Source organism: Bacillus cereus group sp. BfR-BA-01330, from assembly GCF_022663885.1.
GTDB classification, from domain to species: domain Bacteria; phylum Bacillota; class Bacilli; order Bacillales; family Bacillaceae_G; genus Bacillus_A; species Bacillus_A cereus.
Genome location: NZ_JAKUGK010000002.1, coordinates 458,044 through 658,484, shown reverse-complemented (window position 1 = coordinate 658,484; position 200,441 = coordinate 458,044). Strand labels below are relative to the sequence as shown.

The window sequence follows — 200,441 nt, the reverse complement described above, 5'->3', positions numbered from 1 at the left end:
ACCTCAAGGTGTTCAAGGTAACACAGGTGCTACTGGTGCCACTGGCGCTACTGGACCTCAAGGTGTTCAAGGTCACACAGGTGCTACTGGTGCCACTGGCGCTACTGGACCTCAAGGTGTTCAAGGTAACACAGGTGCTACTGGCGCTACCGGTGCTACTGGACCTCAAGGTGTTCAAGGTAACACTGGCGCTACTGGTGCTACCGGTGCCACTGGACCTCAGGGTGTTCAAGGTAACACTGGCGCTACCGGTGCCACTGGACCTCAAGGCATTCAAGGACCAACGGGTGCTACCGGCGCTACTGGTATAGGAGTTACTGGACCTACTGGACCTTCTGGTGGACCTACCGGACCTACTGGGCCTACTGGACCTAGCTTCCCTATAGCAACAATTGTTGTAACAAACAATATTCAGCAAACAGTACTGCAATTTAATAACTTTATTTTTAGTACTGCAATTAACGTAAACAATATTATCTTCAACGGCACAGATACAGTTACTGTTATTAACGGTGGTATTTATGTAATTAGCGTATCCATTTCTACAACTGCGCCAGGATGCGCTCCACTCGGAGTAGGAATTTCAATTAATGGAGCAGTCGCAACTGATAATTTCTCTTCAAATTTAATAGGCGACTCACTTTCATTTACTACAATCGAAACATTAGCAGCTGGTGCAAGAATTTCTGTTCAATCTACTCTTAATGAGATTACGATCCCTGCGACAGGAAATACTAACATCCGCCTTACTGTATTTAGAATCGCTTAAATTTCATCATATATTGTTTATGACAAATAAAAAAAAGAGCGAGGAAACTCGCTCTTTTTTTGTTATGTACAATAATTCATTACTATTCTAATTCAATTGAAACATTTTTTTGTGGTACAAATGTAGAAATTGCATGTTTATAAATAAGCTGTTGCTTACCTTCTGTTTCCAGCAGGACTGTAAAATTATCAAATCCTTTAATTAGTCCACGAAGCTGGAAACCATTTAATAAGTACAGCGTAACAAACGTATTTTCTTTACGGAGTTGATTTAAAAACTGATCTTGAATATTGATTGATTGCTTCATGTCGAATCCTCCTCTTTTTCTCTACTTACTATTATTCGACTTTACTTGTAACTTTCCTTCTATGTATCGTAAAATTTCTGACGTTTTTTCACCGTCTGTAACATCAAACCACGTGACATCCATTTTATTACGGAACCACGTTAATTGACGCTTTGCATAACGACGCGAATTCGTCTTTAATTGTGATACCGCATCTTCTAAAGGGGCTCGATTCTCAAAATAATCATAGATTTCTTTATATCCAATCGCTTGAATAGATTGACAATCTCGTATCCCTCTATTATACAGACCTTCTACTTCCTCTAATAGGCCTTGTTCCATCATCAAATCCACTCGTAAGTTAATGCGATCGTATAGCATTTCTCGATCCATTGTCAAGCCAATTAATGAAACATCATAGAGTAACTCTTTTTCTTGTTTTTCAATTTGGTCACTCATTTTTTCACCCGTCGTGTGGAAAATTTCTAACGCTCGAATGACACGTCGTACATTATTTGCATGAATACGCTCCGCACTTTCCAGATCTACTTCTTGCAATTTTTTATGTACATATTCCACACCGCGTTCTAAAGCTAACTTTTCCATTTGCTCTCGGTATATCACATCACCAGCATCATCTGTAAACTGATAATCGAATAAAACAGATTGTATATAAAGACCGGTCCCACCAACTATAATTGGTAATTTACCACGTTCTGTAATTTCTCGAATATGCTTGCGAACACGTTCTTGAAATTCCGCGACAGAAAATGAATCTTCCGGATTTTTTATATCGACCATATAATGTGGAATTCCGTCCATCTCTGCTTGTGTTACCTTTGCAGTTCCAATATCCATCGTTCGATAGATTTGCATGGAATCACCACTAATAATTTCACCGTTCAACGCTTTGGCAAGATCGATACTTAACTTCGTCTTTCCAACAGCAGTTGGTCCAATGATGACAGCAACTTTTTCACGTTGCACTTCTCCCATATCATTCAACTCTCTTTATGTAATATACTCCATCTATTGATTATACCCAATCTTACCAATTTTAACGGCATGATTGCAAGTTCTTTCATTTCGGTACATGAAATTATACAGAAAAAAGAACATAGTTTGTCCAATTCTGCATATACATGATAAAAATAGTTTCGAGAGGATGAGTTAACTATGAAACAATCCACCATCAATTTTTCATCTTTGACAAAAGACCTCATTTTAGCTACTTCTACAAAAGAACAAAATTGTTCACAAGAGGAATTATACTTCGCCCTAAATTGTTTACTACGGGCTTTTCATTCTACTCTCCATGAAACAACATCACATCCAGAAAATAAAAATACAGAATATATACAAACACAATTTTGCAGTGCATATAAAATTATTACAGGTAAAACTATTTATCCATTTCAATAATCCATAAAAAGCGGCTGCTTACATAATTTCAAGCAACCGCTTTTTATATTAATATCGATAACCTATTGTATAACTTTCACTTTTACAGATTTGCGCCCCCAGCTATTAGCACTACCATCTGAACCGACTAATACATCAATACGATTTCCTTTAATCGCACCACCAGTGTCTCCAGCAATCGCTTCTCCATATCCTTCTACCCACACTTTTGATCCAAGCGGAATTACTTTCGGATCAACAGCAATTACTTTCATATTTGGATTTGCTGTTAAATCATGCCCCATTGCAGTTAATACACGACCACCATACGAACCATTCTCACTCGGATCTGCTGTATATGCCGTCGCTTCTACTGTAATTTCACGACCACCAGTAGGCGCACTTGTTTCAGTAGATTTCGCAACTGGTTTTGCAGCCGTTTTTTCTTTTACCACAGGTTTACTTGATTCTACATTCTTAATAGAATCGTTACTCTTAACAGACTCTTTATTCTTAACTGCTGTATTATTTTTAACCGGCGTATTTGTTCTAGCCGGCGCTTCTTCTTGAGCTACAACTTCTTTCTTTTCAATTACAGGTGCCGTTCCTGTTAAAAATGGCACGTGAACATATCCGACTTTTCCATTGTAGTCGAATTGTAACCATTCATTTTGAACTTGATTCGTCGTTTCAATCACATCATTTTTATTAAGTTTACCTAAAATTTCAGAATCAGTATTCGCTCCAGCACGAACATTTAATACGCCCGCCGTTACATAATATGTGCTCTTTGTAAAATCGGCACTTACAAACGCTTCCTTACCGTTCAACTTAATTTTTGTCCATCCATTTTCTGTATTTATAACATCTAGTGTATTCCCACTGAACACTTTACCTACAAGCTTTGACTCTACATTTGGGTTTTCTCTAACATTTAATACGTCTGTTGTTACAATTGTTTCCGCTTTAGCAGAACCCGCAAAAATCCCAAGACCAAAAACTGCCGCTGTTGCTATACCTAATAATTTTTTCATGAATAGCCTCCATTTGCTTTGTTTTCGTATTTTCATTATAGCAACAGATTTTTAGAATTTTTAGAAATCACACAATTACAAAGCATTCGTAATATACGATTAACGAGTTGTAACATAAATTTCCATATTAATAAAATGCATTTCTAATACAATCTCCAGTGGTTTTCATATATTTTTCATATACGAGCACAAGAACTTTTTTCCAGAAAAAATTACAGTGTTACTTTTTTGTTACAAAAAATTCACAATTCGTTACATCTTTTACCAAAAAACATCAATATTCAATTGTTAACCTATTTTTTTGTAATAAAAAGAGAGCAGCTACTAAAAACTGCTCTCTTTTTATTTGTTATTGAACTTTCTTTTTCCAAACACCTAGCATAACAGCCGAGACAATTGTTCCAATTAATATAGAGAAAATATATAGTAACGGTTTATTTACTAACGCTATTACAAATAATCCACCATGCGGTGCCGGTAATGTAATTTGGAATAACATAGATAACGCACCTGCAATACTTGAACCAACAACACAACTTACGATTACTCGAACCGGATCTGCAGCTGCAAACGGAATCGCACCTTCTGTAATGAACGACGCTCCCATAATATAATTTGTTAAACCAGATTTACGTTCCGCTTCTGTAAACTTTGATTTAAAGAATGTAGTTGCGAATGCAATCGCAAGTGGTGGTACCATCCCACCAGCCATAACTGCTGAGTGCACTCCAAAATTCTGCGCTTCTATTGCAGCAATACCAAACGTAAATGCCGCTTTATTAATTGGCCCCCCCATATCAATTGCCATCATACCACCTAAAATAAGACCTAGTAATATAGCATTCGTACCGTTTAAACCATTTAACCACCCTGTCAACATTTCATTTAATGCTACTACAGGCGGAATTACTACTTTTTGCATTACAACTCCTGTAATCAATAATCCAAAGACTGGATATAACAATACAGGTTTAATTCCTTCTAATTGTACTGGTAGTCCTGAAAATAATCTTTTCAACCCTAAAACAACATATCCAGCTAAGAAACCAGCAATTAATCCACCTAAAAATCCAGCATTCGCATTCGCTGCTAAAAATCCACCTACAACACCAGGCATAAAACCAGGACGATCAGCAATAGAACTTGCAATAAATCCAGCTAAAATTGGTACAAGGAATAAAAACGCACCTGTTTTTCCTCCACCAATTGACATGAACAATTCAGCTAAAGGACCTTCCGCCTTTATACCACCAAACGAAAACGCTAGCGCTATTAAAATCCCGCCACCAACAACGAATGGAAGCATATTACTTACACCGCTCATTAAATGCTTATAAATTCCTAATCCTTTTTCTCCCTCAATACTTTCTGATTTCCCGTCCTCTTTTACACCTTTAAAGATTGGTGCATCTTGTTTGACAGCTCGCTTAAGCAGATTTTCCGTTTTTCGAATCCCATCAGCAACTGGCACTTGAATGACATGTTTACCAGCAAAACGATTCATTTCTACTTGTTTATCCGCCGCAACAATAATAGCTGTTGCACGTTCAATATCCTCTTTCGTTAAACCGTTTTTAATACCTGTTGATCCGTTTGTTTCAACTTTAATCGCTATTCCTAACTCTGTCGCTTTTGCTTTTAAGCTATCCGCTGCCATATATGTGTGAGCGATTCCAGTTGGACAAGCTGTAACAGCAAGTACGTACGGTTCATTTCCTTCTGGTTTTGCGACTTCAATCTCTTCTTCTTTTTCATTCTCTTTTTCATCAAATAGTTGAAGAAGCTCACTTTCATCCTTTGCTTCTAATAGTTGCTTGCGAAATCCTTCATCCATTAATAATGTCGATAAACGAGACAACGTTTCTAAATGAGTATTATTCGCTCCTTCACTTGCAGCAATCATAAAGAATAAGTGTGCTGGCTGTCCGTCAAGCGACTCATAATTGATACCGCTTACACTTCTACCAAAACAAATCGATGGTTGTTTAACAGCCTTTGTCTTCGCATGAGGTATTGCAATACCTTCCCCTATTCCAGTCGTACTTTGGGCCTCTCGCTTTAAAATAGCTTCTTTAAATTCCGTTTTACTATTTAAACGATTTGCCCCGTTTAATTTCTCAACTAATTCATCTATGACAGCTTCTTTATTTGAAGCTGTCAAATCCATAATGACTGTATCCCTTTTTAATAGTTCTGTAATTTTCATATGTTGCTTCCCCCTATCGCTTAGCTACAATTACTTGCGACAATAATTCTTCTACTTTTTCCTTCTTACATAAATCAGCTGAAAATGCTGTTGCACTCCCTGTTGCAACGCCGTATTGAAATGCCTTTTCAATATCTTTTGTCTGTTCATATTTGCCTACAAACCCTGCAACAAGAGAATCCCCGGCCCCAACTGAATTAATTACAACACCTTTTGGAACAGTCGCTTCATATATACCTTCTGCCGTAAATAATAAAGCTCCCTCTCCAGCCATCGATACGATAACGTGTTTTACACCTTGTTCAATTAATTTTCTTCCATAAGGTAAAACGTCCTCTACTGTTGAAAGCTCCACTCCAAACAACTCACCAAGTTCATGGTGGTTTGGCTTAATTAAAAATGGCTTATTTTTAATTACATGTTGCAGTGCACTTCCACTTGCATCTACTACTACACGAATACCTTTTTCAGCTCCAAACGCAGCAATTGATTCGTAAAAGGTACTTGGAATAGAAACTGGTACACTCCCAGCAAGTACAACACAATCTCCAGGTTGCATACTCTCAATTTTTTTCATTAACTGTTCGAACTGCTCTTTTGTTACAATAGGACCTTGGCCATTTAATTCTGTTTCTTCTTCCCCTTTTATTTTCACATTAATGCGAGTATCTTCATCTACTTGGACGAAGTTTGTTGTTACACCTTCCGTCTGTAATACCTCTTTAATAAATTGACCAGTAAATCCACCAGTAAATCCAAGTGCTATATTTTTAACACCTAAACGCTGAAGAACACGAGAAACATTAATTCCTTTTCCTCCAGGAAACTTCATATCTTTTTCCGCTCGATTTATTGTTCCTAAATCAAAGGAAGAAACTTGCACTACATAATCAATAGATGGGTTTAAAGTAACTGTATAGATCATTGTTTATCAGCCTCAATTACATTGGTTTGTTGTTTATATTTTTCTAAATCAATTTCTAAATGGTTTGTAATAATATTTGCATCTTCAACATTTGCAATTTTCGCAAACGCAACTTCTGAAAACTTACTTTCATCAATTAAGAAATATCCTTCGTTTGCTAATGTTAATGCCATTTGTTTTAAGAGCGCTTCTTCTGGATCTGGCGTTGTAAAGCCAAGCTGTTCATGTACACCATTTGCACCTAAAAAACATTTATCAAAACGATACTTCTGCATACTTTCCTGTGCCATAGCACCGATTAAAGCTTTCGTCCTACTCTTCATCATTCCGCCTAGTAAATACGCACGAATATTATTTTCAACTAAAGCTTCAATATGCATAAGTCCATTCGTAACGACAGTAACATCTTTATTTATTAAAAATGGAATCATTTCAAATGTTGTACTTCCTGCATCTAAATAAATACAATCACCTTGTTCAATAACGCTAGCCGCATACTTAGCAATTTGTTGTTTTATTTGAATGTTTTTGGATGATTTTTCGACCATCGTTGGTTCTTGCCCTTTTCCTGTTAAAACAGCGGCACCACCATGAACTCTTTTTAATAACCTTTGCTTTTCCAATTGTGCTAAATCACGGCGAATTGTCGACTCAGAGCTTTCTGTTCTTTCAACTAATTGCTGTAATTTTACAACTTTCTGTTCTTTTACAAGTTGCAATATCATTTGATGACGTTCAGGAGTTAACATTTTATTCACCTCTTCTTTGATTACAGTATAATGAAAACGGTCACAAAAATCAACCATAAACAATCAAAAATAATCAAAAACATCCACAAACATTTATAAACAGCAAAAAAAAGAAACCTATTCGATCAAACAATCAAATAGATTTCTTTTCTAAATTCACTTATAAAGAAGCTTTATATATACTTAAAACATCATCTTTATTTAATTTTTTAAAGTTACCAAATTCACCATACGCCATAGCTTTATCCGCCATTAAATCAATTTCATTTTCTCCAATAGCGTAATCAGATAATGTTACTGGCGCCTCAATTGAAGTCCAAAATTGACGTAACGCCTGAATTCCTTCTAACGCAATTTCTCGATCAGTCTTTCCATCTGTTTCTACATTGAATACTCGAATAGCAAACTGTTTAAAACGACTTACATTTCCCTCTACAACATGCTTCATCCAGTTCGGGAATAAAATCGCAAGGCCACCCCCGTGTGGTATATCATGAACAGCAGAAACTGCATGCTCAATATTATGAGTCGCCCAATCTCCTTTTACTCCCATTGCTAAAATGCCGTTTAACGCCATAGTACCACAATATAAAATAGTTTCTCTATGCTCATAATTTTCTAAATCACTTAAAAGCTTAGGAGCTGTCTCAATTACTGTTTTTAAAACAGCTTCACAATAACGATCTTGTAGTTCTGTATTCGTTCCATGATGGAAATATTGTTCTAATACGTGCGACATAATATCTACCATACCGTAAATTGTTTGATCTTTCGGTACAGAAGTAGTATGAACTGGATCTAAAATCGAAAACTGCGGGAAAGTAACCGGGCTACCCCATCCATACTTTTCATTCGTTTCCCAGTTTGTAATTACCGAGCCTGCATTCATTTCAGATCCTGTTGCTGCAAGAGTAAGTACAGTACCAAATGGTAATGCCTCATTAGCAAATGTTTTTTTCGTTACAATATCCCATACATCTCCATCGTACTTACTACCAGCTGCAATTGCCTTCGTACAGTCGATTACACTTCCTCCACCAACTGCTAAAATAAATTCAACACCATTCTCTTTACAAATTTGAATCCCTTTCTTTACAGTTGATACACGTGGATTCGGTTCAACACCTGTTAATTCAAATACTTCTGCATTAATATCCTTTAAAATAGAAATTACATTATCATAAATACCGTTTCTTTTAATGCTGCCTCCCCCGTATACGAGAAGAACTTTTTTACCGAACTGTGGAATTTCAGTTTTTAACTGTTCTAATTGACCTTTACCGAAAATAAGTTTCGTTGGATTACGAAATACAAAATTTTGCATATTTCTTTACCATCCCTTCTATATGAAAAGCAACTATACTTTTGTATACCATATTTTTTTCATTTCACAAAAATATTTGCTTAATAAAAAAATCCCAGCCTACAGGCTGAGATTTTTTTATTGGTAATAAGGTGAGATCATTAAGTAAACAATAACACCAGATAAACTTACATATAACCAAATCGGCATCGTCCAACGTACAATTTTACGGTGACGTGTTAATTGATTTGTAAAACCAAATACAAGCGCAAACAATGCAAGTGGTACGATAATTGCTGCTAGGATAATATGTGTAATTAAAATGATGAAATACACATATTTAATGAATCCTTCTCCGCCAAAATGTGTTGCCGGTGCTAAGTAATGATACGATAAATACGACACACAAAATAGTAAAGTTGTCGTAAATGCTGCAAGGATAAAACCACGATGCATTTTCACATTCTTTTTAATAATAGAGAATAACGCTGCTAATAAAAATACGAACGTAAAGCTATTAAAAATCGCGTTTAACATTGGTAAAATCGTTACATCAAAATGTACTTCTCCTTCATAGCCAACAGGTCCAAAGAACAAAAATAAAATAATCGCATTTACAATTACAGAAAGCGTTATCACAATAGGAGCATAGCTTTTCTGATTTGTTGATTGATCCACCAAAATGGTCACTCCCTCTTCCTTCAAGTATGTATACATAACCTCACTATTTTAACATATTATTCACAGTGTAAATGTGACAATAGTTTGACACAGCAAGACCAGACAAAGAAAAAAATCCTTCTTAATAAAACTTCTTAAGAAGGATTTTATCGCTTTATTATTCAAATAGCAATGCGATTAGTTTTTGTTAAAAAATGTATCGCTATATGCTTGAAAAATTTCAGACACTTGATATCCCATTAATGAAATTGCTGTTAATGAAAAAAAACCAATCATAAGAAATCGAAACCACATATAAATCTCCTCCTTGTATTTAGCTTAAAAAACATTCGCTATATTACAAGTTGAGTGGCACTCTTCATCGTCACTTTCCTTTTTCCTTACAATTGCTGTAATAAATCGAATCATAAAGAAAACTACAAAAGGAAATTGTTCGTAATTCACATTGGCATAGTTTAGCAACGGCTCGCGCTGCACATCGAACGGAGATGAGAAGGAATAGAACATACCTTGCTCTTCCATATATACAATTACAATTTTCATGCAAAATACGATTCCTAGAAACGAAACAATATCTTGCCATTCTGTCGTATATAACAGGTTATACAGCTCTAATACGTACTCTTCCATCATCATCCCCCCTTCCTTTTTTACCATTTTGCTCGCCTTCGTATAAAAAGTCAAGAAAAAAGTTTATATTCACTATGACAATAGTAATTACTTGTTTCTATGATTATATATGATTCTTTTATAGCAATGATTGGGTGTAACTCTCTTCGAAAATAAGAAAATTAGAATCGAACAGATTCCTCATTCTTACTTTTAGGATGCAAAACTGTGATATTTTTATTTCTATTAAAAATAAAATAAGAAAGTATGATAAGAACAGTAACAAACATTGTTAAAAATGCTTGTGAACGTAAAGTATCAATTGCGAACATCGCAACTAAAACTGCTATAATAGCAGCAATTGTAACATACGTTACATACGGAAAAAGCCACATTTTCACTTTCAAATTTTGTTGTTCTACTTTCCCCATTTTTTTACGCATCTTTAAATGCGAAACTGCAATAACGAGATAAACTAGTAACGCAATCCCGCCAGATGCATTCACTAAAAACAAAAAGACTTTATCTGGAGAAATGTAACTAAACACAACTCCAATATAAGCGAAGAAAGTTCCAAATAAAACCGCTCGAACGGGAACACCACTACTGTTCAATTTTAAAAATGACTTTGGAGCATCTCCTCTTTCTGCCATTGAAAAAAGCATTCTTGAATTTGTATATAAGCCTGAATTTAAGCAAGAAAGTACAGCTGTTAAAACGATAAAATTCATAATTTGTGCTGCCGCTGGTATTCCTATATGTTCAAGTACAGCTACAAATGGACTTTTTAATATGTTTGCTGAATTCCATGGCAGTAGCGTAACAACTACCGCTATAGACCCAATAAAAAATACAAGAATACGCCAAATCACACTGTTTGTTGCTGTTTTTACTGCTTTTACAGGTTCTGCAGATTCACCTGCGGCTACTGCTACAATCTCTGATCCCATAAATGAAAATATAACAACAGTAATTCCAAGCAGGACCGAACTTATACCGTTTGGCATAAATCCACCTTGTCCAATTAAATTCGAAGTGCCGGGTGCTTCTGTTCCTGGAACAAATCCTAAAATAACAGCAAGACCTAGACAAAGGAACAAAACAATACTTATTACTTTAATAAAAGAAAACCAATATTCAAACTCTCCAAATGATTTCACCGAAAAAACGTTCGTCAGCGTTAACAAAATTGTTAATATTAAACTTAATAACCAAAGCGGTATTTGTGGAATCCAATATTGGATAATACCAGCACCTGCTGTGGCTTCTATTGCAATAACAATTACCCAAAAAAACCAGTATAACCAGCCTATTGTATAACCCGCCCAAGGACCAATCGCTTCTCTTGCATACGTTGCAAATGAACCACTTGTCGGATTAACAGCTGCCATTTCTCCTAGCATTCTCATGACGAAAATGACTAGAAGTCCTGCTAATGCATATGAAACGATAGAACCTGGTCCTGCCGAATGTACAACTGCACCACTTCCAACAAACAAACCAGCCCCTATTACGCCGCCAATTGAAATCATTGTAATGTGGCGTATTTTGAGGTCTTTCTTTAGATTTTTATCCAAATCTTGTACATCCCCTTCCAAACTAAATTTTGAAACTTATGTAAGAGTACTGTGCGAAAGATTTTGTTCTATACGTTAAAATATATCAAAATATTCTGAATTTAACAATTACAATTCAACCTTCTTCAAAAATTATTACATTAGGTTTAATACTTTCCCATACACAATTGTTGAGAAAATTATAGTCCCCTTACAAAAGAAAGAATTTTCAGATATTATTAAATAAACAAGATTATACATCTAGACAACTTTTTGTATAGGAGTGTTGATATGTTAAACAAGTTCAAATTTTTTTGTTGTATTTTAGTAATGTTCTTACTTCTACCGCTATCCCCTTTCCAAGCACAAGCAGCAAACAATTTAGGTTCAAAATTACTCGTTGGATATTGGCATAACTTTGATAACGGTACTGGCATTATTAAATTAAAAGACGTTTCACCAAAATGGGATGTAATCAATGTATCTTTTGGTGAAACTGGTGGTGATCGTTCCACTGTTGAATTTTCTCCTGTGTATGGTACAGATGCAGACTTCAAATCAGATATTTCTTATTTAAAAAGTAAAGGAAAGAAAGTAGTTCTTTCAATAGGTGGACAAAATGGAGTCGTTTTACTTCCTGACAATGCCGCTAAGGATCGTTTTATTAATTCCATACAGTCTCTAATCGATAAATACGGTTTTGATGGAATAGATATTGACCTTGAATCAGGTATTTACTTAAACGGAAATGATACTAATTTCAAAAATCCAACTACTCCCCAAATCGTAAATCTTATATCAGCTATTCGAACAATCTCAGATCATTATGGTCCAGATTTTCTATTAAGCATGGCTCCTGAAACAGCTTATGTTCAAGGCGGTTATAGCGCATATGGAAGCATATGGGGTGCATATTTACCAATTATTTACGGAGTGAAAGATAAACTAACATACATTCATGTTCAACACTACAACGCTGGTAGCGGGATTGGAATGGACGGTAATAACTACAATCAAGGTACTGCAGACTACGAGGTCGCTATGGCAGATATGCTCTTACATGGTTTTCCTGTAGGTGGTAATGCAAATAACATTTTCCCAGCTCTTCGTTCAGATCAAGTCATGATTGGGCTTCCAGCAGCACCAGCGGCAGCTCCAAGTGGTGGATACATTTCGCCAACTGAAATGAAAAAAGCTTTAAATTATATCATTAAAGGAGTTCCGTTCGGAGGAAAGTATAAACTTTCTAACCAGAGTGGCTATCCTGCATTCCGCGGCCTAATGTCTTGGTCTATTAATTGGGATGCAAAAAACAACTTCGAATTCTCAAATAACTATAGAACATATTTTGATGGTCTTTCCTTGCAAAAATAACAAAGTAAAACTATAATTAGCCCCCATCAATCGGACATTTATGGGCAATCAATGCAGGATAAAAACAGCAATAGGACCCTTTATAGGTCCTATTGTTGTTTTTTATTTATGAAAATTACTTTGTCACATCTAAAGTTTTAAGAAACTGTTTTCCATCGCCCAACATCGCACGTTCCTCCGAATCATATTGTTAAATATTCTAGTCACTCTTTTGCTTCAACACAAAAACTGAAAGTTCAGGTACACTACAAAATCTAACAGGCATCCTAGTAGTCCCAATACCACGATTTACATATAAATATAACTGCTTACTCTTCCCCTCCACTTCATACATACCTTCAACATAACTCTCAGCTAGTTTGGTAGTAATTAACGGACCTACAAAAGGGATTTGGACTTGTCCTCCGTGACTATGTCCTGACAGTTGAAGATCAACTGGGTAACGATTTATTTTGGTTACAACATCCGGCTCATGTACTAATAACATGTTGAAATCATTTTGTTTCAAGTTTTTTAAAGTTGAATCTATTTTCGGCTTCCCTAATAGAAAATCATCCAAACCTGATATTGTAATATATTTGCCGTTTTCCACTTTAATTTTCTGCACTTCATTTACTAATACAGAAAAACCAGCTTCCTCCATATATTTTTTGTAAAATAAACTACCGCCCCCGCCCCTATCATGATTCCCAAACACAGCATATTTCCCTAAGGGAGCATAAATTTTCTGCAAAATAGCCTTCGCTCCCTCTCTTTCTGCACTATAAGAACCAAATTTATCTATTAAATCTCCGGTAAAAACTACTATATCTGGATGTAATTCATTCATCTTCTCCACCAAATGTTCAAGTTGCTTCAATGTAAACTCTGGCCCTAAATGTACATCTGAAAACTGTAATATTTTTTTATTATTAAATTCTTTAGGAATTGCAGAAGCTTCTATTTCATTCCATGTAACTGTTACTAGTTTTCGTTCTATTTCTGTCGCATAATAATACAAACTTACTAGTATCATTAATATACTTATAAAACTAATAATAAATATCTTTACGATTGATTTTTTTCGTTCTTTTTTTACATGATTCGTATTCATGTTTTCACCTCTAGAAACACTTTAAATCCTTATTGTTACATTAATGTGACAACATGAACAATGTTATTAATATGTAATTTCCTCCCTATTCACTTTGACAATTTTATACAGAAGTCATACCATATTTTTATAATACATATATTTTCGAATCTTTTTCTATTCATTCCATCATTTTATTACGGAGGGGTTATTCATGTCTGTATTTACACCAGAAGAAATTACGGAACTTGCTGCGAATTCCGGAAGGAAAAAAGCTCATTTATCATTACTCCCTATGCTAATTCTCGGTTTTTTTGGCGGTGCTTTTATCGCATTAGGGTATTTACTCGATATTCATGTTATTGGAACAATGCCAAAATATTGGGGATCATTTACTAGTTTTCTAGGCGCTGCTGTATTCCCTATCGGTCTTATTCTCGTTATTCTTGCAGGCGGTGAACTAGTAACTGGTAACATGATGACAGTTTCTATGGCTTGGCTTCAAAAGAAAATTACTTTATTTCATTTCATACGAAATTTAGTTATTGTTACGTTTAGCAATTTCATAGGGGCTGTATTTGTAGCCTACTTTTTCGGCCATATCGTTGGCTTAACTGAAGGAGCTTTTTTAGCGAAAACTATTTCTATCGCTCAAGCGAAACTACAAGATACACCATTGCAAGCATTTATTTCTGCAATCGGATGTAATTGGCTCGTTTGTTTAGCTGTTTGGCTCAGTATGGGAAGTAAAGAATTTATCGGAAAGATTATCGGTATTTGGTTCCCAGTTATGACTTTTGTTGCGATTGGATTTCAACACGTTGTAGCAAATATGTTTGTCATCCCAGCCGCAATTTTTGCCGGTCATTTCACTTGGGCTGAATATTTTCCAAACTTTATTTTTGTTTTCTTTGGAAATTTAGTAGGAGGTATGTTATTTGTAGCACTACCTTACTTCATATCTTATAATAAGAAACTATCTTCTTATCAAGAGAAGACTGAAATGAAGAACAAATCTCTGTCGGCTTAAATAGAATGTCTATAAAGAACCCTAAAAATATTACAAATTTCATTTTTTTTGCGAATATATGTACGTACACTTGTTCTCGAATGTTTTATACGTTATAATAACAACTTAAATAGCATTATTTACATATGAGGTGAAAAACATGAACAAAACAGAATTAATTAAAAACGTAGCACAAAATGCTGAGATTTCTCAAAAAGAAGCTACTGTAGTTGTACAAACTGTAGTAGAATCAATCACTAACACTTTAGCTGCTGGTGAAAAAGTACAACTTATCGGATTCGGTACATTCGAAGTTCGCGAAAGAGCTGCTCGTACAGGCCGTAACCCACAAACTGGTGAAGAAATGCAAATCGCAGCTTCTAAAGTACCTGCTTTCAAAGCTGGTAAAGAACTAAAAGAAGCTGTAAAATAATGAAAAATATCCTTCTCATTTATGAGAAGGATATTTTTTCATAACATAATTAATAAAAATCTGACCATTATGCTGTTTCTTTTGTTCTTTTATGCAAATAAAATCTTTACTTTCAAAAAAAGGTTTTGCGGTAATGCTCGCCTCTGTATATATCTCCCTATGTCCCAAGTTCACTGCTTCTTTTTCTAACTTCTGTAGTATGTATGAAGCGACTCTTTTCCCTTGATAATCTTTATGCGTAAATAAACGATCTACGTAACGATCATCGTTATAATCCCCAACCCCCACAATCATACCTTTATGATCCGCTACATAGCTAATATTCTTTTCTAAAGACTGTAACCAATTTTCTCTATCTAGTCGCTCCGGTGCCCACGCCTGTAGCTGTAACTCATTATAATCTTTTGCATTAACCGTATGAACTGTTTCATAGAACAATTGTAATACTTGATCTAAATCTTTTTTCTGGAATGTTCTAATTATAATATCTTTTAACATATATAAGTCTCCTTACCAAACTACCTCTTAACTTTTCTACTACATACGATTCTATATTTCTGCTTTATTATATCGTTTTAATTTCTATACGAACAAAAAAACAATACTTATTCAAGTATTGTTTTTTAATTCTATTCAATTACTTAATGTAGCTTTTTAAGGTTTTAATTTAACTCTTTGTAATCGTAATGCATTTAATACAACGGATACAGAACTAAATGCCATCGCTGCTCCAGCAACCCAAGGGGCTAAGAAACCTAATGCCGCAATTGGAATTCCTAACGCGTTATAAGCTAATGCCCAGAATAAATTTTGTTTAATATTTCTTATCGTCATTTTACTCATAAATATCGCATCAGCAATACTATTTAAGTCACCGCGGATTAACGTTATATCCGCTGCTTCCATCGCTACATCCGTTCCCGTTCCAATTGCCATACCAATGTTCGCTGTAGCAAGAGCAGGAGCATCATTTATCCCGTCTCCAACCATCGCTACTTTCTTACCATTTGCTTGCAGTTTTTTCACTTCTTCTGCTTTTCCTTCTGGCAATACTTCTGCAATTACGTGATCAATACCAACTTGCTTTGCAATTGCCTGAGCAGTTTGTGTATTATCTCCTGTAATCATCACAACGTCTAGACCCATTTTTTTCAGTCTTGCGATAGCTGCTTTTGAAGTATCTTTCACAGTATCTGCAACGGCAACTATACCAGCATATTCTTTATCGATTGCAATAAGCATTGCTGTTTTTCCTTCTCGTTCTAGCGCTTCCATTGATTTAGAAACTTCTTCAATATCAATATTGAATTTCTTCATTAATCGACGTGTACCAATTAATAAGTGTTTTCCTTCTACAACTGATTCGATACCAAATCCCGGAATCGCTTCAAACGTTTCTGAACTCGGGATATCAATTTTCTTTTCTTTAATTCCTTCTACAATCGCTTCTGCAAGCGGATGTTCAGAATTTCTTTCTGCTGCCCCTACTAATCTAAGCAGTTCATTTTCATTGAATCCATCTGCTACAATTACATCTGTTAATACCGGCTTCCCATTTGTCACTGTACCCGTTTTATCTAGAATAACCGTATCTAATCGGTGCGTTGCTTCTAAATGCTCTCCACCTTTAAATAAAATACCATACTCAGCCGATCTTCCTGATCCTGCCATAATAGATGTAGGCGTTGCAAGACCTAATGCACATGGACAAGCAATAACAAGTACTGCTATCATTTTCTCAAGTGCTCCGCCAAAATCACCAGGTGTAACAAATATCATCCATACTGCAAATGTGATAATCGCAATCATAACTACAACCGGTACGAAAATACCTGAAATTTGATCTGCTACCCTTTGAATAGGAGCTTTTGAACCTTGTGCCTCTTCTACTACTTTAATAATTTGAGCTAATGCAGTATCTCTTCCTACCTTAGTTGCTTTCACTTTTAAAAATCCATTTTTATTTATTGTCGAACCTATTACTACATCCCCAATTGACTTATCAACAGGAATACTTTCACCCGTTAACATCGATTCATCAATTGCTGACTTTCCTTCTACAATCTCACCATCTACTGGTATTTTTTCACCAGGCTTTACATAGACGATATCACCAGCTACTACTTCTTCAATCAAAATTTTTATTTCTGTTCCATCTCGCACAACTGTAGCTGTCTTCGCTTGTAAACCCATCAATTTTTTAATTGCTTCTGATGAGCGCCCTTTTGCTTTCGCTTCAAATAATTTACCTAAAATAATTAATGTAATAAGTACCGCACTCGTTTCAAAATATAAATCTGTCATATGTTCCGAAGAACCAATAGATTGAATACTTAAATATACACTATAGAAGTACGCGGCCGACGTTCCAAGCGCCACGAGAACATCCATATTAGCACTTTTATTGCGTAACGCTTTATAAGCCCCAACATAAAACTGTCCACCAATGATAAATTGAACAGGAGTTGCAAGTGCTAGTTGCACCCAAGGGTTCATTAACATATCCGGTAAATAAATAAATGACGTAAATGAGAAATGACTAACCATTGCCCACAATAATGGGAAAGATAAAATAAACGAAATAATAAACTTCTTCTTTTGTCTTTCAATTTCTTGTAATCGATGATCAGTTGATGCATCTTGATCATCTGGTTTCACTTCTAATTTATATCCTAGCTTCGTAATCGCGCTCTTCATTTCATTTACATTAACTTCATCAGGGTTAAAGTCTACTGTGGCTGATTCTAAAGCAAAATTTACTGTCGCCTTGTTCACACCATCTAACTTATTTAAACGCTTTTCAACTCTATTTGCACATGCTGCACATGTCATTCCTGAAACAGTAAATTCAGCTTTATCACTTACAATTCCATATCCTAATGATTCAACTTTTTCTTTAAATTGTTGCGGATTTGTTTTAGTTGGATCGTACATTATTTTTGTTTTTTCAAGCGCAAAATTTACATTTGCCTCATGAACACCTTCTACTTTTTTTAGACCTTTTTCAATTCTATTTGCACATGCCGCACATGTCATTCCTAATATTTGAAGATTGGCCTCTTTTTTTTCATTCATGTCTCTCACCTCTATATACCCTTATGAGGTATAATGATTAGCAAAATAAATCGTACTTCATTTAAAGTACGATTTATTTCCATATCTAAAAATAATTATTGAACATCGTATCCTTGATCTTCGATTACAGCAACGATATCTTTTAATGTTACAGCAGACGAGTCGATAGTAACTTCAACAGTTCCTTCTGCTAATTGAACCTTCACTTGTTCAACACCGTTTAGCTCTTTCACACTGCTTTCGATAGCATTTACACAATGTCCACAAGACATACCTTCAACCTGTAATGTTAACTGTTCCATTTAAAATCCTCCTCTTGTTTATTCATTGTTTGTTAATCACAATTACATCTTACCATACCCCCCTAAGGTAATCAATGGTTTTGTATCATGATTTTTCAATTATTTTCTAAAAGTTTATTTTACACACACTTTTTCACTACAATACACCCAAATCCAATATGAGGGTAAACAAAAAAACAAGCCAGTTAAATACTAGCTTGTTTTTACGCTTTTGAAAAACGTTCAAATACTGTCATTAATTCTTCAATTGCTTCGTCACCATTTCCATTTTTAATAGCTCCTGAAACACAATGACTCGTATGATTTTTGAGAACGCCCATTCCTACTTTTTTCATCGCTGCATTAATCGCTGAAATTTGCACTAAAATATCTACGCAATAACGATCATTTTCAATCATGTTTTGAATACCGCGGACCTGTCCTTCAATTCTCTTTAATCTATTTATAATCTGTTCTTTTTCTTTTTCTGATCTATGTGTTACTGCTTCATGCTCTTTATGATCCATATTATCACCTTCTTAAAGTTTCTCTTCATCCAATAAAACAATTGTTTTTTATGAGTATACCAATTATAGCATTAAATATCTACGCATGATACCCCATAAGAGTATATTTACACTTTATGATTATTCTTAACAACGCATTAGCTTCTTAATCTCAATTTTCAGTATACCCTTTCCTTTTTGTCAAAAAATCATTATATCTCTCATCAAAATTCAATAAAGTGAAACAAGAATAAGCGGGGATTACCCGCCCCCGCTTATTCTTCGTCTATAATGTTTTAATTTAAATTTTCAGATATTTAACCTGAGAATTTTTTCTTTCCATATATAATTATTGCTGATCACATACTTTTGTATCATTCACTACTGAAGTTCCTTCAACGGTTACCGTATGAAAACAGTCATTTACTCGAACTGTCACAACATTATCTTGCCGATCAATGATATGATATTCATTAAAATTTTTATTTAGAGCACTGCGAATTTGTTCTCCTTCATAAATTGGAATGCCATGTGATAGAACCCAAATAAGTCCAGCGATAGCAAGAATTGTTTTCATACGATCTACCTCCTTGGGAATATAGTGAACTTTTCATCCATGCTTTTTCAGCTCTACGAATCCTGATTGTAATAAACCAAGCCTTTTGGAAATAAGTTCATTTCGTCTATTTCATGTTTATGCTAATTGTGACCGAATTGTGACAACTTTTTGTCTCTTTAGACGAAAAGTTGAAACAAAACTTTCGAAAAGGACAATTCTACACATTAAAAAAGGTTATGGAATGTTTCATCCATAACCTTTTTTCCTATACGTAACTAATAAACCTCAATCCTTTACTTAAAGACGTCGGCACAACAGATGCATGATTCTCCCCTTCAGCTTCATAAAACTTAAATTTAAGTTTATCGTGGTTTACTTGGAGAAGGCGCTCTGATAATTCATTTGCACCTACAACCATATGCTCTCGTTCAAGTGATCCAACTGTAAGGAACACTCCTGTTTCAAACTTAGCATTGTTTAATTCAATTATAAGGTTCTCTTCTTTTTCAAGAACGGATTTATTATTCCACCATATAGATGGACTACTAATAAAATAATTTTGAAAAGCATTCAAGTTTGTAAATAGTATATGCAAAGCAAATAGTCCACCTAAAGAATGTCCAAATAACGTTTGCTTACTTTTATCAATCTCAAAATTCTTTTCAATTTGTGGTTTCAGTTCTTCTTCAATAAAAGTAAAGAAATTATGTGCTCCTCCTGTTTTAGGCCACGGTTTACCGTCTGGTTTTAAAGGGGCATCTTTTGAAATTACGCTAGGCGTAAAATCATAGCACCTTTCTTCCCCTGAAAATGCGCCTTCAATCGGATAACCCACTCCAACTATAACAGCTGGTGAAACACCAGTTTTTTCCGCTCTTACTGATTGTATTTTAACTGCTTCATGAAATGTTTGAAAAAAGGCATTGCCATCTAATACGTAAATAACGGGATATCCTGAATCCGGTGCTGGTTGCCTCGGCTTTGAAATATGAATTTGATATTCCTTACCTTCTAATTTTGAATACATTTTCCACTGCTCTGTATTAGATGTTATAATCTGCTGTTTTTCAATTATAGTATTCACCCTATCCCCCCCTTTTAACTTGTTACATATATTTCGATTTTTTCTTCTTGAGATACAACGCTATCATAACCGAAACAAACAGGAGCCCCATTATACGGATCAATCATGACACGCGCATCAATATGAAATACTTCTTTTAACACTTCATTTGTAATGATTTCTTCTGGGCTACCAGTTGTAACAATTTCGCCTTCCTTCATTGCAATAATTTCATCTGAAAACCTTGATGCATGGTTAATATCATGTAATACCATAACAACCGTACAATTATGTTCTTTATTTAACTTCTCTACAATTTGTAATACATCTAATTGATGAGACATATCAAGGTATGTAGTTGGCTCATCTAATAGCAACACTTCTGTCTCTTGTGCTAATGCCATCGCTAGCCATACCTTTTGTCTTTGACCACCTGATAAATTTGCAATTTGTCTCGTTCGAAATTCAGAAGTTTTCGTTATATCTAATGCCCAATCAATCATTTCTTTATCTTTTGTCGTTAACTTATTTACGTTATTTCGATGTGGATAGCGTCCATAAGAAATTAATTCTTCCACTTTAAGCTCACCTGGTGCAATTGGAGTTTGCGGGAGTAAAGCTAACTGCTTCGCAATTTCTTTCGTTGGAATTGTATGTAAATCCTGTCCTTGCAAATATACTTTACCGCTTTTTTGTTTTAAAATTCTTCCCATTGTTTTTAACAATGTCGATTTACCGCAACCGTTTGGACCTATAATTGTCGTTACTTTTCCTTCTTGTATTTCCACATTTAAATCGCGAAACACTGTAAGCTTTTCATAACTTGTTTCTAAATTTTTTGCACTTAAAATACTCACTTTTATTCCTCCTCTTACGCTTTCGCCTTATAAAGTAAATATAAGAAATACGGTACACCGACAATAGAAATAACGATTCCAACTGGTAGCTCTACAGGTGTAAAAACTGTTTTCGCAATAAAGTCTGAAGCAATTACAAGAAACATTCCGATTACGCCGCACGTAGGAATTATATACTTATGTTGAATACCGACAAGCCTTTTCGCTATATGCGGTGCCATTAAGCCAATAAAACCGATACTCCCTGAAACAGCAACACATGCGCTCACAAGCCCGATACTACTTAATAGTAAAATCGATTTCTCTCTTTCTACTGAAACACCTAAACTTGTAATACTCGTTTCTTCCAATTGAAATAAATCTAATAAATAAGCTTTCTTTTGTATAAGCGGAATTAAGATAATAAGCCATGGTAACATAGCCACAATATACTTCCAGTTTGCACTATATATGCTTCCAGACACCCACACTGCGGCCATTTCAAAATCAGTTGACTTCATTTTGAGTGATAAGTACATAGAAAAGGCTCCAAATCCTGATCCAATTGCAATCCCTGTTAATAAAAGTCGCTGCGAATCTAATTTACCGTTTTTCCAAGAAAACAGATAAATGATGATAGCTGCACCTAATCCGCCTACTAAACCAAACATTGGCATCATCATAATAGAAACCCAGTCTGTGCTTTTTAATTGCCCTTGAAAGAAAAACATAAAAATGACAATCGCTGTTCCTGCTCCGGCATTTACGCCTAAAATACCTGGGTCCGCCAACCCATTTCTCGTAATCCCTTGAATAACGGCACCCGCAACACCAAGGCCTAATCCTACTAATCCAGCAATTACGATGCGCGGAAGGCGAAACTCAAAAATAACTAAATCATGTTCTGGTACTGGATCAATTCTAAACAGTGTTTTAAATATATCTGTAATCGTAATGTCGAACGTACCATTTGTTAAACTAATATAAATAGCACATAGTATTAAAAATATAATAATCCCCATCGTCATTCCGAAACGTTGACTTGAACTTTTAAGCATGTCTCTCTCCTCCTCTAGTACGGATTAAATAAAGGAAGAAAGGAATTCCAATTAAAGAGGTAACGACTCCAATAGGTGTTTCAAATGGATAGTTTACAAATCTACTCAAAACGTCACATAACGCTAAGAAAACGCCACCAATAACACCTGCACATGGCAAAATCCACTTATAATCTACCCCAATTATAAAGCGCGTAATGTGCGGAATAATTAAACCTACAAAACCAACTTTCCCCACTAAAGCAACTGCTGTTCCTGTTAAGAAAATTACCGATAAAATTGCCATCGCTTTAACTAGTTTTGTACGTTGCCCTAAATTAATAGAAACCTCTTCGCCTAATGAAAGAATGGTAATAGATTTTGATATTAACAATGCTAAAATTATTCCAATTATCCCAAACGGTATCGTGATTTTAATGATATTAAGATCTACTTGATCTAACTTTGCATTAAACCAAAAACTAACATTTTGAGAAATTTGGAAATACGAAGCCATTGCAGCCGATACACTACTTAAAAATGTTCCAATAACTGTTCCTATAATCGCTAACCTAACTGGTGATAAGCCATTTTGAAGGAGCGAACCAAAACCAAACACGATACCGGCTCCTAGTGCAGAACCAATCATTGAACATACAACCATACCAATTGATGACATTCCCGGAAGAAAAATCATGCTAAGTGTAATAACAAAGGCAGCGCCATCCGTCACACCCATAATAGAAGGGGATGCAAGATAGTTTCTTGTCATCCCCTGCATAAGTGCTCCTGATATGGCTAGAAATGCTCCGACTAAAAGAGCTGCAACTACCCTTGGTAAACGTGAAGTAATAATAATATTATGATTTACATCGCTTGAATCAAAATGAAATAATGCGTTCCACACTGTTTCAGCGTCAATACTTTTTGCCCCATACAAAATCGAAAGTATAATTGTAAATAAGATGAGTATGGGTGCTATACATAATATAGTTACTGGTACTGCATTTGTTTTCTGCATATCATTCAACGCACCTTACTTATTGTATTATTTAGATAAATTTTTCACGGCTTCTTTTAAGAATGCTGTTTTACTCCAAGCTGTACCACCTTGTGCCATTGGATCTACAACATTTACAAATACTTTCTTTTCCTTCGCAGCATTCATACTTTGCCAAATTGGATTACTTTCAATTTCTTCTAACACTTTCGGGTTTTTATTTTCACTTGCCTCATATTGTAAGAAAATATAATCTGGGTTAAGTTCAGCAAGTTTTTCAAATGAAATTTTCTCTTGTGCTTTTACAGTTTTCAATTGTTCTGGAGCAGTTAGTCCAAGATCTTTATAAATTACAGGGTTGAAGTATACTCCTTCTGGATATAGGAATAATTCGTTTGCTCTTAGTCTTATGACAAGTACTTTTTTATCTTTTAACTTATCTCCTAGTTTTGCTTTTGCTTTTTCAGCGTCCGAATTGTAATCCTTAATAATTTTTTCTGCTTTATCTTTTTTACCAGTTAATTCTCCCATTAACTTTAAGTTATCTTCCCAATTTGTTGAAACGTGTGATACCGGGAATGTAGGAGCTACTTTCGTAAACTTTTCAGCTGTTTCTGCTGGGAATTTCGTACTCGATGTAATAACATCTGGTTTTAATTGTAGTAATGTTTCGAAATTGGGTTGCATTTTCTCACCAACAGATTTAGCACCTTCTAACTCTTTTTCAAGATATTTTGGTAATTTACCACCTACAGTAATGGCACCAACTGGTTTAATTCCAAGTACTGCCGCATCTTCCATTGACTCTAAACTAGCTGTCGCAATTTTATCTACTTTTGCTGGCACTGTATACTCTTTACCTAAATATGTGATTTTTCGTTTTTCATCTTTTTTCGTTTCCGTAGCTTTTGTCTGTTGTTTTTGCTCGCCTGAAGTTTTATCCGCACTATTACATGCCGCTAAACCTACACTTAAAACTGTAACCATCCCTAAAGTAAATAATTTCTTGTTCATCTTTATATGTCTCCTCTCGAATTTTCAAACTATATTCTCAATAAAATTTAACTATATGAACCTTGTCCCATATATATATTTCATTAGATTAATAATTTTATCCAGAACTCATTCCCGTTCACTTCCCCTAGACTATAATTCTTTTACGCCTTCATCACTTGATAATCATTTTCACTGATAATGATTATCGTTACTAAGTATATATTTAATATGAAATTATTTCAAGAATGATTTGAAAAATTTTAACAAACTGAATTAAAAAAAGAAGTATCTCCCTAATATTAGGGAGATACTTCTTTTTTTTAGAAATTTATATGTAATTCAACTGGACAATGGTCTGACCCCATTACTTCACTATTAATTTTCGCTTCTGTTATTTGGTCTTTCATTCTTTCCGAAACAACAAAATAATCTAAACGCCATCCGATATTTTTCGCTCTCGCGCCCATACGATACGACCACCACGAGTATGCACCTTCTTGATTAGGATAAAGGTAACGATATGTATCAATAAATCCTTCTTCTAAAATACATGAAAATTTCTCTCGTTCCTCATCAGAGAATCCAGGATTTTCACGATTACTTTTCGGATTTTTCAAATCGATTTCTTTATGAGCAACATTTAAGTCTCCACAAAAAATAACTGGTTTCTTCTCATCTAATCGTTTGATATAGGACCTGAAATCATCTTCCCATTTCATTCTGTAATCTAATCGTTCTAATCCACGTTTTGAATTTGGTGTATATAACGTTATCATGTAAAAATCTTCGAATTCTAAAGTAATAAGTCGCCCTTCTTGATCATGCTCTTCAATGCCTAAACCATATGTAACTGAAAGCGGTTCTTTTTTCGAAAAAATAGCAGTTCCTGAATATCCTTTTTTCACAGCATAATTCCAGTATGTATAATATCCCTCTAAATTTAAATCAATTTGCCCTTCTTGTAATTTAATCTCTTGTAGACAAAATATGTCAGCACTTGATTCCTCAAGATATTCCAAAAATCCACCTTTTGCGATAACAGCTCGCAAACCATTTACATTCCATGAAATTAACTTCATTTATAGTCCTCCTCTTGATGTTTATTTCCAAATTTCATGCTATCACAAAATAGAAAACAATCATATTTTCACCTTTGTAATCTTGCTCTTACATTTATGAATACATACATACGCACTTTATTCAGGTTATACTAATTTCAGAGGTGATGTTCTATGCACAATGAAGGAGTTACATTAACAAATGAGTATTGGCAAGCAATTATTCATAATGATTCTTCCTATGATAGCAAATTCTTTTATGCTGTGAAATCAACTGGAATCTTTTGCAGACCATCATGCAAATCAAGAATACCGAATAGAAACAATGTACGAATTTTTCATCATGCAGAGCAAGCATTAAGTGAGAACTTTCGCCCGTGCAAACGTTGTAAGCCAAATGGGATCACTTTACCTAATGAAGAGTGGGTAGAACAAATTAAAGACTATATCGAAAAGCATTATGACGAATCCTTAACTCTCGACATGCTTGCGGAAATGTGTCACGGTAGCCCTTTTCATTTACAACGTACTTTCAAAAGAATAATAGGGTTAACTCCTATAGAATATATACAACAATTCAGGGTTCTTAAAGCAACCGAATACCTTTTACACACAAATCAATCTATTAAAGAAATTAGTACTGCTGTCGGGATAGAAAACCCAGAGTATTTCGCAACTTTATTTAAAAAGAAAACCGGATTTACTCCTACTGAATATCGAAAAAAGAACGAAATGAAAGAGGGATACGATAATGAATTCCTACAAAAATAATTATATATATTGGACGCTACTTACACATAAAAATTGGCGATTTCATATTGCTGCAACTGAAAATGGACTATGTTTCATTGGATCACAAGACGAAAACTTTGAAGAATTAAATATATGGGCTAGAAAAAAACTGCCCCAACATATATTGACCCATAGTCCAGATTACTTGCAAATATATACGCAAGAAGTTATCGAGTATTTAGAAAACAAGCGAGAAACTTTTACATTTCCTATCGATGCTTATGGAACTAATTTTCAATTATCTGTTTGGAATACGGTACGTGAAATTCCTTATGGAAAGACATATTCTTATACAGAAATTGCTGAAAGAATTCAAAAACCTAAAGCTGTGCGCGCCGTTGCTTCTGCTATTGCTGCTAACCCTCTTCTTATTACCATTCCTTGTCACCGCGTTATTGGGAAGAATGGGAAACTAACCGGATTTAGGGGTGGATTAGAAATGAAGAAAAAATTGCTTACATTAGAAAAGTTGCAGGTGGAATTCATATGACAGCAGAATATAATAGCGCATTATCTATAGCAGTTCCAAAAGAATTTTGTTTCCAAGAAAATTTACGTTATCTATTACGCTCTAACAATGAATGTATGTTCCATATTGAAGATAACAAAATTTATAAAGTTATCCCTGTTCAAGATGTAAATCCTTTAGTTGAAATTAGTGTGAATACAGATGGGAATATTCAAATACGTTGTTTAGAAGAACCATATACATCTGAAAAATCGATACGTGAAGCTGTAGTTAACTATGTAAAAGAATGGTTTGATTTAACTACTGATTTAGCCCCATTTTATACATTAGCTAAACATGATTTACTCCTTCAAGGACCAATTGAACAATATTATGGCCTTCGTACTTTAGGCATTCCAGACTTATTTGAGGCACTTTCCTGGGGAATTATCGGTCAACAAATTAACCTAACATATGCTTATACACTAAAAAGGAGATTAGTTGAGCAATTTGGAAGTTATGTAGAATGGGACGGTAGAAAGCATTGGATATTCCCATCACCTGAAACAATTGCAAATCTACATGTAGAAGATCTCCAACAATTAAAAATGACGACTAGAAAATGTGAATATTTAATCGGTATTGCGAAGCTTATTACAGAGAGAAAACTATTAAAAGAGGATTTACTGCAAACACAAGATGTAAAGGTTGCTGAGAAACAATTAACTGCTATCCATGGTATAGGGCCATGGACTGCCAACTATGTTTTAATGCGTTGTTTAAGATTTCCTTCGGCTTTTCCAATTGATGATGTTGGTCTGCATAATGCAATTAAATTTATAACAGGTTCCGAAAATAAACCGACAAAAAATGAAATAAAAGATTTCGCGGCAAACTGGGCTAATTGGGAGTCTTATGCGACTTTTTATTTGTGGCGAGTACTATATTAAAAGAACCAAGTAGCACATTCGTACTACTTGGTTCTTTTTTAAGCTTGCTCCTCAAAACGTCTTGCAATTTCCACAATAACTTGAACAGCTTTTTCCATAGTATCTACCGAAACATACTCAAATTTACCGTGATAGTTTTCACCACCAGTGAAAATATTCGGCGTCGGTAATCCCATATATGATAATTGTGATCCATCTGTGCCTCCGCGAATCGGATGAATATTTGGTTCAATGTCTAAACTTTTCATTGCTTCATATGCAATATCAACAATTTCTCTTACCGGTTCAATTTTTTCAAGCATGTTATAGTATTGATCATTCATTTCTAAAACGACTGCATCTTCGCCATATTTTTCTTGCATAGTCTTCACAATATTTTTAACGTTATTTTTACGTGCCTCAAAATTTTCACGATCAAAGTCTCGAATAATATAATACGCTTTACTTTGCTCAACATCACCATTTAAAGAAAGTAAATGATAGAATCCCTCATAGCCTTCTGTATATTCTGGCGCCTCTTCTACTGGTAAATACCCGTTAAACTCCATAGCCAGTTTAGTAGCATTGCGCATTTTATTTTTCGCTGTTCCAGGATGTGTATTCGTTCCGTTAAACGTTAACTTAGCACCTGCAGCATTAAAACTTTCATACTCTAAACCACCTAATGGACCTCCATCCATCGTATAAGCGAATGATGCACCAAACGCTTCTACATCAAAATGCGCTGGCCCACGACCAATTTCTTCATCCGGTGTAAATGCTACTCTTATTTTCCCGTGCTTAATTTGCGGATTATGTATTAAATGGTTCATTGCAACCATAATTTCTGTAAGACCAGCTTTATCATCTGCTCCTAGAAGTGTTGTACCATCAGTTGTAATAATGGTATGTCCTTTATATGATGGTAATTCCGGGAACTGCTCTGGTGTTAACACAACATTTAGCTCTTCATTTAACGTAATTGCATTACCATCAAAATTTTCATGAATTTGTGGTTTGACGTTTTTCCCTGTAAAGTCTGTTGCCGTATCTAAATGGGCTAAAAATCCGATTACAGGAACATCCTTGTCCGTATTAGCTGGAAGTGTTGCCATTACATAGCCATTATCATCCATCGTTACTTCTGTTAAACCAATTTCTTTTAGCTCTTCCACTAATAACTTACCAAACTCAATTTGTCCTGGTGTTGTTGGTACTGTATGACTTTCTTCATTTGATTGCGTATCAATTTTTACATATCTCGTAAATCTTTCAATAAGTTCTTGTTTCAAGTTCATTCACTCCCTTTTATGTTCCTCCCTCCATTATAATCCTTAAAACGAAATATTTTAACTTTTTTGACTGTGAAGATGTATATTTCATTTACATTGTTAACACTTTTACATAACAAAAAGAATATTAGTGAACATATTTAAAGTACAGCTTAATACAAATAAATTCACCCTATTTACGACTCTCATCGCAAATAGGGTGTTTCTGTTTTTATCTCGCAATTTAAGAATATATACTACTCATTTACAATAAAAGTATATACATCATCATAAATACAGCCATTTACTTTAATCACATACTTCCCAGGTTTATTAAAACTAATTGTGTATTTATTTAACTGAATTGCTTCTTTATCTCCAGAAAGAATATCAATGCTTCTGCCACTTAATACATACAATTCATTTAGATTCATCGTTACATCAATTGTATTGAAATTTTCTACTTTCACTTGCTGTGCTTCCGCAACGCTTACACTTGGTTCTAAAAACAGTAATCCACTTAATCCAATCGTCCCCGCTAAAGCAACTCCCGCAAACTTTTTAATCTGTTTCATTACAATGACCTCCTTATAGATTTTACGTAAAGGCAATGTCCTCCCTTACACCACAAAGCCTATATGTAATGAAATGAAAAGTAAACGGGGACTGTAAGACAAAATTCTACATCTTTTTCTCCTATTGAATATAAATCCAACGTTTGGAATTTTGGCACATTTAAAATTGTTTCCCTAAACCAATTTCTCCATAATTTATTCAAAGACTGAATAATTACTTATTTATTTAACATTCTAACAATAGTTGATAAAGATGCTTTCTATTCAAAAAAAGACTTTGCTATAAAAGTAACTTTTACAACAAAATCCATGCAACTAATTTTATTCAGCTTTCCATAATCTCTCTACATTCATTAATTGTTCTTCTTTAAATTCCATCTTATATATATCCGGTTTTGACGTATTCATTAAAAATTCAAAACCATATTGTTTATCAAAATAGTTCATCATTAATGTCATGACAAGCCCATGTGTACCAATTACAATTTTGCATCCTCGAAAATCCATTAAGATTTCTTTTAATACTTTCACTACTCTTCTCTGGCAATCTGCATATGACTCTCCTTCCGTTCGTGCAAAGTCCGGATTAGAGAACATCTTCTGTACAAGTGGATACACCTCTTTGTCTGATATAACCTGATCCTCACTTGAAAACATACACTCTTTAAGATTTTCATATACTACTATTTCTTTTTCATGGAAATTAGCTGACTCCTCTATCGTTAGCATAGCCCGATTATAAGGACTGGAAATAAAAGTATCAATCCTCTCCGCTTTTAATATGTCAGTTACTCTACGGGCATCCATATGTCCCCTCTCAGTTAATCCACGCATTCTTTCATTTCCTTCTAGTTTTGGTGATTCACCATGTCTAACCATATAAATATATGTGCTCATAATTTCTCCTTAAAATTTTTTATAAAGTGAAACTTTAATCAGCCCTCACTAATCGGGCTGCCCGGCAAATAGCGAGATAAGTTAATAAATCACGTTCATTTATCCCATTTCAACACTTAGGGGTAATACTAAAATACTTTATAAACTGTGCTGATTTGTTCGTCTAATCCATTCTCCTACTAAACTCTCAAATAATTCAGGCTGCTCAATTTGCAAATTATGCCCTGCCATATCTAACACTGCTAATGTTGCCCTTGGATATTCTTCAATAATTTCTATAATATTTTGATAACCTACTGATATATCTTGTCTTCCAGTCAGTAAAAGAACGGGATTTTCATATTTTTCATGCTGAAAATCCATAGTAAGAGAGTAATTCTTTTGCAACCTTTCAATAAATTCATAATTAGCAACATCTAACCCAGGCTTAATTTCTTCTTTAAATCGCTTATATGTATATTCATTTGCTATTACAGCTAACTCACAAAACTCCTCTCTTTCTGTGGAAGTGAGCGTATTTAAAAATTCCTCATCTTGTACAATTACCTGTTTATCTGGAAGAATCCTTTTTTCTGGCTCCGCTACAACAACAGGACATACTAATAGTAATCCGCTAACTCTCTCAAACATCTTTGCAAGTATACCTTTGGCTAAATAGCCTCCATATGATTCTCCTACCAATAAAAATTTTTCAGTAGAAATGATTTCCTCAATAAATGTGATAAGCACTTCTACTATACGATCTGAACTATTTATCCAATTTGGAGCATTCGATTTTCCCATTCCAGGTAAATCAATATATATTCGCTTATAACCTTCATATTTCTGAAATACTGATTCCATACATTTCATCATTAACCTATGGTCAGGGGCGCAGCCATGTATGATAATGACCGGTTTACCCTCTCCCACAATTTCATAGTATATTTCTGAATCTTTAATTCGATATATCATAAAAAAGCCTCCCTATTTAGTGGCAATACTATTCCACTCTGTAAGAATACACGTTCTTATTTTATATCTTTTCTCAACATTTTCACAAATATTAATCTTCAGATTAAAAATAAAAAGCTCACCAAAAAAAGATACTCATCATTTTATATGCAATTTTGCATCTCCACTTACAAATCACTAAAAAAACTTTACAATTCAAAGGATGACTAAATATACAATTTCTATTTAAAGTCTTGATACAGTCTATACTATCAACCGCAATATTTTTTCAACCTTAAGAATACTTACACTCTTTAACACTTTCCTTATAAACATGATTTTTATAAGGAAATCTGATACAATTCTTAAATAATATTATTATGTATAGATATAACGAACATAGTGCATAATTAAAGAAGGTGATTTCATTGAAATTAAATAAAAATTTACAATTATGTATATTAATCGGAACATTAATATGCTATTCAATCTATTTTATGTTTTTCTATCTGTTCCCTACTCATTTTTCAAATTCAGATGTACGCTTCGCTTCACTTGTCGTTGAAGCCATTACATTTGTATCACTGATTTACTCTATATATTCTAAAAAAGTCAGTTCAAATCCGTTTTGGATATGTATTACAATAGCAATTGGTAGTTTTTTATTAGGGAAAATAGTATATACATATCAAGATAGCTTCTTCGAAATTCCAATACATCGTTTTACGGTTTCTGATGTATTTTACATGTTTTTTCTATTTTTCTGTCTTATCGCTTTCTGCTATAAAATCTTAAAGGAATGCAATAAATGGGAAAAAGCGTTCTTTATTTGTGATATATGCATAGTGCTTACTTCCATATTTACATTAGAATGGTATTTATTTAATCAACCAAATTTAAATATATTCGCTCTTTCACTAGGAGATGTTTTCCTTTCATTTTTATACCCAATTGCAGATTTATTATTTCTACTGCTAGGTGTTAGTCTCTTTTTCCGTCCAACAATTTTTAATTCCAAACGGAAAATTTATATCTTTATTTTTGTATTAATAAGTTCTGCAACTTTTAACTATATTTATTTTTACTTAAATAACCACTTATCAACTGAAACGATAATATTATTACGTCTTTTATATAGAATACCTATATTACTTATTGCAATAGCTGGCTCTATTTCAGAAGATCATAATAGCCATAAAAATTATTTCCTTGTAAACCCTATAATAGGAAAAAAAGCTTTAGTTGTATTTCCCTATCTTGCTGTTGCAATACTAATCGGGTTTACATTAAAAGAACAAACATCATCTTCAACTCTCATTACAGGAAATTGTATTACTTTTATTTTCGTACTCATTCGTCATTCTATCGTACGTATGCAAAACAATTCCTTAACAAAACGTTTGCAGGCATTTAATGCCCAACTAGAAGAAAAAGTTACTTTACGGACTTCTGATTTAGTTCATAAATCAGAGGCTCTTTCTCAAAAACAACAAAAATTCAAATCATTATATGAATATCATCCTGACCCTATTTTCACCATTGATTTAAATGGAATATTCTTAAATGTAAATAAGGCTGGGAGTGTACTACTTGGAGCACCAACAGATGAGTTACTCGGTGAAACTTGTTTTTCGATTATTTTAGATGAAGATAAGCATAAGCTAGCATTGGCGTTAGAGAAAGTGAAACAACAAGAATCGGCATCCTTACAACTTAGTTCTCAATATAAAGATGGCTTTACTTATTTTTTATACGTTACAATCATTCCTATTATAATAGACGGACAAATTTCAGGAAGCTATATTATGGTGAAAGATATTACTGCACTAAAAAAACAGCAAGAAGAAATAAAATATTTAGCATTCCATGACACTGTAACGAAAATTGGTAACCGTGCCTTTTTCCATAAGAAATTAAAGAGAGTTATAAAAAATGCTGAAATAACAGAAAGCGAGTTTGCATTATTATATTTAGATTTAGATCGCTTTAAAGCAATTAACGATACACTTGGACATTCATCAGGAGACTACATATTAGAAGAAGTAGCAAAGCGCTTCCAATCATGTCTTCCATCACATACTCATCTTTCAAGAATCGGTGGCGATGAATTTACAATCATAATTGAAAACTATACTGACGAAGATTACTTATTCCAATTATGTAACCAATTATTTAAATGCATGAAAAAGTCATTTATCATACATGAGCATAAATTAACTTTATCACTGAGTATCGGCATCGCTATTTATCCACATTCCGGAATCGATACCGCTACACTTCTGAAAAACGCTAATGTTGCAATGTATGATGCAAAAGCAAAAGAACTTAACTCTGTATCTATTTATGACGATGTAATCGCTAAAAAAATTGAAAGACGATTGCGATTAGAAAAAGATTTACCAAACGCACTACAAAATGAAGAATTGTTCCTTTTGTATCAACCTCAAGTTGATAGTGAATCTAATAAAATTATCGGTGCAGAAGCTTTAATTAGGTGGAATCATCCTGAATTAGGTATTATTTCTCCATACGAGTTTATTCCGATTGCAGAAGAAACACTACAAATTATTTCAATAGGTAAATGGACATTAGAGCAGGCTTGTAAACAAATGAAACGTTGGCACGTACTCGGATATTCACATTTAAAAATAGGTGTAAATTTATCTGCTAAGGAATTTGAACAAGAGGATTTTGTAAAATCTATTTCTTCTACTTTAACAAATACAGGTTTACCAGCAAGCTCTCTTGATCTTGAATTAACAGAGCGAATTGCAATGATGGATGAGCGAGAAACATTGATAAAACTGCGTACACTAAAAAGTTTAGGGATTCACATTTCTATCGACGATTTTGGTACAGGTTATTCTTCGCTAGCCTACTTACCTTTGTATCCAATTGATACGTTAAAAATCCCGAGAGAATTTATTACAATGTCTGAAACATGTGATGATGGAATGGAAATTATTAAAACGATCATCACATTAGCAAATACATTAGGAATGTCTGTCATTGCTGAAGGTGTAGAAACGAAAGAGCACGTAAATTTCCTTCAAAAAAATAAATGTCAGTTTATTCAAGGTTATTATTACAGTAAACCTATTCATATTCATGCATTTACTGAGCTATTAGAAAACGGCATTCACCCATAGTACATAACTAATTAGAACAAATATAGCAAAAAGGAAAGAAGATACCTTCTTTCCTTTTGTTTTTCTATTTACATTTCTATTACTTCACCACTTCATTTATTATATCTATTATTTGATGAATTCCCTCATCATTTGTTTTCTTATATCCATTCATGTTTTGAATATATTTCTCCTTATTTGTATACAACTTATTTACTGCATGTATAAATGTATTCGTACTTACTCTGTCTTGGAGTATAACTTCCGCATATCCTTGCCGTGAAAAATATTCAGCATTTAAAACTTGATCTCCCCTACTGGAACTGTTAGTTAACGGGATAAGCAACATCGGTTTCTTCAAAAATAACAATTCAGAAATAGCAGTAGAACCCGCTCTAGAAACTACAACACTTGCCATATTTAGTATATGCGGCAACTCGTCGCCTATATATTCAAATTGCATATATCCCTCCATGCCAATAGATGGGTCTACCTTCCCTTTACCACATATATGAATAATATTAAAGTTTAATAGTATTGTATCTAAACATTCCCTTACCATATCATTTATCCACTTAGCACCTTGACTCCCACCCATAATTAATAATACTGGTTTATCTTGCTGAAATTCACAATATCTTCTTCCTCGTAATACGTTACCCTTCTCAATTTCTTCCCTTACAATTGGTCCTACATAAACCTTCTTCTCATTACTTACATTTTCTCCTGTCTGAGGAAATGTTGTGCATAGCTTTGTAGCAAAAGGTAATGCTATTTTATTGGCAAGCCCTAATGTGCTATCTGGTTCACGTATAATTATAGGCACACGATTTAACCATGCTCCTATAGCTACAGGAACTGAAACAAATCCTCCTGCTGAAAAGATAACGTCAGGCTTTGTTTTCTTAATTAAATTATAACTTTGTAAACAACCGCGTATAATTTTAAAAGGATCTTTAAAATTCTCCCAATCCCAATATCTCCTAAGCTTTCCCGTTGAAACACTATTGTATTTTACATTTTGCACTAATGATTTTTCAATTCCATTTTTGGATCCAATATACTCGACTCTCCAGCCTTTCTCTATAAATTTAGGAATTAATACAATATTAATCATAACGTGTCCGGCTGTACCGCCCCCAGTAAAAAGAATCGTTTTGCTCATAACTTATACCCACCTTTATTATTAAAAATCTAGCTTTCTCTTTACCTTTTAAATGTAAATAAACTTATTATTTTTTATATAAATCTTTAACTCCACCTCTATATCTTGTAAAAGATCGTTAATGAGTTCATAAAAATCATTTCCATACTCACTACACTCGTATTGAGCAAAGATTTGAATCACATATCTAGTTTCCGTCTCTAATGCTGACTTTATTCGATTAACCCTTTTTTCTTCTACATACGCTTGATATTTATGTATTGCCTCATAAATAAGCAATACATGCGCTTCTTCATCTCTCCAGTCCAGCGTATCAACAATTGAAAGAAATAGCGTATTTTGATTATCTATTACTTCATAACCATTCATATATTTCTTACACCCTTTTTTGTTTTTCATTGCACGCAGATGTCACTACACTTCGCATACTCAAGTACATCTTTTAATGATTGATGAAATTCAATTTCTGGGATCCAACCTAAATTTTTTATTTCCTCTGTTGCTAAACTCTCATTTGAGTCGCTCCCACTTTTCTCTGTTTCCTCTATAAAAAAATTTAGCTGTGTTAATTCTTTATATTGTTCTAGTACATCTAATAAAGATCGTTTTACTCCTGATCCGATATTATATTGTTTTCCATTTATTCCATCTCGTAATAACACATGATACGCTTTGACCGCATCACGTACATCTAGAAAATCTCTACTATCTTTCAAACTGTTTACTTCGATAATAGCCTTACTTCTACCTGATTCTATATCTATTATTTTCTTTGCGAGAATCGAACAAATACCATTCGATACCCCTGGACCAATTAAGTTTGAGGGCTTTGCAATGATAATATTTGAATCCATTAATCCTCCCCAAGCCTCTGCAATAATGACTTGCATCGTTTTACTTAAACTATATGGATTTGAAATTTTCATTTCGTTCATACTATCTGCTTGCAAAGCAGATCCTATAACTAATGTTCTACAATGCGAGGCTTCTTGCTTAATTGCTTCTAATAAATATAACGTTCCTATTACATTAATCTCTATATACTCAAGAGCAGCTGTCCAAGATTCTATAACCGAATTCCTTCCCGCTAAATGCAATACGTAGTCTGGCTTTATTTGTTTCATTACCTTCATTACTTCGCTCTTATTAGTTAAATTACACGTAATACCATTTCTAATTTTTTCTCTATGTGCACGATTTTGAAACATAGGAATTACATGAAAGCCCTGCTCTAAAAAATAGTGGCAAGCATGGCGGCCTGTGAAACCATTTGCACCAGTTATTAAAAGGCTCGCATTTTTTTTCATCGCAAAAACCCTCCTTTTAATAGCATTTGTTTCACCTCATGTTTTGCAAGTAAATCTTGTTGAGAACTAAAATTCTTCCCATCCACTAGCGGATAGCTAGAATAATATTCTTGAAGTCCTTCGATAGGAATCGTCGGTAGTACCACAAAATAATTTTGATCAAAACTTATACTTGTTTTACTCTCTACCTCAGATAGAAGCATTTCACTTAATTTTTCACCCGGTCTTATCCCTACCTCTTTCACCTTAATATTTTCTTTTTTTGAATCTTCAATTAATATTTCCGCTAAATCTGTTATTTTACATGCCGGCATTTTCATAACAAAGATTTCCCCGCCTCTACCTTGAGATACGGCTTTAAATAACAATCCAACAGCATCTTCAACTGTTAAGAAAAATCTAGTCATATTCGCATCGGTAATTCCTACTTCTGAAGATCTTTTAATTTGTTGTTTAAAAAGCGGTACTACACTTCCACTCGTTCCTAAAACATTTCCACCACGAACACAAATGAATTTTGTTTTCTTCGTTTGTATATTCGCATGAACCATTAATTTTTCACCAATTGCTTTTGTCATCCCATACGTATTTGATGGATCAGCTGCTTTATCCGTTGAAACATATATAACTTTTTCAACTTGCATCTGTGTAGAGGCTTCAATTACATTTTGCGTACCATGTATGTTAGTTTTTATAGCTTCATAAGGATAATACTCACATACTGGAACGTGTTTTAAAGCTGCAAGATGGAATACATAATGTACACCTTGGCATGCATAGACTAGTTGATCTTTATCACGAATATCTCCAATAATAAATTTTAGCCTATCATCATTTATAAACTGTTGCTGCATTTCAAACTGAACCGTTTCATTTCTTGAAAAAACTCTAATTTCTTTCGGTGATTTTTCTAATAGTTGTTTTATAAGTTCATGCCCCCACGAACCTGTACCACCAGTAATTAAAATTATTTTATTTAACATTCCTTTTCCTCCTACGAAACATCTCAATTTAAATAATATTTATTGAATTATTTTCAATTGATTCAAATCATAATCGTCGTTTGTTACATTTAATTGACAAAATAAAAAAACAGAAACTATTAAACTTAGTTTCTGTTTTTCATTTCACCTCACAACAGTAAGATTTTCCATACTGTTTGCATGATAAATAAATTCCTTGTAAAAAAACACCGCTCATTTATTTCTTATACTCGTAATAAAATAAATAGAATGATTCATAGCCAATAATCATGTTTAAATTTATGAAAAAGGGAGGTAACGGAATGGACCGAAACAATTCATATCATACATATAACGGACCTTCCAAAGCACTGCCTCTCTCCCTATTCGATGTAAAAAATGAATTGAAACAAAAAAGCAAACTTATTCCTTCTGATACCATGTATAAATTAACGAAAGAAGAGCAACTCATCATCAACAAAATAAAAATACAAACAGAACAGCTAAATAAAAATAATGTTACAAGAACACGCGCATACTACCAATTTTACATTCAATATCCAGAAATACATTGGGCACTGCTTGGACATATGGTATCACGTAACGGCGGTTGGAATATGACTGATTTAAAGGGGGATTTATATACGAGAATTTTATCAGAGAAAGATCAATTCATATTTTTTTCTTTTTTAGAAAAAGGGAATTGGCTTATTTTCCAAGATGTATACCCTCAATTTTTACTTTACGAACAAAGTATAAAGAGATCACAAAAGTTATTTCACCTTCTCCCTCACCTAAATGTTTCTACATTTATGGAAACGATGTGGCACCATTTTTGGAAAACAGGTAACAAAAAAACTTTAGCGATTGCCACTATTATTAATGAACAAAACTACTTAGAAAAAAGAGTGATTCAAAATGTACAATTTAAAAAGACTGTACTAAATAGTATTGGATTTAAACTCTTTGATTTCTTTCAGTTTAATCATATTCTTTTCCCATTCTACGAAAATGATAAGAAACAAAAAGTATTACTATTTGGTGATACAATGAAACATTTCACTTCCTTACATGAACGGATATTAATTGGAAAAAGATTGTACTCATTATTATTTCGAGATACACATGTTTTATCTCAAATAATAAGCTGGGCTCAACACCATCCACATACAGGATCAAGGAAAGATTACTGGCCCCATTTATTTTCAAGTGTAAATGAATCTTTTTCCCGTGAGTTTTATAAGCGCCGAATAAAGAAATGCCAGTTACGAAATGGCGCTTATCGCATATACAGCCCTGCACTCATCTATGCATGGCGAGATATGAAGCATGAAGAAGTTGACAGTGAAGATTGGTTTACCGATTGGCAAGTTGTAAATTACTTAGTTGATAAGGAGGAAAATATAAATGGACAAATTACAGAAGACTACTGCAAAACACTCGAAAAAATTGAACTCGCCATTCTCGCAAAGAAAAATGTCCTCCTCCGAGAAGAAGAATGAGTTTCTAGCATTAGTAGTTACAATCTTTCTCTCTTCTATTATTGGAACTTGCTTAGATGCCTTTTTTGTTCATAAACAAATATATTCCTTTCCGGCTAGGCCCTTCTCATCCACATTTTCGGTTAATATAGCTTTTACATTGTTCGTACTGCCGATTTTAACAGTTATCTTTATACACATTTCAAAAAAATTATCTAACGTTTCTAGAATTTTATTTATTATTTCAATCGGTATTTGTGCTAGCCTTTTTGAACAGATTGCTGAAAGTTTAGGTTTATTTGTACATAACGCGAATTGGAACCATACATATTCTTTATTTGGTTATATGATTTTTCATTCTTTTATTTGGAACGTATATAATTGGATAAAAAAATAAAGAGACCATTATAGGTCCCTTCTTAAGCATACTCTTCCGTTATTGCTAATGGTGCCAATGTTTGAAGGCTTTTAGAGCGTAAACGATAGGCAACGACTTTCTTCTTATATTGCTTAATGACATCAACATGTTCTTCATAGCTATATAGCGAAAATCTAATCTCTTTATTCCCTTTCTTCGTATCAATGACTATGGGTGTCCCTTCTCCGTGCGGCGGGAAATAATGTTTATCTAAAAACAAAGCCTCATTAAATTCATGAATAACTTGTAGTTTCATTTCTCCCTCTATATTTTTTCCATCTATCGATATAGAAGTATTTTCCGCCTCAAGCTTTTGATGCAATTCAAATTTACTAATAATTGATTCCACAACAGAAGTGGGCATGCTAGAAACTAATACTTTAATAGCTCCAAAAACAAATAATGTAACTATAAACCATGTTGTCATTGTTATCATCTCCATTACATTTAAAAAATAAATTTCGTTCCATACGGTATTAGTATACTAATGAGTATTCCAGTTACAATCATCGTTACCGAACCGATTGTCGCCTCTTTCTCGCCTTCCTTCACGAGACGGCTCACACCGATAATATGTGATGCACAGCCCATTCCAACTCCTTTTCCAATCGTACTTGTTATACTGAAAAACTTAAGTACTGTTGGTCCGATAATAGCGCCTGTTATTCCTGCAACAACTACAAAACTAGAAGTCATAGATGGAATACCACCAATTTGATCCGCTAATGATAGGGCAATAGGCATCGTTGCTAACTGTGGTAAAGTAGTTAATATAAGTTCCTTATCTATATTTAAAATTCCGCCAATCACTACATTCATACTCGTTACAGCCACTATACCTATCACTACTCCAATAAGTACCGATAAAAAATTTTTCATAAGTATCTTTCGCTCTTTAAATAGAGGTATGGCTAATGCTACAATTGCAGGGCTCAATAAGCTTGAAAGAATGTCTCCTCCATTTTCCCTATACTCATGATGAGAAATACCAAAAATGAAAAATAAACAAATCATAATTGCCGTAACTGTTAACACCGGTAACGTAAATGCAAACGTAAATTTTTTATATAGCTTTGTCGCCAAGAAATAAATTGCTACAGTAATAATAATTAAGACCATTTGAATCGTGCACCTTGTCGATTTTATTTTTTTGTTGTTATTAATAATTGACTTATATACCCTGAAACAATCAAAGTTACTACAGTACTTGCAACTACTAAAAGGAATATAATACTCTCCTTACTGAAAAGAAAAGACCCGTATTCCATGAGCCCTGTTGTCGAAGGGATTAAAAATAACGGTAAAAATACGATTAACTTTTCCGCACCTAACTCAAACCATTTTAACGGTAAAACGCGAGTGGAAAGGAGCAGGAACAGCATTAACATCCCTATTAAACTTCCTGGCATTGATAGATGGAATACTCCTTGAATCCACGTACCCACTAGGCTAAATACATATAGCACGCCTACTTGAAGTAAAAGCGTCACGTACTTCATTTCTTTCCCTCATTTCACTATCACACATCCATATTATGAAATCTCATTTAGCGTGTCGGCAAACCGTTTAATTCCAAGTTGAATTTGTTCTATATTCGCTCTACCAAACGTAAATCGTATATATTCATTTTTCGAACCTAAAACACTGCCCGGAACAAATGCGACACCATTCTGTATAGATTCACCTAATAAGTGATATTCATCAAACTTTCCTTTCACTTTACACCATACATGTATTCCACCCTCTGGCACGAAACATTCAACTCGGTCTCCCAATGTTCCTTCAAGCTCTGCAATTAATACATCTCTTCTTTGCTTCAATTGTCCACGAAGTATCGTAATATGTTTATGGAAATCCTTTGATTCTAAAAATTGATTTGCTACCCACTGCGTAAATACACTATGGCCAAAATCAACTTGTTGCTTTGCATCTGCTAAACGCTCAATTACACGTGTAGGACCAATTATCCATCCAATACGTAATCCTGATGCAACAATTTTTGATAATGAACTTATATAAAGAACATTTCCATTTTGGTCCATTGATTTTAATGTCGGGTTCACTTCTCCATTAAAAGAGATTAAACTATACGGATCATCTTCTACAATTGGTATACCGAACTCAGAAGACAGTTCTAAAATTTTTTTACGTCTCGCTAATGAAAGCACAGTCCCCGTCGGATTCTGATAATCTGGATTCAAAAACACCATACAAATGCGATGCTTTTTGTGCAAATCGATTAAGTCATCTGGATTCATTCCATGCTCATCAACAGGTAAATGAAATATGTTTAAACCGGCCGATTTAAACATTGGAAGCGAAAAACAATACGAAGGATCTTCAATCGCGATCGCATCACCAGGTTTTAATAAACATTGAACGATAAGATTAAGCGCCTGTTGTGCTCCTGACGTAATAAGAATAGAGCTTGAATCTGCTTCAATTTGTTTATATTGCTGAACATGTGCTGCAATTGTTTTTCTCAACATCTCATTTCCAAGTGGATGATCATAACCGAGGTTTTCCATAAATGTTTTCTCCGACAAAATTGTTCGAAATCTATCACTTGGAATTAATTCTGGTGACAGTTCACCGCTTGCTAAATTAATTAAATCATCTTTTTGTGTTTCCGTTCGAATTTGTTGAACGAGTGGTACGTTAGGTAAGAACGATCCATCCTCCACGTACCTACCCCAGTTCGGTATTCGTTTATGTGAGACACCCCATATGTCTGTATTGACCCGTGTTCCGCTTCCCTTTTGCCGTTCTACTACTCCAAGTGATTTTAATTCTTCATACGCAGCTACTATTGTACTCCGGTTCACCTGTAATTCCTTTGCTAACATACGCTCAGAAGGTAACTTACTATCAGAAGGAAATTCACCTGAAGAAATGCCTCTTTCAATATAATCCGCAATTTGTTTATATACAGGTATCTTATCTGCACGATTTGGTTTCCATTCCATCTAGTTTCCTCCTTTCAAAACGAACTATCCTCATTTTTTACTAACAGTATTCACCGTAAAAATAGTATTAATTAGTCACATTTTCTTATCCGTAAATGGATATATCCAAAATGGTTCTCTTTCTGATTACTCAATAGCTTCTGAAATTCCAACTTCATACTCTCATTTCAGTTCTTTTACAAACTATTAAATCATTACCGCGTACCATGTTACCCCGGCCAGTAGAACAAAAAGAAGAAGAATATAGATTGCAGATAAGTTTTTCACATTTCTTTTTGTAGACTTACCGTAATTCTCCTCCACGTTTCTTGCAACTAGTACAGTCCCAAATAGCGATACAATTACAATAATAACGACTAGTGAAATTGCAAAACTCATTGTCTTTTCACCTCTCTAAGACCCATCTATTTTAATTAAAGAACTTACATAAAAACCTTCCTCTTTAAAACGTCGATAACATACTACCTTTCTTCTCTTATCATAATAGATGTTTGCAAAAAGCGGACCAACCACTTTCATGTTTTTTTGCTCATCCACTTAAAAAATAAAAAGCAACTGATCACTTAGGACCAGTTGCTTTTTTCACACGATAATTTTTCATTTAAAATTAATTCGATTTAAAAGTTTCGCCTTTTCATAATGAAACATCGACTGAGATAACTCAAAAATTGTTCCATTTACAAGATACACTGTATTTTCAATAAGAAGCGCCGGATCACCTTCATTTAATTCTAAAAGCTGTGCATTTTCTTTATTTACTTTTTCACAACTAATAACTTTATCAGCAAAACCAATATTTAATCGTAAATCTTCAATGAAATAACTGTATACAGAGCTTAATGCTATTTCTTCGTTCAAATATGGAATAATATCCTTTTTGAAATAACTTACTTCAATAGAGAATGGTTTAGCATCTACAATTCTTAAGCGCTTCAAAAAATACAACCTAGTTCCAGCTTCGCATTGCATCCGCTTTGCTATCTCTTCGTCCGCATCTATTACTTCCAGCTCTAACACTTTCGTTTCAATATTTTGTGAAACAAGATTTTTCGTTAATCCACGTAAACTTCCTAAATTAATGTAATCTGTTACAGAAGTTTCGCGTAAAAACATGCCACTACCTTGCACTTGAAAAATATAACCTCTATTCACAAGCTGACTAATTACTTTACGTATCGTATTACGGCTTACTTCAAATCGATTCATCAACGCTTCTTCTGTAGGTAGTTTTTTCGTTTCATTAAAAAGCCCATCTCGAATGTTTTGCTCTAACACATCTGCAATTTGTTTATACTTTGCACTCATACACTTTCTCCTAAAATACGCTTTTATCTGTTATAACTCTTCCCCTCTCGTTTCGATCACACGTTTATACCAATGAAACGAAAGTTTCTTCTTACGTTTTAAGTTATCATTATGATCGACAAAAATAAAGCCATATTGCTTTTTATATCCATTTAACCAACTTAAAAGATCAATCACTGACCATGCATAATAACCTTTTAAGTTAATTCCCTCTTCAATTGCACGCTTCATTACTTTTAAATGCGCTTCAATAAATTTAATTCTCGGAACATCTACAATTTCTCCGTCAATAATTGGATCTTCATCACCAAGTCCATTTTCCGTTACATACATCTTTATGTCACCGTAACGCGCTTTCAACATATGCAATCCCTCTAAGAAACCTTCGGGAGATATTTCCCATCCCCATTTTGTATATGTTTTATCATCCATTTTAACTGTTCGATAAAAACCATCAAAAGAAGGGTTACCTGGAGCAAGCGTTGAGTTTTCTCGAGAATGTTCCTCACTCTTTATATCCATATCGTATCTTTCTACTCGTATTGGTTGATAATAATTCAAGCCAATAAAATCATTTTCTTCTGCATTTTGTTTAATGATTTCTAATTCTTCAACCGTCCAATTAGGAGTCCATCCTTTTTCCTTTAATTGTTGTACAACATAAGACGGATACTCGCCTTTTAAAATTGGATCATAATACCAATACGTTTCATATTCATTCGCATGATTTGCTGCTTGTATATTTTCTTTTTGATCATCCACACTATAAGCTGGTAAGAAAACATGTGTAATCCCAATCTCACCATATTGTTTCAGCTGCTTGTACACCGCAACTGTTTTCGCGTGTGCATAAAATACATAATGAGTCGCTTGAAAATACTTTGGAACATCATTTTGTATTCCTGGTGGATGTGCACCTTTTAAATAACCTAATCCACAAAACATTACGGTCTCATTAAAAGTAATCCAATGCTTAACTCTGTCACCAAATGCCTTAAAACAAGTTTCTGCATATTTTACGAAAGCCTCTGCTGTTCTTTTATTCGTCCATCCACCATCTTTTTCTAACGGTAATGGTAAATCCCAATGATATAAAGTGACAAACGGCACAATCCCGTATTTTAAACATTCATCAATTAAGTTGTTATAAAATTCAATCCCTTTTTCATTTACCTTTCCATCTCCAGTCGGCAATATTCTCGCCCAAGAAATAGAAAAACGATACGATTCTAATCCCATCTCAGCCATTAAGCGAACATCTTCCTTATATCGATGATAATGATCAACAGCTATATCACCATTTGTTCCATTGTATGTTTTGCCAGGAATTTTTGAAAACTCGTCCCAATTCGTAACACCTTTTCCATCTTCATTCCATGCACCTTCTACTTGATAAGAAGCTGAAGCAGCTCCGAATAAAAAATCATGTGGAAACTTCATAGTATATACCTCCATTTCATTACAACAAATCAAATTCAATCATACATATAAAATTTATAGGTACAAATTTTATATGTATGATTATATCTTATGTTTTTATTTTTTTCTATTATAAAAGTACAATTTATATTGTTGGTTATTGGAAAAGAAATAAGAAGCGATATATTTTATCGCTTCTCACTCTCATCATCTTTATTCTTTTATTAATGACTTATTCGCTCTTATAACTTCTTGATACAATAATGGTGACCACTTTTCATTTATGTAGTCTTGAATTACCCAGCCTACTCTCGCAGGATTCTTTTGTTTTATATGGTTTGCAATTTCAGGATTTATATAAGAGGCATAGTAATATGGACTATTCCATGCTGTACCACCAGAAGACAAGCTTGTAAAATTTATATATAGATGATTTAAATCCTCGCTATTGTTCATCGTTTCATTCATTGTATCTTTAATAGATTTTACTTTCTCATCATAACTCACTTTATATTTATCTTGTACTGTTACATTTACATTTTGATTTACAGTTGTGGTAAACGTCTCATTATCTGGCCAATAAAAATTATTATATCCTCCAGATTCATTACTACCACTATATCTTTTTAGTAGTACAATTTTCCCACGAGCATCTCCAAGTTTTATATTTCCTTCTGTTTTTAAAAAGATAGGATCAACAAAATAATTTTTTTCAAACGTACTACTAAATGAATCTTCTGCCCCTTTCATATCCTCATACTCTTTTTTTAAAGACATAATAATCGTTTCACTCGGGTTATCTCTTAAAAATTGTTTCGCTTCGTTTATGAATTCATGCAGTGTTACATAAAGATATAATGGCCCATGATGAAGAACTATCGTATTATCATCTGTTAAACGTCCTCTTATATCAAAAATGCGAGCTCCATGGTCCATTTGATAGCGAAAATCATATTCTTGCGTCATTCCCCATACTTGCTTAATCGGATTTTGCAACTTGAACGTCCCACTATCGTGTGTTCCTGGAATTGAAATTCGTGCTAACGGGATATTATCAGGTATAGGTTGCATCCATTTCGACCAATTTTCAAGCTCATTAACAGAGCTAGCTGCAACTACTCTCTTATCATGTAAAGCAAATACAAATGTGATAAATATTGTACTACATATGAATAATTTCAAAATTAACTTCTTATTGCTCATTATTATCCCTCTCTTTTTCTGTTTTTATATCAAACTTATTGAATATAATATAAGCTAGTTCAGAAAAAATAAATAACATTTCATCAATATGAAATATTGCATAGAAGTAAAGTTAAAAAATCATTCACATATACTAAATTAGAAAAATTTAAAGGAACTTCATCTGAAGTTCCTTTTACTTATTTTATGTTCAATACGTATGAACCATCTTTATTCTCATATTTATAGACGTATAAATAATATTTACCTGGCTTTGCATTATAAGTTCCTTTAACTACATTGCCTTCATTTTCACCATATGCTACATAGTTATTTAAATCTGATTCATGATGAAGTACCCATGTCATTCCGATATTTTGTTCATTTAGTAGAGAAATATTAATATTTTCCGGCGAGTCAATTTGGAAAGTAAATACATCTACTCTATCACTATTATGTAGCGTTCCTTTCACCGGTGTATGAAAGTTAACTTTATTTGCCTGTCTAGGCTCATTATTTGGTTCATTTTCTGTTACTTGTAATTCATTCCCACCGTTTGGTTTTCTTTGTTCATAGCCTAAGTTTACTAGTATAGACTTCAAATCTGGTAAAACACCAATTTTATCTGCATATGGATCTTTAGATTTTGTTCCTGTGCTCTGGTTGCTTAATATTGCTCTTAGTTCACTAGGTCTATATGGTTGTCCTAAATTTTCTTTAGCAATGCTTTGTACTAAAGTCGCTGCCCCAGCAATAATTGGCGAAGCACTAGATGTTCCGCTAAAGCTTGAAGTATAAAGATTTACAGCACTTCTACTTTGTTCAGCTGTAGTTGTATCTACATTTTCTCCCCATCCGTACACATCAATACGGCTTCCATAATTCGAAAACCACATACGTTCATGAGGGAAAGATGAAGAGCCAGCGCCTACCATAATTGCACCCGAATCTTTAAAATCTTTACTATTACGATTTAAGACTTGCTTACCTTTTCTATCTTTGAACTGGTCTAAATCATTCCACCCATTTGCTCCAGCCTCTATAATTACAATCCCTTTATCTGTACCAGCACGAATTGCATCAAAAATATCTGGTTGTACTTCAACAGGTAAATATTTATCACCATATCCATCAAAGGATGCTTGCGCCTCTAATAATAAAACATCCCCAGCTTCTAACTGATTTACAGCGCTTAATATTGCATCAGCCGTATTATACTGTCCGTTATCTCTTATTTGAGAGATAACCTTTGCTTTCGCTTTTGGCGCAATCCCAATATTCCCGACTTCATTGTCCTCAGAGGATACAATTCCTAGTACAGACGTCCCATGACCGACATGCTGATCTATATTTCTTCCAGACATTAATTCAATATTTTGATGTAATAAATCCTCATGATTTAATAGCCATCCGTATTCCATATCAACAAAAGTAATACCATTTCCATTACCGCCTTGAATTCCCCAGGCGAAAGGCGCATTAATACCGTATGGGGCTGCTTCAAGATAACCTTGTTTTTTAAATCTAGGATTGTTATTAGGATTAAGAGCTACACTTGATGATTGCACTTCAGGTGGCATTATTTTCTCTTGTTTCTTCATATACGCATCTTCTATTAAAGAAGATGCCTTTAACTTATCTACTATTTCTTCTTCATACCCACTATTTTGATTTTGAAGAATATAGTAGTTTAATAGACTTGTAGATACATGATTAGGTGCTTTCACTTCAAGGTTTTGTATTTGTTCCGGGCTTACAGATGTGAATAAACGAGTAAATGTTACATCTGGATATTCTGTCAAAAGATCTTTTATTACTTTATCATTCGTTTGAGATTGTATTTGTTTTTCAATACCATCTTCATATGGCAAATCCAAATCCGCTTTAAATTTTACAATGATTTGCTTATCTGTTTCTTGTTCTATCCCTAATTTACTCTGCTGTTCTATAGAATCAGCATATACACTATTGATAGTGCCTCCTGTTCCTAAAAGTGTTGTAATGATTACAGTTGACGCACACATTTTTTGAAATATTTTCATTACATCAATCCTCCTATTAATAATTATTAATCATTATATTAATCTATAATGATTAATTCTATAACGTATTCCCTTTCTACTAAATAGATTATAGTAATCAGAAATATGAACTTCAATGTATTTTCATATGCAATATTTCATATTCTGACTCTACACTAAACGAATATGAAACTTATAGTGATTATTTATTTTATATGTGCTAATATACTTACATTAATATATTACGCATATACACATTTCAAACTACATTACTTAATCGTTTCACCTTAATTTTTTCTTAGGAGGATTTACAATGAAATTACTAAAACTAAAACATATAATTCCTTTATCTGCGGCCGCAATTACATTCGTATGTAGTCAAAGTACAGCTGAAGCTTCTACCATTCATACAGTAAAAAAGAACGATACACTTTGGGGCATTAGTAAACAATACGGAGTTTCAATACAATCCATTAAACAGGCTAATAATAAAGGAAACGATAAAACCTTTATTGGCGAACAGTTACATATTCCAGGGTCCGTGAAATCAAATGAAATCACTGTTCCTCAAAATGCCAAGCCTGCGAACATTTCTGAACAAATTATTTATCAAGTACAACCGGGAGATTCATTAGAAACGATAGCAAAGCGTTACAATGTCACTGTCCAATCTATAAAACAAATGAACAATACAGTCGGAAACAAGCTTTATACAGGACAACATTTAAAAATCAACTCAAGTATTTCACAAAAAGAAAAAGACTTAATGGCACGCTTAGTTACCGCTGAAGCAGGTGGCGAATCCTATAAAGGAAAAGTAGCAGTAGCCAAAGTTATACTAAATCGTGTAAATGCAAAAGGTTTTCCAAATACAATAACAGGCGTTATTTATGAACCTATTAAATACGGATATGCATTTACTCCTGTTACAGATGGAAGAATTAATCAACCTGCAAGTGCAGAAGCAAAAATGGCTGTAGAAGAGGCTATCTCCACAAATGGAGTAGATTCAGACTGGATTTATTTCTACAATCCAAAAACATCAACGGACAAGTGGATTACGACACGTCAAACAGTAGCAGTAATTGGTAATCATGTGTTTGCTAAATAAGATTTAAAATCATTAACAGACCTCTTCACTTAAAAGGTCTGTTTTTTTCTATGTAAGATGTTATTAATCATATGACATAGTTATTTTTCAAACTATTTTTTCTTTCAAATAAAAATTTTTGTATTTACTCCACCACTCGTAGAAATTAATAAAGCATCAAGTTCAAAAACTCCCACTTTATTAATAAAAGCTATTTCTTAACTTCATAAAATTGTTATACACTAGAAAAATAAAAAACAAACTATTCGTTAGCAGGTGGAAGAATATGTATGATGTTACGATTATCGGCGCTGGAGTAAGTAGCATTTTTATGGCTTATTCACTAGCTAAAAGTAACAAAAAAGTTTTAATTCTTGATAAAGGTAAAGCGCTAGAAGATCGCCATTGTCCTTTAGACGAAGGAAAAGTGTGTAATTGTACTACATGTGATAAATATTTCGGGTTTGGTGGTTTAGGCAAATCTGAAGGGAAATTTAATTATACAAATGGATTTGGCGGAGAACTTGAGAAAAAAGTCGGTAAAGAGGGTTTTATACAACTCATGGCTGAAGTAGATGAAATTCTATGTCAGTTTGGTGGAAGTTCGGTTTCAAAATATTCTACTGAAAATTCAAGTCTCACTAAGAGAGCTGAAGCGTGTGGTTTACAAATACTAACAACAGAAGTAAGACATCTTGGTACTACACTTTCCAGTAACATTTTTCAGCAGCTCTATGAATTTTTACTGACGAAAATAAATATCCAATTTCATATAGATGTACAACATATTCTGAAACAGGAAGATCATTTTACAATAGAGACAAATCAAGGAACAGTTCAAACTAAGCAACTAGTATTAGCAACTGGGCGCTCTGGAGCCGATTGGTTAAAAGAAATGTGCAGTTCCCTAAATATTTCTCAGGAGCAAACACGTGTAGATTTAGGAATTAGAGTAGAAATGAAAGAACATCAATTACGTTCTATATTAAAAGATACTTTTGAAACAAAACTTTCTTATCAAGGTGAGCATTTCACAGCAACTACTTACTGTATGAATCCAAAAGGACGCATCATTCGAAAGTACGAAGAAGGTTTAGTTATGCCTGACGGTCAAAATTTTCGAGAGCAAGGAACTGGCACTTCTAATTTAAATTTCACTTTATTTATTCCTAGCTATTTTCCAACTCTCAAAGAAGCAAATGTATACGCAAGTTCAATTATTAAAGGCATTAACCAAGGACGAGATCGGATTGTTATACAGCGCTTAGAGGACTTACTAAAGAAACAACCTACGGCGGAAAACAGCATGGAACATAGCCGTATACAGCCTACACTACAGGGGGATTATGGAGATTTGAATCAAGAAATTCCTCAATTATATATTGAAGGGCTCAAAGAATTTTTATTACGTTTAGAACAATTTATACAAGAACCTATTGATCAACATACTTTACTATATGGAATTGATGGAAAGTTCTATGCTCCTACGATAAAAATTAATAATCATTTTGAAACTAGTATACATGGGCTATTTTTAATTGGAGATTGTTCAGGCGTTACGCATTCATTATCTCAAGCAGCTGCAAGTGGTCTGTATGTTGGAAAGTACTTATCTGACATTTAATTTCTATCATTAAAATGTCAGTCAAATATTTTCAATTTCAAAACACTTTACTTACATATAGTAAAATTATATTAATAAACCCCCTATCCTTCCCTGCTAATAATTAACCGACAAAAAATCGGGATTTTACAAAATACATATGTAATATAACTGTATATTTAAAACGATTGACATTCAATTCTAATAAATTGAATGTCAACAGTTTTAAAAGTCTCTATCCATTTTCACTTTTATTTGTTCGATATTTTGTAACATCATCATAGTGTTTAATATGGTAGGATGTCTATAAGTCAATTTCACTACAACTATGACTTGTTCTGCCCGTTTCTCAAAAAGAGTTATATTTATGCTACTACGCTTTAAAAATCCCCATTGTATATATATGAATACTTCAAATTATTCCCTTTAGAAAACAAAGTCTAAATGGTTCATTACACTCTAATAGTTATAAAAACATAATATATAACTTTAGTTAAATAAATTATATAAAGAAGGTGTAAAAATGAAGAACAAAATAAATTTACAAATGCAAAATATAAGTTTTGTTATAATAATGGCTTTAGCAGTATGGTTAAAAACATATCTTATTACGCGATTCAGTTTTGATTTAAAAATCGAGTCTTCAACGCAAGAGCTCATTTTGTTTATTAGCCCTCTAGCCGCATCATTAGCATTTGTTGGATTAGCATTATTTGCAACTGGTGAAAAGCGAAATTATATAGCGCTCTGTATTAATTTCTTATTAACAATCGTGCTTGTTGGAAATGTAATGTTCTATGATTTTTATAGTGATTTCGTTACATTACCAGTACTTGGACAAACCTCAAACTTCGGCCAATTAGGCGGCAGTATTATAGAAATATTAAACTACAAAATTATACTCGCATTCATAGACATTGTTTTCTTCTTTATTTTATTAAAAAAGAAATCATTGGTCTTTAAAACAGAACGTGTAAATCATTCTACGCGCTTGTTATACTTTCTTTTAACGATTGGTGTATTCTTTGCGAATCTACATCTTGCAGAAAAAGAGCGCCCTGAATTATTAACAAGATCATTCGACCGAGTCATGCTTGTCAAAAATTTAGGCTTATATACTCACCAAGTATATGACTTAACACTGCAAGTAAAAGCTGGGTCACAAAAAGCACTTGCTGATAGTAGTAAATTACAAGAAACTGAAAACTACGTAAAAGCAAATCAAAGCGAGCCAAACCCTAATATATTTGGTGCAGCGAAAGGAAAAAACGTAATTGTCGTCACTCTTGAATCCTTGCAGACCTTCTTAATAGGCGCATCAGTAAACGGGCAAGAAGTTACACCATTCCTAAATGAATTCATAAATGAAAGTTATTACTTTGATAACTTTTTCCATCAAACTGGTCAAGGGAAAACATCTGATTCTGAATTTCTAATCGATACGTCGTTGTATCCATTAAATCGAGGAGCTGTATTCTTTACACACGGTAACAATGATTATACTGCAACTCCAGAAATTTTACGTCAGCAAGGTTATTTCACTTCTGTATTTCATGCGAATAACGCAACATTTTGGAATCGTAATATTATGTACTCTGCTCTTGGTTATGACCGTTACTATAATGAGCTTGATTACAAAATCACACCAGAAACAAATTTAAATTGGGGATTAAAAGATATCGAATACTTTGATCAATCAGTAGATATATTAAAAACTGTTAATCAACCATTCTATGCCCGTTTCCTTACTTTAACAAACCATTATCCATTTACGTATGATGAAGATACAAAATTCATTGAACCATACAACTCTGGTAATGGCGTATTTGATCGTTACATCGTAACAGCACGTTACTTAGACGAATCCATTAAAAAATTTATTGAACGTCTAAAGGCCGAGGGGCTTTACGATAATTCTATTATTGTGTTATACGGTGATCATTATGGCATTTCCGAAAAACATAATCGTGCAATGGCACAGTTTTTAGAAAAAGATCAAATAACAGAATTTGATACTTTAAATTTACAACGTACACCTTTATATATTCATATTCCTGGACAAACAGAAGGTCAAACTATTTCAAAGCCTACGGGACAAATCGATATGAAACCTACTATTCTAAATTTATTAGGTGTTGATTCTACGAATGATATCCGTTTTGGCCATGATATGTTTTCAGATGAATATACTGGCTTTGTTGTTTTACGTGATGGTAGCTTCGTTACAGATAAGTATGCATACAAAAACAACACTTTCTACGACCGTATAACAGGTGAAATTGTAGATTTACCAAAAAAAGAAGCTCAAACCCTCATTAAACGTGCACAAAATGAATTACGAATGTCTGACAAAATTATTGAAGGCGATTTATTACGTTTCTCAGAAAGTAATAAAATTAAAACTGGCGAAGTACAAACTAAAATTAAAGAAACAGAAAAATAATCTATATGAAAAAGGAGCAACTTATTACAGTTGCTCCTTTTTACTTTCTTATAACACATCAGATTTTTTATTCTACGCTTGTTCCTAAAACTACATCCGCAAAAGTATTATCATCACCTATATTTAAAATCACTTCACATTGACGCAATCTCAATTCAAAGAGCATGATAGAATCGTGATAGATTTCAGGATTTGATTTCATCTTATGTAATATCTCTTGTTTTTCTTGTATTTCTAAATGCGTGTTTTCTACAGCTTGCTTTAAGGAGTTAAATGGATTCCTAAAGAATATATTAATATCTCGCTCTTGTGTGTTTTCAAACAGCTCAAATTGCAAGAAAAATTTCTTCATAATAGAAGCCGTTACTTCAGTATAATCTTCATTTTCTACATACTGTTTGTATTTGTTATATAGCATAGATTTATTTTTAGGAAGAACTCCAAATAATTTACCGGCACTTTTCAGTAAGAATTGTGCTGGCGTAAATCGACGTAAAATATTTACTTCATCCATTTGTATTCTAGTCGTCATCCTGTCAGTATCTCTGCGCCAGTCATCAAGCACTTTAAAGTCACATTCTAACTGTATTCTATTTTCTCCAAATAGTGAATTAAGCCCTTCACTAAGTTCTTCTAAATACGTTTGACTTTGAAGAAGCTCATTATTAGAAGTTGCAATCCAATTTTGCATAGAAAGAGCCAGATTAGGTAACACAGTTTGTTCTAAATATTTATGCACTCTTTCATTCATTGCTTTATTTAGTTCCGTATCCATGTGCCCGAAATCACTTTCTTCACTAATTAAATTAGAACAGCTCTTTAATATCTTCGGAATATTTTCAGTAAGATCATTTGTAATTTCAGTCTTCATTGAACGATATGATTGTGTAATGAAATGAATTTTTTCCCTCTCAAATGTAGTAAGGTTATTAATGCTACCGTTTAGTTTCACTAGCATATCTTCATTCCAATTAATAGCATCCACCAGATTATTTTCTTTCTCAACACGTTTATCCAAAAGATATGTAATTGTTTTTCGAATGAAAAATAATAACTTTTCAGTACGTTCTGCATCGATATTTTTATGATTAAAGTTAAAATGAATAAACTCAGTTAAATCATTTAATTGTTGACTACTTGTATATAACGAGGAATAAGGGAAAATTCTCGCATACGGGAAATATGTGTTTATTCTCGTTGCCGTATCATGTAATACCCTTTTCACTTCTGCTTCACTGTAAATGTTATCGATTTTATTTAATAAGAAATGAATTTGTAAATTTGGCGTATGTTCTTGAATACTTAATAGAATGTCACGTTCTTTATCAGTAAAAGGTGAATCCGCATTCAATACGAACAGTAATTCGTCTACAGAATTTAAATATTCGAATATCTCATCTCTAGTGTCGTTATTCCTATTAAATCCAGGTGTCACTACAAATGTAAGTTTATTTTCATTTAAAAATCTGCATGGTAATTTAAATTCAACACACGCTCTATCTCTATATGTTTGATGGTGCTGAGACATCATATTATGGTAATCAGAGACATCTTCCGTTGTTGTAATTGCTGAGTCTGTTATAGCGTTTATTTCTATATGAGCATCATTTTTTAAAACTACTACATTTGAAATTGATTTTTCTAATATATTTTCTCCTAATATAGAGTTAATAAATGTAGTTTTTCCGTTCCCTGAAGTTCCCGTTACTAAAATACGATTTGTTCTTAAATCTGCGAGCTCGTCAACTAACCATTTAAATCGGTGACCTATTTCTATATTCTGCTTTTGTGCCCACTGTGTAATAGATTCAAAAAGGTGTAAGCTGTACTCTAAGCCATTTACATGATTAATAGAATGTGACAGTAAGTTTTCCGCATGTTCTATATTTGCTGAATCTATTTTGGAAGGGAAAATCTCATCCCATGCCAATACAGCTGCAGATGGAAATACAGCATAAGATGGATTGACTACCTTTAACCAATTTGCTAACAGATTTGGTATGATATCGTTTAATTGTCTAAGCGTATATTGACCTTGAATTAATGCAAAGTACGTTTCTTCGTAAAGAGCAGAAACTTTGTTCCATATATCGGACGAATGTATTTCAATATGTAAGAAAAATTCATTTATTGTGTTAAGCCACAATAAGTAATTTTTTTCATTTTTATAACTGTTCCAGAGTGATGAAACCATTTGCGTAAATTGTACTTGATCTACATTATTTAATGTAGCTAATGCATCATAAAAATAGTCTGGTGAAATATGTTTAGTAAACCCTTTATCGATATATCCTTTTAACACCTCAAACCAAGGATACGATTCTATGCGAATTAACTCATTCACAGCAAGCTCTACTGCACTATCAAAATCTTGCTGTTCCTCATAAAAGGAACGGGCAATTTTTGTGACATTCGGATAATCAGGATTTAAAGAAACTGCTTCTTTAATAACACCGAAAGCTGAGTCAAAATTATTTTGCTCAATGTAAAGAGAAAGTAATTGTAGTCTAATTTCGGTCATCAATATTTTATTATCAGTAGTAATAGAAGTATAAATATTTTCAGCAAATGATAACTGATTCAGTTCGAAATAAGCATCCGCAATATTTTTTTGTGCCCATGGTGCTAATTCATTACTAACCTTCTCCCATTTAAAAATAGCTGCTTCAAAATCTTGATGACGATAATAAAATTCACCTTGTGCAAAACGAATATAAGACCCATCAGAAATCTCATTTTTTTCTTCGTTTACATAAGCTTGTCCAAGTACGTCAAGAGTTGGTTTTGTTTCATTCTCCATTAGGAATGTTTCATAATACATCTTTTTTATTAATTGTTTTTCTAATCTCATCTTTTCCCCCACTATATCTTGAAAATACATTTTTAAGATATATCAATACTTTTTGTATGTATGCTTTTTATCTTAACAAAGAATATCTTTTGGAAAATTTCATTTTCCTTTCATTTTTCAAGTTAGATTGAATTTTTATGAGAAAAGTTTCAGTTTTTTTTCAATTACCTTTCAGTTATGAAACAGCATTAAATGTTCCTAATAACCTAATAACACTATAATATTCCACATTATATTATCAAGAAAACCCCATATAAACCATATTATAAAAACAATCTATATTGAATTTATATACATAATTAACTGTGCTGTCAAACAAAAAAAACAACAATAGGAGCCAACAGCTATTCATACCATTTCTTTCTCAAATTGTTTTCCTTTAAAATGTTTCAGTAGTTATGTAATTAAATTCCATTAACCTATATAAATAACTAGTCCAAAAAATATCTATATGCATATCATGTTATAGTAAAGAATTTAGGAGATCCTAAAAGGAGGCATTTTCATGTTTGAAGATAAATCTAAAATAAATTACCCATATGAATTTACTGAAACTACAACAGTTCCTCTAAAGAACCCCATTGATAAAAAATTCAAGAACGGCACAGGTACACATAACTTCCCAATTAAGAAGCACTATAAAGAGCAAGTTCTATACACTGAAAAAATTAATAATAATAAAAATAAGTAATTGTATAGATCCTTATGACAATTAGCTAAATAAGAAGCAACATTCAACCATGCATAGTTATTTAGTTAGTAATGATACAATTCATGCACATTTTAAAAAGTGCTGTATACAGCGCTTTTTTATACATAGATAAATTTAAGCTAACACAACCAAGAAATAAACTGTAAAATTACTCCACCATATTCTCGTTTAACTATTAAATCTACATATGAAAAGGGAGCAACAGTAAATGTTGCTCCCTTTTGAAATATAATTTATTCACTCTACATAACCCTCTTAAACATCTTCTCCAACTCATAAGTAGAATGATGCACAAGAATCGGTCTTCCGTGTGGGCATGTGTATGGGTTTGTTGTTGTACGTAATTCTTCCAGTAAGGCAAATATTTGATCGTTCGTTAAATATTGATTCGCTTTAATGGATGCTTTACAGCTCATCATGATGGCTGCTTCTTCACGTAATTTTTTAATATCCACTTTTTTTAGTTTGACAACTTGCTCCATCATTTCATCGATAATTTCTGTTTCTTGTCCTTTCGGGAACCATGTTGGATGCGAGCGGACGATAAAGGATTGATGGCCGAATTGTTCTAAAAATAGCCCAACTTTTTTTAGTTCTTCTAACTGTTCTTCGACACGTAAAAATTCAGTAAGAGATAGATCAATACGGTACGGTACAAGTAACTCTTGTACTTCTTGCGCTACCCTTCCTACTTTATCACGGAAGTATTCATAATTAATACGTTCCTGCGCGGCATGCTGGTCAATCATATATAAGCCTTTATCATTTTGAGCGAAAATATATGTTCCATGCATTTGTCCAATTGGATAAAGCGGTGGTAAGTCATTCCCGTTCATTTCAATCTCTTTTATTTCCCGAACTTCTTCTTCTAATTCCTCTAGTTCAAAATCCTCTTCATTACTGTCCCACGATTTCTCTTCTTGAATTGGTTCTTCGATTATCGGTTTAGTGGATGGTTGCCAACTTTGTTCTTCTCTTATGAGCGACTGTGGTGGTTGCCATTCTTGTTTCGGCGGTTGCCACAGTTGTGGTGGCTGTTTCACAGCCTGCGGTTCTTCTTGTTTTGCATCCATGCCAGTTGGTAAAACAATGTCCGGCATAGATGGTTCTTTCGGCTTCGCATGCTCAAACTGGAACTGTTCTTGCACACTTTCGTCTTTTTCTTTTTTCTTCGTTGTTACGCCTGCATCTGGAATGAGCTGTATTTTTTTAAATGCAGCTTGCAATGTTTCTTCGATCAGCTTTAGCAATTCTTGTTCTTTACTAAAACGAACCTCTAACTTCGCTGGATGTACGTTAACGTCAACTAGCATTGGATCCATTTCAATCGATAAGAAGCCAATTGGATACCGGCCGACTGGCAGTAATGTATGGTATCCTTGCTGAATTGCTTTCATTAGTACAAAGTTTCGAACGTAACGACCATTTACGATCGTTGACATATAATTACGAGATGCTCTCGTTACTTCTGGTAATGTTACATAGCCTTTAATTGTAAAGTCTAAAGATTCAGCTTCAATTGGAACAAGCTTCTTCGCAACTTGAATACTGTAAATCGATGCAAGTACTTGTCTTACATCACCGTTACCTGATGTATGAAGCAATTTCTTTTCATTATGAAACAGTTTTAACGATACTTCTGGATGTGACATTGCAATACGATACACGATATCTGTAATATTCCCGAGCTCCGTATGAATGGTTTTCATATATTTAAGACGCGCTGGTGTATTAAAGAATAAGTTTTGTACTGTAATATCTGTTCCTTTTCGGCTCGCAGTTTTCTCTTGTTTTATAATGTCTCCACCTTTAATTATGAGGTGTGTACCAGGCGCATCACCTGTGCTAGTAATTAATTCTAATTCACTAACAGAGGCAATACTCGGCAATGCCTCACCGCGGAAACCGAGTGTTCTTATGCGAAACAGATCGTTTTCATCTTTAATTTTACTCGTCGCATGGCGTTCAAAAGCGACGATACAGTCTTCTTCTGCAATACCATCACCGTTATCAATGATACGAATTTTCGATAACCCAGCTTCTTCTAAGTGGATTTCAATAGATGTACTATTCGCATCGATAGAATTTTCCACAAGTTCTTTTACGACTGAAGCAGGGCGCTCTACTACTTCCCCTGCCGCAATTAAGTTAGAGAGTTGGTCATCGAGTTTGCGAATTTTCCCCATCTACTTACTCATCCTTTCTTTAACTTTTTCTGTAAGCGATACAATTCGTTCATCGCTTCTAAAGGTGTCATATCAAGTAAATCGATTTTTTTAATTTGCGCCAATACTGCTGTTTCTTTTTGATCTAGCAGAGGTTTGTCTTGTTTCTTCGAAGACTGTTCTCCTCCAAAGAAAGATAGTTGCGATTCTTCTTCAGTCTCTACTTTCGTTTCCTGTATTTCTGCTATTTCCTCTTTTACAACTACAGGTTCTGGAGCAGCTTCTTGTACTTTCACTTCTACTCGTTTTGGAATAATAATTTCTTCCTGTCCTTCTAGCTGTGCTAACACTTCTTTCGCGCGGGCGATTAAGCTATCTGGAAGCTCTGCAAGTTGCGCAACGTGAATTCCGTAACTTTTATCTGCTGCCCCGTCTTGAATTTTATGAAGGAATACTACTTTTCCATTCTCTTCAATTGCTGAAACGTGTACATTTTTCAGTTGATCTAAACTCTCTTCTAACACCGTTAATTCGTGATAATGCGTAGAGAATAACGTTTTTGCACCAATTTGGTCATGAATATGTTCAATAATTGCTTGTGCAAGTGCCATACCATCATAGGTAGATGTACCGCGTCCAATTTCATCGAATAAAATTAAACTTCTTTCTGATGCGTTTGCAATTGCATTTTTCGCTTCTAACATTTCGACCATAAATGTACTTTGACCTGATATTAAATCATCCGCTGCACCAATTCTCGTAAAGATTTGATCAAATACAGGTAATACTGCTTCTGTTGCTGGTACGAAACAACCGATTTGCGACATAACCGTTACAAGTGCTAATTGTCTCATATACGTACTTTTACCAGACATGTTCGGCCCTGTAATTAAAAAGACATCCATATTCTCTGGCATAATACAATCATTCGGTACATACAATTTCCCGTTCAATACTTTTTCAACGACAGGATGACGACCATCTTTAATAAAGATTTCGCGCTTCGTTGTCAGTACAGGTTTTACAAACTGTTCTTCTTCACTAACTGTCGCAAAACTTTGCAGTACGTCTAATTCACTAATTACTTTCGCTAAATGTTGTAATTTCGGAATAAATACTTTTACTTCTTCACGAAGTGCTGTAAATAAATCGTATTCTAGCTGTACAATTTTTTCTTCAGCTTCTAAGATTAACGTTTCTTTTTCTTTCAGTTCATCTGTAATGAAACGTTCAGCATTAGCAAGCGTCTGTTTACGTTCATAGCGACCTTCTGGAAGTGCTGCAAGATTCGCTTTCGTTACTTCAATGTAGTAACCGAAAATACGGTTGTATCCGATTTTTAACGATTTAATTCCAGTAATATCACGTTCTCTTTTTTCAAGCTCAGCAATCCACGTTTTCCCGTTTTTACTCACGTAACGATATTGATCAAGCTTGTCATTATACCCATCTTTAATAATATCTCCATCTTTAATTGAAAGCGGTGGGTTTTCTTGAATACTTCTTCCTAGTAATTCTGTTAAGCTTTCACATGGATCTGCACCTTGAATTAATCTCGATGCATAAGCGTTATCTAACAAACTAATTGCTTCTAAAATAGCTGGCACTTGAAGTAATGAACGTCTTAATTGTAATAAGTCTCTTGCATTTACGTTACCAAATGCAACTTTTCCTGCTAAGCGTTCTAAATCATATACTTCTTTTAACTTTTCTTTTAAATCTTCACGTAAGAAGTAATCATTTACAAACGTTTCAACCATTTCTAAACGCTCTTCAATTCTTTCTTTCTGTATAAGTGGACGTTCCATCCACTGTTTTAACATACGACCACCCATAGCTGTTTTCGTCTTGTCCAATAACCATAATAGTGATCCTGTTTTTTCTTTCGTCCGAAGTGTTTCTGTCAGTTCTAAGTTTCGCTTTGAATGTACATCAATTTTCATAAATTGATTCGTATAATAAATTTCTACTGGTTGCAAATGATCTAAAGAACGTTTTTGCGTTCTTATTACATAGTTAAATAAACGTCCAACTGCTTTAATTAATTTTGCTTGTGAAACATTTTTCACAAGATGTTCTAATCCTTCCGGAATTGCCGTTGCATCTTCATACGAAATCGTCATTTTCAATGTTTCAGTTAACTTGTTTAGTTCATCTTTAGAAAATGAAGAATCAACAACAATTTCTTTCGAACCAGTTGCATACACTTCTAATAAAATATCTTCTACTGAACCAGTCAGTAACGTTACTGTATTTTGTCCAGTCGTTAAGTCGTTACAAGCTAATGCATATGATCCATCTTCAAAATGTGTTAATGCGGCTAAGAAGTTGTTTTCTTTCTCATCAATTGTACGCCCTTCCATCATCGTTCCTGGCGTAATTAATTGTACTACTTCACGACGTACTACACCTTTAGCTGTTTTCGGATCTTCTACTTGCTCACAAACAGCTACTTTATATCCTTTTTCAACAAGTTGTTCAATATAGTTTTTAGCCGCATGATATGGTACACCGCACATTGGTATACGTTCACTACTACCACCATCTCGGCTCGTTAATGTAATTTCAAGTTCATGGGCTGCTTTAACAGCATCCTCAAAGAACATTTCATAAAAATCGCCTAAGCGAAAAAATAAAAAGGCATCTTGATAATCTGCCTTAACCTTTAAATATTGCTGTATCATAGGCGTATATTGAGTCATACTTTTCCTCCATAATTCTTACATGATAATCTATTTTCATATATGTCGCATTTCACGGACACTCTTATCTCCTATTTCAGGAGTCTTTCTTCATTATAACATATTTCATAAAGAATCATGTTCATTCAGCGCCACTTATGTAAAGTAAAAAGCTAGGAAGAACTTCTCCCTAGCTTTCTATTACTCTTCTTCTGCATCAACGATAAAGTTCGGATCTAATTCTTCAAATTCATCATCAGCAATTTGGAAATCATCATCTGATTCTACGCAGCCTTCAGGATTTACACTTACACAAATTTTCGTTTCTCCAACTACTTCTGTTACAAATTCACGTTCTACAGTTACAACAATTTTATTACCATTTGGTGATACAAGTGCTTCTAAACAATTTGGCGGCTGAATAACACGAGCAATAATTTCTAAATCGTCACCAGAAAAGTTTTTATCACGATAACCAATACTTACTTCGTCCGTGTAGTTCACACGTTCTGTTACAACTTCAGTCTTTGTATTTCCATCAAATGAATACCAAGTGTTCACATCATAGAAACCTTCAATTTCCACATGTTTTCCATTCTTTCTTGCTTCGTACGAGTGGTTAATTACCCAGCACCCTAAAATACTTGTTGGCTCATTATTCGATTCACATGTATGCGTTGACTTTGTATACTTACGTCCTTTTCCAACCACTGCTTTTGTAATAATCTCTCTAAATTCGGACATTCGTAACCCTCCTCAATCACTATTCACTTAATCATATGCGTGACAATAGCGGAATGTGTCATTCTTTTTTTTGAGAAGACCTTACGTTTAATCCACAAAAAAAGAGATGTCAATATGACATCTCTTTAACAACCACAATTTCCTTTTTTACTTTCTACTGCTGCGCCAGTTTCACCCTTTAGTACATCGCCACCAGTTGAAATTAATATTTCATCTGTTACGTTGTTAGAAATTGTACTAGCAACTAACTGTAATAAGTCATTTACGTATGTTTGTGAAGATTTAAATTGTTGTACGACTGGAATACTGTCTAACTTATCTTGCAATGCATCAATTTCAGCTTCTACCTTTTTTAAAGCTTCCCATTTCCCGTAATGTTGCAAGTTTACTGCTTGTTTTTGCAGTGCTTTAATTTCATCGATTGCGCGCTTTACATTTTCATTTTTATGAATTTGCGCCTCTGCTTTCTTAAAAAAATCAACTTCTTCTGTTTCAGAAATCATTTTTGCTAATTCTTTCGCTTGTTCAACAATGTCATCTTTCGAATATACTTTCATCTATTATTTCACCTCAATCGGCTCTTCAACTAATTCCCCGTTAAGAGACCAAGTTTTTGCTTCCGTTATTTTTACTTTCACAAGCTGACCAATTAAAGATTTTGAAGCGACGAAGTTTACAAGTTTATTCGTACGAGTATAACCTGCAAGTACTTCCGGATTATTTTTACTTTCCCCATCAACTAACACTTCTACAATTTGACCTTTGTAACGACTATTCTTTTCAATTGCCAACGTATTTACTAGTGTATTTAAGCGTTGAAGACGTTCTTTCTTTACTTCCATCGGTACATTATCTTTCATTTTTGCAGCTGGTGTACCTTCGCGAGGAGAGTAAATGAATGTAAAGGCAGTATCAAACCCTACTTCACGATATAACGACATCGTTTCTTCAAATTGCTCATCTGTTTCATTTGGAAAACCAACGATAATATCTGTTGTTAATACTGCATCTGGAATTGCTTCTTTAATTTTTCTTACAAGTTCTAAATAATGCTCACGCGAATATTTACGTGCCATAATTTTCAGCATATCCGTACTTCCAGATTGAACTGGTAAATGGATATGTTCTACTAGGTTGCCACCTTTGCCAAGCACTTCAATTAAGTGATCATCGAAATCACGTGGATGGCTCGTTGTAAAACGAATACGGGCAATATCAACTTTACGAAGTTCGTCCATTAAATCGCCAAGACCGTATTCTATATCTTCAAAGTCTTTACCATATGCATTTACGTTTTGACCAAGTAAAGTAATTTCTTTATAACCATTTGCAGCTAAATGACGAATCTCTTGGATAATATCTTCTGGACGTCTACTTCGCTCTTTTCCACGTGTATACGGTACAATACAATACGTACAGAATTTATCACAGCCATACATAATATTTACCCAAGCTTTAATATCACCACGACGTACTTTCGGAAGGTTTTCAATTACGTCACCTTCTTTTGACCATACTTCAACTACCGTCTCTTTCGAGAACATCGCATCTTTTAGAATGTACGGTAATCTATGAATATTATGCGTTCCAAATACCATATCTACATGCTGATTTTTTTGCATAATTTTATTTACAACAGATTCCTCTTGAGACATACAACCACATACACCAATTAAAAGGTCTGGATTTCTTCGTTTGAGTGACTTTAAATGGCCTAGCTCACCAAACACCTTATTTTCAGCATTTTCACGAATTGCACAAGTGTTTAATAAAACTACATCTGCATCCTCAGTTGAAAAAGTTGGTTCATATCCAAGTGCGGTGAAAATGCCTGCCATTACTTCCGTATCATGCTCATTCATTTGACAACCATATGTACGAATATAGAACTTTCTTCCTGTACCAAAATTGCGAAACTCTTCAGGTAAGCCAAAATCCCGTTCAATTTTAACTTCTTCTTTCCCGCGATTTTTCGCATCCTTTAAGGAAGGTGGTTGATATACACTTTCAAAGTATTTACTATAATCTTTCTCTTCTTTTTTCGTAGAGGAATTTGCTTGTTGACTTGCTAATCGTTGTTGCTCGTTCATCGGTAATCTCCTTTCACCCTTAACTATACATACTCTATAGTCCATTTTAATGCGCCTAGACTCACCTCAAAAATGGTTAGATAGCTTGAGAGATAACTTGTCCTTTGAAACTTGAGTAATCAATCTAATCATTCATAAGAATGAAGTCTTCCCCACGCAAATAGACATTCCCTTTTTATCATTTCTTATTGTCCTACCAAAAAGCATATTGCTTTATCCCTATAAACATTACCATAGTATGATGTATTTCGCCAATTTTAACAATAAAGAGGCCCTTTATTATCTTACATTTCATAAGCAATGAACTTGCCATTTTCATACAACGATTTATATATTATTTTATCATTCTGAATTTTCTAAGTAAATAAGACTACCCTATATTTTTGTACATAAAAAAAGGTTACCAAATCGGCAACCTCCTCTTCTTACATTACATAAATTCAGCAACAAGCTCATCAAACATTTTCTGATCCATATTTAAATCAGATTTCACTAAAGGCTCTTCACTATAGCCTTTAACAAGTTCTTGATATGATGGCTGCTTAGTATTTTGATAAATTAACCCTGTTACTAAACCGTTATTTTCCATTAAAGTTTGCATAGCCATCATGCGATTAGATGGATCATATCCCTCTACTGTACTTAGTTTCGTTAAATTCTCTTTAAACCAATCGTAAGTATTTACTTTATTGTAAGTAACACATGGGCTAAATACGTTAATTAATGAAAATCCTTTATGGTTAATACCAGCTTCAATAATTTGTGTTAATTCTTTTAAATCACTCGAAAAGCTTTGCGCCACAAATGTCGCACCAGCTGTTAAGGCCATTTCCATTACATTTAGTGATGGTTCAATTGAACCTTGTGGTGTGCTTTTCGTTTTAAATCCAGCTTCACTACGTGGTGAAGTTTGCCCTTTTGTTAATCCGTAAATTTGGTTATCCATTACGATGTACGTAATGTCGATATTACGACGAATAGAATGGATTGTATGACCCATACCAATCGCAAATCCATCACCGTCACCACCTGAAGCGATAACTGTTAAATCACGATTTGCCATTTTCACACCTTGCGCAATTGGAAGGGCACGACCATGAATACTATGCACACCATATGAATTAATATAACCTGAAATACGGCCTGAACAGCCGATACCAGAAATAACAGCAAGTTCATCTGGATTTAGGCCAACGTTAGCTGCCGCACGTTGAATTGCAGCTTGCACTGAGAAGTCTCCGCAACCTGGGCACCAGTTTGGCTTTACACTGTTACGAAAGTCCTTAAATGTTGCCATTTAATACAACCCCTTTTTTGCATTCGTTGTAAATCTCTTTCGGCAAGAATGGGTTTCCATCATATTTTAAAAGACTAGAAATTTTCTCACCATTACCAAGATTCATTTTCATAATGTTAGCAAGCTGACCTGTTGCATTGTTTTCTACTACTACAACACGCTTCGCCTTTTTCACAAGTGGATCGATTTCAGCTGTTGGGAACGGGTGAATTAAACGCACATGAGCATGGTTTACTTTCATACCCTCTTGTTCTAAACGCGTCATTGCCTCTTCGATCGCACCACGAGTTGAGTTAAATCCAACAAGCAATACGTCTGCTTCTTCATGCTTAACATTTTTATAAACAGGGGTATTAAACTTCAAGTTCTCCATTTTACGGAAACGTTTGTCCATTTGATCTTTACGGTTTATTGCTGATTCCGATGGTTTTCCAGTTTCATCATGTTCTACACCTGTAACATGGTGAACACCATTTTTCATACCAGGTAAAACACGTGGTGAAACGCCGTCTTCTGTTACTTCATAACGCTTGAAGTATGCTTTATTTTCACGTTCTGGTAATTCTACTTCTAAATCAAGCTTACCACGACGAATTTCCACTTTATCTAATTTAAGTGGTTCTACTGTTTGTTTTCCTAAAGAAAGCTGTAAATCTGTTAAGAAAATAACAGGAACTTGATATTCTTCAGATAAGTTAAATGCCTCTACAATGTCATAGAAAGCTTCTTCAACTGTACTTGGCGCCATTACGATTTTTGGAATTTCACCATGCGTACCGTAAATCATCGCCATTAAGTCAGACTGTTCTTGCTTAGTTGGTAATCCTGTACTTGGGCCGCCACGTTGTGTATCAACAATTACTAATGGAGTTTCTGTAATACCTGCTAAACCGATTGCTTCCATCATTAATGAAAGACCTGGACCAGCAGATGCCGTTAATGTACGAACACCAGCATAGTTTGCACCGATTGCCATTGTACAAGCTGCGATTTCATCCTCAGTTTGGATTACTGTTCCGCCGACTTTCGGTAATTTTTTAATTAAGTATTCCATAATTTCTGATGCAGGTGTGATTGGGTATGCTGACATAAAACGAGCACCACCAGCTACCGCACCAAATGCGATTGCATCGTTCCCAATCATAAACATGCGTTTTTTACCATCAGCTTTTTCAAGCTGCATCATGTTTACTTTCTCACCTAGTAATTCTTTCATATATTGAGAGCCACGTTTAATTGCGTCCATATTCTTTTGAACGACTTGCTCTCCTTTACGACCAAAGATTTCTTCAACAACATCTAAATAAGCTGTTTCATCTAATCCTAATACTGCACTTGATGCTCCAACAGCAACCATGTTTTTCATTAATGATGTGCCTAATTCTGAAGCAATATCTGTAAACGGTATCACATATAGATTTACATCTGTATTGTCAGGTATTGTTGGATTAAATTTCGCATCCGCAACTACAATTCCACCTGGACGTAGTTCGTGGAAATTAAAATCAATTGTTTCTTGGTCAAAAGCAATTAAAATATCTAAATCATCTGAGATCGCTCGTACTTCTGTTGTACTTACACGAATTTTATTATTTGTATGGCCGCCTTTTATACGTGATGAGAAGTGGCGGTAACCGTATAGATAATATCCTAATCGGTTTAATGCAATACAGAAGATTTCTCCTGTACTTTCAATTCCTTCACCTTGTTGGCCTCCAACTTTCCATGAAAGTTGACTAATCATCTCCTACACCCCTTTTGGCTGCATTCATTGTAGTGTATTTTTTTACAGTAATAGTTTAGCATTTTTTATGCAAATAAACTACAACGGACGCAAATTATGCCTCTTCTGATTTCCCTGAATCTTTAGTATAAAGCTATTTTGTTTTTCATTCTAGTATTAGGTCTTAAAAAAAGCAATAAAATCAAATGAATTAATTTTAATTTTTCTGAATTTTAAACCGAAACTTAAAAACTCATATGTTCTACAAAATTATCATATAAAAATCGTTCTACAGTAGATGTAGCATAGTGTTTACAAAGCTCATTCATTACATTTTCATAATCTCGATAAACTGATACATTTACAACTGTTTCTAAAATCCCATCAAAATCTGAACCAAATCCTATATTGTACTCTCCACCTAATGAACAAATATATTCGATATGTCTTACTATATCTGTTATATTTGCTTCATTTTCATTCGTTAGAAACTGCGGTACAAAAGTGACACCGATCATGCCATTTTTCTTTATAAGAGCTTTAAGTTGTTCATCGTTTAAATTACGTGGGTGCTCGCAAAGTTTCATACAATTTGAGTGGGAAGCAATAGGATTTTTTGCAATCTCTATAACATCCCAAAAACTTCTTTCATTCAGATGAGACACATCAGTCCATACATGTAGCGCATTCAGTTCTTGTACAACCTGTTTACCAAAATTCGTTAAACCCGCCCCACGTGTCTCTAGCGCACCATCAGCTAAGAGATTGGCATAATTCCATGTTAGTCCAAAAGAACGTACTCCTAGGCGATACAACAACCGTAATTTCATTGCTTCTTTTCCAATTACTTCGCATCCTTCTAGTGTTAATATCGCTCCAACCTCGTCCTGTTTTAACATGTTAATATCATCTTTTGTCTGAATAAACTTTACACCTGGTAGGGATAAAATTTCATTATAAAAAATATCTACCATTTGTAATGCTGCTTCAAATCGGTTTTCATATGCCACTGTTTCTGGTACATATATAGCAAAACATTGTATACTTCCTTTTCTTCTCTTTAACTGTTCAAATGTAATATGTAATTGTGAATCATCGTTAAAATTCCTTTTCCCTTGTGCACTCCATAACTGAAGAAGCACGTCACAATGAGCATCAAAAATTTTCATTTTCATTCCTCCATTATAAAAACAACCTGTTTGCATACTGCAAACAGGTTGTTTAAAACTTAACGAGGTTCTACAATTAATTTTATTGCTGTACGCTCTTCGCCATCAATCATAATATCTGTAAACGCTGGGATACAAATCAGGTCCAAACCACTAGGCGCTACAAATCCTCTTGCGATTGCTACTGCCTTTACCGCTTGGTTCAATGCACCTGCACCAATAGCTTGAATTTCTGCTGTTCCGCGTTCGCGAATAACACCTGCAAGTGCACCAGCTACAGAATTAGGGACCGACGTTGCTTTAACTTTTAATATTTCCATTCCGCGTTTCCTCCTCGTTTCTTTAAAAAGTATTAGCAATTATTTCACTTTAACTTATATTCACGAGAAATGGCGCGTATTCCTGCTAAATTTTCGTAATTTTTCTAAAAAATTAAAATATAATAACTTATCTAAAATTTAACGGGAATTTACTCAAAAAATGGTTGATCGTCATTAATTAAAATACGTTCAATTTTCTTTGCTTTTCCTGTATTTGGATCCACATCAATTAACACTGCACTTAATTGCGTTCTACCATTTGTTACTTCAAATCGTACTGGTAAGTTTGTTAAAAACTTCTTCAATACTGCTTCTCTATCCATACCTAATATTCCATCATACGGCCCTGTCATTCCAACATCTGTAATGTATGCCGTTCCGCTTGGTAAAATACGGTTATCTGCTGTAGGGACATGCGTATGCGTACCTACTACTGCTGTAGCACGTCCATCTACATACCAACCTAGCGCTTGTTTTTCACTTGTAGTTTCCGCATGGAAGTCAACAAAGATAATATTCGTACGTTTTTTCGCAATATTAATTAATTCATCCACTTTACGGAATGGACAATCAATCGGAGGAAGGAAAGTACGTCCTTGTAAGTTAATAACTGCAACTTCTGTTCCATTACAGTTCACAAAGATAAGTCCTTTTCCTGGAGTTCCTTCTGGGAAGTTAGCTGGTCTTGCAAGATATTTTGCATCATCGATGAATTCAAATACTTCACGATTATCCCAAGCGTGGTTTCCAAGTGTAACTGCTTGCGCCCCACATTCTAAAAAGTTTCGATATATTTTTTCTGTAATCCCACGGCCACCTGCTGCGTTTTCTCCATTAATGATTGTTACTGTAGGTGTATATTTTTTCTTTAATGCCGGTACGTATTGTTGAATCATACCTCTACCAGGAGATCCTACTACATCCCCAACAAATAATATTCTCATATGTCTTACCCTTTCTATGTACTGCATTTTTTATTGCTATAGCATCAAGTAAATTCCTTATAATATGTTTATTATAAGTTTGTTTCACTTTTATACTATATAACTAACTGTCTTTATTTTATCCAATTCCAACACAAAAAAATAAAGTGGTGTTTCACCACTTTATTTTGCGTATTCCACTGCACGTGTTTCACGAATAACAGTTACTTTAATATGTCCTGGGTAATCCAGTTCATTTTCAATACGTTTTCGGATATCACGAGCTAAACGATGAGCTTCTAAGTCATCGATTGTATCTGGTTTTACCAAAATACGAACTTCACGTCCTGCTTGAATTGCAAATGACTTTTCAACGCCTTCATAAGACTCTGAAATCTCTTCTAACTTTTCAAGACGACGAATATAGTTTTCAAGTGTTTCACTACGAGCTCCCGGTCTTGCAGCTGATAAAGCATCTGCTGCTGCAACTAAAACTGCAATGATAGAAGTTGGTTCTGTGTCACCATGGTGAGATGCGATACTGTTTATAACTACAGGATGCTCTTTATATTTCGTTGCAAGTTCAACACCAATTTCAACGTGGCTTCCTTCTACTTCATGGTCAATCGCTTTTCCGATATCATGTAATAGACCTGCACGTCTTGCTAGTTTTTCATCCTCGCCAAGCTCTGCCGCCATAAGTCCAGTTAAATATGCAACTTCCATAGAGTGTTTTAAGACGTTTTGACCATAACTTGTACGGTATTTTAAACGACCTAAAATTTTAATTAAATCTGGATGTAATCCATGAACACCCACTTCAAACGTTGTTTGCTCTCCGACTTCGCGAATATACTCGTCCACTTCACGTCTTGATTTTTCGACCATCTCTTCAATACGCGCTGGGTGAATACGTCCGTCCTGTACTAGTTTATCAAGAGCGATACGAGCTGTTTCACGACGAATTGGGTCGAATCCAGAAAGGATTACTGCCTCTGGTGTATCATCGATAATTAAGTCAATACCCGTTAACGTTTCTAACGTACGAATATTACGACCTTCACGCCCGATAATACGTCCCTTCATTTCGTCATTTGGAAGATTTACAACCGAAACGGTTGTTTCAGCAACATGATCAGCTGCACATCTTTGCATTGCAAGAGATAAAATCTCTTTTGCTTTCTTATCCGCTTCTTCTTTCGCGCGAACTTCACTCTCTTTTACCATAACAGCGATTTCATGAGAAACTTCACTTTCTACTTTACCAAGAATAATTGCTTTCGCTTGTTCGCGTGTCAGATTGGAAATGCGCTCTAATTCTGTTTGTTGCTTTTGAACTAACTCTCCCACTTTGCTTTCCAACTCTTCAATCTGTTGTTGTCTCGCTACAAGAGATTCCTCTTTCTTCTCTAACTGTTGCTCGCGTTTATCGAGCGTTTCGTCTTTACGATCAAGGTTCTCTTCTTTTTGCATTAAACGATTTTCTTGTTTTTGTAATTCGCTTCTACGGTCACGAATTTCTAATTCAGCTTCTGTACGAAGTGTATGAATTTCATCCTTTGCTTCTAAAAGCGCTTCTTTCTTAAGTGCTTCAGCATCACGATTCGCTTCGTCTAAAATACGTCTCGCTTCATTAGCCGCACCATTAATCTTCGCTTCAGCAATAGACTTTCGAACAAAAAAGCCAACAACTGCACCGACTGTTGCAAGCAAAATGGAGATGAGTATCCAAACTGTACTCGTCATGATTTCACCTCCCCTTGCTATGAATGAAAAAAGACTGTCGGCATGTACATTGAATTACAACATACAGCAAAGACCGTCGTCCCGCTTTTTTAAGGGACTTTCTTCATTTCACAATTAAAATGTCATATTATTATTTCGGTAAGATTTAAACCTTACTCCGAATATTACTTCTCTTCTTGAGAAGAGTATATTGTATATAAGAAAAAATATACATTCTCATTGTATCTATCGTAATTTTCATTGTCAAGCGTTGTCTACTTTTACTTTCTTTGCCTTCAGCCTTGAATGTGACCTAAATTTTAAAAGTAAGGAGCCTACTATACTGGAAAACCTTAGTAATTCCCATTTCTTTTACTTAAAATATTTATATATCCCTCTTTACACAACGCATTTGAAGTAAAAAAATATTTTTTATCTATAGTATTATGCTCCTTAATAGTAGATAAAAAAAATAAAAGACACGAGGCCGTGTCTTTTATTTTTTTAATCAAGAAGAGTTGAATCTTCTGCGCCCTCAGCACCAGAATCTTCACTAATTCCGTGATGCTCACGAATAAAGAAAGCAATTTCTTCTCTTAAATCTGTATTTTCTTTTAAGAACTGCTTCGAATTTTCACGACCTTGTCCTAGGCGTTCTTCATTATAAGAATACCAAGCACCGCTCTTTTGAACGATATCAAGCTCAGAAGCCATATCCAAGATTTCACCTTCTCTTGAAATACCTTCTCCGTACATAATATCAACTTCAGCAACACGGAATGGTGGTGCTACTTTATTTTTCACTACTTTTACTTTTGTTTTATTACCAACGATGTCGTTACCTTGCTTTAATTGCTCCGCACGACGCACTTCAAGACGAACAGTTGAATAGAATTTCAACGCACGACCACCTGGAGTTGTTTCTGGGTTTCCGAACATAACCCCAACTTTTTCACGAATTTGGTTAATAAAGATTGCAATTGTTTTTGATTTGTTGATTGCTCCTGAAAGCTTACGAAGTGCTTGTGACATTAAACGTGCTTGTAAACCTACGTGTGAGTCACCCATGTCGCCTTCAATCTCTGCTTTCGGTACAAGAGCTGCTACAGAGTCAATTACGATAATGTCAACCGCACCACTTCGTACAAGTGCTTCCGCGATTTCTAATCCTTGCTCCCCTGTATCAGGCTGTGATAATAGTAATTCATCTATGTTAACGCCTAATTTTTGTGCATATACAGGATCCATTGCGTGCTCCGCATCGATGAATGCTGCTTGTCCACCTTGACGTTGTACTTCTGCAATTGCATGTAATGAAACTGTCGTTTTACCTGAACTTTCAGGTCCGTAAATTTCGATAATACGGCCACGTGGATATCCGCCTACCCCTAGTGCCACATCAAGTGCTAAAGAACCACTAGAAACCGTAGAAACTCTACGCTCCGCTTGTTCTCCTAATTTCATAATTGAACCTTTACCGAATTGCTTCTCTATTTGTTTTAACGCCATATCTAACGCTGCTTGACGATCACTCATTCAAAATTCCTCCTTAACTGAATTGCTAATCTTATTATACCTATTTTCAATTCAATTTGCCAACAAAAATCGAACATTTATTCGATTTTTTTATTTTCTATCAAATAATATCTAAATTTAACCGTAAAAAAACTAGAAGAAACTTATATCTCTTCTAGCTTTTTATATAAATGATAAAATCCATATTTTGCTGTTCGTTCTCTAATTTGTTGACGACTTCCGCTTAAATTAAGAGGAAAGACTACAGTTGGTTCATCCTTAATCGAAAGCCCAACAAATACTGTTCCTGGTTCTTTCTGTTCTGAAGCATCTGGCCCTGCTACCCCAGTGAAACTAATTCCAATATCCGCTTTTAGTACATCCTTAACATTTTCAGCAAGATAACGAGCACATTCTTTACTAACTGCACCATCAGTATGCAACACTTCTTCAGGCACACGTAAAACATATTGCTTCACATCATTATGATAACAAATGACACCGCCTTTAAACACAGAAGAAACACCAGCGTTTTCAGTTACTTGATTTCCAAAAAGACCACCTGTTAAACTTTCTGCACACGCTAAAGTTAACCCTTTTCTCTTCAATAACTCGATTGCCTTATAATGCAAAAATTCTTGGTCATATCCGTAGAAAAATTCTCCTACTCTTTCTAAAATCAAATCTTCCACATGTTGAATTAGTTTCTCCGCTTCGCTAACATTTTGATGCTTAGCGGTTAAACGTAATGTCACTTCTCCATCATTTGCTAACGGGGCAATTGTTGGGTTTGTTTGTCCATCAATTAAATCTTGAACTTTCACCTCTAATTGGGACTCCCCAATGCCGAAGAAACGAAGCACACGAGAATAAATGTTTTCTCCTGTTGTAAAATTACGTAAAAAAGGCTCTACGTAACTTACATACATTGGTTTCATTTCTTTTGGCGGCCCTGGTAATAAAATATAAACTTTTCCGTTCTTATTTACCCCCATACCCGGCGCCATACCGTGGTCATTTGCAAATACTGTTGCTCCATTTAAAACGAGCGCTTGCTTTTTATTATTCTCCGTAAATTCACGGCCTGTACGCTTAAAGTAATTACTTATTAAGGCTAATGCCTTTTCATCATACACAAGCTCTTCATCTAAACTAGCAGCTATCGTTTCTTTCGTTAAATCATCTTTTGTCGGTCCTAATCCACCTGTAAAAATAAGTATATCAGCACGTTCTTCCGCAGCTTCAATCGCCTTTTGCAATCGCTTATTATTATCACCAACAACAGTATGATAGTACACGTTAATTCCGATTGAAGCTAACTTTTCAGATAAAAACTGGGCATTTGTATTTGCAATTTGTCCAAGTAATAATTCAGTTCCAACCGCAATAATCTCAGCATTCATCCCAATTCCCCCATAAACTTCTATTTTGAGTTTACAAAAGCAGCTCTATTTTTCCAGAAATAATCCCATCCTGAAATAACAGTAAAGATTAATGCAATCCATATGAAGATATCCGCAACTGGAATATGGATTAAATTTAAAGGTACATCGTGTAATAAATATGCTGCAATCGCAATAATTTGTGTCCATGTCTTAATTTTTCCTAGCTGGTTTGCTGCAACTACTTCCCCTGTTCCAGCAAGTACAAGACGTAAACCAGTTACCGCAAACTCACGACTGATAATTACAATAACAATCCAAGCCGGTACATATTGCATCTCTACCAATGTAATAAGTGCTGCCGAAACAAGTAATTTATCAGCTAACGGGTCAAGAAACTTCCCTAAATTCGTTACAAGATTATATTTTCTTGCGTAATGTCCATCAATCCAATCTGTAGCTGAAGCAATGATAAAGATAAGTGCCCCCACTAAATGTTGAATCGGTAAATCAACATCACCAATTTTGTATGAACCCCAATCAAAGGGTGCTAACATAATTACCATAAAAATTGGAATTAAGAAGATTCTAGATATTGTAATTTTATTTGGTAAATTCACAGCTATTCCTCCATCATATCAAAAACATTTGTTCATCGAAAAAAAGTCATCGAAGCGATGACTGTTATTGTGCAGGTTGCTCTATCCCTTGGTTTTTTATCACCAATCTTTGGTGAAGTTCTTTTTCTGGATCCAATGGATAAGCGACCACTTGGCCATTCAGTTTAACTTCAACATTCGTTGCATTTCCAATATTAAGTCGCACTTCTTTTAATGTTGATACATCACGTTTTTCTATTTGGCCCTCTTGTACTGTAGCGTTTAGAATCACATTCCCAGCATCATCTTTAACATCTACATAACTCGCACCTTTACCCGATAATTCCAGTTCTAATGTTTTATTATTATGAATTTCCAAAGTAGATACTTTTCCAGTTGTTCCAACTACTTTCACTTCTTGCTGTCCAGTTGGTTGTGCTGGTTGCTCCTCTTTCTTTGGTCCTTCTTTCTTTGGTTCCTCTTTTTTTGGCTCTTCCGCTTTCACTTCATCTTTCTTCGTATCTAACGGAGAATCTTTCGCTTTTTGAACTTCAATTTTCTCACTTTGAGCGCTCGGAACTTTTTCATCATCTTTTCCAGTTAACGCTTGAAACACAAACCAGATTACCACTCCAACTGCAATTACTAACAGCGCAACTAAGATTTTCGGCATGTGATCTGCAATTGGCCATGATGAAGATTTTTGCATTGTTTCTTGTGTTTTTTGTCCCGTTGATACTTGTGGAACTTCACGCTTTTCAGATTGTGGTATCGTACTCTGATGTTCTACGAGCAGTTCCTCTCCATTTAATCCAACCGCATCTGCGTATTGTTTAATGAATGCACGCGCATAAAAAGCTCCTGGCAATACATCATAATTGCCTTCTTCAATTGCCACTAAATGGCGTTTTTGAATTTTTGTAATCTCATGCAGCTGATCAATAGACAAGCCTTTCGCTTCTCTTGCTTCTTTCAGCTTTTGTCCCAATTCCGTCACTACTAACACCTCAATATTTCTTTAAAAGTCAAACATAGAGAAATTATTTTGCGTACCTTGCTCAATTTCATCTACTAAATTATATTGAATTTCTTCATCATAATCGTTACGCAACTCGATAATATAATCAAAATCATCCAATGTGTATTCTGACTGACTCACAAATACATCAGGATGTTCTACAACTTTCGTTGCAGGCAATCTCATAATTTCACGAACGAGCTGCCAATGTCTTTCGTTAGCACGCTTCGTTGACACAATTCCATCTAGGATGAAAATATTGTCATCGCTATACTCATCTTCAATTAATTGACTACGAACAGTTTGCTTAATAAGAGTAGATGATACAAATAACCACCTTTTATTTGCACAAACACTTGCAGCAACAATGGATTCTGTTTTTCCGACACGAGGCATTCCGCGTATCCCAATTAGTTTATGGCCTTCTTTTTTCATAATTTCTGCCATAAAGTCTACAAGTAAGCCTAATTCATCACGCACAAATCGAAATGTTTTCTTATCATCTGCATCTCGTTGTATGTACCTACCATGTCTAACCGCTAGCTTATCTCTTAGCTTGGGCGGACGATATTTCGTTACCGTTATGTTATCCATCGTATTTAAAATTGATTCAAGTCTAGAGATTTGCTCTTGATTATCACACATAAGAAGTAACCCACGTCGTGCATTATCTACACCATTAATTGTGACAATATTAATGCCGAGCATACCGATTAACGAAGAAACGTCACCAAGCAAGCCAGGTCGGTTTTTATGTATTTCATATTCAAAATACCATTCAATCATCCAAGATCACTCCCCTTGCTTACTTTACACCTACGTACTATATTATATGATTTCACCTTAATAGGGAAGCTAAATGTATAATCTACCCTGTGTAATTATTATACAAAAAAAGTAGAGAGGAGAATCTCCTCTCTACTTTTACTTATGTTGTACGAACTTAACCATTAAATTTGCAATTGTATGTTGCTCCTGTTCATCAGCAACTTTCCAAAGCTCAGCTAATAATTTCTCTTGGTCATTGCGTCCTTCTACCTCATTAGCAAGATAGTCGCCAACACGAAACGCCATATCTGATACCGCACCGCCATCTAAACCTTTGTCTTGCGCTTGCTCTAAACGTTCTCCTAAAAAGCTCTTCCACTGATCAAAATTATCTAATACTGACATAATTAAGCACCTCACTATTGAGTAATAAAATCATCCTTAATTTGTGCAACTATTCATTTTTTATGTAAGAATTTTTTAGCAGTGCCAACCGCCATTCACTCCGATAATTTGTCCAGTTATGTAAGACGCTCCTGGTGATACGAGGAATGAAACTGTTGTCGCTACTTCTTCTGGTAATCCTATTCTACCTAATGGTATATCTTCAGCAATTCCCATTTTATCTTCTTCAGAAAAAACACTTAACATTTCCGTTTCAATTGCTCCTGGTGCTACTGCATTCACACGTAATCCACTTAAAGAAACTTCTTTCGCTAAAGCTTTCACATATGAATTTTGTGCCCCTTTTACCATTGAATAAAGCACTTCACAAGAAGCCCCTATTTGTCCCCATATAGATGAAACAATTACAATATTACCACTTCTTCTCCCGATCATAGGCGGAAGTGCCATAGAAAGTAATTTATATACGTTCTTCACTTGAAGTTCTACCATATAATCCAATTCATCGTTTGTTACATCTGTTACTAGTCCAAAAATACTCTTCCCAGCTGCGTATACAATAACATCAATAGGATGTTCAATTTGTCCCCACAATTGCTCTGCTCCATCACTAGAAGCTAAATTCGCTTGAACAGGGATAACTTCTCCCCATGCCTTCTGCAATTCCAATACCTTTTCTTCACTGTTATTGTAATGAACATAAACTGTATATCCATCTTGAATTAATTGTTTCGAAATAGCAGAGCCAATTCCTCCGCTCCCTCCAGTTACTAACGCATACTTTTTCATAAAGTCCCTCTCTTATCTCTACAAGTTCAATTTTCACATAACTAAATAATACCCTCATCTTACAATTTTTCAATGATAAGATGAGGGTATCTTTTTAATTTTATTTTTTCGGTAACACCTGACAAATACTCATTTTGTCTTCTGATAACAATAATTTCGCTACTTCTTGTAAGTCTTGAACGGTTAGTCCTTCTAATACAGTCAATGCGTCAAATAGGCTAGATTCATTAAACGCGTATCGTGTAAATTGATTTGCAATATATTCTGGTGAATTCAACGAGCGTAAAAAACCACCAATTTTCTTTTTCTTCACTCGTTCTAATGCCGCCGCATCTAATTGATCATAATCTGTTTTTAATAAAATATCTTTTAAACGATTTGCCAATTCATCAGGTTGTTTCGTATCACCGCCAACCATTGCAAAACCGAAGTTATTTTCTTCTGTATAGTCATACGAGAATGAATCATCAATAAGCCCTTCATTATATAAAGTTTCGTAATGAACAGAACTTTTCCCAAATAAATAATCTAAGAGTAACGTAAGCGCAATTTCTTGTTTTAAAAGCGCTTGCCCCTTTTCCTTTAAATTAGTCGCTTTAATACCAACTAAACATTTCGGTGTTTGCACAGGCATTGAAATAATTTTTTTCTTTTCATTTACCTCATTTGGTTCTTCTTCAAATGAACGCACAATTTCTGGCTGGTTTTTATAATCTTTTTTCGCTTGATTTTCACGTACTAAATCCATTGTTTTCTCTGGATCAATTGCACCCACAACAAATAATAACATATTGCTCGGATGATAAAATGTTTCATAACATTCATACAATAAATCTTTCGTAATTTTACTAATAGATTCGATTGTCCCTGCAATATCAATTTTAATTGGGTGTTTTACAAACAAGCTATCAATTAACCCGAAGTACAAACGCCAATCTGGGTTATCTTGATACATTTGAATTTCTTGCCCAATTATCCCCTTCTCTTTTTCAACCGTTTTTTCAGAGAAATAAGGCTCTTGCACGAAGTTTAGCAATGTATTTAAATTTTGTTCTACGTTTGAAGTACATGAAAAAAGGTAAGCTGTTCGTGTAAAGGATGTAAAAGCATTTGCCGATGCTCCTTGTTTACTAAACAATTGGAAAGCATCATGATCTTCTTTTTCAAATAATTTATGCTCAAGAAAATGTGCAATTCCATCAGGCACACGAATCATTTCTTCTTTCCCTAATGGTACAAATGTATTATCTACAGAACCATATTTCGTCGTAAACGTCGCAAATGTTTTATTAAATCCTTGTTTCGGTAAAACATATACATCTAATCCATTAGGAAGTTTTTCATAATAGAGTGTTTCTTTTAATTGCTCATAAACAATTTTCTCCATTTACTCTCCCTCCGTTCCTTGTAAAAAGTAAATTGTATCTAGTTCAATATTTTTAGCAACTTTTACAATTTCTTCTTTCGTCACACTTTCTATACCTGTAAGCCATTCTTCAACTGGACGTGTACGATCTGAAATAATACCATGATATAGCATTTCTACAAAGCCACGTGGTGTATCAATTGCCTCTAATATTTGATTTTGGATGACACTTTTTGTTTGATGTATTTCTTCTTCAGAAAACTCTCCGTTTTGCATCGCAAGCATTTGTTCTTTAATAATCTCAACTGCTTTTTCATAATTTTTCGCTTCGATTCCTGACATAACAAATAATAAACCTTTATGACTTTCAAAGCGCGATGCTGCATAGTACGCTAAACTATTTTTTTCACGCACATTTACGAATAACTTCGAATGAGAAAAGCCACCAAACAATCCATTGAACAATTGCAATGCAAAATAATCTTCATCTTTATATGTGACAAATGTACGATAACCGATGTGTAATTTACTTTGTTTTAATTCTTGTTTTTCAACAACTTCTTTTTCTTCATTATTTCGTCTATGAAGGAGTACATTTCTTTCTCTCACTGGACGAGTTGAAATAGAAAAATACTTACTTACAAGATCAACGGCGTTTTCTGAAATATCACCAATAATATATAGATCCATTTCATCTTCCGCTAACACCTTTTGATAATATTGATACAAACTTTCATTTGTAATAGACATAACACTCTCTTTTTTTCCATTTGCACTTAAACGATACGGTTCTACTTTGCACATTTCTTCAATTAAACGCTCGTTTGCATAACGCATTTTATCATCATAAGTAGCTTCAATTCTCTGTAACAGTGCTCTTTTTTCACTTTCTACGATAGAAGATAGGAAACCGTTCCCCTCCGTTGCTGGATGTAACACAATATCTGACAACATAGAAAGCGCTTTTTCAAATAACGGTGGTGCATCATGTAAATAAACTTCATTTGCAATGTCTACATAAATGGAGATAATATGGTCTTCCCCTTTTTTACTTACATCTACCGCTAAAGAAGATCCGTATAATTCTTCTAAATATTGACGAAGACGAATTACAGAAGGTAATTTTTCTGTCGCACTTTGCAATACGTATGGCAATAGGGCACGCTCTGTCACCGTCTCCTCATTTAAAGGCGCTTTAAAACGAAATACAAAGGTATTCGTTTTATATTTATCAGTCGGAATAATATGTACGCGCAAACCACCTAACTCATGTAGTTGTTGTTCCATTAGTTTCATTTATAGCCCTCCTTTACGTATATAGGAATATTCCTCTTCAATATACAGTTTTTAGAAATAAAAAATCAACTTTTCTCCCTTATTATGCTTACATATGATTCTTTCTAAAAACTTTAATATGTAAGGAACATAGTAAAATTCCGTATTAAATATATTCTATGTAAAAAAGCCCACACTAATGTGCGAGCTTTTTTATACTTATAAAATACTTATCGTTTTCCTTTTTCATAAGGAGTTCCTAAAGCTTTCGGAGCTTCAGAACGACCTACAAAACCGACAAGCGCTAATATTGTGAATATATATGGTAATATCGTTAATAAAACACTTGGAATTTGATCTAATACAGGGATTGTTCCGCCCGTTACACTTAGAGATTGCGCAAAACCAAAGAATAGAGCTGCACCTAGTGCGCCTAGTGGATTCCACTTTCCAAAAATCATAGCAGCTAAAGCTAAGAAACCTTGTCCTGTAATAGTTGCCCCTGAGAAGTTATTAGAAATTGACATTGCAAAAATCGCTCCACCAATTCCAGCAAACACTCCTGAAATACAGACTCCAATATAGCGCATTTTATATACGTTAATCCCCATCGTATCCGCTGCCATTGGGTGTTCACCAACAGCACGTAGACGAAGACCGAACGGTGTTTTATAAATAACATACCAAACAACGAATGCTAAAATAATGGCAATATATGACGTTATTGGTACGTTCGAGAAAAATATTTTCCCTAAAACCGGAATATCCGAAAGGCCTGGAATATCAATCTTTTCAATACGATACTGAATAAAGTCAGTCTGCCCTTTATCAAAAATCTTCTTAATTGCAAATACTGTTAAACCAAGAGATAAGAAGTTAATGGCTACACCACTTACAACTTGATCTGCTCGGAATGTAATAGAAGCTACCGCATGAAGTAATGCAAATAACCCACTACCAATTGCCGCAAATAGTAACGCAATCCACGGAGTCATCGTTCCCCAAGTATCACCCATTAATAAGTTTGTAACGACTCCAATAAATGCACCAAATAGCATTAGTCCTTCTAATCCGATATTTACAACACCCGATCGTTCACTAAATACACCACCTAGTGCTGTGAAAATGATAGGTGCCGATGTATATAACGTACCCGTCACAAGAATGGCTAATATATCTAAAAAGCTCATTTATTTCCCCTCCTTGCTCATGCGTGTAAGCGCCCATCTTAACACATAACTACATGCAACAAAGAAGATGATACATGCAATAATTACATTAATAAGCTCTGACGGTACATCTGCCTCAAAGTTCATTTGAGGGGAAGCACTTTTCAAACCACCAAATAATAAAGCTGAAAGGATTATACCAAACGGATTATTCCCTCCAAGTAATGCTACGGCAATCCCATCAAATCCTACTCCTGTAAACGAAGACATCGCTGTCATACTCTGGAATGTCCCTAATCCTTCCATCGCTCCACCAATCCCCGCAAATGCACCAGCAATTGTCATGGAGAATACTACATTACGAGAAACTTTCATACCTGCATATTGAGAAGCATGCTGATTAAATCCTACTGACTTTAATTCGTAACCTAAAGTTGTTCGATCTAATAAGAACCACATTAAAATAGCGATTAAAATTGCTACAATAATTCCCCAGTGTAGACGTGAACCATCAGTAATAGAAGCAAGCCAGTCTGAAGATAGTGAAGCACTCTCTTTAATATCATACGTTTTGTCATTACCCGCATGTAAGAAACGCTTAATAATGTCATACGTTACATACAACGCGATATAGTTCATCATAATAGTTACAATAACTTCATTCACTTGAAACTTCCCTTTTAAGTATCCCGGAATGAAGCCCCAAATTCCGCCTACCAATGCTGCAAATAAAATAGATAATGGAATATGAAGGAAAGCTGGTAGTGAGACTGCATAACCGAACCAAACCGCTGCAAGCCAACCAACTAACAATTGACCCTCTACCCCGATATTAAATAAACCTGTACGAAATGCAAATGCCACCGATAAGCCAGCAAGAATAAGCGGTATCATTGTACGAAGCGTTTCACCAATCGCACTTGCGCTGCCGAACATTCCTGTCCAAAGTGCACTATAACCAACAATTGGATCATAGCCACTAACTAGCATTACAATCGCTCCTACAAGTAAGCCGAAAATAACGGATAGTACTGGGACTAAAATATTTATCGTTCGTTCTGTTAAAAGCTTTTTAGCCATTTGTACCCACCTGCTCCTTCTTTGTTCCTCCAGCCATTAACAATCCCAGCTGTTGTTCATTCGTTTCTTTCGCATCAACTATTGCTACAATTTCCCCTTCATAAATAACAGCAATTCGATCGCTAACATTTAAGATTTCATCTAACTCTAATGATAAAAGTAATACACCTTTTCCTTTATCCCTTTGCTCTATTAATCTCTTATGAATAAATTCAATTGCTCCTACATCTAAACCACGTGTTGGCTGTGCCGCAATTAATAAATCTGGATTTCGGTCTACTTCACGTGCAATAATTGCTTTTTGTTGATTCCCCCCAGATAGAGCGCGTGCTAACGTTTGCTCACCAGGTGTACGCACATCAAACTGTTCAATAAGAGCCTTTGCTTTTTCTGTAATTTTGCTGAAATTTAAAATCCCTTTCTTTGAAAATGGATTTTTATAATACGTTTGCAGAACTATATTATCTCTAACAGAAAAATCAAGAACGAGTCCGTGTTTATGACGATCTTCTGGAATATGACCAATTCCTTCTTCTGTTATTCTTCTAACAGGCCAATTTGTTATTTCTTTTCCTTTAATTGCAATAGAACCTGACTCAACTTTTCGTAAACCAGTAATTGCTTCTATTAATTCACTTTGTCCGTTTCCATCAATCCCTGCAATCCCAACAATTTCCCCCGCACGAACAGTTAAGTCAAGGCCTTTTACAGCAGGTAGTTGACGTGCATCGTGAACAACAAGGTTTGCAATTGAAAGTACCTCTTCTTTTGGCTTCGCGTCTATTTTTTCTGTTTTAAAATTCACTTGACGTCCGACCATTAATTCTGCAAGTTTATTTTCATCCGTATTTGCAACGTCAACCGTTCCAATCCCTTTTCCTTTACGAATAATCGTACAACGATCGCAAACTTCCATAATTTCTTTCAACTTATGTGTAATAAGAACAATAGATTTTCCTTCTTGCACAAGCTTTTTCATAATTTGAATTAGCTCATGAATTTCTTGCGGTGTTAACACAGCTGTTGGTTCATCAAATATTAAAATTTCTGCACCGCGGTAAAGAGTTTTCAAAATCTCAACACGCTGCTGCATACCAACTGAAATATCCTGTATTTTCGCATATGGATCTACAGATAAACCGTATTGTTCAGACAGTTTTTGAATTTCTTTAGCAGCTTCCTCAACAGCAATTTTCCCTTTTTTCTTCGGTTCATTTCCGAGAATAATATTCTCTGTAACTGTAAAATTATGAACAAGCATAAAGTGTTGATGGACCATTCCAATACCAAGGTCATTTGCTATATTCGGATTTGTGATTTTTACAGGTTTACCTTTAATTTTAATTTCACCCTGCTCTGGTTGGTACAAACCAAATAGTACATTCATCAATGTGGATTTCCCTGCACCATTTTCTCCAAGTAAAGCATGTATCTCACCCTGCTTTACTTGCAGCGTAATATCATCATTCGCTACAATGCCTGGGAATACTTTCGTAATGTTATTCATCTCAATTACGTATTCCATTGTGTTCCTCCTTTTAACAGGGAACATTCCCTATTACACTATTAACTTATTAAGCAATTCGGAAGTTTTATACATACAAAGGTTAGTTCTATGAACTAACCTTTGCTATTTCTCTATTTATTTTTTTAGAGAAGCTTCATATTCTTTATACTCTTTATCTGTAGCTGGCACTTTAATTTCACCGGCTGTAATTTTCTTTTCAAGCTCTTCTACTTTTGTTAAAATTTCAGGGTTAACTTTTTTCACGTTATCAGTTGTTTTTGAAATACCAATACCGTCATCTTTTAAGCCAAACTCTTCAATTTTCCCGCCTTTTAAATTCCCATCTTTTGCTTCTTTAGCTACTTTTTCTACTGCTACATCAACACGTTTAATCATTGAAGTTAATGTTACATTTTCAGGCATACCTTCTTGATGTTGGTCACGGTCAACACCGATTACCCAAACATTTTCACCTTTTTTCTTACGGTTTTTCGCTTCTGTGAACACACCGTTACCTGTACCACCAGCAGCATGATAAATTACGTCTACGCCTTGACCATACATTGCTGAAGCAAGAACTGTACCTTTTTCAGGCTTATCGAATGCTTCTGCATATTCAGATACGATTTCAATGTTTGGATTTACTGCCTTTGCACCAGCTTTAAATCCATTTTCAAATTTACTAATTAAATCACTTTTCATTCCACCAACAAATCCTACTTTATTCGATTTTGTTGACATAGCTGCTACCGCACCTACAAGGAATGATCCTTCATGATCTTTAAACGTAATACTCGTTACGTTCGGTGCATCTACAACAGTATCTACGATTGCAAATTGTTGTTTTGAAGATTCTTTTGCTACTTCTTTAATTGCACCTTCTAATTTATAACCAATTCCGAATGTTAAATCATATTTATCTTTTGAGAATTTTTTTAAATTCGGAATATAATCAGCTTCTTTTTCAGACTGAAGGTAACGATAATTTGTCTTTTCTTTTAAACCATTATCTTTACCAAACTTTTGTAACCCTTCCCAAGAAGATTGGTTAAATGACTTATCATCAACGCCCCCAACATCCGTTACGAGACCAACCTTGAAGTCTTTATTGTCTTTCGTGTCTTTCTTGTCACTGCTCGCCTTATCCGAGTTACCACATGCACCTAAAACTGTACTTGCTGCTAAAGTTAATGATAATAAAAGGCCTGCTTTTTTCTTCATACTAGAAACCCCTCCAAAAATGATATATATTTATTTATTCTTACGCTGCTGTTCCTTACTTCTTGCTGTCACCTCCCTAAAAAGGAATTTACCTACATACGCTTTCTTAATACGTGGAAGCTAAATTTATCAGCTCTAAAGTAATTGATAGAATATAAGATTGGCTCATCATTTTGATCATAGTGCATTTGTTTTAATACAAGCAGTGCTGTTTCAGGCTCACATTCTAAAATTGGTGAGATTTTAGGGTGATAGCCAATTGGCTCAATGTGAGCAACCGCATATGTTATGCGCTTATGCGTGTTATTATGTATCACCGTTAATAATGATTCCTCATTGTAACCCGATAAGTCTGGCAATATTTCTTTTGCAAGTTTATCGATACAATACACAACAGGTTCCCCATCTGCTGTACGCACGCGTTCAATCATCACTGCATTAAAACCATCTTCACTATTAAACTTCTCTTTTTCCTCTTCTGTTAAAGTTGTAGTAGATGATGATAAAAAGATTGTTCCTGGTGTTTTCCCCACACTAGAAATCATATCTGTAATACTAGAAAGTTGTTCTATTCCAGAAGAAAATAATGGCTTTGCATTTACAAATGTCCCTACACCATGTCTACGAATGACAACATTTTCTTCTTCTAAAATACGCAACGCTTCCCTTAAAGTCGCTCTACTTACGCCAAGTTCTTTCGCTAAATCAAACTCTGATGGTAACTTTTGTCGTTCTTTATAAGCGCCATCTTTAATTTTTTCTTTGATGTGATCAATCACCCGTAGATATAGGTGACGACTATCAGATTTTACTGACATAAGACTCCCCCGCATTTCAATTATTCGACCTCTGATGTAAGACTTCTTTTCTCTTTTTTCAACTTACAACATAGTACAAATGACTAAACACCAAAATAAGTGTAATTGTCGAATAAATAATAATAATTTTTTAAAATAAAATTTTCACTCTTTATTGCATAAAAAAAACTTTGCACCATAAACATTCCTCATTTCGAGAAAAAGTTCGGCACAAAGATCCTTTACATCCTTTGTTACACACTTTTCCCCTCATAGTCTAGCAATTCATGGTTGCCAGGTAGAAACTTATGGACCTTATCTCCAAGATTATATGAGGCAGTGATTCTTTTCGAAGTAATCTTACCACTTGCTCTCATACGTGTCAACAAAATCTAACATTTTTCTGCATTAAATATCGAACATTTACATAAAACATACTCAAAGTATTCGCATTCTAAAGGGCACCCCTAAATGTAAGCCCTTTCTTTATCGCTGAGTATAGTATATAACAAAAACACTATATAAAAAAGCCTAATTGTAAAAACAATTAGGCTTTTTTTAAGAACTTTTTTCTTGTACATCATTAATGAGTACTTCTCTCGGTTTACTCCCTTCATACGGACCTACTACACCATTCATTTCCATTGCATCAATTAGGCGAGCAGCTCGCGTATAACCTACTCTAAACCTACGTTGTAACATAGAAACAGATGCTGTTTGCATTTCCACTACAAGTTGAACCGCTTCATCATATAATTCATCTTCTACTTCCTGCTTCGTATCAGGAACATCTTGCGGAATCATATCTTCTTGATATTGTGCTTTTTGCTGTCCAATAACATATTCTACAACTCTCTCAACTTCATCATCTGATAAAAATGCGCCTTGTACACGTACAGGTTTCGATGCACCAATTGGTATAAACAGCATGTCTCCACGACCTAGTAGCTTCTCTGCACCACCACCGTCAAGAATTGTACGAGAATCTGTTTGAGAAGATACAGCGAATGCAATACGTGATGGAATATTTGCTTTAATAACACCCGTAATAACGTCAACTGACGGACGTTGCGTTGCAATAATTAAATGAATACCAGCAGCACGAGCCATTTGCGCTAGACGCATAATCGCATCCTCTACATCAGACGAAGCAACCATCATTAAATCTGCTAACTCGTCCACAATTACTACAATATAAGGTAATTCGGGTTGTTTCGCTTCTGATTGACTATTATGCTCTTTTATATAATCATTGTATCCTTCAATGTTACGTGTACCACTATGAGCAAACAATTCATAACGACGTTCCATTTCACTCACAACTTTTTTCAATGCTTGCGATGCTTTTTTCGGATCAGTTACAACTGGTGTTAACAAATGAGGCACACCGTTATATACATTTAACTCTACCATTTTCGGGTCAATCATCATTAATTTTACTTCATGTGGTTTTGCACGCATTAAAATACTAACAATAATACCGTTAATACATACACTTTTCCCGCTACCTGTCGCACCAGCTACGAGTAAATGAGGCATTTTATTTAGCCGGGCTAATACAGCTTCACCTGTAATATCTCGGCCAAGACCAATTAACAACTTCTCTTCCGGATGATTATTAGCCTTAGAGTCAAGAACTTCCCTCAGCGTTACCATCGAAACTTCTGAGTTTGGAACTTCGATCCCTACAGCTGATTTCCCGGGAATTGGCGCTTCAATACGAATGTCCTTTGCAGCTAAAGCAAGGGCTAAATCATCACTTAAACTGACAATTTTGCTTACCTTTACCCCCATATCAGGATACACTTCATATTTTGTAACTGCAGGACCTCTATGGACTTTTGTTACTTTCGCTTTCACTCCGAAACTTTGGAATGTACGTTCTAATTTACGAGCATTCTCATAAATTTCCGCATTTTCATTTGTAACTTGCTTATTCTTTGGAAATTTTAATATATCAAGTGAAGGAAGCTTGTAATCTTTATTTTCTACATTTGAAAATTGCATAGGAGGTGCTTGCGCTTCACTCTCTAACGATTCAACAATTTTTTCTCCACGCTTTTTCTTTGGTTCTTCAATTGGCGGAGTCTCTTCAATAAACGGTGAAGTGATCAACTCTTCTTGCTCTACTTCGATTCGTTTATCCTCTTCTTCATTTACAGGATAATTCTCAGTGAAATTCGAAATAATCGGAGGATCAATTGAGATTTCTTCCATCGGCTCAATAATTTCTTCTTGTTCTGCAGCACGTTTGCTTCTTGTGCTTCTTGTTGTTTTTTTCTTTTCTGTTTGTTCAGCCGTTCTTTTGGCTCTCCAATCTTTATAATCCCCTTGCATCACTTGAAACTGACTTCTAAGAATTCTACCAACTGGAGCTAACACTTCTCCAATATGCTTATTTGTTATACAAAGTATACCGAGAATAACTAGAATAATACCAATGATATAAGCTCCTACTTCGTCAAATAAGAAGTAACATGTTGCGAACATAAGCGCACCAAACATACCACCACCTAAATGAACGCTATCTGGCCCCTTTTTCATTTCAAGAAAGAAGTTATCTTTCGTACTCACAATAACAGAAGTATTTTGCACTGCTCCATCTTTTGTAAGAAGGTTAAATAATGTAATATGACTAAACATTAATATCGCCAATACAATTAAATAAAATCCAATTAATCGTTTATTTAAAAGGTTCGGCCATCCGCGTTTTATAACAAAGGAAACCGATAAAGCTATTACACCTAACACACCAATTATGTACCACTCACCAAAGAAGAAGCGAAAAAATAACACAAACGATTTCCCTACAACGCCTAGCTGTAAAATCGTAATGATTGAAAGTGCAAAAAGAGTTAAACCGACGATTTCATAATACAAAGTTGGCTTTATCGTACGTCTTGCCTTTGCCTTCGTCCCTCTTTGCTTTTGTTTTGCCATTTCTTCACCTCGTGTTCTACATATAAGTAAAGCTCCCTTCAAAACGCTCTATTTATATGTCTGTTTTCTCTATTTTTCTGGTCTTTATATCTTCTATTTTTACACTTCTTGTAAAATGCTAAATAAACAGAAGAAAGCAGCCTACTCATGGCTGCTCAACCGTCTTGTTTTTTATATTATACCATAGCTTCTAAACAAAATCCTTCTTTTTGCTAAAAGGTTATTTTCTGACCGGGCTCAAACTCTAAATAGTGAAGTGGGTCCGTACTTAGCACACGTACAATAGAATAACATCCATGTTCCTCTTCAGAAACCATTAATTCCACACCATTTATATTTACAACTTTTTGACTTTCACATTGTGAATAATCGACCGGATACACAAATTGCTCTGGCATAATTGTATATAAAATCATTGTAGCATTGTCCCTTCTGTACTATCTTCCGCACGAACATCTATTAATTCGTTTAATTTTCGAATCGCATTTCCAATACCGCCGACATCATCTATAAGACCGTACTTTACTGCATCCCCACCAATTACATTCGTCCCAATATCTCGCGTTAAATTTCCTTTCGCAAACATAAGCTCTTTAAAACGATCTTCTGTTACTTTCGAGTGCTTCGTCACAAAACGAATGACTCTTTCTTGCATCTTATCCAAATACTCAAATGTTTGTGGCACACCTATGACAAGACCTGTTAAACGAATTGGATGAATTGTCATCGTCGCAGTTTCCGCAATAAACGAATAGTCAGTAGAAACAGCAATCGGTACACCGATGGAATGTCCCCCACCTAAAACGAGAGATACTGTTGGTTTTGAAAGTGAAGCTACCATTTCAGAAATTGCTAGCCCAGCTTCAACGTCACCTCCAACTGTATTTAATATTAAAAGCAAACCTTCAATTTTCGGATTTTGTTCAATCGCAACAATTTGCGGAATGATATGCTCATATTTTGTTGTTTTATTTTGCGGTGGTAATTGAACATGACCTTCCACTTGTCCGATAATCGTTAAACAATGAATACGTGATTCATTCATCTGTGGTACATTTGTCTGTCCAAGCTGTTGAATTTTTTCAACTATTGAAGCCTCTTTTCCAGCTTCTTTTGGCTCAGCTTCTTTTTCTTCATTTGTATATCGATCACGTTCTGTCATTTCGCATCCCCTTTCACTCGTATATAACTATTATTTCTTAAGTTATAAATTTCATTCGATAGGGTTAAAAAGAAAAAAGATCACCCATAAGGGTGATCTTTTTATACTTCCATAATAATCGGTAAAATCATAGGTTTTCTCTTTGTCTCTTCGTACAAGAACTGTCCTAATAATTCACGAATATTTTGTTTTAACATTGACCATTCAATTGAATATTCTTTAATTGACTGCTCAACAATCATACGTACAATCTCTGTAGATCGTTCAATTAACGCTTCTGATTCACGAACATATACGAAACCACGTGAAATGATTTCTGGGCCAGAGATAATTTTCTTTTCATCTTTACCAAGCGTTACAACAACTACTAGTATTCCATCTTGAGATAACATCTTTCTATCTCGAAGAACGATATTACCAACGTCACCTACACCTAATCCATCAATTAAAACATTACCAGCTTGTACTTTACCGACTAAGTTTGCTTCATCGTCACCAAAAGCAATTACATCGCCTTTTTCTACGATAAAGATATTTTCTCTTGTAATACCTACATCTTCAGCTAAATATGCATGTGCTTTTTGCATACGGAACTCACCATGTACGGGTACAAAGTACTTTGGTTTCATTAAATTTAACATTAATTTTAATTCTTCTTGGCTACCGTGACCTGACACGTGAACTTTTCGTTCGCCGTAATAAACAACTTCAGCTCCAGCTCTAAATAACAAATCAATAATTTTTGATACAGATATTTCATTACCCGGAATTGGCGAAGCAGCAATGATAACAGTATCACCTTTACGAATTGAAATTTGTTTATGCGCTTGTTTTGCCATTCTAGATAGAGCAGCCATCGGTTCACCTTGACTACCTGTCGTTAAAATAGCTACCTTTTTCTCTGGGAAGTTGTCTACTTCTTGTAATGAAATAACCATACCTTCTGGAACATCTAAATAACCAAGACGTCTTGCAATGTCTACTACTTTCACCATACTACGTCCTACTACTGCTACTTTTCGCCCTGTTTCAGCAGCTGCATCAAATACTTGTTGAATACGATGTACATTCGATGCAAATGAAGCAACGATAATGCGACCTTCTGCGCCGTAGAACACTTTAGAGATTTCTACACCAACTTCTTTTTCTGAACCTGTATAGCCTGGGCGCTCTGCGTTTGTACTATCAGATAATAAGCAAAGTACGCCTTCATTTCCGATTTGTGCCATTTTACCAAGGTCTGCTCCACTATTTCCAATTGGAGTTTGATCGAATTTAAAGTCTCCCGTATATACGACTGCACCTTTTGATGTATGGAAACAAACGCCAACAGAATCCGGAATACTATGTGTCGTTCCGAAGAATGACACCGTTGTAGTGTTAAATTCTACTGTTGAATTTGAATCGATTGTTTTTAGGTCTACACGGCCTAACATGCCCGCTTCACCAAGTTTTTCTTGTATAAGTCCTACTGTTAATTTCGTTGCATAGACTGGAATAGATAATTTACGAAGTACATACACAATTCCACCAATATGATCTTCATGACCGTGAGTAATAAATAAACCTTTTACTCGCTCTTGATTTTCCACTAAATATGTAATATCAGGAATAACGATATCAATTCCAAACATTTCATCTCCCGGGAACATTAACCCTGCATCTACGATAAAGATTTCAGAATCAATTTCAACACAGTACATGTTTTTCCCGATTTCACCTACTCCACCAAGAGCAAATACTTTAACAGACTCATTCTCTTTTCTCTTCATGTTGTTGCCTGGTTTAAAAATCTTGCAAACACTGATTTCACTAAAATTGCAGAGACACCAGGGGAAACTCTACAACCACCATATTTTCACCGTCCAAGACGAATGTCCTTACCGTTATGCGATATCATGTCCTTGTTTATTTTTTAAACCAGGTTTCACCTCTCTTTCATTATATAAATCAAATATCTTATTCGATATGATATGAAAATTTAATTAAATTATAATTTTTCCCAATTTTGCTAAGCATACCCGTACTAAGCTACTTAGCCATATTATACCTGATACAAGAAATAGAACACAAGTTAAATCGTGCGAAAGAAAGAGGAAAAGAACGGAATGACAACAAAAGTATCGAACGTATTTCCTTTATATTTACTCCGATTTTATACTCCATATTATTTTGAAGAACTAGCCATACATACGCTAAATTCATTTCATAATAGGGAGTTTCAAGATTTATTTTTCTAGAATCCAACAAAAACACTTACAAAATGGAGTTTTTTTATGAATTACGTCACATTTGAGGGGATTTCTCTAAAAACAGACACCGTAGTTTATTACGTTTATGCCATAATATCTATCATTTTTTGACTCAGTTAAAGGGGTACGATTATTTTCTTATACACATAATGAAGAAGCGATTAATATTCTTATAAGAACACATATAAGTAAGAAAAAGAGGAAAAGATTTGCATATAATAAAAAATGACCTAGTTCTACACTAGGTCATTTTTTATTAACGAGGGATAGATTGCATTACAGATTGTAACGTTACTCTTTCTTCTTCTGTTAATGGAAGAAGTGGTAAACGTACAGAACCTACATCTAATCCAACCATTTGTAACGCTGTTTTTACTGGAGTTGGACTTGGCGCCATAAATAATGAATCAGTTACTCTTACAAGTAATTGATGTAATTTTTGTGCCTTCTTAAATTCTCCTGCTTGAAATGCTGTAATCATTTCTTGCATTTCGTTTCCGATAACATGAGAGGCTACCGAAACGATACCTTTCGCTCCAACTGCCATAGCTGGTAACGTTAAACCGTCATCACCGCTGTATACCGCAAAGTCGTCCGCTGTTTTTTCAATGATTTCTGTCATTGTTAACACATCGCCGCCGGCATCTTTAATAGCAACAATGTTTTCTATTTCTGATAAACGAACAACTGTATCAACGGAGATTTGTACAATAGATCGTCCTGGAACGTTATATAGCATAACCGGAAGCGGCGTGCTTTCAGCAATTGCTTTAAAATGCTGATACATTCCTTCTTGACTCGGTTTGTTATAATACGGTGCTACTAGCATTACTGCATCCACACCAACTTCTGTTGCCTTTTTAGTTAAGTCAATAGAAGCATGCGTATTATTGCTACCTGTTCCAGCGATTACGGGCACTCTTTTATCGACAACAGATACGACATGGCGATATAACGCTACTTTCTCTTCTGAAGTTAATGTAGGAGATTCTCCTGTCGTTCCTCCTACCACGATTGCTGTTGTACCGTTATCAATTAAATAATTTACCAATTTCGTTGTCTTTGCAAAATCGATATTCCCGTTTATATCAAACGGTGTTACCATCGCGGTTGCAATTGTCCCAAAATCTATCATGGTCTCACTCCTTATTGTTCCAGTTGCTTTTCTTTTGAAAGCTCAAACGCACTATGTAATGCATTTACAGCCTCCACTAAATCAGTTTCTTTTACAAGAACCCAAATTGTTGTATGACTATCTGCCGATTGCAGGATTTGAATACCTTTTTCCGCTAAAGCTGTAACGATTTTCGCAGTAACCCCTGGGTATCCTGCCATTCCAGCCCCAACGATAGATACTTTCGCACAATGTTCTGTCACAATTGGCTCATATCCAAGGTTCTGTAATAATTTAACTGCATGACTTGATACATTATCACTCACTGTATATGCTACGCCAGTAGGTGAAATATTAATTAAATCAACACTTATTCCTTCGTTCGCCATCTCTTTAAACACATGTTGTTGCAAATCATATGCCGTTTCTTTTGCAAGCACTTTAATTTGCGTTACGTTTGATACGTGGGCAATGCCTGTAACAGGACGTTCTTCTACATCACGACCTCTTGTAGCACCGTCATATGCTGAAATAAGCGTACCTTCACTATCAGAATACGTAGAACGTACACGAAGTGGCACTTTTGCATGCATCGCAATTTCAACTGCACGTGGATGAACGACTTTCGCACCTTGATAAGCCATGTTACAAATTTCGTTATACGTTACAGTTTGAAGATGACGTGCATCTTTTACAATACGAGGATCCGCAGTCATAACACCTTCTACATCAGTGAATATATCGATGTATTCAGCATGAAGTGCAACACCTAATGCTGAAGCTGAAGTATCACTACCTCCGCGTCCAAGTGTTGTCGTATCACCTTTTTTCGTTTGTCCCTGGAATCCTGTAACGACGATTACATCTACATTTTCTAACTCTTCATGTATACGATCGCAATTCATTTCAATAATCTTTGCATTCGTAAAGTCATCATTCGTTACAAAACCAGCTTGTGCACCATTTAATGCTGCTGCTTTTATACCGTTCTCATTCAACATATTAGAGAAAACAATTGCAGAGATTAACTCTCCACACGATAATAATAAATCTTGCTCACGCTTAGAAATAGTAGATTCCTCTTGATTTACAAGACTTAATAACGTATCCGTTGCATATGGTTCACCTTTACGGCCCATAGCAGATACGACAGTAACTACTTTATAACCAGCAGCTAATGATTTTTTTATATGATGAAGCGCATGCTTACGTCCATTGTCATCACGTACTGATGTGCCACCAAATTTTTGAACAATTATTTTCATATTTTGCACCTTCTCTTAGCCGTTTACACTAATTGTAATTTTACTAAGCGCTCTGCAATTTGAACAGAATTCCATGCAGCGCCTTTTAATAAGTTATCAGATACGACCCAAAGATGGAATCCTTTATCGTTATTTAAATCTTTACGGATTCTTCCAACGAATACTTCGTTTTTACCTACTGCAGTAGCTGGCATTGGATATAACTGCTCTTCTGGATTATCTTGTAGAACAATACCTTCCGCATTTGCAAGTAAGCTCTTTAATTCTGCTACTGTTACGCCTTCTTTTTCTACTTCGATGTAAACAGACTCAGAGTGTCCTGATACAACTGGTAAACGTACACATGTTGCCGCTACTTCTAATTCAGGCATATGCATAATTTTTTTCGTTTCGTTAATCATTTTCATTTCTTCAAACGTAAATCCATTATCTTGGAATTTATCAATCTGTGGAATCGCATTAAAAGCAATTGGGAAATGCTTCTTATCACCTGATACAGGAAGAACATTTGCCTTAACTTCTTCGCCATTTAAGATTGCTTGTGATTGTTCATGCAGTTCTTCAATAGCTGCCGCACCAGCACCTGATACAGCTTGATATGTGGAAACGATTACTCGTTTTAAACCATATTGCTGACGAACTGGCTCAAGAGCTACTACCATTTGAATTGTAGAACAGTTTGGATTTGCAATAATACCATTATGTTCTTTTAAGTCGTTTTCATTTACTTCAGGTACAACAAGTGGCACGTTTTCTGTCATACGGAATGCACTTGTATTATCAACAACAATCGCACCGCGTTTTGCTGCTTCTGGCGCTAATTGTTTCGATACAGATCCACCAGCACTAAATAGTGCAATATCTACTCCTTCAAAGCTTTCAGGAGTTGCCTCTTGAACTGTAAATTCTTCGCCTTTAAATACAAGTTTCTTACCTGCAGATCGTTTAGATGAAAGTAACGTTAATTTCCCGATTGGAAATTCTCGTTTCTCTAAAGTATTTAACATTTGTTCACCAACTGCGCCGGTTGCTCCAACTACAGCGACATGAAAAGTTTTTTGCTTTTCCATCACTATGCCCCTTTCTAGATACCAATCCTTCTATAACTTAGAATCAGAAGGAGTATACAATACCCCTTCTAATCTTAATAACGTTAATTTTATCATATTCTACAGTAAGAATGATGGTTTCATCAAAAATTGTCCGTTTTTTTTCGTTTTTTAATTCATATATCTGAATTTTTCTACGACCACCGGTTGCAATTGCTTTCCTTGCAGCGCTTCTAATACTGTATCTTCCAGTAACTCCATACGAGCTACCATTGAGTTCGGTTTTTTCTCTGGCGCATCTTGACCGAATGGGACGAAGTAGATGTTTTTTGTTGCCATTAGGCGCATGAGATTTACCCCATTTAACCCTAAAGCATCATTCGTCGAAACCGCCAATACGACAGGCTTGCCATTTCTTAGCGTCGCTTTTGCTGCCATTAGTACTGGAGAATCTGTCATTGCATTTGCAAATTTACTCATAGAATTTCCTGTTAAAGGAGCGATTACCATGCAGTCTAATGGAATTTTAGGTCCAAGTGGCTCTGCTCCAACAATTGAATTAATTGCTTTAAAACCTGTTATTTCTTCAATCTTCTTAATCCACTCTGCTCCTTCTCCAAATCTAGTATTTGTTGATTGAACAGTGTATGAAACAACAGGACGTACTTCTGCTCCTTCAGCAATTAATTTTTCTAAGTGCGGCATAACTTCCTCATACGTACAATGTGAACCTGTAAATCCGAAACCAATTCGTTTCCCCTTCAAACTCATTTCTTTTCCTCCTCCTTTGCGATTGCATCTGCTGCTAATAACTGAGAAAGAACATTTGCTAAGATTTGCCCAGCCGTTTTTGGGGCAACAATACCTGGTAATCCAGGTGCTAGCAATGCTTTGACTCCTCTTTTTTCCGCATATCTAAAGTCAGTACCGCCTGGTTTAGAAGCTAAATCAATCACTAACGTATGAGCTGGCATTTTTGCAATAACATTCGCTGTTACAACGAGGTGCGGAATCGTATTAATTACAATATCGATATTTCCTACTTCTTTCTCTATGTCTTGCATATGAAAAGGAGAAAACATCATTTCTGTAATACGTGCAATATGTTCAGATCGTCTTGCTCCAACTTTGACATGGGCTCCTAATGATTGAAATGCTCTCGCAACACTCATTCCTGTTCTACCAAATCCTAGAACCATTACATTGGACCCATGAATTGTATAGTCGGTATGTTGAATTACCATCATTAATGTACCTTCTACCGTTGGAATAGAATTGTATATTGCTACATCATCACGATCAAATAATTTAACAAGTTTTCGGTTCGTAGTAGATACGAGATTTTCCAAGTAAGGTGTACCAATACCTGAATATATAGTAAAGTGTTCTGGTGTATTTTCAATTTGTTCTTTCGTTATTGAAACTTTTTCATTTGAAAAAATAGTATCTACTTCTCCTTTGGCATTTGTACCGGCAACCGGCAAAATAATTGCGTCTACAGAAGTGAAATCTAAATTTTGTATACTTTCTTTTGCTGCCCCTGTGAAACCATGATCTAACTGATCAAAACCTATCAAAGAAAGTTTCGCATCCAATTCAACTAGCTTACGAATTACTTCTAGCTGCCTTGCATCTCCTCCTATGACAGCAATATGCATCTCAGTCAACATTCCCTAATTCACCTTCTTTTTCTGTCATTTATAAGAAAAGTGCCTACTTTTTCTTTTTCCTCCACATCATATGTAATGTACGAGTTTATGGTGATTGAAAATCCAAATGCACATATGATTTATCAGGTTTCTATGTAGATACAAAAAAAGATGACCAAAATGGCCATCCTTCACTCCGAATTTGAACGATCTATACTATCACAAAGAAGCATATCGTGTCCGACTTTCTTTATTTGACTCCATGCCACCCTTACTTCTTGTGGTTCCTTTTTAAAACCTCCCCACTTACCTACAGGTATTATAAGTGTTTGTATTTGCCCGTCTTTCTCATTAATCTCTAAATCCATATAACCTAAGACTCCCATTTTTTCCGCTTTTTCTATATCTACAACCTCTTTACCACTTAATTCACTTAATCGCATACACACTCCACTCCCCTACTGAATTTTTCATTTGCATTGTCTATAATTAGTACCTATTCTATATGTATAAAAAAAATAACCTTCTCTCATTTAAAAAGAGAGAAGGTTATTTTTTATACATCGTAAAAATTGATTATAGTTTTATTCCTTTTGGAAGTTTTCCGTCTGGACTAATAAGTGCCGCAGAGAACTCGTCAGTAAACATATTGCGAATTAATCCGTCCACATTTTCTTTTGTTACAGTGTTTACACTTTCAATAATCTCATCAAGTGAACGATGTTTACGAAGAAGCAATTCATTTTTACCGTTACGGCTCATACGGCTATTTGTACTTTCTAAACTTAACATTAAGTTTCCTTTTAATTGCTCTTTACTATTCATAAGCTCTTTTTCTGTAATACCTGTATTTTTCAATGTCTCTAATGTTTCTTGCATTGTTTCATACAATGTATCTAATTGTTGGCTACCTGTTCCACCGTAAAGTGTTAACATGCCTGTATCTTCATAAGAAGAGTGGTAAGAAAATACTGAGTAAGCTAATCCACGTTGCTCACGTACTTCTTGGAATAAACGGCTACTCATGCTACCGCCTAAAACATTATTTAATACAATTAAGTTATAAATATCTTCGTGTCCCATTTGTAAGCCTTTATATCCTAGACATAAATGAGCTTGTTCCGTTTCTTTTTTACGGGCTACCTTATTGAAATGGAAAATTGGGCTATGTACTTGTTCACGGTTTGTTGTTCCTTCATAACTACCGAAATATTGCTCCACTGTTTGTAAAAATGCTTCATCAATATTTCCTGCGATTGATACAACTACATTTTCAGGTGTGTAATGATCTTTTATATATTGACGTAACGTATCACCTGTAAACGTATTAAGCGTTTCTTCTGTTCCTAAAATAGGATATCCAAGTGGATGCGTTTCATATGTTGCTTTCGTTAACATATCATGCACAATATCATCTGGAGCATCTTCGTACATTTTAATTTCTTCACATACGACATTCTTCTCTTTTTTCAGTTCTTCCTCATCAAATGTTGAATTAAAGAACATATCTGCTAAAACATCTAAAGCATATTTAGCATGCTCATCTAATACTTTTGCATAGTAACATGTATATTCTTTTGAAGTAAATGCATTCACTTGACCACCAATGCTATCAAATGATTCTGCAATCTCTCGTGCACTACGTGTTTCTGTCCCTTTAAAGAACATATGCTCTAAAAAGTGAGAAATCCCGTTATTTTTTTCATTTTCATTTCTTGATCCCGCATGGATCCAAATACCAATCGCAACCGATCTTACAGTTGGTATATTCTCCATAACTATTCTTACACCATTTTTACAAGTATATTTTTTAATCAAAAACTTTCCTCCTACTGCCAGTTTCTCTAAATAAGTGCTATTATTTAATGATAACAAGTTTAAGGATGAATGTCATGCAAATGTATTTAATCCACACGTTTTTCATCCAGTAATTCTGTTATATTCCCCACTTTATATCCTTGTTCCTTCAATTTTTTAATCATTGTATCTAATGCTTCTGCCGTTGACGAAGTAGGATGCATTAATACGATAGCACCTGGGTGTATTTTTCTCATTACTCTCTGCAATAGTACATCTGGCTCAGGTCGCTTCCAATCGATTGTATCGACAGTCCACATAATCGTTCCCATTTGGAAATCATCAGCGATTTTCACGACTTCATCTCGAAAACTTCCACTCGGCGGGGCAAACCATCTTACTTTTTGATTCGTTACTACTTCTATCATTCGATTTGTTTTTTGTAACTGCTCTCGTATTTCATTAGACGATAGCGTTTTCATATTAGGGTGCGTATAAGAATGATTTCCGACTTCTTGATTTGCATCGACAATCATTTTTGCAAATCGTAAATTTTCTTTCACCCAACGTCCTTCTAAAAAGAAAGTGGCCTTCACATCATGCTTTTTCAATATCTCTAATATGCGAGGCAAATACTCATTTCCCCATGCCACATTTATTGTTAATCCTACCATTTTTTTATTTGGATGGCCTCTATAAATTGGAGCGGGTGATAAATCTTCTAAATGAACACTCGGTGAGACTTCTTTGAATTCAAGATATTTTTGATCAAATTCCTTTAGCTTCTTCATATTATTATACGATGCTTCAATATCCACTTGTCTTCCATTATATCCAGGTGTTGCCTTCCATATTTTATCAATCATCGCATTTTGAGGTGCAATCTCATACTTTTTTGCATGCTTTTGAATTTCTTCATGCAAGTTATCTTGTGCAAAAACAGAATAAGAGCCTAAACTGACATATAAAGAAAATATACATATGTATGCCAATATACGAACTTTCATATAAACCCTCCCAAATTAACTATATAAAAACATTTTCTTCTTATCTTTGTTAATTTGAGCGTTATAATGAAAACTATACCTATGCTGACATAAAAATATATATAAATCATATTTTTACATAACAAAAAAAGCCAGTTAAACTGGCTTTTACTTATTGCTGCTCTTGTTTGTTTTCTTCTTTAGCAGCTTCTTTTTCTTGCTCTTCTTTTAGCAATACTTTTCTAGATAGATTTACGCGACCTTGCTTGTCAATCTCGATAACTTTAACTGTAATTACATCACCGATTTTTACAACGTCTTCTACTTTACCTACACGCTCAAGTGCAAGTTCAGAAATATGAACTAATCCATCTTTACCGCTGAATAATTCAACGAAAGCACCGAATTTCTCAACACGTTTCACTTTTCCTTCGTAGATTTCACCTACTTGTACTTCGCGAACGATATCTTCGATAATTTTCTTAGCTTTGTCGTTCATTTCTTGGTTTATTGAAGAAATGAATACTGTGCCATCTTGCTCGATGTCAATTTTAACGCCAGTTTCTTCAATAATTTTATTGATTTGTTTACCGCTCGGTCCGATAACGTCACGGATTTTATCTGGATTAATTGTCATTGTAATAATCTTTGGAGCGTACGCTGATAATTCAGTGCGTGGCTCTGGAATAACAGATAACATATGATTTAGAATGTGCACACGACCAACTTTTGCTTGTTGTAATGCCTCTTCTAAAATTTCACGAGATAGACCATCGATTTTAATGTCCATTTGTAGTGCAGTTACACCTTGTGCTGTACCTGCTACTTTAAAGTCCATATCACCTAAATGATCTTCCATACCTTGAATATCAGATAAAATTGTGTAATGCTCACCAGTTTTAACTAGACCCATTGCAATACCTGCAACTGGAGCTTTAAGTGGAACACCAGCATCCATCATTGCTAAAGTACTACCACAAATACTTGCTTGTGAAGTAGAACCATTTGATTCTAAAACTTCAGATACAAGACGTACTGTGTATGGGAAATCTTTTTCAGATGGAAGTACAGGCTCAAGTGCGCGTTCTCCTAGTGCACCGTGACCGATTTCACGACGACCTGGTCCACGCATTGGTCTTGTTTCACCAACACTAAATGATGGGAAATTGTAATGGTGCATAAAGCGTTTTGATTCTTCTACACCAAGACCATCTAAAATTTGCACATCGCCTAATGCACCTAATGTACAAATACTTAATGCTTGTGTTTGTCCACGAGTGAACAAACCAGAACCGTGTGTACGAGATAAAATACCAACCTCTGATGCTAATGGACGGATTTCGTCACCTTTACGGCCATCTGGACGGATTTTTTCAACTGTAATAAGACGACGTACTTCTTCTTTTACAATTTTATATAAAATCTCATTTACTTGTCCTAATGTATCAGCGTCAGCTTCCTGCGCTTCGTAATGCTCAATAACACGCTTTTTCACTTCGTTAATTGCATCTTCACGTGCATGTTTCTCATGTACTTGAATTGCTGAATGCATATCTTCTTCAGCCATTTCACGTACAGCTTGGTTAAGATCAGCGTCAACTTCATAAAGTTTCACTTCTGATTTCTCTTTACCTACAGCTTGTACAATCTCTTCTTGGAATGCAATTAGACGTTTAATTTCGTCATGACCAAACATAATTGCTTCTAACATTGTTTCTTCAGGTACTTGATCTGCTCCTGCTTCAACCATGTTAATCGCATCTTTCGTACCAGCTACAACTAAGTGGATATCACTTTGTTCTTGCTGTTCTACTGTTGGGTTAATAACGAATTCGCCATTAATACGGCCAACTGTCGCACCAGCGATTGGACCTTCAAATGGAATATCTGAAATAGATAACGCTAATGAAGAACCAAGCATAGCTGCCATTTCAGAAGAACAATCTTGATCAACACTCATTACAATGCTGACAACTTGCACTTCGTTACGGAAGCCATCTGCGAATAGCGGACGAATTGGACGGTCGATTAAACGACTTGCCAAAATTGCTTTTTCACTTGGACGACCTTCACGCTTAATAAAACCGCCAGGAATTTTTCCGACTGCATATAAACGCTCTTCATAGTTTACTGTAAGTGGGAAGAAATCTACATTTTTCGCTTCTTTTGATGCAGTTGCTGTAGATAGAACCGCTGTATCGCCATATCTTACTAATACTGCTCCGTTCGCTTGTTTTGCAAGCTGACCAGTTTCAACTGTTAGCTGGCGACCAGCTAAATCTATCGAGAAGACTTGCTTTTCTTGACTCATTTAAGTACCCCTCTCAATTTAAAGTATTCAATTCTTCTATGTAAATGGATAGTATATCACAATATTCTACCTCTAGTATTGCCTAAAATTAAGTAAGCTATAAAGCGTAGAAGATATATTTTTACCTAACAAAAAAGCGGGAATATTCCCGCTTCTTTGACTATCGACGTAAGCCAAGCTTTGTGATTAATTCACGGTAACGTGTGATATCGCTATTACGAAGGTAAGTTAGTAAGTTACGACGTTTACCAACCATCTTTAATAGACCACGACGTGAATGATGATCTTTCTTGTGAGTACGTAAGTGCTCGTTTAGAGTGTTAATTTGCTCCGTTAGGACAGCAATTTGAACCTCTGGAGAACCAGTATCAGTCTCATGAGTTCTAAATTGTGCAATGATTTCATTTTTACGTTCTTGTGTTAAAGCCATCCTATTTCACCTCCTATTAATTAAACCCCCAATTACCTAGCAAGCGTCGGTGAGTCGCAATGCCAAGCAATGGTTGTCATAAAGTACATAACATAGAATACTACTTTTCATTTGAAAAAGCAAGTATATTCTTTTCGCTCATAAAATATTCTTGTGCTGTTTTCTTATCTTTTGCGATTTGTTCAACTAACTCATCAATACCGTTGAATTTCTTTTCTGCTCTTATACGCATATGCCACTCTACTGTAACATTTTGATCGTATATATCTTTGTTAAATTCAAATAAGTGCACTTCAATTGATAATTGACGCTCATCTTCTTTAAAAGTCGGTTTATATCCAATATTACATACACCATCGTACCATTCATCGTGAACTTTTAATCTCACTGCATAAACACCTACAGGTGGCAATAAATACTCATCACTTAAACCTACATTAGCTGTCGGGAAACCAATTTGACGCCCACGTTTGTCGCCGTGTATAACTGTTCCCGCTACAGTATAGGCTCTACCTAAAATAGATGGAATTTGCTCCATTTCGCCATTTCGAATTAACTTTCGTAATGCTGTAGAACTTACTTTCTCTTCTTGAAATTCAACTTTTTCAATCACAGTCTGTGTAAACTCCCCTCTTGCATGAAATGGTAAAGTCTCCATCTTTCCTTTTCCTAAACGTCCATATGAATAATCAAACCCTGCTACTACATGCTTTACATTTAAACCAATAATATAATCATCTACAAATTGTTGCGGTAATAACCCTGCAAATGATTCATCAAATTTAATCACATATAATATATCGATTCCTAAGCTTTCGACTATTTTTTCTTTATCACGCATTGGTGTAATATACTCCACATGCGCATCCTTTTTCCCTAAAACAACAGATGGATGAGGATGAAATGTCATAACTGCACTTTTATATCCTCGTTCGTCCGCTATTTTTTTCGCAGTTCGAATTACACATTGATGTCCTAAATGAATGCCATCAAAAAATCCTAATGCCATTACAGTAGGTGGTAATTCTAATTTATTTTGTTCATGTGGATGAGTTAAATGAATAAGTTTCACGCTTGAATTCACCTTTTTCTGTAATAATCCTTCCAATAATTCATTATAGCTTTAGTTCTTGATTATTCACAAGTACTTTCATCGGCTTTAACATGCCAGGATGTTTCGGATGATGTTCATAAATTGCTAAGCAACGATCATTTTTATCAAACACTGTAATAAATGGTGCTGTTATTTCTAATTCATTCTTTAAGAACATACCATTCTTTATTTTCTCTGCTTGCTTTTCATCTACAACCATTTTTGGAAACTTACTTAATGCTTCATCAATTGAAATGAAGATAGACTCTACTGTTCCATTTTGCACGTTTTCTTCAATTTCTTCAAATGATATGCAATCTTCTAATAAAAATTCACCAGATGCCGTTCTTACAAGGTGAGACATATGTGATGGGAAACCAAGTTTCTCCCCGATCATTACAGCTAACGTTCTTACATATGTTCCTTTACTACACGTTACACGGAAACGGAATGAAATATTTTCTCCTTCAAAAACTTCACGATCATCAAGTAATACGAATTCATGAATTGTAATTGTACGAACTGGACGTTCCACCTCTTGTCCTGCTCTTGCATATTCATATAATTTTTTCCCGTTTACTTTTACAGCCGAGAACATTGGTGGCATTTGTTCAATCGTGCCTGTTAATTCCGCAAGGACTTTCTCTACTTCCATACGAGTAATAGTACGATCTACATTTTTCGTTTCAACAACCTCACCAGAAGCGTCTTCAGTTGTCGTTGAAAACCCTAATGTTACTTCACCTTCATATGTTTTCGTTTCACTTGTTAAAAATTGTGCAATTTTCGTTGCTCTTCCAACGCAAATTGGTAATACTCCTGTTACATCTGGATCTAATGTTCCCGTATGACCAATTCTCTTTTCTCGCAATATCTTTCTTAATTTAAATACACAATCATGTGATGTCATGCCTTTTGGCTTATGTAATAATACTACACCTTCCATATATGTTCACCTCATCATAATTCTTTCGTATTAAATATCCAAAACTTATTTTGCATTGAAAAAATGGATAGACAAATGTCTATCCATTATTCTTCACGTTTACCGTCTTTATTAATTTCATGTAAAAGTGTATCAATTCGATGACCATATCCGATAGACTCATCAAACTCAAAGGTAATTTCCGGTGTTTTACGAAGACGAATACGTTGGCCAATTTCTGAACGAATAAAGCCTTTTGCCTTCGCTAAACCTTTTAAAGTATTTTCTTTCTGTTCTTCGTCACCTAAAACAGAAATATATACTTTAGCAATTTGTAAATCACCACTCACTTGTACATCTGTTACTGTAACAAATCCAATACGTGGGTCTTTAATTTTACGACTGATAATATCGCCTAATTCTTTTTTCATTTGCTCGCCCACACGGTTCGCACGTAATTTCATAACTCTTCACCTCATTCAATACCATTCCAAATGTGTTATTGTACGTTCAATTTCAGGAAATGAATCGATGTACTCAAGTACACGATTCATTTCTTTTTCACAGATAACACGATTTGAGGATACGGAAACAATTGCAATTTCTGTACGTTGCCATACATCTTGGTGCCCAACTTCAGAAACAGCTACATTATAGCGCTGTTTCACACGAGTTAACACACGTTGTAAAATTGCACGTTTCTCTTTTAAAGAATGCACATCGTAAATCATACACTCGAATGAGAGTGAAGCGATAATCATCGCTTCACTTCTTCCATAATATACGCTTCAATGATGTCCCCTTCTTTAAGATCATTATATCTCTCAATTGTAATACCACACTCATAGTTTTGTGCAACTTCTTTTACGTCGTCTTTGAAACGTTTTAACGTATCAAGTTGTCCTTCGAAAATTACTACGCCGTCACGGATAATACGTACGCCACTATCACGCGTAATTTTACCGTCTGTTACATAACAACCTGCGATTGTTCCAACTTTTGTTACTTTAAACGTTTGACGAACTTCTGCTTGACCGATTACTTTTTCTTCGAATTCTGGATCAAGCATACCTTGCATCGCTGCTTCAATCTCTTCGATTACTTTATAAATAATACGGTGTAAACGAATATCAACGTTCTCTAATTCAGCTGTACGCTTCGCGTTCACATCTGGACGTACGTTAAATCCAATTACAATTGCATTAGATGCAGAAGCTAAAATGATATCAGATTCTGTAATCGCACCTACACCAGTGTGAATGATTTTAACTTTTACGCCTTCAACATCAATTTTACGAAGTGATGCTGCCATCGCTTCAACAGAACCTTGTACGTCTGCTTTTACGATTAAGTTAATTTCTTTTACATCGCCCTCTTGGATTTGTTGGAATAAATCTTCAAGGCTTAATTTAGATTTCTCACCACGTTGTGCAACTAACGCTTCTTGTGCACGTGATTCACCAATTTGACGAGCTTTCTTCTCATCAGCGAATGCCATGAAACGATCTCCAGCCTGTGGTACTTCGTTTAAACCAGTAATTTCAACAGGAGTTGATGGACCAGCAACTTTTACACGACGACCAATATCACTTACCATTGCACGAACACGTCCGAATGAAGTTCCAACAACGATTGGATCTCCAACTCGAAGCGTACCGTTTTGAACAAGTAATGTCGCGATAGTTCCTTTACCTTTATCAAGCTGCGCTTCGATTACTGTACCAGTTGCATAGCGGTTTGGATTTGCTTTGTATTCTTCTACTTCACTTACAAGAAGGATCATTTCTAGTAAGTTGTCAATGCCTTCGCCTTGAATTGCAGAAATTGGTACGAAAATAGTATCTCCGCCCCAAGCTTCTGGAACTAATTCATATTCTGTTAGTTCTTGCATTACGCGATCAGGGTTTGCAGCTGGTTTATCCATTTTATTCACAGCAACAATAATTGGTACTCCTGCTGCCTTCGCATGGTTAATTGCTTCAACCGTTTGTGGCATAACACCGTCATCCGCTGCAACAACAAGGATTGTAATATCCGTTACTTGTGCACCACGAGCACGCATCGTTGTAAATGCTGCGTGACCAGGTGTATCTAAGAATGTAATCTTCTTATCGTTTACTTCAACTTGATATGCACCGATATGCTGAGTAATTCCACCCGCTTCGCCTGCAGTTACTTTTGAGTTACGAATAGAATCCAGTAATGTTGTTTTACCGTGGTCAACGTGTCCCATGATTGTAACTACAGCTGGACGTTCTTTTAAGTTCTCTTCATCATCTTGCTCATCAATGAATGTTTCAAACTCAGTCTCGCTCACAATTACTTCTTCTTCTACTTCAATACCGTAGTCGTTAGCAATTAACTCAATTGTATCTTTATCCAAGTCTTGGTTAATTGTTGCCATAATTCCAAGCATGAAGAGCTTCTTAATAATTTCAGATGGCTCTTTGCTTAATTTTTTAGCAAGATCTCCTACTGTAAGGCTTCCAGAGAAAGTAATTTTATCTGGTGTTTCTACAATTTGAGTTTGTTGTCTACCAGCAAAGTTCTCTTGACGTTTGTCTTCGTTTCCTTTGCCTTTTTTCTTTTTCTTATTGCTGTTCTTTTTACTGCGAACAACTTTTTCTTCTACTTCAAACTCATCTGCAACAGAAGGTTTTTCAGTTTGATATTCATTATCTAATTTATTTACTACTTCATCGTCTAACATTGTCATATGATTCGAAACCTCGATATTCATTTCTTTTAGTTTTGTCATAAGATCTTTACTTGAGATATTATGTTTTTTTGCATATTCATGCACTCGAATTTTACTCATACCTTCACCCCCGGTAATTTGTATCGAGCATGCTACGCAGCTTTTTCGCAAAGCCTTCATCTAACACAGCTACAACGACTCGCTCATCTCTCCCAATCGCATGCCCTAATTGTTGTCGATTTTCGACCTTTCTCATTGGTACGTTGTAGTACGTAGTTTTATCTGTGATGCGTTTTGTAGTATTTACTGACGCATCTTCAGATAGCAATACAAGTTTTGCTTTGCCACTTCGTACTTCTTTTAAAACGAGTTCTTCACCCGAAATAATTTTCCGAGCCCGGTTTGCTAGTCCTAAAAACGATTTCCAATCGGACACTTATTTCGACTCCTTCTCAACAAGCTCAAGAAGCTCTTCATATAAAGAACCGTCGATTTTCGCTTTTAGATGATGTTCCAAAACATTTTTCTTTTGAGCTTGAAGAATGCTCTCCTTGTCCTTCGACAAGTAAGCACCTCGTCCTGATTTTTTCCCAGTTAAATCAATGGACACTTCTCCCTCTTTGGAACGAACAATGCGAACGAGCTCTCGTTTTGATTTCATTTCTTGCGTTGCAACACATTTTCGTAACGGAACTTTTCGATTGCTCATACTCATCACCTCTATTCGATTTCGTCTTCCACTGAATCGAATCCAAATGCGATTACGCTATCTTCTTCTGTTACAATACCAAGTTGTTTCGCATCAGACTCACTCTTAATGTCAATTTTCCAGCCTGTTAATTTAGCTGCAAGACGTGCATTTTGTCCACGCTTACCGATAGCTAATGATAGCTGGTGGTCTGGAACAACTACTGTTGTCGCTTTTTCTTCTTCATCTACAAGTACTTTAACAACTTGTGATGGGCTTAATGCATTTGCAACATATTCAACTGGATCATTTGACCAGCGAACGATGTCAATTTTTTCACCTTTTAATTCGTCTACAATGCGTTGTACACGTTGCCCTTTTGGTCCTACACAAGAACCAACTGGATCAACATCAGTGTTCTCTGCATATACAGAGATCTTAGAGCGATCGCCAGCTTCACGTGCTACAGAACGAATTTCTACAGTTCCATCATAGATTTCAGGAACTTCCATTTCGAATAAACGTTTTAAAAGACCAGGATGTGTACGTGATACGTAAATTTGTGGTCCTTTTGTCGTTTTTTCTACTTTCGTAATGAATACGCGAATACGATCATGTGGTTTGTATTGCTCATTAGGCATTTGCTCACTTACAGGTAATAAAGCTTCTACTTTTCCTAAGCTTACATAGATGAAACGAGCATCTTGACGTTGTACAATACCTACCATAATATCTTCTTCACGATCACTAAACTCAGAGTAAATAACACCGCGCTCTGCTTCACGCACTCGTTGTGTTACAACTTGTTTTGCAGTTTGTGCTGCAATACGACCAAAGTCTTTTGGTGTTACTTCAATTTCTAGTACGTCACCATCTTGGTAGTTTGGATTAATTTGTCTTGCTTCCTCTACAGAAATTTCAAGACGTGGATCAAACACATTGTCTACTACGTCTTTACGTGCTAAAACTTGAATTGTTCCCACTTCTGGGTTAAAGCTCACACGAACGTTTTGTGCTTGATTAAAATTGCGCTTATAAGCAGAGATTAAAGCTGCTTCAATCGCATCAATAATAATGTCTTTGCTAATGCCTTTTTCAGATTCTAATACGAGCAAAGCATCTAATAACTCAGTGCTCATGAAGATCCCCCTTCTAACTAAAACGTAACAGCAAGTCGCGCATTTGCGACTTTATCCATCGAAATTTGGATTTCTTTTTTACGTGTTTTAATTGTTAATAATAATGTTATTGTTGTACCATCGTAAGAAAGCAGTTTTCCTTCAAACATCTTTTCACCATCAATCGGCTCATATGTTTTAATTGCCACTTGTTTTCCTACCGCTTGCTGGAAGTCTTTTTCTTTCTTTAATGGGCGTTCCGCTCCAGGAGATGATACATCCAAAAAGTAAAGATGAGGAATTGGGTCCTCTTTATCTAAAGCTTCGCTTAAACGTTCACTTACCGCACCGCATTCTTCAATGTCGACTCCCTTTTCAGAATCGATGAATACGCGTAAGAACCAGTCTTGTCCTTCTTTCACATACTCTACATCTACAAGTTCAAGATTTAACTCTTCAACGATCGGCTGCGCAAATGCTTCTACAACTTCTGTGACTTTCTTATCCATAAACAGCCTCCTTCCTGCCGTCATGTACCATTTAAAAGAAGAAGACCCCGCCAATTTAAAAACGGTCTATCTTATTCTTTCTCGTTAGCTAACAAAAGCCCCTGCTGTTCAGCAGGGATTATCTGTCTTAGTATTACCAAATTTAAGAAGTAAAACTTGTAACAAAATATGTATATACGACAGAAATCTTTTACCTATCTACGTAGATAAAACATAGATAGTAACACGAAAGAGTGGGTTTCCCCACTCTTTTCTTTACACAATATACATGACATGGTTATCTCGGTTAATAGTATATCATAGGAAATGTTGATTTGCAAAGACTTTTCCTACCTACTAGAACAGTGATAACTGGTTTTGATCTGGTAAGTCTCCTAAACAACCTTGGCTATCTAAATACTCAATAATTGTTTTCGAAACCTTACTTCGCTGTTGCAAGTCTTCTTTTGATAAGAAGTCTCCATTTTTACGTGCTTCTACAATACTTAAAGCTGCGTTTGTGCCAAGACCAGGTACTGCATTAAATGGAGGGATTAATGTATCTCCATCAATAATAAATTCTGTTGCATGTGAGCGGTATAAATCCACCTTTTGGAATGAGTATCCACGCTCACACATTTCAAGTGTCATTTCTAGTACCGTTAATAAACTCTTCTCTTTCGGCGCAGCATCGAGTCCCTTTTGAGCAATTTCATCAATTCTTGCACGTATAGATGCTGAACCTTTCGCCATTGCCTCTACATCAAAATCATCTGCACGAACTGTAAAATATGCGGCATAGAATAACAGTGCAAAATGTACTTTAAAGTATGCGATACGTACAGCCATAAGTACGTAAGCAGCCGCATGGGCTTTAGGGAACATGTATTTAATCTTCTTACATGAATCAATATACCAACCTGGTACATTATTATTTTTCATGTCTTCTTCCCATTCTTCCGGTACACCTTTACCTTTACGAACCGACTCCATGATTTTGAAGGCTAATGATGGATCTAGACCTTGATAGATTAAATATACCATGATGTCATCACGACAACCGATAACTTCGCTCAGCGTACATGTACCGTTATAAATTAACTCGTTTGCATTACCAAGCCATACGTCGGTACCATGTGATAGTCCAGAAATTTGGACTAACTCTGAGAATGTCGTCGGTTTTGTCTCTTCTAACATCTGTCTTACGAATTTTGTACCAAACTCTGGTATACCAAGTGTACCTGTTTTACAGTTAATTTGTTCTTCCGTTACCCCTAACGATTCTGGACCAGAGAAAATTTTCATTACTTCTGGATCATCCGTTGGGATTGTTTTCGGATCAATACCACTTAAATCTTGTAACATACGAATAACGGTCGGATCATCGTGTCCTAGTATATCAAGTTTCAATAAATTATCATGAATCGAGTGGAAATCAAAATGCGTTGTTCTCCATTCAGCACCAATTGAATCAGCTGGATACTGTATTGGTGAGAAATCAAAGATATCCATGTAATCTGGCACAACGATAATACCGCCTGGATGCTGTCCTGTTGTACGTTTTACACCGGTACACCCTGCTACTAAGCGATCAATCTCTGCATTTCGAATCGTTAAGTTATGATCATTTGCATAACCTTTTACATATCCGTAAGCAGTTTTTTCCGCAACTGTACCAATCGTTCCTGCACGATATACATAGTCTTCACCGAACAGTACTTTCGTATAGTTATGGGCACGTGGTTGGTATTCCCCGGAGAAGTTCAAATCGATATCGGGTACCTTATCTCCTTTAAATCCAAGGAATGTTTCGAACGGAATGTCATGTCCATCTTTTACATATGGAATATTACAAGCAGGACATTCTTTATCTGGTAAGTCAAAACCAGAGCCTACAGAACCATCATTAAAGAATTCTGATTGCTTACACTTCGGACATACATAGTGTGGTGGTAATGGGTTTACTTCTGTAATTTCCATCATCGTTGCAACAAATGATGATCCTACCGATCCACGCGAACCTACTAGATATCCGTCTACTAACGATTTTTTCACAAGCTTATGTGAAATTAAATAAATTACGGCGAATCCATGCCCAATAATACTTTTTAATTCTTTTTCTAAACGTGCTTCTACAATTTCCGGTAGCTCTTCACCATAAATGCTACGCGCCATTTTATAACTCATATCACGCGTTTCATCATCAGCACCTTCAATTTTCGGTGTGTATAGATCGTCTTTTACTGGATGCACATCACCAATTAATGACGCAATCTTTTGTGTATTTGTTACAACAACTTCTTTCGCTTTATCTTCACCTAAGAATGAAAAACATTCTAACATTTCATCAGTTGTACGGAAATGTACTGGCGGTAATGAATGTCGATTTAACGGATTGGCTCCGCCCTGCGAACTGACTAAAATTTTACGATACATTGCATCCTCAGGGTCTAAATAATGCACGTTTCCTGTAGCAACAACTGGTTTATCTAACGTCTCACCTAGTTTTACTAAGTTAGAAATAATTGTTTTTAATTGACCTTCGTCTCGAACAAGTTCACGTTCTACTAAATGACGCAACACCTCTGGAGGCATTACTTCAATGTAATCATAGAACTGGGCAATTTCTTCTACCTCTTCAGGTGCCTTTTGCATCATTGCCTCGAAAACTTCACCTTTATCACAAGCCGTTCCTACTAAAATTCCTTCACGGTATTTTTTTAATAGTGACCTCGGCACACGTGGTACACGGTAAAAGTAATTAAGGTGAGAATATGAAACAAGTTTATATAAATTTTTCAATCCAACATCTGATGTGGCAAGTAACGTCATATGACTTGGACGGCCACGCTTATACGCATCCCCTTGTCCCATGCTATCATTTAATTGATCGTGATATTCAAATCCCTTTTCAATTACGTCTTTCAACATTTTCACAAGTAAATATCCCGTCGCTTCTGTATCATAAATCGCACGGTGATGTTGTGTTAATTCAATATCAAGTTTTTTACACATCGTATTTAATCGATGATTTTTCATTTCTGGGAATAAGAATCGTGCAAGTTCTAACGTATCAATAACGGGGTTATTCGTTTTTTCTAGTCCAGCCTTTTTAAAACCTACGTTAATAAAGCCCATATCAAAGCTCGCATTATGGGCAACAAGTGTATGGTCGCCCATCCATTCCTCAAACTTTTTAAACACTTCGTCCACTTCAGGTGCATCAGTTAACATATCATCTGTAATACCTGTTAATTCAATGATCGTCGCCGATAATGGTTGATGCGGATTTGCAAAAGATTCAAAGCGGTCAATAATTTCGCCACCCTTTACTTTTACAGCAGCCAACTCAATAACTGTATCGTATACAGCTGATAAACCTGTCGTCTCAACGTCGAAAACAACATACGTTTCCTCTGCAAGTAAACGATGCGCTTCGTTATATGCTATCGGTACACCATCATTAACTAAATTTGCTTCTACACCATATATAACTTTAACTCCAGCCTTCTTCCCCGCAGAATACGCCTCTGGGAAAGACTGAGCCACGGCATGGTCTGTAACCGCAATAGCCTCATGTCCCCATTTACCAGCTTGAGCAACAAGCTTAGAAACTGGAGTGACAGCGTCCATTTGACTCATCGGAGTATGGAGATGCAGCTCTACTCGTTTTTCGCCTTCTGGTGCTTTATCTTTACGAGACGGTCCTGTGATTTCATTAATATCATTTGCAATCATTACTAAATCTCGAACGAATGTATCGTTTTGAACAGAACCACGCGCTTTCACCCACATTCCTTTTTTCAAGGATTGCAGCATTGGAATATCTTCTTTGTCACGCGAGAACATTTTGATCATAATAGAATCCGTATAATCCGTTATTTTTAAAGTTAATAACGTACGTCCACTACGAAGCTCTTTTGTTTCTACATGGAAGACATATCCTTGAACCGTTTTTCTTCTTTCTTCATCTTGAATTTCTCGCATCGGTGTAATCTCTTCATCTGGCTTAATAAGATACCCGAGTGTAATCGGTCCTTCATACACAACGCTGCTTTCTTCAGCTTGCTTCTTCGCCATTTCTTCCATAGCTTGTATAACACGCTCGCGGTCTTCTTGCTGCGTTTGTTCACGAAACTTTTGCATTTCTTCTGTATTTTGCTGTATATGTGTGTCTAACTGAAAACGCGGGAATCCAAAAACTTCGTATTGATCCCCTACTGGTTTCGCAACGTTTTTCTTTAAAGCAGTAGACTCCAACTCGTTATTCACATTTATTAGCAACTTCACTCCATTCACCTGTGGAAGCTGCTTCTTTAAGTATGCGAACATAGGTGAAAATGTAATTCGTTCCGTACAAAGCGGCCAATACGCCCTCACTTCTTCTTCTGTAAATTGTTTATTCTCTGTTTCTAATGCAAATGTTGTTCTTGCAATATGAGAAAATGATTGCTTAAGCTTTGTTTCTAGCAATTCATATAATTCTGTAGGCAAAATACGTGGCACTTGTAAATCAAAATGCCAACTTTTATTCGCTTTATCAATAACGAGCCTTTCAATACCACCGCCTTGTAAATATTGATTTATAAGGTCGTCTGGTATTTGCAACTGCTGGAGCAAAATTTGAAATCGCTCTTGTTGTTCATTTGTTAAAGACATAAGCACTCTCCTTCCATTTGCTATTATAAATTGAAACGTACCACAAAGAAAGATTTCTCACCTCTTCTTTTACAAAATACGTTTACAAAGAAAGAGAAGGTACCCCATTACGAGGTACCTCTTCTTATTTTAAAATATTTGCAATATATGTTTGAAGTTCTTCTACTTTTACTTCTTCAGACTCACCTGTAGCACGTACTTTCACTTCTACAATACCTTCGTCTGCTTTTTTACCAACTGTAACACGAACTGGAAGACCAAATAAATCTGCATCTGCAAATTTAACACCTGCACGTTCTGCACGATCGTCTAATAACACTTCATAGCCTTGTTCTTGTAATGAGTTGTAGATATTTTCACCCATTTCACGTTGTGCATCCGATTTCATATTTACTGGAATTACATGCACATGGAACGGTGCTACAGCTTTTGGCCAAACTAAGCCGTTCTCATCGTTAAACTGCTCTGCAATTGCTGCCACTGTACGAGATACCCCGATACCGTAACAACCCATAATAAGTGGTTGTGTTTTTCCGTTTTCATCCAGGAATGTTGCGTTCATTGCTTCACTATAACGAGTTCCTAATTTGAATACATGACCAACTTCAATTCCGCGTGCAAAAAGAATTGTTCCGTTTCCATCTGGAGATTGGTCTCCTTCTTGGATGAAGCGTAAATCTGTATATTGACTTACTTTAAAGTCACGTTCTGGATTTACATTTACATAATGGAATCCTTCTTCATTCGCTCCTGAACATCCGTTAACAATTGATGCTACAGCATGATCAGCAATAATTTCGATATCACCTGTTACATTAATCGGTCCTAATGAACCAACTTCACAATTTAATAATGCTTTTACTTCTTCATGAGAAGCAAGCTCAACAACTGAAGCGCCGTATACATTTTTCACTTTCACATCGTTTACTTCGTGATCACCACGAACAAGTACCACTACTAATTTCTCATCTACTTTAAACACCATAGACTTAATGCACTTGTCAGCTGCAATGTTTAAGAATGCAGATACTTCTTCAATTGCTTTTTGGTCTGGTGTTGCTACTTTTTCAAGTGCTTTTTCTGCTTCGTCACTCTTCGTATACGTAGCTACAACAGGAGCCATTTCGATGTTTGCTGCATAATCAGATGTGTCAGAGTATGCAATTGTATCTTCACCAACATCAGATAATACCATAAATTCATGTGTATCTTTTCCGCCCATTGCTCCAGAATCAGCAATAACTGCACGGAAATTCAAGCCACAGCGAGCAAAAATGTTAGAGTATGCTTTATATAAACGATCGTATACTTCATCTAAGCTCTCTTGTGTAGCATGGAAAGAGTATGCATCTTTCATTAGAAACTCTCTTCCACGTAATAAGCCGAAACGAGGTCTTTGCTCATCACGGAATTTTGTTTGAATTTGGTATAATGTTAACGGTAATTTTTTATATGATTTCACTTCATCACGCACAAGATCCGTAATTACTTCCTCATGTGTCGCTCCTAATGCGAATTCACGAGCATTACGATCTTTCATACGCATTAATTCAGATCCGTAAGAATACCAACGACCTGATTCTTGCCATAATTCCGCAGCTTGCATAGCTGGCATTAATAATTCTACAGCTCCTGCGCGCTCCATTTCTTCTCGAACGATACGTTCTACTTTGTGTAATACTTTTAATCCAAATGGTAGAAAGCTATAAATACCAGAAGCATTTTGACGCATAAAACCTGCACGAAGTAATAGCTGATGACTCTTAATTTCAGCATCAGCTGGAACTTCACGTAATGTAGGACTGAATACCATACTTTGTTTCATTTATTTGCACCTCTTCATTTTACTCTTACACGCAGTAAAACCCCTCACCTCGAGTTAGGTGAGGGATTTTATTCTACGAGCTCTATTTCATTATAAGTTTCACTTTATTTTACAAGAAAAACTTACGAATGTCATTCCAAGTTACAACTAACATAAGTAACATTAATAATGCAAAACCAATAAAGTGAACCATTCCTTCTTTTTGGCGATCAATTGGTTTCCCTCGTAACGCTTCAATTAAGAAGAAGAATAAACGGCCACCATCTAAAGCAGGAACTGGTAATAAATTAAATAAACCAAGATTAATGCTTAGAACTGCAGCTAAACTTAGTACACGCGTAAACCCATAATCTACAACTTGATCTGTTAGATTATAAATTCCTACTGGACCTGATAACTCATTAATAGAAAATTGACCAGTTACTAATTTAACAAGAGATTCAAAAATTAGTTTCGTCCATTGGTACGTTTGTTCAAATCCTGATTTAATAGAACCCATTACTGTTTTCTCTACAGGAGAATACACACCGATTCTACCAACTTCGTCTTTTCCTTCTTTATCGAGTGTTGGCGTTACTTTCACATTAAACTGTTCATTATCACGCTTTACTTGTAACGTAATTTCTTTATTTGGGTTTTCACGTACAATAGTAACAACATCTTTCCATGTACTTGTGTTTTTCCCATCAATAGCTTGAATTGTATCATTCTCTTTCAATCCAGCTTGCTGTGCTGCACTGTTATCCATCACTTTTCCGACCATTGGTTTGTCAATAGGAACCCCTTGTACAAATCCAAGAATCACAAAAATAACAAATGCTAAAATGAAGTTCATTGCAGGACCCGCAAAGATTGTTAAAGCGCGTTGCCCTAGTTTTTTCGAGCCAAATTGTCTATTATACGGAGCAATTTGAATTTCTTCCCCCGCAGTAATAATACGAGCCTTTTCATTCACTCGGAATGTTTGAAGCTCTTCCTCGTACTCTTCATAGCCCGAAATTGTTAAATTATGCTCCAAATCAGCTTGTTCGACTTCAATAACACGAACATTTGGATACTTTTCATATCCATCAAAAACTAATTTCACAACTTCGTCTTTTTCATTTAATACAAGGCCAACCTTTTTCCCAGGCTTTAACTCAACTGTGTCCGCATCCTCGCCGGCCATTCTTACATAGCCACCAAGGGGCAGTAATCGAATCGTATACACCGTTTCATTCTTTTCAAATGAGAATATTTTCGGACCAAAACCAATCGCAAACTCGCGGCATAAAATACCTGCTCTTTTTGCGAAATATAGATGCCCTAGCTCATGGAAAAATACGAGTGCACCGAAAATTAATATAAAGGCAATCGCTGTATTCAATTCCATAACCACCTTTGCTAAATTTGTTCCATCACAAACCGTCTTGTGGCCGCATCAATTTCCAAAATTTCCTCTAAGCTCGGTCGTGCAATGACATTGTGATGGTTCATTGCTTTTTCAATGAGGTCTTCCACTGTTAAGAAACCAATTCTCTTTTGTAAAAAGGCTTCAACAGCTACTTCATTCGCTGCGTTCATTACAGCTGGCATACTTCCACCTGCTTTTCCAGCTTCATACGCAAAACGTAAACAACGGAATCGTTCTTGGTCCATTTTCTCAAAATGCAACGTCCCTATTTCCCATAAGTTTAACTGTTTTGTGTCTGAAAGAGGCAATCTATCAGGATATGTAAGTGCGTATTGAATTGGTACTCGCATATCAGGTGAACCAAGCTGCGCCATTACACTACGATCTTCAAATTCAACCATAGAATGGATAATACTTTCTTTATGTAAAACAACATCGATTTGCTCATAAGGGATACCAAAAAGCCAATGTGCTTCAATTACTTCTAGTCCCTTATTCATCATTGTAGCAGAATCAATTGTAATTTTCGAACCCATTGACCAGTTTGGATGTCGAAGCGCATCTTCTACGGTCACATGATGCAATTCATCCCTCGTTTTATCACGGAAACTTCCACCAGAAGCCGTTATAATAAGACGAGAAATTCTTTTTTCATTTTCACCATTCAAGCACTGAAAAATAGCCGAATGTTCACTATCTACTGGAAGTAACGAAACATTATGTTTTCGTGCTGCTTCCATTACAAGATGTCCTGCAGTTACTAACGTTTCTTTATTTGCAATTCCAATTGTTTTTTTCGCCTCAATTGCACGAAGTGTTGGTAACAACCCTACGCTACCTACAACAGCATTTACTACAATCTCCGCATCTGGATGTAATGCTACTTCTAAAAGTCCTTCACTACCATATACAATTTTTGTATTACCAGAAACAGATTGTAATTTTAAAACATCTTCCTCTCTTTGCACAGAGACGATTTGCGGAGAAAATTCTTGAATTACCTTTACTGCGTAGTCAATATTTTTCCCTACAGAAAAAGCAACGAGACGGAATTGGTCTGGGTGCGAGCGTAATACATCTAAAGTTTGTGTACCAATTGATCCGCTTGCACCTAATAAACTAATGTTTTTCATGACTCCAACCCCTCGTTCATTTATTAATTGTATTGTAATAAGAAGTAGAGAATTGGTAAAACGAATAACCAACTATCTGTTCGGTCTAATATACCACCATGCCCAGGTAAAATTGTACCTGAATCCTTTACGCCATAATGACGTTTAAAAGCAGATTGTACTAAATCACCAATTTGTCCAAAAATAGAAATGATAATTGTCAGCACAATTAAAATTACTACATTCGATTCGACTGGGAAGAACACGTTGTAAACAAGTGCCACAATAATTCCACAAACGATACCGCCTAATGAACCTTCAATCGTTTTATTCGGACTAATTTCTGGCCACAATTTTCTCTTGCCCAATGCTTTTCCTACGAAATATGCGCCTGAATCAGTAGCCCATATAACAAATAATGCGCAAAATACATATTTAATTCCTAATATTCTCGTTTCATTTAAATATAAGAATCCCATTGCCACATATGTCGTTGCCATCAGTAAAAATGAAGCATTATCAAAAGTAAATGTATTCTTAGAAAGGACTGTATATGATAAAAGTAATAAAACAATCACAAATGTGATTTCCAATTTACCTAATCCAATCCATGTAAACAGTTCTGATGCACTACTTGGAATTAAAAGAATCCACAATAATACTGCAGCTAAAACTGTCGGTACTGAAATAAGCGTAAGCTTATTCATACGAATTAATTCATATAAACCTATAGAAGCAAGTGCATACACTAAAACCGTAAAAGGCACGCCACCGTATATTACGATGGGAATGAATAGCGCGGCAGCAACCACTCCAGTAATAATTCTCTGTTTCACTATCAAACCCTCTCTTTCTACACGCCTCCGAATCTGCGCCCTCTATGTTGAAAGTCAGTAATCGCATTTAGCAAATGTTCTTCTTTGAAGTCTGGCCAATACACGTCTGTAAACCAAAACTCCGAATATGCAATTTGCCATAACATGAAATTACTAATACGTAGCTCTCCGCTTGTTCGGATTAACAACTCTGGATCAGGTAAAGAACTCGTCATTAAGTAGGAGGAAAGCATTTCTTCACTTACCTCTTCAGAACGAATTTTTCCTTCCTCATTATCTTTCATCATATGTTGCACAGCAGAAACGATTTCATCTCGACTTCCATAGTTTAACGCGAAATTAAGAATTAATCCCGTATTCTCTTTCGTATCTTCCATGGCTTTCTCCATCGCTCTGCGTGTATGCGTAGGAAGACGATCTTTTTGCCCTATTACTCGGACTTGTACGTTTTCTTCAATCAATTCTGGTAAAAATGTACCTAGAAATTCTTCTGGAAGCTTCATTAAATAATCAACTTCCTTTTTCGGTCTTTTCCAGTTCTCAGTTGAAAAAGCATAGAGAGTTAACACTTTCACATTAAGTTTACTTGCAAATTTTGTAATTTTCTTTACAACTTGCATACCTTCATGATGTCCCGCAATACGAGGCATTGCTCTCCTCTTTGCCCATCTTCCATTCCCATCCATAATGATGGCAATATGTTCTGGGATATATCCTTTTTTCACTTCTTCAACGAGATGATCAAACGATGTGTCCTTTTTACCTTTAAAAAAAGGAAAGTTTTTAAACATCATTCATACCCTCCAGCAAGCAGACGTATGCCTAAAAGTGTAAAAAGACCCCCTTAAGAAGAGGGTCATATTTGCGAAGTTATCGCTATTACACTTCCATGATTTCTTTTTCTTTGTTTTTTGCGATTTCGTCAACTTTTGCAATATATTTATCTGTTTCTTTTTGGATATCTTCAGTATATCCTCTTAAATCATCTTCTGTAATCTCGCCAGCTTTTTCAAGCTTCTTAAGATCATCATTTCCGTCACGACGTACGTTACGAACAGCAACTTTTGCTTCTTCAGCATATTTTTTCACAACTTTTACAAGATCACGACGACGCTCTTCTGTTAGTGCAGGGAATGCAATACGAATTACAGTTCCATCATTAGAAGGGTTTAAGCCTAAATCTGCTTTTAAAATTGCTTTTTCAATATCACCGATAGAAGTTTTATCATAAGGTTGAATTACTAGTAAACGCGCTTCTGGAACTGTAATGTTCGCTAATTGCACAACTGGTGTTGGTGCACCATAGTAATCAACTTGTACCTTATCTAATACAGACGCGTTTGCACGACCAGCACGAACTGTTGCTAATTCACGAGAATAAGCAGCAACTGCTTTTTCCATTTTTTCATTTGAAGACTTCAATACTTGTTGTCCCATATTTATTTCCCCCTTACCACTGTTCCGATATTTTCGCCTAAAACGGCACGTTTAATATTACCTTTTTCCATAACTGAGAATACAATTAGTGGAATATCATTATCCATACATAGAGAAGAAGCTGTAGAATCCATTACACCTAAACCTTCTTTTAATACATCTAAGTAAGTAAGCGTTTCGTATTTTGTAGCTGTTGGATCAATAGATGGATCCGCATTATATACACCATCTACATTGTTTTTCGCCATTAAAATTACATCTGCTTCAATTTCTGCCGCACGTAATGCTGCTGTTGTATCTGTAGAGAAGTATGGGTTACCTGTACCTGCTGCAAAGATAACAACACGTTTTTTCTCTAAGTGACGAACTGCTTTACGACGAATGTAAGGTTCTGCAACTTGACGCATCTCAATTGAAGTTTGTACACGAGTTTGAATTCCGATATTCTCCAAGCTATCTTGAAGAGCTAATGAATTCATAACTGTCGCTAACATGCCCATGTAATCTGCCCCTGCACGATCCATGCCCATTTCACTTCCAATTTTTCCACGCCAAATGTTACCGCCACCAACAACAACAGCAACCTCTACATCAAGTTCTGCAATTTCTTTTACTTGTTCCGCAACTGACTTAATAACAGTTGGGTTAATTCCAAATCCTTGCTCTCCAGCTAAAGCTTCTCCACTTAGCTTTAAAACGACACGATTATATTTCGGTTTACTCATAATGAACCTCCAATTGCTTACATCTTTATTTTAAAAAAGGGAACACAATGTGTTCCCTAATCTGTATTAGTTACTACCTTTTACTTGGTTCATTACTTCTTCAGCAAAGTTGTCTTCGCGTTTTTCGATACCTTCACCAACAGCGTAGCGAACGAATCCTTTTAATGTTCCGCCTTTAGACTCAACGAACTGACGAACTTTCATATCAGGGTTTTTAACGAATGCTTGGTCAAGTAAGCAAATCTCTTCGAAGAATTTGCCTAGACGGCCTTCAACCATTTTCGCAACGATTTTCTCAGGCTTGCCTTCGTTTAATGCTTGTTGTGTTAATACTTGACGCTCATGCTCAACTTCTTCAGCTGTTACAGCATCGCGGTCGATGTATTTAGGGTTAACTGCAGCGATGTGCATTGCAACATCTTTAGCAGCAGCTTCATCAGTAGAACCTTCAAGAACTGTTAATACACCAATGCGTCCACCCATGTGTAGGTAAGCACCGAATGCATCTGCATCAGTTTTTGATACGATTTCGAAACGACGAAGTGTAAGTTTTTCACCAATTTTAGCGATTGCTTCGTTGATGTGCTCTTCAACTTTTTTACCGTTTTCCATTGTTTGAGCCATAGCTTCTTCAACGTTAGCTGGTTTGTTAGTTAATAAGTGAGCAGCTAATTCTTTAATTAGTGTTTGGAAACCTTCGTTTTTCGCAACGAAATCAGTTTCAGAGTTTAATTCTAAGATTAAAGCGTCGTTACCGTTTGTTTCGATGAAAGTTAAACCTTCAGCAGCAATGCGGTCTGCTTTTTTAGCAGCTTTCGCAATACCTTTTTCACGTAAGAAGTCAATTGCCTTCTCCATGTCGCCATTAGTTTCTGTTAAAGCTTTTTTGCAGTCCATCATACCTGCGCCAGTTTTTTCACGTAATTCTTTTACCATTTGAGCAGTGATTGCCATACTTTTCATCCTCCTAAAATATGTATTTATACCTTTTATAAAGGTGTTTATACCTTAAAAAAGGTGATAAAAGGCCGAACCCCTTATCACCTTTCCAACTTTGTTACGCAGTAACAGTTTCTTCACCTTGTTTTGCTTCAAGGATCGCGTCTGCCATTTTAGATGTAAGAAGTTTTACAGCACGAATTGCATCATCGTTTGCTGGGATAACGTGATCGATTTCGTCTGGATCACAGTTTGTATCAACGATACCGATGATTGGAATGTGTAATTTGCGTGCTTCAGCAACTGCAATACGCTCTTTACGAGGGTCTACTACGAATAATGCACTTGGAAGACCTTTCATATCTTTAATACCGCCTAAGAATTTCTCAAGACGCTCTAACTCTTTTTTAAGTTGAACAACTTCTTTCTTAGGAAGTACTTCGAAAGTACCATCTTCTTGCATTCTTTCGATGTCTTTAAGACGCTTGATACGCTTTTGGATTGTTTGGAAGTTTGTTAAAGTTCCACCTAACCAACGTTGGTTAACGAAGTACATACCAGCACGAGTTGCTTCTTCTTTAATAGCTTCTTGTGCTTGTTTTTTAGTACCTACGAATAAGATGTCTCCGCCTTCAGCAGCGATGTCGCGCATCGTTCTGTAAGCTTCCTCAACTTTTTTCACAGTTTTTTGTAAGTCGATGATGTAGATACCGTTACGCTCTGTGAAAATGTAACGCTTCATTTTTGGGTTCCAACGACGAGTTTGATGTCCGAAATGAACACCAGCTTCAAGCAATTGCTTCATAGAAATTACTGACATAATATAGTTCCTCCTAAATGGTTTTTGATATCCTCCGTTTACTTCATCTCTAAGCGAAACTACAAACGTAGCACCAACACTTAAATCAGTAAACGTGTGTACTTTGTACTGACACCACTGCTTACTATATCATACTGAAATATTACAATCAAGTCGAAAATGCGAACAATGTAAAACTTTCTTTGTTCATACTCGAATTCTAGTATTACCAACCTTCTTTTCTTTTAAGCAAAAAAGTAAATACAATTAATAGTTTTCCCAGAAAACACGCTTATGACACTTTTCACAAGCATCTTCTATCCATTGCACAAAAAAACTCTCCTCAATTGAGGAGAGTTTTTTATAAATTAGTTTGTTTTTAATTTAGCAAGTTCTTGTAGAAACTTGTCGTTTAGCACTTTAATGTATGTTCCTTTCATACCTAAAGAGCGAGACTCAATAACACCAGCACTTTCTAATTTACGTAGTGCATTTACGATTACAGAGCGAGTAATTCCTACGCGATCAGCAATTTTACTTGCAACAAGTAAACCTTCTGTTCCATTTAATTCTTCGAAGATATGCTCAATTGCTTCTAACTCACTGTAAGATAATGAGCTGATTGCCATTTGAACAACAGCTTTACTACGCGCTTCCTCTTCGATTTCTTCTGCTTTTTCACGTAAGATTTCCATACCTACAACAGTTGAGCTGTACTCAGCAAGGATTAAATCATCATCTAAGAACTCTTGACCAAGACGAGCTAATACTAATGTACCTAGACGCTCACCGCCACCAACGATTGGTACGATTGTAGTTAAACCTTGACCGAATAATTCTCTGTTTTCTACTGGGAATGCTGTGTAAGCACTGTTCACATCTAAGTTTGAAGATGTTTCTGTAATGTTGAATAAGCTTTGTGTATATTCTTCTGGGAATTGACGTTCTGCAAGCATTTGCTTCATGCGTTCGTTTTCGATTTGTTGGTGAATTGCATAACCTAGTAATTTACCACGACGGCTAACTACGAATACGTTTGCTTCGATTACTTCACACATTGTGTCAGACATTTCTCTAAAGTTTACAGGCTTCCCTGCTGCGCTCTGTAATAACGCATTTAATTTTCTCGTTTTTGCTAATAATTCCATTTCAAAAGTTCCTCCTACATGTTACTCACATATTTTTTCATCACTTGGAAACTAGGGCGAGTCACCTGATGACACTATTACAAAATAAACTGGCTCACATCTTTATTTTTAGCAATTGTTGCTAATTTCTCCTCAACGTATTGAGGTGTTATCGTTATTTTCTCTAACGTAATTTCAGATGCTTCAAACGATAAATCTTCAAGGAGCTTCTCCATAATCGTATGAAGTCTTCTTGCTCCAATATTATCTGTATCCTGATTAACTTGATAAGCAATCTCAGCAATCTTACGAATAGCTTCGTCTGAAAATTCAATTTCTATACCTTCAGTCGCTAATAATGCCATATATTGTTTAATTAACGCATTGTCAGGCTCGATTAATATTTTAACAAAATCGTCTGTCGATAATTTTGTTAATTCTACTCGAATCGGAAATCTCCCTTGCAATTCCGGAATTAAATCCGACGGTTTAGACATATGGAACGCTCCAGCTGCAACGAATAAAATATAATCCGTTTTTACTGATCCGTATTTTGTCGCAACATTCGACCCTTCTACAATTGGCAGAATGTCACGTTGCACACCTTCACGTGATACATCTACGCTATTCGACTGCTTACCAGCAATTTTGTCAATTTCATCGATAAAAATAATCCCGAGCTGTTCAGCACGATAAACAGCCTCTTGTGTAACTTCATCCATATCAATTAAGCGCTGTGCCTCTTCATTTGTCAAGAGTTTTCTTGCTTCTTTTACAGAAAGTTTACGTTTTTTCGTTTTTTTCGGCATAAAACTTCCTAGCGCATCTTGGAAATTCATTCCCATTTGTTCCATGCCAGTTCCTTGTAACATATCAAACATGGAAGACTGTTGTTCAGTCACTTCAATCGATACAATTTCTTCTTCAAGAAGCCCTGCAGCAAGCTTTCTCTCCACATCTTGACGTTTCTTTTCGATTTCAACATCTTCTTGTGTATCAGACGTTTGATTCGAATTTTGAGCGCCTCCAAAAAGCATCTCTAATGGATTTTTGAATCCAGATTGCTTCTCCGGACTCGGCACTAAAATTTCAACAAGACGTTGATTCGCTTGCTCTTCTGCTTTATCTTGAACTTTCACTACCATTTCTTCTTTTACGATACGAACCGATGTTTCCACCAAGTCACGTACCATCGACTCTACATCTCTACCCACATATCCAACTTCTGTGAATTTTGTAGCCTCAACCTTAATAAAAGGTGCTCCAACGAGTTTCGCCATTCGTCGTGCTACCTCTGTTTTCCCAACACCTGTCGGTCCAATCATTAAAATATTTTTAGGCGCAATTTCGTCACGTAAATTTTCAGCTAATTTACTGCGGCGATATCGATTTCTCAACGCTACAGCAACCGCTTTCTTTGCGTCTTTTTGACCGATGATGTATTGATCTAATTTTTCCACAATTTGGCGCGGAGTAAAATGTAAATGCATATAAAATGCCTCCCTTACGATTCTACAATTCTTCAACAATTATGTTGTGATTCGTATAAACACAAATATCGCCAGCAATCTCTAAACTCGCTTTCGCAATTTGCTTCGCTGTTAAGTGTTCACTTGCATATTGCTTTAAAGCACGACCGGCAGAAAGTGCATAATTCCCACCAGATCCAATTGCTAAAATACCATCATCCGGTTCAATCACTTCTCCTGTACCTGAAACAAGGAGCATAGTTGTTTTATCCATGACAATGAGCATCGCTTCTAGCTGACGTAACATTTTATCGCCACGCCATTGTTTTGCCATTTCAACAGCAGCACGCTGCAAGTTGCCATTATACTCTTCTAATTTCCCTTCAAACATTTCAAAAAGAGTAAATGCGTCAGCAACTGATCCTGCGAAACCAGCTAAAACTTTACCTTGGAAAAGTTTACGAACTTTACGAGCTGTATGTTTCATTACAACAGCATTTCCCATTGTCACTTGGCCATCTCCAGCCATTGCACATTCTCCATTATGATGAACTGCAAATATCGTTGTAGCGTGGAAATTCCCCATAGAAAAAACTCCTTTATTTGTTTTTATAGCTTTTAAAGCAATTTATGCCCGCGGGTGATGCTTCATGTAAACAGAACGCAATCTTTCTTTAGAGACATGCGTATAAATTTGTGTCGTCGACAAATTTTCATGGCCTAATAGCTCCTGTACAGTACGTAAATCCGCCCCTTCATCTAGCATATGTGTAGCAAATGTATGCCTTAACATATGGGGACTTATCCGCATTGTCAGCGAAGCCTTTTTAATGAGTTCATTTAAAACATAACGAACCCCACGACTTGTTAGTGGTGTACCTTTCGCATTTAAAAATACCATATGAGAATCTTCGTCAGTCTTATTAACTAACTGTTTTCTCCCATTCTCTATATAAGTAATTAAAGAATCTTGCGCATAGCTTCCGAACGGAATATACCTTTGTTTTTTTCCTTTTCCCATTACTAAAATTGTTCCCACCGCAAAGTCAATATCGGTAAGTTGTAAATTGACACATTCACTCACACGGATCCCAGTCGCATACATCAACTCTAATAAAGCTTGATTCCTTTGACCTAATGGCGTTTCCGTGTCAGAAACTTCAAATAATTCCTCTAACTCTTCAGCATATAAAAACTTTGGGATTGACAATTCTTTTTTGGGGAGTGACGCAAGTGCAAACGGATTATCCTTTCGATAACCTTCACGCATCAAAAAACGATATAAACTTCGTAAGCTTGATACTTTTCTTGCGACAGATTTACGGGCTAACTTTTCATCGTGCAACGTCGTTAAGTACAAACGAACATCCGCGTATGTAACGTCTAAAAAAGAGGATATGCCTTCTCGTTCCATAAATTGCACAAAATGTTCTAAATCATTTTGATAACTTGCAATTGTATATTTTGAATAATTTCTTTCAATTTGTAAATATCCAACGAATAATTGTAACAATTTCTTCACATTCACACAACTCACCTCAATAAAGGCTACTAAATCGTATCACAACTTAGTAGCCTTTGCAAGAAATTTAACTAAATATTTACAAAATTTCGAATCGTTTCTAAAGCGCGTGCTGCGTACGCTTCATTTCGTTCTGCTTTCTTTTTAATCTTCTTCTCTAACGGTGCAAATAGACCGAAGTTCGCATTCATCGGCTGGAAGTTTTTAGCGTTCGTTGCCGTAATGTAATTTGCCATGCTACCCATCGCAGTTACTGGCGGTAATACAACTGGCTCTTCACCTTGCACAAGACGCGCAGCATTAATTCCTGCTAATAATCCTGATGCTGCTGATTCAACATATCCCTCTACTCCAGTCATTTGACCAGCGAAGAATAAATCATCACGTTGTTTATATTGATATGTTGGACGAAGCAAATTAGGTGAATTAATAAACGTATTACGATGCATTACACCATAACGTACAATCTCTGCATTTTCCAATCCCGGAATTAACTGTAGCACTTCTTTTTGCGGTCCCCACTTTAAATGAGTTTGGAAACCTACGATATTGTATAAAGTTCCCGCTGCATCATCTTGACGTAACTGAACAACAGCATATGGCGTTTTCCCTGTTTTGGGATCTTCCAATCCAACAGGTTTCATAGGTCCAAATACTAACGTCTGTCTCCCTCTACTTGCCATAACTTCTACTGGCATACAACCTTCAAAGAAAATTTCTTTTTCAAACTCTTTTAAAGGCACTGTCTCAGCAGCAATTAGAGCCTCATAAAAACGATCAAACTCTTCTTCTGTCATTGGGCAATTTAAATATGCAGCTTCACCTTTGTCATAACGCGATTTTAAATACACTTTATTCATGTCAATGCTGTCTTTTTCTACGATTGGGGCTGCAGCATCATAGAAGTAGAAATAATCTTCTCCTGTTAATTCTTTCAATTTTGCAGAAAGATCAGGAGATGTTAATGGACCTGTAGCAATAATTGTCGGTCCCTCTGGAATATCTGTAATTTCTTCATTCATTACAGTTACATTTGGATGGTTCTTTACGTATTCTGTTACTTTAGCTGCGAACTCATGACGATCTACAGCTAAAGCACCTCCAGCTGGTACAGAGCACTCATCCGCCGCACGAATAATTACAGAATCCATTAAGCGCATTTCCTCTTTAATAACTCCAACTGCATTTGTTAAAGTGTTTGCACGAAGTGAGTTACTACATACTAATTCAGCGAATTTATCTGTGTGATGAGCTGGCGTTTGCCTTACCGGTCTCATTTCATATAATCTAACTTGGACACCACGTTTTGCAATTTGGTAAGCTGCTTCACTTCCTGCAAGACCTGCGCCAATGACGTTTACTACTTGTGTTGTCATTTATATCACCTTTCCTTTTCTTCCCGAAAAAAATGTGAGCAGTTACGCTCACATTTGTTGTTCTTCTTCATAATCGCACGAAATACATTGTACTTGCACGCCTTTTTTCAACTTTTTCTCTACAAGCATGCCTTCGCACTTCGGACACTTACGACCAATTGGCTTATCCCAAGATACAAAGTCGCATTCCGGATACGTACCGCACCCATAGAAAAGACGTTTCTTTTTATTACTACGGCGTTCAATAATTTGACCCTTATCACACTTTGGACAAGTAACACCGATTTCTTTCACAATCGGCTTTGTATTACGACAATCTGGGAAATTCGAGCAAGCCATAAATTTCCCGTATTTACCCATTTTAAAGACCATTGGGTGATTACATAATTCACAATCTTCCCCAGCTGGTTCATCTTTAATTTCCACTTCACGCATTTCTTTTTCCGCTTTTTCTAAACGCGGTTCAAAACCTACGTAGAAATCATCAACAATTTTTACCCAATTCGCATTTCCTTCTTCTACTTCATCAAGGCTTTGCTCCATATTGGCAGTAAATTCAATGTTAATAATTTCTGGGAAAAACTCTAAAATAAGTTCAATTACTATTTCACCAAGTTCAGTCGGAACGAAGCGTTTATTATCCAAACCTACATACCCACGCTTTTGAATTGTTTCAAGTGTAGGTACATATGTTGACGGTCTTCCAATTCCAAGTTCTTCAAGTGTTCTTACTAGGCGAGCCTCTGTATAGCGCGGAGGAGGTTGTGTAAAATGTTGCTTTGGTTCTAAATCCTTTGAAAATACAGTTTCCCCTACTTCTAAAGGTGGCAACATCTTATCCTTTTCTTCAGCACCATCATCTTTTGACTCTACATACACTTTCATAAATCCTGGGAACTTTACAACCGATCCACTTGCACGGAACTGAACATTGTTATTAATGAGTCTCGCTGTCACTGTATCCATTATAGCAGACGCCATTTGACTTGCAACAAATCGCTCCCAAATCAATTTATATAATCGAAGTTGATCACGACCTAAGAAACTTTTTAGTTCCTCTGGCTTTCTCATTACTGAAGTAGGACGAATTGCCTCATGCGCATCTTGTGCATTTGACTTTTTCGTTTCTTTCTTCTTTTCTGTTCCTATGTATTCCGTACCATACGCTTCAGTGATGTAAGTACGAGCCTCTGTTTGAGCTGTTTCTGAGATACGTGTTGAATCAGTTCTCATATACGTAATAAGACCTACAGTTCCTTGTTTTCCAAGATCTATCCCTTCATACAATTGCTGTGCAAGCATCATTGTTTTCTTTGCTCGCATGTTTAACTTACGTGCTGCTTCTTGTTGCAAGGAAGATGTTGTAAACGGTAATGCAGGATTACGTTTTCGCTCTTTGCGCGTTACATTTTCAACTGAAAACGCATTGTCTTTCATCTGTTCAATTATTTCATTCACTTGCGTTTCATTTGTTAATTGAACTTTTTCACCATCTACACCGTAAAAGCTTGCTTCAAATGTGTCTTTTCCTTTTACAAATTCTGTTTTAATTGTCCAGAATTCTTCAGGTTCAAAGTTTTGAATTTCCCTTTCACGCTCGATGATTAAACGAACTGCTACAGATTGTACACGTCCTGCACTTAATCCTTTTTTTACTTTCTTCCATAATAAAGGACTAATATTGTAACCAACAAGACGATCAAGTATACGTCTTGCTTGTTGTGCATCCACTAAATCCATATTAATTGCACGAGGATGTTTAAATGATTCTTTGATTGCATCTTTCGTAATCTCATTAAACACAACCCGACAATCTGATTCAACGTCCACATTTAACGTATTCGCTAAATGCCAAGCAATCGCTTCCCCTTCACGGTCTGGATCGGCCGCGAGATAGACTTTCTTTGCTTTTTTCGCCGCTGATTTTAAATCTTTTAAGACGGGACCTTTACCACGAATGGTAATATACTTCGGGGTGAAGTTGTTCTTTACTTCTATCCCCATTTGACTTTTTGGCAAATCGCGAACATGTCCCATAGACGCGACAACTTTGTATTTTTTCCCTAAATATTTCTCAATGGTCTTCGCCTTAGAAGGCGACTCCACGATTACGAGGTAATCTGACATGCTAGTGCCTCCTTAAGAGGTGGATTCAAGTCTTCATTAATCTTATTGATTTCTCTTGTTTTTGTCAATCAAGAATGAATATACCATACAGTGCCAATCTACCATTTGTCAATAATTGTTTAATAAAAACATAAAAATATAAGGTTAATTTAAAATCTCTTCCAAGATATCTTCTGCATTTCTTACTAGTTTTGCTCCTTGCTGAATAAGATGATTCGTTCCCGATGCCCCCTCTACAAATATAGGTCCAGGAAGCGCAAACACCTCTCTATTTTGCTCTAACGCAAGGTCTGCAGTAATAAGTGTTCCACTTCTCGATTTCGCTTCTACAACTAAAACACCTTTACTTATACCACTAATAATCCGGTTCCTTTTTGGAAAATACCATTTTTTCGGTGCATATTGCGGCGGATACTCTGTCAATAACAATATATATTCCTTCCACATTTCATATAAATGTCTATTTTCTTTCGGATACATAAAAGACAATCCATGCCCTAATATCGCAATAGTCGGGCAATGATGCCTTACTGTAATCTCATGAGACATTGTATCTATCCCTTTTGCAAACCCACTGACAATAAGCCACTCTCTTTCTAATAAAGGGTGTAAAATAAACTTCAAACTCTCATGACCATATAATGATGGTTCTCTCGTTCCAACAACTGCTAATTTATTTACTTTATTCAGGAAATCTTTCTCTCCTTTTCCATATAAAACGAAGGGAGGGTCTTGTATTTCACGTAATAATTGCGGATAATCTTCATCCCATATCGTTATATAAAAAATACGATTTCTCTCTAAATAAGATATATATTGCGGAAGATTTGAATTTTGAAGAAATTTTACTAGTTCTGAAGATTTTTTCGAGGATATTCCAGTGTAGTGTTCCATTTGTTTTTCGTTAAAATTATATATGTTCTTTAATTCTGGATCGACATATAGTAGCCTCTCCATCGCTTTCCAATAATCTGCTAGCAAGTAATGAACATGTAATAACCTCTCTCTTTTCATCTTGATTCTCCTTACCCATAATTTTTATTATGTAAACAGAAAAAAGTGTAAAAAGACACCCTCAAGTAAGAAGGTGTCTTTCAACAGATTAATAGTTTTTACAAGTCTCAAATAAACCTTTTTCTTTTAAAACAGAGATTAGCGTTTCTCCCATAACTGCTGGAGTTTCAGCTACTTTAATGCCACAAGCTTCCATTGTTTTAATCTTTTCAGCAGCAGTTCCTTTACCGCCAGAAATGATTGCACCAGCATGGCCCATACGTTTGCCAGCAGGCGCTGTTTGACCACCAATGAAGCCTACAACAGGTTTTGTCATATTAGCTTTTACCCATTCAGCTGCCTCTTCTTCTGCTGTACCGCCGATTTCACCAATCATAATTACAGCATGTGTTTCTTCATCTTCATTAAATGCTTTTAACGCATCAATAAAGTCTGTACCGTTAACAGGGTCTCCGCCGATACCTACAGCAGTAGATTGGCCAATACCTTCTTGTGTTAACTGATGTACAGCTTCATAAGTTAATGTACCAGAGCGAGATACGATACCAACATGACCTTTTTTATGAATATATCCTGGCATAATACCAATCTTACATTCATCTGGTGTGATTACACCTGGGCAGTTTGGTCCAAGTAAACGTGTATGTTTACCCGCCATATATCTCTTTACGTTTACCATATCTAATACAGGAATCCCTTCAGTAATACATACTACTAAATCAATTTCTGCATCAACAGCTTCCATAATTGCATCTGCCGCAAAAGCGGGTGGAACGTATACAACTGAAGCGTTTGCGCCTGTTGCTTTCACTGCATCTTCTACTGTATCAAATACTGGTACACCTTCAATATCAGTGCCGCCCTTACCTGGTGTTACACCACCGACAATTTTCGTACCGTATTCAATCATTTGTTTTGTATGGAATAAACCTTGAGAACCTGTAATACCTTGAACAATAACTTTTGTATCTTTATTAACTAATACGCTCATTTTTTTCCCCCGCTTTCTATTAGCCCACTAGTGAAACAATTTTTTGTGCACCGTCTGCCATAGATTCTGCTGCAACAATATTTAAGCCAGACTCATTTAAAATTTTCTTACCTAGTTCTACGTTTGTGCCTTCAAGACGTACAACTAAAGGTAACTCAAGACCTACTTGTTTCGTTGCTTCAATAACACCTTCTGCAATAACATCACACTTCATAATGCCACCAAAAATGTTAACGAAGATACCTTTTACATTTTTGTCAGAAAGGATAATTTTGAATGCTTCTGTAACTTTTTCTGCAGTTGCACCGCCACCAACATCTAAGAAGTTAGCTGGGTCACCGTGGTAATGTTTAATGATATCCATTGTAGCCATCGCTAAACCTGCACCATTAACCATACAACCGATATTTCCATCTAAAGGAATGTAGTTTAAGTCGTATTTTGAAGCTTCAATTTCTTTTGAATCCTCTTCATCAAGATCACGAAGCTCTAAAATGTCTTTATGGCGATATAACGCATTAGAATCAAAGTTTAATTTTGCATCTAATGCCATAACTTTACCTTCGCCTGTTGTAACAAGTGGGTTAATCTCAGCGATAGAGCAATCTTTTTCAATAAACGCACGATATAAGCCCATCATAAACTTCACAGCTTGTCCTACAAGCTCTTTTGGAATATTGATGTTAAATGCAATTCGGCGCGCTTGGAAACCTTGCAAGCCTACTGCTGGATCAATATATTCTTTAAAGATTTTTTCAGGTGTTTTTTCTGCTACTTCTTCAATTTCTGTTCCGCCTTCTTCAGACGCCATTAAAACAACTTGAGAAGTTGCACGATCTAAAACTAGACCTACATAATATTCTTTTTTAATATCGCAACCTTCTTCGATAAGTAAGCGTTTTACTTCCTTACCTTCAGGACCTGTTTGATGTGTCACAAGTGTAGTTCCTAAAATGCTTTCTGCATATGTACGAACTTCATCTAAATTTTTCGCAACTTTTACTCCGCCAGCTTTGCCGCGTCCACCAGCGTGAATTTGTGCTTTCACTACACATACATCTGTTCCTAATTCTTTCGCTGCTTCTACAGCTTCTTCTACTGTAAACGCAACCTTCCCGTTCGGAACGCTAACCCCATAGCTTCTAAGGACTGCCTTACCTTGGTACTCATGGATATTCATGGTCCCATCCTCCCCTGTTTTCCTGTTTTACTCGAAAAGTTTTTTAATGTTTAAAAAACATTACATTGCCATTGTATAAGATGATTGGCACGCTGTCTACAATAAAGTGTCAGAAAACTGAAATCGCTTTATTCTTTTTCGAAAATAGTAATGTTTATATGCCAAAATAAAAAAATAAGCTGTATATTTACAGCTTATTTTTGAATCATATCTTTAATTGGTGCGAATGACTTGCGGTGTTCATCTAGTACTCCATGCACTTCAATTGCCTCTAAATGTTGCTTTGTGCCATATCCCATATGTTGCTCAAATCCATATTCAGGATACTTCTCTCCCAGTTCTTTCATCATACGATCTCTCGTTACTTTTGCTATAATGGATGCTGCTGAAATCGAAACACTTTTCGCATCACCTTTAATAATTGATGTTTGCGGAATTGGTGTAGGAAGCTTCATCGCATCAATTAATAAATGTTGAGGTGTACAAGATAAATTTGCAACTGCATCTAACATCGCTTGTTTCGTTGCTTGGTAAATATTAATGTCATCAATAACTTGCGGTGATACAATTCCTACTCCAATTGCAATTGCTTGTACTTTTATTTCATCATAAAAACGCTCACGTTTCGCTTCACTCAACTTTTTCGAGTCATTTAACCCTGGAATATAAAAATCCTCAGGAAGAACGACAGCTGCCGTCACAACAGGCCCAGCCAATGGCCCGCGCCCTACTTCATCAATACCCGCGATATATGTGACCCCTTTTTCACGCAAAGCATTTTCATACTTGGACATTTCAAAAAACTTCTCTTTTTCTTTCTGTTCTAACTCTTTTTGTTTATACCACTTCAAAACGAGCTTTTGAACACCTTTTCGATCATCTTTCATTAACAGCTGAAAGCGATCATCTTCTTCATTCATAATTTCTTTCAATACATTTTCCGCTTCTTTTATCGTCATAGTTTGCATTTATACAAGCTCCTTTTTAAACATATCCAAAAAGAAAAGACGCACAAACGCACGTCTTATACTTCTTCTATTTTTTCCACATCTTCCACTTGCTCTCCAAACTCTTCCGGTGTTTCAAACGTCATTTTTCCAAGTTTGCCACCACGAAGCTCACGAAGCACAAGCTCAGATGTCTTATCATAATCAATCATTCCGCCGCCCATTAAGCAGCCTCTATTTTTTCCAATTGCATCGAATAATTCCACAATATCTTCTGGAATCTCATTTAAATTATAGCGTTCTTTCAAGCGTTCTGGATAATGTTTCTCCATAAAACGTAATGCGTAAACAGCTACATCTTGTAAATTTAAAATTGAATCTTTAATTGCACCCGTTGTCGCTAAACGAAGACCCACTAATTGATCTTCAAATTTAGGCCACAGAATACCTGGTGTATCTAACAATTCCATTTCCTTCCCAACTTTAATCCATTGTTGAGCTGTTGTCACACCTGGACGATCTCCTGTTTTAGCAATATTTTTCTTTGCCAATTTATTAATCAATGTAGATTTACCAACATTTGGTATACCTACAATTAATGCACGAATCGCTCTCGGTCTAATACCTTTTGCAACCATTTTATCAAATTTTTCTTTAACAAGCACTTTACAAGCTGCTGCAATTTCCTTCATACCTTGTCCAGCTTGCGCGTTAATCGAAATTGCCATATGGCCTTTTTCTTTAAAATATGCGATCCATTGTTTTGTTAAACGATCATCCGCCATATCCGCTTTATTTAAAACAACAAGCCTTGGCTTATGTGTAATGATTTCATCAATCATTGGGTTTCGAGATGATAATGGTAATCGAGCATCTACAAGTTCAATTACAACATCAATTAATTTTAATTTCTCCGTTACTTGGCGTCTAGCCTTCGCCATATGCCCTGGAAACCATTGAATTACCATGTTGCCACCTTCTTTTTCATTTATTTCACAATACGTGCGTCTTCTAACGGCCAATATAACATATTAGCTTTACCAATTACTTGATCCATTGAAATCGTACCGATTGAACGGCTATCTTTACTAAAACGACGATTATCACCTAAAACAAATAATTGATCTTTTGGAACGGTTTTCTTGCCTGTCATTTCTTCAAGATTAAAATCATATGTAAGCGGTCCGTCAGCAATTTGCTTTTTCTGCTTGTCTAAATACGGCTCCTCATAAGCCTTTCCGTTAACATACAGTTTATCATTACGATACTCTATTTCATCGCCTGGCAGGCCTATAATGCGCTTAATGTAATCTTTATCTTCTGTTGCTCGAAATACGATAATATCAAAGCGTTTTGGATCTCCAATGTGATAACCAATTTTATTCACAATCATTCGATCACGATCATGTAAAGTAGGTGCCATCGATACCCCGTCTACGAGAATTGGCGCAAAGAAAAACTGTCTAATAACACCAGCTAATACAACAGCAATCAAAATTGCCTTAATCCATTCCCAAAGTGAACTCTTCTCTTTTTTCATGCATTTCCCCTCCACGGTTATGTAAACTGCTCGTATTATACCAAAATTTCATATAGATTGGAAAAAGGGAGCTTGTGCATTTACAAGCTCCCATACATGTCTTATCGAATTTCTTTAATACGTGCTTTTTTACCGCGAAGGTTACGTAAGTAGTATAACTTAGCACGACGTACTTTACCACGGCGAAGTACTTCGATTTTCGCGATTCTTGGCGTGTGAACTGGGAATGTACGCTCAACACCTACACCGTAAGAAATCTTACGAACTGTGAATGTTTCACTGATTCCGCCACCACGACGTTTAATTACAACACCTTCGAAAAGCTGAATTCTTTCACGAGTTCCCTCAACAACTTTTACGTGTACACGTAAAGTGTCACCAGGACGGAATGAAGGAAGGTCAGTTTTTAATTGGCCTTTTGTAATTTCTGCGATTAATTGTTGCATATTAAATTCTCTCCTTTAAACAGATGCTCTTATAAAGTCTTAATAAATTACAGCGGAACATCGTTAATACGGCTACTGATTTCAGTAGCACAAATGTTATAATAGCATATTACTAGGCCTGTTGCAATAGCAAATATATGAAGTTATTACTGCTCTCGCTTTATTTCCTCAAGCCATTTTTTCTCTTGTTTAGATAACTCTCTCTCATCTAACAAATCCGGTCTACGCGTATACGTTCGACGCAAAGATTCCTTATGTCGCCATTCATCAATGTTTTTATGATTCCCTGACATTAATACATCCGGTACCTTCATACCACGAAAATCAGCCGGACGTGTATAATGAGGATGCTCTAATAAACCTGTACTAAACGAATCCTCTACTTGTGAAGCATGATTTCCTAGCACACCTGGCAAGAGACGTACAACACTATCAGTAATAACCATAGAGGCTAATTCTCCGCCCGTTAATACATAGTCACCAATAGAAATCTCATCCGTTACGAGATGCTCACGAATTCGTTCGTCATACCCTTCATAATGCCCACATACGAAGATCAAATGTTCTTCCCCTGCAAGCTCTTCCGCTTTCTTCTGCGTAAATCTTTCGCCCTGCGGACACATTAAGACAACTCTAGGCTTACGCTCTGTCTCTTTCGTCAAATCTTCTACAGCATCAAAAATAGGCTGAGGAGTAAGCACCATACCAGCTCCTCCGCCGTAAGGATAATCGTCTACACTATTATGCTTACTTGTTGTATAATCACGAAAGTTAACAACACGAAGGTTTACCGCTTCTTTTTCTTGTGCCTTCTTTAATATAGAAGATCCAAATACACCGGTAAACATGTCTGGGAACAACGTTAAAATATCAATTTTCATTATAGCAGCCCTTCCATTACATGAATGGTTACTAATTTATTTTCAATATTAACTTGAAGTACAACGTCATCGATATAAGGAATTAAGAGATCTTGACCCTTCGGGCGTTTAATTACCCAAACATCATTTGCACCAGGAGATAGAATCTCTTTGATTGTCCCTAGCGCTTCTCCTTCTTCCGTTACAACACTGCAACCAATAATTTCATGATAGTAGTATTCACCTTCAGCAAGTTCACCTAACTGCTCTTCCGGTACTTTTATTAAAGAACCTTTAAACTTCTCTACTTCATCTACATTGTTATATCCTTCAAATGTTAATAAATCGAATGTCTTATGTTGGCGATGAGAAGTTACCTTCACCGGAAGGTAGTCTGTGCCTTTCTCATTCGATATGTATAACGTGTTTCCTACTTTATATCGCTCTTCTGGAAAATCAGTACGAGAAATAACACGGATTTCTCCTCTTACGCCATGAGTATTTACAATTTTCCCTACGTTAAACCATTTTGTCATAAATAGTATGTCACCCCTGGTTTCTATATAAATTAAGCATCTCCATTTCACAGATGGAACATGCACTCTCTATTTAAATGTTAAAAAAGGGAGAGGAATAACTCCTCGCCCTTTTTTACGTTTATTGAATTTCCAGTGTTACTTTTTCATCATTATGATGTCCCACTGAATACAAGAGCATTCGAATCGCTTTCGCAACTCTCCCTTGCTTTCCAATGACTTTTCCAACATCCTCAGGATGTACAGTTAATCGATACTTTATCTCTCCGTTGCAAAGTTCCTGTGTAACTTTTACATCTTCAGGATAATCGACAAGAGGCTTGACAATCGTCTCGACTAACTTCTTCATAGTCATTGCCTCAATTACTTACCTTGTTTAGATAAGTGGAATTTCTCCATGATACCTTGGTTAGAGAATAAGTTACGAACTGTATCAGATGGTTTAGCACCATTTCCTAACCATTTTAATGCTGCTTCTTCGTTGATCTTAACTTCAGCTGGTTGAGCAACTGGATTGTAAGTTCCGATTTCCTCAATGAAACGTCCGTCACGAGGAGAACGAGAATCTGCAACAACTACACGATAGAAAGGAGTTTTTTTAGCTCCCATACGTTTTAAACGAATTTTAACTGCCATTTATAAAGCACCTCCGAATTTATTTCACACAGATAATTATATTAGCAAAAAGACTATTGCTTTGTAAAGTATTTTTTCTTAACAGAGCCATCTTTTTTTCCTTACATGAATGGAAACTTCAATCCACCTAGTCCTTTTTTCTTACCTTTTTGCATTCCCGTCATCGTCTTCATCATTTTTTTCATGTCATCGAATTGTTTAATTAGACGATTGATTTCTTGTACAGTTGTACCGCTACCTTTGGCAATGCGCTTTTTGCGACTAGCATTGATTATTTCCGGTTGTTCTCGTTCTAATTTAGTCATAGAACGAATAATTGCCTCAATATGCCCAATTTGTTTTTCATCAACTTGTGCATTTTTCAGCCCTTTAATTTTATTTGCACCAGGAAGCATTCCTAACAATTCATCAAGCGGCCCAAGTTGACGCACTTGTCCAAGTTGTTCTAGGAAATCGTCAAGCGTAAACGAAAGCGTACGCATTTTTTGCTCAAGTTCTTTCGCTTTCTCTTCATCAACTGTAGCTTGCGCTTTTTCAATCAATGTTAAGACATCGCCCATCCCTAAAATACGGGATGCCATACGCTCTGGATGGAACGCTTCAATTGCATCTAGTTTTTCACCCATACCAGCAAATTTAATCGGCGTGTTTGTTACAGCCTTAATAGATAATGCAGCACCACCGCGCGTATCACCATCTAATTTCGTTAATACAACACCTGTTAAACCTAACTGTTCATGGAAACTTTGCGCAACATTTACCGCGTCTTGTCCCGTCATCGCATCGACAACAAGGAAAATTTCATCCGGTTTCGCAACTTCTTTAACTTTCGCTAATTCATCCATTAGTTCTTCATCAATATGCAGGCGACCCGCTGTATCGATTAAAACATAATCGTGATGATCTTCTTTTGCTTTTGCAATCGCTTGTTTCGCAATTTCAACAGGACTTACTTGATCTCCTAAAGAGAATACAGGCATGTCCAATTGCTTCCCTAATGTTTCAAGCTGTTTAATCGCTGCTGGACGGTAAATATCCGCTGCAACAAGCATCGGTTTACGGTTATGCTTTTTACGAAGCAAATTCGCAAGCTTACCTGTCGTCGTTGTTTTACCCGCACCTTGCAGACCAACCATCATAATAACAGTCGGTGGCTTATTAGCAACAGCAATTTTGCTTTGCTCTCCGCCCATAAGTTCTGTAAGTTCTTCCTGTACAACTTTAATTACTTGTTGTCCAGGTGTCAAACTTTTCATTACATCTTGTCCGACAGCACGTTCAGACACACGCTTCACAAAATCTTTTACTACTTTAAAGTTAACATCTGCTTCTAAAAGAGCTAGACGAACTTCTCTCATCATTTCTTTCACATCGGCTTCAGAAACTTTTCCTTTGCCGCGGATTTTTTGCATTGTCTGTTGAAGTCGGTCGGCTAATCCTTCAAATGCCATATTGCCGCCCTCCTAATCTAATTTTTCGATAGCTTCAACAACTTGTTTCATTTCTTCATTTACATGCTCTTCTTCGCTGATTAGCTGTTTTAGCTTTGCAACAAGTCGCTGTCGCTCTTGAAACTTTTGAAGTAATACTAATTTTTCTTCATATTCTTCAAGCATCGCTTCAGTCCGTTTAATGTTATCATACACGGCTTGGCGACTTACATCAAATTCTTCCGCAATTTCACCAAGAGATAAATCATCTAGATAATAAAGCGACATATAACTTCTTTGTTTTTGCGTTAACAACGATTGATAAAAATCAAATAAATAGTTCATTCTCGTTGTTTTTTCGAGCATGTTGGATCATCCTTTGTTAAGTGATTTCCCTTTACATGAATTAGTTTACATGTAGTCCAAAAGAGTGTCAAGTTTTTTTCTTAACATCATATATTTTTTATAGAAAAAGAAGCGGAAATACCGCTCCTTTCACTTATACTTCTTCTGTTTCTACTAAGTTCGCAAATAAACCATACACATATTGTTCTGGATCAAACTGTTGCAAGTCATCCATTTGCTCTCCTAATCCAACAAACTTCACTGGTACATCCATTTCGTTACGAATCGCTAATACAATACCACCTTTAGCAGTTCCATCTAACTTCGTTAAAACAATACCAGTTACATTCGTTGCTTCACGGAATGTTTTCGCTTGGCTTAAACCGTTTTGTCCTGTTGTTGCATCAATAACAAGTAATACTTCATGAGGAGCACCTGGTACTTCACGCTCAATTACACGCTTCACCTTCTCTAATTCTTTCATTAAATTTACTTTATTTTGCAAGCGTCCTGCTGTGTCACATAGTAATACATCTACCTTACGTGCTTTCGCAGCTTGTACAGCGTCATACATAACCGCCGCTGGATCAGATCCAGATCCTTGTTTAATCACTTCTACACCAACGCGATCGCCCCATACTTCTAATTGTTCAATCGCTCCAGCACGGAATGTGTCTCCTGCCGCTAATAGGACTGACTTACCTTCTGATTTAAACTTATGCGCCAGTTTACCAATTGTCGTCGTTTTTCCTACACCATTAACACCAACAAATAAAACAACCGTTAATTGGTCCTCTTGCATATTAATTTCGTTACTAAAATCGCTGTCGCCTTTGTAAATTCCTACTAGTTTTTCTGAAATAACAGCTTGTACTTCTTTTGGATCTTGAATGTTACGACGTTGTACTTCTTCTTTCAATTGGTCAATTAATTCCATTACCGTCGCAACGCCAACGTCTGCACCGATTAAGATCTCTTCTAACTCTTCGAAAAAATCTTCGTCCACTTTACGGTAACGATAAACTAAATCATTCACTTTATCCGCAAATGAATTTCTCGTTTTTTCTAATCCTTGTTTAAATTTCTCTGTAACTGTATCCGTTTGTTTTGAAATTTTTTCTTTTAGTTTTTTAAAAAAACTCATACTTTCCCATCCTTCCTATTCACTTGCAATAAGTTCTTCTCCGGCGTCTAAACGAACCGAAACAAGTTTAGATACCCCTGATTCTTGCATTGTTACACCGTACAACACATCAGACTCTTCCATTGTACCTTTTCTATGTGTAATTACAATAAACTGCGTCTCATTACTGAATTTCTTTAAATACTGTGCAAAACGAGCTACATTCGCCTCATCAAGGGCTGCCTCTACCTCATCTAGTACACAGAATGGTACCGGGCGTACTTTTAAAATACCAAATAAAAGCGCAATTGCTGTTAAAGCACGCTCTCCACCTGAAAGTAAACCTAAGTTCTGCAGTTTCTTCCCTGGCGGTTGTGCTACAATATCAATACCCGTATTTAGTAAATCCTCTGGATTAGTCATTACTAAATCCGCTCTACCGCCTCCAAATAATTCAGAGAATACCGATTGAAACTCCATTCTAATGCCTTCAAACGTAGTAGAAAAGCGTTTTTTCATTTCTTCATCCATTTCGGTAATAAGCTGGTGCAATGTCGCTTTCGCTTCTTCTAGGTCGTCTCTCTGCTCTAGTAAGAATGTATGACGCTCCGCTACACGTTCATATTCATCAATTGCCCCTAGGTTCACTGTACCTAACTCTTCTATAGATAATTTGATTAATTTTACTTTCTTACGCGCATCTTCTGCAGGCATTGTCATTGTATATTTTAGTTTTGCCGCTTCAAATGAAATCGTATATGTTTCACGTAAATGTTGTAATCTATTTTCCAACTCTACATCAAGTCGATTTATTCTCACTTCTTGATCTTTCAACATTTCAAGAATATATTTATGTTTACCTGTCGTTTCTTTCAAATTGCGCTCTAAATGTTCTACCCTCTCTTGCAACGATACACGTTGTTCACGACGAGAGCGAATTAATTCTGAAGTTTGATTACGATCATATGCTTTCTTCTCAATCATATTCGTAATTTGCTCTTCACCACTTGAATTAGATGTCATTTCTTGTTTTAAGAACGCTAAATCCTCTTTCGTTTTTACAAGTGTCGCATCCGTTTCTTCTTTTTCCTTCGTCAATCGTTCAACTTTTTCTTTTTGATTAAATAAGCGTTGTTGCTTTTCAGCTACCAGCACTTTTAACTCCGTCATTTCTTTTTGAACTTTTTCTTTCGAAGAATGTTGCTCACTTTTTTGTTTTGTTAAAGCTACAATTTTACTATCTAACTTAGTGATATCAGCTTGAAGATTCGTTAAAATCCCTTCTAACTCCTCTTTACGCCCTTGCATTTTTACTCGATCTTGTAAAAACCCTTCAATCTCTAAATCATAAATAGACAATCGATCATTAATACGATGTTCTTCTAATTCTAGACGATTAATCTCTTCTCTTAATTTCTGCTCATCTACACGATCTACTTCTACAGTTTGCCTTAGTTCGCGTATTTTCACTTCTTTTTCTTGAATCTCTTGTTTTACTGCTTTAACAAAGTTTTCTAACTTCATTGTTTTTTCTTCCATATCAGTTAACTTGCGAGTCCACTCTTCCAGTTCACGTTGGCGTCCTAATAAAGAAGATTTCGCTTGCTTTACCGCCCCACCAGTCATAGAACCGCCAGGATTCACTACATCACCTTCGATTGTTACAATGCGATAACGGTATTGCAGTTGTTTCGCCAACTCATTTGCTCCGCGTAAATCTTTCGCAACAATAACCGTACCTAATAAATTTGAAACTACATTTTCATATTTATTGTTGTACTGCACAAGTTCTGCCGCCACACCTACAAACGATGGGTGTTGATTTGCAATGCGTAATTGCTCAAATGATAAAGACCTGCTTTTAATAACAGCTTGCGGTAAAAACGTTGCACGTCCATGTTTATTTTGCTTTAAAAATGCTATCGCATTACGAGCATGCTCCTCTGTTTGTACAACAATATGCTGCATCGCTGCACCTAGAGCAATTTCCATTGCAACTTCGTATTCTTTCGGTACCGTTAACAGTTCCGCAACAGCACCCTCGATACCTTGCAACCTATTTTCTCTAGCTTTCAATACTTCACGTACACCTTGATAGAATCCAGAATAATCTTCTTGCATCTCTTCAAGCATTTCTTTTCGAGAACGTGCCTGTTGCACAAATTGATATGCTTGATACAGTTTTGTTTCATTTTCACTATACTGCGTCTTACATTTCCCAAGCGCCGCCTCTGTCTTCTGTATGTTTGAGAGAATGCCAGCTACTTTTTCTTTCGCTTGTTCGTAACTTTCTACAAGTTTCGTCTTTTTCGCTGTAATTTCCATACGCATTTCTACATATTTCGCATTCTCTTCATCTAGACGCTCGTTTTTAGACGTTTGCTGTTTAGATTGTTCTTCAATCATAGATAATTCATTACGATGACTAGCTTGTTGATTTAAAAGCTCAATATAGTCACCTTTTAAATTCTCAATCTGTTCCTCTAAATTGTCAGCAAAAGTAGCAAGCAGTTGCTCATTATCATGCAATTTTTGCTCCAACTCTTTTACTTCATTCACAAATTGCATTAAAGCTTCTGTACTTGACTCAATCTCACCATCGTAACTTTTAGTTTTCTCTGTTAATTCAACAATTAACTGCTCAAGTTGCGCACAATGCGTCGTAGCATTTTGCTTTCTCTCTTTTAACAACTCGCGCTGCCCTTCAAGTTTTTCTAGCTCTTTACTAGAAAGAAGAAGTACTTCTTGCAACGAGTCTACAGACTCATCTACCGCTTGTAATTGTCCTCGTAATTCCTCAAGCTCTTCTTCACTTTTTTGTAAATTCGTTGACATTTTAGCTTCTTCGTTTTTATTATGCCCAAACTGATTTCGAAGCGCTTCCCATTTCTCGTGCAATTCTTCAATTTCATGGACAATAAGCGCAGCTTCTACTTTCTCTAATTCTTCTTTATTCTCAAGATAATCTTTCGCAATAGAAGCTTGTCTTTCTAAAGGTTCTACTTGACTACTTAATTCATGAATTATATCTTGTACACGATTTAAGTTTTCTTGTGTTTCTGCTAATTTCCCTTCAGCTTTCTTTTTGCGAAGTTTGTATTTTAGTACGCCTGCCGCTTCTTCAAATACACCTCGACGCTCTTCTGACTTACTACTTAAAATCTCTTCCACTTTCCCCTGGCTAATAATTGAAAAAGCTTCTCTTCCCATACCAGAGTCCATAAATAAATCGATAATATCTTTCAATCTACATGATTGTTTATTAATATAAAAATCACTATCACCTGAACGAGATACACGACGTGTTACACACACCTCATTGTATTCAATTGGTAAACGTTGATCTTCATTATTTAAAGTTATTGTTACTTCAGCAACATTAACCGCTCTCCTCGTATCACTGCCTGCAAAAATAATATCCTCCATCTTTGCACCACGTAATGATTTTGCAGATTGTTCACCAAGTACCCAGCGAATTGCATCAGTAATATTACTTTTCCCGCTTCCATTAGGTCCTACTACAGAAGTTACACCTGGGACAAAATCAACAGATACACGCTCAGCAAAAGACTTAAACCCTGCTATTTCTAATCTTTTTAAAAACACGAAAGGCCTTCCTCCTATTCTCCGTCGTTATAAATGTTCTCTATACAAAAACAAGTATTATACGGATTTACCTTCTTTTTCATTATAAACAAAAAGAAAGTTTCATTCTATGCACAAGGAATCCCCCTCATTCAAAGGGGGATTCCTTATAGTTGTTCTTTTAATTTTTTCAATGCTTCTGCAGCAGCTTGTTGCTCTGCTTCTTTTTTCGACTTACCACTACCAAGACCTAAAGCTACGTTATTTAACGTAACACGTGACACAAATTCTCGATTGTGAGCTGGTCCTTTTTCTTGCAAAATTTGATACTCAACATTGCCACTGCCATCACGCTGAATCAATTCTTGCAACTGACTCTTATAATCCATCACATGAGAAAAAGCACCCTCATTAATTTTCGGATATACAATTTCTTTTAAGAATTCCCAAACTGTTTCTAGCCCTTGATCAAGATAAAGGGCACCAATAAACGCTTCAAAGACATCCGCTAATAAAGCTGGTCGTTCACGTCCACCTGTCATTTCTTCACCTTTTCCTAATAAAACAAGGCTACCAAATGACAATTCGTTCGCAAAACGAACAAGAGATGGCTCACATACAATAGCTGCACGTAGTTTTGTTAACTCTCCTTCGCTCATTGTCGGATATTTTTGAAACAGATACTGCGATACAGTCAGTTCCAATACTGCATCTCCAAGAAATTCAAGACGCTCATTATCTTCATGCGGTTTTTTTCGATGCTCATTCACATACGATGAATGCGTAAATGCTTGAATCAATAATTTTTCATCTGTAAACGTAATACCTATCTTTTCTTGAAACACTTTAAATGCTTCACGATATTTTGTTTCGTATTTTTTTTCTCTATATTTTCGGTACGGCATAGGTCCCTCCAGATATAAGCCAGAAAGCCCCGCTAAAAAACGGGACTTCACTTAAGCATTATAGATGACTCTCTATGTAAGTCACAGCATCGCCAACAGTAGCAATCTTTTCAGCATCTTCATCAGAAATTTCCATTTCGAATTCATCTTCTAATTGCATTACAAGTTCTACTACATCTAGGGAGTCTGCTCCTAAATCTTCCTTGAAGCTTGCAGCTGGTACTACCTCAGTCTCTTCTACTCCTAAACGATCAACGATGATTTTTGTTACGCGCTCTAAAACATCTGCCATTCCATTCACCTCCCCTCAAATATTATATTAAATATTGACCAAAAAAACTAGGTGAAATCGATTCTTTTATTACATTACCATACCGCCATCAACATTTAACGTTTGACCTGTAACATATTTGCTTTGATCAGAAGCAAAAAACGTTACAGCATTCGCGATATCTTTCGCTTCACCAAATTGAGCAGCTGGAATAACTTTTAACATTTCGGCTTTAATATTCTCATCTAGTACATCCGTCATATCAGTCGCAATAAAGCCCGGCGCAATTGCATTCACTGTAATATTTCGACTTGCTAACTCTTTTGCAGATGTTTTTGTTAATCCAATAACACCCGCTTTAGCAGCAACATAGTTAGCTTGTCCTGGGTTTCCTATAACACCAACAACCGAAGCGATGTTTATAATTCTACCGTGACGTTGACGCATCATATAACGAGATACTGCTTTTGTACATAAGAATACACCTTTTAAGTTTGTATTAATAACTGTATCCCATTCTTCTTCTTTCATACGCATTAATAAATTATCTTTAGTTACACCAGCATTATTTACAAGAATATCAACTTGTCCAAATGTATCTACTGTTTGTTTCACCATATTTGTAACATCATCAGCATTTGCAACATCTGCTCTTACCGCAATTGCATCAGAACCTAATTTTTTAATTTCATCTACTACTTCATTTGCTTTTTGTTCATTACCAGCATAATTTACTACTACATTTGCCCCTTGTTTCGCTAAATCAATCGCAATCGCGCGACCAATTCCACGTGAAGCGCCAGTTACTAATGCTACCTTCCCTTTTAACATCAGTTTTCTCCTCTCAAATTTGAAATGGTATCTTTTAATGTCTCTTCATCGTATATCGCATATGCTTTTACTGATGAATCAATTGACTTCATAAGTCCAGCAAGTACTTTTCCAGGTCCAATTTCAATAAATGTATCTACTCCCTGGTTCACCATATATTCAATAGACGGGTACCATAATACAGGCGAATAAAGCTGTTCGATTAACTTTTCTTGAATGTCTGCACCACGTGTAATAACTTCCGCCGTAACATTTGCAATAACAGGAATATTCGTGTCATGAATTGTAATTTCATTTAAAACACTTTGGAACTTCTCAGCTGCCGGCTTCATAAGTGAAGAATGGAATGGCCCACTTACTTTTAGTGGAATCGCTCTCTTTGCACCATTTTCTTTCGCTCTTTGAGAAGCAACCTCTACGCCTTGCTTCGTTCCAGAAATCACAATTTGCTTCGTACTATTCATATTAGCGATTTGCACTGCATATCCTTCACTTGTTACTTCTTCTGTAACTTGTTTCAGCATATGTGGGTCAGCACCTAATATAGCTGCCATTGCGCCTTCCCCGCCCGGAACAGCTTCTTCCATATATTCGCCACGTTTCCTTACAGCATATACAGCATCTTCAAAAGTTAATGCACCAGCTGCTACAAGAGCACTATATTCACCTAAACTATGACCAGCGACAAAGTCAGGTGTAATGTCATACTCTTTCAAAGCTGTCAAAATAGCAAAACTCGTTGTTAATAATGCAGGCTGCGCATTTGTTGTTAATGTAAGCTTTTCCTGCGGTCCTTCAAAAATCACTTCTGAAAGTGAATCTTCCAACACCTCATCTGCTTTTGCAAACACTTTTGCAACCTCTTTATTATTCTCTGCTAATTGTTTACCCATTCCAACTGCCTGTGAACCTTGGCCCGGAAAAAGAAATGCTATTTTTCCCATTTCAAATCCTCCTCTTATTGGAGTGACTCTTTCTCCATTACGCTTGAAATCGTAGGAATTACTTCTTTCGCTACCATTTCTCTCGTTTGACGAATCGCACTAAATATCGACTGATCATTAGAAGAACCGTGAGCCTTAATGACAGGTGCTTTCAATCCAAATAATGCAGCTCCTCCATACTCCGAATAATCCATTTTATCTTTTAATACCATAAGTTTTGGCTTTAATACCGCCGCTGCTAATTTGCTCGTAAATGAACTCATTAACTGTTCTTTCAACATAGAGAATAGCGCAAGTGCTGTTCCCTCTAATGATTTCAACGCTACATTCCCTGTAAAACCATCACATACAACAACATCTGCTACACCTTGCAATAAATCTCTTGATTCAACGTTCCCCACGAAATTAATTGGCGCATCTTTAAGCATTGCAAATACTTGCTTTGAAAGCTCGTTTCCTTTTCCATCCTCTGTTCCAACGTTTAATAGTCCAACGCGAGGATTTTCAATTCCTCTTACCTTCTCAGCATAAACAGATCCCATTACTGCATATTGATATAAATGAATTGGTTTTGCATCAACATTTGCTCCAACATCTAACATAACAAAACCTTTTCCATCTACAGTTGGCATTGTAGGCGATAAAGCTGGTCTCTCAATTCCTTCCATACGACCGACTACAAATAATCCAGCTGCCATTAAAGCTCCTGTACTACCTGCGGATATACAAGCGTCTGCTTCTCCATCCTTTACTTGTTGTGCCGCAAGCACCATTGAAGCTTGTTTTTTTCGACGAACCGCTCTTACTGGTTCCTCCGTTGATTCTATTTTTTCGTCTGTATGAAGAATAGTAATTCGTTCATCACTCGTTAAGTATTGACGAATTTCCTCTTCTTTCCCTACTAACGTAATATGTAAATCAGAATATTCCTTAATAGCTTTCATTGCCCCTAATACTACAGCCTTTGGAGCGTGATCTCCGCCCATTGCATCTATTGCGATTTTCATAAGTTGTTACCTTCCTCACTATAATTACTAGATCGATACATTTCAAAAGTGCCTGTAAAAACAAGTTCTTCTCCAACGAAGCTACGCACTTTGACAACCGTCCGTCCTTTATCATTCTCTACATCTTCAACGCGCGCTTTTGCAACAACACGCTCTCCTAATTTTACAGGGCGAATGTATCGAATGGTAGACTTTGCAGTTAAAGCTAATTCTTCATCAATAACCGCAACAGCTAGTGAGTTTGCTTGCGCAAACAGATGATGCCCACGAGCGATTTGATTTCTTTTAAATACATGTTCTATCTTTACTTCAAAGATAGAGATTGCATGTCTATCTAATTCAATATCAATAATTTCTCCAACAACCTCTTCTAACGGTAAAGATTTCACATCTTCTTCATGTTGCTTTGTAGCTACATGTTTAATTCTCTCTCTTAATTCAGGAATAGACAATTCCATACGATCAAGTCGTACCGTTTGTATACTCACTTGAAATTTTTCCGCTAAATCTTCATCCGTAATAAAAGGATTTGATTCGATTGTTTGTTGTAATAACTCTTGTCTTTCTTTTTTACTTCTTCTTTTTTTCATACCGCACCATCCATTTTTATGACTAGGTACTAACAGTAGTATATAATCATTAAAAGTAGAATGCAACAAAAACTTTTGTTGACTCCCTTTAATCGAGCTTCTCTCCTTGGAACACACCTGTCCCATCAAGATACGTACGCAAGGCAGCATACTGATCATTGTGCCAAAACGCTTCTGAATCTACTAGTATCGCCGCATCTTGCCTTGCCGTTTCTAACGCTCGATAATCATGTACCATGTCAGCAACCTTAAATTCTGGTAAGCCACTTTGCTTACTCCCAAAGAAATCTCCAGGACCTCGTAATTCTAAATCTTTTTCTGACAATACAAATCCATCATTTGTTTCAGTCATTATGCGCATTCTTTCTTTCCCTGTTTCTGATTTAGGGTCTGCTATTAATAAACAATATGATTGTTCACTACCACGGCCGACACGCCCTCTAAGCTGATGAAGCTGCGATAAACCGAAACGTTCTGCATCATAAATAACCATTACAGTCGCATTCGGTACGTTCACACCTACTTCAACAACTGTTGTCGATACAAGAATTTGTACTTTATTTTCACTAAACTGTCCCATTATCTCTTCTTTTTCCTGAGACGATAATCTCCCATGCATCAATCCAACTTGGCATTTCCCTTGGTAATGATGCGTCAGCATACTATGTAAGTCGATAGCATTTTGCACATCAAGTTTCTCAGATTCTTCAATTAGAGGACAAATAACGTATGCCTGTCTTCCTTTTTTTATCTCCTTTTCAACGAAACCGAGAACGCGATCTAACATATCATGTTTTGCCCAGTATGTTTCAATCACCTTTCTACCTGCTGGCATCTCATCGATTATCGAAACATCCATCTCTCCAAATGCAGTAATTGCAAGCGTACGCGGAATTGGTGTCGCTGTCATAAATAATACATCTGGACTTTCACCTTTCTCCCGTAAAACTCGGCGCTGCGCTACACCAAATCGATGCTGTTCATCTGTAATAACGAGACCCAACCTATGAAATATAACTTCATCTTGAATTAAGGCATGCGTTCCAACAAGAATATCTATTTCTCCTTGTTCTAACTTCGCTAAAATTTCTCGACGTCTCGCCCCTTTAACAGAACTTGTTAACAGTTCCACCTTCATACCAAAATGCGAAAACGTTTCAGCAAGCGACTGATAATGTTGCTCAGCTAAAATTTCTGTAGGAACCATTAAAGCACCTTGATAATGAGCTAATTTCGATGCATAAAGACCAATCGCAGCAACAACTGTTTTCCCAGAACCAACGTCACCTTGCAATAGTCGGTTCATCCGATAAGGAGATGTCATATCTTTCAAAATTTCATCTACAACTCGGCGCTGCGCACCCGTTAATGGAAACGGCAGTGCATCGATAAATTCTTGTAATTCTGCTGACGGAATCTCTTTCTTCGTCCCTTTTGAATTTTCCCTCTCCATTTTCCGGAGCGTTTGCATTTTCAGCTGAAATAAGAAAAATTCTTCATATACAAAACGGCGACGCGCTTGCTTCAAATCTTCCTGTCCTACCGGAAAATGCAATGCCCTGAGCGCTTCATATCTTGGTAATAATTTATATCGCCCTAACAAACCATCCGGTAACACTTCGACTATAGAATCTCCATATTCCTTTAACGCTTGAGCAATAAAACGACGCATCTGTTTTACTGTAAGTTTCCCCTTTACTGAATAAACAGGTTCCACTTCTTGTTGACGTACAACCGGTCCAAAATGAAGTTCTGATACAGCAATTGTTTGACGATGTTGATCCCATTTACCAGTAATCGTTATCGTTTCATCTAACTTTAATTTTTGCTTATAGTAAGGCCTATTAAAACATACCGCCGTAATTAAATAACGACCGACGAGAACACGAACTGTTAAACGCGATTTCTTCTTACCATAATATTGCAGCAAAGGAGCACTATGAACCTTCCCTTCAACCGTTACACGTTCATCATGCTTTACTTCAGCAAGATCTTTCATCGCATAATCTTCATAACGGTACGGAAAATGTTCTAATAGATGAGAAACTGTATAAATACCCATCTCATGTAGTAACTCAGATGTTTCTCCTCCGATCCCCTTTACATCCGTAACAGGAACTTGTACAACATCATTCAAGATTCTCACACCCCGTCACATTATTTTCTTTATTGCATTTTATTTGAGTACCAATTAGCATCTGTAATCGCTCTCTTTCACCTTATATATTCTATCATAGGCATTCTAAGAGAAACTACTCAAATCCCTTATATAAAACAAGTAAAAAAGAGCCTCACTATTAGCAGCAAGGCTCTTTTCTCTCTTCAATATGCTAGCCTTTTGAATAAAAACTAGTAATAAACTTCATATTACTACTTCTTATCCATTAGCAAGTAAGTAATCCATTTATTTTCAAAACGAATCTTATCTTATTCTACAGAGAAGATGAAAGAATACACTGGTTGGTTTCCAGCATGTACTTCTACTTCTGCATCTTCAAATTTCTCTTCTACAAATTCAACTAACTCCGCTACTTCTTCATCAGTTGCATCTTCCCCTTGTAGAATCGTTACGATTTCAGAATCTTCATCAATAAGCGCTTCTAGTAATTGCTTCGCAGCTCCTACTTTTTCAGCATTTGTAGATACAATTTTCCCATCTGCAATACACATGAAATCATCTTTTTGAATTGCTACACCATCAATTTCCGTATCACGTACAGCATACGTAATTTGACCTGTTTTCACATGAGATAAAGCTTCTTGCATGTTTTCTTCATTCTCTTCTAACGTTCCAACTGGGTTAAATGCTAACATTGCTGCCATACCTTGAGGAACTGTTTTCGAACGAACAACAATAACTTCTTGATCTACAACTGATGCCGCTTGTTCTGCTGCCATTACAATATTTCCGTTATTCGGTAAAATAATGATTTTTTCAGCATTTGCTTCTTCAATTGCCTTTACGATATCCTCCGTACTTGGATTCATCGTTTGACCACCTTCGATAACTTTCGTTGCGCCGATGCTCTCAAATAAAGTTTTAATACCAGATCCCATAGCTACAGTTACGATACCATATGGTTGTTTTTCTTTCGATTGAGCTGGTTGCTCAGGAACCATAGTAGGTTCATCTAACAAAGCAGTATGCTGTTCACGCATATTTTCTACTTTAATCTTAATTAAACTACCGTATTTTTGCCCGTAGTTCATAGCGTCTCCAGGATGTTCTGCATGGATATGAACTTTTACAATTTCATCATCAGACACAACTAGTAGAGAATCACCATATACACTAATATCTTCACGGAATTTTTGTTCAGAGAAATTATGCTCTTTCACCTTTTCAGCCTCTAATTTCACCATGAACTCTGTACAATATCCATACTTAATATCTTCTGTACTCAATTGGCTTTGTACACTACGGTGATGTTCTGCGCGTACCATTTCATTCATAGATGGTTGCGTCGGTGCATCAGAAGAAATCGTTTCTCCTTTTAAGTCAGCTAAAAACCCTTCGTATACCACTACAAGACCTTTACCACCGCTATCTACAACGCCAACTTGTTTTAATACAGGTAATAAATCTGGCGTACGATTTAACGATGCGTTTGCTTCTTTCACAACGTCTTCCATAAACAAAACAAAGTCGCGCTGTTTTTTCGCAACTGTTACTGCATATTTACCCGTTTCTCTTGCAACCGTTAAAATCGTTCCTTCAATCGGTTTCATAACCGCTTTATAAGCCGCCTCTACTCCAGCTTCTAGTGCTGCAGCAAAATCAACTGTTGTTAATTCTTCTTTTTGTTCAATGGATTTAGAGAAACCACGGAACAACTGAGATAAAATAACTCCAGAGTTACCACGAGCTCCCATTAATAATCCTTTGGCTAAACTTACGCCGACTTTACCAGCATGCTGTGAAGGATTTGCTTTCACTTCACGCGCACCTGAAGTCATAGATAAGTTCATGTTTGTACCGGTATCGCCATCTGGAACTGGAAATACGTTTAATGCATCAACAAGCTGAACATTATTTGTTAAATTATTCGCTCCTTGCATGATCATTTGTGATAAACGTTTTCCATCAATTTTTTGAATTGACACAGATTTTCCTCCTTAATGCACATTACAAGTTTATTACTTTAACTCCTTGTACGTAGATGTTTACAGAATCTACTGCTAGTCCTACAGTTTGATCTAATGTATATTTCACTTTCGTCTGCACATTATGTGCCACTTCTGAAATTTTCGTACCATAGCTCACAATAATATACATATCAATATGTACTTCATCTTCATCTTTACGAACAATAACACCTCTAGTGAAATTTTCTTTTCGTAAAATGTCTGTTAATCCATCTTTTAACTGATTTTTTGATGCCATACCTACGATACCGTAGCAATCTACCGCGGCACCTCCAGCAATTGTTGCAATTACATCTGTACTAATATCAATTTGACCGTACTTCGTTTTAATTTCAATTGACATCTCGTTTCCCCCTTCATAAATGGTGAAAGTGAGCTAGACTACTTTAGTTACTATCATATAATCTTTTTAAAGAAAATTCCATCGTTCTTTCTTTTCACTCTCATATTTTATGTTTTAAATTACACTTTTTTATGATGAGCAAAATAGTCCATTGTTATTATACAACATGTACCACTATAATATGTCAAGCAATTTTTATGGATTTCAACTTTTCTTCATTGACATATAGTGTCAAGTAAATTTTCTTGATTTCTTTTTTCTACGGTGTTGCATTCTCTTTTTAGTTGTGTTAAATTATAGTAGTGTTTTTAGCATCGCATAAAAGACTAACATTGAAAAATTACGTATGGTAAGGTATCAAGGGAGGGAAATATAAATGGCTCGTGTTTGTGCTATTACTGGAAGAAAAGCTCGTTCTGGTAACTCTCGTTCTCACGCAATGAACGCTACAAAACGTAAGTGGGGCGCTAACCTTCAAAAAGTTCGCGTACGCATCGACGGAAAAGTTCAACGTGTTTACGTTTCTGCTAGAGCATTAAAATCTGGCAAAATCGAACGTGTTTAATAATAAAAAAAAGAGCCGATAGGCTCTTTTTTTACTATAACAATGGAAAAAGCACCGGTGATAGGTGCTTTTTTTAATCTTTTTTGAAGGTATTTAACATTGCACGAACAATTCCACCAAGAAATTTAGGTAACTTAATTGTATAAAATCTCATGGTTTCCCTCCTAATCCCCATTACTCCACTTGGTCACTATATGATGTAAGGAGCAAAATTGTTTCTTCAATCAGTGCTTCTTATCAACATTAATATGCCAGAAGTAAATGAAAAAGTACCTTTTTCCTCAACGAGTTCGTTACTAATACAAAGTGTTGATCCCCACTCTATTGTTTTATTAGTAAGCGGGTACTTAAAACCAAACAATGTAATCCCTTCCACTATTTCAGTAACTGGTACAAAAGATACATAAGGAAAATTTTTATTTTCTTCAATTATATGTGTACCCACTTTTTTAACTGTTATTTCATTTTTATTGTCCACAATACACATTTCTATCTCTACTTCTAACCCTTTTAAAAGCATCTGTATATTTGCCAAACCGTGATCAAGCCTTCCACCGGTAGCACCAAAAATACGAATTAGTGCCGGCTTCTGTCCTAATGCCCAGTTAATTGCAATTTCTAAATCCGTTTGATCTTTTTCTCGCGGAACAATATGTAATTCGTTCGTTTGCTGTCCCATCCATACTAATTCTTCTTCGGTAACTGAATCGTAATCTCCAAACGCAACAGCCGGTGTAATCCCTTTCTTTAATAGACGGTATACTCCCCTATCAACCGCTGCCCACACTACTTCCTCATCCTCATATCGAGCAAAATCTGCACAATATTCCGAAGGTCCTCCTGCCAAAATATGAATAATCATTTTTTCTTCCCCTTCCATTGTAAAAAGGCAATCTGCCATTCGGTAGATTGCCTTTTTACATATTTTTACGCTATCCTATGAATACCTTACTAGGATAAAGTTCATCACTACCCACGAATTACGCGAATTGCTTCACCGCGGTCTTTTTGATTGTATACTGCTGATCCAGCTACAAGTACATTTGCTCCTGCTTCCACACAAAGTCTTGCTGTTTCAGCATTTACACCACCATCAACTTCAATTTCTACTTCTAGATTGCGCTCTTTCACCATGTCTGCAACTTGTTTAATTTTCGGTAATACAGAATGGATAAACTTCTGTCCACCAAATCCAGGGTTTACTGTCATAAGTAATACCATATCTATATCTTCTAATACATGCTCAATTACTGAAACTGGCGTATGTGGATTTAATACAACGCCCGCTTTAATACCATGAGATTTAATTAACTGAATTGTACGATGTAGATGTGGACACGCCTCTACGTGAACAGTAATAATATCCGCTCCCGCTTGTGCGAAAGTCGGGATATAGTTATCAGGATTTTCAATCATTAAATGTACATCTAATGGTAATGATGTAATTGGACGGATAGCTTCTACAATTAACGGTCCAATCGTAATATTTGGTACGAAATGTCCATCCATTACGTCAACGTGAATGTAATCCGCTCCGCCCTTTTCTACATCTTTAATCTCTTCCCCTAATTTTGAAAAATCTGCTGATAAAATCGATGGTGCAATTTTAATCATAACTAATACCTCGGCTTTCTCTCTCTAATTTCTTCTACGAATTGTTTATAGTTCTTATAGCGATATTCTGTAATCTTCCCTTCTTCAACCGCAGCTTTCACCGCACATTTCGGTTCAGAAAGATGTGTACACCCTCTAAATTTACAGTATTGGCTCGCTTCTTTCAACTCTGGAAAACAATATGTAAGATCTTCTACTTCTATATCAATGAAATCTAGTGAACTAAAACCCGGTGTATCTGCTACTAGTCCACTCCCAATTGCAATTAATTCTACGTGTCTTGTCGTATGCTTCCCGCGTCCTAAATGGGAGGAAATATCATTTGTTTTCAGCTCTAATTCTGGACGTAGCACATTAAGCATTGAAGATTTCCCCACACCAGATTGACCCGCAACGACAGAAACACAATTTTCTAAGTATGGTTTTAATATATCAATACTTTCTGACGTATTAATAGAAGTAAATAAAACATCATAACCCATCTCACGATAATCATTCGCATAAGCTTCAACAGTTGCTTTCATCTTTTCATCTACTAAATCCATCTTGCTAATACAAATAATTGGCTTAATGTTATGATATTCAATCAGCACTAAAAATCGATCTAACAGTCCAGGATTAAAATCTGGTTCTACTGCAGAGAACACAAGGATCGCTTGATCGACATTAGCAATAGGAGGTCTAACAAGTTCATTTTTTCGATCAAACACTTCAAGCACATAACCTTCAGTTGGATTATCTGCCTGAAAAACAACTTGGTCTCCTACAAGTGGTGTAATTTTATTTTTTCTAAATACACCTCGTCCACGACATTGCGTAACCCCTTCTTCATGCTGCACGTAATAAAACCCACTTAAAGCTTTTATAATTTTTCCTTCTGGCATAGAATTCTCCTTTTTTGTATAAGGTGATGCTGAATTTAAAAATGAATGGATTTAAATTTTCTAAATAACGATTTCAAAACCTACCATATATACTTTTGCTAATATACATTAAATTTCCCATTAAATGCAAAAAAATATTTACAGCTGCATCACTTTACTAGCTTTTTGAATCATATATTTTTGCCTGCTATACCGTCCACTTTGTAGACAGCATAACAGGCAATAATAATTAAGTAGACTTTCACTATTATTGAGTTGGATATGGTACTTCTTTATCAATAATCGTTACTCCATCTCGTACAATTTTATAGTGTCCCTTTGAACCTTCTTGAATTACAAATTCTAAAGAAATAGTCGCTGATTCAGTAATTGTTCTCGTTTCAACCGGTCTATCCATTTTTTGCTGCATGTCTTCTTTATAAATTTCTATTGTTTGCGGCTTTTTTTCACCTGTTACAGCAGGCTCATATGGGATAGAGATATTGTCCAATTTTACCGTTTTAGTCACTTTAGGCTTTTGACCATCAGAGATAATAATAGTTACTTTATCTCCCTCTTTTAATGGTGTACCTGGTTTTGGAAATTGCGAAATTACAAGTCCTTTTTCGACTGTATCTGAATACTCTCGTTTTATATCTGACGTTAGTTTTCTCTCATTCAAATAACCAGTTACACTATTTTCAGTCCACCCCGAAAAGTCACCTGGTCTAATTTGATAAGGACCTTTACTTACCCAGATTTTCAGTTCTTGCTCCGCTTCTATAACCATTTGATCAGGCGTCGGAATTTGCTCTACAATTTCACCTTTCGGCTTATCATTTTCAATATAATTTACTGTAACTTGTTTATATTTTTCTTCTAACTCAGCTTTTACACTCTCAAAGTTTTGCCCTGTGAAATTTGCCATCTTACTTTTCTTTTTCCCACCTGATTGATAGATAGTAATTTTAGCGTTTTCTTTTACGACTCTTCCTGCTACAGGGTCCGTTTTTATTACATCCCCAACTTCAACATCATCTGTATATACAATATTAGGCTCCGTCACCTCAAAGCCCTTTTCTACTAATGTATTTACAGCTGTCGTGTATTTCATACCAGCCACATCAGGAACTTTCACATCTTTCGGAATAAATAATCCTGGAATAACCGTAAGCGCTAATGTTATTCCTATTGCTAAAAATAAAAATGTTGAAATTAAAACTTTAAGCCACTTGTTACTCCGTTTTTTCTTCTTATCTAACTCAGCTGCTTCTGCTCTTATCGGTTCTTCCACCTTACTCCCTTTTAAAACAATCGTTTCATCACTTACATTTTCAAATAATTGTTCTTGTTGAATAATCGGAATCGCTTTCGTCGCTTCCATATCTTCTGGTATGTAAAACGGTTGCTCATTTATCCTCTCTGGATATAGCGCAGTTTCAATATCTCGCTTCATCGCATTGGCAGATTGATATCGATGGAACGGATCTTTTGCAGTTGCTTTTAATATAATATTTTCAACACTTTGCGGAATATTTTCATTCCATCTTTTTGGTGATGGGATTTCACTTTGTAAATGTTTTAAAGCTATAGCAACAGCAGATTCGCCAGAAAACGGTTGTCTTCCTGTTAACAATTCAAACATAACTATCCCAAGAGAATAGATATCTGATTGTTTATTTGCTATTCCGCCACGTGCCTGTTCTGGTGATAAATAATGGACTGAACCGAGCACTGAATTTGTATGTGTAATTGTTGTTGCACTTGTAGCTGTCGCAATTCCAAAATCTGTTACTTTTATTATTCCATCAGCTCGAATTAAAATATTGTGCGGCTTTATATCACGATGCACAATTTCAAAATGATGGGCGTGTGCCATAGCGGATGTTAACTGCTCCATAATATCAAGAGCTTCTCCTATAGGTAACATCCCTCGCTCAATTATGTATTGCTTCAATGTTTGTCCTGGTACATATTCCATGACAAGATAGTATATACCATCTTCTTCTCCGACATCATACATATTCACAATATTTGGATGCGACAACGTTGTAACAGACTGCGCTTCTCGATGGAAACGTTTAATAAACTCTTCGTTATTTGAGTAGTCGAGTCTTAATATTTTTACCGCTACATCTCGGCCAAGTATATCATCATGAGCTAAATATACATTGGCCATTCCGCCACCACCAATCATTTTCAGCAGCTTATAACGGTCATTTAAGCGTTTTCCAATCAGCACGTTGCACTTCACCTACTTTCGTTTGTCGAACCCGCATAATCAATAAGAACAAGTGTGATATTATCTTCTCCACCGCGATCATTTGCCAATTGAATGAGACACTGCCCTTTACCTTCAAGCTGTTCATTTAACTGTAAAATTTGTCGCATATCATCAATAGAAACTTTGTTTGATAACCCATCAGAGCAAAGAAGTAATTGATCATCTTCCTCAATCACCAACGTTTTAACATCTAACCCAACTTTTTCTTCTGTTCCTAATGCTCTTAATAACACATTCTTTTTCGGATGATACTCTGCGTCTTCCTTTGAAATTTCACCATGTTTCACAAGCTCATTTACAAGCGAATGATCTTCCGTTACTAGCGTCATTTCTCCTTCTGATACCATATAGCAACGACTATCTCCTATATGCCCTATTGTCACAAAGCTTGGTGTACAAACAGCTATTATAAGCGTTGTTCCCATACCATTACATTCTGCATTTTGCTGAGCATATTCATATATACGCTCATTAATAATCCCAACACTAGTATGTAACCATTGTTCTACTTTTTTCGGCTCATTCATATTATGTGTTTGCTTCCAATAATCATGGAATAATTGAATGGCCATCGAGCTAGCTACATCACCAGCTCGATGACCTCCCATTCCATCTGCTACTACCGCTAATACATTTCCATCTAAATTGTGAAAAACTCCTGCACTATCTTCATTATGTTGACGAACTTTTCCTTTATCCGATAGAAATACGGCTTTCATCTCGTCACCTCGTCTCTTCTTTGCGCTCCTTCGCACGCAACTGACCGCAGGCTGCATCAATATCATGACCTTGTTCACGGCGAATCGTTACATTCACTCCACGATCTTTTAACGTTTTTTCGAACAAGAAAATTTGTTCACGTGGCGTACGTACATAATCACGTTCAGGTACGTAGTTTACCGGAATCAAGTTCACATGACATTTTACACCTTTTAAGAGCGCAGCAAGCTCTTCAGCATGCTCTACTTGGTCATTTTCTCCTCCAAATAATCCATATTCAAAAGTAATACGACGCCCTGTTCTATTTACATAGTATTTAATAGCTTCCATTAAATCTGGTAATTTATAAGCACGGTTAATCGGCATTAATTTTGAACGTAATTCTGAGTTTGGAGCATGCAATGAAATCGCAAAATTAATTTGTAGATCTTCTTCAGCAAACTTATAAATTTTCGGGATAATTCCACTCGTCGAAACAGTCATATGTCTCGCACCAATATGAAGTCCTTTTTCATGGTTAATGATGCGTAAGAATCCCATTAAATTATCATAGTTATCAAATGGTTCTCCAATCCCCATAACAACAAGAGAACTTACACGTTCTTCTGTTTCATCAAGCGCACGCTGAACTTCTACTACTTGCGCTACGATTTCTCCAGCTTCTAGGTTTCGCTTTAATCCACCAAGTGTCGAAGCACAGAACGTACACCCAATACGACAACCAACTTGCGTTGTTACACAAATGGAATTTCCATATTCGTGTCGCATTAATACCGTTTCAATAGAATATCCGTCATATAATTGGAATAAGAATTTAATTGTTCCATCCGAAGACGTTTGTTTTACTAACGTTTTTAAAGTAGTAATATCAAAGGAATTCGACAATTTATCACGCAATCCTTTAGAAAGGTTTGACATATCCTCATAATTTTTTACACGTTTTTTATATAACCAATCAAAAATTTGTCCAGCACGGAACTTCGGTTCTCCTTGTTCCTTTAACCAATCTTGCATTTCATGAAGTTGTAAAGAGTAAATTGATGGTTTCTTCGTTTCTAAATTTTTCTTTTGTTTTCTTACAGTCGTTTCCATGATGCTACACCTTCTTCCTTAAACAAGCAATATAAAAGCCATCCGTCGCAAAATAATGCGGTAAAATTTGCACTTGACCTTCATCAATATACGGAGTTAATTTTTCTGGCATACGCTCTTTAAGCGTAGTATCCCATTCAAATTCAGGATGTTCTTGTAAAAATTTCTCTATTACTTGTTCATTTTCTATTTTCTCAATTGTGCACGTACTATAAACAAGACGACCGCCTTGTTTTAATAATGGTGCTATTTTTTCTAGTATTGCAATTTGAATCGTCGATAATCTTTCACTATCGCCTTTATCTTTTCCTAACTTAATATCAGGTTTACGTCTAATTACACCAAATCCAGAACACGGTGCATCTACCAATATTTTATCAAACGTTTCATTTGCAAAGTGCTCTTGCACTTTTCTAGCATCTAGCGCTTTAGTTTCGACATTTTCTAGACCAAGTCGCTCTGCTTGCTGTTTAATTAAACGTACTTTGTGTGCATGTAAATCAAGGGACATGACCTTACCAGTTCCCTTTAATCGTTCCGCGATATGCGTTGTTTTTCCGCCTGGAGCAGCACAACTATCAAGAACTGCATCTCCCGTATTCGGTTCTAAAGCGCGTGCTACAAGCATAGAACTTTCATCTTGAATAGAAAGAAATCCTTTTTTAAACGCTTCTGTATGCGCTACATTTCCTCTTTCAATCTGAATAGCATCATCTGATAAGTCACCACGTTTTGCTTCTATACCTTCACTTGCTAACAACTCAATCGCTTCTTCTACAGTTACCTTATCAACATTCACACGCGCTGTTGGTACAGGGGGTAACATGTTTACTTCGCACATTTTTTCTGCAGTTTCTAAACCGTATTCTGAAGTCCACTCTTGGACAAGCCAAACTGGATGACTTGTTGTAATTGCAAGACGTTCTACTGGATCCTTGATTTCATCTACAGAAGGTACACCTTCTCTCTGAATCGAACGTAATACACCGTTCACCATACCAGCAATTCCTTTATGCCCGCGACGCTTTGCAATCTCAACCGCTTCATGAATAGCCGCTCTTTCTGGCACTCGGTCTAAATAAATCATTTGATATAAAGATAAGCGAAGCAATACTCTTACCCACGCCTCAACCTTCTTTTTTAAAAAAGGCTGTAAATAATAATCTAATGTGTCACGACGTTGAATCGTTCCATATACAATTTCAGTTAATAAACCAATATCTTTTCTATCAATTGCACTTTTTTCAATTAGATTATTTAAAAGTAAGTTGCTATATGCACCACTTTTTTCCACTTGAATTAAACCATCAAGAGCTAATTCACGAACATTTTGTCTCATGCATTTTCTCCTAACTTCGTTCCAATTTCAGGTTTTGTTCCACGTAAAAATTGTGAACAACTCATACGCTTTTTACCAGAAGGTTGCAATTCAGTAATTTTAACACCTGTTTCATTACTCGTTGCTACAACAAAACCATCTTCTTCGATTGCAACAATCGTACCTGCTTCAGCCGGTTCAGTTATAGGCACTTTTTCCCCCCACCATACTTTAACAACTTGTCCTGCTAAAGTTGTATAAGCAACTGGCCATGGATTCAATCCGCGAATGTGATTGTATACTTCTTCACCTGTTTTTGTCCAATCAATTTTCTCTTGCTCACGTTTTATATTGTACGCAAACGTTACTTCTTCTTCGTTTTGTTTAATCGGTTCTAACTTACCTTGAATTAATAAAGGCACTGTTTTAGATAGAAGGTGTGCTCCTGCTTCACTTAATTTATCAAATAATGAGCCTGTCGTTTCACGCTCTTCAATTTCAACTTCCACTTGCGTTAAGATATCACCAGCATCCAATTTTTCTACCATATACATAATTGTAATACCTGTTTTTTCTTTACCTTCCATAATTGCATAATGAATTGGTGCACCACCACGAAGTTCAGGAAGTAAAGAAGCGTGAACATTAATACACCCATACTTTGGTGCTTCTAAAATTTCATTTGGTACAATCTGCCCAAATGCAGCTGTTACAATTAAATCTGGCTCTAATGCCAATACTTTTTCATATTCATCTTTTTCACGAATTTTTAACGGCTGTAACACAGGGATACCATGTTTTTCCGCTTCAACTTTAACAGGTGTAGGTGTTAATACTTTTTTTCTACCTACTGGACGATCAGGTTGCGTCACAACACCTACTACCTCATAGCCATCTTCAATAAGACGACGAAGCACCGGCACTGAAAAGTCCGGTGTTCCCATAAACACTACTTTTATCATTTAAAAACCGCTCCTTTTAACACCTATTCTAGTTCGTTTTCTTCATAATATCTTGTCACTTTCGATGTAAATAAAACACCGTGTAAATGATCAATTTCATGTTGAATTGCACGCGCTAAAAATCCTTCCGCTTCTAATAAGAATACTTTCCCACGGCGATTTTGCGCTCTTACTTTAATATAATCGGCACGTTCTACTTCACCATAAAGTCCCGGGAAGCTTAAACAGCCTTCGGGACCTACTTGTTCACCACGTTTTTCTAATATTGATGGATTGATTAACTCGATTTTCCCAGTATCATCATCGACATCAACAACCGCTACTTGCAAGCTTACACCTACTTGAGGCGCAGCTAAACCGACTCCGTCCGCAATTAACATTGTTTCATGCATATCTTTCAACAATTTCACTAACTTTTTATCAAAGTTAATTACTCTTTCGCATGGTGTTTCTAACACTTCATTTGGATGCTTTATTATTTCTAAAACTGCCATATTTCCCTCCGCTACATTAACATTGTTGGATTAAAATCAATTGAGATTTGTAGCTCTTTTTGCATTTCTGCTTGATAATGTTCATTTACCATTTTGAGCACGTTCTTTAAGTTTGGTTCCCGTTTGTATTTTATCATGCATTGATAACGATATCTATCTTTTATCCTTGGAATCGCTGAAGCAACTGGTCCTAGCACCATTGTTTGCTGTGAGCAATGCGTTCGTAAATACGAGGCAATTTTTTCCGTCACTTGTACCGCTTTTAATAATTCTGGATGAGATACAGTTACGAGTACAACATAGTAATATGGGGGATATTGTCTTGTTCGTCTCATTTGCATTTCTTGGTCAAAAAACACATCATATTGTTGGTTCTTCGCTAACTCTATACTGTAATGTTCTGGCGTATACGTTTGAATCACAACTTCCCCTGGCAATTCATGTCTACCCGCTCGTCCACTTACTTGCGTCAATAACTGATATGTCTTTTCACTCGCCCGAAAATCAGGTAAGTGAAGCATCGTATCTGCAGTTAAAACCCCAACGAGCGTTACTTTCGGAAAATCTAATCCTTTAGCAATCATTTGTGTTCCAAGTAATATATCTGCTTTTTCTTCCCCAAACGCCTTTAATAATTTTTCATGCATTCCTTTTCGACTTGTCGTATCTACATCCATTCGAATGACTCGCGCCTCTGGAAATAGTTTTGTAATTTCTTCTTCTACCTTTTGTGTACCTGTACCAAAGAAACGAATGTATGTACTTTGACAAGCTGGACACTCAGTTGGCATATTCTCTTCGTAACTACAATAATGACATTTTAAACGATGATTCATTTTATGATATGTCAATGAAATATCACAATGCGGACATTGGACAACATACCCACAATCACGACACATAACAAATGTAGAATGACCTCTTCTATTTAAAAAGAGTACCATTTGTTCTTTCTTTTCTAATCGATCTGCTATTTTTTCATGCAGCGCCTTAGAAAACATTGATCGATTCCCGTCACGAAGTTCTTCTCGCATGTCAACAATCTCTACCGTTGGTAAAGCTTGTTCATTCATACGTTTTTCCATTGTTAATAGTTCATAAACACCTTTTTTCGCCCTTGCAAACGATTCAAGTGTTGGTGTCGCACTACCAAGAACGATAGGACATTTATGATATTGTCCTCTCCAGACAGCTACATCTCTTGCATGATACCTCGGATTATCTTCTTGTTTGTAACTTGATTCATGCTCTTCATCAATAATAATAATCCCTAAATTCTCAAAAGGCGCAAAAACAGCTGAACGCGCACCAACTACAACTTTCACTTCTTTTCTTAAAATCTTACGCCACTCGTCATACTTTTCTCCAACAGACAACGCACTATGAAGAACTGCAACTTGCGAGCCAAACCTACCTTTAAAACGATCCACCATTTGGGGCGTTAGTGCAATTTCAGGAACAAGAACGATAGCTTCTTTTCCTTTCTTGAGCACTGCTGCTATAGATTGTAAATATACTTCTGTCTTTCCACTTCCTGTAACACCATATAGTAAAAATGGATTATAAGTTTCATTTGTAATTGATGATAAAATCGGTGTAATAACTTGTTTTTGTTCCTCCGTAAGTGGAAATGGTTTTGTTTGTTCAAAATCATCATCGTCATACGGATTTCGGTATACTTCCACATACTTTTCTGAAATGAATCCCTTTTTAACAAGTGCTTTTATTGGAGCATCTGTTATTTGTAACTCTTCTGTAATTACTTTCAACGGTGTACTTTTATAATTTTCCACAAAATAATAAAGTACATCTTGTTGTTTTTTACTTTTCAGTTCAAATGCCGCTAATTCCAATTTATCTTCTGGCAACTTCGGCTGAACCACTCTTTGCTTCTTCTTTTGTACTTTATCTTTCACCTGATAAACGACTTCAACCGTACCATTTTTAATTTCTTGTTGAATAGTTCGGTATAAATGTGGCTGTTGCTCGATTACTTCAAAATCAATTGCTTCTTTATCCTGAAATAAATATAGTATTTCAGGTGCTATTTCTTCCTGTTTACAAAGTTGTAGACGTTTTTTATACGTTGCTTTTATCGCAGTTGGAAGCATCACTTGAAAAGCTGAAATCATGTAGCATAACGTTTCACTTGTAAGCCAATATCCAAGCTTTAATAATTCATCATTTAAAACCGGTGTTACATCTAATATTTCATGGATTGTCTTTAACTTCTTACTTTCTACATCCACCGAATCTTTAATCCCAATAATAAAACCTTGCAATTTTCTTGGCCCAAACGGAACTACTACACGCATTCCTGTCTGTACAATATCTTCCCATTTTTCAGGAATAATATAATCAAATGGTCGATCTGTCTGACGGGCAGGTACATCAACAATTACACTTGCAAATTTCATAAACGATCATCTTCTAACATCATTTCAATTTGCTTCAATATTTCACGAGCTACCTCTTTTTTCATTAAAAGTGGCAACTCAATAACTTTTCCATCTTTTCTATACATTGTTACAATATTCGTATCCGTGCCAAATCCAGCTCCTTGCGCTTTTACATCATTCGCGACAATCATATCTGCATTTTTCTCACGTAGTTTTTTCGTTGCATATTCCTCTACATTTGTCGTTTCAGCAGCAAAACCGATAAGTAACTGTTTATCCTTTTTCTGACCTAACGTTTTTAAAATATCCACCGTTCTTTCAAGTTCAATGACAGCATCACCATTTTGCTTTTTCATTTTATTCTCATGCACATATTTCGGACGATAATCTGCAACTGCTGCTGTTTTAATGACAACGTCTACGTTTTGATAATGTTGAAGAACTGCTTCTAACATATCTTGTGCAGATTCCACTTGCACTGTCGTTACATGTAACGGTGGATTTAATGCTGTCGGTCCTGAAACGAGTATAACATCAGCGCCTAAATTCGCTGCCACTTCCGCAATCGCATACCCCATTTTCCCAGAAGAAAAATTCGTCATAAAACGAACTGGATCAACCTTTTCACGTGTTGGGCCAGCAGTTATTAATATTCTTTTTCCCTGCAATGGTTTGTGTTCTGAGAAAGCTTCCTCTAACCGTGCAATAATTGCTTCAGGTTCTTCTAGTCGTCCCTTCGCTACATATCCACATGCTAAAAAGCCTTCCCCAGGCTCAATAAATGTATATCCTAGCGTTTTCAATGTCATCATATTTTTTTGAACTATTTTATTTTCATACATATGCACATTCATAGCAGGCGCAATCCATACCGGAGCTGTAGTAGCTAACAAAGTAGTTGTAATCATATCATCTGCAATACCACCAGCTAACTTTCCAATACAATTGGCAGTAGCAGGTGCGACAAGTACAACATCCGCCCAATCTGCTAAATCAATATGAGCAATAACAGCTGAGTCTTTCTCATCGAATGTATCCGTATATACATCATGGCGAGAAAGCGCTTGGAATGTAAGAGGCGTAACAAACTTCATTGCCGACTCACTCATCATTACTTTGACAATCGCGCCAGATTGTGTCAATTTACTCGTTAACGCAGCTGCTTTAAAAACCGCAATGCCTCCTGTTACACATAAAAGTATCTTTTTCCCTTTTAGCATATGACTCGTCCTCTTTCTTTTTCAAACTTATAATACTGAAATAGAATTCTCAGCTCGTCAGTACCGATATTTCATTCCTTTCGTAAAAAAATAACAACCTACTTGTAAATAGGTTGTTACCGTTACATAGAAAATTATAAAGTCTATGTTTTATTTTGTCGAAGGCAAAGGCTTATTCAGCTACTTTATCTTCACTTGGTACGTAGCTTAATGCTTCTGCATCGATTTCTTCTAATGCTTTACCTACACATTTATGAGAAACAGGTTTTTCTACAACACAGTTATTAGCAAGTTGCATTTCACGTGCGCGTTTTGCAGCCACTGTTACTAAAGTGTACTTAGAATCGATTTTTTGTAGTAATGAGTCAATTGATGGATTTAACATAATTATAGACCCTCCGTCATTTCTTTATAATATTTTGCTACCCTTTCGCGGCGGCAATGTTCGCCAACCACAATTGCTTTAATTCTATCACAAGCTAATTCAACTTGATCGTTTTCTACTACATAGTCGTAAGCGTCCATCATCTCGATTTCTTCTTTCGCTACAGTTAAACGATTTTCAATAACATCTTCAGTCTCTGTACCACGTCCGACAATACGGCTCTTTAGTTCAGATAAACTTGGAGGTGCTAAGAAAATAAATACACCTTCTGGGAAAGCTTTCTTAACTTGAATTGCTCCTTGCACTTCAATTTCTAAGAATACATCTTTTCCTTCTTGTAATGTTTTTTCAACATAGTCAATCGGTGTTCCGTAATAATTACCTACGAACTCAGCCCACTCAAGTAATTTTTCATTACGAATCATTTCCTCGAATTCTTCTCTTTCTTTAAAGAAATAATCCACACCATCTACTTCACCTTCACGCGGCTTACGTGTCGTTACTGAAATAGAGTACTGAAAACGTGTATCCTCATGGCTAAACAGCTCTTTACGAACCGTCCCTTTTCCAACCCCAGAAGGCCCTGAAAGAACGATGAGCAATCCTCTTCTACTTCTCATAAATATGTAAAACCTACCCTTCCTCACTTAAATCTTCTTTATTATTCAAACGATGTGCAATCGTCTCTGGTTGAATTGGACTTAATACAACATGCCCATCATCCATAACAATAACCGCCCTTGTTTTTCTCCCATACGTAGCATCAAGCAAAGCATTATGTTCGCGTGCTTCTTGTACTGTTCGTTTAATAGGAGCTGACTCCGGACTTACAATAGCAATAATTCGATGAGCAGATACAATATTTCCGTATCCAATATTTAAAAACCGCATGGCCATAGTTTGCGCCTCCTAGTAAGTCTATCCGATTTCTCCACCACGTATAACTTTATATATTTTTTGAAAGCTACTCAATATTTTGTACTTGTTCACGAATTTTTTCAAGGTTATTTTTCATTTCTACAACATATTTTGAAATTGTTAAGTCATTTGCCTTAGAACCAATCGTATTAATTTCTCTATGCATCTCTTGCACGATGAAATCCATTTTCCTTCCAACAGGCTCTTCAATCTGCAATGTTTCACGAAATTGCTCTAAATGACTTTGCAAACGAACTAACTCTTCATGAATATCACAACGCTCTGCAAAGATTGCGACTTCTGTTAGCAATCTTTGTTCATCTAGATCTTGATTATGTAATTCTTTTAAGCGATTTTCTAATCGTTCACGATATTTTTGTGTAACAATTGGTGCATGTGGAATAATTGCATTTACACAATTGCTAATCTCTTGTAAACGATACGCTATATCTTTATGTAATCGTTCTCCTTCGCCATCTCTCATCGTTTTCAACATATGAGCAGCTTGACGAACAGCCTCATATAAACTGTTCTCAAAATGTTCATTTACATTTTCTATTTCTTCAATTGCTGTTACTTCTGGCATTGCCATTAATTGCTGAAGTGTAATAGAATCTTGTAATTGAAATTTCCCTTTTATATCTTCCATCATCGATTGGTACTGCTCAAGAAGTGACCAATTCACACTTAATTTTCTTTCAACAAGTCCTTCACCCGCTATACTAATAGACACTTCAATGCGTCCACGTCGAACTTGCTGTGCAATTATTTTACGAATTTTGTCCTCAAATACCATCATTTGCTTAGGAAGTCGAATACTCATCTCTAAAAAACGGTGGTTCACCGATTTCATTTCTACTGTAATTTGAAAAGTATCACTTTCTACTTTCGATCTTCCAAACCCTGTCATACTAGAAATCATTTTTATCACATCCAAGCCATAAAATAACTCAATGAAAAAGGTAATAGAGACAAGGCTCTACTACCTTCTGTAAATTATATCACATTTTCATAACATTGACTATTTCAAGTTTAATCCCTTCTTATATAATATCGGCTTTTTCTTCTTAGCCTTTTTCCCTGTTAATAAAGAACCTACTAGTAAGAAAGTCGGAATTGATGACAAACCTCCAATTAATAACCAATCTCTTGCTTGTATCGGCATTGTGCTAAAAATTGGTTGTAACGGTGGATAATATATAACCACTAGCATGAGTAGTAACGAAATAATAACCGCCCCTACTAAATACACGTTCCCAAATGGATTACGGTGAAAGACAGAATGCTCACTACGACAATCAAATACATGAATAAGCTGAGCAAGTACCAACGTCGCGAACGCTACAGTTTGTGCATATTTCAGTTCATTTGGATGTTGGTTATATGCAATAATAAAAGCCACTAACGTCACTGCTCCAATTAAAAACCCTCGACTTATTATTTTCCACGCAAGCCCTCTAGCGAATACCCCTTCTTTCGGGTGACGCGGTGTTCTCTTCATCACATCTCCTTCAGCCTTATCCAAACCTAATGCCATCGCTGGTAAACCATCAGTAACTAAGTTCACCCATAAAATTTGAATAGGAACCATCGGCAGTGGTAATGCAAGTAACATCGCAAATAACATAACTAAAATTTCTCCAACATTTGACGCCAATAAGTAGCGAATGAACTTACGTATGTTCTCATATATATTTCTTCCTTCTTTAATTGCTGATTTAATTGTAGCAAAATTATCGTCTAGTAAAACAAGTGAAGAGGCTTCTTTCGCAACATCTGTCCCTGTAATTCCCATCGCTATCCCAATATCCGCTGTTTTTATCGCTGGAGCATCGTTCACTCCATCACCTGTCATCGCTACTATATGTCCTTGATTTTGCAGTGCCTTAACAATTTTCAATTTATGCTCAGGTGATACACGAGCGAATACATACGTATCTTCTACAACATTTTCTAATTCCTCCACATCCATATTCGCGAGTTCTACTCCTTCAACAACGCGTCCATCTGGTGGTAAAACTCCTAATTGTTCAGCAATCGCCATTGCTGTCACTTTATGATCACCTGTAATCATTACTGTTCGAATACCAGCTTCTTTACACTCTTTTACCGCCTGCGCGACTTCTGGCCTTGGCGGGTCAATCATACCTTGTATCCCAACCAACATAAAATCTTTTTCAACGTCTCTTTCATGTTCAATAGAATCCGTGACTTTTAAAGGTTTAAACGCAACTGCAATTGTTCGAAGCGCTTGACTACCTAAGCTATGAATAGCCGCCTGTACTTCTTTTCTATATAGCTCACTTAACGGCTGCTGCTTATCCCCCCATAAGATTGTTTGGCTCATTTGCAAAAGAACATCCGGTGCTCCTTTCGTAACAATAAACTTTTTCCCCTCTCGATCTCGTACAATAACACTCATCATTTTTCGAGTTGAATCAAATGGAAATTCACGAATAATTTCAAATTTCCCTTTCAATGCCTCACGTGTTATCCCAGCTTTCATTGCTGCAGCTACAAGCGCTCCCTCTGTTGGATCTCCATCTAATACGTACGCCTTTTTCTTTTGCATAATATTTGCATTGTTACATAGTGAACCAAATGTAAGTAGCTGATAAAGTGATTTTGTCTTAGCTGGATTCACTTCTTTTTCACCTTTCATAAAAGAGCCATTAGGTTCATATCCTTGCCCTGTCACTTTCCACAATTCTCCGCCTGACCACATATGTGTTACCATCATTTTGTTTTGCGTCATTGTTCCCGTTTTATCAGAGCATATAACAGAAGCGCAGCCTAACGTTTCTACGGCCGGTAACTTCCTTACAATTGCTCTCTTTTTTATCATACGCTGTACACCAAGTGATAAAGCTACTGTAACAATTGCTGGCAATCCTTCTGGAATAGCCGCAACAGCTAGCGATACCCCAGCTAAAAACATATGATATACTTCATTCCCTTGATACACACCAGCCAATACAACGAGCGCTGTCAAAATAAGAGCTACAATAATTAATATTTTTCCGAGCTGTTCTAACCTTCTTTGCAGTGGCGTTTCCATTTGCTCTGCATTTTGCAACATATTTGCAATTTGCCCCATCGCTGTATTCATACCAGTTGCTACAACGACTCCTGTACCAGATCCTCGCGTAATCATTGTCCCCATAAAAGCCATATTTTTTTGATCACCAATTGCAACATCTTGCCCTTGCAATGCTTCTACCTTCTTTTGTACAGGTACGGACTCCCCTGTCAAAGCAGACTCTTCAATATATAAACTTGATGCCTCAACAAGACGCACATCAGCCCCAATACGATCACCACTGGAAAACTTAATAATATCACCTAAAACAAGTGCTTTAGATGGTGCTTTTACCCACTTTCCATTCCGCATTACAGTAACTTGCGGGGCGGCTAGTTCCTTTAAAGCTTCCAATGATTTTTCAGCTTTTCTTTCTTGAAAAAAGCCGAGAATACCATTGATAATAACAATGGCAACAATAGCAATAGAATCAATGTATTCACCTAAAAACGCAGAAACAATTGTTGCTCCAAACAAAACGAGTACCATGAAATCTTTAAACTGTGCTAAAAATACCATTAGTGCAGAAGGCCTTTTTGCTTCTTCTAATTCATTAGTACCAAATTTCTTTACTCGCCCTTCTGCTTCTTTCTCTGTAAGTCCAACCTTTACATTCGTATTCGTTCTTTCTTCCACTTCATGTGCTCGCATTCCATACCAGTTCATCCTGCTATCGACCTCCTGATTCCAGACATACTCTATTGAAAGCTTATTCAGCCTCGTCCAAAAAAATGCTATAATTAACATTTAGTTAGAAAGGAGTGTTCATTTATGGCATTCGATGGATTATTTACAAGAGCGATTACACATGAAATTGAAAATTCTCTTTACACAGGAAGAATTTCCAAAATATATCAACCTTCAAAATACGAGATTTTATTACATATTCGAGCGAATGGAAAGAACCAAAAACTAATTCTTTCATCTCATCCTACATATGCGCGTATGCACTTAACGAATCAAAACTACGATTCGCCAGCAATACCGCCGATGTTCTGTATGCTTCTTCGCAAACATTTAGAAGGTGGATTTATTGAAAAAATTGAACAAATCGACTTAGAACGCATTATTCAAATTACAGTTCGCAGTCGCAATGAAATCGGAGACGAATCATTAAAAACATTAGTAATTGAAATAATGGGACGACATAGTAACATTATCTTATTAGATACGAAAACAAACGTGATTTTAGATAGCTTAAAACACGTTTCATTAGCCGTAAACCGTCACCGAACTGTATATGCTGGTGCTGAGTACGTCGCGCCACCAGTCCAACATAAAATCAATCCTCTGCAAATTGAAACCGCAGATGATTTTATTAGACCGCTAGACTTTCTATCTGGAAATATGGATAAACAACTCGTTGGTGCTTTCATGGGAATATCCCCATTATTTGCAAAAGAAGTAGTAAAGAAAGCCGGTATGGTAAACGAGAAAGCATTATCAGAAGCATTTTTCTCTATACAAACACCATTACTATCTCATGCATATACACCTACAATGATTACTGCAAATGGAAAAGAATTCTTTTATCTTTTCCCTCTTACACACTTGCAAGGAGAAGAAAAAACATTCTCATCAGTGAGCGAATTGTTAGATCGTTTCTTCTTTGGCAAAGCAGAACGTGATCGTGTAAAACAACAAGCTCATGATTTAGAACGCTTTATGCAAAACGAAAAAAATAAAAACGAGAAAAAACTCATTAAACTCGAAAAAACACTGCAAGATGCTGGAAAAGCAGATAAATATCAACTATTTGGAGAGCTACTTACAGCCAATATGTACGCTTTAAAAAAGGGCGATAAAGATATTGAGGTCGTTAATTATTACGATGAGGATGGTGGAACTGTAAAAATCACATTAGATCCTTTAAAAACACCATCTGAAAATGCACAACGCTATTTCCAAAAGTATCAAAAAGCAAAAAATTCGGTTGCTGTTGTAGAAGAACAAATCGAAAAAACAAATGAAGAAATTCTTTATTTTGATAGCTTACTTCAACAAATGGAAGCTGCTTCTTCAAAAGATATTGAAGAAATTCGTGAGGAATTAGCTGAAGAAGGTTATGTGCGCAATCGCAAAACGAAAAACGCAAAGAAAAAGCCTACTAAACCAGTATTAGATAAATATGTAGCAAGTGATGGCACAGAGATTTTCGTTGGTAAAAACAATAAACAAAATGATTATTTAACAACGAAGTTTGCCCGCCGTGATGAAATTTGGTTACATACGAAAGACATACCTGGCTCTCACGTTGTCATTCGTTCTTTAGAGCCTGCTGAAGAAACTTTACTAGAAGCTGCCAAAATTGCTGCCTATTACAGTAAAGCGAAAGAGTCTAGCTCTGTACCTGTTGATTTCACCAAAATACGCCATGTCAAAAAACCGAGTGGTGCAAAACTTGGTTTTGTTACGTACGACAATCAGCAAACCGTATATGTAACACCAGATGCTGATATTGTAATGAAATTAAAAGCGTAAATAAAAAAATGCGTTGCTTGTATGCAGCGCATTTTTTATATGTTTTCAATTTCGTTGCTATATCCATTCAATATTGTCAAAAAAATTGACAGTATCATTTCACATTTGTATAAATTTTTTTACAGCATGTAAATAAAGTACAAGTGTAACTCCAATCATTTTCCCCCATCCCCCTGCTATTCATTGAAGCAATCTAGATTTTATGAACAAACCGTCTCCCACAAATTACGGGCTATTTTTTTATCTCCCCTAAAATATATGTTGTCCCTACTATCCTTTCTTCAAATATACATTTTGGCACGCTATTTGCTTTATTCAATACTATGAATAGGAGGAATTAACATGACTTTAAAAATTAATAAAATCCAAAATCAACTACAAAACTATAAAATTGACGGGTTACTTATTACAAAAAAAGAAAACCGCCAATATGCAACAGGCTTTACAGGTAGTGCTGGCGTCGTCTTAATCTCTGCCGATCAAGCTGTTTTCATCACTGATTTCCGCTATGTAGATCAAGCGAAATCACAAATAAAAGATGCTGAAATTATTATGCATAAAGGAAATTTAGAAAAAGAAATTGCACATCAAGTATCGAAATTAAACATTCAAAAACTTGGAATTGAAGAAAACAACATGACATTGCAACAATATAAAAACTTGCAAAAATACGTACAGGCGGAAATGATTCAAGTGTGCGAAATTATCGAAAATATTCGTATCATTAAAGACACGCCTGAAATAGAAACAATGAAAATTGCAGCTAATATCGCGGACGAAGCATTTCATCATATCCTTACGTTTCTAAAACCAGGAATAAGTGAAAATGCTGTACGAGATGAATTAGAATTTTTCATGCGAAAAAAAGGTGCTACATCTTCATCATTTCAAATTATTGTAGCTTCTGGTGTTCGTTCTTCTCTTCCACATGGAGTTGCATCAAATAAAATAATTGAACGAGGCGACATCGTTACATTAGACTTTGGTGCACTTTACGACGGATATTGTTCCGATATAACACGTACCGTAGCAATAGGGGAACCATCGGAAGAATTCAAAAAAATATACAATGTTGTACGAGAAGCGTTAAAACGTGGGACTGAAGCGATTAAGCCTGGAGAAACTGCGAAAAGTATCGATGATGTAACGAGGGATTACATTACAGAACATGGATACGGTCAATACTTTGGCCACTCTACTGGGCACGGTCTTGGGTTAGAAATACATGAACCGCTTCGCCTATCCCAAGAAAGTAAGGTAACTTTACAAGAAGGTATGGTTGTTACAGTTGAGCCGGGCATTTACATACCGAACTGGGGTGGTTGTAGAATTGAAGATGATATCGTCATTACAAAAGACGGATATGAAGTTATTACAAAATCAAATAGAGAACTAATTGTAATCCCTTGTTAAAATCATGGCCTTTTTAAAAGGAGTTTTTTTCTACACATAGAATTCCTTCTCTGGAGTGTTCATTTAAAGAGGGGGAATTTAAATTGAATTTTGTAATTGATAAAATAGATGGTTTACAAGTTGAGTTTTCAAAACTTGTTTCCATGATGAATTACGCTCGTTATACAACAATGCAAGCAGTGGAAAGTTTAACAATTGAAGAACTTGATTATTTATATGATAAAGAAGCCAATTCAATTGGCATGCTGTTATATCACATGGCTGCTATTGAATTTTACTACCAAATCCATACCTTTGAGGATCGTGAACCGACGGAAGCTGAATTAGAACATTGGTTGCCAGCTATTGAGTTAGGGAATCTTGGACGAGAAAAAATAAAAGGAAACTCTTTAGAATTTTACATTAATACATTACAAGAAGTACGCTCTAAAACAATTGAAACATTTCAATCTTTACCTGATGAATGGCTATTTAAAACGACAGACTTTTGGTATGACAAACCAGCTAACAACTACTTTAAATGGTTTCACGTATTTGAAGATGAAATCAATCATCGCGGACAAATTCGCTTAATTAGGAAGATGCAAAAAGCTCATGCAGTAAAATAAGAAAGTGCCACCAGATAAGGTGGCACTTTCTTTTATTCATTTTTTAGGATTAACTGTATTGTAACATCCATTTATCGTTCTCATCATTACAGTACATGAAATTTTACTTTTTTCTTTTTCCTATACTCACATACTTTCACTGCTTTCATACAATAAACTACACGAATGCCTAAAGGATGTGAATGTTATGGGAGTTGAATTAACGCTATTACACGCTCTCTACATTATTTGTTTACTCACTATTATTACCTTTTTTATTCTCCGGAAAGATACGACTATCATTTGTATCGTTTTTATCTTTTTATTAGCATTAACTGCAACAAGTTCTATCCCTCTTGCCATTAGCGGGATTTTTCAAAGTTTCATTTACGCCATTACTGAGCTATTACCAACTATATTAATCATCTCCATTATCGTATCAATGAGCAATTTACTCGTTCATACTGGCATAAATGATACGATGATTTCACCATTTACAAAAATGATTCGTACACCTACACTCGCCTACTGGATTATCGGCCTTTTAATGATGACCATTTCTTTCTTCTTTTGGCCTTCTCCAGCTGTCGCCTTAATGGGAGCTATTTTATTACCGGTTGCTGTACGTGTCGGCCTTCCTCCAATTGGGGTTGCAATTGCTATGAACTTATTTGGGCACGGCATCGCCTTATCTGGCGACTTCGTTATTCAAGGTGCACCGAAATTAACTGCAGACGCGGCTGGTCTCCCTGTTTCCAGCGTCGTATCTGCAAGTGTTCCACTCGTTATCGTTATGGGCATTGTGACAACTTCCGTCGCTTTTTTCTTCTTACGAAAAGAGTTTCATACAGGCTTATCTATACAAGAATCTATGCCATCAACTGATTCTTCTAAAACGCTCTCTTCATTATCTCCTCGCATAAAAAAATGGCTCGCTATATGTATTCCTATCATATATATCATTGATATCCTTTGCATGATTCAATTTAAACTACAAGGAAGCGACGCAACTGCACTTATCGGCGGAACGACTGTTATTATGATTATCATCATTTCTCTCATCGCCTACAAAGGTAATGGACTGAATAAAACGACCGATTATTTCATAGAAGGGCTCCAATTTGGCTTTAAAATTTTCGGACCAGTTATTCCTATCGCTGCACTCTTTTATTTAGGAGATAGTGGCTTTGTGAAAATTATCGGAGACTATTTACCGAAAGGTTCACACGGAATCATTAACGACTTAGGCATCGCTTTATCTCAAACTGTTCCTTTAAACCAATACGTATCAGCGGGAACATTAACTATCGTTGGTGTCATAACAGGCTTAGATGGATCTGGTTTTTCCGGTATATCGCTTGCTGGTTCCATTGCAAACCTTTTCGGAACAGCTTTAGGTCATGGAACAGCTACATTAACAGCACTCGGACAAATTGCGGCTATATGGACCGGGGGCGGGACGTTAATTCCTTGGGCGCTTATTCCTGCTGCTGCAATTTGCAAGGTAGATCCATTTGAACTGGCACGCCGAAACTTTTTACCGGTTGTTATCGGTTTAATTGTCACCACTATCTTTGCGATGTTTATTTTATAACGTAAGCAAGTGTTCTCTTGCTTACGTTTTTTCTTGTAAAATTCATCATGAATTACTGGTTTTCAACAGGGATTCGTTATCCCTTAGCGAAATTATATTAGGAGAGTAATTTTTTCAAAACGTTTACGAGAAACAGATTACTGCAATTAGAAAAGGGGACATAACTATGAATGAATTGATTTTCGTCTTATTAATTTGTCCGTTACTTATCTTTATCGTTTCTGTTATTGGAACGCGCAAGACGAAAACGTATTACGTAATGCCGATTGTAACGTTTGCTAGTTTTTTAATAATAGGTGTTATCGCCTTTACTCCAAAATTTTTCTTTTGGGTCGGCATGTATAGCATTTTCTCATTTATTGTTTCTTATGTGACTCTATTGTTTGTAAAAGGATATAAGCTTGCAGAAAGCACTAAGTAGTTAAGGAGATTGTAATATGATTTTCTTTGATATTGATGGAACTTTACTTGAATATGAGGCTGCTGAAAGAAATGGTATTATAGATTTTTTTCAAATATATAATACTATTTTTTCAGGCAATGAATTAGAGGCCACGAAAGTCTGGCATGAATTATCAGAAGAATATTTCAACAAATTTTTGTCCAAAGAATTATCTTTTCAGGAACAACAAAGGATGCGAATGTATCATTTATTTAAAGCATATGGAGTAAACTTATCCCCCGAGGAATCTCAGCATAAATTCAATCAATATATAGAACTATATAAGAACAACTGGACCGCGTTTGAAGATGTAAACTATACATTACAGACCTTGCAGGAAAAAGGGTACTCATTAGGTATCATTAGTAATGGTGAATATGAGCAACAAGTCGAAAAGTTAACTACTCTAAACATTCTACAATATTTCAAATATATATTTACTTCTAGTGAACTTGGGATATCGAAACCAGATCCTGAAATTTTTCACAGTAGTGTATTACAATCGAATCTTGAAATGAAAGACTGCTATTATATTGGCGATCGATTAGAGACTGATGCGATTAGTAGTACAGCAGCTGGGATGCAAGGGATATGGTTGAATCGGGATAACTCACAACTCAAGTACGATATTCCTACTATCTGTTCGTTACATGAAATTATAACAATGATATAAAAAAACGACCGCGTTCCCCCGCAGTCGTTTTTTTCGTGTTACGCTGTGATCCAAGCTTCGTTAGCTGGATTTTTACGCCACTCTTGTAATTTTTTCGTTTCAGCTTGTCCGATCATACCTTTTTCTGCTGCTACTTCAGTTAATGCACTGTAGTCGCTTAAAGAGTATGATGCTACGTTAGCTGCTTCTAGTTTTTCTTTTCCTGCTTCTAACTCATATGTGAAGATTGATACGATTCCTAATACTTCACATCCAGCTTCGCGAAGTGCTTCTACACATGTAATTGCACTACCGCCAGTTGAAATTAAGTCTTCTACTACTACGACTTTTTGACCTTTTTCAGCTTTCCCTTCGATTTGGTTCCCTTTACCGTGACCTTTTGCTTTACTACGTACGTAGCACATTGGTAAATCCATACGATCGCTTACCCATGCAGCGTGCGCAATACCAGCAGTTGCTGTTCCTGCAATAATTTCTACAGTTGGGAAGTGCTCTTTAATTAACTCTTCTAATCCAGCTGCAATCGCTTGACGTACTTTTGGATAAGATAAAGTTAAACGGTTATCACAATAAATTGGTGATTTCATACCTGAAGACCAAGTGAATGGATCATTCGGTTGTAAAAATACTGCTCCAATTTCTAATAAATGCGATGCGATTTCTTTTTTCATACTGTTACACCTTCCCACTGTTGTTTTACTGTTTTATACGCTTCAAGCGGATTTTCTGCTTTTGTAATACTACGTCCAACTACGATGTAGCTTGAGCCAAGTTCCCTCGCACGTTTCGGTGTTGCTACGCGCACTTGGTCATTTACATCATCGCTTGCAAGACGAATCCCCGGTGTTACTGTTACAAATTCATTTCCGCATACTTCACGTAATTTTGGAACTTCAAGTGTTGAACAAACAACGCCATCAAGTCCACTTTCTTTCGTTAATTTTGCATAATGAGCAACCGCTTCTTCTAACGTTTTCTCAATGCCGATCTCTTTTTTCATCATAGCTTCCGAAGTGCTTGTTAGTTGTGTAACTGCAATACAAATCGGTCTCTCTTTTCCTTCTTGCTTACCTTCCTCTAATCCCTCAATCGCAGCTTTCATCATGCTGCTTCCCCCAGCAGCATGAACATTTACCATATCAACATCTAGACTAGCTAGGCTACGCATAGCGCTTTTTACTGTATTCGGAATATCATGAAGTTTTAAATCTAAGAAGATCTTATGTCCCTTTTCTTTTAAGTACGTAATAATCGCAGGGCCTTCTTTGTAAAATAACTCCATACCTACTTTGACAAATAACTCTTCCCCTTCAAAGTGGTGTAAGAATTGTTCTACTTCTTGTTTCCCTGGAAAATCTAGTGCAACGATTAACGACTGTGACATGTTTGCTTCCAGCTCCTTCCTTGACATTCCGAAATGTGATCAAACCCTAATTCATCTAATAATGCTGGTAACTCTTCAATAATTGTCGGACATACGAACGGATCGATAAAGTTCGCTGTACCTACTGCAACTGCGCTTGCGCCAGCATAGAAGAATTCAATTACATCTTCAGCTGTTTCAATACCACCCATTCCGATAATTGGAATGTTAACCGCTTGGCTTACTTCATGTACCATGCGAATTGCTACTGGCTTAATCGCAGGACCTGATAATCCGCCTGTACGGTTTGCTAAAATTGGTTTAGCTGTTTTTAAATCTAGACGCATACCAAGCAATGTATTAATCATCGTTAAACCATCTGCACCTGCATTTTCAATCGCTTTTGCAATTTCTACTATGTTTGCCACGTTCGGTGACAATTTCACGTATACAGGTACTTCAGAAACCTCTTTTACTCGCTTCGTTAAATCAGCAGCAATTTCAGGATTTGTACCAAAGGCGATACCACCTGTTTTTACGTTCGGACAAGAAATGTTTAATTCTAGTGCATGGACATTAGGCGCTTTAGAAATTTCCTTCGCAACCGCTACGTAATCCTCAGCTTGTGAGCCTGCAACGTTTGCAATAATTGGAAGGTCAAATTGTTCTAACCATGGTAATTCCGAATTCATTACTTTGTCTAATCCCGGGTTTTGAAGTCCGATTGCATTTAGCATGCCGCCTGGTGTTTCAGCAACACGAGGCGTTGGATTTCCATAACGTGGTTGTTCTGTCGTCGCTTTAATCATGATTGATCCTAGTACACTTAAATCGTAAAACTGTGCATATTCACGACCAAACCCAAAGCATCCAGATGCCGGTATAATTGGATTTTTTAATGATAATCCTGGTAATTCAACTTGCAATCTGTTCATAGTACAACCTCCCCGATTGGAAATACTGGTCCGTCGCTACACACCTTCTTGTAAGAATGTCCACTTGGATCTTCTTGTAAGTGGCATACACATGCGAAACAAGCTCCAATACCACAGCCCATACGTTCTTCTAATGAAATATAGGCTTTTTTCTCTTTGTAACGTCCTTCTAATGCACGAAGCATCGCTAGCGGACCACATGAATAAAGAATATCAAAGTCAATTCCGTAATTATCAATTACATCTGTGACAAATCCTTTTGTACCGTGTGTACCGTCTACTGTCGCAACGTACGTATCACCAAGTTCTGCAAATTTTTCTTCATAGAAAACTACATCTTTCGTTTGAAAGCCTAAGATGTGAATAACACGTACACCTTTTGCAACCAGGCGCTGTGATAATTCATAAAGTGGTGGTACACCAATTCCCCCACCTACTAGTAAAGCTGTTTGACCAGCTTCTGCTTCTTCTACAGGAAAACCGTGTCCTAATGGTCCTAGTACATCTACCATTTCACCTTGTTTTCTAGTTGCTAATGTTTTTGTCCCTTGTCCTTCGGCACGATATAGCATTGTAAATTCGTTCTTCTCTCGATCTACATTACAAATACTAATTGGGCGGCGCAGAAGGGGCGCAATGCCCTCTGCTACCTTAATGTGTACAAACTGCCCTGGTTCGTTCATTTGCTGTACTAACGTTCCTTGAAGCACTAATTCGTAAATATTTTTTGCGATTTCTTTTTGGTTAACGACGATCATATTTTGCTTTTGCATCATGCATGTACCACCTCGTGACGCTTTGTTTGCGTAATTTCTTTCATTGAATGAGCTGAGAATGTCATAGATTCTAATACTCGTAAGATTGCTCTTGTTGTATCAAGTGATGTTAAGCAAGCCACACCATTTTCTACTGATTCACGGCGAATGCGGAAACCATCACGCGCTGGTTGTTTACCTTTTGTTAATGTGTTAATTACAAACTGTGCTTTTCCTTGACGGATAATATCTAGTAAGTTGTAGTCTTCAGAATCAATTTTGTTTACAACTTGTACTGGGATATTTTGCTCTTCTAATGATTGTGCTGTTCCAGCTGTTGCTAATAAGTTATAGCCGATTTCGTGGAAACGTTTTGCAATTTCCATCGCCTCTTCTTTATCTTTATCCGCTACAGTAATGATTACTGAGCCGTGCGTTGGGATGTTAATTCCAGAAGCAACTAATCCTTTATATAATGCTTTTTCAAGCGTTAAGTCTTTACCCATTACTTCCCCTGTTGATTTCATTTCAGGTCCTAATGTTGTATCAACTGAGCGTAGTTTCGCGAATGAGAATACCGGAGCTTTTACATATACTTCTTTCTCTTCTGGGTGATAGCCAGTTCCGTATCCTTGCTCTACTAGGTCTTGCCCTAAAATAACTTTCGTTGCAACATTCGCCATCGGTACGCCTGTAATTTTACTTAAGAACGGTACTGTACGGCTTGCACGTGGATTTACTTCAATTACGTACACTTGATCTTTGAATACTACAAACTGGATATTTAGTAATCCAACAATGTTTAATCCTTTTCCAAGTGCAATTGTATGTTCAATGATTTGTTCTTTTAGTTTTTCAGATAAACTTTGTGGTGGATATACTCCAATTGAGTCACCAGAGTGAACTCCAGCGCGTTCAATATGTTCCATAATACCTGGAATGAATACATTCTCACCATCGGAAATTGCATCTACTTCAATTTCTTTACCAACCATGTAACGGTCGATTAATACTGGGTGATCTGCATGAACTTTAACTGCATTTTTCATGTAGTGCAGTAGTTCTTCTTGACGATATACGATTTCCATCGCACGTCCACCTAGTACGTAAGATGGTCTTACTAATACTGGGTAACCAATTTCTTCTGCGATTGCTACCGCTTGTTCTACAGTCGTTGCTGTTTTACCAACTGGTTGCGGGATGCCAAGTTTTGTTAAAGCAGCTTCAAATTTATCACGATCTTCTGCACGGTCTAAGTCTTCAAGTGATGTTCCTAAAATTTTCACACCGTGTTCTTCTAGTTTCGCTGCTAAGTTAATTGCCGTTTGTCCACCGAACTGAACGATAACACCTTCTGGTTTTTCTAAATCGATAATATGCATTACATCTTCAATCGTTAATGGTTCAAAGTATAATTTGTCAGAAATACTGAAGTCTGTTGAAACTGTTTCTGGGTTGTTGTTAATGATAATTGCTTCATATCCAGCTTCTTTAATTGCCCATACTGAGTGAACTGTTGCGTAATCAAACTCAACACCTTGACCAATACGGATCGGACCAGATCCTAGAACTACTACACTCTTACGATCTGTTACAATCGATTCATTTTCGTCCGCATATGTGCTGTAGTAATATGGCGTTGCAGATTCAAACTCTGCCGCACAAGTATCTACCATTTTGAATACTGGCATCATATTATTTTCTTTACGCATATCGTAAATTTCGCGCTCCGTTTTGTTCCAAGCTGCTGCAATGTAGTGATCGCTGAAGCCCATTTCTTTTGCAGTTTGTAGTACTTCCATATTTCCTACATTCGCTTTTACTTCACGTTCCATATTTACGATGTTTTCAACTTTTTGTAAGAAGAAGAAGTCCATTTCACACCATTCATTGATTTCTTCTTTCGTTACACCTTGGCGAATTGCTTCTGCTACAATAAACAGTCGTTCATCATCCGCTTTAATGATACGTTTTTTCATCGTTTCTTTATCAAGTTCTTTTAAGTGGTCTAATTCTAAGTGATAAATGCCAAGCTCTAAAGAACGAACTGCTTTTAGTAATGATTCTTCTAAGTTACGTCCGATTGACATAACTTCACCAGTTGCTTTCATTTGTGTTCCAAGCGTTCTGTTCGCTGATTCAAACTTATCAAACGGCCAACGTGGAATTTTTGAAACAACATAGTCTAACGCTGGCTCGAAGCAAGCGTAAGTTTTTTGTGTTACTGGGTTTACGATTTCATCTAACGTTAAGCCGACTGCAATTTTTGCTGCTAATTTCGCAATTGGATATCCAGTTGCTTTAGATGCTAGTGCAGATGAACGACTTACACGTGGATTTACTTCGATTACATAGTATTGGAAGCTATATGGATCTAGTGCAAGCTGAACGTTACATCCACCTTCAATTCCTAGTGCACGAATAATTCGTAATGACGTGTTACGTAACATTTGGTATTCACGGTCGCTTAGCGTTTGGCTCGGTGCTACAACGATTGAATCACCTGTATGAACACCAACTGGATCGATATTTTCCATGTTACACACTACAATCGCGTTATCATTTGAATCACGCATTACTTCGTATTCAATTTCTTTACAGCCAGCAATACTTTTCTCTAATAAACATTGTGTTACTGGGCTATGTTTTAAACCACTTGTTACGATTTCAATTAGCTCTTCTTCGTTATGACAAATTCCGCCGCCCGTTCCTCCTAATGTGAACGCTGGTCGAACGATTACTGGGTAACCAATTTCGTTTACAAATCCATATGCTTCATCAAGGTTATGAATAATTTCACTTGGTGGTGTTGGTTCATTTAAATCTTGCATTAATGTACGGAATAAATCACGATCTTCCGCTTGCTCGATTGCTGATAATTTTGTTCCTAAAATTTCAACTCCACACTCGTCAAGTACGCCTGATTTTGCAAGTTCAACAGCCATGTTTAAACCTGTTTGACCACCTAATGTTGGTAGGATTGCATCAGGACGTTCTTTACGAATAATACGGCTTACGAATTCTAATGTTAATGGCTCGATGTATACTTTATCTGCTGTTGCAGTATCCGTCATAATTGTTGCTGGGTTAGAGTTAACAAGGATTACTTTGTAACCTTCCTCTTTAAGAGATTGACAAGCTTGTGTACCAGAGTAGTCAAACTCCGCTGCTTGCCCAATTACAATTGGTCCTGATCCGATTACTAAAATTGTGTTAATGTCTAGGCGTTTTGGCATAACTCTTCCCCTTCTTTCTTGAAGTTTTCAATCATTGTTAAGAAATCTTCGAATAAATCATTTGCATCTTCTGGTCCCGCTGAAGCTTCTGGATGGTATTGTACTGTAAATGCCGGGAACTTCTTATGACGAAGACCTTCTACCGTTCCATCGTTTAAAGCAACATGTGTAATTTCAAGATCTGTATTTTCAACTGATTCTTCTTCTACTGCGTATCCGTGGTTTTGAGATGTAATTGCTACTTTTCCAGTTGCAAGATTTTTTACTGGATGGTTTAAACCACGGTGACCAAATTTCAACTTACTTGTATTTGCACCTGATGCTAGAGCGAACAATTGATGTCCTAGGCAAATTCCGAATAAAGGAACTTTACCGATAATGTCTTTTAACATTTCAATTGCTTCTGGTACATCTTTCGGATCTCCAGGTCCATTACTTAACATAATTCCATCTGGGCTAAGGCGTAAAATTTCTTCCGCTGTTGTGTTGTAAGGAACTACAATTACATCACAGTCACGCTTATTTAATTCTCGTAAAATACCATGTTTCATACCGAAGTCTACTAGTACAACTCGGTGACCACGACCTGGGCTTGGGTATGGATCTTTCGTTGATACGCGTTTTACATGATCTGTAAATACTGTCGCTTTTAATTGGCTTACAATGTACTCTACATCTGCATCCATGTTACAAAGGCGTCCACGTAATGTACCGTATTGACGAATTTTTCTCGTTAATTTTCTCGTATCAATCCCTGCTAATCCTGGGATATTTCTTTCTTTCAAGTAATCATTTAACGAAATTTCATTACGGAAGTTTGATGGGTGATCACAAATTTCGTTTACGATTAAACCATTTACAGATGGGTGAATGGATTCAAAATCGTCACGGTTAATGCCGTAGTTTCCGATTAATGGGTACGTGAATGTTACGATTTGACCGCAATATGATGGATCAGATAATGTTTCTTGATATCCAGTCATTCCTGTTGTAAATACAACCTCACCTGACTTTTCGATTTCGCCTCCGAAACCTGTTCCAATTAATACTGTTCCATCTTCTAAGATAAGTTGTCTTTTCATACTAATGCACTCTCCTTTTGCCATGCGATCTTACCACCAACGATTGTCATTACCGGCCATCCTTGGCATTTCCAACCTGCGAATGGTGTATTTTTTCCTTTTGATAAGAATGTTGTTGGGTCAATCTCTTCTTCTTGTTCTAAATCAATGATTGTAATATCAGCTGCTCTACCTTCTTTTAGGCGACCTGCTTCTAAGCCGAATGTATCAGCTGGCTTTTCTGTTAAGAATTGAATTAACTGTTCTAGCGTAATAACTCCCTTTTTCACAAGGTTTGTGTATAGAAGCGGGAATGCTGTTTCAAAACCAGTAATTCCAAACGGTGCTCTTTCAATTCCTTGTGCTTTCTCTTCCGCTGTATGCGGTGCATGGTCAGTTGCGATCATATCGATCGTTCCATCTAATAAACCTTCAATTAATGCTGCATGGTCTTCTTTTCCACGAAGCGGTGGGTTCATTTTAAAGTTAGGATCAGCTGATGGGATATCATCTTCACATAACACTAGGTGATGCGGTGTTACTTCTGCTGTTACTTTAATTCCAGCGCGTTTCGCATCACGGATTACACGTACAGAACCTTTCGTACTTACATGACATACGTGATAGTGGCAATCTGCTGCTTCAGCAAGCAGTATATCCCTTGCAATATGTACAGATTCACATACTGATGGGATACCGTTTAATCCGTGTTTCTCAGAAAACTTCCCTTCATGTACACAACCTTTATTAATAAGCGTATTCTCTTCACAGTGCGCAACTACTGCCATATCTAATTTTGCTGCACGTTTCATAGCCGCTAACATCATGCTCGCATCTTGTACGCCTACGCCGTCATCTGTGAAAGCAAATGCTCCAAGTTCTTTTAATGTTTCGAAATCTGTCATTTCAGAACCAGCTTGACGTACTGTAATTGCTCCGTATGGTAGTACGTTAACATGAGCTTTTTCTTCAATACGTTTTTGCAAGTCTTCCATATGTTCTCTGCAATCTGGTACCGGGCGTGTATTTGGCATTGCGCAAATTGTAGTGAATCCACCTTTTGCCGCTGCTAGTGTACCTGTTTCAATTGTTTCTTTATGTTCACCACCTGGTTCACGAAGATGTACGTGTACATCTACTAATCCAGGTGCGATTAACTTTCCGTTCACATCGATTACTTCAGCATTATCTGCCGTAATATTTTCTGCTACCTTAGCGATTTTACCGTCTTGTACGAGAAGATCCGTTGCTACGATTTTTCCTTCTTCATTCATATAACGACCATTTTTAAACAAATAATTCATGTTTCATTCCTCCTAATACATTTGGTAAGGCGCGTTTTAGTACAGCCATTCTTACGTAAACTCCATTTTCCATTTGTTTAAATATACGTGAACGCTCACACTCAACAAGTTCACTTGCAATTTCAACATCACGGTTTACAGGAGCTGGATGCATAATAATGCTTCCTTCTTTCATACGCTTTTCTCTTTCTACTGTTAATCCGTGTTTCTCATGATATTCTTTCATAATGTCTGTTTCATAATGATCATGACGCTCATGTTGTACACGGAGTAACATCATTACATCAACTTCTGGAACAAGTTCATCTAATGGTTTGTATGTTCCAAATGTGTTGTCTTCATCTTTCCACTCTTCTGGACTTGCAAAGTAAATTGTTGCACCAAGCTTCGTTAATGCTTCTGCATTAGAACGTGCTACTCGGCTATGACGAACATCTCCTACTATTGCAATCTTCAAACCTTCAAATCTTCCAAACTCTTGTTTAATTGTAAGAAGGTCCAGTAGGCACTGTGTTGGGTGGTTTCCGCATCCATCTCCAGCATTTAAGATTGGAATATTCACCTGATCTTTTAGTTCATCGAAGTAGCGATCTTGCTCGTGGCGGATGACCACTGCTTTTGTTCCGATTGATTCTAGTGTTCTTATCGTATCGTATAGAGTTTCTCCTTTTTGTACGCTAGATGCATCAGCTGAAAAGTTTAAAACATCAAGTCCTAATCTCTTCTCAGCAACTTCAAAGCTAAATCTCGTTCTCGTACTATTCTCAAAGAACAAGTTCGCAACAAAAGTTTGCTCTGTCGTTTTGCTCTCTTTTCCATTCGCAAAATCTTCTGCATCTTTTAGGATTTCTGAAATTTCTACTTCCGATAATTCACTCATCGTTAACAAATGGCTCATCGTCATCCCTCATCTTTCTGATTTTTATGTTACCACTTTTGAATTTTTATAACAACCTTTGCATAAAAATACCCTAATCGTGTGAGACTAGGGTGCAAGAAAGAAGCCACCCTTTCCGGTCTCACAGGACTGAATTAAAAGGTTATTATTATGAAGCAATCTGCTTAGATTGTTTTATTTGTTTCGTTTCCGGTAGTAGTAGATTTAACAGTACACCTACAATTGCTGCTAGTGCCATTCCTTCTACTTGGAATGATTCTCCTACGTGAAGTACCGCTCCACCAATACCAATTACTAATATTACTGATGCAATCATTAAGTTTCGTTTGTCACTTAAATCTGTTTTATCATCTACCATCATGCGTAATCCGCTTGATGCGATTACACCGAATAGTAAGATTGATACACCACCCATAACTGGTGTTGGGATCGAATGAATCAGTGCAGAAATCTTACCGATAAATCCAAACATGATTGCGAATACTGCTGAACCGATGAATAAGTATACACTGTATGCTCTCGTAATTGCTAGCACACCGATGTTTTCACCATACGTTGTATTCGGTGGCCCACCGATTAGTGACGCGATTAATGTTGCTACTCCGTCACCGAAGATTGAACGGTGTAAACCTGGTTTTTCAATTAAATCTCTTTTAATAACATTTCCAAGAACAATTTGATGTCCGATATGTTCTGATATTGTTACTAGTGCAACTGGTACCATCAAGAGTACAATCTTCCATGAAAACTCTGGTGTGTATGTTACAAATGGTACTGTGAAATCTGGTACAACAAACCATTTTGCCTCAGCTACCGGCTTTAAGTCTACTAGCCCTTGGAAGTAAGCGAAGATATATCCGCCGATAATGCCAAGTAACACTGGTATGATACTGAAAAATCCTCTTCCAAATATCGAGCATATAATTGTAATTGCTAATGTTACTAACGCTACTGAAAAGTGTGTAAAGCTATATTTGCCATCCGCACCGTTCATCGCCATGTTAACTGCTGTATGTGCTAAAGCTAGACCGATTACCATTACTACTGGACCAACTACGATTGGTGGTAGTAATTTCATAATCCACTCTGATCCTGATTTCTTAATTCCGAGTGAGATTAAGATGTACACAAGTCCTGCTAGCAAACCACCAAGCATTGCCGCTCCCGGTCCACCTGCCGTTTTCGCTGTTATAATCGGTGCGATAAAGGCGAATGATGATCCTAGATAAGCAGGTACTTGACCTTTCGTTATAAGAAGGAACGCTAACGTTCCTAATCCACTTGATATTAATGCTACTGATGGATTCAATCCTGTTAAAAACGGAACAAGCACTGTTGATCCAAACATCGCGAACAAATGTTGTATACTTAAAAATAACCATTTTCCCGGTTTCGGTACTTCATTAACGTCTAACACTGGCTTTTGTTCCATTGTTACATCCTCCTTCAGTTTAAATCTTTGCAATAAAAAAACTCTTTGTGCCTGTGCACAAAGAGTCCTACACTTTCGTATGCCAAATTTGACATATGAAAGCCAAGACCCTTTGGCAGCCTCACAGGACTACATTTAAAAGGGCTTTACTTATCGTATATGCTTACTCGATCTTGTTGATCTGTCTCTTGCAAATCAACTTCGATACGCTCTTCACTTGATGTTGGAATATTCTTCCCTACATAATCAGCGCGAATTGGTAATTCGCGATGACCTCTATCAACAAGAACCGCCAATTGGATTTGAGATGGTCTACCTAAATCCATAAGAGCATCCATTGCTGCTCGAACTGTTCTTCCTGTATATAATACGTCATCCACAAGGATAACTTTTTTCTTCGTAATATCTACAGGGATATCAGAACCTTTTACAAGTGGTTCTTTATTTTTCGTTTGTAGTGTTAAATCATCACGATATAACGTAATGTCTAACTCTCCAACTTCCATTTCTTTTCCTTCAATTTGACCAATTCGTTCTGCTAAACGTTGTGCAATAAAAATTCCACGAGTTTTAATTCCGACAAGAACACAATTATCGACACCTTTATTTCGTTCCACGATTTCATGACTAATTCGTGTTAAAGCGCGGCGAATCATTTGGTCATCTAAAACGACAGCTTTCTCTTGCATGCTCTACACCTCCAAGCTTTTTCTTGCGTGAGAGTAATGGTATAAAAAAAGTCCTCTCAGCGTGTGCGAGAGGACTTTTGAAAAAAGGGTACAACATACCCTAAGTATTTCAAACCGTTACCTTCTCAACCTCACGGGGCTGTGTTAAAGGATCATTATTTAACTGTTGTCAGTATCTCAGTTTTCTTATGATTTGTCAATACTATTTTCGTAAAATATTTAATGCGTCTTCAAACACTTCTGGAATCGGTGCCTCAAACTGAATATATTCACCCGTACGAGGATGATCAAAGCCTAAAATACCCGCATGAAGTGCTTGTCCATTCATATCTAACGTTTTCTTCGGACCATACTTCGGATCTCCTGCAAGTGGATAGCCAATATATTTCATATGAACACGAATTTGGTGCGTACGTCCCGTTTCTAAGCGACATTCTACAAGTGTAAAGTCTTTAAAGCGTTCTAACACTTGGAAGTGCGTAACAGCGTTCTTACCATTTTCATCAACTGTCATACTTTGACGCTCTTTCTTATCACGAGCAATCGGAGCATCAATCGTTCCCTTATCATGCGGAATCACACCGTGTACAATCGCTTTGTAACGTCTCGTTACTGTTTTTGCTACAAGCTGATTCACAAGCGATTCATGTGCCATATCATTTTTAGCAACCATTAATAGTCCAGATGTATCTTTATCAATACGATGCACGATACCTGGACGCATTACACCGTTAATGCCTGATAAGTCTGTACAATGATGCATAAGGCCATTTACAAGTGTACCACTTGTATGCCCTGGTGCTGGATGTACAACCATACCACGTGGCTTATTTACAACAAGCACATCTGCATCTTCATAATAAATTTCTAAATTTAAATCCTCTGGTTGAATATCTAACTCTTCTGGTTCAGGAATTGTTACTGTAATTTCATCTTCTTCTTTTACTTTATAATTCCCTTTTACCGCTTTCCCGTTTACTGTCACAACGTCATCTTTAATCCATTGCTGCACTTGCGTACGTGACCATTCGTTATTTATCCCTGCAACGAATTTATCAATTCGCTCATTTTTTTGCTCTGCTGCAACTGTTACTTGTACTACTTCACTCATTCAATTACTCCTTCGCTTTCTTGCCTTCTAATAATGTTTGAATAATAATTAATACAACACCAATACATAATGCTGAATCAGCTATATTGAATACTGGATAGTTGTACGAGAAAATATACACGTGAATGAAATCCACTACTTCTTGTCTAAATACACGATCAATAAAGTTACCAATTGCCCCGCCCAAAATTAGGCCTAACGAAATACCTAGAAGCTTGTCTGTTTTCGCATACTTTTTCATATAAAATACAATAAACACTACAAAAACAACTGTAATAATGTAGAAGAACCACATTTTATTTTCTAAAATACCCCAAGCAGCGCCTCTATTTCGATGTGATGTTATGTATAATACATTGTCGATAATCGGAATACTCGTACCCAATTCCATGTTCTTTACAATTAACCACTTCGATATTTGATCGATAGCAATGACGAATAACGCTATTACATAATATATCATTTTCATTTCCCCCACAAAGACAGTGTACCTCAAAATTTTAGCATAGCTGCTACCTTTTCACAATGAACCTTTATAGAAGAATAAAATAAATTAAAAAAAGGTAATATAATATCGTTGTGCGTATTCATACATTTACCTTTTCATAAAAGAATTCATGAATCGTACGGGCAGTCGGCATTGTCTTCATTTGCTTTGTCGAAATTAATCTCCCCGTCTCTTCACAAATACCATACATGTCTATTTCCATTTTAAATAATGCGCGTTCTACATCCTTTAAATCCTCTTTTATATCATGTAATAGCAATTTTTTCTTTATCTCTTCCTTAATTTCATATCCAAGCTCTTGGCTGAACTCGACATCATATTTGTGCATTACTTCTTTAGCTAGTCTCTCTTGCAACTCTTTTCTCATCAATTGCAATTCTTCTTTTATTTCCATGTAAATTTCATTCACGTGTACATTCCTCCTAGCTGTAATGTACAGTTAGTGTGTCCGAAATTTATTTGCTTACCTCACACACATTTTTCCTTCACAGGAAAGAGTCTGAAAGTGATTTTGATATGCCATCAACAAAAAAACTGACTGCATCAATAGCAGTCAGCTTTTTTTATTATTTTACATAGTTTTCTTTAACAACTGTTGCACAACGCTCACATAATGTTTCATGTTCAGCATCTTTACCAATTGTTTCTGAAACTACCCAACAACGTTCACATGTTTCACCAGTTGCTTGAGCAACAACAACCGCTGTATGTTCATACTTCGGTGCATCTGCTGGCGCTTCATCCATCATACCACCAAGTTTATACTCAGAAACGATGAATAATTGCTTTAAGTCTTCGCTAATAGACTCTAACATAGCTTTCATTTCTGCAGTTGGATATAGCGTAATGCTTGCATTTAATGACTTACCGATTACTTTTTCATTACGAGCTACTTCTAGTGCTTTTAACACGTCATCACGTAATGTCATAAATGCATCCCATTTTGTTTTTAACGCTTCCGCGTCATCTAATTGTACAGCTTCTGGCATATCAGTTAATTGTACACTTTCTTCTGTTACGCCTGGAATGTATGGCCATACTTCATCAGCTGTATGCGGTAAGATTGGTGTTACAAGTTTCGTTAACGCAACAAGAACATCATATAATACAGTTTGAATCGCACGACGATCTTCGTGGTTTGCACCTTCAATATATAAAATGTCTTTTGCAAAGTCTAAATAGAATGAACTTAAATCAATTGTACAGAAGTTATGAATTGCATGATACACAGCAGCGAAGTCGTATGTCTCATATGCTTCTTTAACTTTTGTAATTAAGTCATTTAATTTCACTAACATGTAACGATCTACTTCACGAAGTTCAGCTACAGCTACTGCATTTTCACTTGGCTTAAAGTCGTCTAAGTTTCCTAATAAGAAACGGAATGTGTTACGGATTTTACGATACACTTCTGCTACTTGTTTTAAAATATCATCTGAAATACGTACGTCAGATTGATAGTCAACAGAAGATACCCATAAGCGTAAAATGTCTCCGCCTAATTGATCCATAATTTTCTTCGGTACGACAATGTTTCCAATCGACTTACTCATCTTACGTCCTTCACCATCTAGTACGAAACCGTGACTTAGTACGCCTTTATATGGAGCTTTACCTGTTACAGCAACTGCTGTTGATAATGAAGAGTTAAACCAACCACGATACTGGTCAGATCCTTCTAAATATAAATCAGCTGGACGCTGTAAATCTTCGCGCTCTTCTAATACCGCTTGGTGAGAAGAACCTGAATCGAACCATACATCCATGATGTCTGTTTCTTTACGGAATTCGCCATTTGGGCTACCTGGATGTGTAAATCCTTCTGGTAATAGATCTTTCGCTTCACGCTCGAACCATACGTTAGAACCGTGTTCACGGAATAAATCTGCTACATGGTTAATTGTTTCATCCGTAATAATTGGATCACCATTCTCAGCATAGAATACCGGAATTGGCACACCCCATGCACGCTGACGAGAAATACACCAGTCACCACGGTCACGAACCATATTATGAAGACGAGTTTCTCCCCATGCTGGTACCCATTTTGTTTCTGCTACAGCTTCTATTAATTCTTTACGGAATGCTTCAATAGATGCAAACCACTGTGCTGTCGCACGGAAAATAATTGGTTTTTTCGTTCTCCAATCATGTGGGTATGAATGTGTAATGAATGTTAGTTTCAGTAACGCGCCTACTTCTTCTAATTTTTCTGTAATTGGTTTATTAGCTTTATCATAGAATAAGCCTTCAAATCCAGGTGCCTCATTTGTTAATACACCTTTATCATCGACTGGGCAAAGTACTTCTAATCCATACTTTTTACCAACAACGAAGTCATCTTCCCCGTGTCCTGGTGCTGTATGAACACAACCTGTACCTGCATCTGTTGTTACGTGGTCTCCTAGCATAACTAATGAATCACGATCGTAGAATGGATGTTTTGCAACTGTGTACTCAAGTTCGCTACCTTTTACTGTTTTCACAACTTCAGCATTTTCCCACTCTAACGTTTTTGCAACTGTCTCAAACAGCTCAGAAGCAATGATATATTTCTCATCGTTTACTTTTACAATGCTATATTCAAGCTCTGGGTGAACAGAAATACCTAAGTTTGCAGGTAATGTCCAAGGTGTCGTTGTCCAAATGATGTACTTTTCATCACCTTCTAATACGTTCTTTCCATCTTTTACAGGGAATGCTACGTAAATAGATGCTGATTTTTTATCTTGATATTCAATTTCAGCTTCCGCTAAAGCAGATTCACTCGTTGGAGACCAGTAAACTGGTTTTTGACCTTTATAGATATAACCTTTTTTCGCCATGTCACCAAACACTTTGATTTGTTGTGCTTCATAAGCTGGCTCTAAAGTAATATATGGATTATCCCAATCTGCACGTACACCTAGACGCTTAAATTGTTCACGTTGACGTTCTACTTGTTCATATGCATACTCTGCACATAACTTACGGAACTCAGCAACTGTCATTTCTTTACGTTTTACACCTTTATTTGTTAAAGCTTGTTCAATTGGTAAACCGTGCGTATCCCATCCTGGAACATATGGCGCACTAAAACCAGTCATTGATTTATAACGAACAATAAAGTCTTTTAATACTTTATTTAATGCATGTCCCATATGAATGTCACCATTCGCATATGGAGGTCCATCATGCAATACAAATAAAGGACGTCCTTTTGTATGTTCTTGTACTTTTTCGTAAATATTCATTTCAGCCCATTTTTCTTGCATTGCAGGCTCACGTTTTGGTAAATTCCCACGCATTGGGAACTCTGTTTTTGGCATCAGTAATGTATTTTTGTACTCCATGCTCAATTCCTCCTTACATGTATAAAAGAAACACTTAAAAAACGGAATAAAAAAGAGACCTTCTCATCCCAAAAAGGGACGAGAAAGTCTCCCGCGGTACCACCCTAGTAGATCATATACATATGTATAGAATCCTCTTTATATTCTTAACGCGAATACACGCCTACGCTTACTCTATTTGTTCAGCGCGGAACTCCAGGGTGATATTCCCACTATCTCCTTATCCTGAGCTTACACCATCCTCAGTTCGCTATATAAGGTTTGAAAAGGTACTTATCCCTATCTTCGTTTTTCTTAATAAATATGTTGTTTAAAATTATATGTAATAATGAGAAAAACGTCAAGCTTACACTGTTTCTTCTTTTTTCAACAGTTCATCTACTTCGTCTTCTAATTCAATTAGTTTATCCCAATCATCGTTGTTTAACATCTCAAGCTGTGTTTCTAATAACATACGGAAACGAGTTCGGAATACTTTCGCTTGTTTCTTTAGCTCTTCAATATCAAAAGCAACTTTTCTTGATTTTACTAATGCTTCGTTAATAATACGATCAGCATTCTTTTCAGCTTCACGCACAATTAATTTCGCTTCTTTTTGCGCATTACGTTTTACTTCTTCCGCTGCTTCTTGTGCAACGACGATAGATTTGTTTAACGTATCTTCAATATTAGAGAAATGATCTAACTTCCCTTCTAACTGCGCAACTTTTTCTTCTAAAGCTTTTTTCTCACGAATGACCAATTCATAATCTTTGATAATTTGATCAAGAAACTCATTTACTTGATCTTCATCATAGCCACGGAATCCGCGACCAAATTCTTTGTTATGAATATCTAATGGTGTTAACGGCACAACGCCACCTCCAAGTAGTTATCTAAATTTCCTCTTTCAATTATATCTTTTCTTCGACAAAATAGGAGGATTTCCTTCTAAAAAACCAATCATTTTAGTATACCATACAAAATTCTCCATTTGTCGCGTTTTGTTCTACCTTCTACAGAAAATAATTTACTTCGGCCATATCCTCTAACAGAAAAAACATCTCCTGGATAGCATTCATAAGAAGTTTGCTCCACTGTTTTCCAATTGACTTTTACTAAACCATTTTTTATGAAAGGTTGTACTTTCTGTCTAGATAAATGTAACATTTCAGCTAACATAACATCTAAACGAAGTGAAGAAACCGTTCCAGATTTCTCTCCCCACGTTTCATCTATCTGTAGAATTTGTTCTCCTTGCACTGACGCTAAAGAGACTTTTACTTTCCCTATTGATTGTAAGTTCATCTCAATATACGATACAATTTCTTTCGCAACTACAATTTGGGCACGATTTTCTTGCAGCAAAATATCACCACATTTTTCTCTTGTTAAACCAAGAGACATAAATGTACCTAATATTTGCCTATGTTCTAGCGTATAAAACTTGGAAGGATAGTCAATTTCTAATACTTCTACTTGAAATTCTTCTTCATTTAATTCTAGATAGTCTGGATAAATAAGTGCTCTTTTACGCTCTGCATTAGGCGTTGCACCACCAAATTGTACAGCAACATCACCTTGTCCTATTACCATAGAAACAATTTGTTGTTGCCTAGGATCCAGAAAATCCGTTAACTTCACTTGATGGTACTCCGCCGCTCGCTTCCACTCTAGCACTTTATCCACAAAGACCTCCTCATCAGGCCTAAAATGTTCGTAGATGCTCATGTATTTACCTTCTTACTATAAGAAATAGCTTAATAAACTGAACAAACCAGTTTTAGCAAGTTTCAACGCAAAGATCGCAACGATTGGAGAAATATCAATCATTCCAAGCGGCGGAATAAAGCGGCGGAATGGTTCTAAATACGGTTCACAAATACGTGCCAGGAACTCTCCAAAAGATGATTCCTTTGCACCAGGAAACCATGATAGGAGAATGTAAATAATAAGTGCCCACGAGTAAATCTCGATAGCATAACTTAACACTATAAAAACTGTTGTCATGGCGTATTACCACCTCTTTATATTTGTTTCTTCTTCTTCACCGAATAACTCTGAAATCGCACCAACAATATCTACATTTTCAGGTGTACACATAAATGTTTTCGGCCCTATTTTTTGAATGTCCCCGCCTATAGCGTATACAGTACCACTTAAAAAGTCAACGATACGTACCGCTTGATCAGTAGACATTCTCTGCAAATTAATTACAACAGCTCGTCTACCTTTTAAGTGGTCCGCAATCCCTTGTGCTTCCGAATATGTGCGTGGTTCTAATAAAACAACTTTTGAAGATTGTTTTGC

At 36.1% G+C, this 200,441-nt stretch carries 185 protein-coding genes, 1 riboswitch and 1 other annotated feature (1 of these 187 running past the window's edge); of the genes, 22 read left to right on the top strand and 163 right to left on the bottom strand.

The window, feature by feature from the left end; genetic code table 11:
• On the top strand, window positions 1–769 hold a 769-nt coding region (locus MR112_RS09185; RefSeq protein WP_242244894.1), incomplete at its 5' end, for a Gly-Xaa-Xaa repeat protein.
• Between the two features lie 82 nt (window positions 770–851).
• On the opposite strand, the gene hfq is transcribed toward MR112_RS09185, so the two are convergent.
• Both hfq and miaA read right to left on the bottom strand, forming a co-directional pair.
• Window positions 852–1,076, bottom strand: coding sequence for an RNA chaperone Hfq (hfq, locus tag MR112_RS09180; protein WP_000813896.1), 225 nt, complete (start codon window positions 1,074–1,076; stop codon window positions 852–854).
• Between the two features lie 21 nt (window positions 1,077–1,097).
• A complete protein-coding gene (gene miaA / locus MR112_RS09175) occupies window positions 1,098–2,051 on the bottom strand; it encodes a tRNA (adenosine(37)-N6)-dimethylallyltransferase MiaA (protein ID WP_242244893.1) in 954 nt (317 codons plus the stop codon).
• A 180-nt stretch (window positions 2,052–2,231) separates the two neighbouring features.
• Between miaA and MR112_RS09170 the strand changes: the two genes are divergently transcribed.
• Entirely contained in the window at window positions 2,232–2,477 is a 246-nt protein-coding gene (locus tag MR112_RS09170; RefSeq protein WP_000814431.1) for a hypothetical protein, read from the top strand.
• 62 nt (window positions 2,478–2,539) lie between these two features.
• Here the strand turns inward: MR112_RS09170 and entD are convergent, their stop codons facing one another.
• From entD to gabP, 8 genes are all read right to left on the bottom strand, one after another.
• On the bottom strand, window positions 2,540–3,490 hold the full coding sequence (gene entD / locus MR112_RS09165; RefSeq protein ID WP_242244892.1) for a cell wall-binding protein EntD: 951 nt from the start codon (window positions 3,488–3,490) through the stop codon (window positions 2,540–2,542).
• A gap of 349 nt (window positions 3,491–3,839) precedes the next feature.
• A complete protein-coding gene (locus MR112_RS09160) occupies window positions 3,840–5,696 on the bottom strand; it encodes a PTS fructose transporter subunit IIABC (protein WP_000704605.1) in 1,857 nt (618 codons plus the stop codon).
• A 13-nt stretch (window positions 5,697–5,709) separates the two neighbouring features.
• The gene (gene pfkB, locus MR112_RS09155) at window positions 5,710–6,621 is read right to left on the bottom strand and encodes a 1-phosphofructokinase (RefSeq protein ID WP_000640859.1); all 912 of its coding nucleotides are present in this window, start codon (window positions 6,619–6,621) and stop codon (window positions 5,710–5,712) included.
• Entirely contained in the window at window positions 6,618–7,370 is a 753-nt protein-coding gene (locus MR112_RS09150) for a DeoR/GlpR family DNA-binding transcription regulator (protein ID WP_000957279.1), read from the bottom strand. Before MR112_RS09150 ends, pfkB begins: the two co-directional genes overlap by 4 nt.
• Before the next feature lie 160 nt (window positions 7,371–7,530).
• Complete coding sequence (locus MR112_RS09145) at window positions 7,531–8,694, bottom strand: iron-containing alcohol dehydrogenase (RefSeq protein ID WP_001179093.1); 1,164 nt, start codon at window positions 8,692–8,694, stop codon at window positions 7,531–7,533.
• Between the two features lie 117 nt (window positions 8,695–8,811).
• Entirely contained in the window at window positions 8,812–9,354 is a 543-nt protein-coding gene (locus tag MR112_RS09140) for a DUF420 domain-containing protein (RefSeq protein WP_000228315.1), read from the bottom strand.
• Window positions 9,355–9,672: 318 nt separating this feature from the next.
• Window positions 9,673–10,011, bottom strand: coding sequence for a hypothetical protein (locus tag MR112_RS09135; RefSeq protein WP_002026213.1), 339 nt, complete (start codon window positions 10,009–10,011; stop codon window positions 9,673–9,675).
• A gap of 134 nt (window positions 10,012–10,145) precedes the next feature.
• Window positions 10,146–11,540, bottom strand: a complete 1,395-nt coding sequence (gene gabP, locus MR112_RS09130; protein ID WP_000360111.1) for a GABA permease — start codon at window positions 11,538–11,540, stop codon at window positions 10,146–10,148.
• A 270-nt stretch (window positions 11,541–11,810) separates the two neighbouring features.
• Between gabP and MR112_RS09125 the strand changes: the two genes are divergently transcribed.
• On the top strand, window positions 11,811–12,893 hold the full coding sequence (locus MR112_RS09125) for a chitinase (RefSeq protein WP_000932436.1): 1,083 nt from the start codon (window positions 11,811–11,813) through the stop codon (window positions 12,891–12,893).
• Window positions 12,894–13,092: 199 nt separating this feature from the next.
• Here MR112_RS09125 and MR112_RS09120 read toward each other — a convergent pair whose 3' ends face one another.
• A complete protein-coding gene (locus tag MR112_RS09120; RefSeq protein ID WP_001095336.1) occupies window positions 13,093–13,986 on the bottom strand; it encodes a metallophosphoesterase in 894 nt (297 codons plus the stop codon).
• 193 nt (window positions 13,987–14,179) lie between these two features.
• Here MR112_RS09120 and MR112_RS09115 point away from each other — a divergent pair, with 193 nt between their 5' ends.
• The gene (locus tag MR112_RS09115) at window positions 14,180–14,995 is read left to right on the top strand and encodes a formate/nitrite transporter family protein (RefSeq protein ID WP_000110545.1); all 816 of its coding nucleotides are present in this window, start codon (window positions 14,180–14,182) and stop codon (window positions 14,993–14,995) included.
• 139 nt (window positions 14,996–15,134) lie between these two features.
• Window positions 15,135–15,407, top strand: a complete 273-nt coding sequence (locus MR112_RS09110) for an HU family DNA-binding protein (protein WP_001043904.1) — start codon at window positions 15,135–15,137, stop codon at window positions 15,405–15,407.
• A gap of 15 nt (window positions 15,408–15,422) precedes the next feature.
• Here the strand turns inward: MR112_RS09110 and MR112_RS09105 are convergent, their stop codons facing one another.
• The 11 genes from MR112_RS09105 to MR112_RS09055 form a co-directional block, all read right to left on the bottom strand.
• Window positions 15,423–15,905 carry a GNAT family N-acetyltransferase gene (locus MR112_RS09105; protein WP_098771931.1) on the bottom strand — a complete coding sequence of 161 codons (483 nt, stop codon included), beginning with the start codon at window positions 15,903–15,905 and terminating at the stop codon, window positions 15,423–15,425.
• 156 nt (window positions 15,906–16,061) lie between these two features.
• Window positions 16,062–18,482: a heavy metal translocating P-type ATPase gene (locus MR112_RS09100; RefSeq protein ID WP_242244891.1), complete on the bottom strand. Its 2,421-nt coding sequence runs from the start codon at window positions 18,480–18,482 to the stop codon at window positions 16,062–16,064.
• Between the two features lie 95 nt (window positions 18,483–18,577).
• Window positions 18,578–18,784 carry a copper chaperone CopZ gene (gene copZ, locus MR112_RS09095; RefSeq protein WP_000436973.1) on the bottom strand — a complete coding sequence of 69 codons (207 nt, stop codon included), beginning with the start codon at window positions 18,782–18,784 and terminating at the stop codon, window positions 18,578–18,580.
• 203 nt (window positions 18,785–18,987) lie between these two features.
• Window positions 18,988–19,290, bottom strand: coding sequence for a metal-sensing transcriptional repressor (locus tag MR112_RS09090; RefSeq protein WP_000349637.1), 303 nt, complete (start codon window positions 19,288–19,290; stop codon window positions 18,988–18,990).
• A 328-nt stretch (window positions 19,291–19,618) separates the two neighbouring features.
• Complete coding sequence (locus MR112_RS09085; protein ID WP_000849103.1) at window positions 19,619–19,846, bottom strand: hypothetical protein; 228 nt, start codon at window positions 19,844–19,846, stop codon at window positions 19,619–19,621.
• A 247-nt stretch (window positions 19,847–20,093) separates the two neighbouring features.
• Window positions 20,094–20,912, bottom strand: a complete 819-nt coding sequence (locus MR112_RS09080; protein WP_086401009.1) for an alpha/beta hydrolase — start codon at window positions 20,910–20,912, stop codon at window positions 20,094–20,096.
• A 14-nt stretch (window positions 20,913–20,926) separates the two neighbouring features.
• Complete coding sequence (locus MR112_RS09075) at window positions 20,927–21,748, bottom strand: ABC transporter ATP-binding protein (RefSeq protein ID WP_000025766.1); 822 nt, start codon at window positions 21,746–21,748, stop codon at window positions 20,927–20,929.
• Window positions 21,749–21,762: 14 nt separating this feature from the next.
• Entirely contained in the window at window positions 21,763–22,785 is a 1,023-nt protein-coding gene (locus MR112_RS09070) for a FecCD family ABC transporter permease (protein WP_000920438.1), read from the bottom strand.
• The gene (locus tag MR112_RS09065) at window positions 22,778–23,785 is read right to left on the bottom strand and encodes a FecCD family ABC transporter permease (RefSeq protein WP_001173041.1); all 1,008 of its coding nucleotides are present in this window, start codon (window positions 23,783–23,785) and stop codon (window positions 22,778–22,780) included. Before MR112_RS09065 ends, MR112_RS09070 begins: the two co-directional genes overlap by 8 nt.
• Before the next feature lie 27 nt (window positions 23,786–23,812).
• Window positions 23,813–24,778 (bottom strand): iron-hydroxamate ABC transporter substrate-binding protein, encoded by a 966-nt coding sequence (locus MR112_RS09060; protein WP_001035506.1) that lies wholly within the window; start codon window positions 24,776–24,778, stop codon window positions 23,813–23,815.
• A 302-nt stretch (window positions 24,779–25,080) separates the two neighbouring features.
• The gene (locus tag MR112_RS09055) at window positions 25,081–25,839 is read right to left on the bottom strand and encodes an exodeoxyribonuclease III (protein WP_000767620.1); all 759 of its coding nucleotides are present in this window, start codon (window positions 25,837–25,839) and stop codon (window positions 25,081–25,083) included.
• Between the two features lie 153 nt (window positions 25,840–25,992).
• On the opposite strand from MR112_RS09055, the gene MR112_RS09050 reads away from it, so the two are divergent.
• The 3 genes from MR112_RS09050 to MR112_RS09040 are packed head-to-tail and all read left to right on the top strand — an operon-like array spanning window position 25,993 to window position 28,008.
• On the top strand, window positions 25,993–26,589 hold the full coding sequence (locus tag MR112_RS09050) for a bifunctional transcriptional activator/DNA repair enzyme AdaA (protein WP_000551322.1): 597 nt from the start codon (window positions 25,993–25,995) through the stop codon (window positions 26,587–26,589).
• On the top strand, window positions 26,570–27,100 hold the full coding sequence (locus MR112_RS09045) for a methylated-DNA--[protein]-cysteine S-methyltransferase (protein WP_001089840.1): 531 nt from the start codon (window positions 26,570–26,572) through the stop codon (window positions 27,098–27,100). The genes MR112_RS09050 and MR112_RS09045 overlap by 20 nt, the downstream gene beginning before the upstream one ends.
• Window positions 27,097–28,008: a DNA-3-methyladenine glycosylase 2 gene (locus tag MR112_RS09040; protein WP_242244890.1), complete on the top strand. Its 912-nt coding sequence runs from the start codon at window positions 27,097–27,099 to the stop codon at window positions 28,006–28,008. The genes MR112_RS09045 and MR112_RS09040 overlap by 4 nt, the downstream gene beginning before the upstream one ends.
• A 38-nt stretch (window positions 28,009–28,046) precedes the next feature.
• Here MR112_RS09040 and pepT read toward each other — a convergent pair whose 3' ends face one another.
• The 4 genes from pepT to MR112_RS09020 form a co-directional block, all read right to left on the bottom strand.
• Window positions 28,047–29,279 (bottom strand): peptidase T, encoded by a 1,233-nt coding sequence (pepT, locus tag MR112_RS09035; protein ID WP_000807014.1) that lies wholly within the window; start codon window positions 29,277–29,279, stop codon window positions 28,047–28,049.
• 236 nt (window positions 29,280–29,515) lie between these two features.
• Window positions 29,516–29,833: a hypothetical protein gene (locus MR112_RS09030; protein WP_000809495.1), complete on the bottom strand. Its 318-nt coding sequence runs from the start codon at window positions 29,831–29,833 to the stop codon at window positions 29,516–29,518.
• Between the two features lie 321 nt (window positions 29,834–30,154).
• The gene (locus MR112_RS09025) at window positions 30,155–30,730 is read right to left on the bottom strand and encodes a histidine phosphatase family protein (protein WP_000109179.1); all 576 of its coding nucleotides are present in this window, start codon (window positions 30,728–30,730) and stop codon (window positions 30,155–30,157) included.
• Window positions 30,731–30,868: 138 nt separating this feature from the next.
• Entirely contained in the window at window positions 30,869–31,684 is an 816-nt protein-coding gene (locus MR112_RS09020; protein WP_000640346.1) for an alpha/beta fold hydrolase, read from the bottom strand.
• Between the two features lie 407 nt (window positions 31,685–32,091).
• Here MR112_RS09020 and MR112_RS09015 point away from each other — a divergent pair, with 407 nt between their 5' ends.
• Window positions 32,092–34,812 carry a sensor domain-containing protein gene (locus tag MR112_RS09015; RefSeq protein WP_000773558.1) on the top strand — a complete coding sequence of 907 codons (2,721 nt, stop codon included), beginning with the start codon at window positions 32,092–32,094 and terminating at the stop codon, window positions 34,810–34,812.
• 79 nt (window positions 34,813–34,891) lie between these two features.
• Here MR112_RS09015 and MR112_RS09010 read toward each other — a convergent pair whose 3' ends face one another.
• Genes MR112_RS09010 through MR112_RS08995 form a run of 4 tightly spaced genes read right to left on the bottom strand, consistent with a single transcriptional unit; the run spans window position 34,892 to window position 38,246 of the window.
• Window positions 34,892–35,956 (bottom strand): undecaprenyldiphospho-muramoylpentapeptide beta-N-acetylglucosaminyltransferase, encoded by a 1,065-nt coding sequence (locus tag MR112_RS09010; protein ID WP_000047562.1) that lies wholly within the window; start codon window positions 35,954–35,956, stop codon window positions 34,892–34,894.
• 48 nt (window positions 35,957–36,004) lie between these two features.
• A complete protein-coding gene (locus tag MR112_RS09005) occupies window positions 36,005–36,355 on the bottom strand; it encodes a DUF6572 domain-containing protein (RefSeq protein ID WP_002164458.1) in 351 nt (116 codons plus the stop codon).
• A complete protein-coding gene (locus MR112_RS09000; RefSeq protein WP_000739078.1) occupies window positions 36,352–37,263 on the bottom strand; it encodes an SDR family oxidoreductase in 912 nt (303 codons plus the stop codon). Before MR112_RS09000 ends, MR112_RS09005 begins: the two co-directional genes overlap by 4 nt.
• A complete protein-coding gene (locus MR112_RS08995) occupies window positions 37,260–38,246 on the bottom strand; it encodes a UDP-N-acetylglucosamine 4,6-dehydratase family protein (RefSeq protein ID WP_086401001.1) in 987 nt (328 codons plus the stop codon). Before MR112_RS08995 ends, MR112_RS09000 begins: the two co-directional genes overlap by 4 nt.
• A gap of 302 nt (window positions 38,247–38,548) precedes the next feature.
• On the opposite strand from MR112_RS08995, the gene MR112_RS08990 reads away from it, so the two are divergent.
• The gene (locus tag MR112_RS08990; RefSeq protein ID WP_242244889.1) at window positions 38,549–39,727 is read left to right on the top strand and encodes a DUF2515 domain-containing protein; all 1,179 of its coding nucleotides are present in this window, start codon (window positions 38,549–38,551) and stop codon (window positions 39,725–39,727) included.
• Entirely contained in the window at window positions 39,702–40,103 is a 402-nt protein-coding gene (locus MR112_RS08985) for a CBO0543 family protein (RefSeq protein ID WP_033666325.1), read from the top strand. Before MR112_RS08990 ends, MR112_RS08985 begins: the two co-directional genes overlap by 26 nt.
• Before the next feature lie 22 nt (window positions 40,104–40,125).
• Here the strand turns inward: MR112_RS08985 and MR112_RS08980 are convergent, their stop codons facing one another.
• From MR112_RS08980 to MR112_RS08940, 9 genes are all read right to left on the bottom strand, one after another.
• Window positions 40,126–40,551: a YfmQ family protein gene (locus MR112_RS08980; RefSeq protein ID WP_000214634.1), complete on the bottom strand. Its 426-nt coding sequence runs from the start codon at window positions 40,549–40,551 to the stop codon at window positions 40,126–40,128.
• 20 nt (window positions 40,552–40,571) lie between these two features.
• Window positions 40,572–41,243 carry an LrgB family protein gene (locus MR112_RS08975; protein ID WP_242244888.1) on the bottom strand — a complete coding sequence of 224 codons (672 nt, stop codon included), beginning with the start codon at window positions 41,241–41,243 and terminating at the stop codon, window positions 40,572–40,574.
• 23 nt (window positions 41,244–41,266) lie between these two features.
• Window positions 41,267–41,623: a CidA/LrgA family holin-like protein gene (locus MR112_RS08970; RefSeq protein WP_242244887.1), complete on the bottom strand. Its 357-nt coding sequence runs from the start codon at window positions 41,621–41,623 to the stop codon at window positions 41,267–41,269.
• Window positions 41,624–41,656: 33 nt separating this feature from the next.
• Complete coding sequence (pdxR, locus tag MR112_RS08965; RefSeq protein WP_242244886.1) at window positions 41,657–43,090, bottom strand: MocR-like pyridoxine biosynthesis transcription factor PdxR; 1,434 nt, start codon at window positions 43,088–43,090, stop codon at window positions 41,657–41,659.
• 186 nt (window positions 43,091–43,276) lie between these two features.
• Complete coding sequence (locus MR112_RS08960) at window positions 43,277–43,468, bottom strand: hypothetical protein (protein WP_000006458.1); 192 nt, start codon at window positions 43,466–43,468, stop codon at window positions 43,277–43,279.
• Window positions 43,469–43,687: 219 nt separating this feature from the next.
• Window positions 43,688–44,395, bottom strand: coding sequence for a GntR family transcriptional regulator (locus MR112_RS08955; RefSeq protein ID WP_001274912.1), 708 nt, complete (start codon window positions 44,393–44,395; stop codon window positions 43,688–43,690).
• 30 nt (window positions 44,396–44,425) lie between these two features.
• Window positions 44,426–45,835, bottom strand: a complete 1,410-nt coding sequence (locus tag MR112_RS08950) for a glycoside hydrolase family 1 protein (RefSeq protein WP_000671620.1) — start codon at window positions 45,833–45,835, stop codon at window positions 44,426–44,428.
• Window positions 45,836–46,027: 192 nt separating this feature from the next.
• On the bottom strand, window positions 46,028–47,017 hold the full coding sequence (gene plcA / locus MR112_RS08945) for a phosphatidylinositol diacylglycerol-lyase (RefSeq protein ID WP_000066298.1): 990 nt from the start codon (window positions 47,015–47,017) through the stop codon (window positions 46,028–46,030).
• 179 nt (window positions 47,018–47,196) lie between these two features.
• Window positions 47,197–49,038: a S8 family peptidase gene (locus tag MR112_RS08940; RefSeq protein WP_000689198.1), complete on the bottom strand. Its 1,842-nt coding sequence runs from the start codon at window positions 49,036–49,038 to the stop codon at window positions 47,197–47,199.
• Window positions 49,039–49,330: 292 nt separating this feature from the next.
• On the opposite strand from MR112_RS08940, the gene MR112_RS08935 reads away from it, so the two are divergent.
• The 3 genes from MR112_RS08935 to MR112_RS08925 all read left to right on the top strand — a co-directional run bounded on the left by MR112_RS08935 (window position 49,331) and on the right by MR112_RS08925 (window position 54,153).
• Window positions 49,331–50,128, top strand: coding sequence for a cell wall hydrolase (locus tag MR112_RS08935; RefSeq protein WP_000771172.1), 798 nt, complete (start codon window positions 49,331–49,333; stop codon window positions 50,126–50,128).
• Window positions 50,129–50,393: 265 nt separating this feature from the next.
• The gene (locus tag MR112_RS08930; protein ID WP_242244885.1) at window positions 50,394–51,731 is read left to right on the top strand and encodes an NAD(P)/FAD-dependent oxidoreductase; all 1,338 of its coding nucleotides are present in this window, start codon (window positions 50,394–50,396) and stop codon (window positions 51,729–51,731) included.
• Window positions 51,732–52,233: 502 nt separating this feature from the next.
• Window positions 52,234–54,153 (top strand): LTA synthase family protein, encoded by a 1,920-nt coding sequence (locus MR112_RS08925; RefSeq protein WP_242244884.1) that lies wholly within the window; start codon window positions 52,234–52,236, stop codon window positions 54,151–54,153.
• Window positions 54,154–54,220: 67 nt separating this feature from the next.
• Here MR112_RS08925 and MR112_RS08920 read toward each other — a convergent pair whose 3' ends face one another.
• Window positions 54,221–57,004, bottom strand: coding sequence for a dynamin family protein (locus MR112_RS08920; protein WP_242244883.1), 2,784 nt, complete (start codon window positions 57,002–57,004; stop codon window positions 54,221–54,223).
• A gap of 505 nt (window positions 57,005–57,509) precedes the next feature.
• On the opposite strand from MR112_RS08920, the gene MR112_RS08915 reads away from it, so the two are divergent.
• Window positions 57,510–57,695: a hypothetical protein gene (locus tag MR112_RS08915; RefSeq protein WP_000461138.1), complete on the top strand. Its 186-nt coding sequence runs from the start codon at window positions 57,510–57,512 to the stop codon at window positions 57,693–57,695.
• 263 nt (window positions 57,696–57,958) lie between these two features.
• On the opposite strand, the gene mutL is transcribed toward MR112_RS08915, so the two are convergent.
• From mutL to MR112_RS08475, 88 genes are all read right to left on the bottom strand, one after another.
• A complete protein-coding gene (gene mutL / locus MR112_RS08910) occupies window positions 57,959–59,902 on the bottom strand; it encodes a DNA mismatch repair endonuclease MutL (RefSeq protein ID WP_000516465.1) in 1,944 nt (647 codons plus the stop codon).
• 8 nt (window positions 59,903–59,910) lie between these two features.
• Entirely contained in the window at window positions 59,911–62,583 is a 2,673-nt protein-coding gene (gene mutS / locus MR112_RS08905) for a DNA mismatch repair protein MutS (protein WP_000196026.1), read from the bottom strand.
• A 180-nt stretch (window positions 62,584–62,763) separates the two neighbouring features.
• Complete coding sequence (gene cotE, locus MR112_RS08900) at window positions 62,764–63,306, bottom strand: outer spore coat protein CotE (RefSeq protein WP_001288799.1); 543 nt, start codon at window positions 63,304–63,306, stop codon at window positions 62,764–62,766.
• 125 nt (window positions 63,307–63,431) lie between these two features.
• A complete protein-coding gene (locus MR112_RS08895; RefSeq protein WP_000870461.1) occupies window positions 63,432–63,863 on the bottom strand; it encodes a YlbF/YmcA family competence regulator in 432 nt (143 codons plus the stop codon).
• A 3-nt stretch (window positions 63,864–63,866) separates the two neighbouring features.
• A complete protein-coding gene (gene miaB, locus MR112_RS08890; protein ID WP_001005394.1) occupies window positions 63,867–65,396 on the bottom strand; it encodes a tRNA (N6-isopentenyl adenosine(37)-C2)-methylthiotransferase MiaB in 1,530 nt (509 codons plus the stop codon).
• Window positions 65,397–65,826: 430 nt separating this feature from the next.
• Window positions 65,827–66,693: a 2-oxoacid:ferredoxin oxidoreductase subunit beta gene (locus tag MR112_RS08885; RefSeq protein ID WP_000190155.1), complete on the bottom strand. Its 867-nt coding sequence runs from the start codon at window positions 66,691–66,693 to the stop codon at window positions 65,827–65,829.
• Window positions 66,680–68,437 carry a 2-oxoacid:acceptor oxidoreductase subunit alpha gene (locus MR112_RS08880; RefSeq protein ID WP_000625418.1) on the bottom strand — a complete coding sequence of 586 codons (1,758 nt, stop codon included), beginning with the start codon at window positions 68,435–68,437 and terminating at the stop codon, window positions 66,680–66,682. Before MR112_RS08880 ends, MR112_RS08885 begins: the two co-directional genes overlap by 14 nt.
• A gap of 224 nt (window positions 68,438–68,661) precedes the next feature.
• Window positions 68,662–69,585 (bottom strand): dipeptidase, encoded by a 924-nt coding sequence (locus MR112_RS08875; protein WP_000688048.1) that lies wholly within the window; start codon window positions 69,583–69,585, stop codon window positions 68,662–68,664.
• 59 nt (window positions 69,586–69,644) lie between these two features.
• Window positions 69,645–69,905, bottom strand: coding sequence for a stage V sporulation protein SpoVS (spoVS, locus tag MR112_RS08870; RefSeq protein ID WP_000404341.1), 261 nt, complete (start codon window positions 69,903–69,905; stop codon window positions 69,645–69,647).
• A 149-nt stretch (window positions 69,906–70,054) separates the two neighbouring features.
• Window positions 70,055–70,849, bottom strand: coding sequence for a TIGR00282 family metallophosphoesterase (locus MR112_RS08865; protein WP_001221095.1), 795 nt, complete (start codon window positions 70,847–70,849; stop codon window positions 70,055–70,057).
• 162 nt (window positions 70,850–71,011) lie between these two features.
• Window positions 71,012–72,574, bottom strand: a complete 1,563-nt coding sequence (gene rny / locus MR112_RS08860) for a ribonuclease Y (RefSeq protein WP_000204911.1) — start codon at window positions 72,572–72,574, stop codon at window positions 71,012–71,014.
• 483 nt (window positions 72,575–73,057) lie between these two features.
• On the bottom strand, window positions 73,058–74,089 hold the full coding sequence (gene recA / locus MR112_RS08855) for a recombinase RecA (protein WP_001283860.1): 1,032 nt from the start codon (window positions 74,087–74,089) through the stop codon (window positions 73,058–73,060).
• A gap of 143 nt (window positions 74,090–74,232) precedes the next feature.
• Window positions 74,233–75,471: a competence/damage-inducible protein CinA gene (gene cinA, locus MR112_RS08850; RefSeq protein ID WP_000990690.1), complete on the bottom strand. Its 1,239-nt coding sequence runs from the start codon at window positions 75,469–75,471 to the stop codon at window positions 74,233–74,235.
• Window positions 75,472–75,491: 20 nt separating this feature from the next.
• The gene (gene pgsA, locus MR112_RS08845; protein ID WP_001052967.1) at window positions 75,492–76,070 is read right to left on the bottom strand and encodes a CDP-diacylglycerol--glycerol-3-phosphate 3-phosphatidyltransferase; all 579 of its coding nucleotides are present in this window, start codon (window positions 76,068–76,070) and stop codon (window positions 75,492–75,494) included.
• Between the two features lie 64 nt (window positions 76,071–76,134).
• Window positions 76,135–77,046 (bottom strand): helix-turn-helix domain-containing protein, encoded by a 912-nt coding sequence (locus MR112_RS08840; RefSeq protein WP_211477790.1) that lies wholly within the window; start codon window positions 77,044–77,046, stop codon window positions 76,135–76,137.
• Between the two features lie 21 nt (window positions 77,047–77,067).
• On the bottom strand, window positions 77,068–77,853 hold the full coding sequence (locus MR112_RS08835; RefSeq protein ID WP_000574107.1) for a DUF3388 domain-containing protein: 786 nt from the start codon (window positions 77,851–77,853) through the stop codon (window positions 77,068–77,070).
• Window positions 77,854–77,991: 138 nt separating this feature from the next.
• On the bottom strand, window positions 77,992–78,240 hold the full coding sequence (locus MR112_RS08830; protein WP_000114450.1) for a DUF3243 domain-containing protein: 249 nt from the start codon (window positions 78,238–78,240) through the stop codon (window positions 77,992–77,994).
• 75 nt (window positions 78,241–78,315) lie between these two features.
• Window positions 78,316–79,029, bottom strand: a complete 714-nt coding sequence (ymfI, locus tag MR112_RS08825; RefSeq protein ID WP_211477791.1) for an elongation factor P 5-aminopentanone reductase — start codon at window positions 79,027–79,029, stop codon at window positions 78,316–78,318.
• 100 nt (window positions 79,030–79,129) lie between these two features.
• Complete coding sequence (yfmH, locus tag MR112_RS08820; protein ID WP_000411976.1) at window positions 79,130–80,416, bottom strand: EF-P 5-aminopentanol modification-associated protein YfmH; 1,287 nt, start codon at window positions 80,414–80,416, stop codon at window positions 79,130–79,132.
• Window positions 80,417–81,691 (bottom strand): EF-P 5-aminopentanol modification-associated protein YfmF, encoded by a 1,275-nt coding sequence (gene yfmF / locus MR112_RS08815; RefSeq protein ID WP_000772418.1) that lies wholly within the window; start codon window positions 81,689–81,691, stop codon window positions 80,417–80,419.
• 209 nt (window positions 81,692–81,900) lie between these two features.
• Complete coding sequence (locus MR112_RS08810) at window positions 81,901–82,860, bottom strand: ABC transporter permease (RefSeq protein WP_000008856.1); 960 nt, start codon at window positions 82,858–82,860, stop codon at window positions 81,901–81,903.
• Window positions 82,861–83,919 (bottom strand): ABC transporter permease, encoded by a 1,059-nt coding sequence (locus MR112_RS08805; protein WP_001085254.1) that lies wholly within the window; start codon window positions 83,917–83,919, stop codon window positions 82,861–82,863.
• On the bottom strand, window positions 83,912–85,444 hold the full coding sequence (locus MR112_RS08800) for an ABC transporter ATP-binding protein (protein ID WP_000456913.1): 1,533 nt from the start codon (window positions 85,442–85,444) through the stop codon (window positions 83,912–83,914). The genes MR112_RS08805 and MR112_RS08800 overlap by 8 nt, the downstream gene beginning before the upstream one ends.
• Before the next feature lie 117 nt (window positions 85,445–85,561).
• Window positions 85,562–86,647: a BMP family lipoprotein gene (locus tag MR112_RS08795; RefSeq protein WP_000725771.1), complete on the bottom strand. Its 1,086-nt coding sequence runs from the start codon at window positions 86,645–86,647 to the stop codon at window positions 85,562–85,564.
• Between the two features lie 92 nt (window positions 86,648–86,739).
• On the bottom strand, window positions 86,740–87,465 hold the full coding sequence (locus MR112_RS08790; protein WP_000114182.1) for a GntR family transcriptional regulator: 726 nt from the start codon (window positions 87,463–87,465) through the stop codon (window positions 86,740–86,742).
• Window positions 87,466–87,697: 232 nt separating this feature from the next.
• Window positions 87,698–87,799: riboswitch (purine riboswitch) on the bottom strand.
• Between the two features lie 203 nt (window positions 87,800–88,002).
• Window positions 88,003–90,384, bottom strand: a complete 2,382-nt coding sequence (locus tag MR112_RS08785; protein WP_001118782.1) for a DNA translocase FtsK — start codon at window positions 90,382–90,384, stop codon at window positions 88,003–88,005.
• A 212-nt stretch (window positions 90,385–90,596) separates the two neighbouring features.
• Entirely contained in the window at window positions 90,597–90,800 is a 204-nt protein-coding gene (locus MR112_RS08780) for a YlzJ-like family protein (RefSeq protein ID WP_211477792.1), read from the bottom strand.
• Window positions 90,797–91,546 carry a translocation-enhancing protein TepA gene (gene tepA / locus MR112_RS08775; protein WP_000139806.1) on the bottom strand — a complete coding sequence of 250 codons (750 nt, stop codon included), beginning with the start codon at window positions 91,544–91,546 and terminating at the stop codon, window positions 90,797–90,799. The genes MR112_RS08780 and tepA overlap by 4 nt, the downstream gene beginning before the upstream one ends.
• 101 nt (window positions 91,547–91,647) lie before the next feature.
• Window positions 91,648–93,318, bottom strand: coding sequence for a ribonuclease J (locus tag MR112_RS08770; RefSeq protein WP_000823096.1), 1,671 nt, complete (start codon window positions 93,316–93,318; stop codon window positions 91,648–91,650).
• A 736-nt stretch (window positions 93,319–94,054) separates the two neighbouring features.
• Window positions 94,055–94,933: a 4-hydroxy-tetrahydrodipicolinate synthase gene (gene dapA, locus MR112_RS08765; protein WP_000564763.1), complete on the bottom strand. Its 879-nt coding sequence runs from the start codon at window positions 94,931–94,933 to the stop codon at window positions 94,055–94,057.
• A gap of 11 nt (window positions 94,934–94,944) precedes the next feature.
• A complete protein-coding gene (gene dapG, locus MR112_RS08760; protein WP_000692451.1) occupies window positions 94,945–96,177 on the bottom strand; it encodes an aspartate kinase in 1,233 nt (410 codons plus the stop codon).
• Between the two features lie 23 nt (window positions 96,178–96,200).
• Window positions 96,201–97,247, bottom strand: a complete 1,047-nt coding sequence (asd, locus tag MR112_RS08755) for an aspartate-semialdehyde dehydrogenase (protein ID WP_000414846.1) — start codon at window positions 97,245–97,247, stop codon at window positions 96,201–96,203.
• Between the two features lie 150 nt (window positions 97,248–97,397).
• Complete coding sequence (gene dpaB / locus MR112_RS08750) at window positions 97,398–97,997, bottom strand: dipicolinate synthase subunit B (RefSeq protein WP_000053596.1); 600 nt, start codon at window positions 97,995–97,997, stop codon at window positions 97,398–97,400.
• Window positions 97,994–98,896 (bottom strand): dipicolinic acid synthetase subunit A, encoded by a 903-nt coding sequence (gene dpaA, locus MR112_RS08745; protein WP_000954735.1) that lies wholly within the window; start codon window positions 98,894–98,896, stop codon window positions 97,994–97,996. The genes dpaB and dpaA overlap by 4 nt, the downstream gene beginning before the upstream one ends.
• Window positions 98,897–99,066: 170 nt before the next feature.
• Window positions 99,067–99,318, bottom strand: a complete 252-nt coding sequence (locus tag MR112_RS08740; protein WP_001239759.1) for a YlmC/YmxH family sporulation protein — start codon at window positions 99,316–99,318, stop codon at window positions 99,067–99,069.
• Between the two features lie 133 nt (window positions 99,319–99,451).
• On the bottom strand, window positions 99,452–100,693 hold the full coding sequence (locus MR112_RS08735) for a M16 family metallopeptidase (protein ID WP_000592996.1): 1,242 nt from the start codon (window positions 100,691–100,693) through the stop codon (window positions 99,452–99,454).
• Between the two features lie 86 nt (window positions 100,694–100,779).
• Entirely contained in the window at window positions 100,780–101,679 is a 900-nt protein-coding gene (locus MR112_RS08730; protein ID WP_211477793.1) for a polysaccharide deacetylase family protein, read from the bottom strand.
• A gap of 151 nt (window positions 101,680–101,830) precedes the next feature.
• Window positions 101,831–103,969 carry a polyribonucleotide nucleotidyltransferase gene (gene pnp / locus MR112_RS08725; protein ID WP_242244882.1) on the bottom strand — a complete coding sequence of 713 codons (2,139 nt, stop codon included), beginning with the start codon at window positions 103,967–103,969 and terminating at the stop codon, window positions 101,831–101,833.
• 160 nt (window positions 103,970–104,129) lie between these two features.
• On the bottom strand, window positions 104,130–104,399 hold the full coding sequence (rpsO, locus tag MR112_RS08720) for a 30S ribosomal protein S15 (protein ID WP_001229392.1): 270 nt from the start codon (window positions 104,397–104,399) through the stop codon (window positions 104,130–104,132).
• 100 nt (window positions 104,400–104,499) lie between these two features.
• Window positions 104,500–105,471 carry a bifunctional riboflavin kinase/FAD synthetase gene (ribF, locus tag MR112_RS08715; protein WP_000766706.1) on the bottom strand — a complete coding sequence of 324 codons (972 nt, stop codon included), beginning with the start codon at window positions 105,469–105,471 and terminating at the stop codon, window positions 104,500–104,502.
• Between the two features lie 43 nt (window positions 105,472–105,514).
• Entirely contained in the window at window positions 105,515–106,438 is a 924-nt protein-coding gene (gene truB / locus MR112_RS08710) for a tRNA pseudouridine(55) synthase TruB (protein ID WP_000399352.1), read from the bottom strand.
• Between the two features lie 86 nt (window positions 106,439–106,524).
• Window positions 106,525–106,881, bottom strand: a complete 357-nt coding sequence (gene rbfA / locus MR112_RS08705) for a 30S ribosome-binding factor RbfA (protein WP_000776437.1) — start codon at window positions 106,879–106,881, stop codon at window positions 106,525–106,527.
• 15 nt (window positions 106,882–106,896) lie between these two features.
• The gene (locus tag MR112_RS08700) at window positions 106,897–107,178 is read right to left on the bottom strand and encodes a DUF503 domain-containing protein (RefSeq protein WP_000582363.1); all 282 of its coding nucleotides are present in this window, start codon (window positions 107,176–107,178) and stop codon (window positions 106,897–106,899) included.
• Window positions 107,175–109,235, bottom strand: coding sequence for a translation initiation factor IF-2 (gene infB / locus MR112_RS08695; protein WP_000036343.1), 2,061 nt, complete (start codon window positions 109,233–109,235; stop codon window positions 107,175–107,177). The genes MR112_RS08700 and infB overlap by 4 nt, the downstream gene beginning before the upstream one ends.
• Before the next feature lie 4 nt (window positions 109,236–109,239).
• Window positions 109,240–109,551 carry a YlxQ family RNA-binding protein gene (locus MR112_RS08690; RefSeq protein WP_001286523.1) on the bottom strand — a complete coding sequence of 104 codons (312 nt, stop codon included), beginning with the start codon at window positions 109,549–109,551 and terminating at the stop codon, window positions 109,240–109,242.
• Entirely contained in the window at window positions 109,552–109,824 is a 273-nt protein-coding gene (rnpM, locus tag MR112_RS08685; protein WP_000071127.1) for an RNase P modulator RnpM, read from the bottom strand.
• A gap of 11 nt (window positions 109,825–109,835) precedes the next feature.
• Window positions 109,836–110,942, bottom strand: coding sequence for a transcription termination factor NusA (gene nusA / locus MR112_RS08680; protein ID WP_000102604.1), 1,107 nt, complete (start codon window positions 110,940–110,942; stop codon window positions 109,836–109,838).
• Between the two features lie 17 nt (window positions 110,943–110,959).
• The gene (gene rimP / locus MR112_RS08675) at window positions 110,960–111,430 is read right to left on the bottom strand and encodes a ribosome maturation factor RimP (protein WP_000359096.1); all 471 of its coding nucleotides are present in this window, start codon (window positions 111,428–111,430) and stop codon (window positions 110,960–110,962) included.
• 336 nt (window positions 111,431–111,766) lie between these two features.
• On the bottom strand, window positions 111,767–116,068 hold the full coding sequence (locus tag MR112_RS08670; protein ID WP_000060005.1) for a PolC-type DNA polymerase III: 4,302 nt from the start codon (window positions 116,066–116,068) through the stop codon (window positions 111,767–111,769).
• 124 nt (window positions 116,069–116,192) lie between these two features.
• Entirely contained in the window at window positions 116,193–117,893 is a 1,701-nt protein-coding gene (locus MR112_RS08665; protein WP_000814299.1) for a proline--tRNA ligase, read from the bottom strand.
• Window positions 117,894–118,002: 109 nt separating this feature from the next.
• Window positions 118,003–119,259, bottom strand: coding sequence for an RIP metalloprotease RseP (rseP, locus tag MR112_RS08660; protein ID WP_001090243.1), 1,257 nt, complete (start codon window positions 119,257–119,259; stop codon window positions 118,003–118,005).
• A 17-nt stretch (window positions 119,260–119,276) separates the two neighbouring features.
• Window positions 119,277–120,419 carry a 1-deoxy-D-xylulose-5-phosphate reductoisomerase gene (gene dxr, locus MR112_RS08655; protein ID WP_000790373.1) on the bottom strand — a complete coding sequence of 381 codons (1,143 nt, stop codon included), beginning with the start codon at window positions 120,417–120,419 and terminating at the stop codon, window positions 119,277–119,279.
• A 23-nt stretch (window positions 120,420–120,442) separates the two neighbouring features.
• Window positions 120,443–121,234, bottom strand: coding sequence for a phosphatidate cytidylyltransferase (gene cdsA, locus MR112_RS08650; RefSeq protein WP_000813592.1), 792 nt, complete (start codon window positions 121,232–121,234; stop codon window positions 120,443–120,445).
• A 17-nt stretch (window positions 121,235–121,251) separates the two neighbouring features.
• Window positions 121,252–122,028, bottom strand: a complete 777-nt coding sequence (uppS, locus tag MR112_RS08645) for an isoprenyl transferase (protein ID WP_000971296.1) — start codon at window positions 122,026–122,028, stop codon at window positions 121,252–121,254.
• A gap of 85 nt (window positions 122,029–122,113) precedes the next feature.
• Window positions 122,114–122,671, bottom strand: coding sequence for a ribosome recycling factor (frr, locus tag MR112_RS08640; protein WP_000531501.1), 558 nt, complete (start codon window positions 122,669–122,671; stop codon window positions 122,114–122,116).
• 2 nt (window positions 122,672–122,673) lie between these two features.
• On the bottom strand, window positions 122,674–123,396 hold the full coding sequence (gene pyrH / locus MR112_RS08635) for a UMP kinase (RefSeq protein ID WP_000042668.1): 723 nt from the start codon (window positions 123,394–123,396) through the stop codon (window positions 122,674–122,676).
• 66 nt (window positions 123,397–123,462) lie between these two features.
• On the bottom strand, window positions 123,463–124,350 hold the full coding sequence (tsf, locus tag MR112_RS08630) for a translation elongation factor Ts (protein WP_001018578.1): 888 nt from the start codon (window positions 124,348–124,350) through the stop codon (window positions 123,463–123,465).
• A gap of 103 nt (window positions 124,351–124,453) precedes the next feature.
• Window positions 124,454–125,155, bottom strand: a complete 702-nt coding sequence (gene rpsB / locus MR112_RS08625; RefSeq protein ID WP_000111485.1) for a 30S ribosomal protein S2 — start codon at window positions 125,153–125,155, stop codon at window positions 124,454–124,456.
• A gap of 347 nt (window positions 125,156–125,502) precedes the next feature.
• Entirely contained in the window at window positions 125,503–126,282 is a 780-nt protein-coding gene (gene codY, locus MR112_RS08620) for a GTP-sensing pleiotropic transcriptional regulator CodY (RefSeq protein ID WP_000421290.1), read from the bottom strand.
• A 77-nt stretch (window positions 126,283–126,359) separates the two neighbouring features.
• Window positions 126,360–127,751: an ATP-dependent protease ATPase subunit HslU gene (gene hslU / locus MR112_RS08615; protein WP_000550078.1), complete on the bottom strand. Its 1,392-nt coding sequence runs from the start codon at window positions 127,749–127,751 to the stop codon at window positions 126,360–126,362.
• A 22-nt stretch (window positions 127,752–127,773) separates the two neighbouring features.
• Window positions 127,774–128,316 (bottom strand): ATP-dependent protease proteolytic subunit HslV, encoded by a 543-nt coding sequence (gene hslV / locus MR112_RS08610; protein WP_000526272.1) that lies wholly within the window; start codon window positions 128,314–128,316, stop codon window positions 127,774–127,776.
• A gap of 42 nt (window positions 128,317–128,358) precedes the next feature.
• On the bottom strand, window positions 128,359–129,258 hold the full coding sequence (gene xerC, locus MR112_RS08605) for a tyrosine recombinase XerC (RefSeq protein ID WP_001101243.1): 900 nt from the start codon (window positions 129,256–129,258) through the stop codon (window positions 128,359–128,361).
• Window positions 129,259–129,323: 65 nt separating this feature from the next.
• Window positions 129,324–130,628, bottom strand: coding sequence for an FADH(2)-oxidizing methylenetetrahydrofolate--tRNA-(uracil(54)-C(5))-methyltransferase TrmFO (gene trmFO / locus MR112_RS08600; RefSeq protein ID WP_000213002.1), 1,305 nt, complete (start codon window positions 130,626–130,628; stop codon window positions 129,324–129,326).
• 48 nt (window positions 130,629–130,676) lie between these two features.
• Window positions 130,677–132,755 (bottom strand): type I DNA topoisomerase, encoded by a 2,079-nt coding sequence (gene topA / locus MR112_RS08595; protein WP_001286963.1) that lies wholly within the window; start codon window positions 132,753–132,755, stop codon window positions 130,677–130,679.
• A 144-nt stretch (window positions 132,756–132,899) separates the two neighbouring features.
• Window positions 132,900–133,769, bottom strand: coding sequence for a DNA-processing protein DprA (gene dprA, locus MR112_RS08590; protein WP_071741405.1), 870 nt, complete (start codon window positions 133,767–133,769; stop codon window positions 132,900–132,902).
• An 88-nt stretch (window positions 133,770–133,857) separates the two neighbouring features.
• Window positions 133,858–134,760, bottom strand: coding sequence for a succinate--CoA ligase subunit alpha (gene sucD / locus MR112_RS08585; protein WP_000115178.1), 903 nt, complete (start codon window positions 134,758–134,760; stop codon window positions 133,858–133,860).
• Between the two features lie 19 nt (window positions 134,761–134,779).
• Entirely contained in the window at window positions 134,780–135,940 is a 1,161-nt protein-coding gene (gene sucC / locus MR112_RS08580) for an ADP-forming succinate--CoA ligase subunit beta (RefSeq protein ID WP_001020791.1), read from the bottom strand.
• A 194-nt stretch (window positions 135,941–136,134) separates the two neighbouring features.
• Window positions 136,135–136,908, bottom strand: coding sequence for a ribonuclease HII (locus MR112_RS08575; protein WP_001194265.1), 774 nt, complete (start codon window positions 136,906–136,908; stop codon window positions 136,135–136,137).
• 56 nt (window positions 136,909–136,964) lie between these two features.
• On the bottom strand, window positions 136,965–137,855 hold the full coding sequence (gene ylqF, locus MR112_RS08570) for a ribosome biogenesis GTPase YlqF (protein WP_000236704.1): 891 nt from the start codon (window positions 137,853–137,855) through the stop codon (window positions 136,965–136,967).
• A gap of 20 nt (window positions 137,856–137,875) precedes the next feature.
• Window positions 137,876–138,427, bottom strand: a complete 552-nt coding sequence (lepB, locus tag MR112_RS08565; RefSeq protein ID WP_000711853.1) for a signal peptidase I — start codon at window positions 138,425–138,427, stop codon at window positions 137,876–137,878.
• A gap of 101 nt (window positions 138,428–138,528) precedes the next feature.
• Window positions 138,529–138,873, bottom strand: coding sequence for a 50S ribosomal protein L19 (gene rplS, locus MR112_RS08560; RefSeq protein ID WP_001186516.1), 345 nt, complete (start codon window positions 138,871–138,873; stop codon window positions 138,529–138,531).
• Window positions 138,874–139,019: 146 nt separating this feature from the next.
• A complete protein-coding gene (gene trmD, locus MR112_RS08555) occupies window positions 139,020–139,754 on the bottom strand; it encodes a tRNA (guanosine(37)-N1)-methyltransferase TrmD (RefSeq protein ID WP_000686903.1) in 735 nt (244 codons plus the stop codon).
• Entirely contained in the window at window positions 139,754–140,269 is a 516-nt protein-coding gene (gene rimM / locus MR112_RS08550; protein ID WP_000170278.1) for a ribosome maturation factor RimM, read from the bottom strand. Before rimM ends, trmD begins: the two co-directional genes overlap by 1 nt.
• 121 nt (window positions 140,270–140,390) lie before the next feature.
• Complete coding sequence (locus tag MR112_RS08545) at window positions 140,391–140,618, bottom strand: KH domain-containing protein (protein ID WP_000737401.1); 228 nt, start codon at window positions 140,616–140,618, stop codon at window positions 140,391–140,393.
• A 14-nt stretch (window positions 140,619–140,632) separates the two neighbouring features.
• Window positions 140,633–140,905, bottom strand: coding sequence for a 30S ribosomal protein S16 (gene rpsP / locus MR112_RS08540; RefSeq protein ID WP_000268750.1), 273 nt, complete (start codon window positions 140,903–140,905; stop codon window positions 140,633–140,635).
• A gap of 101 nt (window positions 140,906–141,006) precedes the next feature.
• Window positions 141,007–142,356 (bottom strand): signal recognition particle protein, encoded by a 1,350-nt coding sequence (gene ffh / locus MR112_RS08535; RefSeq protein ID WP_000863460.1) that lies wholly within the window; start codon window positions 142,354–142,356, stop codon window positions 141,007–141,009.
• A gap of 12 nt (window positions 142,357–142,368) precedes the next feature.
• Window positions 142,369–142,701: a putative DNA-binding protein gene (locus MR112_RS08530; RefSeq protein WP_000891062.1), complete on the bottom strand. Its 333-nt coding sequence runs from the start codon at window positions 142,699–142,701 to the stop codon at window positions 142,369–142,371.
• Between the two features lie 133 nt (window positions 142,702–142,834).
• Window positions 142,835–143,824 carry a signal recognition particle-docking protein FtsY gene (gene ftsY / locus MR112_RS08525; RefSeq protein WP_000007655.1) on the bottom strand — a complete coding sequence of 330 codons (990 nt, stop codon included), beginning with the start codon at window positions 143,822–143,824 and terminating at the stop codon, window positions 142,835–142,837.
• A gap of 15 nt (window positions 143,825–143,839) precedes the next feature.
• A complete protein-coding gene (smc, locus tag MR112_RS08520) occupies window positions 143,840–147,409 on the bottom strand; it encodes a chromosome segregation protein SMC (protein WP_000478978.1) in 3,570 nt (1,189 codons plus the stop codon).
• Between the two features lie 146 nt (window positions 147,410–147,555).
• On the bottom strand, window positions 147,556–148,293 hold the full coding sequence (rncS, locus tag MR112_RS08515; RefSeq protein ID WP_001146875.1) for a ribonuclease III: 738 nt from the start codon (window positions 148,291–148,293) through the stop codon (window positions 147,556–147,558).
• 58 nt (window positions 148,294–148,351) lie between these two features.
• On the bottom strand, window positions 148,352–148,585 hold the full coding sequence (acpP, locus tag MR112_RS08510; RefSeq protein ID WP_000786062.1) for an acyl carrier protein: 234 nt from the start codon (window positions 148,583–148,585) through the stop codon (window positions 148,352–148,354).
• 69 nt (window positions 148,586–148,654) lie between these two features.
• Complete coding sequence (gene fabG, locus MR112_RS08505) at window positions 148,655–149,395, bottom strand: 3-oxoacyl-[acyl-carrier-protein] reductase (RefSeq protein ID WP_000911773.1); 741 nt, start codon at window positions 149,393–149,395, stop codon at window positions 148,655–148,657.
• Window positions 149,395–150,339: an ACP S-malonyltransferase gene (gene fabD, locus MR112_RS08500; protein WP_000515899.1), complete on the bottom strand. Its 945-nt coding sequence runs from the start codon at window positions 150,337–150,339 to the stop codon at window positions 149,395–149,397. Before fabD ends, fabG begins: the two co-directional genes overlap by 1 nt.
• Window positions 150,340–150,353: 14 nt before the next feature.
• A complete protein-coding gene (plsX, locus tag MR112_RS08495; RefSeq protein ID WP_000684100.1) occupies window positions 150,354–151,346 on the bottom strand; it encodes a phosphate acyltransferase PlsX in 993 nt (330 codons plus the stop codon).
• Complete coding sequence (gene fapR / locus MR112_RS08490) at window positions 151,343–151,936, bottom strand: transcription factor FapR (protein ID WP_000747348.1); 594 nt, start codon at window positions 151,934–151,936, stop codon at window positions 151,343–151,345. Before fapR ends, plsX begins: the two co-directional genes overlap by 4 nt.
• Window positions 151,937–152,024: 88 nt before the next feature.
• A complete protein-coding gene (recG, locus tag MR112_RS08485) occupies window positions 152,025–154,073 on the bottom strand; it encodes an ATP-dependent DNA helicase RecG (protein ID WP_001000816.1) in 2,049 nt (682 codons plus the stop codon).
• A gap of 290 nt (window positions 154,074–154,363) precedes the next feature.
• A complete protein-coding gene (locus MR112_RS08480) occupies window positions 154,364–156,040 on the bottom strand; it encodes a DAK2 domain-containing protein (protein WP_000027129.1) in 1,677 nt (558 codons plus the stop codon).
• A gap of 22 nt (window positions 156,041–156,062) precedes the next feature.
• Complete coding sequence (locus MR112_RS08475) at window positions 156,063–156,425, bottom strand: Asp23/Gls24 family envelope stress response protein (RefSeq protein WP_000021109.1); 363 nt, start codon at window positions 156,423–156,425, stop codon at window positions 156,063–156,065.
• Between the two features lie 376 nt (window positions 156,426–156,801).
• Here MR112_RS08475 and rpmB point away from each other — a divergent pair, with 376 nt between their 5' ends.
• A complete protein-coding gene (rpmB, locus tag MR112_RS08470) occupies window positions 156,802–156,990 on the top strand; it encodes a 50S ribosomal protein L28 (protein ID WP_000124776.1) in 189 nt (62 codons plus the stop codon).
• A 73-nt stretch (window positions 156,991–157,063) separates the two neighbouring features.
• On the opposite strand, the gene spoVM is transcribed toward rpmB, so the two are convergent.
• The 17 genes from spoVM to MR112_RS08385 form a co-directional block, all read right to left on the bottom strand.
• Window positions 157,064–157,144, bottom strand: a complete 81-nt coding sequence (gene spoVM / locus MR112_RS08465) for a stage V sporulation protein SpoVM (protein ID WP_001213599.1) — start codon at window positions 157,142–157,144, stop codon at window positions 157,064–157,066.
• Between the two features lie 66 nt (window positions 157,145–157,210).
• On the bottom strand, window positions 157,211–157,891 hold the full coding sequence (locus MR112_RS08460) for a thiamine diphosphokinase (protein WP_002026234.1): 681 nt from the start codon (window positions 157,889–157,891) through the stop codon (window positions 157,211–157,213).
• A 68-nt stretch (window positions 157,892–157,959) separates the two neighbouring features.
• Window positions 157,960–158,604 carry a ribulose-phosphate 3-epimerase gene (gene rpe / locus MR112_RS08455; protein WP_000589974.1) on the bottom strand — a complete coding sequence of 215 codons (645 nt, stop codon included), beginning with the start codon at window positions 158,602–158,604 and terminating at the stop codon, window positions 157,960–157,962.
• Between the two features lie 2 nt (window positions 158,605–158,606).
• Window positions 158,607–159,488 carry a ribosome small subunit-dependent GTPase A gene (gene rsgA, locus MR112_RS08450; RefSeq protein ID WP_001113932.1) on the bottom strand — a complete coding sequence of 294 codons (882 nt, stop codon included), beginning with the start codon at window positions 159,486–159,488 and terminating at the stop codon, window positions 158,607–158,609.
• Between the two features lie 247 nt (window positions 159,489–159,735).
• Window positions 159,736–161,709, bottom strand: coding sequence for a Stk1 family PASTA domain-containing Ser/Thr kinase (pknB, locus tag MR112_RS08445; protein ID WP_000904747.1), 1,974 nt, complete (start codon window positions 161,707–161,709; stop codon window positions 159,736–159,738).
• 8 nt (window positions 161,710–161,717) lie between these two features.
• Window positions 161,718–162,470 (bottom strand): Stp1/IreP family PP2C-type Ser/Thr phosphatase, encoded by a 753-nt coding sequence (locus MR112_RS08440; RefSeq protein WP_000648703.1) that lies wholly within the window; start codon window positions 162,468–162,470, stop codon window positions 161,718–161,720.
• Between the two features lie 4 nt (window positions 162,471–162,474).
• The gene (rlmN, locus tag MR112_RS08435; protein ID WP_000450540.1) at window positions 162,475–163,563 is read right to left on the bottom strand and encodes a dual-specificity RNA methyltransferase RlmN; all 1,089 of its coding nucleotides are present in this window, start codon (window positions 163,561–163,563) and stop codon (window positions 162,475–162,477) included.
• 4 nt (window positions 163,564–163,567) lie between these two features.
• The gene (gene rsmB, locus MR112_RS08430) at window positions 163,568–164,902 is read right to left on the bottom strand and encodes a 16S rRNA (cytosine(967)-C(5))-methyltransferase RsmB (protein WP_001249666.1); all 1,335 of its coding nucleotides are present in this window, start codon (window positions 164,900–164,902) and stop codon (window positions 163,568–163,570) included.
• Window positions 164,899–165,843 (bottom strand): methionyl-tRNA formyltransferase, encoded by a 945-nt coding sequence (gene fmt, locus MR112_RS08425; RefSeq protein ID WP_000598804.1) that lies wholly within the window; start codon window positions 165,841–165,843, stop codon window positions 164,899–164,901. Before fmt ends, rsmB begins: the two co-directional genes overlap by 4 nt.
• 23 nt (window positions 165,844–165,866) lie before the next feature.
• Window positions 165,867–166,337, bottom strand: a complete 471-nt coding sequence (gene def, locus MR112_RS08420) for a peptide deformylase (protein WP_000279455.1) — start codon at window positions 166,335–166,337, stop codon at window positions 165,867–165,869.
• 11 nt (window positions 166,338–166,348) lie between these two features.
• On the bottom strand, window positions 166,349–168,754 hold the full coding sequence (gene priA / locus MR112_RS08415) for a primosomal protein N' (protein ID WP_226368665.1): 2,406 nt from the start codon (window positions 168,752–168,754) through the stop codon (window positions 166,349–166,351).
• Window positions 168,751–169,956, bottom strand: coding sequence for a bifunctional phosphopantothenoylcysteine decarboxylase/phosphopantothenate--cysteine ligase CoaBC (gene coaBC, locus MR112_RS08410; protein WP_000911750.1), 1,206 nt, complete (start codon window positions 169,954–169,956; stop codon window positions 168,751–168,753). Before coaBC ends, priA begins: the two co-directional genes overlap by 4 nt.
• Window positions 169,957–170,128: 172 nt before the next feature.
• Complete coding sequence (gene rpoZ / locus MR112_RS08405; RefSeq protein ID WP_000933960.1) at window positions 170,129–170,341, bottom strand: DNA-directed RNA polymerase subunit omega; 213 nt, start codon at window positions 170,339–170,341, stop codon at window positions 170,129–170,131.
• Window positions 170,342–170,343: 2 nt separating this feature from the next.
• Window positions 170,344–170,961 carry a guanylate kinase gene (gmk, locus tag MR112_RS08400; RefSeq protein WP_001257741.1) on the bottom strand — a complete coding sequence of 206 codons (618 nt, stop codon included), beginning with the start codon at window positions 170,959–170,961 and terminating at the stop codon, window positions 170,344–170,346.
• A gap of 13 nt (window positions 170,962–170,974) precedes the next feature.
• A complete protein-coding gene (gene remA, locus MR112_RS08395) occupies window positions 170,975–171,238 on the bottom strand; it encodes an extracellular matrix/biofilm regulator RemA (RefSeq protein ID WP_001251456.1) in 264 nt (87 codons plus the stop codon).
• A gap of 67 nt (window positions 171,239–171,305) precedes the next feature.
• Window positions 171,306–172,181, bottom strand: coding sequence for a YicC/YloC family endoribonuclease (locus MR112_RS08390; protein ID WP_000625869.1), 876 nt, complete (start codon window positions 172,179–172,181; stop codon window positions 171,306–171,308).
• Between the two features lie 99 nt (window positions 172,182–172,280).
• The gene (locus tag MR112_RS08385) at window positions 172,281–175,004 is read right to left on the bottom strand and encodes a calcium-translocating P-type ATPase, SERCA-type (RefSeq protein ID WP_226368667.1); all 2,724 of its coding nucleotides are present in this window, start codon (window positions 175,002–175,004) and stop codon (window positions 172,281–172,283) included.
• 105 nt (window positions 175,005–175,109) lie between these two features.
• Between MR112_RS08385 and MR112_RS08380 the strand changes: the two genes are divergently transcribed.
• From MR112_RS08380 to MR112_RS08355, 6 genes are all read left to right on the top strand, one after another.
• Window positions 175,110–176,819: an Rqc2 family fibronectin-binding protein gene (locus tag MR112_RS08380; protein WP_242244881.1), complete on the top strand. Its 1,710-nt coding sequence runs from the start codon at window positions 175,110–175,112 to the stop codon at window positions 176,817–176,819.
• Window positions 176,820–177,161: 342 nt separating this feature from the next.
• Window positions 177,162–178,232, top strand: a complete 1,071-nt coding sequence (locus MR112_RS08375; protein ID WP_226368668.1) for a M24 family metallopeptidase — start codon at window positions 177,162–177,164, stop codon at window positions 178,230–178,232.
• Between the two features lie 83 nt (window positions 178,233–178,315).
• The gene (locus MR112_RS08370) at window positions 178,316–178,840 is read left to right on the top strand and encodes a DinB family protein (RefSeq protein WP_001012048.1); all 525 of its coding nucleotides are present in this window, start codon (window positions 178,316–178,318) and stop codon (window positions 178,838–178,840) included.
• 187 nt (window positions 178,841–179,027) lie between these two features.
• Window positions 179,028–180,413: a hypothetical protein gene (locus MR112_RS08365; protein WP_226368669.1), complete on the top strand. Its 1,386-nt coding sequence runs from the start codon at window positions 179,028–179,030 to the stop codon at window positions 180,411–180,413.
• Window positions 180,414–180,579: 166 nt separating this feature from the next.
• Window positions 180,580–180,834 (top strand): YbeF family protein, encoded by a 255-nt coding sequence (locus tag MR112_RS08360; protein ID WP_001003935.1) that lies wholly within the window; start codon window positions 180,580–180,582, stop codon window positions 180,832–180,834.
• 16 nt (window positions 180,835–180,850) lie between these two features.
• Window positions 180,851–181,528 (top strand): HAD family hydrolase, encoded by a 678-nt coding sequence (locus MR112_RS08355; protein ID WP_048538890.1) that lies wholly within the window; start codon window positions 180,851–180,853, stop codon window positions 181,526–181,528.
• A gap of 38 nt (window positions 181,529–181,566) precedes the next feature.
• Here MR112_RS08355 and pyrE read toward each other — a convergent pair whose 3' ends face one another.
• The 18 genes from pyrE to MR112_RS08265 all read right to left on the bottom strand — a co-directional run.
• A complete protein-coding gene (gene pyrE, locus MR112_RS08350) occupies window positions 181,567–182,199 on the bottom strand; it encodes an orotate phosphoribosyltransferase (RefSeq protein WP_000711440.1) in 633 nt (210 codons plus the stop codon).
• Complete coding sequence (gene pyrF, locus MR112_RS08345; protein ID WP_000083510.1) at window positions 182,196–182,912, bottom strand: orotidine-5'-phosphate decarboxylase; 717 nt, start codon at window positions 182,910–182,912, stop codon at window positions 182,196–182,198. Before pyrF ends, pyrE begins: the two co-directional genes overlap by 4 nt.
• Window positions 182,897–183,826: a dihydroorotate oxidase B catalytic subunit gene (gene pyrD / locus MR112_RS08340; protein ID WP_001081049.1), complete on the bottom strand. Its 930-nt coding sequence runs from the start codon at window positions 183,824–183,826 to the stop codon at window positions 182,897–182,899. The genes pyrF and pyrD overlap by 16 nt, the downstream gene beginning before the upstream one ends.
• The gene (gene pyrK, locus MR112_RS08335) at window positions 183,823–184,602 is read right to left on the bottom strand and encodes a dihydroorotate oxidase B electron transfer subunit (protein ID WP_197201668.1); all 780 of its coding nucleotides are present in this window, start codon (window positions 184,600–184,602) and stop codon (window positions 183,823–183,825) included. The genes pyrD and pyrK overlap by 4 nt, the downstream gene beginning before the upstream one ends.
• Window positions 184,599–187,817 (bottom strand): carbamoyl-phosphate synthase large subunit, encoded by a 3,219-nt coding sequence (gene carB / locus MR112_RS08330; RefSeq protein WP_001126101.1) that lies wholly within the window; start codon window positions 187,815–187,817, stop codon window positions 184,599–184,601. The genes pyrK and carB overlap by 4 nt, the downstream gene beginning before the upstream one ends.
• Window positions 187,802–188,899, bottom strand: a complete 1,098-nt coding sequence (locus tag MR112_RS08325) for a carbamoyl phosphate synthase small subunit (protein ID WP_000828680.1) — start codon at window positions 188,897–188,899, stop codon at window positions 187,802–187,804. Before MR112_RS08325 ends, carB begins: the two co-directional genes overlap by 16 nt.
• Window positions 188,896–190,182, bottom strand: a complete 1,287-nt coding sequence (gene pyrC, locus MR112_RS08320; RefSeq protein ID WP_001108367.1) for a dihydroorotase — start codon at window positions 190,180–190,182, stop codon at window positions 188,896–188,898. Before pyrC ends, MR112_RS08325 begins: the two co-directional genes overlap by 4 nt.
• Window positions 190,166–191,080, bottom strand: coding sequence for an aspartate carbamoyltransferase (pyrB, locus tag MR112_RS08315; RefSeq protein ID WP_000018849.1), 915 nt, complete (start codon window positions 191,078–191,080; stop codon window positions 190,166–190,168). The genes pyrC and pyrB overlap by 17 nt, the downstream gene beginning before the upstream one ends.
• A 148-nt stretch (window positions 191,081–191,228) precedes the next feature.
• Window positions 191,229–192,512, bottom strand: a complete 1,284-nt coding sequence (uraA, locus tag MR112_RS08310) for a uracil permease (protein WP_000435928.1) — start codon at window positions 192,510–192,512, stop codon at window positions 191,229–191,231.
• A 146-nt stretch (window positions 192,513–192,658) separates the two neighbouring features.
• Window positions 192,659–193,201 (bottom strand): bifunctional pyrimidine operon transcriptional regulator/uracil phosphoribosyltransferase, encoded by a 543-nt coding sequence (gene pyrR / locus MR112_RS08305; protein ID WP_242244880.1) that lies wholly within the window; start codon window positions 193,199–193,201, stop codon window positions 192,659–192,661.
• A gap of 202 nt (window positions 193,202–193,403) precedes the next feature.
• A complete protein-coding gene (locus MR112_RS08300) occupies window positions 193,404–194,312 on the bottom strand; it encodes an RluA family pseudouridine synthase (protein WP_000005829.1) in 909 nt (302 codons plus the stop codon).
• A 4-nt stretch (window positions 194,313–194,316) separates the two neighbouring features.
• Window positions 194,317–194,775, bottom strand: coding sequence for a lipoprotein signal peptidase LspA (gene lspA / locus MR112_RS08295; RefSeq protein WP_000642180.1), 459 nt, complete (start codon window positions 194,773–194,775; stop codon window positions 194,317–194,319).
• Window positions 194,776–194,899: 124 nt separating this feature from the next.
• Window positions 194,900–195,229: a TraR/DksA C4-type zinc finger protein gene (locus tag MR112_RS08290; protein WP_001002956.1), complete on the bottom strand. Its 330-nt coding sequence runs from the start codon at window positions 195,227–195,229 to the stop codon at window positions 194,900–194,902.
• A 157-nt stretch (window positions 195,230–195,386) separates the two neighbouring features.
• Window positions 195,387–198,152: an isoleucine--tRNA ligase gene (ileS2, locus tag MR112_RS08285; RefSeq protein WP_000455951.1), complete on the bottom strand. Its 2,766-nt coding sequence runs from the start codon at window positions 198,150–198,152 to the stop codon at window positions 195,387–195,389.
• Between the two features lie 71 nt (window positions 198,153–198,223).
• Window positions 198,224–198,447 (bottom strand) — a binding site (T-box leader).
• 51 nt (window positions 198,448–198,498) lie between these two features.
• A complete protein-coding gene (divIVA, locus tag MR112_RS08280) occupies window positions 198,499–199,005 on the bottom strand; it encodes a septum site-determining protein DivIVA (RefSeq protein ID WP_001131611.1) in 507 nt (168 codons plus the stop codon).
• 89 nt (window positions 199,006–199,094) lie between these two features.
• Entirely contained in the window at window positions 199,095–199,862 is a 768-nt protein-coding gene (locus MR112_RS08275) for a YlmH family RNA-binding protein (RefSeq protein WP_002164454.1), read from the bottom strand.
• A 15-nt stretch (window positions 199,863–199,877) separates the two neighbouring features.
• Window positions 199,878–200,141, bottom strand: a complete 264-nt coding sequence (locus MR112_RS08270; RefSeq protein WP_000214233.1) for a YggT family protein — start codon at window positions 200,139–200,141, stop codon at window positions 199,878–199,880.
• 6 nt (window positions 200,142–200,147) lie between these two features.
• Window positions 200,148–200,441, bottom strand: the 3' portion of a protein-coding gene (locus MR112_RS08265) for a cell division protein SepF (RefSeq protein WP_000119129.1). It continues 177 nt past the right edge of the window; the window shows 294 of its 471 coding nt (coding positions 178–471); its start codon lies off the right edge, out of view; its stop codon occupies window positions 200,148–200,150.

Coding starts and splice junctions, on each gene's coding strand:
- ylqF (WP_000236704.1), bottom strand. CDS start 137,855: ATGGTAATTCAATGGTTTCCAGGGCATATGGCGAAGGCTAGACGCCAA.
- nusA (WP_000102604.1), bottom strand. CDS start 110,942: ATGAGCACTGAGTTATTAGATGCTTTGCTCGTATTAGAATCTGAAAAA.
- def (WP_000279455.1), bottom strand. CDS start 166,337: ATGGCAGTTTTAGAAATAATAAAGCATCCAAATGAAGTGTTAGAAACA.
- hslU (WP_000550078.1), bottom strand. CDS start 127,751: ATGCATTTACATTTTACTCCGCGCCAAATTGTGGAAAAATTAGATCAA.
- entD (WP_242244892.1), bottom strand. CDS start 3,490: ATGAAAAAATTATTAGGTATAGCAACAGCGGCAGTTTTTGGTCTTGGG.
- MR112_RS08390 (WP_000625869.1), bottom strand. CDS start 172,181: ATGATTTCTAGTATGACAGGGTTTGGAAGATCGAAAGTAGAAAGTGAT.
- cotE (WP_001288799.1), bottom strand. CDS start 63,306: ATGTCCGAATTTAGAGAGATTATTACAAAAGCAGTGGTTGGAAAAGGA.
- spoVM (WP_001213599.1), bottom strand. CDS start 157,144: ATGAGATTTTATACAATTAAGTTACCTAAATTTCTTGGTGGAATTGTT.
- rpsB (WP_000111485.1), bottom strand. CDS start 125,155: ATGTCAGTAATTTCTATGAAGCAATTGCTTGAAGCTGGTGTTCATTTC.
- MR112_RS08785 (WP_001118782.1), bottom strand. CDS start 90,384: ATGGCAAAACAAAAGCAAAGAGGGACGAAGGCAAAGGCAAGACGTACG.
- rpe (WP_000589974.1), bottom strand. CDS start 158,604: ATGATTAAAATTGCACCATCGATTTTATCAGCAGATTTTTCAAAATTA.
- MR112_RS08440 (WP_000648703.1), bottom strand. CDS start 162,470: ATGAAAGCCGTATTTCTATCGGATAAAGGAAAAGTTCGTCAACATAAT.
- MR112_RS08970 (WP_242244887.1), bottom strand. CDS start 41,623: ATGAAGTACGTGACGCTTTTACTTCAAGTAGGCGTGCTATATGTATTT.
- MR112_RS08925 (WP_242244884.1), top strand. CDS start 52,234: ATGAAGAACAAAATAAATTTACAAATGCAAAATATAAGTTTTGTTATA.
- MR112_RS08830 (WP_000114450.1), bottom strand. CDS start 78,240: ATGTCAGTATTAGATAATTTTGATCAGTGGAAGAGCTTTTTAGGAGAA.
- rpmB (WP_000124776.1), top strand. CDS start 156,802: ATGGCTCGTGTTTGTGCTATTACTGGAAGAAAAGCTCGTTCTGGTAAC.
- MR112_RS09090 (WP_000349637.1), bottom strand. CDS start 19,290: ATGGATCATAAAGAGCATGAAGCAGTAACACATAGATCAGAAAAAGAA.
- coaBC (WP_000911750.1), bottom strand. CDS start 169,956: ATGCTAAAAGGGAAAAAGATACTTTTATGTGTAACAGGAGGCATTGCG.
- yfmF (WP_000772418.1), bottom strand. CDS start 81,691: ATGAAACTAATGGAACAACAACTACATGAGTTAGGTGGTTTGCGCGTA.
- MR112_RS09120 (WP_001095336.1), bottom strand. CDS start 13,986: ATGAATACGAATCATGTAAAAAAAGAACGAAAAAAATCAATCGTAAAG.
- rplS (WP_001186516.1), bottom strand. CDS start 138,873: ATGCAACAATTAATCGCAGAAATTACAAAAGGCCAATTAAAAACTGAC.
- MR112_RS08360 (WP_001003935.1), top strand. CDS start 180,580: ATGAATGAATTGATTTTCGTCTTATTAATTTGTCCGTTACTTATCTTT.
- MR112_RS08880 (WP_000625418.1), bottom strand. CDS start 68,437: ATGATTAGTCAACTTTCATGGAAAGTTGGAGGCCAACAAGGTGAAGGA.
- topA (WP_001286963.1), bottom strand. CDS start 132,755: ATGTCAGATTACCTCGTAATCGTGGAGTCGCCTTCTAAGGCGAAGACC.
- ffh (WP_000863460.1), bottom strand. CDS start 142,356: ATGGCATTTGAAGGATTAGCCGACCGACTTCAACAGACAATGCAAAAA.
- MR112_RS09070 (WP_000920438.1), bottom strand. CDS start 22,785: ATGCTTAAAAGTTCAAGTCAACGTTTCGGAATGACGATGGGGATTATT.
- pyrK (WP_197201668.1), bottom strand. CDS start 184,602: ATGATGCAAAAGCAAAATATGATCGTCGTTAACCAAAAAGAAATCGCA.
- MR112_RS09170 (WP_000814431.1), top strand. CDS start 2,232: ATGAAACAATCCACCATCAATTTTTCATCTTTGACAAAAGACCTCATT.
- pnp (WP_242244882.1), bottom strand. CDS start 103,969: ATGAGTCAAGAAAAGCAAGTCTTCTCGATAGATTTAGCTGGTCGCCAG.
- MR112_RS08700 (WP_000582363.1), bottom strand. CDS start 107,178: ATGATTATCGCTTCACTCTCATTCGAGTGTATGATTTACGATGTGCAT.
- MR112_RS09020 (WP_000640346.1), bottom strand. CDS start 31,684: ATGATATATCGAATTAAAGATTCAGAAATATACTATGAAATTGTGGGA.
- truB (WP_000399352.1), bottom strand. CDS start 106,438: ATGGAAGGTGTAGTATTATTACATAAGCCAAAAGGCATGACATCACAT.
- MR112_RS08530 (WP_000891062.1), bottom strand. CDS start 142,701: ATGCTCGAAAAAACAACGAGAATGAACTATTTATTTGATTTTTATCAA.
- pyrB (WP_000018849.1), bottom strand. CDS start 191,080: ATGAGCCATTTGTTAACGATGAGTGAATTATCGGAAGTAGAAATTTCA.
- MR112_RS08475 (WP_000021109.1), bottom strand. CDS start 156,425: ATGTCAATTGAAATTAAAACGAAGTACGGTCAAATTGATATTAGTACA.
- yfmH (WP_000411976.1), bottom strand. CDS start 80,416: ATGGAGAAAATTGTTTATGAGCAATTAAAAGAAACACTCTATTATGAA.
- rsmB (WP_001249666.1), bottom strand. CDS start 164,902: ATGAGACAAAATGTTCGTGAATTAGCTCTTGATGGTTTAATTCAAGTG.
- MR112_RS08875 (WP_000688048.1), bottom strand. CDS start 69,585: ATGAAAATTTTTGATGCTCATTGTGACGTGCTTCTTCAGTTATGGAGT.
- rnpM (WP_000071127.1), bottom strand. CDS start 109,824: ATGAGCAATCGAAAAGTTCCGTTACGAAAATGTGTTGCAACGCAAGAA.
- MR112_RS08300 (WP_000005829.1), bottom strand. CDS start 194,312: ATGAGTGAAGTAGTACAAGTAACAGTTGCAGCAGAGCAAAAAAATGAG.
- ymfI (WP_211477791.1), bottom strand. CDS start 79,029: ATGAAAAAGTATGCGTTAGTAACTGGAGGGAGCGGAGGAATTGGCTCT.
- MR112_RS08385 (WP_226368667.1), bottom strand. CDS start 175,004: ATGAACTGGTATGGAATGCGAGCACATGAAGTGGAAGAAAGAACGAAT.
- MR112_RS08960 (WP_000006458.1), bottom strand. CDS start 43,468: ATGAGTTTTGCAATTTCACTAGTCGTTATTATTGTAATTGTATCGCTA.
- dapA (WP_000564763.1), bottom strand. CDS start 94,933: ATGATAGATTTTGGGACAATTGCAACCGCGATGGTAACACCGTTTGAT.
- pdxR (WP_242244886.1), bottom strand. CDS start 43,090: ATGGAATGGAAACCAAATCGTGCAGATAAGATACCTGTATATAAACAA.
- MR112_RS08915 (WP_000461138.1), top strand. CDS start 57,510: ATGTTTGAAGATAAATCTAAAATAAATTACCCATATGAATTTACTGAA.
- MR112_RS08380 (WP_242244881.1), top strand. CDS start 175,110: ATGGCATTCGATGGATTATTTACAAGAGCGATTACACATGAAATTGAA.
- MR112_RS09100 (WP_242244891.1), bottom strand. CDS start 18,482: ATGAATGAAAAAAAAGAGGCCAATCTTCAAATATTAGGAATGACATGT.
- MR112_RS09030 (WP_000809495.1), bottom strand. CDS start 29,833: ATGAAACAGATTAAAAAGTTTGCGGGAGTTGCTTTAGCGGGGACGATT.
- MR112_RS08895 (WP_000870461.1), bottom strand. CDS start 63,863: ATGAAAGTATATTCGAAAGATGACATTGTTGAACAAGCGAAAGAATTA.
- fabD (WP_000515899.1), bottom strand. CDS start 150,339: ATGGGAAAAATAGCATTTCTTTTTCCGGGCCAAGGTTCACAGGCAGTT.
- MR112_RS08985 (WP_033666325.1), top strand. CDS start 39,702: ATGTCCTCCTCCGAGAAGAAGAATGAGTTTCTAGCATTAGTAGTTACA.
- dprA (WP_071741405.1), bottom strand. CDS start 133,769: ATGAAAAGAGAGAGGTTATTACATGTTCATTACTTGCTAGCAGATTAT.
- MR112_RS08950 (WP_000671620.1), bottom strand. CDS start 45,835: ATGAAGTTTCCACATGATTTTTTATTCGGAGCTGCTTCAGCTTCTTAT.
- MR112_RS08355 (WP_048538890.1), top strand. CDS start 180,851: ATGATTTTCTTTGATATTGATGGAACTTTACTTGAATATGAGGCTGCT.
- MR112_RS09005 (WP_002164458.1), bottom strand. CDS start 36,355: ATGAAAAACAAAAAAGGGTGTAAGAAATATATGAATGGTTATGAAGTA.
- MR112_RS08990 (WP_242244889.1), top strand. CDS start 38,549: ATGGACCGAAACAATTCATATCATACATATAACGGACCTTCCAAAGCA.
- rimP (WP_000359096.1), bottom strand. CDS start 111,430: ATGGATAAGAAAGTCACAGAAGTTGTAGAAGCATTTGCGCAGCCGATC.
- sucC (WP_001020791.1), bottom strand. CDS start 135,940: ATGAATATCCATGAGTACCAAGGTAAGGCAGTCCTTAGAAGCTATGGG.
- trmD (WP_000686903.1), bottom strand. CDS start 139,754: ATGAAAATTGATATTTTAACGTTGTTCCCAGACATGTTTACCGGTGTA.
- MR112_RS08790 (WP_000114182.1), bottom strand. CDS start 87,465: ATGTCAGTAAAATCTGATAGTCGTCACCTATATCTACGGGTGATTGAT.
- MR112_RS08810 (WP_000008856.1), bottom strand. CDS start 82,860: ATGAGCTTTTTAGATATATTAGCCATTCTTGTGACGGGTACGTTATAT.
- MR112_RS09145 (WP_001179093.1), bottom strand. CDS start 8,694: ATGCAAAATTTTGTATTTCGTAATCCAACGAAACTTATTTTCGGTAAA.
- hfq (WP_000813896.1), bottom strand. CDS start 1,076: ATGAAGCAATCAATCAATATTCAAGATCAGTTTTTAAATCAACTCCGT.
- MR112_RS08930 (WP_242244885.1), top strand. CDS start 50,394: ATGTATGATGTTACGATTATCGGCGCTGGAGTAAGTAGCATTTTTATG.
- pyrE (WP_000711440.1), bottom strand. CDS start 182,199: ATGAAAAAAGAAATCGCATCGCATTTATTAGAAATTGGAGCAGTATTT.
- MR112_RS08460 (WP_002026234.1), bottom strand. CDS start 157,891: ATGGCAGATTGCCTTTTTACAATGGAAGGGGAAGAAAAAATGATTATT.
- rsgA (WP_001113932.1), bottom strand. CDS start 159,488: ATGCCAGAAGGAAAAATTATAAAAGCTTTAAGTGGGTTTTATTACGTG.
- MR112_RS08835 (WP_000574107.1), bottom strand. CDS start 77,853: ATGATTGAATGGTATTTTGAATATGAAATACATAAAAACCGACCTGGC.
- uraA (WP_000435928.1), bottom strand. CDS start 192,512: ATGGAACAAAAGCCAGTGTTAGACGTTAATGAAGTACCGAAACCGGGA.
- fapR (WP_000747348.1), bottom strand. CDS start 151,936: ATGAAAAAAAGAAGAAGTAAAAAAGAAAGACAAGAGTTATTACAACAA.
- carB (WP_001126101.1), bottom strand. CDS start 187,817: ATGCCAAAACGCCTAGACATTAACACAATTTTAGTAATCGGATCAGGA.
- lspA (WP_000642180.1), bottom strand. CDS start 194,775: ATGATATATTATGTAATAGCGTTATTCGTCATTGCTATCGATCAAATA.
- MR112_RS09115 (WP_000110545.1), top strand. CDS start 14,180: ATGTCTGTATTTACACCAGAAGAAATTACGGAACTTGCTGCGAATTCC.
- pyrF (WP_000083510.1), bottom strand. CDS start 182,912: ATGTCACAGTCGTTAATCGTTGCACTAGATTTTCCAGGGAAACAAGAA.
- MR112_RS08805 (WP_001085254.1), bottom strand. CDS start 83,919: ATGGCTAAAAAGCTTTTAACAGAACGAACGATAAATATTTTAGTCCCA.
- miaA (WP_242244893.1), bottom strand. CDS start 2,051: ATGGGAGAAGTGCAACGTGAAAAAGTTGCTGTCATCATTGGACCAACT.
- sucD (WP_000115178.1), bottom strand. CDS start 134,760: ATGAGCGTATTAGTTAATAAAGATACAAAAGTTATTGTTCAAGGTATT.
- MR112_RS08545 (WP_000737401.1), bottom strand. CDS start 140,618: ATGAAGAAGTTAGTCGAGACGATTGTCAAGCCTCTTGTCGATTATCCT.
- rpsO (WP_001229392.1), bottom strand. CDS start 104,399: ATGGCTTTAACACAAGAACGTAAAAATGAAATCATTGCACAATTTAGA.
- MR112_RS08275 (WP_002164454.1), bottom strand. CDS start 199,862: ATGAGCATCTACGAACATTTTAGGCCTGATGAGGAGGTCTTTGTGGAT.
- acpP (WP_000786062.1), bottom strand. CDS start 148,585: ATGGCAGATGTTTTAGAGCGCGTAACAAAAATCATCGTTGATCGTTTA.
- MR112_RS09135 (WP_002026213.1), bottom strand. CDS start 10,011: ATGGTAAAAAAGGAAGGGGGGATGATGATGGAAGAGTACGTATTAGAG.
- MR112_RS08795 (WP_000725771.1), bottom strand. CDS start 86,647: ATGAAGAAAAAAGCAGGCCTTTTATTATCATTAACTTTAGCAGCAAGT.
- recA (WP_001283860.1), bottom strand. CDS start 74,089: ATGAGTGATCGTCAAGCAGCGTTAGATATGGCGTTAAAACAAATAGAG.
- gmk (WP_001257741.1), bottom strand. CDS start 170,961: ATGAGAAGTAGAAGAGGATTGCTCATCGTTCTTTCAGGGCCTTCTGGG.
- tsf (WP_001018578.1), bottom strand. CDS start 124,350: ATGGCAATCACTGCTCAAATGGTAAAAGAATTACGTGAAAAAACTGGC.
- ileS2 (WP_000455951.1), bottom strand. CDS start 198,152: ATGGAGTACAAAAATACATTACTGATGCCAAAAACAGAGTTCCCAATG.
- MR112_RS09040 (WP_242244890.1), top strand. CDS start 27,097: ATGACAGCAGAATATAATAGCGCATTATCTATAGCAGTTCCAAAAGAA.
- rbfA (WP_000776437.1), bottom strand. CDS start 106,881: ATGAAATTACGTGCGAACCGTGTGGGCGAGCAAATGAAAAAAGAATTA.
- dxr (WP_000790373.1), bottom strand. CDS start 120,419: ATGAAAAACATTAGTTTATTAGGTGCAAGCGGATCAATTGGTACACAA.
- rimM (WP_000170278.1), bottom strand. CDS start 140,269: ATGACAAAATGGTTTAACGTAGGGAAAATTGTAAATACTCATGGCGTA.
- pyrC (WP_001108367.1), bottom strand. CDS start 190,182: ATGAATTATTTGTTTAAAAATGGTCGTTATATGAATGAAGAAGGAAAA.
- MR112_RS08670 (WP_000060005.1), bottom strand. CDS start 116,068: ATGTCTTTAACAAATGAACAACAAGAGCGATTTCAAATTTTGCTCCAG.
- MR112_RS09025 (WP_000109179.1), bottom strand. CDS start 30,730: ATGAGCACATATATTTATATGGTTAGACATGGTGAATCACCAAAACTA.
- MR112_RS08270 (WP_000214233.1), bottom strand. CDS start 200,141: ATGACAACAGTTTTTATAGTGTTAAGTTATGCTATCGAGATTTACTCG.
- MR112_RS09010 (WP_000047562.1), bottom strand. CDS start 35,956: ATGAGCAAAACGATTCTTTTTACTGGGGGCGGTACAGCCGGACACGTT.
- pyrR (WP_242244880.1), bottom strand. CDS start 193,201: ATGCAAGAGAAAGCTGTCGTTTTAGATGACCAAATGATTCGCCGCGCT.
- rpsP (WP_000268750.1), bottom strand. CDS start 140,905: ATGGCAGTTAAAATTCGTTTAAAACGTATGGGAGCTAAAAAAACTCCT.
- spoVS (WP_000404341.1), bottom strand. CDS start 69,905: ATGGAAATATTAAAAGTTAAAGCAACGTCGGTCCCTAATTCTGTAGCT.
- infB (WP_000036343.1), bottom strand. CDS start 109,235: ATGAGTAAAATTCGAGTGCATGAATATGCAAAAAAACATAATATCTCA.
- MR112_RS09060 (WP_001035506.1), bottom strand. CDS start 24,778: ATGAACAAGAAATTATTTACTTTAGGGATGGTTACAGTTTTAAGTGTA.
- MR112_RS08575 (WP_001194265.1), bottom strand. CDS start 136,908: ATGCAAACTATGACGATAAAAGAAGCGGAAAATGTATTGAAAGAAATT.
- MR112_RS08365 (WP_226368669.1), top strand. CDS start 179,028: ATGGGAGTTGAATTAACGCTATTACACGCTCTCTACATTATTTGTTTA.
- MR112_RS08780 (WP_211477792.1), bottom strand. CDS start 90,800: ATGATTTTATATACAATTATGCCAGAGCAATTTGTGTATCCGGTCGAT.
- MR112_RS08935 (WP_000771172.1), top strand. CDS start 49,331: ATGAAATTACTAAAACTAAAACATATAATTCCTTTATCTGCGGCCGCA.
- MR112_RS08980 (WP_000214634.1), bottom strand. CDS start 40,551: ATGACAACATGGTTTATAGTTACATTATTTGTTTTTGGAGCTATTAAA.
- plsX (WP_000684100.1), bottom strand. CDS start 151,346: ATGAAAATCGCAATAGATGCAATGGGCGGAGATCACGCTCCAAAGGCT.
- rlmN (WP_000450540.1), bottom strand. CDS start 163,563: ATGGAAACGACTGTAAGAAAACAAAAGAAAAATTTAGAAACGAAGAAA.
- mutS (WP_000196026.1), bottom strand. CDS start 62,583: ATGACTCAATATACGCCTATGATACAGCAATATTTAAAGGTTAAGGCA.
- MR112_RS09150 (WP_000957279.1), bottom strand. CDS start 7,370: ATGTTAACTCCTGAACGTCATCAAATGATATTGCAACTTGTAAAAGAA.
- codY (WP_000421290.1), bottom strand. CDS start 126,282: ATGGAATTATTAGCAAAAACGAGAAAATTAAATGCGTTATTACAGAGC.
- dpaB (WP_000053596.1), bottom strand. CDS start 97,997: ATGAGTTTGAAGGGGAAACGAATTGGTTTCGGATTTACAGGTTCACAT.
- MR112_RS09000 (WP_000739078.1), bottom strand. CDS start 37,263: ATGAAAAAAAATGCGAGCCTTTTAATAACTGGTGCAAATGGTTTCACA.
- MR112_RS09045 (WP_001089840.1), top strand. CDS start 26,570: ATGAATTCCTACAAAAATAATTATATATATTGGACGCTACTTACACAT.
- hslV (WP_000526272.1), bottom strand. CDS start 128,316: ATGGGGAATTTCCACGCTACAACGATATTTGCAGTTCATCATAATGGA.
- MR112_RS09065 (WP_001173041.1), bottom strand. CDS start 23,785: ATGCAGAAAACAAATGCAGTACCAGTAACTATATTATGTATAGCACCC.
- pyrD (WP_001081049.1), bottom strand. CDS start 183,826: ATGAACAGATTGCAAGTTGAATTACCAGGATTATCATTAAAAAATCCA.
- dpaA (WP_000954735.1), bottom strand. CDS start 98,896: ATGTTGACTGAGATGCATATTGCTGTCATAGGAGGAGATGCAAGGCAG.
- MR112_RS09055 (WP_000767620.1), bottom strand. CDS start 25,839: ATGAAGTTAATTTCATGGAATGTAAATGGTTTGCGAGCTGTTATCGCA.
- ftsY (WP_000007655.1), bottom strand. CDS start 143,824: ATGAGTTTTTTTAAAAAACTAAAAGAAAAAATTTCAAAACAAACGGAT.
- MR112_RS08770 (WP_000823096.1), bottom strand. CDS start 93,318: ATGAAGAGAAAAGAGAATGAGTCTGTTAAAGTATTTGCTCTTGGTGGA.
- MR112_RS08975 (WP_242244888.1), bottom strand. CDS start 41,243: ATGGTCTTAATTATTATTACTGTAGCAATTTATTTCTTGGCGACAAAG.
- MR112_RS08995 (WP_086401001.1), bottom strand. CDS start 38,246: ATGTTAAATAAAATAATTTTAATTACTGGTGGTACAGGTTCGTGGGGG.
- MR112_RS08885 (WP_000190155.1), bottom strand. CDS start 66,693: ATGGCAACATTTAAGGACTTTCGTAACAGTGTAAAGCCAAACTGGTGC.
- MR112_RS08665 (WP_000814299.1), bottom strand. CDS start 117,893: ATGAAACAAAGTATGGTATTCAGTCCTACATTACGTGAAGTTCCAGCT.
- MR112_RS09125 (WP_000932436.1), top strand. CDS start 11,811: ATGTTAAACAAGTTCAAATTTTTTTGTTGTATTTTAGTAATGTTCTTA.
- trmFO (WP_000213002.1), bottom strand. CDS start 130,628: ATGACAACACAAGTAGTAAACGTCATTGGCGCAGGTCTTGCAGGAAGT.
- plcA (WP_000066298.1), bottom strand. CDS start 47,017: ATGAGCAATAAGAAGTTAATTTTGAAATTATTCATATGTAGTACAATA.
- MR112_RS08920 (WP_242244883.1), bottom strand. CDS start 57,004: ATGAGATTAGAAAAACAATTAATAAAAAAGATGTATTATGAAACATTC.
- MR112_RS09105 (WP_098771931.1), bottom strand. CDS start 15,905: ATGTTAAAAGATATTATAATTAGAACATTCCAGAAAAAAGATTTAGAT.
- miaB (WP_001005394.1), bottom strand. CDS start 65,396: ATGAACGAGCAACAACGATTAGCAAGTCAACAAGCAAATTCCTCTACG.
- copZ (WP_000436973.1), bottom strand. CDS start 18,784: ATGGAACAGTTAACATTACAGGTTGAAGGTATGTCTTGTGGACATTGT.
- MR112_RS08940 (WP_000689198.1), bottom strand. CDS start 49,038: ATGAAAATATTTCAAAAAATGTGTGCGTCAACTGTAATCATTACAACA.
- fmt (WP_000598804.1), bottom strand. CDS start 165,843: ATGATAAAAGTAGTGTTTATGGGAACACCGGACTTTTCAGTGCCGGTG.
- pyrH (WP_000042668.1), bottom strand. CDS start 123,396: ATGAGTAAACCGAAATATAATCGTGTCGTTTTAAAGCTAAGTGGAGAA.
- MR112_RS08955 (WP_001274912.1), bottom strand. CDS start 44,395: ATGAGTGCAAAGTATAAACAAATTGCAGATGTGTTAGAGCAAAACATT.
- rpoZ (WP_000933960.1), bottom strand. CDS start 170,341: ATGTTAAATCCATCAATTGACTCATTACTACAAAAAATCGATTCTAAG.
- remA (WP_001251456.1), bottom strand. CDS start 171,238: ATGGCCATGCGGTTTTTAAATATTGGATACGGAAATATTGTATCTGCT.
- priA (WP_226368665.1), bottom strand. CDS start 168,754: ATGAAATTTGCAAGTGTAATTGTTGATGTACCTGCCCGTCAGACAGAT.
- MR112_RS09110 (WP_001043904.1), top strand. CDS start 15,135: ATGAACAAAACAGAATTAATTAAAAACGTAGCACAAAATGCTGAGATT.
- lepB (WP_000711853.1), bottom strand. CDS start 138,427: ATGAAAAAAGAGAAGAGTTCACTTTGGGAATGGATTAAGGCAATTTTG.
- fabG (WP_000911773.1), bottom strand. CDS start 149,395: ATGTTAAAAGGGAAGGTAGCATTAGTAACTGGCGCTTCACGTGGAATT.
- MR112_RS09050 (WP_000551322.1), top strand. CDS start 25,993: ATGCACAATGAAGGAGTTACATTAACAAATGAGTATTGGCAAGCAATT.
- MR112_RS09160 (WP_000704605.1), bottom strand. CDS start 5,696: ATGAAAATTACAGAACTATTAAAAAGGGATACAGTCATTATGGATTTG.
- MR112_RS09085 (WP_000849103.1), bottom strand. CDS start 19,846: ATGAAAACAATTCTTGCTATCGCTGGACTTATTTGGGTTCTATCACAT.
- rny (WP_000204911.1), bottom strand. CDS start 72,574: ATGACGAGTACAGTTTGGATACTCATCTCCATTTTGCTTGCAACAGTC.
- cinA (WP_000990690.1), bottom strand. CDS start 75,471: ATGAATGCTGAGATTATTGCGGTTGGAACTGAATTATTACTTGGACAA.
- MR112_RS08740 (WP_001239759.1), bottom strand. CDS start 99,318: ATGCGATTAAGTGAATTAAGTGGTAAAGAGGTTGTAGATATAGAAAAA.
- frr (WP_000531501.1), bottom strand. CDS start 122,671: ATGGGACAACAAGTATTGAAGTCTTCAAATGAAAAAATGGAAAAAGCA.
- MR112_RS08730 (WP_211477793.1), bottom strand. CDS start 101,679: ATGAAAGTTCGTATATTGGCATACATATGTATATTTTCTTTATATGTC.
- MR112_RS08865 (WP_001221095.1), bottom strand. CDS start 70,849: ATGAGAATATTATTTGTTGGGGATGTAGTAGGATCTCCTGGTAGAGGT.
- asd (WP_000414846.1), bottom strand. CDS start 97,247: ATGGAAAAGCAAAAAACTTTTCATGTCGCTGTAGTTGGAGCAACCGGC.
- uppS (WP_000971296.1), bottom strand. CDS start 122,028: ATGATGTTTAAAAACTTTCCTTTTTTTAAAGGTAAAAAGGACACATCG.
- pfkB (WP_000640859.1), bottom strand. CDS start 6,621: ATGATCTATACAGTTACTTTAAACCCATCTATTGATTATGTAGTGCAA.
- MR112_RS08375 (WP_226368668.1), top strand. CDS start 177,162: ATGACTTTAAAAATTAATAAAATCCAAAATCAACTACAAAACTATAAA.
- mutL (WP_000516465.1), bottom strand. CDS start 59,902: ATGGGGAAAATTCGCAAACTCGATGACCAACTCTCTAACTTAATTGCG.
- tepA (WP_000139806.1), bottom strand. CDS start 91,546: ATGACAGAACGTGATCGATATACAAATGAAGAAAAAGAAGCTGAGCCA.
- dapG (WP_000692451.1), bottom strand. CDS start 96,177: ATGAAAATAATTGTTCAAAAATTTGGTGGCACATCAGTACGTGATGAC.
- MR112_RS08800 (WP_000456913.1), bottom strand. CDS start 85,444: ATGGAATACGTAATTGAGATGAATAACATTACGAAAGTATTCCCAGGC.
- rncS (WP_001146875.1), bottom strand. CDS start 148,293: ATGCCGTACCGAAAATATAGAGAAAAAAAATACGAAACAAAATATCGT.
- MR112_RS08325 (WP_000828680.1), bottom strand. CDS start 188,899: ATGAAAAGACAACTTATCTTAGAAGATGGAACAGTATTAATTGGAACA.